Source organism: Clostridium sp. KNHs205, from assembly GCF_000702945.1.
Lineage (GTDB): Bacteria > Bacillota > Clostridia > Lachnospirales > Lachnospiraceae > Anaerocolumna.
Map to the genome: position 1 here is coordinate 4,091,761 of NZ_JNLE01000003.1, position 230,686 is coordinate 4,322,446.

Annotated in this window: 204 protein-coding genes, 2 tRNA genes, 1 riboswitch and 3 other annotated features (1 of these 210 cut by a window edge); of the genes, 36 read left to right on the forward strand and 170 right to left on the reverse strand. The window is 37.9% G+C overall.

The window, feature by feature from the left end; all coding sequences use genetic code 11:
- Positions 1–13 precede the first annotated feature (13 nt).
- From BR73_RS0116890 to BR73_RS0116940, 11 genes are all read right to left on the reverse strand, one after another.
- Positions 14–1,513, reverse strand: a complete 1,500-nt coding sequence (locus BR73_RS0116890) for an AAA family ATPase (protein WP_033167556.1) — start codon at positions 1,511–1,513, stop codon at positions 14–16.
- Between the two features lie 29 nt (positions 1,514–1,542).
- A complete protein-coding gene (locus tag BR73_RS0116895) occupies positions 1,543–2,853 on the reverse strand; it encodes a VWA-like domain-containing protein (protein WP_033166496.1) in 1,311 nt (436 codons plus the stop codon).
- A 15-nt stretch (positions 2,854–2,868) separates the two neighbouring features.
- Positions 2,869–3,858, reverse strand: a complete 990-nt coding sequence (locus BR73_RS0116900; RefSeq protein WP_033166497.1) for a leucine-rich repeat domain-containing protein — start codon at positions 3,856–3,858, stop codon at positions 2,869–2,871.
- 256 nt (positions 3,859–4,114) lie between these two features.
- Positions 4,115–4,792 carry a DUF5680 domain-containing protein gene (locus tag BR73_RS0116905; protein ID WP_033166498.1) on the reverse strand — a complete coding sequence of 226 codons (678 nt, stop codon included), beginning with the start codon at positions 4,790–4,792 and terminating at the stop codon, positions 4,115–4,117.
- 108 nt (positions 4,793–4,900) lie between these two features.
- Positions 4,901–6,265 (reverse strand): MATE family efflux transporter, encoded by a 1,365-nt coding sequence (locus BR73_RS0116910; RefSeq protein ID WP_033166499.1) that lies wholly within the window; start codon positions 6,263–6,265, stop codon positions 4,901–4,903.
- Between the two features lie 125 nt (positions 6,266–6,390).
- Positions 6,391–7,371: a YafY family protein gene (locus tag BR73_RS0116915; RefSeq protein ID WP_033166500.1), complete on the reverse strand. Its 981-nt coding sequence runs from the start codon at positions 7,369–7,371 to the stop codon at positions 6,391–6,393.
- A 167-nt stretch (positions 7,372–7,538) separates the two neighbouring features.
- A complete protein-coding gene (locus BR73_RS0116920; protein ID WP_033166501.1) occupies positions 7,539–8,312 on the reverse strand; it encodes an InlB B-repeat-containing protein in 774 nt (257 codons plus the stop codon).
- Positions 8,313–8,330: 18 nt separating this feature from the next.
- Positions 8,331–8,552, reverse strand: coding sequence for a hypothetical protein (locus BR73_RS0116925; RefSeq protein WP_242860695.1), 222 nt, complete (start codon positions 8,550–8,552; stop codon positions 8,331–8,333).
- Positions 8,553–8,868: 316 nt separating this feature from the next.
- The gene (locus tag BR73_RS0116930; protein WP_033166502.1) at positions 8,869–9,945 is read right to left on the reverse strand and encodes a saccharopine dehydrogenase NADP-binding domain-containing protein; all 1,077 of its coding nucleotides are present in this window, start codon (positions 9,943–9,945) and stop codon (positions 8,869–8,871) included.
- 147 nt (positions 9,946–10,092) lie between these two features.
- Positions 10,093–10,545 carry a MarR family transcriptional regulator gene (locus BR73_RS0116935; protein WP_051685269.1) on the reverse strand — a complete coding sequence of 151 codons (453 nt, stop codon included), beginning with the start codon at positions 10,543–10,545 and terminating at the stop codon, positions 10,093–10,095.
- The gene (locus BR73_RS0116940) at positions 10,546–11,565 is read right to left on the reverse strand and encodes a class I SAM-dependent methyltransferase (RefSeq protein WP_033166503.1); all 1,020 of its coding nucleotides are present in this window, start codon (positions 11,563–11,565) and stop codon (positions 10,546–10,548) included.
- An 863-nt stretch (positions 11,566–12,428) separates the two neighbouring features.
- Here BR73_RS0116940 and BR73_RS0116945 point away from each other — a divergent pair.
- The 4 genes from BR73_RS0116945 (at position 12,429) to BR73_RS0116960 (ending at position 14,448) form a co-directional block, all read left to right on the forward strand.
- Positions 12,429–12,920, forward strand: coding sequence for a DUF2975 domain-containing protein (locus BR73_RS0116945; RefSeq protein WP_051685270.1), 492 nt, complete (start codon positions 12,429–12,431; stop codon positions 12,918–12,920).
- 40 nt (positions 12,921–12,960) lie between these two features.
- Positions 12,961–13,194, forward strand: a complete 234-nt coding sequence (locus BR73_RS0116950; protein WP_347463452.1) for a helix-turn-helix transcriptional regulator — start codon at positions 12,961–12,963, stop codon at positions 13,192–13,194.
- Positions 13,178–13,909 carry a hypothetical protein gene (locus BR73_RS0116955; protein WP_033166505.1) on the forward strand — a complete coding sequence of 244 codons (732 nt, stop codon included), beginning with the start codon at positions 13,178–13,180 and terminating at the stop codon, positions 13,907–13,909. Before BR73_RS0116950 ends, BR73_RS0116955 begins: the two co-directional genes overlap by 17 nt.
- Positions 13,910–13,974: 65 nt before the next feature.
- Positions 13,975–14,448: a hypothetical protein gene (locus BR73_RS0116960; protein ID WP_033166506.1), complete on the forward strand. Its 474-nt coding sequence runs from the start codon at positions 13,975–13,977 to the stop codon at positions 14,446–14,448.
- Here the strand turns inward: BR73_RS0116960 and BR73_RS0116965 are convergent.
- Positions 14,418–14,960: a TetR/AcrR family transcriptional regulator gene (locus BR73_RS0116965; RefSeq protein WP_033166507.1), complete on the reverse strand. Its 543-nt coding sequence runs from the start codon at positions 14,958–14,960 to the stop codon at positions 14,418–14,420. The genes BR73_RS0116960 and BR73_RS0116965 overlap by 31 nt on opposite strands.
- Positions 14,961–15,101: 141 nt before the next feature.
- On the opposite strand from BR73_RS0116965, the gene BR73_RS0116970 reads away from it, so the two are divergent.
- Positions 15,102–15,734, forward strand: a complete 633-nt coding sequence (locus BR73_RS0116970; RefSeq protein ID WP_033166508.1) for a GNAT family N-acetyltransferase — start codon at positions 15,102–15,104, stop codon at positions 15,732–15,734.
- 120 nt (positions 15,735–15,854) lie between these two features.
- On the forward strand, positions 15,855–16,601 hold the full coding sequence (locus BR73_RS0116975) for an EFR1 family ferrodoxin (protein WP_033166509.1): 747 nt from the start codon (positions 15,855–15,857) through the stop codon (positions 16,599–16,601).
- A 193-nt stretch (positions 16,602–16,794) separates the two neighbouring features.
- Here the strand turns inward: BR73_RS0116975 and BR73_RS0116980 are convergent, their stop codons facing one another.
- Positions 16,795–17,598: an aminoglycoside phosphotransferase family protein gene (locus BR73_RS0116980; RefSeq protein ID WP_051685271.1), complete on the reverse strand. Its 804-nt coding sequence runs from the start codon at positions 17,596–17,598 to the stop codon at positions 16,795–16,797.
- Positions 17,599–17,610: 12 nt separating this feature from the next.
- Positions 17,611–18,570, reverse strand: coding sequence for a Gfo/Idh/MocA family oxidoreductase (locus BR73_RS0116985; protein ID WP_033166510.1), 960 nt, complete (start codon positions 18,568–18,570; stop codon positions 17,611–17,613).
- A 658-nt stretch (positions 18,571–19,228) separates the two neighbouring features.
- On the opposite strand from BR73_RS0116985, the gene BR73_RS0116990 reads away from it, so the two are divergent.
- Positions 19,229–19,915: a YjjG family noncanonical pyrimidine nucleotidase gene (locus BR73_RS0116990; RefSeq protein WP_033166511.1), complete on the forward strand. Its 687-nt coding sequence runs from the start codon at positions 19,229–19,231 to the stop codon at positions 19,913–19,915.
- 3 nt (positions 19,916–19,918) lie between these two features.
- Here BR73_RS0116990 and BR73_RS0116995 read toward each other — a convergent pair whose 3' ends face one another.
- From BR73_RS0116995 to BR73_RS0117085, 19 genes are all read right to left on the reverse strand, one after another.
- A complete protein-coding gene (locus BR73_RS0116995) occupies positions 19,919–20,443 on the reverse strand; it encodes a cysteine hydrolase family protein (RefSeq protein WP_033166512.1) in 525 nt (174 codons plus the stop codon).
- Between the two features lie 415 nt (positions 20,444–20,858).
- Complete coding sequence (locus BR73_RS0117000; protein WP_033166513.1) at positions 20,859–21,656, reverse strand: helix-turn-helix domain-containing protein; 798 nt, start codon at positions 21,654–21,656, stop codon at positions 20,859–20,861.
- A 114-nt stretch (positions 21,657–21,770) separates the two neighbouring features.
- Positions 21,771–23,057 (reverse strand): hypothetical protein, encoded by a 1,287-nt coding sequence (locus BR73_RS0117005; protein ID WP_033166514.1) that lies wholly within the window; start codon positions 23,055–23,057, stop codon positions 21,771–21,773.
- A gap of 17 nt (positions 23,058–23,074) precedes the next feature.
- Complete coding sequence (locus BR73_RS0117010) at positions 23,075–24,091, reverse strand: MerR family transcriptional regulator (protein ID WP_033166515.1); 1,017 nt, start codon at positions 24,089–24,091, stop codon at positions 23,075–23,077.
- 284 nt (positions 24,092–24,375) lie between these two features.
- A complete protein-coding gene (locus tag BR73_RS0117015; RefSeq protein WP_033166516.1) occupies positions 24,376–24,831 on the reverse strand; it encodes a GNAT family N-acetyltransferase in 456 nt (151 codons plus the stop codon).
- Between the two features lie 36 nt (positions 24,832–24,867).
- Entirely contained in the window at positions 24,868–25,710 is an 843-nt protein-coding gene (locus BR73_RS0117020) for an aminoglycoside 6-adenylyltransferase (protein WP_033166517.1), read from the reverse strand.
- Between the two features lie 117 nt (positions 25,711–25,827).
- Entirely contained in the window at positions 25,828–26,559 is a 732-nt protein-coding gene (locus BR73_RS0117025; protein WP_033166518.1) for a CPBP family intramembrane glutamic endopeptidase, read from the reverse strand.
- Positions 26,560–26,624: 65 nt separating this feature from the next.
- The gene (locus BR73_RS0117030) at positions 26,625–27,188 is read right to left on the reverse strand and encodes a DUF1697 domain-containing protein (RefSeq protein WP_033166519.1); all 564 of its coding nucleotides are present in this window, start codon (positions 27,186–27,188) and stop codon (positions 26,625–26,627) included.
- Positions 27,189–27,265: 77 nt separating this feature from the next.
- Positions 27,266–27,637 carry an ACT domain-containing protein gene (locus BR73_RS0117035; protein ID WP_033166520.1) on the reverse strand — a complete coding sequence of 124 codons (372 nt, stop codon included), beginning with the start codon at positions 27,635–27,637 and terminating at the stop codon, positions 27,266–27,268.
- Positions 27,638–27,902: 265 nt separating this feature from the next.
- Positions 27,903–29,600, reverse strand: a complete 1,698-nt coding sequence (locus BR73_RS0117040; RefSeq protein WP_033166521.1) for a GMC family oxidoreductase N-terminal domain-containing protein — start codon at positions 29,598–29,600, stop codon at positions 27,903–27,905.
- Positions 29,601–29,638: 38 nt separating this feature from the next.
- The gene (locus tag BR73_RS0117045; protein ID WP_033166522.1) at positions 29,639–30,250 is read right to left on the reverse strand and encodes a hypothetical protein; all 612 of its coding nucleotides are present in this window, start codon (positions 30,248–30,250) and stop codon (positions 29,639–29,641) included.
- A gap of 275 nt (positions 30,251–30,525) precedes the next feature.
- Positions 30,526–31,116: a DJ-1/PfpI family protein gene (locus BR73_RS0117050; protein ID WP_197032701.1), complete on the reverse strand. Its 591-nt coding sequence runs from the start codon at positions 31,114–31,116 to the stop codon at positions 30,526–30,528.
- A 57-nt stretch (positions 31,117–31,173) separates the two neighbouring features.
- On the reverse strand, positions 31,174–31,941 hold the full coding sequence (locus BR73_RS0117055) for a GNAT family N-acetyltransferase (RefSeq protein ID WP_033166524.1): 768 nt from the start codon (positions 31,939–31,941) through the stop codon (positions 31,174–31,176).
- A 21-nt stretch (positions 31,942–31,962) separates the two neighbouring features.
- Entirely contained in the window at positions 31,963–32,847 is an 885-nt protein-coding gene (locus BR73_RS0117060; protein WP_033166525.1) for a metallophosphoesterase, read from the reverse strand.
- A gap of 63 nt (positions 32,848–32,910) precedes the next feature.
- Entirely contained in the window at positions 32,911–36,063 is a 3,153-nt protein-coding gene (locus BR73_RS0117065; RefSeq protein WP_033166526.1) for an AAA family ATPase, read from the reverse strand.
- 110 nt (positions 36,064–36,173) lie between these two features.
- Positions 36,174–37,316 carry an exonuclease SbcCD subunit D gene (locus tag BR73_RS0117070; RefSeq protein WP_033166527.1) on the reverse strand — a complete coding sequence of 381 codons (1,143 nt, stop codon included), beginning with the start codon at positions 37,314–37,316 and terminating at the stop codon, positions 36,174–36,176.
- 126 nt (positions 37,317–37,442) lie between these two features.
- Positions 37,443–38,315, reverse strand: a complete 873-nt coding sequence (locus BR73_RS0117075; RefSeq protein ID WP_033166528.1) for a Type 1 glutamine amidotransferase-like domain-containing protein — start codon at positions 38,313–38,315, stop codon at positions 37,443–37,445.
- 96 nt (positions 38,316–38,411) lie between these two features.
- Positions 38,412–39,329: a YafY family protein gene (locus BR73_RS0117080; protein ID WP_033166529.1), complete on the reverse strand. Its 918-nt coding sequence runs from the start codon at positions 39,327–39,329 to the stop codon at positions 38,412–38,414.
- A 48-nt stretch (positions 39,330–39,377) separates the two neighbouring features.
- A complete protein-coding gene (locus tag BR73_RS0117085; RefSeq protein ID WP_033166530.1) occupies positions 39,378–39,773 on the reverse strand; it encodes a VOC family protein in 396 nt (131 codons plus the stop codon).
- Between the two features lie 157 nt (positions 39,774–39,930).
- Here BR73_RS0117085 and BR73_RS27545 point away from each other — a divergent pair, with 157 nt between their 5' ends.
- Positions 39,931–40,842, forward strand: coding sequence for a YafY family protein (locus BR73_RS27545; protein ID WP_051685272.1), 912 nt, complete (start codon positions 39,931–39,933; stop codon positions 40,840–40,842).
- A gap of 119 nt (positions 40,843–40,961) precedes the next feature.
- Here the strand turns inward: BR73_RS27545 and BR73_RS0117095 are convergent, their stop codons facing one another.
- On the reverse strand, positions 40,962–41,291 hold the full coding sequence (locus BR73_RS0117095; RefSeq protein ID WP_033166531.1) for a zf-HC2 domain-containing protein: 330 nt from the start codon (positions 41,289–41,291) through the stop codon (positions 40,962–40,964).
- Positions 41,288–41,764: a sigma-70 family RNA polymerase sigma factor gene (locus BR73_RS0117100; RefSeq protein ID WP_033166532.1), complete on the reverse strand. Its 477-nt coding sequence runs from the start codon at positions 41,762–41,764 to the stop codon at positions 41,288–41,290. Before BR73_RS0117100 ends, BR73_RS0117095 begins: the two co-directional genes overlap by 4 nt.
- A gap of 297 nt (positions 41,765–42,061) precedes the next feature.
- On the opposite strand from BR73_RS0117100, the gene BR73_RS0117105 reads away from it, so the two are divergent.
- Both BR73_RS0117105 and BR73_RS0117110 read left to right on the forward strand, forming a co-directional pair.
- Positions 42,062–43,831, forward strand: a complete 1,770-nt coding sequence (locus BR73_RS0117105) for an NFACT RNA binding domain-containing protein (RefSeq protein ID WP_033166533.1) — start codon at positions 42,062–42,064, stop codon at positions 43,829–43,831.
- A 33-nt stretch (positions 43,832–43,864) separates the two neighbouring features.
- A complete protein-coding gene (locus BR73_RS0117110; RefSeq protein ID WP_033166534.1) occupies positions 43,865–44,677 on the forward strand; it encodes a histidinol-phosphatase HisJ family protein in 813 nt (270 codons plus the stop codon).
- Between the two features lie 136 nt (positions 44,678–44,813).
- Here BR73_RS0117110 and BR73_RS0117115 read toward each other — a convergent pair whose 3' ends face one another.
- The 5 genes from BR73_RS0117115 to BR73_RS0117135 all read right to left on the reverse strand — a co-directional run bounded on the left by BR73_RS0117115 (position 44,814) and on the right by BR73_RS0117135 (position 49,037).
- Positions 44,814–45,500 carry a hypothetical protein gene (locus BR73_RS0117115; protein WP_033166535.1) on the reverse strand — a complete coding sequence of 229 codons (687 nt, stop codon included), beginning with the start codon at positions 45,498–45,500 and terminating at the stop codon, positions 44,814–44,816.
- Positions 45,501–45,702: 202 nt separating this feature from the next.
- Entirely contained in the window at positions 45,703–46,785 is a 1,083-nt protein-coding gene (mnmA, locus tag BR73_RS0117120) for a tRNA 2-thiouridine(34) synthase MnmA (protein ID WP_033166536.1), read from the reverse strand.
- Positions 46,786–46,795: 10 nt separating this feature from the next.
- Positions 46,796–47,233: a Fe-S cluster assembly scaffold protein NifU gene (gene nifU, locus BR73_RS0117125; protein WP_033166537.1), complete on the reverse strand. Its 438-nt coding sequence runs from the start codon at positions 47,231–47,233 to the stop codon at positions 46,796–46,798.
- A gap of 116 nt (positions 47,234–47,349) precedes the next feature.
- Positions 47,350–48,534 (reverse strand): cysteine desulfurase NifS, encoded by a 1,185-nt coding sequence (gene nifS, locus BR73_RS0117130; RefSeq protein ID WP_033167562.1) that lies wholly within the window; start codon positions 48,532–48,534, stop codon positions 47,350–47,352.
- 23 nt (positions 48,535–48,557) lie between these two features.
- Positions 48,558–49,037 carry an RrF2 family transcriptional regulator gene (locus BR73_RS0117135; protein WP_033166538.1) on the reverse strand — a complete coding sequence of 160 codons (480 nt, stop codon included), beginning with the start codon at positions 49,035–49,037 and terminating at the stop codon, positions 48,558–48,560.
- 178 nt (positions 49,038–49,215) lie between these two features.
- Here BR73_RS0117135 and BR73_RS0117140 point away from each other — a divergent pair, with 178 nt between their 5' ends.
- Positions 49,216–50,778 carry a polysaccharide biosynthesis protein gene (locus BR73_RS0117140; protein WP_033166539.1) on the forward strand — a complete coding sequence of 521 codons (1,563 nt, stop codon included), beginning with the start codon at positions 49,216–49,218 and terminating at the stop codon, positions 50,776–50,778.
- A gap of 217 nt (positions 50,779–50,995) precedes the next feature.
- Here the strand turns inward: BR73_RS0117140 and BR73_RS0117145 are convergent, their stop codons facing one another.
- From BR73_RS0117145 to BR73_RS27550, 20 genes are all read right to left on the reverse strand, one after another.
- Positions 50,996–52,507 carry a sensor domain-containing diguanylate cyclase gene (locus BR73_RS0117145; protein ID WP_033166540.1) on the reverse strand — a complete coding sequence of 504 codons (1,512 nt, stop codon included), beginning with the start codon at positions 52,505–52,507 and terminating at the stop codon, positions 50,996–50,998.
- A 219-nt stretch (positions 52,508–52,726) separates the two neighbouring features.
- Positions 52,727–52,812: riboswitch (cyclic di-GMP riboswitch) on the reverse strand.
- Positions 52,813–53,169: 357 nt separating this feature from the next.
- Positions 53,170–53,805: a GyrI-like domain-containing protein gene (locus BR73_RS0117150; protein WP_033166541.1), complete on the reverse strand. Its 636-nt coding sequence runs from the start codon at positions 53,803–53,805 to the stop codon at positions 53,170–53,172.
- 35 nt (positions 53,806–53,840) lie between these two features.
- Complete coding sequence (locus BR73_RS0117155) at positions 53,841–54,758, reverse strand: phosphotransferase (protein WP_033166542.1); 918 nt, start codon at positions 54,756–54,758, stop codon at positions 53,841–53,843.
- Between the two features lie 143 nt (positions 54,759–54,901).
- The gene (locus BR73_RS0117160; protein WP_033166543.1) at positions 54,902–56,677 is read right to left on the reverse strand and encodes an alanine--tRNA ligase; all 1,776 of its coding nucleotides are present in this window, start codon (positions 56,675–56,677) and stop codon (positions 54,902–54,904) included.
- A gap of 64 nt (positions 56,678–56,741) precedes the next feature.
- Positions 56,742–57,004: a binding site (T-box leader), on the reverse strand.
- A 41-nt stretch (positions 57,005–57,045) separates the two neighbouring features.
- Positions 57,046–58,008, reverse strand: coding sequence for a GGDEF domain-containing protein (locus tag BR73_RS0117165; RefSeq protein WP_197032676.1), 963 nt, complete (start codon positions 58,006–58,008; stop codon positions 57,046–57,048).
- Between the two features lie 204 nt (positions 58,009–58,212).
- Positions 58,213–59,040 (reverse strand): SDR family oxidoreductase, encoded by an 828-nt coding sequence (locus BR73_RS0117170; protein ID WP_033166545.1) that lies wholly within the window; start codon positions 59,038–59,040, stop codon positions 58,213–58,215.
- 69 nt (positions 59,041–59,109) lie between these two features.
- A complete protein-coding gene (locus BR73_RS0117175) occupies positions 59,110–59,910 on the reverse strand; it encodes an SDR family oxidoreductase (RefSeq protein ID WP_033166546.1) in 801 nt (266 codons plus the stop codon).
- Between the two features lie 92 nt (positions 59,911–60,002).
- Positions 60,003–60,125: a hypothetical protein gene (locus BR73_RS29650; protein WP_278248531.1), complete on the reverse strand. Its 123-nt coding sequence runs from the start codon at positions 60,123–60,125 to the stop codon at positions 60,003–60,005.
- 241 nt (positions 60,126–60,366) lie between these two features.
- Positions 60,367–60,897: a hypothetical protein gene (locus tag BR73_RS0117185; protein WP_033166547.1), complete on the reverse strand. Its 531-nt coding sequence runs from the start codon at positions 60,895–60,897 to the stop codon at positions 60,367–60,369.
- Positions 60,898–61,273: 376 nt separating this feature from the next.
- Positions 61,274–62,554 carry a group II intron reverse transcriptase/maturase gene (ltrA, locus tag BR73_RS0117190; protein WP_035297454.1) on the reverse strand — a complete coding sequence of 427 codons (1,281 nt, stop codon included), beginning with the start codon at positions 62,552–62,554 and terminating at the stop codon, positions 61,274–61,276.
- Positions 62,555–63,080: 526 nt separating this feature from the next.
- Positions 63,081–63,650, reverse strand: a complete 570-nt coding sequence (locus tag BR73_RS0117195; RefSeq protein WP_033166548.1) for a hypothetical protein — start codon at positions 63,648–63,650, stop codon at positions 63,081–63,083.
- Complete coding sequence (locus BR73_RS0117200) at positions 63,647–64,717, reverse strand: HAMP domain-containing sensor histidine kinase (protein ID WP_242860696.1); 1,071 nt, start codon at positions 64,715–64,717, stop codon at positions 63,647–63,649. Before BR73_RS0117200 ends, BR73_RS0117195 begins: the two co-directional genes overlap by 4 nt.
- A gap of 38 nt (positions 64,718–64,755) precedes the next feature.
- Complete coding sequence (locus tag BR73_RS0117205; RefSeq protein ID WP_033166549.1) at positions 64,756–65,427, reverse strand: response regulator transcription factor; 672 nt, start codon at positions 65,425–65,427, stop codon at positions 64,756–64,758.
- Positions 65,428–65,448: 21 nt separating this feature from the next.
- Positions 65,449–66,132 carry a hypothetical protein gene (locus BR73_RS0117210; protein ID WP_033166550.1) on the reverse strand — a complete coding sequence of 228 codons (684 nt, stop codon included), beginning with the start codon at positions 66,130–66,132 and terminating at the stop codon, positions 65,449–65,451.
- Positions 66,133–66,183: 51 nt separating this feature from the next.
- Positions 66,184–67,482, reverse strand: coding sequence for a HAMP domain-containing methyl-accepting chemotaxis protein (locus tag BR73_RS0117215; RefSeq protein WP_033166551.1), 1,299 nt, complete (start codon positions 67,480–67,482; stop codon positions 66,184–66,186).
- Between the two features lie 228 nt (positions 67,483–67,710).
- A complete protein-coding gene (gene metA / locus BR73_RS0117220; RefSeq protein ID WP_033166552.1) occupies positions 67,711–68,643 on the reverse strand; it encodes a homoserine O-succinyltransferase in 933 nt (310 codons plus the stop codon).
- A gap of 175 nt (positions 68,644–68,818) precedes the next feature.
- Positions 68,819–69,070 (reverse strand) — a binding site (T-box leader).
- Positions 69,071–69,312: 242 nt separating this feature from the next.
- On the reverse strand, positions 69,313–70,626 hold the full coding sequence (locus tag BR73_RS0117225) for an MFS transporter (RefSeq protein ID WP_081848786.1): 1,314 nt from the start codon (positions 70,624–70,626) through the stop codon (positions 69,313–69,315).
- A gap of 415 nt (positions 70,627–71,041) precedes the next feature.
- Entirely contained in the window at positions 71,042–73,000 is a 1,959-nt protein-coding gene (ligA, locus tag BR73_RS0117230; RefSeq protein ID WP_033167565.1) for an NAD-dependent DNA ligase LigA, read from the reverse strand.
- Between the two features lie 98 nt (positions 73,001–73,098).
- Positions 73,099–74,556, reverse strand: a complete 1,458-nt coding sequence (locus tag BR73_RS29810) for a pseudouridine synthase (protein ID WP_081848698.1) — start codon at positions 74,554–74,556, stop codon at positions 73,099–73,101.
- A gap of 307 nt (positions 74,557–74,863) precedes the next feature.
- Positions 74,864–75,667 (reverse strand): hypothetical protein, encoded by an 804-nt coding sequence (locus BR73_RS27550; protein WP_051685274.1) that lies wholly within the window; start codon positions 75,665–75,667, stop codon positions 74,864–74,866.
- 216 nt (positions 75,668–75,883) lie between these two features.
- Between BR73_RS27550 and BR73_RS0117245 the strand changes: the two genes are divergently transcribed.
- Positions 75,884–75,956, forward strand: a tRNA-Arg gene (locus BR73_RS0117245).
- A 159-nt stretch (positions 75,957–76,115) separates the two neighbouring features.
- Here the strand turns inward: BR73_RS0117245 and BR73_RS0117250 are convergent.
- From BR73_RS0117250 to BR73_RS0117345, 20 genes are all read right to left on the reverse strand, one after another.
- A complete protein-coding gene (locus BR73_RS0117250; RefSeq protein ID WP_051685275.1) occupies positions 76,116–77,312 on the reverse strand; it encodes a site-specific integrase in 1,197 nt (398 codons plus the stop codon).
- Between the two features lie 453 nt (positions 77,313–77,765).
- Positions 77,766–79,214: a hypothetical protein gene (locus tag BR73_RS0117260; RefSeq protein WP_033166554.1), complete on the reverse strand. Its 1,449-nt coding sequence runs from the start codon at positions 79,212–79,214 to the stop codon at positions 77,766–77,768.
- Between the two features lie 202 nt (positions 79,215–79,416).
- Entirely contained in the window at positions 79,417–79,710 is a 294-nt protein-coding gene (locus BR73_RS0117265; protein WP_033166555.1) for a hypothetical protein, read from the reverse strand.
- A gap of 12 nt (positions 79,711–79,722) precedes the next feature.
- A complete protein-coding gene (locus BR73_RS0117270) occupies positions 79,723–80,670 on the reverse strand; it encodes a hypothetical protein (protein WP_033166556.1) in 948 nt (315 codons plus the stop codon).
- Positions 80,671–80,777: 107 nt separating this feature from the next.
- On the reverse strand, positions 80,778–81,197 hold the full coding sequence (locus BR73_RS0117275; RefSeq protein WP_033166557.1) for a hypothetical protein: 420 nt from the start codon (positions 81,195–81,197) through the stop codon (positions 80,778–80,780).
- Between the two features lie 176 nt (positions 81,198–81,373).
- Complete coding sequence (locus BR73_RS0117280; protein ID WP_033166558.1) at positions 81,374–81,862, reverse strand: hypothetical protein; 489 nt, start codon at positions 81,860–81,862, stop codon at positions 81,374–81,376.
- Between the two features lie 619 nt (positions 81,863–82,481).
- Entirely contained in the window at positions 82,482–84,089 is a 1,608-nt protein-coding gene (locus BR73_RS0117285) for a tail fiber domain-containing protein (RefSeq protein WP_033166559.1), read from the reverse strand.
- A 121-nt stretch (positions 84,090–84,210) separates the two neighbouring features.
- Positions 84,211–84,516: a hypothetical protein gene (locus BR73_RS0117290; protein ID WP_033166560.1), complete on the reverse strand. Its 306-nt coding sequence runs from the start codon at positions 84,514–84,516 to the stop codon at positions 84,211–84,213.
- A gap of 99 nt (positions 84,517–84,615) precedes the next feature.
- Entirely contained in the window at positions 84,616–84,993 is a 378-nt protein-coding gene (locus BR73_RS0117295; protein ID WP_033166561.1) for a hypothetical protein, read from the reverse strand.
- Between the two features lie 50 nt (positions 84,994–85,043).
- On the reverse strand, positions 85,044–85,175 hold the full coding sequence (locus BR73_RS29655; RefSeq protein ID WP_278248532.1) for a hypothetical protein: 132 nt from the start codon (positions 85,173–85,175) through the stop codon (positions 85,044–85,046).
- Positions 85,176–85,325: 150 nt separating this feature from the next.
- The gene (locus BR73_RS0117300) at positions 85,326–85,529 is read right to left on the reverse strand and encodes a hypothetical protein (RefSeq protein WP_033166562.1); all 204 of its coding nucleotides are present in this window, start codon (positions 85,527–85,529) and stop codon (positions 85,326–85,328) included.
- Positions 85,530–85,664: 135 nt separating this feature from the next.
- Positions 85,665–85,925: a hypothetical protein gene (locus tag BR73_RS0117305; protein WP_033166563.1), complete on the reverse strand. Its 261-nt coding sequence runs from the start codon at positions 85,923–85,925 to the stop codon at positions 85,665–85,667.
- Between the two features lie 646 nt (positions 85,926–86,571).
- Positions 86,572–86,790, reverse strand: a complete 219-nt coding sequence (locus BR73_RS0117310; protein ID WP_033166564.1) for a hypothetical protein — start codon at positions 86,788–86,790, stop codon at positions 86,572–86,574.
- Positions 86,791–87,115: 325 nt separating this feature from the next.
- Complete coding sequence (locus tag BR73_RS0117315; RefSeq protein WP_033166565.1) at positions 87,116–87,580, reverse strand: hypothetical protein; 465 nt, start codon at positions 87,578–87,580, stop codon at positions 87,116–87,118.
- A 212-nt stretch (positions 87,581–87,792) separates the two neighbouring features.
- Complete coding sequence (locus BR73_RS0117320) at positions 87,793–88,419, reverse strand: peptidoglycan recognition family protein (RefSeq protein WP_051685277.1); 627 nt, start codon at positions 88,417–88,419, stop codon at positions 87,793–87,795.
- Positions 88,419–88,682 carry a phage holin family protein gene (locus BR73_RS0117325; protein ID WP_033166566.1) on the reverse strand — a complete coding sequence of 88 codons (264 nt, stop codon included), beginning with the start codon at positions 88,680–88,682 and terminating at the stop codon, positions 88,419–88,421. The genes BR73_RS0117320 and BR73_RS0117325 overlap by 1 nt, the downstream gene beginning before the upstream one ends.
- 256 nt (positions 88,683–88,938) lie before the next feature.
- On the reverse strand, positions 88,939–89,514 hold the full coding sequence (locus tag BR73_RS0117330) for a thymidine kinase (protein ID WP_033167570.1): 576 nt from the start codon (positions 89,512–89,514) through the stop codon (positions 88,939–88,941).
- A gap of 264 nt (positions 89,515–89,778) precedes the next feature.
- Positions 89,779–90,489, reverse strand: a complete 711-nt coding sequence (locus BR73_RS0117335; protein ID WP_033166567.1) for a DUF421 domain-containing protein — start codon at positions 90,487–90,489, stop codon at positions 89,779–89,781.
- 120 nt (positions 90,490–90,609) lie between these two features.
- The gene (locus BR73_RS27555; protein ID WP_051685278.1) at positions 90,610–91,503 is read right to left on the reverse strand and encodes a DUF5688 family protein; all 894 of its coding nucleotides are present in this window, start codon (positions 91,501–91,503) and stop codon (positions 90,610–90,612) included.
- Positions 91,504–92,026: 523 nt separating this feature from the next.
- Entirely contained in the window at positions 92,027–92,791 is a 765-nt protein-coding gene (locus BR73_RS0117345) for a lysoplasmalogenase family protein (protein ID WP_033166568.1), read from the reverse strand.
- A gap of 658 nt (positions 92,792–93,449) precedes the next feature.
- Here BR73_RS0117345 and BR73_RS0117350 point away from each other — a divergent pair.
- Together BR73_RS0117350 and BR73_RS0117355 are read left to right on the forward strand one after the other, a co-directional pair.
- Positions 93,450–94,145, forward strand: a complete 696-nt coding sequence (locus BR73_RS0117350) for an ABC transporter ATP-binding protein (RefSeq protein WP_033166569.1) — start codon at positions 93,450–93,452, stop codon at positions 94,143–94,145.
- A gap of 31 nt (positions 94,146–94,176) precedes the next feature.
- Positions 94,177–95,763, forward strand: a complete 1,587-nt coding sequence (locus tag BR73_RS0117355; RefSeq protein WP_081848699.1) for a putative ABC exporter domain-containing protein — start codon at positions 94,177–94,179, stop codon at positions 95,761–95,763.
- A 221-nt stretch (positions 95,764–95,984) separates the two neighbouring features.
- On the opposite strand, the gene BR73_RS0117360 is transcribed toward BR73_RS0117355, so the two are convergent.
- The 3 genes from BR73_RS0117360 to BR73_RS0117370 form a co-directional block, all read right to left on the reverse strand.
- The gene (locus BR73_RS0117360) at positions 95,985–97,565 is read right to left on the reverse strand and encodes an EAL domain-containing protein (RefSeq protein ID WP_051685279.1); all 1,581 of its coding nucleotides are present in this window, start codon (positions 97,563–97,565) and stop codon (positions 95,985–95,987) included.
- A 387-nt stretch (positions 97,566–97,952) separates the two neighbouring features.
- Entirely contained in the window at positions 97,953–99,341 is a 1,389-nt protein-coding gene (gene gltA, locus BR73_RS0117365) for an NADPH-dependent glutamate synthase (protein WP_033166571.1), read from the reverse strand.
- An 11-nt stretch (positions 99,342–99,352) separates the two neighbouring features.
- On the reverse strand, positions 99,353–100,252 hold the full coding sequence (locus BR73_RS0117370) for a sulfide/dihydroorotate dehydrogenase-like FAD/NAD-binding protein (protein WP_033166572.1): 900 nt from the start codon (positions 100,250–100,252) through the stop codon (positions 99,353–99,355).
- 749 nt (positions 100,253–101,001) lie between these two features.
- On the opposite strand from BR73_RS0117370, the gene BR73_RS0117375 reads away from it, so the two are divergent.
- On the forward strand, positions 101,002–101,697 hold the full coding sequence (locus tag BR73_RS0117375; protein ID WP_033166573.1) for a response regulator transcription factor: 696 nt from the start codon (positions 101,002–101,004) through the stop codon (positions 101,695–101,697).
- Positions 101,698–101,722: 25 nt separating this feature from the next.
- Positions 101,723–103,948, forward strand: a complete 2,226-nt coding sequence (locus tag BR73_RS27560; protein WP_051685280.1) for a HAMP domain-containing sensor histidine kinase — start codon at positions 101,723–101,725, stop codon at positions 103,946–103,948.
- Between the two features lie 77 nt (positions 103,949–104,025).
- On the opposite strand, the gene BR73_RS0117385 is transcribed toward BR73_RS27560, so the two are convergent.
- On the reverse strand, positions 104,026–104,538 hold the full coding sequence (locus BR73_RS0117385) for a CYTH domain-containing protein (protein WP_033166574.1): 513 nt from the start codon (positions 104,536–104,538) through the stop codon (positions 104,026–104,028).
- 15 nt (positions 104,539–104,553) lie between these two features.
- Positions 104,554–105,213 carry an HD domain-containing protein gene (locus tag BR73_RS0117390; RefSeq protein ID WP_033166575.1) on the reverse strand — a complete coding sequence of 220 codons (660 nt, stop codon included), beginning with the start codon at positions 105,211–105,213 and terminating at the stop codon, positions 104,554–104,556.
- Between the two features lie 367 nt (positions 105,214–105,580).
- Here BR73_RS0117390 and BR73_RS0117395 point away from each other — a divergent pair, with 367 nt between their 5' ends.
- The gene (locus BR73_RS0117395) at positions 105,581–107,134 is read left to right on the forward strand and encodes an ABC-F family ATP-binding cassette domain-containing protein (protein WP_033166576.1); all 1,554 of its coding nucleotides are present in this window, start codon (positions 105,581–105,583) and stop codon (positions 107,132–107,134) included.
- A 190-nt stretch (positions 107,135–107,324) separates the two neighbouring features.
- Here BR73_RS0117395 and BR73_RS0117400 read toward each other — a convergent pair whose 3' ends face one another.
- From BR73_RS0117400 to BR73_RS0117475, 16 genes are all read right to left on the reverse strand, one after another.
- Positions 107,325–108,338 (reverse strand): hypothetical protein, encoded by a 1,014-nt coding sequence (locus BR73_RS0117400; protein WP_033166577.1) that lies wholly within the window; start codon positions 108,336–108,338, stop codon positions 107,325–107,327.
- On the reverse strand, positions 108,325–108,681 hold the full coding sequence (locus BR73_RS0117405) for a PadR family transcriptional regulator (protein ID WP_033166578.1): 357 nt from the start codon (positions 108,679–108,681) through the stop codon (positions 108,325–108,327). The genes BR73_RS0117400 and BR73_RS0117405 overlap by 14 nt, the downstream gene beginning before the upstream one ends.
- Positions 108,682–108,968: 287 nt before the next feature.
- Positions 108,969–109,451 carry a GtrA family protein gene (locus tag BR73_RS0117410; RefSeq protein WP_051685281.1) on the reverse strand — a complete coding sequence of 161 codons (483 nt, stop codon included), beginning with the start codon at positions 109,449–109,451 and terminating at the stop codon, positions 108,969–108,971.
- A 129-nt stretch (positions 109,452–109,580) separates the two neighbouring features.
- Positions 109,581–110,567, reverse strand: a complete 987-nt coding sequence (locus BR73_RS0117415; RefSeq protein ID WP_051685282.1) for a glycosyltransferase family 8 protein — start codon at positions 110,565–110,567, stop codon at positions 109,581–109,583.
- Positions 110,568–110,636: 69 nt separating this feature from the next.
- Positions 110,637–112,940, reverse strand: coding sequence for a hypothetical protein (locus BR73_RS0117420; protein ID WP_033166579.1), 2,304 nt, complete (start codon positions 112,938–112,940; stop codon positions 110,637–110,639).
- A gap of 243 nt (positions 112,941–113,183) precedes the next feature.
- The gene (locus BR73_RS0117425; protein WP_033166580.1) at positions 113,184–114,629 is read right to left on the reverse strand and encodes a flippase; all 1,446 of its coding nucleotides are present in this window, start codon (positions 114,627–114,629) and stop codon (positions 113,184–113,186) included.
- 95 nt (positions 114,630–114,724) lie between these two features.
- Entirely contained in the window at positions 114,725–116,698 is a 1,974-nt protein-coding gene (locus tag BR73_RS0117430; RefSeq protein WP_033166581.1) for a leucine-rich repeat protein, read from the reverse strand.
- Positions 116,699–116,705: 7 nt separating this feature from the next.
- Positions 116,706–118,085 carry a DUF4832 domain-containing protein gene (locus BR73_RS0117435; protein ID WP_033166582.1) on the reverse strand — a complete coding sequence of 460 codons (1,380 nt, stop codon included), beginning with the start codon at positions 118,083–118,085 and terminating at the stop codon, positions 116,706–116,708.
- Positions 118,086–118,095: 10 nt separating this feature from the next.
- Entirely contained in the window at positions 118,096–118,845 is a 750-nt protein-coding gene (locus BR73_RS0117440; RefSeq protein WP_033166583.1) for a glycosyltransferase family 2 protein, read from the reverse strand.
- Positions 118,842–120,068 carry a glycosyltransferase gene (locus tag BR73_RS0117445; protein WP_033166584.1) on the reverse strand — a complete coding sequence of 409 codons (1,227 nt, stop codon included), beginning with the start codon at positions 120,066–120,068 and terminating at the stop codon, positions 118,842–118,844. The genes BR73_RS0117440 and BR73_RS0117445 overlap by 4 nt, the downstream gene beginning before the upstream one ends.
- Positions 120,065–120,472 carry a DUF2304 domain-containing protein gene (locus BR73_RS0117450; RefSeq protein ID WP_033166585.1) on the reverse strand — a complete coding sequence of 136 codons (408 nt, stop codon included), beginning with the start codon at positions 120,470–120,472 and terminating at the stop codon, positions 120,065–120,067. Before BR73_RS0117450 ends, BR73_RS0117445 begins: the two co-directional genes overlap by 4 nt.
- Before the next feature lie 176 nt (positions 120,473–120,648).
- Positions 120,649–122,100: an exopolysaccharide Pel transporter PelG gene (gene pelG / locus BR73_RS0117455; RefSeq protein ID WP_033166586.1), complete on the reverse strand. Its 1,452-nt coding sequence runs from the start codon at positions 122,098–122,100 to the stop codon at positions 120,649–120,651.
- 47 nt (positions 122,101–122,147) lie between these two features.
- Complete coding sequence (pelF, locus tag BR73_RS0117460) at positions 122,148–123,608, reverse strand: GT4 family glycosyltransferase PelF (protein WP_033166587.1); 1,461 nt, start codon at positions 123,606–123,608, stop codon at positions 122,148–122,150.
- A gap of 230 nt (positions 123,609–123,838) precedes the next feature.
- Entirely contained in the window at positions 123,839–125,725 is a 1,887-nt protein-coding gene (locus BR73_RS0117465; protein WP_156034751.1) for a DUF2194 domain-containing protein, read from the reverse strand.
- A gap of 19 nt (positions 125,726–125,744) precedes the next feature.
- Positions 125,745–126,665 carry a hypothetical protein gene (locus tag BR73_RS0117470; protein WP_033166589.1) on the reverse strand — a complete coding sequence of 307 codons (921 nt, stop codon included), beginning with the start codon at positions 126,663–126,665 and terminating at the stop codon, positions 125,745–125,747.
- Positions 126,666–126,672: 7 nt separating this feature from the next.
- Positions 126,673–128,850: a sugar nucleotide-binding protein gene (locus BR73_RS0117475; protein WP_033166590.1), complete on the reverse strand. Its 2,178-nt coding sequence runs from the start codon at positions 128,848–128,850 to the stop codon at positions 126,673–126,675.
- Between the two features lie 455 nt (positions 128,851–129,305).
- Here BR73_RS0117475 and BR73_RS0117480 point away from each other — a divergent pair, with 455 nt between their 5' ends.
- On the forward strand, positions 129,306–130,373 hold the full coding sequence (locus tag BR73_RS0117480) for a hypothetical protein (protein ID WP_033166591.1): 1,068 nt from the start codon (positions 129,306–129,308) through the stop codon (positions 130,371–130,373).
- A 136-nt stretch (positions 130,374–130,509) separates the two neighbouring features.
- Here BR73_RS0117480 and sigK read toward each other — a convergent pair whose 3' ends face one another.
- Positions 130,510–131,151 carry an RNA polymerase sporulation sigma factor SigK gene (sigK, locus tag BR73_RS0117485; RefSeq protein WP_033166592.1) on the reverse strand — a complete coding sequence of 214 codons (642 nt, stop codon included), beginning with the start codon at positions 131,149–131,151 and terminating at the stop codon, positions 130,510–130,512.
- Positions 131,152–131,279: 128 nt separating this feature from the next.
- Positions 131,280–132,200, reverse strand: a complete 921-nt coding sequence (locus BR73_RS0117490) for an AraC family transcriptional regulator (RefSeq protein ID WP_033166593.1) — start codon at positions 132,198–132,200, stop codon at positions 131,280–131,282.
- Positions 132,201–132,334: 134 nt separating this feature from the next.
- Here BR73_RS0117490 and BR73_RS0117495 point away from each other — a divergent pair, with 134 nt between their 5' ends.
- The gene (locus BR73_RS0117495) at positions 132,335–135,604 is read left to right on the forward strand and encodes a DUF5107 domain-containing protein (RefSeq protein ID WP_033166594.1); all 3,270 of its coding nucleotides are present in this window, start codon (positions 132,335–132,337) and stop codon (positions 135,602–135,604) included.
- A gap of 176 nt (positions 135,605–135,780) precedes the next feature.
- On the opposite strand, the gene BR73_RS29660 is transcribed toward BR73_RS0117495, so the two are convergent.
- The 6 genes from BR73_RS29660 to speD all read right to left on the reverse strand — a co-directional run bounded on the left by BR73_RS29660 (position 135,781) and on the right by speD (position 143,325).
- A complete protein-coding gene (locus tag BR73_RS29660; protein ID WP_033166595.1) occupies positions 135,781–136,602 on the reverse strand; it encodes a methyl-accepting chemotaxis protein in 822 nt (273 codons plus the stop codon).
- Positions 136,603–136,910: 308 nt separating this feature from the next.
- The gene (gene nspC, locus BR73_RS0117505; protein WP_033167576.1) at positions 136,911–138,059 is read right to left on the reverse strand and encodes a carboxynorspermidine decarboxylase; all 1,149 of its coding nucleotides are present in this window, start codon (positions 138,057–138,059) and stop codon (positions 136,911–136,913) included.
- Between the two features lie 484 nt (positions 138,060–138,543).
- Positions 138,544–139,776: a saccharopine dehydrogenase family protein gene (locus tag BR73_RS0117510; protein ID WP_033166596.1), complete on the reverse strand. Its 1,233-nt coding sequence runs from the start codon at positions 139,774–139,776 to the stop codon at positions 138,544–138,546.
- 313 nt (positions 139,777–140,089) lie between these two features.
- Complete coding sequence (gene speE, locus BR73_RS0117515) at positions 140,090–140,941, reverse strand: polyamine aminopropyltransferase (protein WP_033166597.1); 852 nt, start codon at positions 140,939–140,941, stop codon at positions 140,090–140,092.
- 97 nt (positions 140,942–141,038) lie between these two features.
- The gene (locus tag BR73_RS0117520) at positions 141,039–142,493 is read right to left on the reverse strand and encodes an aminotransferase class I/II-fold pyridoxal phosphate-dependent enzyme (protein WP_033166598.1); all 1,455 of its coding nucleotides are present in this window, start codon (positions 142,491–142,493) and stop codon (positions 141,039–141,041) included.
- A 16-nt stretch (positions 142,494–142,509) separates the two neighbouring features.
- Positions 142,510–143,325: an adenosylmethionine decarboxylase gene (gene speD, locus BR73_RS0117525; RefSeq protein ID WP_197032678.1), complete on the reverse strand. Its 816-nt coding sequence runs from the start codon at positions 143,323–143,325 to the stop codon at positions 142,510–142,512.
- 565 nt (positions 143,326–143,890) lie between these two features.
- On the opposite strand from speD, the gene BR73_RS0117530 reads away from it, so the two are divergent.
- A complete protein-coding gene (locus tag BR73_RS0117530; RefSeq protein ID WP_033166600.1) occupies positions 143,891–144,169 on the forward strand; it encodes a DUF4491 family protein in 279 nt (92 codons plus the stop codon).
- A gap of 15 nt (positions 144,170–144,184) precedes the next feature.
- Here BR73_RS0117530 and BR73_RS0117535 read toward each other — a convergent pair whose 3' ends face one another.
- The 7 genes from BR73_RS0117535 to BR73_RS27565 form a co-directional block, all read right to left on the reverse strand.
- The gene (locus BR73_RS0117535) at positions 144,185–145,522 is read right to left on the reverse strand and encodes an FAD-dependent oxidoreductase (protein WP_033166601.1); all 1,338 of its coding nucleotides are present in this window, start codon (positions 145,520–145,522) and stop codon (positions 144,185–144,187) included.
- Positions 145,523–145,604: 82 nt separating this feature from the next.
- A complete protein-coding gene (locus BR73_RS0117540; protein WP_033166602.1) occupies positions 145,605–147,233 on the reverse strand; it encodes an extracellular solute-binding protein in 1,629 nt (542 codons plus the stop codon).
- 54 nt (positions 147,234–147,287) lie between these two features.
- On the reverse strand, positions 147,288–148,208 hold the full coding sequence (locus BR73_RS0117545) for a carbohydrate ABC transporter permease (RefSeq protein ID WP_081848700.1): 921 nt from the start codon (positions 148,206–148,208) through the stop codon (positions 147,288–147,290).
- A 67-nt stretch (positions 148,209–148,275) separates the two neighbouring features.
- The gene (locus tag BR73_RS0117550) at positions 148,276–149,865 is read right to left on the reverse strand and encodes an ABC transporter permease subunit (RefSeq protein WP_242860697.1); all 1,590 of its coding nucleotides are present in this window, start codon (positions 149,863–149,865) and stop codon (positions 148,276–148,278) included.
- Between the two features lie 107 nt (positions 149,866–149,972).
- Positions 149,973–152,195: a helix-turn-helix domain-containing protein gene (locus tag BR73_RS0117555; protein ID WP_156034753.1), complete on the reverse strand. Its 2,223-nt coding sequence runs from the start codon at positions 152,193–152,195 to the stop codon at positions 149,973–149,975.
- 590 nt (positions 152,196–152,785) lie between these two features.
- A complete protein-coding gene (locus BR73_RS0117560; RefSeq protein ID WP_033166604.1) occupies positions 152,786–155,014 on the reverse strand; it encodes a helix-turn-helix domain-containing protein in 2,229 nt (742 codons plus the stop codon).
- Between the two features lie 76 nt (positions 155,015–155,090).
- On the reverse strand, positions 155,091–155,987 hold the full coding sequence (locus BR73_RS27565; RefSeq protein WP_051685284.1) for a helix-turn-helix domain-containing protein: 897 nt from the start codon (positions 155,985–155,987) through the stop codon (positions 155,091–155,093).
- 147 nt (positions 155,988–156,134) lie between these two features.
- On the opposite strand from BR73_RS27565, the gene BR73_RS0117570 reads away from it, so the two are divergent.
- Entirely contained in the window at positions 156,135–157,904 is a 1,770-nt protein-coding gene (locus tag BR73_RS0117570; protein WP_033166605.1) for an FAD-dependent oxidoreductase, read from the forward strand.
- 145 nt (positions 157,905–158,049) lie between these two features.
- Here the strand turns inward: BR73_RS0117570 and BR73_RS0117575 are convergent, their stop codons facing one another.
- From BR73_RS0117575 to BR73_RS0117615, 9 genes are all read right to left on the reverse strand, one after another.
- On the reverse strand, positions 158,050–159,303 hold the full coding sequence (locus BR73_RS0117575; RefSeq protein ID WP_033167580.1) for a U32 family peptidase: 1,254 nt from the start codon (positions 159,301–159,303) through the stop codon (positions 158,050–158,052).
- Positions 159,304–159,537: 234 nt separating this feature from the next.
- Entirely contained in the window at positions 159,538–160,191 is a 654-nt protein-coding gene (locus BR73_RS0117580) for an O-methyltransferase (protein WP_033166606.1), read from the reverse strand.
- Between the two features lie 198 nt (positions 160,192–160,389).
- Positions 160,390–160,824: an endolytic transglycosylase MltG gene (locus tag BR73_RS0117585; RefSeq protein WP_033166607.1), complete on the reverse strand. Its 435-nt coding sequence runs from the start codon at positions 160,822–160,824 to the stop codon at positions 160,390–160,392.
- Between the two features lie 35 nt (positions 160,825–160,859).
- Positions 160,860–162,533, reverse strand: coding sequence for a ribonuclease J (locus BR73_RS0117590; protein ID WP_033166608.1), 1,674 nt, complete (start codon positions 162,531–162,533; stop codon positions 160,860–160,862).
- 88 nt (positions 162,534–162,621) lie between these two features.
- Positions 162,622–163,083 (reverse strand): Fur family transcriptional regulator, encoded by a 462-nt coding sequence (locus BR73_RS0117595; protein WP_033166609.1) that lies wholly within the window; start codon positions 163,081–163,083, stop codon positions 162,622–162,624.
- A gap of 143 nt (positions 163,084–163,226) precedes the next feature.
- Entirely contained in the window at positions 163,227–163,502 is a 276-nt protein-coding gene (locus tag BR73_RS0117600; RefSeq protein ID WP_033166610.1) for a DUF1292 domain-containing protein, read from the reverse strand.
- Between the two features lie 29 nt (positions 163,503–163,531).
- Positions 163,532–163,978 carry a Holliday junction resolvase RuvX gene (gene ruvX, locus BR73_RS0117605; RefSeq protein ID WP_033166611.1) on the reverse strand — a complete coding sequence of 149 codons (447 nt, stop codon included), beginning with the start codon at positions 163,976–163,978 and terminating at the stop codon, positions 163,532–163,534.
- 99 nt (positions 163,979–164,077) lie between these two features.
- Positions 164,078–164,338 carry an IreB family regulatory phosphoprotein gene (locus tag BR73_RS0117610; protein WP_033166612.1) on the reverse strand — a complete coding sequence of 87 codons (261 nt, stop codon included), beginning with the start codon at positions 164,336–164,338 and terminating at the stop codon, positions 164,078–164,080.
- A 73-nt stretch (positions 164,339–164,411) separates the two neighbouring features.
- Positions 164,412–165,866, reverse strand: a complete 1,455-nt coding sequence (locus BR73_RS0117615; RefSeq protein WP_033166613.1) for a MiaB/RimO family radical SAM methylthiotransferase — start codon at positions 165,864–165,866, stop codon at positions 164,412–164,414.
- Positions 165,867–166,134: 268 nt separating this feature from the next.
- Between BR73_RS0117615 and BR73_RS0117620 the strand changes: the two genes are divergently transcribed.
- Complete coding sequence (locus BR73_RS0117620; RefSeq protein ID WP_033166614.1) at positions 166,135–166,368, forward strand: HPr family phosphocarrier protein; 234 nt, start codon at positions 166,135–166,137, stop codon at positions 166,366–166,368.
- Positions 166,369–166,819: 451 nt separating this feature from the next.
- Here the strand turns inward: BR73_RS0117620 and thiI are convergent, their stop codons facing one another.
- From thiI to gpr, 12 genes are all read right to left on the reverse strand, one after another.
- A complete protein-coding gene (gene thiI, locus BR73_RS0117625) occupies positions 166,820–167,998 on the reverse strand; it encodes a tRNA uracil 4-sulfurtransferase ThiI (protein ID WP_033166615.1) in 1,179 nt (392 codons plus the stop codon).
- 151 nt (positions 167,999–168,149) lie between these two features.
- Complete coding sequence (locus BR73_RS0117630; protein ID WP_033166616.1) at positions 168,150–169,310, reverse strand: cysteine desulfurase family protein; 1,161 nt, start codon at positions 169,308–169,310, stop codon at positions 168,150–168,152.
- 29 nt (positions 169,311–169,339) lie between these two features.
- Positions 169,340–170,083, reverse strand: coding sequence for a 16S rRNA (uracil(1498)-N(3))-methyltransferase (locus BR73_RS0117635; RefSeq protein WP_033166617.1), 744 nt, complete (start codon positions 170,081–170,083; stop codon positions 169,340–169,342).
- A gap of 28 nt (positions 170,084–170,111) precedes the next feature.
- Positions 170,112–171,065, reverse strand: a complete 954-nt coding sequence (gene prmA, locus BR73_RS0117640) for a 50S ribosomal protein L11 methyltransferase (RefSeq protein WP_033166618.1) — start codon at positions 171,063–171,065, stop codon at positions 170,112–170,114.
- A 106-nt stretch (positions 171,066–171,171) separates the two neighbouring features.
- Positions 171,172–172,329, reverse strand: coding sequence for a molecular chaperone DnaJ (gene dnaJ / locus BR73_RS0117645; RefSeq protein WP_033166619.1), 1,158 nt, complete (start codon positions 172,327–172,329; stop codon positions 171,172–171,174).
- A gap of 187 nt (positions 172,330–172,516) precedes the next feature.
- Entirely contained in the window at positions 172,517–174,373 is a 1,857-nt protein-coding gene (dnaK, locus tag BR73_RS0117650; protein WP_033166620.1) for a molecular chaperone DnaK, read from the reverse strand.
- Between the two features lie 94 nt (positions 174,374–174,467).
- A complete protein-coding gene (gene grpE, locus BR73_RS0117655; protein ID WP_347463453.1) occupies positions 174,468–175,136 on the reverse strand; it encodes a nucleotide exchange factor GrpE in 669 nt (222 codons plus the stop codon).
- A 42-nt stretch (positions 175,137–175,178) separates the two neighbouring features.
- On the reverse strand, positions 175,179–176,210 hold the full coding sequence (gene hrcA / locus BR73_RS0117660) for a heat-inducible transcriptional repressor HrcA (protein WP_033166621.1): 1,032 nt from the start codon (positions 176,208–176,210) through the stop codon (positions 175,179–175,181).
- Between the two features lie 197 nt (positions 176,211–176,407).
- The gene (gene hemW, locus BR73_RS0117665; protein WP_033166622.1) at positions 176,408–177,592 is read right to left on the reverse strand and encodes a radical SAM family heme chaperone HemW; all 1,185 of its coding nucleotides are present in this window, start codon (positions 177,590–177,592) and stop codon (positions 176,408–176,410) included.
- Positions 177,593–177,815: 223 nt separating this feature from the next.
- Entirely contained in the window at positions 177,816–179,624 is a 1,809-nt protein-coding gene (gene lepA / locus BR73_RS0117670; RefSeq protein WP_033166623.1) for a translation elongation factor 4, read from the reverse strand.
- Positions 179,625–180,102: 478 nt separating this feature from the next.
- Positions 180,103–181,485, reverse strand: a complete 1,383-nt coding sequence (locus BR73_RS27570; RefSeq protein ID WP_051685285.1) for a stage II sporulation protein P — start codon at positions 181,483–181,485, stop codon at positions 180,103–180,105.
- 268 nt (positions 181,486–181,753) lie between these two features.
- On the reverse strand, positions 181,754–182,662 hold the full coding sequence (gpr, locus tag BR73_RS0117680) for a GPR endopeptidase (RefSeq protein ID WP_033166624.1): 909 nt from the start codon (positions 182,660–182,662) through the stop codon (positions 181,754–181,756).
- Between the two features lie 213 nt (positions 182,663–182,875).
- Here gpr and rpsT point away from each other — a divergent pair, with 213 nt between their 5' ends.
- Entirely contained in the window at positions 182,876–183,139 is a 264-nt protein-coding gene (rpsT, locus tag BR73_RS0117685; RefSeq protein ID WP_033166625.1) for a 30S ribosomal protein S20, read from the forward strand.
- 143 nt (positions 183,140–183,282) lie between these two features.
- Here rpsT and BR73_RS0117690 read toward each other — a convergent pair whose 3' ends face one another.
- Positions 183,283–183,555, reverse strand: a complete 273-nt coding sequence (locus BR73_RS0117690) for a late competence development ComFB family protein (RefSeq protein WP_033166626.1) — start codon at positions 183,553–183,555, stop codon at positions 183,283–183,285.
- Between the two features lie 149 nt (positions 183,556–183,704).
- Positions 183,705–185,423, reverse strand: a complete 1,719-nt coding sequence (locus BR73_RS0117695; protein ID WP_033166627.1) for a methyl-accepting chemotaxis protein — start codon at positions 185,421–185,423, stop codon at positions 183,705–183,707.
- A gap of 393 nt (positions 185,424–185,816) precedes the next feature.
- Here BR73_RS0117695 and BR73_RS0117700 point away from each other — a divergent pair, with 393 nt between their 5' ends.
- Positions 185,817–186,440: a superoxide dismutase gene (locus BR73_RS0117700; RefSeq protein WP_033166628.1), complete on the forward strand. Its 624-nt coding sequence runs from the start codon at positions 185,817–185,819 to the stop codon at positions 186,438–186,440.
- A gap of 97 nt (positions 186,441–186,537) precedes the next feature.
- On the opposite strand, the gene BR73_RS0117705 is transcribed toward BR73_RS0117700, so the two are convergent.
- A complete protein-coding gene (locus tag BR73_RS0117705; RefSeq protein ID WP_033166629.1) occupies positions 186,538–187,155 on the reverse strand; it encodes a nucleotidyltransferase family protein in 618 nt (205 codons plus the stop codon).
- Between the two features lie 182 nt (positions 187,156–187,337).
- On the opposite strand from BR73_RS0117705, the gene BR73_RS0117710 reads away from it, so the two are divergent.
- Positions 187,338–188,330, forward strand: coding sequence for an Ig-like domain-containing protein (locus BR73_RS0117710; RefSeq protein ID WP_033166630.1), 993 nt, complete (start codon positions 187,338–187,340; stop codon positions 188,328–188,330).
- Positions 188,331–188,389: 59 nt separating this feature from the next.
- Here BR73_RS0117710 and BR73_RS0117715 read toward each other — a convergent pair whose 3' ends face one another.
- Together BR73_RS0117715 and BR73_RS0117720 are read right to left on the reverse strand one after the other, a co-directional pair.
- Positions 188,390–188,875 carry a DnaJ domain-containing protein gene (locus BR73_RS0117715; RefSeq protein ID WP_033166631.1) on the reverse strand — a complete coding sequence of 162 codons (486 nt, stop codon included), beginning with the start codon at positions 188,873–188,875 and terminating at the stop codon, positions 188,390–188,392.
- A 1,061-nt stretch (positions 188,876–189,936) separates the two neighbouring features.
- Positions 189,937–191,226 carry a LysM peptidoglycan-binding domain-containing protein gene (locus BR73_RS0117720; RefSeq protein WP_033166632.1) on the reverse strand — a complete coding sequence of 430 codons (1,290 nt, stop codon included), beginning with the start codon at positions 191,224–191,226 and terminating at the stop codon, positions 189,937–189,939.
- Positions 191,227–191,443: 217 nt separating this feature from the next.
- On the opposite strand from BR73_RS0117720, the gene BR73_RS0117725 reads away from it, so the two are divergent.
- Positions 191,444–192,085 (forward strand): peroxiredoxin, encoded by a 642-nt coding sequence (locus BR73_RS0117725; protein WP_051685287.1) that lies wholly within the window; start codon positions 191,444–191,446, stop codon positions 192,083–192,085.
- 55 nt (positions 192,086–192,140) lie between these two features.
- Here BR73_RS0117725 and BR73_RS0117730 read toward each other — a convergent pair whose 3' ends face one another.
- From BR73_RS0117730 to BR73_RS0117740, 3 genes are all read right to left on the reverse strand, one after another.
- Positions 192,141–192,533 (reverse strand): hypothetical protein, encoded by a 393-nt coding sequence (locus tag BR73_RS0117730; RefSeq protein WP_033166634.1) that lies wholly within the window; start codon positions 192,531–192,533, stop codon positions 192,141–192,143.
- 136 nt (positions 192,534–192,669) lie between these two features.
- Positions 192,670–192,912, reverse strand: a complete 243-nt coding sequence (locus tag BR73_RS0117735; RefSeq protein WP_033166635.1) for a hypothetical protein — start codon at positions 192,910–192,912, stop codon at positions 192,670–192,672.
- Positions 192,913–193,213: 301 nt separating this feature from the next.
- A tRNA-Ala gene (locus BR73_RS0117740) sits at positions 193,214–193,286 on the reverse strand.
- A gap of 407 nt (positions 193,287–193,693) precedes the next feature.
- Between BR73_RS0117740 and BR73_RS0117745 the strand changes: the two genes are divergently transcribed.
- The 3 genes from BR73_RS0117745 (at position 193,694) to BR73_RS0117755 (ending at position 196,456) form a co-directional block, all read left to right on the forward strand.
- On the forward strand, positions 193,694–194,410 hold the full coding sequence (locus tag BR73_RS0117745) for an MBL fold metallo-hydrolase (RefSeq protein ID WP_033166636.1): 717 nt from the start codon (positions 193,694–193,696) through the stop codon (positions 194,408–194,410).
- A 1,280-nt stretch (positions 194,411–195,690) separates the two neighbouring features.
- A complete protein-coding gene (locus tag BR73_RS0117750) occupies positions 195,691–196,113 on the forward strand; it encodes a DUF4362 domain-containing protein (RefSeq protein ID WP_033166637.1) in 423 nt (140 codons plus the stop codon).
- Positions 196,114–196,198: 85 nt separating this feature from the next.
- Entirely contained in the window at positions 196,199–196,456 is a 258-nt protein-coding gene (locus BR73_RS0117755) for a hypothetical protein (protein ID WP_033166638.1), read from the forward strand.
- A gap of 122 nt (positions 196,457–196,578) precedes the next feature.
- On the opposite strand, the gene BR73_RS0117760 is transcribed toward BR73_RS0117755, so the two are convergent.
- Complete coding sequence (locus BR73_RS0117760) at positions 196,579–198,579, reverse strand: class I tRNA ligase family protein (protein WP_033166639.1); 2,001 nt, start codon at positions 198,577–198,579, stop codon at positions 196,579–196,581.
- A gap of 307 nt (positions 198,580–198,886) precedes the next feature.
- Positions 198,887–199,125, reverse strand: a binding site (T-box leader).
- A 244-nt stretch (positions 199,126–199,369) separates the two neighbouring features.
- Here BR73_RS0117760 and dpsA point away from each other — a divergent pair.
- Together dpsA and BR73_RS0117770 are read left to right on the forward strand one after the other, a co-directional pair.
- On the forward strand, positions 199,370–200,257 hold the full coding sequence (dpsA, locus tag BR73_RS0117765) for a dipicolinate synthase subunit DpsA (protein WP_051685288.1): 888 nt from the start codon (positions 199,370–199,372) through the stop codon (positions 200,255–200,257).
- A 35-nt stretch (positions 200,258–200,292) separates the two neighbouring features.
- A complete protein-coding gene (locus tag BR73_RS0117770) occupies positions 200,293–200,880 on the forward strand; it encodes a dipicolinate synthase subunit B (RefSeq protein WP_033166640.1) in 588 nt (195 codons plus the stop codon).
- Between the two features lie 275 nt (positions 200,881–201,155).
- Here BR73_RS0117770 and BR73_RS0117775 read toward each other — a convergent pair whose 3' ends face one another.
- A complete protein-coding gene (locus BR73_RS0117775) occupies positions 201,156–202,322 on the reverse strand; it encodes a glycoside hydrolase family 88 protein (protein WP_033166641.1) in 1,167 nt (388 codons plus the stop codon).
- 94 nt (positions 202,323–202,416) lie between these two features.
- Complete coding sequence (locus BR73_RS0117780) at positions 202,417–203,346, reverse strand: hypothetical protein (protein ID WP_033166642.1); 930 nt, start codon at positions 203,344–203,346, stop codon at positions 202,417–202,419.
- Positions 203,347–203,626: 280 nt separating this feature from the next.
- Between BR73_RS0117780 and BR73_RS0117785 the strand changes: the two genes are divergently transcribed.
- Both BR73_RS0117785 and BR73_RS0117790 read left to right on the forward strand, forming a co-directional pair.
- A complete protein-coding gene (locus BR73_RS0117785; protein ID WP_033164931.1) occupies positions 203,627–204,043 on the forward strand; it encodes an HTH domain-containing protein in 417 nt (138 codons plus the stop codon).
- Positions 204,044–204,054: 11 nt separating this feature from the next.
- Positions 204,055–205,071 (forward strand): IS3 family transposase, encoded by a 1,017-nt coding sequence (locus tag BR73_RS0117790; RefSeq protein ID WP_033166643.1) that lies wholly within the window; start codon positions 204,055–204,057, stop codon positions 205,069–205,071.
- A gap of 321 nt (positions 205,072–205,392) precedes the next feature.
- Here the strand turns inward: BR73_RS0117790 and BR73_RS0117795 are convergent, their stop codons facing one another.
- Positions 205,393–206,409 carry an SDR family oxidoreductase gene (locus BR73_RS0117795; RefSeq protein ID WP_033167584.1) on the reverse strand — a complete coding sequence of 339 codons (1,017 nt, stop codon included), beginning with the start codon at positions 206,407–206,409 and terminating at the stop codon, positions 205,393–205,395.
- A gap of 234 nt (positions 206,410–206,643) precedes the next feature.
- Complete coding sequence (locus tag BR73_RS0117800) at positions 206,644–207,780, reverse strand: aldo/keto reductase (protein ID WP_033166644.1); 1,137 nt, start codon at positions 207,778–207,780, stop codon at positions 206,644–206,646.
- Between the two features lie 172 nt (positions 207,781–207,952).
- On the opposite strand from BR73_RS0117800, the gene BR73_RS0117805 reads away from it, so the two are divergent.
- The 3 genes from BR73_RS0117805 (at position 207,953) to BR73_RS0117815 (ending at position 211,520) form a co-directional block, all read left to right on the forward strand.
- Entirely contained in the window at positions 207,953–209,326 is a 1,374-nt protein-coding gene (locus BR73_RS0117805) for a transposase (protein ID WP_033165108.1), read from the forward strand.
- A gap of 268 nt (positions 209,327–209,594) precedes the next feature.
- On the forward strand, positions 209,595–209,984 hold the full coding sequence (locus tag BR73_RS0117810; RefSeq protein ID WP_033166645.1) for a MerR family transcriptional regulator: 390 nt from the start codon (positions 209,595–209,597) through the stop codon (positions 209,982–209,984).
- Positions 209,985–210,083: 99 nt separating this feature from the next.
- Positions 210,084–211,520: a PLP-dependent aminotransferase family protein gene (locus BR73_RS0117815; RefSeq protein ID WP_033166646.1), complete on the forward strand. Its 1,437-nt coding sequence runs from the start codon at positions 210,084–210,086 to the stop codon at positions 211,518–211,520.
- 152 nt (positions 211,521–211,672) lie between these two features.
- Here BR73_RS0117815 and BR73_RS0117820 read toward each other — a convergent pair whose 3' ends face one another.
- The 20 genes from BR73_RS0117820 to BR73_RS27575 all read right to left on the reverse strand — a co-directional run.
- Positions 211,673–212,137, reverse strand: a complete 465-nt coding sequence (locus BR73_RS0117820; protein WP_033166647.1) for an NUDIX domain-containing protein — start codon at positions 212,135–212,137, stop codon at positions 211,673–211,675.
- 165 nt (positions 212,138–212,302) lie between these two features.
- Entirely contained in the window at positions 212,303–213,238 is a 936-nt protein-coding gene (locus tag BR73_RS0117825; protein ID WP_033166648.1) for a bifunctional riboflavin kinase/FAD synthetase, read from the reverse strand.
- 274 nt (positions 213,239–213,512) lie between these two features.
- A complete protein-coding gene (gene truB / locus BR73_RS0117830) occupies positions 213,513–214,415 on the reverse strand; it encodes a tRNA pseudouridine(55) synthase TruB (protein ID WP_033166649.1) in 903 nt (300 codons plus the stop codon).
- The gene (locus BR73_RS0117835) at positions 214,412–215,386 is read right to left on the reverse strand and encodes a bifunctional oligoribonuclease/PAP phosphatase NrnA (RefSeq protein ID WP_033166650.1); all 975 of its coding nucleotides are present in this window, start codon (positions 215,384–215,386) and stop codon (positions 214,412–214,414) included. The genes truB and BR73_RS0117835 overlap by 4 nt, the downstream gene beginning before the upstream one ends.
- A 77-nt stretch (positions 215,387–215,463) precedes the next feature.
- A complete protein-coding gene (gene rbfA, locus BR73_RS0117840; RefSeq protein ID WP_033166651.1) occupies positions 215,464–215,859 on the reverse strand; it encodes a 30S ribosome-binding factor RbfA in 396 nt (131 codons plus the stop codon).
- A 283-nt stretch (positions 215,860–216,142) separates the two neighbouring features.
- A complete protein-coding gene (gene infB, locus BR73_RS0117845) occupies positions 216,143–219,406 on the reverse strand; it encodes a translation initiation factor IF-2 (protein WP_033166652.1) in 3,264 nt (1,087 codons plus the stop codon).
- A 14-nt stretch (positions 219,407–219,420) separates the two neighbouring features.
- Complete coding sequence (locus tag BR73_RS0117850) at positions 219,421–219,795, reverse strand: ribosomal L7Ae/L30e/S12e/Gadd45 family protein (protein WP_051685289.1); 375 nt, start codon at positions 219,793–219,795, stop codon at positions 219,421–219,423.
- On the reverse strand, positions 219,785–220,060 hold the full coding sequence (locus BR73_RS0117855; RefSeq protein WP_033166653.1) for a YlxR family protein: 276 nt from the start codon (positions 220,058–220,060) through the stop codon (positions 219,785–219,787). The genes BR73_RS0117850 and BR73_RS0117855 overlap by 11 nt, the downstream gene beginning before the upstream one ends.
- A 62-nt stretch (positions 220,061–220,122) precedes the next feature.
- Positions 220,123–221,175, reverse strand: coding sequence for a transcription termination factor NusA (gene nusA / locus BR73_RS0117860; RefSeq protein ID WP_033166654.1), 1,053 nt, complete (start codon positions 221,173–221,175; stop codon positions 220,123–220,125).
- Between the two features lie 43 nt (positions 221,176–221,218).
- Entirely contained in the window at positions 221,219–221,686 is a 468-nt protein-coding gene (gene rimP, locus BR73_RS0117865; protein ID WP_033166655.1) for a ribosome maturation factor RimP, read from the reverse strand.
- A 254-nt stretch (positions 221,687–221,940) separates the two neighbouring features.
- Positions 221,941–223,245 (reverse strand): bifunctional phosphoribosyl-AMP cyclohydrolase/phosphoribosyl-ATP diphosphatase HisIE, encoded by a 1,305-nt coding sequence (gene hisIE / locus BR73_RS28405; protein WP_081848702.1) that lies wholly within the window; start codon positions 223,243–223,245, stop codon positions 221,941–221,943.
- Positions 223,246–223,407: 162 nt separating this feature from the next.
- Positions 223,408–223,998 carry an imidazoleglycerol-phosphate dehydratase HisB gene (gene hisB / locus BR73_RS0117875; protein WP_033166656.1) on the reverse strand — a complete coding sequence of 197 codons (591 nt, stop codon included), beginning with the start codon at positions 223,996–223,998 and terminating at the stop codon, positions 223,408–223,410.
- Between the two features lie 123 nt (positions 223,999–224,121).
- Positions 224,122–225,423, reverse strand: a complete 1,302-nt coding sequence (hisD, locus tag BR73_RS0117880; RefSeq protein ID WP_033166657.1) for a histidinol dehydrogenase — start codon at positions 225,421–225,423, stop codon at positions 224,122–224,124.
- 20 nt (positions 225,424–225,443) lie between these two features.
- A complete protein-coding gene (hisG, locus tag BR73_RS0117885; RefSeq protein ID WP_033166658.1) occupies positions 225,444–226,091 on the reverse strand; it encodes an ATP phosphoribosyltransferase in 648 nt (215 codons plus the stop codon).
- 228 nt (positions 226,092–226,319) lie between these two features.
- Positions 226,320–227,597, reverse strand: coding sequence for an ATP phosphoribosyltransferase regulatory subunit (gene hisZ, locus BR73_RS0117890; protein WP_033166659.1), 1,278 nt, complete (start codon positions 227,595–227,597; stop codon positions 226,320–226,322).
- A 103-nt stretch (positions 227,598–227,700) separates the two neighbouring features.
- Positions 227,701–228,006, reverse strand: a complete 306-nt coding sequence (locus BR73_RS0117895; protein ID WP_033166660.1) for a hypothetical protein — start codon at positions 228,004–228,006, stop codon at positions 227,701–227,703.
- A 192-nt stretch (positions 228,007–228,198) separates the two neighbouring features.
- Positions 228,199–228,393: a DUF4926 domain-containing protein gene (locus tag BR73_RS0117900; RefSeq protein WP_033166661.1), complete on the reverse strand. Its 195-nt coding sequence runs from the start codon at positions 228,391–228,393 to the stop codon at positions 228,199–228,201.
- A 13-nt stretch (positions 228,394–228,406) separates the two neighbouring features.
- The gene (locus tag BR73_RS0117905; protein ID WP_347463471.1) at positions 228,407–228,664 is read right to left on the reverse strand and encodes a DUF6883 domain-containing protein; all 258 of its coding nucleotides are present in this window, start codon (positions 228,662–228,664) and stop codon (positions 228,407–228,409) included.
- Between the two features lie 431 nt (positions 228,665–229,095).
- Positions 229,096–229,479: a hypothetical protein gene (locus tag BR73_RS0117910; protein WP_033166663.1), complete on the reverse strand. Its 384-nt coding sequence runs from the start codon at positions 229,477–229,479 to the stop codon at positions 229,096–229,098.
- A 3-nt stretch (positions 229,480–229,482) separates the two neighbouring features.
- A protein-coding gene (locus tag BR73_RS27575) for a pre-toxin TG domain-containing protein (protein ID WP_051685290.1) crosses the window boundary here: on the reverse strand, positions 229,483–230,686 show its 3' portion. 242 nt of this gene lie beyond the right edge of the window; only the last 1,204 of its 1,446 coding nucleotides appear in the window; its start codon lies beyond the right edge, outside the window — the gene reads right to left on this strand; the stop codon is at positions 229,483–229,485.

Sequence of the window (230,686 nt, forward strand, 5' to 3'; positions counted from 1 at the left end):
ATGTCACATTTGCTTATTTTTCCATACTTCTTGTAATTTCTTCCTGTCTTTCTCCAAACAACAAACTTTTATTGTAAGTATAATATTTATCTGAACCATGCTCCGCTATAAACCTGGCACTGTAATAATTCACTGAAAGCTCTGTTACAAAAATAGCCAGCTCCTGTCCTTCACCAAAAGCCGTTTCAAGGAAGATAAATGTATTCTCAAGCTCACTGCCGGTCTTTTTGATACCTGCATTTCTGTTGTCCTTATCTGCCGCAAAGAGCTCCTTGACTACCTCCCCGGCTGTTTGTGCATTGATGTCCCTTCCTCTTAGATTTTCAAGGTATTGTTTAAGCCTATGAAGTTTTTTTCTTATTACAATTTCATCATTGCGGTTAATGAGGCCTTCTTCTTTTCTATGGCGTAAGTTCTCCTCTTCGCTTTCAATGAGTGTCTTAAGCTGTATTATGGGATTCTGTCCGTCTAACGTTAATAATTCCAGGTATTCCTTTAAAGACTCAAATAAGGTTTCCATATAACTTTCTGTTCTTACAGCCTCTAAGAAAGAACGCCCAAGTCTGCCAAGCAGCAATCCAACCATATTCAATCTTTCATCAAATGGTGCAATTTTCAACCCATGAAGAAGATGATCGGAATATTTCCCCTGTAGAATCTCTTCTATCTTATAATCCTTACGGTATTTATTATATAATTCATAGTAATTGGAGAAATCTTTCGCAATTCTATCATGCTGTATATACTCATAAACAAATTCTGCATCAACGGGAATTGAAAGCTCTTCAAGAACCACTAACATTTCGGATAAATCCTCCCAGCCTCTGGCAGTTGAAAAGAATACACCATCGGGGGTGGTTTCAAATCGATAGAAATTCTCTCTGCGTATATCCAGATAATGAATGACTGCAGGATGAATTGCCTGTTTATAAGCATATTCTTTCCACACCTCAAAATCCGGATCAATCTCTATTTTACGTACTCTGTCCAAGGTTACGGAGTCAAATTCCCTTACTGATTTGTTATACTCCGGAGGATTACCAGCTGCTATAATTATCCAGCCCTCAGGTACCTTCTGATTACCAAAGGTTTTATATTGAAGGAATTGCAGCATGGTTGGTGCCAGTGTTTCAGATACACAGTTGATTTCATCAATAAATAGGATTCCCTGGGACAGTCCGGTTTTCTCCTGTTTTTCATATACGGAGGCTATGATCTCACTCATGGAATAATCAGTCACTGTATAATTCTTACCGCCATACTCCTTTTTTTCTATAAAGGGCAGTCCAACTGCACTCTGCCTGGTATGATGGGTAATGGTATAAGCAACCAGTGCAATATTACATTCCCTTGCCACCTGCTCCATAATCTGTGTTTTTCCTATACCTGGAGGTCCCATAAGTAAAATTGGACGTTGTCTCATGGCTGCTATTTTATAATTTCCATTTTCATCACAGCTTAAATAGGCTTTAACTGTATTTATAATCTCTTCTTTTGCGCGTTTGATATTCATATAACTCCAATCTGTGTGCTTTGGCACACTTACATTTCCTGCTTCCCTTTTAAGTCTTCCGGCTCCAAAATCAGTTTCATTGCCCAGGAAGGGACTTCTGTATCCTCATAATTCTCTGATAAAAATACGAAAGCTGTAGCATAAGGTGGTTTTTTTCTGGGATATATGCCTTTACCGTCAGTAAAATATAACAATCCTTTCAGATGCTTAAAGGCTTTTTCTTCAATCAATTTCTCAACATAGGCAAAAACCGGTCTAAAGTCCGTACCTCCGCCGCCTTTTAATTCAAGATGTTCCATATAACCGATTAACTGCTCCTGATTGCTGATCAGCACATCGGATTGTATGGTCTCATCACATTGTAATATATGTATGCTGGTCTTACGAAAGAAACTCTCTGTCTCCTTTAATACCTTATAGGTCTGCATCAGAAACTCCTGCACCAATTCTCCGGAACAGGACATTGAGGTGTCCACCGCTATTACGAATTCTTCGATTTTCCTGCTTTCTCTGGTTTCCTGATATTCAATCAAAGGCAGATTACCATATAAGCTTAATCCATAAGTATAAAAGCTTAAGTCAAAGGAATCCGTATCTACCACCGATTCTTCTTTCATCACAGAAAATTTTCGCAGAAAATCCCTATAATCATATTTCTTACGATTCTCCACCTGAAGCTGCTCCAGAAAACCTTCCACGTCCTCTGCCATATCCTGCGCCTGGGTTTCCAGATTCGTTTGTAACTTCTCATTGATATCTTCCCATTTCTTCTCCGGTGTACCAGGCATCGGAACCTGGGTTTCTTCATTTTCCTGCCAGAAGGAATGATCATCTATACGAAATTCATATTCCAGCTGCTGATACTCCCTATCTGACATTTCAGTCTTTTCCAGGAGATTGTATATTGCCTGTGCAGTAGGCAGCTTAAGCTTTGCTTTCAGATTCTCATAGAATTGCCTGCGGTATCTGCTCCCTGCCATTCTTACACAATAATAACGAAAGCTGTCGATCATATATTCCATCGCGATATCACAGCTGATATCCCACAGCCTCTTATTGCTGCCATAGGGTCTAAAGGGATGTTTGTAGATACAATGCAGTATCTGATGGAGATATATGCGGTTAACCCATATTCGTCCTTTTTGGTATACCTCCTGCAGAAGGGAGGGTTCATAATACAGGGAAATACCATCCGTACCCACCAGCCGTATTTCCTCTTTCGCCTCAAACCTAAGGGCACTTAGAGCAAGATCCAAATACCGCATATATACTGTTAATTCTGTTCTGGCAGAAGATAAAATCTGAACACCGGAAGTTTCTTTCTTTTCCTCTATACCCATGCCTTTTTCTCCTTTTTACAAATCAAATTTATGATCAGCCGCTTTTCTGCTTTCTTCGCCTAAACTCAATAAAACGGCAGTACATTCCGGCTGCTTCAGACGGATAGAGGCTTTTAAGGCAAAATCCATCATATCCCTGGTTAGTATGTCTTCCAGTTTCAGAGAAGAAAGACCTTTTGTATTGTTTTCCTCAAGATACCTGATGATAGTATCCTCCTTATGTAATCGCAGGTACTTAATATACAGCTGTTTATAATGTTCTGACAAACCTGCCGGATAGTTCAGGCGGCACAAGGCAATAGATAATGCGGTTCTGCTTTCGTTTTGTATTTCTGGTGCCTGAAACAACATATCATATTGAGATATATTCAGAATTCCATTCTCAAGGCATTGCCGGTAACGATATCCGGCACCATGTATCTGATAGTGAAAAACTCGTGCAGGCGTGTTCTCTACAGATTCTTCATAGTATTCCGGAAAGATAAATACTGCTTTCTCATCTTTTCCCTCAAAAGTAACGGTCAGCTCGCTTTGTATCTCCCTCAAAAACCCAGCCAGCCCTGTTGGGGAATCACATTTTGTTCGAAAGGTCAGTTCCTTTAGACTGTCACAATTCATAAAAGCACCGTTTCCGAAATCAATACCCCCTTCCCCCAGATTTATATGTTCAAGTTCTGTGCAGTTATAGAAAGCATATTCTCCTATCCGTTCTAAATGCCCTGGCAGATAGATTACTTGAAGCTTCTTTCCTTTAATAGTCTCTTTTACGCTTAAAGGGGTATCCATCCCCTCTATTTCATACTCATAAATTTCTTGCTCATTCAATTTCCTGATATTATCTTCAGGTGAAGAAAAACTGTATGGACCAATGCTAACAATCGGCTTGCCATTTATGTCCTCAGGAATTCTTACATACCTTTCTGTTCCGGTACAGGAGAGAACTACTGCTTTTTCATCATATAGTTTATATTTTATGCTAAGTGAACCTTCTATTTCCTGATTCATCAATCACTACCCCTTTAATATCGCTATTCAGATGAATATTATACCCCAAATTATTCGTTTAGAAAACCGTGAATTCCCAAAAAAATTCATATGAAAACCAGAAGCAAAAGAAAACCCCACCGATTTTCACCGTTGGGGCCAAAGCAACTCTCCCTATTCAATTCCAGTCAGTAAACCCTGATTCATCAAACGCTCCCGCTCAGGCACCACCTTTTCGTATACACTATATTTACTGTAACAGACTGCTCCCACTTATCTAGCGTATGGCACCACCATGAAAAACACATTCATACACCTTGATTCCTTGATAGAAGATTTCCTCTGTTCCCTGAAACCAGTTTATATCACCTATATTTGCGGAATGATAAGTATACTCCTCCTCGGTAAACAGCAGGGGTCCTCTGTAAGGCAACTCCTTTGAAGGGTGCGATAAAGCCCTCTTCAGAAAATCTCCTGAAAACTCCTGACTAAGAACCCTGCCCGAATAGTTCATTGCCCATACAGGGTTATTACTAATCCAGACTCCTTCTTCACCTGCGAATTTTTCTCCGCCAAGATAAGTATCATAATAATAATACTTGCCTTCTTCATAAACGATATCATGAGACGATGGCCTTGAAGGTGAACCTTCCGGTCCATAACCGGCATAAGCTGCTTTTTTCGCCCGTAACAGAAAATCTAGCATTTTATCACTTTCAAGGATATCTTCTTTGTCGAAGAGAATGGTACAGTCACCTTCTTCGGATTTGATCATACTATCTATTGATATACCGAATATTCTGCTCAAAGCTATTAAGTTGTTGATATCCGGCAGGGATTTTCCTGTCTCCCATTTTGCAATTGCCTGCCTTGACAGTTCCACCTTTTCAGCCAGGTCTTCCTGGGACATTTTAAATTTCTTTCTTAGTAATATAAGTTTTTCCTGAAAATTCATGGTTTTCTTTAACTCTCCGATCCTTTTGATTCTTACAGTAAAAGGATATCATAACAATTCCTGCAGAACCACCACCTGCAGTTAACATTTCTGCATACTTATAGTTGCTTATATGTTGTTATTGATAAAACCGTATTTTTTCTTAAAGTACAGGAAATAGATTATATATAAAATCGAGGTAAAGGTCCAGGTCAGAGGATAGCAAAAGATTACTGCCCTGACATCATGAAATGCCGGAGCTGCTGTCAGAAGCCAGATGACCCTTAATACGCAAACACCAAAAAGAGTAAGTATAAAAGGCATTACCGATTGACCCATTCCCCTTAACGCTCCCGATAATATCTCTATCAGTACATAGGTACAATAAGTTGGCACCAGGAAATGCAATATTAAAAGTCCTTCCTTTATGACCTCTGTATCATTATTAAATATCCCTATAATATCTGCCGCAAATATACTTAAAATCAGACTTAAGAATACAGCTGAAATCATAGCAAAACTCAAACATACACGGATTCCCTTTGAGACCCTTGCCTGTTTGCCTGCTCCATAATTCTGTCCGACAAAAGTAGTTACAGAAACACCAAAGGAGTTCATGATCATCCAGAATATACCATCTATCTTACCATAAGCTGCCCAGGCGGCCAATACATTTAAACCAAAAGCATTCATACTGGACTGTATGAATAGATTAGAGGTGGTATACATTAAGGATTGTGCTCCTGTTGGTAGTCCTATATGTATGATTCTTTTTAAGATGTCTTTATGAAAATGTACTTGAAGAGGATACAATTTGTAGCACTCCTCTGTCTTCATAAGTACCTTGCAAACAAGAACTGCACTAACTAATTGAGCAATTACGGTAGCTGCCGCTGCTCCTGCAACTCCCCAGTGAAAAAGAACAACAAATATCAAATCAAGTATTATATTAACACCGCAGCTTGCAATCAGAAAATACAGAGGCCTTTTGGAATCGCCGATAGCTCTTAGGATTCCTGCTGCCATATTATATACTATATTAAATACCGTACCCAGAAAATAAACACGTATAAAGATCAGTGCATCCTTATAAACCTCCGGTGGTGTTCCCATGAGCTTAAGCGCCAAAGGAGAGGCAATCAGACCAATAACCATAATAAAAAGCCCACCTACAACAGCCAATGCAATGGCTGTATGGACAGACCTGCTTACTTCTTCTTTCTTTTTCCCGCCATAATACTGGGATATAATCACCGTAGCTCCTGAGGATATTCCGATAAAGAATCCTATTAGTACATTGATTAAGGCACCGGTAGCTCCGCCTACGGCAGAGAGAGCTTCTTTTCCGACATATCGCCCGACTACTACTGCATCAATGGTATTATAAAGCTGCTGAAAAAAAGTTCCAAATAATAGAGGGAAGAAATACGCCAGCAACTGCTTCCATATAACCCCCTCTGTAATACTCACCCTTGAGTCATTCTTGATCTTCATTTGTTCATCCTCTATATGTCAATCTTTACTGTATTTCGTGAAATACAGACTAAATTGTATCACTCAAAGAGGTGGAAAGCAAATCTTTTTCCTTAAACCTTTCTTAAGCTTTCTCCATTGGCTTCTTAGCTTTTATCCACTGTCTGATTCTTAAGGTTTTGCTCCATAATTCTTTTTCCCATAGCTGATATCTCTTCCCTGAGTGAATCAGGACTCATAACCTTTGCTTTATCACCAAAAGACAATATTATACCATACACCCAGTTATCCATTGGATAATATCCCCGAATTAAAAAGTCTCCGCTTTCCAGTTCGCTAATCTCTTCTTCCTCAAATTCATCATAAATCCTGTAAGCCATCTCTCTTTGGACCCAGAGTTTAAATTCAACGGGGACACCCTGTATTATTTCTGAATAACCGGCAGTGCCTGTAGCAATAGTATCTTTTTGTTCAGTCTGCGTAGCCGTTAAATGAACTTCTCTTAAAAGCTCTTCTCTTTTAAAGGTATCTCCGGTTGTCCTTGCATTTCTAATACGCGTTAAGCGAAAGGTTCTAAAAGCTTTTTTATCCATACAGAAGGCTTTCAGATACCAGGTTCTGGCCTTAAACCAAAGCTGGATTGGATAAACGGTTCGTTCAGACTGTACTCCCGATGAATTAAAGTAGGAAAAAGTAAGTACCTGACAATTCAGGATGCTTGTCTTTAAGAGTTCCAGAAATGCCTGCTTCTTACCGCTCCAATCAGAGAAATCTATGGAAACCCAGTTACTCTCATCAGCACTTTGTGTACCAAAAAAGGAGGTCAGTTTATTTAGTGCCGAATAATCTGCTGCCCTTGTCTGTACCAGCCCATTTAATGCTGCCAGTATTTCTTTTTTCTCCTGTTCAGAAAGTACGGATTTATTCAGGATATAATTATCCATCAGCCTGATTCCGCCCTTTTTCCCCCGTTCTGCGTAGATTGGTATTCCTGCCACGGATAAGCTTTCGATATCACGATAAATCGTACGAACCGATACTTCAAACCGTTCTGCCAGTTCTCCTGCTGTTATGGACTTTTTATCAAGAAGTATATATACGATTTCAAATAATCTGCTGATCTGCATCTGTTACAGTTCCTTCTTTTCCGATTACTTCGAAAGCTTCTTTTACAATATGTTGCAGATTCATGTGTTACTCCTTTTTTATACCAGATTAGCACACTATACCTGACATCTGTATGTCATATTAACTATTCTTAAATATTCATCCTGTAATACATAGGTTCGCTTTACTAATACCACCTTGCAAAAAATTTCAGCGGAGTCTTTTCCGTGACCATGGTAGTACTCTTTATGGGAGTTGCAGTGGAATCAGAATAATCAGCCCAGGTAAACCATCCCTTGAAGGTATAGCCCTCTCTTTTGGGTACAGGTAAGGTTCCAAAGGCTTTCGTACAGGTAACATCCAACTCATAGGACTCCCCGTTAAAGCCTACAAAAGTAACCTTTAGAACTTTTAATTTCCACTGAGCATAAAGCTTCTTAAGTTTATTGTCCTGATATACAGAGGCAGCTGTAATTTTATCCCCACCGCTTTTGCCGGTATACCAGCCGGTGAATTCATATTCTTTCCTAACCGGAACGGGTAACTGGTTTAAATATTTGGAGCCGTACCGGACAGTTGCTTTTTTACTGTCACCGCCACCATTTAAGTCCAGGGTAATTTCGAATTCTTTTCCATTCCAATGGGCATAAAGGGTATGATCTTTTGCAATTATGACCTTTTTGTCAGCATAAACCAGGGTTCCGGCTGAAGGAAACGTATACCAGCCTTTAAATACATAATTGGTTTTTGTCGGAACAGGTAAAGTACCATAGGTACTTCCAATAGTTACCGGCAGGGATTCACCATTTACAGTCCCCCCCTGGGGATCTAATGAGACGGTATAAGTCTTTACTGTCTCTGCTGCAGATACTGTTATATTTTCACAAGTGCTTCTTATTATCAGAAATACTCCTAAGAGTATTCCTGATAACATCAAGGTTACTATTTTTTTCTTTGTCATTTGTTTAACTCCATTAAATCAATTGATTTCCTGTGCCAGTACCAAGGCCCTCTTGTAAAGCGGGTCGAACTCACAGCCGCAGCTGCCGCATTCACTGTCAGCCTGCATTATGGCAGCAATGAGTTCTTCTTTGTCTCCCTTACCTTCAAGCCATGCTCTGGAGGGTTCTTCAATAACATCCCACCCTGATTCTGCAAATTTCGTAAGTATTTCATCAAATTCCATCTTATCCGCTTCCATTTAATGCTCCTTCTCACATTCATTTCCTGTGTAATGTAATAAATATCAGAGTTACTAAGAATGAATAACCTGTCCCACTTATTATATAGCACTTTCCAGAATTAGTCAAAGAAACTCTGTTAACAAGTACTGCTCCAGGTAAACTTCCTTTAATATCAGTAACTGCTTATTGTACTGGGATAGATAAAGGAAGAAGATGGTGCAGCGCATAAGAATAGTATATTCAATAAGAGACTGGAATCCTATGGTTATTATTCACTATATCAGCTGCTTTTCTTGTAATAATAAACCTGAATTTCTTATGTCATTAACTGCTTCAAGACTTAAATATTATTTTGTCCCTTACCTGCTTTGGTAAGATATCGATTGTAAAAAGCTCATTAATATGAAATATTCCGTAAGGGTAATCAAAAGTATACAATTCTTTTGTCACAGCTGCAGCGGCCTTTGCGGTCATATCTGCTTCTATCCTGCCACTGAAAAATACTTCTGTTTTTATGTTATTACCTGCTTTTCTACCACTGGCTTCAACTTTTAATGCAAATTTGTCGCTGCCCATTTTAAAACCTGAAATTAGCTTTACCATACCATTATAGATTCTTTTATATTTCAAAAGCTTAAATATACCTGTTCTTTTCATTATAAAAAAGAACCTTGTACTCAAGTCAGAATCAAAACATAGTCTCGTTTTAATAAATGGTACTTTCAGGGTGTTTAAAAGACTGTGCTGATCGGAGAAATTAAAACGATAGGCTTTCTTTCTGCCAAGTCCTTCGCCAAAATCAAAAGCTTTGCCTTCTGTAAAACTTTTAACCTCAGTTCGTTTTCCATTTTCCATTATTGAGAAATTATGATACATATTATCTATTGTCCACTCAATGGCAGCTCTCCCATGTTTGTCCCCCAAACCGAGCATTACTGCGATATCCACTGAATCCGATTCATCCATATCTTCACAGGCTTTTGCTGCTAAGAGGTTACTGATTCCAGGTGTCAGTCCTACACTAAGTAAGGCTGTCGCTTTATTTACTACAGCCATATCCCTTAGCTCCTCTATCTTTTTATGAAAGTCTGCATTAGCTGTTATATCCACATAATGAATACCCAGATTAAGACACAGGCGCACAAAGTCCGTGTTCTTTTGGTCCAAACACATTACTATTACCTTTGCCTCTTCAATCTGACTGATACCTGCTGCTGACTCTGTATCAAGCTGCATCGGGAACACTTTATTATTTGTCTTTCCGGTAAATTCCTCTGCTTTCTTATAACTTCTCCCTGCTGCATATACTTTCCCCGGATACAGCTCTCCCAACTCTTTGCATAAGATCTGACCCACATGTCCATACCCGCCAACTACAATAATTTTATCCTTTAAGTTGTCTTCTTTCAATATTAACCTCCTGCATATCACACGTTATAGCTCGATTGAAAATAATCAACAGTTCGACCGCACCACTTTAAGGTATACTACAATTGCTATATTAGAAACGCAGCTTTACTCCCCTTAAAATCCGGGCGTTTATTCTAGTAAAATTGACTAAAAATGATTTTCTACCAAGCTGTTGGCATGTTTTAGAAATTCCTGTATCACTTTAAGTTCATGTTCATTAAGCTCTCCCAAATAATTAAATAGTGGGCTGTCATATTTCTCATGATAAGCTTTATGCAGCAAATAAGCTCTCTGACCTTTCTCTGTTAAGAATAAGCATATTCTCTTTTTATCCTCTACGTCCTCTATCTTGTTAAGAAAACCTCTCTCCTCCAACTTTCGCACTGTTTTGGCGACCACTGCACGGGTGATATTAAAATTACGGGCCATTTCTGAAATAAAGATTCCCGGCTGATCTCCAACCATCTTAATCATATGAATTTCACCACGGTAGAAAGTCATGCCCTCTGGTCCAAGCTCCAAGGTGTTAATTTTGCCATTGGCAATACGTTCTGTCATCTTAATAAATTCATTAATGATATCTGTTTGCAGCATTTCCATTTATATCCTACTCCCTTTTCTGTAAAATTCGCCTTGCAGACTGCTATAGGCACCATCTAACTCAATTTCATTAATCTTAACAAAATTATGTTTCGTAAGCTGAGTTTTTATTGTATTGGCACTAAGCAGCAGATCCAGACCGTCCAGATGACTTGAAAGCCATCCCAGTATGCTCTGGGGAGGTGCCTGAAAATCCTCTGTTATCTCATTGGTCACCAAATATAAGATACCCGCCGGGGTCAGAGCTTTCGCTAACTTTTCCACAACCTCCTCCAGATGATCCTTCGCAAAATCCAGTATTCCGGAAGCCAGAATCAAATCATATCCGGTGCCTAAATGGTCAAGGTTAAAGTCTCCCTCTCTGACTTCAATACGATTTGTCAGTTTTCTCTCAGCTGCCAGCTGCCTCGGAAGCTGTGCAACACTTGGATGTTCAAATATAACCCCTCTGCAAGCAGGATATTCCTCTAAGAGTTCCATGGTCATAACGCCATTACCTCCACCAAGATCGAGTACCATTTGCGGAGAGGCCTGACAGAAGACTCCTTTTACATTTCTTACAAAAGACTGAACACGCCCTGTATACATTTCCGGAATCCCAACCCGTGCCGCTTCATAAAAGTCATAAACTTCAACCCCTTTATTATTTGACTGAATAATTTGATCCGGACCATTCTTTAAGCGTTCCTCCAAATTTGAAAGTGACATCATTTTCTCTCTGTAAAGAATTGTTTCACCGATATAAACCGCACTGGCTTTGTTTAAAAATTCATTACTCTGGGTTGTATTTCGGTATTGTTCACCTGACTTTTCAAGGAATCCTGCAGCTGACAGCGCATTGAGTACCAGCTGTAAATTACGCTCGTTAAGACCGGTATGCAAGGAAACAGCCTTAGGTGAGGTATAGCTTTCAAGATATGAGAACAGGTCAAAGCGAATTGCTGCCAGTAGTAATTCTGCTACTCTCTTCTGATGCAGTATATTAAAATATAGTCCAGGATTTTCTTTGGGCTTATGCATAGGATTCACCTCCTTTTATTATTTGTATGCCTAGTATACATATAATACGATTGTATGTCAAGCATACAATTGTATTTTGATATCTCCTGCCTTCTCTATTACATACCCGGCAATTGCTGTCTATAAAATAATATTCTATCTTTATTCTTGTTTTTGCCTGCATTTTGCTTCTTTTACTGCATTAATTTTGATAAGAGGTATTTCCTTTGCAAATTTAATCCTCATTAGCTGCTTTTATTTGGTATCTCACGACTTACCAAATGGCGTCTTGATTTACAAGTAATATTACATGATTCACTATCCTCTCCTTCCTATTATTCTTTATCGTATCACAATAAATATTTATTGATATCTATTGACTTATCCATTGATAAGTTTTATAATATCTACAATAGGGGTTATATGTAACACGAGATGCCACTTTTGTAACTAAAATGCAGTTTGCAATTATTATACTTAACTGGAAAGCGAGTTTCATCTTTAATCTAGTAAGTGATGTTTCTAATTATGCTTGGGTTATTTATAGAAAGATGCAGGTACTGCAACTGAGAAGAAGGTATTGAAACCGTAATGCAGGGTTCTAAGTAAAAAGTTACATTTATAATCAAATTCATTTGATTTATGATTATTGTTTATAATTCAATGCGATAAATTTAATTGTATTAATTAGAGTTCGTGTAATAAAAATATCAGCATCTCTCACATACAACAGATAATTTCCTTTACATACGAATACCTCAAAAGTGAAATAAAAGGTTATAGAAGAACTTAGTTTCTATAGAATATAGCGTGAAGGTTTATAGACAATTTATTCACGCGTAAATTTGTGCCTGTGGACCAGGTTTACAGGCTAAGAGAAAGGCATGGTTGTTAAAATGAATAGTCAAAAATTTGCCAAATGGTTAAAGGTTATCGTTTTTGGTACAGGTATCTGCGGTATTTTTTTATACCTGTTCTTATTTCCGGAATGGGGACGAAGCATCTCTGTGAGTAACCCGGAATACTCTTTTGCTTATTGGCCCTGGATAATATTTTTATGGATATCTGCTGTTCCCTGTTATTTAACTTTAATCTGCTGTTATCGCATTGCCTCTGAAATTGGGAAGGAAAACTCTTTCTGCAATAAAAATGCTGAACAGTTACGGTTTATATCTCTCCTTGCTGCTGTCGACACCGTTTATTTCTTCATGGGAAATCTGGTTTTCTTTTTCCTGAATATGAGTCATCCGGGCATTATCTTTTTAGCCTTAATTGTTGTGTTTATAGGTATTGCGATTACTGTGGCTTCCGCTGCTCTGTCTCATCTGGTTTACAAAGCAGCAAAACTGCAGGAAGAAAATGAGTATACCATTTAAAGGAGCCTGCAGCCCAAAGTTTTAAGTCTGTGAGAAAGGCATGGTTGTTTATATGATTATAATAAACATTGATGTTATGCTGGCCAAGAGAAAAATGAGTGTTACTGAACTCTCGGAAAGAGTTGGTATCACTATGGCCAACATATCTATATTAAAGAACGGAAAAGCAAAAGCAATTAAAATTGATACTCTGGATAAAATCTGCAAAGCTCTGGATTGCCAACCGGGGGATATCTTAGAGTGGCGGGGGGAGGAGAATGCGTCCACGAATTAAAGTCTTCTTCCGGCAAGCACCTGTACCAGCGATATTTACATTATTGTCAGCACTCTTCTTTCTGTTCTTCTTTTATCTTGTTACCGCATATGCAGTAGAACCTTATTATTTCGAAGGCCTGGGGTTCTTACTGCCTTTCATGTGTTATGGTATTCTCCATAAAGTAACAGCCAGGAAACTGATTAAGAAAACCACTTCCAATGCGATTTCTTTTGTTATGGCTCTTATTCTGAGTATTCCTATGGTGTTCCTCTTTCTTATACTATCTGTGCATTCAGCTACAACTGAATATAATAATCCCAAATTTTATGAGAGAATACTAAAAGTTAATGGTTATCCCCAAAACTACAAGATCGAGCATTTTCCTTCTACTATTCCTGAAGATGCCAAAAATATATTATTTCACTATAATCCTGCTTTCTTACAGGGTGGTGAGATTTTCTCACTTCGATTTAAGGCAGGCTCCACAGACCTTGCGGCATATGAGAAAGAATTTCTTAAGAGTGGTAAAACTTTAGACCCCTCGGACTATGATAATAACTTCTTTGAAAATATGATTTCTTATACCGGTTATAATATTCTACCAGAGGATTTCACCATCTATGTATTTAGCAGCACTTCCTACAAACAGGGAGATTGGAATCATGGGAGAGTAAATCTCTCTGCTATAAGCACCTTGCGCAGAGAAATAATATTTTATTCCCATAACTGGTAATTCACTTTATTTTATGATAGGCTGTATATAAACTATAAACTCTATTAATCAAAGGAGTATTATTTATGAAGAGTTGGATTCGGCATTTTATCTATTTAGTACTTTTAATCGTTTTGTTTGTCCTGTCTATCATTGTTGGAAAATTATCGGCCCATTATTTCAGTGTTGAATGGCGTCCTAACCATCTGTACTTTTTACTTAGTTACATAATTTTTATTTGTATCGGCTTTGTTCTGGGGCTGGAACACTTCTACAAACAAATTAAAAAGCGCGGTAAATGGCATTGTAATCTGCCGAAGCTTCTACTAATTGGTTTACCGGCTTTTTATGTTTCACTATCAAATCTAATAATTTTCAGTTACATAGATTTTCTTAATAATACAATTGGCGCTCCATTGATTTATCTGTATCAAAGCAGTGGCGGAGGTTACGTTAACTTAACTCAGATTATCTTTGGCCTCACTTTGATTACAGGTTTTTATAAAGACGGCAAAGAACTTGATACATATCAAGATTCGAATTTTAACAGCAGTTTATGAAGCAGTTCAGAGACTGCTTTACCGGGCATTTTCATCTCCTCCCATAACCAGGTTTCCAGCACTCCGAATACCCCTGCCACAATAAAGATCACCTCCACCCTATCGGCTTCTGTGACAGAGCAGGAGTTATCTGCCTGTAACTTATGATTGAAAAAATTCTTTATCTTTTCCAATGTCCTGCCGCCATTTTCAATTCGGGCCAGCACCAGAAATACTTCACGGTTCGTTTCCATGTATTCGGTTAATTTATCCGTAAAATTAAGTATTTTCATGGAGTTATCACAGGGATAGCACTGGTCATAGAACAGTTCAATATGATAAATCAGTTCGTTTTCAAGTTGCTCCATCAGGTCATAAACATCCTTATAATGGAGATAAAATGTCCCCCGTCCTAAATCAGCAAGCTTTGATATCTCCACAACACTGATCCTATTGATGCTCTTTTGCTTTAATAACTCCAAAAATGCATTTCGTATTGCACGCTTTGTTTTCACTGCCCTTCTGTCTTCCATAACTGTCCCTTTCCTGTACAATTTAACACGAAGTGTTTATCTTTGAACACTTTCATATTCATTGCACATTGTGACTATTGTTTGATTTAAGTATAATATACACATGTACATTTATCAATAGTTGTATATGGAGGACATGAAATGATGGAATACAGAAAAGCAAGAAAAGCCGAGCTTGGAGAAATTGCAGTTCTATTAACGGTATCTTTTCAAGATTATGGTTTCTTCAAGATGTATATAAAAAACAGAGAGAGACAATTTAAATTCCTGCACAGCATATTAAGCACTGCTGTCAAAGCTTATTATAAAAAGCATGTCATCTTAGTCGGAGTTAATGATAATAAGATTCTGTCTGCCGCATTATTAAAGACTCCCGATAAACAGGAACTTGGATTAATGGATTATGTGAGTGCGGGTGGAATTAAGGCATTACTTACAGGTGGAATTTTTAACACTTGGGGATTTCTGAAGCTGGCTCAGGAAGCTGGTTCTGCTTGCCATAGTCTGCCGGGTCGAGTATGGTATCTTGAAACACTTGCAGTATCTGCTTCTTGCCAGGGGCAAGGATTGGGAAGTAAGATGCTAAAGGAAGGTATTAAGCCTTATATTGAAAAAAGAGGCGGTGGTTTACTGACTCTTATCACCAATACGGAACAGAACCGGCTTTTTTATAAAAAGAATGGCTTTGATGAATTTCATGAAATGACACTTGCACGAAATGGCAAAAAAATTGGTAACTGGAGTTACCGAATGAAAATAGATAAACTGAAATAAAGTATATATATAAATTGATTTAATTCTTTATCTCTTCCAAATATGAAAGCTAATATTTATACCAGGAAAAGATAAAATTTATTAATCGCTTTATAAGTTTAAGATCAAGAGGTGAAGAATATGGTTTTATATTTTAGCGGTACCGGGAACAGCCGTTATGTGGCTAAGATAATTGCAGAGAAATCAAAAGATGATCTGATTTCAATGAATGAACTGATGAAAACAGGAAATAAAGAAGAACTGAGCTCCCCTGATAAACCCTTCGTTTTTGTCTGTCCCACTTATGCCTGGAGAATTCCCCGTGTCGTTACAGAGTTCATCCGCTCTGCCACATTTACTGGCAGCAGAAAAGTATATTTTCTTATGACCTGCGGTGATGACACAGCCAATGCCATAGGCTATATCAAGGAATTGTGTGAGTTTAAAGGCTTTGAATTACAAGGTTTTGCAGAAATTATCATGCCGGAAAACTACATTACAATGTATTCCGCTCCAGAGAAAGCTGTGGCTAAGGAGATTATTGAAAAAAGTACTCCTTTTATCCTTAAGCTTGCAGAAAACATTCAGGACGGTAAAGTTTTTGACCCTTTTACAGCAAAAGCTAAAGTTAAGAGTGGTTTAGTAAATACTGCCTTTTATGGACTGGTGGTTAAAGCAAAAGGATTTCATGCTACAGATAAATGTATAAGCTGCAGTAAATGTGTAAAGCTATGTCCCTTAAATAATATTGAAATGTCAGGCAGTAAGCCTGCCTGGAATAATAAGTGTACCCATTGTATGGCATGTATCTGCGGCTGTCCTGTCACTGCCATTGAATATAAAAATAAGACCCAGGGCAAGACCAGATACTATCTGGATACTTTCTAGATAATCCCTAATTTATAGCGAACATAGAATTATAATTTATAGTATCCTTTAATATCCAAGCACAATTATGAAAAACCTTTAACAATAACAAAATAATTTAGAGTGAAAGAATCACTATTTGCTTCCCTGCAAATAATGCTCTTTCACTCTTTTATAATGGCTCTTTCACTCTTTTCTTACTATTTTTTGCTTTCTAATCTCTTAACCTTCTCCGAATAAGCCTGGCTAGTATCTTTGCTTCACTTTCAGGTCTTCTCTCAGATAATCTGGCCGCTGCTACAGGAAGTTCCCATTTCTTTAGATCCTCCATATGATATCTGGTAATCTTTAAATATTCTTTTAAGTAACTGGCTGCCATCCTTCCCTGAAAGAAGCTGATGAGTTTCTTTTTAAAAGGATTTGGTTCAGGAATATCACTGTATTTCAGCATAATAAAAGTTCTTGCAGCATCTGCGACAGGTTCACCTTTACAGGCAGTCATCCAGTCAATGGTTATCGGACCTTTGTCAGTAAGGATTACATTATCCGGATGAAAATCGAAATGACACAATCTATTTCCTTCCGGCAGCCCGTCCATATAGTTATTAATCAGGGTCTTTTCTGCCTCCGTCAGATGTTCTGCTCTGGCTATATCACCTCGCAGCTTATCTTTCACTGAAATAAACTCAAAATCAATATTCCTTTGTATATCTTTATGAATTCCTGCCAGCGTACGGCAATAATACTTGTATTCCTTCAGATTACCAAACAGCTCTCCCAGCATGGCCTTGCCTGCTATCTTTTCATAGACAGCGCCATACCGGTCTTCTTTCTGGACTTTTTCATAAGCTTTCGGAAGAAAGGTATACCTGTCTGATAACTGTTTGGTTATATTATATTCCCAATCGGCGGCTTCTTTGGGCATATAATTATAATACAGTTTTAGGATTTTATTCTCCTCCCACTGATATATCTCCGCCGTATTTCCTTTTCCAATAAGAAGTATGTCTCTTTCCATCTCTACCACACTCTATTGCCATTTCTCTATAAGTTTGTCAAATATACCTGCGCATGCACTGGTATCTTTTAAGGGAATATAGTCGCTCTCAATTTTCTTATTGCGGAAAAGTTCGCTGATATGTTGGATTTCATATATAAATCCGTCTTCAAATTCTTCTTCAAAGGTCTCCAGCAATTCGCCGTTCTCATTGTATCTCTCAACTTTGTGAGCACCCAGGAAATTGTATACTACCACTTTTCCTTCAGTACCATAGACGATTGCATCCTGAGATACTCTGGCATTCAGACCGCAGGATAAAGATGCTAAGGCACCGCTTGCAAAGCCAAGATTAATAACTGTAAAATCATCAACTCCTGTAGCACATTTATGAGCAATTCCACTTACTTCTACCGGATTCTCTCCTAATATACCCGTAGCAAACTCAATGGGATATACACCTGCGTCATAGAGACTTCCCCCTGCAAGCTCCGGGTTGAATAACCTGTGCTCCGCATCAAAAGGAATATGAAAACAGAAAGCTGCCTGTACAAGCTGTGGTTTACCGATAAGTCCCCCAGCAACCCATTCTCTTGCTTTTCTAAAGGCAGGGATACATCTGCTCCACATAGCTTCCATCAAAAGAACATTTTTCTCTTTCGCCAGCTCAATCAATTCATCTGCATCTTTTTTAGTGGTAACAAAAGGCTTTTCACAGAGTACAGCCTTTCCCTGCATAATACATTTTTTTATGATATCGTAATGAAAATTATGGGTTAATGCCACATAAACGATATCGACCTCTTCATCTTGTAATAATTCATCATAATTATCATATGCTTTTGCAGCATTATATTCCTTTGCAAATGCTTCAGACCTTTTCATATCTCTTGAAGCAACTGCCCTAAGGCTTGTACCCTCTGCATTTTTTAAAACACCTGCAAATCTGTTTGCAATACCGCCAAGTCCGATAATTCCAAATCTCACTGTCATAATGTATTCTCCGTTCTATAGTCCTATAATAGTTTAGAAAGACTGTTTTTTCAGCCACTAGAAAGTTAAAATTGAAGATAGCATTCATTTCCTAAAAGTGATTAAAATAGAAAATGTTCTCGCTTTCATTGTATTGAATGCGAGAACATTTGTCAATCACTCTTAAATTTGCATTATTTACAACTTATAATTGCATTATTTATGCACACATTTATCTTTATTATTCAGTTATCAGTTCTCTGACCTCCACCCTTTTACTTTTCCGGAGGATAGATAGGAAACCAAAAAGAAACAGGTACATATGACGGTAGTCGGTAATATCAGGGTGATTGCTGAGTACTCTGTTTCAAAATTTGCATTACTGACATTATAACCATAATTCTAAAGCATATCGCAGATTATATAAGATAAATCTTCATCATCATCAATTACAAGAATCTGTTTTGGCTTCATATGATATCTCTCTGTCTCCCATTCTCTTATTTATTCAACAGTATTGTAACAAATAACACCTGCAAAGTCGATGTTATTGTAAATTATCTGCTTAATTAATGTTACTGTAGATTTTTACCCTGTAAATCCCTTTCGTTGACAAATACTTTAATTGATATTATAGTTATATGTGTTTTAAATCAACAGATATTATAAGGAGCTTACTATGAACTATAAGATTTTACTCTTTGATCTGGATGATACCCTTTTGGATTTCGCCGCCAATGAACAATCTGCCTTAAAGCATCTCTTTGAAGATAACGGTATTGATTTTACAAAGGAAGTCTTTGATACCTATTCAAGTGTTAATAAAAGGCTTTGGGCTGCATATGAGAAGGGTGAGATTCTGTTAGATGAGGTATTAAACACCAGATTTTCAAATGCTTTATTCTCTCTTGGTAAAAAGGCTGACGGCAAGCTCTGGGAACAAAACTACCGGGAACTGTTAGGAAACGGCCATGAGATGATTGAAGGGGCGGATAGGTTAATAAAGCGCCTATCAGGTTCCTTCCGTATGTTCATCGTAACAAACGGAGTAACAGAAACTCAGATAAAGCGCTTAAAACTTTCCGGTTTATACTCTTATTTTGAAGATATTTTTACTTCTCAGGCAATTGGATACCAGAAACCGGCTGCGGAGTTCTTTGATTATGTAAAATCTCATGTAAAAGACTTTGATGCAAAGAACACTTTAATGATTGGTGATTCCTTAAGCAGTGATATAAAGGGAGGCAATCTGGCCGGTATAGATACCTGCTGGATCAACAGGAACTCTGCTGCACCCTCAGCAGATATCAAAAGTACCTATAGCATTGCTAATTTAGATGAGTTATTTGATATAGTTGGTTCTTAATACTTACTGGTTCAAAATATCCTCTAATGGAATCACTTTAGCAAATCTGTTATTCCATAAGGCAAAATTGAAATATTCATACACCTGCTTTCCGGTCATAAACTGATTATCAACGGTTGAATTCGTACCCTCCGGTATAATCACTTCATATTCCTGTTCAAAGGCAGACTTGCAGGTAGCATCGATACAATACTCGGTTTGAAGACCTACAAGGTAGATTTTACTAATATCTTTACTGTCAAGGTAATCCTTCAAACCGGTTTGCCGGAAAGCACTGTTATACCTTTTCTCAATGATTTTGTCCGTCTCTAAGGGTGTAATCTCGCTATATATCTGCCACTCTCTGCTGCCATACTCCATATTACTTCCAGGTCCGTCGTTATGTCTGACATAGATTACTTCCATCCCTTTTTCTCTGGCAAAAGCAATCATTTTTTTTACACCTTCAAGAAAATTTACTTCATTATAAGGATGTTCCTCCATAATAACCGTTTGAATATCAACTACCAACAACACTGCTTTGTCCATAATATTTATCCTCCTGTTTATTTTACTGCCCTGTTATTCTTATACCACACTGTTTTATTCTGCGCGCTCTTTTATGCTACGTTGTTCTTTTGTTTTACGCCGCTCTCTTATACTATGTCTGCTACGTCGCCCTATTATTCTACGCAGCTTTTTATTCTATACAGCTCTTTTATTCTACGCTCTCTTTTATTCTACATCGCTCTATATATGCTGCGCTGACTAAAAGAATCATACGTTAAATTCTGTGTGAATTTACATCCTTATAGAATAACCTATCACCCTAAATAATTGGACTGGAGCATAACTTTTCACTTATCCTATGGGCAATATCCCAGGCCAGCCTGTGATATGTGTGTTATTGTAATATAAACAGGAGGTTATGTCCAATTAAATAAACTTAATTTACCTTACATTGTTACTTATAAGTCTCAAAAAATCGCAATATACTTCCGTCTATTGTAGTTATACTGCATTCTTTGCTTCCCCAAGGCTGTTCAAGGATATCAGAAATCTGCTCCCAGCCGTTTTTCTTTACGAGCCCATGCAAAGAATCAAGTCCTTCTACCATTAAGAAACTTGCTACTCCTTTTACCGCTTCTCCCTTAAACAGATGAAAACCTCTAAAGGGAACAATATGCGCAACGGCTACTTCACCTGGGTAATCAAATACACAACCATATTCACCGGCTCCTTCACTGTCCCTGGCTGCAACATCTCCGTACCATCCCAATACTTCCTCAAACCATTTAACGGTTTTGTCCATGTCATCAGTAAAATATACAGGACCATTTTCTCTTACCACATAACCTCGGCTGCTATACTTCTTCATCTCTTCAATCCTCTCATTCATCATTATTTGGAAGTTAAGCTGAGGATAAGCTTTCAGTACAATGTCTGTATTTCTGGCTTCCGAAGGGGTAATTCCATAGAATCTTGCAAATGCTCTGGAAAAAGCCGCATGGGATTCATAACCGTATTTCAAGGCAACATCAATAATTTTCGTTTCCTCTGCCTGAAGTTCAGCAGCAGCTAAAGATAACCTCCTGCCACGAATATATTCCCCCAAAGATAAGTGTGTGAGGAAGGAAAATATACGTTGAAATTCCCAAACAGAACATCCGGTATATCTGGCCGCCTCTTTATAATCCACCTCCTCCATTATATTTCTTTCAATATAATCAATCGCCTGACTCATACCTGTTTGCCAATCCATTTCGCACCTCCTGATTATATTATAGAATAATGGATATTTTCTGCTGTACAGATTGTGTATAATTCTGCATAATGTAATTATAGCACTGGATTAGATGTACTTATAGGCAAGTTTCTAGTTCCTGGTTTCTCCCAGCTCCACCAGTTTTAAATAATGAGGGATATCCCTGACATCTGGCTTTTCAAAATAGAATGCCGGATTACAGCAACCACAACGCCAGTATTGCTCTCCCTCAAATTCATACACAACCGCTTTCTTACAGGTACCATTCGACCGGTTTGAACAGCCTTTATCACTACGTCTGAATATATCTCTTACCTTTTCCGGACACTGTTCCAGGTAAGTAATGCAGGGCTTAGCATTTCTTATACGAAGGTACAGAATCAGCCTGGTTTCATGTGAGGATATACGAAAGAGACTGATGCCTTTCTTCTTCGAATAATCCATAGCAGGCCCTTCCCATCCTCCGCATAGATTTTCTTCATACCCGGATTGCATTAAGGTTTTATGAAATTCTACAGCAAATTGCCTTTCTTTTTCTGAATGAAAAGTATCCGCTACAGTTTCGATTCCTCTGCCAAAACTAATGTTATCCTCAGCTTCTTCCAGAAGTCTGTAATTGCATTGTAAAAAATCATAGATATAAGGCATTCTTCGTTTTCCAACTGCCATTTCAGTTTTAGCTACTGATACCACTATATTTTCTGATGCAACTTTATCCGCTGATGCAGCTTTATCTGCTGATGCAATTTTACCTGCTGATGCAACTTTATCTGCTGATGCAACTTTATCCGCTAATGCAACTTTATCTGCCGATACAACTTTATCTACTGATGCAACTTTATCCGCTAATGCAGCTTTATCTGCTGATGCAGTTTTACCTGCTGATGCAACTTTATCTGCTATCATTTTTAGCACAATTAAGCAATTTATGTTGTCCGGATAAGATATTGTTATCTGTTCGTCAGTTAGCATAGGTTTATTATCAATTACAAAACCAAATTCTTTAAGCTTCATAAAAATTACTTTATATCTTTTCCCTGTATTTAGAGCAGGTAAATCCTGCCTTTGAACTTCCAGTGTGCTTTCGTTCAGTTTGCCTGCTGCTATAAGATGAAAGAGAAATTGCAAGGGGATATATACTTCCTCCCTGGCTCTTCTTTCGTGACTGTCATAAAAGCGATACTTCTCTATCTCATATAAAGGAAGGTTATAGTCCTCAGGAGAATTTTTAATGTCCTCATAAATACTACTGAACATGTTCCATATATCCCGAAAAGCTGTCTGTAGCTCTTTTATCTCCATTGACTTAAGAAAGTCAGGATGTACAGTAAATTCCTGAGGATATCTGATTAGTTCCAACTGTCTTATTGCTGCCCAATGGCTGATCCAGTATTTCATAACTCATCCTTTCCCGCTTAAACTGTCTTCAATTTGATAGGTACATAGATATCCAGCTGATCATATCCAAGTCCTTTTTTGATATTCTCTGTTATGATCATATGACACATAGTCCTGTGCCCTTTCCTCTCATCCAGTTCAAAACCGCTGGTCTCTACCCACTTTTTGATTCCTTCGTAAACTCTGCCATTAATGTCATCATCTCCATCAACAGAGATTGCTGCCGCATAAATACCGCCTTCAAAATCTATAATATCATAACCACCGGTATCCTCACTGACAGCATCATTTTCAACTGCCATCCACCACACCCCGTACCCATCCTCAAACCATAGAAAGTCAAGAGGGGAAAATGATATCCCTTTACGTTTCTTATCATAATCCTGCCACCACTTATCAAAATTACCCAGTGTCTGATCAAATGTATCATATCCTGACGTAGCCATTCTGCATTTGGGCAATTCAATAATACGCACTTCCGGCCCTCTTTTTAATTTTTCATTGACATAGTTAAGCCTCTGTGCTGTACTCTCTGTTACTTTCACTGACTCTGCCTCATTTATCCGGTCTGCCGATTGACGTCCAGGGTTTGGACTGCCAGGATTACCCTGATATTCTTTTTCTGCGAGCTTACATTCAATTTCCTTTGCTTTTTCATAAAGCAATTTAACATCTGCAGGGTCTGTGAAATTCAGTGCCTCAATCTGATAAATAAATTGCTGGATAATATCTTTTAATTCATGAAGCAATGCAACTTCTTCATCAATACCTTGTGTTTTTTTAGCAAGTATCTCCAGTACTACCGAAGAATCCGCGGTAACAAATATTCTCTGAATATCTTTGATGCTGACATTAAGCTTTCTTAGTATTAAAATCTGTTCCAGCCTCTTTATTGCAGTGTCATCGTACATACGATAAGCATAGTCCTCACTGCGGATACTGTCGATTAACCCCATATCTTCATAATACCTCAGGGTTCTGGCTGAAATGTCATACTTTAGGGATACTTCTCTGATTTTAATAAGTTCCTCCACATTGTAGCCTCTCTTTCTTCATAGTTAGACTTAGAAGGCACTACATGAAATTAAAACACTTACAACACTTATCAACCGAGTCACCAGCAGGCTTATAATATGCATCGACGTTTGCGTCACAATAATTTCACACTTCTTTTTTCAGGCAATTTCCCAAGCTGGCTTGTGATATGAATTGATGTTTGTAAGGTAAAAGCTGGCTTACTTATACACGGGTATTATCTTCTAAGTTCTAAAATTAGATTAGTCGATTACCTAACGGCAGAGTCAAGATATAATTTATCCTATTTATATAAAAGCTTTTCGAAACAGACAGCTTCTTTATTTCCAGCGTATTTTCCGTAGTTTTCACGTATAACATACCCTTTCTTTAAATAAAAACTGACAGCTTGCTTATTTTTAACTCTGGTCTCAAGCCACAAAGCAATAAACCCAAGGCTTTTAGCCCTTTCCTCCAGATATGTAAGAATGTCCGTGCCAATATGCTGCCCTTTCTCCCTTGCATACACACGTTTAACCTCAGCTATTTCCTTACTGATTGCCCTTATGGCTCCACAACCCACTGCTTTTCCGTCCTGATTTATTGCCAGAACAAAACAGGAACGGGCCTCCTCCATATCCTCAAGAGAAAAAGAATTCTGACCGCTGGCACCAGTAATGTTCATTAGAGCCTGTGACAGTTCCTCCAATAATTCCATAGCCTCTGGGTTGTCTTTGGGCTTTGTCTCAACAAAATTCATACAAAAAACCTCCGATTGCTGTGTAGCCTGGATTACTTACCAATTAGATGATGAAAGTCTCTTATTGAAATAATCCATTACCTGGCTGCCAATATTATGATTATACTGAACCATTTTCTCCCTGCATATTTCCCCGGCATCCTGTTGAAATACAACCATTGCCTTTCTGACAGCAGCTTCCAGGCTTTCTGTATCCGCATTGGTAAAATACAGTTTCAGATGTTCTTGTAATTCTTGTGGAACACAATATTTTACCTTGCTCTCCCAGGCTCCCCAATCCAGGGTATCATACCTGCCTAACAGCAGGTCTACATGAGCATGAAATAAGACATCAATATTTTTAATAAGCTTGAATATGTCATTTCTCTTAAAATACTTAATTAACATTTCTGCATGAAACCAATAGGTGTCAATAGCTCTTACTATATCCGGTATATAGTTGTCCGTCCGGTACCCCTGCTCAAGAAAAGCTTTGGTTTCCCCTGTTCTGTCATAAATAATATTTTCAACCGTACAGCCCTTACAATGCTGTCTGCACATCCAGGCATCCGGATAATCAGCATTAATGATGAAAAAATCGAACTGATGCAGATTCTCCCCAACACGCATAACACTGCAATAATTCTTAAAATAATCATCATTAAAGCTTTCACCCCAGAAGATTAACAGTTCATCACACACTCTTTTCAGTATTTTCGGTATATCCTCTGAAAATCCTTTGAAGTCTTTGTCAGAAACCAGAAATACCGGGTCGTAATCCGAATACATATCCTGTTCTCCCCTGCTGATGGAGCCATAATGCCAGCCTCCCTTACAGCGGGAATCCTCCTTTAATATCGCAACTACTTTCTCAAATACTTCCACCAGATCCTGATGCATATTATAACCCCTGCCTTCCCCTTAATTAAATAAATACATAGTATTTATTTTATAAATATATAAAAACTTGCTTTGCTCAGTTAAAACTAACTTTCATACTATAATGAGATCACGAATTTAACTAATAACAAACCACTTAATAAAATCCCAGATAAAATGAAAAATAGTTGGAGCAATAATACTATTATACTTTGAATATAACCATTGAAGTAAAAAATGAAAAATAGTTAAACCAATCAAATAGTGCCTATTCATAATTATGTATTCTAACAAATTCATCTGTGTAAACATTAATTGAAATGGTATATGTTCAATAGAAAACATAAGACCAACTATGATAATAGATAATCCCTTATTCCTAAAATAACCATATAATCTTGTTCCAATATAACCCCTGATAATAATTTCTTCCATAAATGCCACAAAAACTAAAAAATAAATAGTTTTCATGGCTATTAGTCCAATATCCGTTTGGATTCCTGAACCAGAAACAACAGGAATAATTCCCTTTGAAGCAATAACTATTATAAATAACATAATGCCCATACATAAAGACTTTATAGCATAGGTCTTACCAAATCCTATTGTGGTAAATTCTTGCTTACGTATGAAACAAAGCAAAAATACAAGAGCAATCAAAATTAATGAAATAATCCCGGTAGCATAAAAAATAGATGTTTCTGTTATTCTAAATTTATTAACTAGATAACCAAAAACCGTTCCCATTAAACCAAATAAAAATAACATAACTACAAAAATACTGAATGCAAGCAGTGCATCTGTTCTTCCATATTTCATTGTTTGCTGTACATATTCTTCATTAGCACCTAATACCTTTGATTTTTTCATTCATCCACCCTATTCAACTATTTTTGTCAATTTATTGTGTTATCATTTATTTCTCCGTAATGGTATCACAGAGATTTTTGGACTTTCTCCAGAGTGTTTCTATTGCGTGAAGTAAATATACTTTTGTATTTCTTACTGCCAAGAACCTTTGCACCAAATTCAGAGGATAAGGTAGAACCTTTTGGTACTATCCAGACTGCTTCCGGCAGGGCATTTCCCTCCGAGGAATAGGTAAGGAATTGTTCCGGTAAACTTGGTGATATCTCCTTGAAAATATCTTTAAGTTCTTCCATATACTCTTTCTTATCACATAGCAGTATATAGTGATGGCATTCCTCCGGTGTGGGTATTTTACCGCAGGCTGTTACGATTTCTTCAATTTCCTTTTTATTTCTTATAAATACATTGGCTTCATAGTCAAAATACCTGCTTAATCCCTCTTCAAGCATATACTTTAATTCTTCCTGGTTTTTATTATGAGTATTGGTAAACAAGATGTTACCGGAAGCTTGTATTGTTTTAATATTATCAAAACCCATCTCAGAGAAAGAAGCAGCCAGCCTGTCCATCTTCATAGCAGTCCCTTTCACATTAACTCCTCTTAAAAAAGCGCAGTACCTGTTCTCCATATCTTCTCCTTCTTCTTTCCCTTATATTATTTTATTAAGCGAATAGCCTTCGCAGTATCAAAAGCTTCCGATAACTCTTAATCAACAGCAAGGTGGTATCCGGAATCCTTTAGTACCGTTAAGGCTCTGTCAAAATTCTCTTCTTTGGTTAAAATATAGTCGGTATTATAGGTTGATACAGCAAATATCCCAATATTATTTCCAGCTAGAAGACCAGATATCTGACTGAGGATGCCAACCAGTGAGAAGTCTAATACTCCCTCTATACGAAATCCCCTCCAGCCATCTTCCCGCTCCAAGGTGTCCGCCGGCGCATGGTCCGTTGTACAGACCAGTGATAATTCCTCATCAGTCTTTCCAATGAATAAGAATTCATCAGCGAAATGAATCAGCGATACGTCCAATACCTTACAAACAGTGAATTTCTGTTTTAACACTTTTATAATCATAACGCTCATCCTTTCAACACTTTTCTATATTTTAACAACTAAGTTCTCATAAAGCAACCACTAAACTCTCTCTATTACTCCTAACATATCAGGATCTATCTCTCTGGTCATAGTATAGGAATAGTTAGAGAAATACTTGTCCCAAAACCCTCTGGCAGTTTTGCAAGAGTTGCTGTAAAAGAAAATATTAATATATTCAATCTTTACAAAAAGGTTAGAAAGCCTTGGTAATCGCCTTCTAACCTGTCTGGGTTTAAATTATTTATCAGCTGAAATATTTTTCCGCAATCTTTTCTGCCGTCCGGGTTGCCATTGCTTGATTGGTCAATGTTGGATTAGGACCACCAAGACCGTTAAATAATACACTATTGTCTGCTATGTATAATCGATTAACCTGTTTTGCTTCGCAATTAGTATCTGTTACATATCCAAGTCTCATGGTACTAATAATATGAAGAAATACTCCAGGAGACCAGTTAGAACGAATTACTGTTCTTGCTCCGGCTTTTCTTAGGATGTCGGCTGCGATTTTTGCAAGGGTATTACGCTTCATTGTATCTCTTGCACTGGGTGAGTAATTGACGACAGGAATATAACCATTCTCATCCTTTAGAAAAGGATCCAGTGTTACACTGTTGCTCTGTCTGACTTCATCGTCTGTAAATATTAACAGACTCAATGTCCTATTATATTCTCTCATAAATGTTTTTAACTGTTCCCCAATAATATTTCCTTCATAATCCCACGGCACCTCTTCACTTCTAAGGTTCTGCCCCTGAAAACCTTGATTACTGCTGCCATATACCATAGAGGCATAAAGTCCGGGACTGGTGCCATATACCTCTATTACACCGTATCCGGGATAATCAAAACGGGCAGCAGCGTTCTGCCCAACAAAAGGTTTTATATCTGAGACACCAAGAATATTCATTAAGGTCTCTTCTTCGAAAATACCGGATACACTGTCAAACCAGTGGTTAAGTAGACCACGTCCAACCCAGGGATTCAGAGGAAGCTCGGAATTCATCCAAAGACGGGGTGTTTCAATACCACCGGCACTCATTACAACTACTTTTGCAGTAAGCTCTCCGGTTTCACCTGTCCAGGTGTCTCTGAACTTAACTCCCATAGCCTGTAATCCCTCTGGACCCTGTTCTGTAAGAATCCGCGTAACAAAGGTATTCGGACGGATTTCAACGTTTCCGGAACGCAATGCCCGAGGTACATAGCTAACCAGCGTAGTGCGTTTTGCAACACTGTCTACAGAAGGCCCTGTGGCACAGCCATTTACACAATGCCCTTTTAAAGTACAACCTACGCTTTGATTATTAACGAAATCAAATTCCGGATCATTTATTCTGGGGTTAGGGGATAAGATTGCATTGGGCTGGAGGCGATAACCCGGTTCTGATACATTCTGTACGGTAATAGGCTTGTATCCTGCATTTTTAAAACAGTAAAGAAATAATTCTTCTTTCGCGGTCATGGCACCGATACCAACCGGCAAGGCAGCCTCCACTTTCTCATAATAAGGAATTAATTCATCATAAGAGATGGGCCAGATATTATTTACTGATTGAGGGTAAGCCCTGGGGCAGTTGGCGTAGTAATGCAGAGTACTGCCTCCAATTCCTGCATTCTGCCAGATATAACCTCCCTGTATGATTTTACGAAACCATGGCGGCTTCTCTCGGTCGGCAGGCCCCCACCTGAATTTTCCGGTTACATAATCATTCATATCATCTTCCAGTAAAGTAAAATTCTTTCGCAGCAGCTCAATGCTTAAATCGTCATAGGAAGAACTGCTGACTGCTCCTCTGTCAGTATTAGGTTCAGGCCATTTACTGTTACCATACCAGGGGCCAGCATCCAGTGCCAGGACTTTTAATCCCTTCTCTCCCAGTTCTTTGGCAGCAACCCCTCCTCCTCCTCCGGAGCCAATAATTATAACATCTGCATCCATCCATGTATCTCCTTTATGTCTTTTTATTCAATCGCTATTTATTCAATATTAAAATAAATACTTTCTGAGGACCTTAATGCATGGTACCCATAGGAAGGTCCCGGGTAATCAATCTGCTCCCAGCTAACGGGACGGTATTGAAGTACCCTTTCCGAAGGCGGGTAAAGCCTGGTGCTGCCATATCCTGACCATTCTGAATAAAACCCCATCATAGGAAATCGAATCAGCATACTGTATATATCCATGAGCATATCCGCGCTATCTAATAGAATCGGAGGGATATTTTCAGGTGACTGGGCATATTCCCGAATAAATCCAAGAGCATCCAGGCGCAGTTCCTCAGGCGCTTCAAAGAAACGATACAACTGCTTGTATTCACTGTCTTCCTCAGTGCCTCTTAGATAAACTACCGTATCCAGTATGTCCACTGCAAAAGCTGCAAGCGGAAAATACTGATTCTGAAGAGTGAGTACCATATATTCATCAACATATTCATCTAAACCACCATAATATTGAATCATGCCAAACTCTCTGGCAAGCTCCGGTGAACGAGGTATAATGACATCAACCAATGCCTGCATTGTCATTATAACTACATCAAGGTTTTTATCCTCAATCATTTGATTCTGATCATAGAATGTCCAGTACAAAGCATCAAACTCCTAACAATACCTATATTGTTATTAGTATATTTTTTTATATTCTGATTATTACAATAAAATAATAAAGTCCACTGAACAGGCATCATCAGTGGACTTTATCAATCATAGTATAATCTTTTCTTCATTCTATCGGCTAATTTTCATAATCCTAATTTAGTGTCGTCAGAAATGATTGAACATTTAGATTCACTCCTGTCTGAGACTTCTATTTCATACTTCCATGTTGCCAGGACTGTATCTCTTTCTGGAGGCTAAGTCATAAGTCATATTGCAAATGGATCTTCCTCTTTATCTTCGTGCCAGGTATACTCTATCCTGTCAGCAATTTCTCTTGCAGCCTCAATGCCAAAGACATCCTGTATAAATCCAAGAGACATATCCATACCTGCAGAAACGCCGGAAGAAGTATAATATTTACCATCTACTACCCAACGGGCTCTTCCTGCCCAGTCTACTTCCGGATTGACTGTTACCACCCAGTCAAAGGCTCGTTTATTTGATGTAGCTCTTTTACCATTTAACCTTCCTGTTTTAGCCAGCAATGCTGACCCTGTACATACTGTCAGGCAGTATTCTGATCTGTCCGCCATTTCTTTTATTAGTTCTATGAATTCCGTATTGTCAACCAGGCTTCTGGTTCCCTGACCTCCAGGTAGAAAAAACACACCGGAATAGGTACTGATATCTACAGCTTTGGTAACGATTTCTGTTCCCTGTCTGCTCTTTATAAGACCTCCCTCCAGAGAGAGAAAATTCAATTCTACATCCTTCCCATGTCCGAGAATTTCTACGGGACCAAATACATCCAGCGTTTCAAAATCTTCAAATAAGATAATATTTATAATCATATGTATCTCCTACCTTTCACAAGCCAGCACACCTTGGGCTTAAGGCTTCAATTCTGTCTGGAATCATCTATTCATCTCGGCAACCTGTACTGTACTTTTTGCTGTCATCTCAACCCAGGCAGGCCGAAAACCACTCTTGATAGCATTTCGCACCGACCGTATGTTGCACCAGGCTGCGCAATAAAATGGTACCTTGCCACGTTCTAATACCTCCACTGCCAGACGGCTTGTCAGTGCTGCTGCTATCCCCTGCCTTCTGTATTCCGGCAATACATCAATTCCAATCTGCCACATAGTATCGCAATCTGCCGAACAGCCTGCCAGACCAATGATCTTATCACCTTCATAAGCCGCAACCCCTAACACATCCAGAGTTTTTCTGGCCTCACACAAAGCATTGCTCCATTCTTCTTTATACAGGTCTGTGAAATCCTCTCCCGTTAGAACCTTTAGCGGATACTTGCAGGGTAATGCCTTTAGGACCTTAAGATCCGGGAGAAAATACTCTGCCATATGACAGATTCTCATATCCCTTTTCTGGAGTTCATCGTTTAAGACATGCATATTGGGTGTTTCGAAACAGTGTTCCGTGGGATACTTTTCTATATATGCACTGACAACCTCCTCAATTTCTTTGTTTATAGAAGCAACAATGTTATTGCCATAAGATATTAAATTGCAATAAAGCGGCAGTTTTAAATACTTTCTGGCAGCTGTATTATTCTGTGAATAGACTATCTTATTCTCTTTTTGTGTAAAATCCTCCGGTGAGCAATTAGCATCAATCGCAGACTGCTCCATTGCTATTCTTATTATTTCCTGATTTGTCATAGGACTCTTATCCTTACCTTTCTATCGTACCGAACTTCCACTGTAGAGAGTACAGACAAGGATCTGCGGTCTGTTAAAGACCCTGAGAGGAATTATACTATTGCCCAGTCCTCTGCTTACAATTTCAGTTGTATTCTTTTTATTATATTTTCCGCTTGTATATTTAGGGAACAATCCCTGACCAGGTGCAATAAGTCCGCCTATAAAGGGCAGCCTGAACTGTCCCCCGTGGGCATGACCCGAAAAAACCAGGTCTATCCCATACTGCGCATAGGTGTCTATAAACTCTGGTCTATGTGCAAGAAGAACCGTATATCTGTCCGTTCTGCCTTCTTTAATTCCCTCCAGCTGCTCTTCAAGAATCAGCTTTTCTGAGAATCCATTATAATTTCCGGTTACCATTTCATATACAGGATCATTGATACCTGCCATACTAATTGCTGCTCCCTTATATTTAAGCTGGATTAACTTATTTTTAAGCAGTATCACGCCTGTTTGTATCAGCTGCTGCTCAAGCTCAGAATACTCCTCCGTCAATCCTTCATGGTTACCGGTTACATAATATACAGGTGCAAGCTTTACTGCTCCTCTGATAAAATCCATGGCTTTATCAATATTTGTCCGGCGGCTGTCAATTAAATCACCTGTAACTACAATAATGTCCGGTTCTGCCTTTTCTATGTTCCTTAACAGCACAGCCTGGTCTTTACCAAATTCCTTGTTATGCAGATCAGATATTTGAAGTATCTTAAACCCCTCAAAGGCTTCTGGTAACTTATTAGAAAAAATGCTTATATAGTCGGTTTTGATTGCATTGTCTCCCCAATAAAGCCCGAAACACAGGAGCAGGAGAAGTATTACCACTAGTGATAATCTATATTTACGGAATAATTTTCTGATTACCATTCTTCTGTTCCTTTCCCCTCAAGCTATTTCCTGTCACAATTTATCTTACAAGCACAACTGCTGCTATACTGCCACACGAATACTGCTGCCTATACTGCTCTTTTGTATGATTATCTGCCTGTCTATCCGCTCCTTTAATTCGCTGACATGGGATATAATGCCTACCAGACGGTCGCCCTGTGTTAATCCAGTCAGAGTTTGCAAAGCATGATCAAGGGATTCTCCATCCAGTGCACCAAAACCTTCATCAATAAACAGTGTATCTATCTCCACTCCTCCCGCATGACCTTGTATCACATCAGACAGCCCTAACGCCAAACTCAGGGAAGCCTTAAAGGCTTCTCCTCCGGAAAGAGATTTAACAGACCTGGTTCTGCCGGTATAATAATCCAGCACATTAATCTCAAGACCTGTCTGAGAACGCAGATCCAGAGGTTCTTCCCGGCGCAGCAGCTCATATCGTCCGTTGGTCATGATCTTAAGACGTTTGTTTGCTTCCTGTAATATCTGATGAAAGTAAGTAGCCTGAATATACTGCTCAAAGGCCAGCTTCTGCTTTCCTGCAAGTTCACCGTTGGCAGTCCTAGACAGAAGGGATAGCTGCAGATAATCCTTTTGAAGTGTTTCAGACCCGGTTATGGCTTTTTGCAGTGCATTCTCTGTATTTATATTACTGCCAAGTCTTGAGATGATGTCCTGTATGGCTGTTTCCTTCTCAGCTATTCTGGCTTCGATATCAGCTTTTCTTTCTTCCAGATGCGTCATATCAGTTATCTGCTTACCCTCTGTTTCCCGAAGCAGTCTTTCAATGTCTTTCTCCGTGTTCTTTAATCTATCCTGGTACTCTTCCACTTTGTTCCTTAACTCTTTTATCTGTACTTCTGTCATAAGATAAGACCTATAGTTCTCGAAATCTGCAAACTCACAGTCTGCCAGTTTCTCCATAAGTGCTTTCTCGGCTTGCCTTAAAGACTCTGTATCTTCTTTCAGTCTTATCTTCATTTCCTTTTCAAGTGTATGAAGGCCTTCTGTTTCCTTTTGGAGTAGATGATAGGATTCTTCTGCTTTTTTATAGGTTTCTTTTAATAGGAGAAGTTTTTCCGACCAGAGCAATAGCGCAGTTTCTGCTTTCTCTTTATCGGAATACTCCAGTGTTGACTTTAAGGCATTATATTCTCCGGTTTTTGAAGAAAGCACAGTAAGATTATTATTGTACAACTGGTTATTTGCTTTCAGGGTCTGCTCATTTTCTTCAAGAGTCTTTTCCGAACGTTGAAGCATGTCCTTACAGGTTGTTTTTCTTATAATCTTACTTTCAAGCTTCTGATATTCCGTATTTGTATTATTTAATTCTTGTCTTTGTTTATCAAGTGTATCAGTGATTCTAAGGTTGACTACACTGATATCGCCTTTGTTAAAGACTTCCGAAATATCCTCAAAGTACTTCTTTGCTTCGCTAAGGAACTGCTCTGTTGCAAGTCTGACTTCTGTCTGTTTAGCAGCAGCAGACTGACTCATTTCCTGCATTCTCTGCCTGGCTGCTTCACTCTTCTCACGAAATTCTTTCAATTCTTCTTCACTGGGGGCATCTTCTGCCGTTACCGCCTGTCTGGGATGTTTTAAGGAACCGCACACCGGGCAGGGAGTCCCTTCTACCAGGCCTCTTGCAAGGATTCCGGCTTGCTCACGAAAGAAGGCTCTTTCTTTTTCCGTAAAGAGCTCGTGTGCTGCCTCATATTCTGTGTCCGCTTTCCCAAATGCCTCCTGGAGGTTTAAAAACATCTGGTGCTGATTCGTGATGTTATCAAGGGATTTTTGAATAGTAAGAAGATTTTTCATTTCAGCTTCTATATTTTTTAAATTTTGCTCACATACTGCTAATCTGACCTCAATATCCTCCAGGGTTCTTAACTCCTCTGTCAATAAACTTATTTGTTCTTTAAGCTTTTGCTGTTTCTCTTCTATTAATTTATTGTCATTTATTATTTTATCATTTACAGAGGTTAAATCCTGTATCCCTTTGGTAAGGCTTTCTGCTATATCATATTGAGGAAGCAGTTTTTTCAGGTGGTCAATAGATGATACCAGCTCTTCCCTTTCAGCTTCTTTCCCTGTCTCAACCTTATATACTTCTTCTGCAGAAGTCAGAGCATTGTTTTTAGCTGCCAGTTCTTTCTCCAGATTTGATATATTTTCTGTGAGCTTTTTTACAGCATCTTTTTCCTTTTGGTAATTGATTTCATAGGGATAAATCGTATAAAGAGCTTTTTCAGCCTGTTGGAGCTTTAACTTTCTTTCTTTATGAAATGGTAACTCTTTCTGTAATTCTTCTTTTTTTACTCTTGTTCCTTCCAGTTCCTTAAAAAGCTGATTGCTGTAAGATGCTTCTGTGATAACTTTAATCTGTTCCGCCTGCTGGCTTTGCAGTTCTTTGGCCTCTAACTGCAAAGAAGCAAGTTCTTCTCTTTCTCTTATAATAAGTGCTTCCAGTTCACCCCTGATCTCTGCTGCATTATGTATGGAGGCCTTTTCTTTCAGAGCAGAAAGAATTGTTCCCTCTTCCTTTTCGGGCAAAATGATTCCGCTGATATACTGCAGGATGCTCTGTTCTATACTGCTGCATTTATTTCTTGCTTCCCTCTCCCTGTCTTTTAGTGAACGCTGCAGTGATTGATATAATTCAGTATTAAATACCCGTCTGAAGATTTCTCCCCTCTCCTTACTGTCTGCCAGGAGTAACTGCAGAAATTCTCCCTGGGCAATCATTGCAATCTGTTTATACTGTCTATAATTTATACCGAGCAAATCTGAGACCTTACCTGTAACTTCTTTATACCCCGTTACCACATTGCCTCCCGGCAATGTCAATACAGCATCAGCAAACTCTGTGGTAATTCCTTCACCGTTTTTCTTCGGTCTTTCATACCTGGGGTTTCTCTGGATGGAATACTCTTTACCTTTATGCAGAAAGTCAAGTGACACATAAGTTTTTACAGCAGGCTGTGCAAAATCACTTCGCATGGTATCAACCGTTCGTATGGAACCACTTGCCTCGCCAAAGAGTGCAAAAGCAATGGCATCAAAAATGGTAGTTTTACCTGCTCCCGTATCTCCGGTTATCAGAAAAATACCCTGACTTCCAAGTCGTGTAAGGTCAAGTTCCACTTTATCTGCATAAGGACCAAAGGCACTCATTTCTATTTTTAATGGTTTCATGTCTGACTCCTGTCTGTGTGTTAGGATACTTGTATAATAAAAAAGCTTGAATACAGCTGGTTGGCATCGAGCTCCCTGTTCCACTATGAGGGAGAAAGGACGACACAATATTAATTTATAACTTCGCCCATAATATCTGCTATTATTTCCTTTTGCTCAAAGGAAAGCTCTGTATTATTCTGTATTTGATAAAATTCATCAAATAATTCAATCGGATTTTTCCTTGTTCCTTCTAAAGAAGCTGCCGTAAAACTATGTACAGCCTGTCCGCTTCTGCTGTTTTCAAAATCCAGAAGCATCAAGTTGGGATACACCTGACGTAACTGACCGATGGCATCGTATATTTCTTCTTCATCTGTCAGGGTAACATGCATATAATCCTCCGCTCCTTCTGTAGCTTCTTTTCCGATAAGAAGAAGTTCCTTCATTGGTCCTTTAATTTCACGAAGGTCATGGAGAGGATAAAGTGGTTTAGCTTGAATGTTAATGTCACCCTTCGCTCCACATTCCAGTAAATACACGGATTTTACATATCGAGCTTCCGAGAAGGAATATTTTAGGGGCGATCCGGCATAACGTATGGTATCTCTCCCCACTTTCTGTGCCCGGTGCAGATGTCCCAGTGCAACATAATCAAATTTATCAAAGGCGGATATATCCACCTGGTCTACACCACCTACTGATATATTTTCCGAATCACTGCGTTCCGGTTCCTGTAATCCGTTAATCACAAACTGATGTGCAAGCAGAATATTTCTCTCTTCTGCAACCAGCGGATAATCTGATAAAACCAGCTTAACCGCCTCTTCATAAGATTCCGGTGCTGTTTCGTGGTAAGGCCTGATCATTGCCGGTTTGATAAAGGGAAGCATATATATGTTCAGGGGCCCATGTTCATCTGTCAAGGCAACTCTTCCCGGTTTCCCATCATAAACACCTGTTATATATAGATTATTCTTCTCCATTATACGGCTTCCAAAGCCGATTCTTTCAGGAGAATCATGGTTTCCGCTTATCATAAAGACTGCTTGTCCGGCTTTATTAAGTTCCGTTAAAAAACTATCCAAAAGTTCAACAGCTTCAGCTGAGGGCATGCTTTTATCATATATATCACCTGCTATCAGCACTCCGTCGGTATTTTCTTCCAAGACTATCTTTATTATCTGTTCCAATATGTATCTTTGATCTTCTAACATACTAAATTCGTTTACTCGTTTTCCGATATGCAAATCGGCTAAATGGAGCAATTTCACATACTTCACTCCTTACTCTTATGGTTTACTTCCAGCACGAATACTATAGTCCGGAAAAGTTTGTATATTATATTATAAACGCATAAGTTGTTCATTACAAGAAGCAGATTCTTACAAAGTAAGGGACTAATCCTCAATTATCTGGTACTCATTACCAGTGACAAGGATTGCCTGATTATCCTTCAGACAGATATGGGGCAGCGGCAGGTCTTTTCTCTGGCTGCTGTCAGCTGCGCAATGTACACTTAAATAAGCCTGAATAAGACACAGACCTTCTGTTTCCTCTTCTTTTGAATGTGCAATATTAGGTGTTGCAATCAGACTTCCTGCGCTGACCCCTACAAACAGCTTATTGCGATAAGCCAGTTTCTTTACTATAGAGAAGAATCCGCTGCTCTTTAAAACTTTCAGCAGGTGTCTGGTATTACCCCCTGTAAAATAGATTACATCATAGGACATTGCTTCTTTGGTAGTAATCTCATATTCTAAATTATAGGTCTGAATATTTTCCGGTAATATTCCTATATGCAGCAGTTCCCGGTAACACCAGTCTGCCATTTTAAGTTCTTCCTCCTCAATAGCTGCTGCCGGTATGAAAAGTACTTTTGCTTCTTCTACAGCCTTTTCTAACAGTCTCAGAAAACAGTTAGTAATATTCGGCTTTCCTTCCCCTTTCATATCCTCAAAACCGGCAGAGGTCAGTAAAATCTTCTGATAAATTTTCTTTCCTTCTTCCATAACCCGGCTGCGGCAGACTTTCACCCTTTCTCCTCCCGGATTGTCTCCATGTTCTTTATCCAGGTAAGAATACCGGTATAAATTACTGCAGGGAATGATTTCGCACTCCCCGCAATGAGTATGGCCTTTCCCCTGACAACACCGGGCTATGTGACATTCTCCGTGAAAAGGATTTCCCATGGTTTCAATACACCCTCCGCATCCGTGGGACTCCTTCCATTGGCAACCGTTACAATGTAGTCCGCATCTTGAATCAATCATATTCCTCTCCTGTCTGCATGCTTTTAGCACGCAAAAAAATTAACAAAAACACTGCTTTTATCTTCCTTCGCATCATAACAAAAAGAACAGGACATCCTAATGTCCTGTTCCAGAATAATTATGAAATATTTTAAGAGCAGTTGCTTTTAATTCTTCTGCCAGTACTAATGGTTCCAATACCTTAACTTTATCTCCGAATCCAAGGAGCCATTTTAAAATATAATCTTTGTTGGTATATCCTACTTCAAACAGCAGCTTTCCCTCCGCTGTTTCGGTATAACAATACAGGCCATAATCGTCGATTAACTGGTACCTGACAGAGGAATCAAAGAGAGCTTTGAGAATATTATTATCTGTAAAGACAGCGTTCAGATTCCTCTTATCCTCCGGTATCTCCCGCTGAACATAAGTCTCCGGCAGTATTTTTAGTTCCCACAACCTTGCCAGTTTAAAAAGTCTCCAGTCTTCTCTGGCAGTACAATATCCAAACACATACCAGGCAGACCAGTGAAATATGACATAGTACGGCTGAATACGACGATGGCTTAGTCCCTTTTCATAATAATAATCAAATTCTATCAGCTGATGGTTTATTACCGCTTCCTTCACCATTTTTATCTTTGGACTCAGAGAGCCTCTGTAATGGGAGGCAAGGTCTATAACAATTGGTTCTTGCAGCGAAAACACCGCATCCTTAGAGACAGAAAACTTATCCAGCGTCCTTTCTATCTGTGAAGTATCGGTTACCGTTCCAATGCCCTTTAAGGCAGCAATGATTCCAGATAATTCATCTGTAGTGAGTATGCTCTTATCCAGCTTATAACCCTCTGCAATGGAAATACCGCCACCTTCCCCCTGCCTTGTGACAATGGGTATTCCCGCCTGACAAAGAGCATCTACATCTCTACCTATGGTCCGGCGGGACACCTCGAATCTTGCCGCCAGATATGGCGCGTTTACACGTTCATTCTGCAAAAGTATCGTTAGTATTCCAAGCAATCGGTCAATCTTCATATCCCCTCAGTCGCACTCCTTAAACCAACAGTTTTTATCTGTTTTTTATTATACCACAAAACAAAATGGATGTCCTGCAGGATCTATCAGAACTGCCCATTGGTCAGACCATTGATCTTTGGCTAAGACCGCACCACAGGAAATTGCGTGTTGTACTGCACTCTCCAGATAATCCTTTCCGCCTACCGTAAAATCCATATGTACCATCTGCTGTTGTTTACCCGGTTCTTCCGGCCAAACAGGAGGGACATAATCTTCGTTACTCTGGAATGCTATTTCCGCACCACCTTTTCCAGACCGTATAACACTGAATACCCCTTCCTGCGAAAATGCCTTTTCCCATCCCAGCAATCGAATGTAGAAATCCTCCAAGCCTTCCATATCATTGGTATCCAATACGATAGTAGACAGCTGGATGTTTGGTATATTTGTTTTCTTTTCCATGAATGACCTCCTTCTGAATATAAATTCTATATTCATTATAACACATGATACCGGACACCATATTGTCATATTTAAATACTGATTGCCTGAATCAAATATTTTACATATAATAAAACTGCAGAACTTCAGTAACCTACAGAATAAGAAAGAGGAACTTATGAAAACCGACAGACTGATTGCCATAACCACATATCTGTTAAATCGTGAAATTGTAAGTGCAGCAACACTGGCTGAGCGCTTTGAGGTGTCAAAACGCACGATCCAGCGAGACATAGAGATACTTAACCAAGCAGGCATACCGATAATTTCCACCTACGGTATAAACGGAGGATATGAAATAACAGACGGCTTCAGGCTGGTAAAGCAGCTTGCGGCTCAGGAGGACTTCTTAAATATAATTACTGCACTGGAAGGATATACTACTGCTTTTAAAGATAACAGTGTCCGCACAACTCTGGAGAAATCTCTTTCTCTGCTGCCGGACAGAAAGCAGCATATCTTTCTCAATTTATCATCCTCCAGGGAAGGCTTACATACAGATGAGTATTTATACTCCTTTGACAGAGCAATTACTGATAAGGTTCCGCTAACTATCCGCTATATTGATTCGAGCCAGACGGAATCAGAGCGAATAGTTGAACCCCTGGCGCTTACCTTTCAGTGGTATTCCTGGTATTTGTTTGCTTATTGCAGGACAAAAGAAGATTACCGGTTATTTAAATTAACAAGAATAGTACATCTGGCAGCCGTTCCCGGTTCCTTTACCGTAAAGCATACTGAGGTATCAAAGCTTCTAAAAGATAAACTGGAATCAGATAAAAGAGTCTATCATACTGTTCGTCTGCTATGCAGGAAAGAAATCGTTATACAGGTACTGGAATACTTTAGCAACGGTGAGATTACAGAACTGGATAATGGAGATATCATATTAAAGCTTCATGTGCCCTTTGAACGTATGTGGTTTTCTCTCCTATTGGGTTTTGGCAACAAGGTACAGGTACTGGAACCGGAAGAAATAAAAATGGAACTGATAAAGAAAGCCAATGAGATTATAGAACTTTATAAATAGCGACATACAGTTGTCGCTATTCCTATGTTATCCTTCGATACATAATGAAATTCTATCAATTGTACGAAAGGTATGGCCTGCCCTTTTATTATGCTATAACACTCTACTCCCTCTTATCCTCACGGATTGACCACTATTTTTAAATCCATAAACAGATAAAGAATCACGATAAGAATTGTAAAAGCTATCGCAGTACTTAATATTCCTTTAAACAGCGATCTTAGCATTCCCTTTTTCCATTTCTTTGATAACTGAATTACAGACTTAGCATCATCCCACTGGCTTTCTTCATTATTAATGGGTAGTACCGTATCCATAGCTAACAGTTCGCTGGTGCAGCTTTCGCACTCCGTTAGATGTTCTTCTACTAACCCCCTGCTTTCCATGCTGCAGACGCCGTCATGGTACAATGGCAGCAAATCTCTTATTATTTCACAAGATATTTTCATTTTATCGCCTCCTGTAATTGCTTTTTCGCTCTGTAGAAGATCAGCCTTGCCCAACTGTCCGTCTTTCCGAAGAGTTCTCCGATCTGAGCAAAGGACAATTCTCCAAAAACACGCAAGGTAAAGACCTCTTTCTGTGGTTCACTGAGATTATGCAGTAACACGTGCAGCTGCTTGGCTGCTTCTTTATCCAGATATGCTGCTTCTATATCCAATTCAGCCTCATAAGCTTCTTCGGTTAAGTCATGGGTATAACGCTTCTGCTTCTGAGACAGGGTAAAATAAGTATTTTTCGCAATCTGACATAACCAAACAGATAATTTACAGCTGCCGTTAAACTTCTCGATATTCCTCATTGCCTTAAAAAATGTCTCCTGTGTAACTTCTTCTGCAATTGCTTCGTTTCTGCTTATAGACAGTACATATTTGTATACATCAGAAAAGTATACTCTATATATTTCTCCGAAGTCTGTCACTTTCTCACCTCCTGTACATAAGACTCTGTATCTGTAAAAGTGTTTCAATAATTTTTAAGATTCCTGAATTCATGTTAAATACAGAAATAATTGCATAAATATTGTAAGGTTTTTCCTCACCTACGTCAATCCGATGGGAAAATTAGCGTAAAACAGGCTTCATCATGTTGCATGACGTTCCATCAAATGGTATACTCTATTTATTAAACTGCAAATTAAATAAAATCAGAACTTAAAGAACTCTATATTTAATAGCAGTAGTTATCTAAATAAGGTTACAATTGAAGGAGAAAAAGAATGGCTCTGGACGGATTTGTCATTGCCAGTGTTGTTTCCGAATTAAAAGAGAAGCTGATTGACGGAAGAATCAGTAAGATATCTCAACCGGAAAAAGACGAACTGGTATTAACCATAAAAAAACAAAAAGACAATTATAAACTGTATCTATCTGCAAATGCAAGCCTTCCTCTGGTGTATTTGACAGAGGAAACAAAGCAGAACCCCATGGTAGCACCTGGCTTTTGCATGCTTTTAAGAAAACACTTAAATAGTGCCAGGATTCTGGATATTACGCAGCCGGGACTGGAACGTATCATTCGTATTAAAATCGAGCATTTAAATGAACTGGGTGATTTATGTGTTAAATACCTTATTATAGAGATTATGGGCAAACACAGCAATATCATCTTCTGCGATGCTGAAGATATTATAGTAGACAGTATTAAACGTATTTCTCATATGGTCAGTTCTGTAAGAGAAGTTCTTCCCGGAAGACCCTATGTGGTACCCAGAACCGGTGATAAGCATGAGCCAAAAGAACTTAGTTATGAAGACTGGAAAGCAAATGTCTTATCCAAACCCCTGCCCCTGGAGAAAGCTATTTATACAGAACTTACAGGTTTCAGCCCCTTAATGGCCGCTGAGCTGATTCATCGTGCTTCTTTAGATTCTGCACCACCTGCAAATACCTTATCAGAGGAAGCCGGTTTACATCTGTACAAGAATTTTGAACGTCTGATAGAGGACCTGAAGGAAGAAAACTTTGCTCCAAACATTGTATATAAGGACAAAGAGCCGGTTGAATTCTCCTGCTTTTTACTTAGCTGTTATAAAGACTTTGAAACCCTGGAAGAGACTTCTATCTCTAAGGTATTGGAGCATTTTTATTCCTCCAAGAATACCGTATCCCGCATCCGTCAGAAATCCACACATCTTCGGAAAATCATATCAAATGCCATGGAGCGTACCGCTAAAAAATATGATTTACAGTTAAAGCAGTTAAAAGATACTGATAAAAGAGATAAATACCGCATTTATGGTGAGCTGATCAATACCTATGGTTATCAGGTAGAACCCGGCTCCAAATCCTTTCAGGCATTGAATTACTATACCAATGAAGAGATTACGATTCCTCTGGACGATACACTGACAACCACGGAAAATGCCAAAAAATATTTTGAAAAATATAATAAGTTAAAAAGAACCTATGATGCTCTCACATCATTGCTGGAGGAAACCAAATCCGACTTGGAACATTTGGACTCCATAAAGACTTCTCTAGATATAGCACTTGCAGAAGACGATCTGGCTGCTCTGAAAGAAGAGCTTGTGGAATTCGGCTATATGAAACGTAAATTTGTGAAAGCTCCCGGCAGTAAAAACGGCGGCAGAGTTAAAACCGCTAAGAAAGTTAATAGCAAGCCCTTTCATTATGTTTCTTCTGACGGATTTCATATGTATGTAGGTAAAAACAATTACCAGAACGATGAACTGACCTTCAAATTTGCAACTGGCGGTGACTGGTGGTTCCATTCCAAGAAAATCCCCGGCTCCCACGTGGTTGTAAAGACAGGGGGTGCCGAGCTTCCTGACCGTACTTATGAAGAGGCCGCAAGGCTTGCAGCCTATTATTCCAAAGGCAGGGACAATGACAAAGTGGAAATTGACTACACTGAAAAGAAAAATGTAAAGAAACCGGGAGGTGCCAAACCAGGATTTGTTGTGTATTATACCAACTATTCCATGGTAGTAACACCGGGTATCGACGGACTGAAAGAATTAGATTAAAGGAACAACCTATCACAATTAAGGAGGCATCTTATGATTAGAGCAGACTACCACGTTCATTCGGATTTTTCCAGTGATTCCGAAGCACCTATGGAATCCGTAATTGATAGAGCAATTGAACTTGGCCTGGAGAGAATCTGTTTTACAGACCACATGGACTATGATTTCCCCATGACCTCAACCTATACCTTTGTCTTTGAACCTTTCAGTTACTTTAGAAAGCTCTGTGAATTACAGGAACAATACCAGGGAAAAATAAAGATACTAAAAGGAATTGAACTTGGGCTTCAACCCCATCTGGGCGAAGATTATCAAAAACTGATCGACAGCCACCCTTTTGATTTTATACTTGGTTCTACTCATCTGGTCCAGAAAGTAGATCCTTATCTTCCCGTTTATTGGGAGACTCACAAGAAAGAAGAAGGAATCAGATTATATTTTGAGGAGATAACTGAAAATCTCAGAAATTATAAAGGTTTTCTCATTAACGGTCATCTGGATTATATGATACGATATGCTCCCGGTACCAATGAAGATTTCACCTACAAGAAATATTCCGATACTATTGACACAATGCTCAGAACTATAATTGAAAGCGGTAAAGGTATCGAGATAAATACTTCCGGTTTCAAATATCAGTTAACAGTCCCTCATCCGCATACTGATATCATAAAAAGATATAAGGAACTTGGGGGAGAGTTAATTACCATAGGTTCCGATGCCCATAAACCTGAGCATCTTGCATATGATTTTAACAAAGCAGAGGAGCTTTTGTTGGAGTTAGGGTTCCGATATTATTCTGTATTTGAAGAACAAAAGCCAATACTTCTGCCACTTGGAAAATAAACTAACCTTACAATACTAATACCCTTATATAATTGCAAATAAGATACACTGGAATACGGGTATGATACAAAGAATATCATACCCGTTCAGTTTTTCGATGACCCGATATATTTAATTCAGTATTATCCTAAGCAAGCTAAGATCGGTTACTCAGCATTTCAAATACCCTGTCCCTTATACTCTCGTCAAAAAATCCCATCCCCGTATCACCGTCCTGATTCTCTGATCCTTTATAATAATAGGTCACAGTGTACAACGTCAAAAAGTGCATGGTACTGCTTAGCGAACCATAAGTGGTTGAGGTCTTTTCTTCAGTTTCCGCCCTTATTTGAGCAACATCGGCTAGTCGCACCAGGATAACCAACGGACTACTCCCCCATAAACAAGCATAGTTACGGGAAAGAATGAAACGTGCAGGTGTTTTATTGGAATTAGGCCCCAGCAGTTCATAATCCAAAATATTTTCAGAATATTTCACCGCTTCAAGCATCTCTCTTCCGAGTTGTTCCTGCTCTGTCTCTGACATATTTAATAGCTTAACAGCCTTTTTCATATTTCTGCTCATCCTGTTGGTACTTAATCCTGGTAAGAGGAGTAATAAGAATATAATACTTATGAAAACTCCGAAACCAAGTCCTGTCATACCAGCTTGTATAAGCTCTTCTCCCTTATCACCATCTATAGCCGACATAATAACTCCAAACACTATGAAAAATAGCAATACGATTGGAATGACCTTGCAGATGGTTCCTATAAACAACTTCTTTCGATAAGCCCCCAGCCAGTTCTTTCCTGTTTTGACCCACATTCCATAAATTTCCAAAATTAATCCTCCCGTAAATAGTAGTTTGCTATTTAATTTAAACAACTTTAAAAAATTGTCTCTGTCTCAAGCAATATTTTACAGGTATTATTTCGGCACTTATTTCCAATTATTTAAGCTTAAATTCACTCTGTTGCTTATGCCGGTATAAGAAAAAAGCCCTGGAACACAAAGAATGTATCCCAGGGGTTTCTATTACTTTTTATGCTCTGACAATGGTTCCGCCGCCAAGAACATAATCACCATCATAAAATACCACAGCTTGTCCGGGTGTTACTGCTCTTTGCGGTTCAGCAAATACACATTCCACCAGATCTTCACCGGTCTTTCGTATGGTTGCCTTGGTACCTTTATGGTTATATCGTATCTTTACGTCTACTTCCATCTCATCCTGCAAATCTTCTATGGACATAAAATTCAGATTGTTTGCATACAGCTTTTCAGAAAATACTTCCTCACCGGTACCGATAACTACTTCATTGCTCTGAGGACGGATGTCCACAACAAATACCGGGTAACCAAGGGCGAGGTTCAAGCCTTTTCTCTGTCCAATGGTATAATGGATAATACCTTTATGTTTACCGATAACCTTACCGTCAGTGGTAACAAAATTACCGGGCTTTGAATCTTCTCCGGTGTACTCCTCAATAAATTTTGCATAGTCCTTATCCGGTATAAAGCAGATTTCCTGGCTGTCAGGCTTTGAAGCTATTCTTAAATTAATCTTCTTAGCCATCTCCCTGATCTCATCTTTATGAAAATTTCCCACCGGCATCAGGGTATGGGATAATTGATGCTGGGTCAGATTATATAAAGCGTAAGTCTGGTCTTTTTCCGCAGTAACAGATTTACACAAGGTATATCTGCCGTTTTCTAACTGTACTACCTTGGCATAATGCCCTGTTGCTATATAGTCAGCGCCGATATCAAGGGATCTTTTCAAGAGTGACTCCCACTTCACATAACGGTTGCAGGCAATACAAGGATTGGGTGTGTTTCCTTCCTTATACTCTTTTACAAAATAATCCATAACAGCGCATTTAAACTCATTTTTGAAATTCATGACATAGTAGGGAATATCCAAAGCAAAGGCTACTCTTCTTGCATCATCAACGGCACTTAAGCCACAACAGCCACCGCTTTCTTCCTGGGCTGAGATATCCTCATCCTGCCAGATCTGCATGGTAACACCAATTACATCATAACCGGCTTCCTTCAGCAGATAAGCAGCTACAGAGGAATCTACCCCTCCGGACATCCCGACTACTACTTTTTTCTTGTCCAAAATAACCCTCCTAGTACTCTTCCGTGTGTTCCTCTTCACCGATATCGGATTTCGGTTTTTCCAGACCTTCTATCACAATGCCATTCTTCTCTGCATAGTCCCAAAGAGCTGCGTGAATAGCCTCTTCTGCTAACAGTGAACAGTGAACCTTAACCGGCGGAAGCCCGTCAAGTGCATCCATAACCGCTTTGTTTGTTATCTTTAGTGCTTCCTGAATATCTTTTCCTTTAACCAGTTCTGTTGCCATGCTGCTGGTAGCAACTGCAGCTCCGCATCCAAATGTCTTGAATTTAACATCCTGAATAATTTTATTTTCGTCAATATCCAGATAGATACGCATAATATCACCGCATTTTGCATTTCCTACGGTACCTACTCCGCTTGCATTGTCAATTTCTCCGACATTTCTGGGATTGGTGAAATGATCCATAACTTTTTCACTATACATTTTAATCCTCCGTTATTTCCTGTTTCTCTTATTGTTGTTAATATATGTCATCCAGGAATTCTTTTATCATCATTTTCTATTGTTTTAATTATTCATCCGCAATCCTGACTGATTACTTATCTTGCCATACTTTTAAGAAAATCTTCGTATAACGGTGACATAGAGCGCAGCTTTGCTACAATTTCCTTAATTGTATCAACAACGTAATCCATCTCTTCAGTTGTGTTATCTTCACAAAGAGTCAGACGTAAGGAACCATGGGCAATTTCATGAGGCAGCCCGATAGCCAATAGAACATGGGAAGGATCCAGTGAACCAGAGGTACAGGCAGAGCCGCTGGAAGCACAAATATTCTGCATATCAAGCATGATTAAGAGAGATTCGCCTTCGATAAATTGGAAAGCAAAATTTGCATTGTTGGGAAGTCTGTTTGTCTTATGTCCGTTAAGTCTTACATAAGGCACCTCTTTTAACACTCTTCCAATCAGATAATCCCTTAATTCAATTTCTTTCTTCTGACGTTCTTCTAATGTATTCATAGCAATTTCTACTGCTTTACCAAAACCTACGATACCAGGTACATTTTCTGTTCCTGCACGTCTTTGTCTCTCCTGGGCACCGCCGTGAACAAAGGATCTTAATTTAAGACCTTTCTTAATATATAAGAAGCCAATTCCCTTAGGTCCGTTCAATTTATGTCCGCTGGCGCTGAGCATATCAATATTTAAAGCTTTCACGTCCAGCTCCAACTGGCCGAAAGCCTGCACCGCATCTGTATGGAAAAGTACATTGTTCTCTTTTGCTAGCTCACCGATTTCTTTAATCGGCTGAATCGTTCCGATTTCATTATTAGCAGCCATAATTGATATCAATATGGTTGTTGGCCTGATAGCTTTTTTTAATTCCTCCAGCTTAATAACACCGTCTTCATCTACATCCAGGTAAGTCACTTCAAAACCCTTCTTTTCAAGGGCTTCACAGGTATGAAGAATTGCATGGTGTTCAATTTTAGAGGTTATGATATGGTTTCCTTTATCTCCATAAGCTTCTGCTGTGGCTTTAATAGCCCAGTTGTCTGCTTCCGTTCCGCCGGCAGTAAAGTATATTTCATTGCTTTCCGCATTAAGAGCTTTTGATATGATAGTTCTTGCTTCATCCACAGCCTTTTTGTTCTGTGTAGCAAATTCATAAACACTGGAAGGATTACCGAAATACTCCGTAAAATAGGGCAGCATAGCCTCTACTACAGCAGGACGGGTTTTCGTTGTCGCTGCATTATCCAAATAAATCTTTTTTTCCATCTGATTTTCTCCTATTGATATCTTTATTGCCCGCATATAGGCTTTATACGTGGTTCCTTGCCTTCTATAGCTGTGTCATCTGCTATACGCCTGCCCTCATCGATTAATTCAGAGAGGAGCATAGTATCCACCGTATTGTTTATACTATCACTAATACGCATCCAGACATATTTTGTTACACATAAATTCGCTCCGACACAGGAGTTATTACTGCCTTCAAGCTCTGCACAATCCACAGGATTTAAGTCGCCTTCCAAGGCTCTCAGAATATCTCCTACCGAGATTTCCTCCGGTTTCTTAGCAAGAATATAGCCACCCTGAGCACCCCGGATACTGTTGACGATACCTGCCTTTTTCAGCTTGGCAATCAACTGTTCCAGATAGCTGATGGAGATACCCTGTCTTTCCGCAACGGAACTTAAAGCAACTGCTTCTTTTTCGCCGTTCAGAGCCAGATCGACCACCGCTCTCAGCCCATATCTTCCTTTCGTAGATAATTTCATTGAACCACCTCTCTAATTAACAGCCAAATCCCTACTATTTTATTTCCGAGTAAAATAGTGTACATTAAAAATATCATAGCATTGGAGATAGCAAAAGTCAATATTCTATTTTCTATTCTTTCTGCCTGTATTACTGAATATATTAATATGAATTAAACAAGTTAAAGGTTATTCATTTATGACAAAAAACAAAAGTAGTCTGATTAAAGGTACCCTTGTTCTTACTTTTGCCAGCTTTCTAACCCGAATTGTGGGTTTTTTCTACCGTATTTTTCTGTCCAACGCCATGGGTGCCGAAGCACTTGGAGTATACCAGCTGGTTTTCCCTATTTACGGTATATGCTTCACAATATTTGCTTCCGGAATTCAGACTGCCATATCCACTCTGGTTGCCAATGAACTTGGTAAGCAAAGATACCCCGGAATAATGAAAATACTGCGAAGAGGCGGGGTGATATCCGTAGGCCTGGCACTTATCCTTTCCTTTTTAACATATCGTTATGCATCCTTTCTGGCAATACATATCCTAAGAGAAGAAAGCACTGCCTCCTCACTTCGAATACTGGCTATCAGCTTTCCTTTCTGTGCTATAACCTCCTGTATCAATGGGTATTATTACGGTCTGAAAAAAGCGGCAATTCCAGCCGTCACCCAGCTGCTGGAGCAGCTTGTCAGAGTATGCGCCGTATATTTCATCGCCGCTTCAGCCGGAGGTGGTGATCTTAAGGTAACCTGTGACCTTGCAGTTCTTGGAATCGTATTCGGTGAAATTGCTTCACAGCTCTACAATGTAGGCTCCATGTTCCTTGGCAAGACTTCAAGAAATATCAGGCATCTCTCCTCCTCTTTTGAAGAGATGGCCAAAGGCGGAAATGATTATATGAAGACAAAAGGAGATGGACTTACTACCAGCCTTGTTAAAATGAGCGTCCCTCTGACTGCCAACCGCCTTCTTTTAAGTATTCTCCATAGCATGGAGGCAATATTGATTCCCTCCATGCTGAAAAAATATGGATTAAGTAATGAAGAAGCCTTAAGTATCTTTGGAATTTTAAACGGAATGTCTGTCCCCTTTATTCTCTTTCCTTCAGCCATTACCAATTCCTTATCGGTATTGCTGCTGCCGACTATATCAGAAGCTCAGTCCTCCGGTAATGATACGCTTATTAAGAGAACCTCTTCCATCACCATCAAATACAGCCTGCTGATCGGCATTATGAGTACTGCCGTATTCATAACTTTCGGTAAAGAGTTAGGGACCCTGGTATATCACAACACAACAGCGGGTAATTTCCTGGTGATTCTTGCCTGGCTGTGTCCCTTCCTATATATAACCACAACTCTTACCAGCATCATCAACGGACTCGGACGGGTAAGCCTTACCTTTGCCGGCTCAGTCATTGGACTTGTGGTACGGATAATCATTATAATTTTTGCAGTACCTGTTCAGGGTATTAACGGATATCTTATCAGTCTGCTTGTAAGTCAGCTGGTTATGACCCTTATCGGAACCTTTCTTGTAATAAAATACATCCGTCCTCCCTTTCAGGCAACGGATGTTATTGCAAAACCCGGTATAATTATTGCTTTGTGCAGTTATCTGACCTATCAGTTCTACCTGCGTTTACCAGCCGCCAGTCAAAGCCTTAAGTCCGTACTGCTGCTATGTATCCTTATGACCTGCGCCAGCCTGCTTCTTATGTATCTTGCTAATGTTATCAAATCAGAAGATTTTCAATAACTATATTTACATAAATTACTATAGGATATGTATATGACTTTACTGTGTAAAGGACTTTACTATGTAACTGACTTTACTATGTAACTGACTTTAGCTATGTATATTACTTTAACTATGTATATTACTTTAGCTATATATATGACTTATGCTATATATATGACTTTATTATATAACTGACTTTAGTTTGCAAATGACATTGGTATGTAAATGACATTAGCTATGTAAATAGCTTATAACTGCCCTTGCCCTCATCCTTTACGGTATATAGAGCTTTATCGGCACAATGGATTAACTCTGTATAAGTGGTGCCATCTTCCGGATACATCGATATTCCGATACTTCCTGATACCGTGACCTCCTGCCCATCTACCACATATACCGAGCTGAGGGCTTGCAGCAGATTCTTTGCCTTAACAATTACACTATCTTTATTAGATATGTTTCCTATGAAGACCAGAAATTCATCTCCGCCAATACGCCCGATAATATCTCCGGCGAATATCCTCTTAATTTTATCAATAAGGAATACCAGAATATTATCTCCGGCCAGATGACCGTAATTGTCATTAACATGCTTAAAATCATCAATATCTATCATCATAAGTATGTGTTTCTGATTGTTCTTTCTTTTCAGAAAATCCTCAATCATTTCTTTGGTTGTAATTTTATTATACACTCCCGTTAGTAAATCTCGTTTGGCTTTATATTCAAGCTTTTGAAGCTCTTTTTTATGCAGATCGATATTTACCACCTTACCAATAACACTTACTGCTTCTTTCTTATCATCATAAATGGTTTTGCCTCTGATGTGGCACCATATATATTCACTGCCGGCATTCTTAATCCGGAACTCCGCTTCCATCATCTCCTTACCGCTGGGCAATAGACGGGCAAACATCTTTAGATCCTGGTAATCCTCAGGATGAACCATCTCTGACTTATAGCTGTCAACCTCTGTAAAGTTCTCAATAACAGGGCTCCTTCCATATACCTCTTTGTACTTGTCCGCAAATACCATAAGGTCCTTGTCCACTTTGTATTCAAACAATATATCATTGGATATTTCTGCGGCAATACGATATCTTTCCTCTTCCATTATAAGCTTGTTCTGTATCTCCTTTAGACCGGTTACATCAACAAATACAGCCGAGAGAGTTTTTTTCCCATCCTTATCCAATATAAAATTACCGTTTAGAAGAACATTTATTATATTTCTGTTTTCAGTGAATATTCGTATTTCCGTTTGTATATAGGAACCGTGACAGAACCTGTCTATAAGTTCAGTGATCTTCTGCTGATCTTCTTCATGTACAAAACTTATAAAGCAATTGTTATACTTTTTCACCACTTCAGTTTTCTGATAACCTATTATTTGATAGAACTTTGTATTAGCATATGTAATCTGATACCCCTGCTCCAGAATAAAATTAATAAAGCCTGCATGGACACTGTTGGTTATATGTGCAATCTCAGCAGTGGATTGCCTGATTCTGCCGTAACAGATAAGACTGCCTGCAAAGCTTACAACAAGGGAGAACAATAACAGAAAGTAAAGAAATAAAAGCCCTGACGCCTTTAAAGAGGCATACAGCTCCTCCATATCTTTTACAGCAATGATAATTGCCATAACAAGCCCAGATAATAATGCTATCCCAAGTGATATCCCTATGGTATTGCTTAATTTCGGTATCCCTTTTTGGAGTACATTATCACTATTCAGATTTTTCATACTTCTATACCTCCGTTATAAGCTAAATGAAACCCGTTTCTTTTTAGTAAGCAATTTAGTATTATAAATAGCTTACAGTAAGCCAGTATCTAATAAACGGAATTCCCTTGCAGTTCAAGGCATATTTTATCTTTGCAAAATCACAAACCACCCGTACAATAAATTAAACGCAAAAAAAGCCCGTATTTATAACGAGCTTAGACCGCAAAATATCATATTTAGTGCAACTGGCTGTCATATCTGCTAACAGATTTAGACCCTAAGCTTTGCGTCCCTATCTTTCGATAAGTTTGCCCTTATAAAATATAGGCTAATTGTACTATATTTCACAATTTTTTGCAATTCAAATTATATACCAAAATACACCATAATTCTGCTGTTATTATATAATTAATAGCAAACGAAAGTTTAGCCAACCGGAAAGGTACAATTTCTTTTAAATGACTCAGTATTCTCTTCAAAAGTCAATATTTTCCGTTATACTGGTATGTTCAGTAATTGAATTAAGAATTTTTTCGACTTTTTAAGAAGTTTTTCTACAAAAACATTTGGTAGTATCTTTTACTGCTTATCAATCTCTGTATTAGTGATCTGCATCAGAAAGGTTTGAACCACCTGTAGTTGTAATATGCTGTCAAGAGCACCTTTTATATACCAGGCATTTACCGGTTCTTTTTGATTGGATGACGGATGACTGTCTTTCGTTTCTCAGGAGCACATTTACGAAAATCACTTAAGTAAATCTCATGATGATACCTTGTATCCGTTATATCATTCAGATATCCTTCAGCCTTAATGAATTCATCCATCACTTCAACCGTTGCCGGTTCATCATCGAATGCCCCCACATGCATACATTGTACACATAAACCCTCGTCATACTGCAGGAACTCAACTTTAGAAAAGTCTTCTTTTTTCTTTCTTGCAGCTTCCTTTAATGCCCATTCAAAGTCCTCTTTCCCAATAAACTCCGGAAGACGAATAACTGAAATCCACTGAAATCTATCTTTTTGGGTATAGTCCATTCCCTTTATGCCCTCCAGCCACCAAAATCCCTCCAGAGGCGGTACCACATATTCAAAAAACCCCTGAATTTTATAGCTTGTCTTATAACTCATTTTCAGGGTATACGCAATTCCATATAAAAGATTAATAGCTCTCTTATACTCTCCCTCTTCTGCATTGGGATCACCGCTTCCTCTGACTGCAAGAAAGTTCATAGGCGGAATTTCAATAATTTCCGGTTTCTTAGAGGGCAGATAAAATTCTTTATATTCTTTTTTGTAATCAAATGCCATACTGCAACACCTCGTTTTTGTTTCATTATAAACCCTTACATAATGTCAGAGTCAAGAGCTTTCTCTCTTATTTTATTGGCGTTAGCCTTAATAAAATAGAAAAGCTGAGCTGAATCCTTTGCCAGTCTGTCCTCCTCTACAGAAAGAAAGTAACCTGTAAATAAAATTTCAATACATTCCATAACTGTGCTGAGATATACTTTTTCTGCCGTTTCTAAAGGCATTGACTCTTCATACCCATTTATTACCCATTTAACCAGACTAAACCAATTTTCTCTATCCGCTCCATAGTTCTTTTCGTCACAAAGAAGCCCTGAAAGAAAATATGCAATATCAAATATACGGATATTCTTCTGACTAAGGTCAAAATCTATATATCCGGTAAATTCACCCTGTTCAAACAAGAAGTTACCAAAGTGTACATCCCTGTGAATCAGCTGTTTTGGTAACTCTTCATATACAGCCGCCAGGGTATTGACCGTTTCCTGATAGTCTTTTTTCCCAATATATTTCCAGTCGCTTTTACATAAGTTTTCCGGTATCCAACCTTTCATTTCTGAAAAAAGGCTGTTATCCCAAAAATCTATATGTGCTTCTAATTCCCGTAGGGCAGCATGAAGTTTTCCGATTACTTTCCCCATCCGGCCGTATATCTGCTCAGGCTCTTCCCTTAAGTTTAGAATGCTACCTGGCAGTTTCCGTGTCATAAGGTAATAAACACTCTCTCTTTCCAGATACATATCCCCCTCTATTACAGGAACAATTTCTGCTACAGGCATTCCAATATCCTTTAAAGCTTCCAACAATACAATACTGCGTTTTAATTCTTCCCGCTTTTCGTATATCTTAAGGATATACTCATCTGTAATATCCCAGGAATTGTTACTTATCCATGCAGGCATCCCATCAATTTTCCAATTTGGCAATAGTTCTTTCATTTCAGTACTTGTCATTTTACTTACCTGCTCTCTTGTAATTTAGCATCATGAAGAGGTTAAGCATCATTTCTGATACCATCGCCTCTATCTTGATACTATTTTATCACAAGGCAGGCAAAGGATAACGCTAATCTATTATTCTAAAAATAGTTAAGGTATTATAATAGTTCGATTACTGCTTTTATTCTTCGTACACCTGCCGAAGAAGCTTCTTCCTTTATGATACGAAATGCTTTAAGCTCAGAAGTCCTGCCGGCATGGGGTCCTCCGCATATTTCCTTGGAATAGTCTGGTATGGTATATACTTTTACCATATCACCATATTTATTTTCAAATAATCCTATTGCTCCCTCCTGAAAGGCTTCGTTTAAAGGCATTTCCACACAGCTTACAGGAATATCCCTTGATATTGCTTCATTTACAACCTCTGTTATTGCTCTCAGCTCCTCTTCTGTGAGTTTTCTATGGAAGGAAAAATCAAATCTTAATCTCTTATCTGTAATATTACTGCCTCTGCTTGTTACTTCACTTCCAAGTACCCTTCGAAGGGCACCGTATAACAAATGGGTTGCTGTATGCAGCCTGGCGGTTACTTCGCTTTGTTCAGACAACCCACCCTTAAATCTTCCCGCAGCTCCTTGCCTTGATTTCTCCTGATGTTTCTGGAATTTCTCCTGAAAAGCTTCCATATCAACCAGGATTCCTTTTTCGTTGGCTAGTTCTGCAGTAAACTCTATGGGAAATCCAAAGGTATCGTATAATCGAAATGCCACCTCTCCGCTTAATACTTTATTATCTGCTGCTTCTGCGAAATACTTCTCAGCCATCTTAAGTCCTGTATCCAGGGTCTTGTAAAAGATATTGTACTCTCTCTCAAGCTGTTCCAGAATAAACAATTTATTTTGCTGCAGCTCTTCATAAACATCTCCGTACTGATCTATGATTATCTCTGCCAGTTCATTAAGGATATTCCTTTCTACCTTCGCCTGTTTTAGCAATCGTATAATCCGTCTTATTAGTCTTCTGACAATATAACCTTGTTCTGTATTAGAGGGCTTTATTTTCCTTGAATCTCCTAATATAAAAGTTACAGTTCGTATATGCTCACAGACTACTTTCAGGTTCCTGTCAGACATTTCTCCCTTCTCCTGCCGCAGAAGCTCTTCTAACTTCAATATTACAGGTATAAAAAGCTCTGTTTCGTAGACATGCCTGCAACCGTTAAGCACTGTCAGCACTCTTTCAAGCCCCATACCCGTATCAACATTTTTCTGCTGTAATTCCTCAAAAGTACCATCAGCTTTCTTATTGTATTGCATAAACACATTATTCCAGAGCTCCACGTATTTTCCACAGGAGCAGCTGGGTCCGCAGGAGGGTGAACAGGCAGGCACTCCCATATCATAGAAGATTTCCGTATCCGGTCCGCAAGGCCCTGTCTCACCAACCGGTCCCCACCAGTTTTCTTCTCTGCCATAGTAAAATATCTGCTCTTTCTTAAGCCCTTTTCTGATCCATGTACTTGCAGCTTCCTGGTCCTTTGGCACCTGTTCATCCCCTTCATAAACTGTAACAGCCAGTCTGTCTGATGGTATATGAAGTGACTTGGTAAGAAAATCATAACTCATAGAGATGGATTCATCTTTAGAATAATCTCCAAGGGACCAGTTTCCAAGCATTTCAAAAAATGTCAGATGGGTATCATCTCCTACCTCATCTATATCTCCGGTTCTTACACATTTCTGTACATTAACAAGCCTTTTACCCGACGGGTGTTTTTCTCCTAAAAGGTAAGGTACCAAAGGGTGCATTCCCGCTGTGGTAAATAACACGGTAGGATCATTATCCGGCAGAAGTGAAGCTGACGCTATCTCTTTATGCCCCCTTTCTAAAAAAAATCTGATATACAGTCTTCGTAACTCACTTGCAGTCATAGCGTATCTCCTTTCTTGGAATTAAGTCCTTAAAAACAAAAAAGCCCTAAGCTGATAAAAATCAGCTTAGGGCGAACTATTCAGTCCGTGTTACCACCTAAATTCAGGGTTATTCTGCACTCATCAGTACGGGATATGTATTAATATTATATCCGATACTTTTTCCTTATAACGGTGGAATTCCGTTGAAGTCTACTGCGGATTAAGCATAATCCCTTCGGTTCACAGCTCCGAGACTGCTTCTACTTCATGTCTGTAAGGATTCGCACCAGCCACCCTCTCTCTGAAACATAAATGAAATATACTATTTCTCTTCTCAGCCTTTTGTTTTTAAGTTGAATGTATATTACCATACTCCAGATAAAGTGTCAAATAAAATTTACCGTATTATCATGGACTCCATTGTCCGTTCTGATAACAACTTTGTTTTTCCCGGTTCGTTTCGCTTCATATAGGCTTTCATCTGCAATACCGATTATCCTGTTATAATCATAATCACCACCATTTACAAGACAGACGCCGAAGCTGCAGGTAAAATGAAGCTCCTTATCTTCGTAAGAAAATTCCGCTTCTTCAATCTGCCTTCTGAAATCCTCTGTTATCTTAATCACCTGCTCTTCTGTTACATGATATAAAAGGATAATAAATTCATCCCCTCCATACCTTGCTATCCAGTCCGAGGAAGCTCTGATAGAATCCTTAAAGATAGAGGAAAGCTGCTTTAAGATACTGTCACCGGCAGGATGTCCCTGGGTATCATTTATCTGCTTAAATCTGTCCACATCTACGATTATAACAGCCAGTGAATCTGAATCTGCTTTTGCTCTTTCTAAATCAAGGGGGAGCTGTTCCTCCAAAAATCTTCGGTTATATATTTCTGTTACCTGGTCCTCAATGATTTTTGAATTCAGATTTTTAATGTACCCGGATAATTCCTGGTACTCGTCAGCTTTCTCATTAATAAACATTCCCTGATCCGTAACATCCTTTAACATCTCTATAATATAATGTTTGTTATTAAGCTCAACAGGATAAGTCTGTATAAGAAACAGCCTTTCCTCCTTCATCTCAAGCTTAAATGCGTATTTATTCGTCTTTAACGTTCTCCTGGACAAACAGTTGGCACACTGTCTTCCCTTCTTCCAGAAATCATAACAGTGCCCTTCCACAAACTGATATTCAGCTTCTTCTTTCTGTTTCACATAAGATTTCCTATTAATAGGGTCAATAATCCTGATAAACGTATACATATCATGAAAAATCGATAGTCTTTCAATAATTTCATCAAGAATTTCCTTCATCAAACACCTCGGTCCCTTTCTTTCCCTCATGATAGAGCTCTGTGAAAAGCAAAAACCAACCCTAATAACAGTTGTCATTAAGATTGGTTCTTCAGTCAAGCCAAGTTAAGCTCATTCTCACTTGTCCAACTACCATTACAATATTTATACTACATAATACCGCATAAAACAAGCCTAATCTTCTTAATTCGCGCTATTTTCCAGGTTTTACAGAATTGGACGTCTCCTGCGTTTTTAACTTCTTTTCCTAAGCGGATTAACTCCGGAGGCAACCAGTCCGCCATCACAAAGAATATCAACACCTGTCAGATAACCGGCCTCCGGGCTGACACAGTAAACAAAGAGGCTGGCAATTTCCTCCGGTTGTCCGATTCGTTTAATGGCACAGTACTTTGTATAAGCGTCAGCCTCCTCTTTTTCCAGTTCACCCATGGGAGTCTCGAAATTTCCTGGAGATACCGATAGAACTCTTGCTCCCTTCTGTCCGAATCTTGCAGCGTCCTGCTTTGCAAACCAGATGACAAAATGTTTGGAAATTCCATAGGCAACACCCGCTCTTACCTTCTTGGGAAATAAATTTACCCATTTCATAATCTTTTTCATAAACAGAACAGGATCTTTCACGCTGTATTTATACAAGCCGACAGGCATGATAATTTTCGGTGTCAGATAGGCTGACATGGAGGAAACATCAATAATGCAGGAACCCTGTTTCATTACTTTATAGAAAGCATTATTTATATTAATAGTCCCCTGTGCATTTACCTCCATTATCTGTTTCGCCTCCCCCATATGAGGAGACATTCCGGCAGCATGGATAACGGCTGTAACCTCCCCTTTTTCCTTTGCATAACAGGCTAACTTCTCAACACTATGAACCTCTGCCACATCACAGGCAAAAGCTTCTGCTTCTATTCCTTCCCCCGTTAGCTCTTGTACTGCGCTTTCCAATTTTTTTAAACTTCTTCCGCTGATTATTATAAAATGATCTTTTCCAATTAATTTGGCTGCAGCAAGTCCCATTCCGCTGCCTCCACCTGTAATAACACAAATTTTCTTCATTCTTACCTCTCCTTCAGCTGCCATGAGCAATAAAATGTATAAAAGAAACTAATCTTTCTTTCACTAAGACTAATGTTCACTGGCACCCATAACTTTGTTTATCATTTTCATAGCCAGAGAGGAATTCAATTTATATAACCCATTCATTAGCTTGCAGTCTTTACCGATATAGGCACGTAGTTTCTGTCTCTCCATAGCCCTGATGATAAGCTCAGCTGCCTTTGCCGGTGTTAAGACCATCTTGGATTTACTGCTTTCGCTTGATACATTATAAGATATATTAGAATTCTTCTTGATATCAGTAGCAATACCACCGGGAATTACAACGGACACTTTGACCTTTGTATCAACCAGCTCTGAGGATAAGCCTTCCGTCAGAAGCTTTACAGCAGCTTTTGACGCACCATATATGCTTTGACCCGGTACCGGCAGGAAGCCTCCCATACTGGATACATTAACTATATGTGCTTCCGGCCGCTTTAGCAGGTGGGGTAAAAAAGCCTTTACCATATATAATGTCCCATAAAAGTTTATATTCAGGACCCTTTCAATACGGTCCATTTCCAGCTCATTTAAGTAGATGAAGGGTTGAATAATTCCTGCATTGTTGATAATTCCATCTACCTTACCATGGTCCTTTATTACATTTTCTGCAAATGCAAATACAGCCTCTTTATCAGATATATCAACCACATAAGTAAATAATCTTTTACTCTCGCTTCCTGCAAGCTTAACGGTCTCCTTTAAAGCTGCCTCATTTATATCAACGGCATAAACGGCTGCCCCCTTCTTAAGAAGCTGTAAAACCAATTCCCTTCCTACTCCATTTCCTCCACCGGTTACCACAATACTCTTTCCTTGTGCTCTCATGCTCATACTCCTCTATTTATATTTGTTTTAACTTATTTACTTTAATTACTGACAGAATAAAATCCAGAATGACAGCTTTACTACTACTTTTTCTAATTTCTTTTCTGCTTTTTCATTTCTTCTCGGAGGGCCTGCTCTTCCTTAAGTCTCTCTTTTGCCTCCTCAATGGATTCATCCTCTCTTGTAAGATAATTATCCACGAATCTGTCTGACATTTTATGAAAGCCACCAACGATACCCTCTTCAATTTTTTTATATCCTTCAACTACACCGCTTTCGATCTTTTTGTATCGTTGACTACGTTTTCTTCAATTTTCTTATTCCCTTGGATCAGCTTTGATTTAGCCATAATCTATAATCTCCTTATTTTTCATATTCTGAATTCTTCCTGATGTTGTTAAAAGTATACGAAAGGATTGTTTCTGTTTTGCTTCTGTTTTGTTTGAATAATATTAATTACTCCAGCAGCATATTTGCTCTTTCGCATACCGTATAGAGCTCCTCATATTTTTGAGTAATCTGAGGGTCTATTTTTTCAGTTTTCTTTCTTTTTATATTTCTGTATAAAAGGTAGGGTATAATCCATCCGATAAAACCAGGAATTGCAAAAATAACGCATGCTGCCACATTCTCTGCTGTTACAGCAAATACCGATCCCGTGATGAATCCTGTACCAATAATTCCTACCACAAAAGCTGTTGCTGCTGCTCTTCTGGTCTTTAAAGCTTCCAGATAAAGAATTTCTGTTACGTAAGTCTCAAACTGTCTCTGCAGTCTTGTCAGCTCCGCTTTATTTCTAATTTTTCTATCACGCTTAAACTTAAGGGTTACATACTCAGGCTTTCCTACCGGTACACTGTCTCCTTCCGAAATCCATCCAAAATCCCTGTAATTGTCCAAATAGACAGACTGCATGGTTTTCTTCACAGTAATTTCTTTGTATTCAAAACCTACAAAATTGTTTCTGTCCTTTATCTCTTCCTTCATGATTTATACCTCCGTTGTTTTTATTTATAATAGCTTTAACTTACCAGTCTTTTATTTCCGTAATGTTTGTGTACTGTTTTAGAATCATTAATTAGAGACATAAAATATATTGCTGTCCTGCTGCTTCTACCTGATAACCAAGAGTCTTTGCCTGCCAGACTCAGGCATTGTTACGCTTCAACAATAGTAGCAATCCTCCTTGAGCGTATCATATGCACCAGCCGGCAGGGCTTTATATGAAAGCATATCATAACCTTTCCTATTACCAGGAAGAATTTTCTCGCATAAATCGAGTAGGAGAAATTTCTCTTAACAGAGAAATTTCGACCTCTCACACCACCGTGCGTACCGTTCGGTACACGGCGGTTCAATCAACTTAACAAGTAACACACCTTTCGATGTAATAGTCCAACATTGAGATTAGTCCAAACTGGGCTAATCTCTCATTATTTATTGCTTGGCTTATATCTGAACTTCGACATACTCTTGCAAATCCCTTTGCATAAGAGGTTCGTCTTGCCGCCCATTTAGGTATTCCCAGTTTTATTAGATTCTTTGCTCTATTCTTTGGTGTTTTCCAGTGTTTCCATATGCACATGCGAAGCCTATATCTAATAGTTCCATCAAAATTCTTGCATAGTTTCTTCATACTACCGATTTTGAAGTAATTTATCCAACCTCGAATCAACTGATTTAGCTTCTCTATTTTGTGCTTATTGTTAACTCCCCAACTTCGGCAAGTAAATTTCTTCATTTTTGCCTTGAACTTTGCAACTGAACTAGCGTGTGGTTTAGCTTTATACTGTTTGGCAAATGTGTCATAGTAAAATCCAAATCCCAGATACTTTATTCCTTTTGGTTTATCCACCTTGCTCTTGCTAACATTTACCTTCAATCCAAGCTTCTCTTCTATGAACTTTGAAATGCTTTTCATTACTCTGCTAGCTGCCAGTTCGCTTCCGACCATAATAATACAGTCGTCTGCATATCTGACAAAATCCAATCCTCTTGATTCCATTTCCTTATCCAGTTCATTTAACATGATGTTTGCTAAAAGTGGTGAAATATTTCCACCTTGAGGTGTTCCTACAATAGAATCCTCGTATTCATCATCTATAATCACTCCGCTAACTAAGAACTTTCGAACTATCGAGATAACATCTCCATCTTTGATTGTTCTTCCTATTATTGTCATCAGCTTGTCATGATTTACTGTGTCAAAGAACTTTTCCAGGTCAATGTCCACTATCCAACTGTGCCCATCGTTCATCATTTCCAGCGCTGTAAGCACCGCCTGCTGGGCACAACGACTCGGTCTGAATCCGTAGCTGTGGTCATGAAACTGTTCCTCGAATATCGGAGTGAGTACCTGTGCTACTGCTTGTTGAACAAATCTGTCCGTTACTGTTGGTACTCCCAGTTTCCTGACTCCTCCTTCTGGTTTTGGTATCTCTACACGCCTTACTGGTTGCGGTTTATACTTTCGTGTCCGCAATTGTTCTTTAATTGTTTCGCCATTCTTCAAAAGGTATTCACCAAGTTCTGTGTACTCCATTCCGTCCACACCCTCTGCTCCTTTGTTTCGTATGACTTGCAGATACGCCTTATTGAGATTATCTTTGGCTAATATCTGCTCCATTAGACTATTTGTGTCCATGCGTTGTTTCCTTTCTGTCCCGTTCGTTTCCACCATCTTTGACGTCATCGACAGATGTTGTGTTTACTACAAGTCGGAACCTACTTCAACTGATTGATTGTTCGTCCCTTTGCTCCGTTTCCATTACAGAAACTTCCTCGCTACTACGGACTATGCTGACTTCTCACAGTTCGTTGTTACTCGGCAAATGATACCGCTGTGAGACCTCCCCGATTAAGGTGCGAGCTCTTTCCTCTCATCTATCCGCCACATTTACTCCTACTTCCAGCAACTTTTGGACTTCATCTTCTTTTGCAAACTTATCCGTATTTCAGAGCCTTATATGTGATTTCTGTCCGTCGGACCAAGAGTTTGCCTACAACTTCCTTCAGATTCCACCTCACGGTGGACACCCTTGTTGTTCAGCTATGTGCTTCCACGTTGCCTAGGCGCACTTGGGACTTTCACCCATTAGAGCCCGCCCATGGCGGGCAAACAAAAAGACATATAACCGGTTGTTATCAGGTTATATGTCCTATTGCTTTAACTATTTTTTATTCCAGTCATGTAACAGTTTATTGCCCTTTTCGCATATCTCATAGATTTGATCTTTTGTTTCTTCGATCAGGGGGGTAACTTTTTCTACCCGTTCTCTTTTGACTTTCTTATAAATGAAATAAGGCAATATCCAGCCCGCAAAAGCAGGTACTGCAAGAAAAGTACATAATACAACTCTTGGCGGATCGGCTGTTACGGCAAATACGGAACCTGCCATAAAAGCTGTTCCGATAAACGCTACAATCAATGCATACATGGTTGCCTTGGAGGTTATTGAATTTTCCAGCTGGTCAATATCCTTCATACAAAATTCAAAGTTTCGCTGCAGCCTGGTTAGTTCCATCTTGTTCATTATTTTACGGTCCCTTTTTAACCGCAGAACAACATTCGAATGGCGATTCGGGGGCCTCCCGGTAAGTGTATGTGTTACATTCTTATCCACCATCCAGCCAAAATTTTCATATATATCAATGAGAAAAGAAACCTTTTCTGCATTTGTTATAACTTCCTTATATTCATAACCTATAAAGGCATGGTTGCTTTTTAAAATCTCGGTCATAGGTAGATATCCTCCTGTAAGCTTTCATCTTCCCCATTATCTGAAAGAAACACCGGCAAGGTAACCGTAAAGGTGGTTCCTTTACCTGGGATACTGCTAACCTTGATGGTGCCTTCATGCAATTGCAGCACGCGTAAGGTTAATGCAAGACCCAGACCATTTCCTTCCTTGGAGTGGGATGTATCCCCCTGGTAGAATTTATCAAATATATGTTTCATGCTGTCTTCATCCATACCACATCCGGTATCCGTTACTGTTACAATAATGCTGTCCTCTGTTGAGCTCTGCTTCAAGGTAACTGTACCTCCCTGCTCCGTAAATTTAATGGCATTGGATAAAAGATTATTCCATACTAGTTCCAGCAGTGTTTCATCAGCACGGATAATCGCCCGGTCTTCCAAGTCCGCATCAAATTCAATGTTCTTCTGTTCCCATACATCAACAAATTGTATCACACAATCACTTAATTGTCTGCATATATCATATTCAAAGACCTCTGGTTTTATCTTTTGATTTTCAAGCTTATTAAGCTTTAAGATATTTGTAATCAGATTGGACAAACGTTTTGAAGCTTCTTCTATTGATTTGGCATACTCTAACCGCTGTTCCTCCGAAACTGATTCTTTCTGCAGGAATTCCGAATAATTCTGTATAACAGCGATTGGTGTCTTTATCTCATGGGAAACATTTGAGATAAAATCCGTTTTCAGAGTCTCGATACTTCCAAGTTCTTCTACCATTTTGTTAAAATCAAGAAACATATAATCCAGATAATCCATCTTATCTGCTGTATGCAACGGTGGTACATATACTGAAAAATCCCCGTTTGCCACCTGATTGGTCGCTTTGGCAAAAGCCTTCATGGGTTTCTCATAACGGTAGTTGATCTGCCTCAGGGTCAGATAGGTAAAGACCGATGCACAAAGAAACCAAAAACCAATTACTAGCACCATATGAATAGCTGCAATATTCTGATAATCCAGGTACTCTCCCAAAATAAAGAACTGTGCCGTTGTTATTAAATAGAAAAATAACAATGTCGGAAAAAATATAAATAAGACATTCAAAAAATTCCTTCTTTTACGAGCAGGTCTGCTTTCCTGGTTCATGACAACACCGCCTTGTAACCAATCCCCCGGACTGTCACAATTTTAAACCCATCACAAACTGAGAACTTATCCCTTAGTTTGGTTACATAAACGTCCACTGCCCTAAGGCTTGTATCTGTATCGATTCCCCAAAATTCATCCATTAGCTGTGCTCTGGAAAAGGTCTTCTTTGGATAGGACAGCAGCTTATATAAAATATTGAATTCTCTGGTGGTAACTGTAATCTCTTCCTCTCCAATGGTTGCTGTTACAGCATCTGCATCCAAGGTCAGATTTCCGATGGTTAATTTTCTTTCCATTTCAATATTAGCCCTGCGAAGGAGCGCTCTTAATCGCAGCAACAGCTCGTCCAGTACAATAGGCTTGACCATGTAGTCATCTATTCCAAGCTGAAATCCCTTTTGTTTAGAAGGAAGATCATCTTTGGCAGACATAAATAATATAGGTATCGTTCGGTTAACCTGACGTACAGTTCTTGCGAACTCAAACCCGTCTATTTCCGGCATCATAATATCCGACACTATTAGTTCATATAAATTATTATACATTTCTTCATAGGCTGCGTTGGCATTCAAGCAGCCTTTTGCCTGAAAACCACTGTCGTTAAGGTACGTACAGACAATTCTGTTTAATTCTGCATCATCTTCTACTACCAATATATTAATCATTTTTATCCTCCCTATTATATGTTAAGCTTTATTTTTAAGCATTTTCACTCTGCATATCATATATATACCAATGACAGCAGCTGCTGTACCCATTAGAATTCCTATTATGCCATTAGCCTTCGAGATTTCTACAGGATCTGCTTCATTATCTGTAAAAGATAATAAAGCGGTCTGTGTTAATACCAATGCTATCAGTGAAGCAGATAGATTTATCATTTTAATTGCATGAATGAGCAAAGTATTATTGTGCCTGGTTACAATAACACCTCTTATGTTCAATCCAATTTCTGTAAAAGTAACAGCCGTGATTCCCAAAGCGGCAATCATGTGGTAAGAGCCTGTCATCGGGCTATAAAATAACCGAATAGAATAAAGAATATAAAGAAGACTTGAAAATAGAAGTACCGTGCCGGAACAAAGATAATATTGATATTCTTTACTTTTGTCACTGGCTTTTCTGATTCCGGTTAAGGCAATACTTTTTGCACCAATCATACCAATTGAATAAAACGCATTTGCACAGGCGAAAAAAGACAGCGATAATATTCCCATAATCAGCTTACCTGTCACAATAAAAATACTGACGGTTATGGCTGCACCGGTTATATGCAGGGAACGGCTTATTTTGCTTCCGTACTGTGTTTTGAAGAAAATACTTGTCTCTTTGGCATATTGAATTATATTTATTTTCCTTTTATCCTTCATGGTACGCTCCGCATATATAATATCATAAAAAAGAGGCAATTGCCTTATACTTTATTGTACTGAGAAATACCTTATCTGATTATTCAGAGTTTCTGCGTAATCCTTTAATTGTGAGGCAGTAACGGCAATCTCACCTATATTTTGATTCAGACCGGTAACAGATGCTTGGGTCTTATTGGTAGAATAGACACTTTCCTCGGATATCATCCGCAAGGCTTCAATCGCTTCTGTAATCTTGTCTTTTGCCGCATCACAGATTTGAGTTTGCGTTCTGATTTCCAGAATTTCTTGTAGGTTTACTCCAATTCCATCGTTCACTTTCCTAAAATGTCCCTGGGTCTCAATCAGTTTTACTTTCTGTTTATCAACATCTGTGAGAACCTCATTCATAATATCTAACATTTTACCTGATTCTGTTGACAGGTCTCGTATGATAGTATCGATTTCTTTTGCAGAGGCACTTGATTGATTTGCCAAAAGACTGATTTCTTCAGCAACTACAGAAAATCCTTTGCCATGCTCTCCTGCCCTGGCTGCTTCTATGCTGGCATTTAAGGCAAGCAGAACCGTCTGTTTAGCTATGGAGGTTATCATCTGGATGACATCGTTGATTCGCACAGAAGCGTTATAGGTTAAATGTACTTGCTGGTTAATCCTCTCAATTGCATTATTGGTTCTTTGATTGGATTTATCAAGATCCTCCATGATTTCGCTGGATTTATTGCCATCCTCCTTCATTTTTGCTGAGGTTTCTTCCAGATGCTCCACACTGCTCACGACATTACTTATCATAAGCCCAATTCTTTCAATATGCTCAGAGGCTTCTTTCATATCCATATTTTGATCTTTAGCATCCTTAGAAATCCTTTCTACTGCTGTCTCAATTTGACCGGTTACTGAATTGGCTTCTACCACCATTCTTTCCATAACCTCCTCGGAGCTTAACAGCTTATGGGATACTTCCTGGATATCAGTCATAGTGCCCTTTAATTTATCTCTTAAACCAACCAGGGATTCAGCCATAGAGCCAATCTCATCCCCGCGTTTTCTTATTCTTTCATCTATATCAAAATCCAGTCTGCCTTCAGCTGCCTGCATAATACACTCCTCCGCAACACGGATAGGTTTCACGATACTATGCGCAACATAGAGTAACTGAACAATTCCTATCAGGAGCACCAGGGCAATGATATTTGATATCAGCATAGGGTCAACTCCCCTGAGAGATAATATGGAAATGGATGTAGACATCATTACTAGCGGGCATAGGCCTGTTGCAATTATTTGACTTCTGATACTTTTTTCTACCCTTTTGACCTTTTTTCTATACTGCTGCTTTCCTGTTTTCATTTATGAAAAGCTCCTTTCTCTCTGGTTCAGTAATTAATTGTTCGACAAGTTTAATCCATGGATATTTGTATTTTGTTTATGAATTGTTTCTAAATTGTTAATGTATATATTTCAAATAACTTAAGATCCAATAGTTTTTATAGCTTTCAGGCAAATAAAAAAAGAGAGTCTTAGCACTCTCTAATTTTATATCTAATATAATAGTTCTTTATAATTAATATCAACCTGCTAAATTTCGTATACAAAAGGCATCTCATCCAGATCATAAGGCGTCACCTGATATACGTAATAGTTTAACCAATTCGTATACAAAGCATTGGCATGAGATCTCCAGGTGAGCTCCGGTCTTACATAAGTCAGCCCATCTGTGTAATAATTTTCCGGTAAATCAATATCCAGACCTTTATCGACATCTCTCTTGTACTCCTTATCAAGAGTAGTCCGGTCGTATTCAGGGTGGCCGGTTACAAACACCTGCCTTCCGTCCTTCGCAATAACAATAAACACTCCGGCTTCCTTGGATTCTGCCAATACAGTTAGTTCCGGCTTCTTTTGTATCTCTTCCTTAGAGACTGTTGTATATCTGGAATGTGGTGCATAAAATACATCATCAAAGCCTCTAATTAAAGGTATCTTACGATTTAAGACATGATGCTTATAGACACCGAAAAGCTTTTCCTCCAATGAAATCTTTGGTATCCCATAATGATAATAGAGACCAGCCTGGGCTCCCCAACAGATGTGAAAGGTAGAGGTCACATTTGTCTTTGACCATTCCATAATAGTCTTAAGCTCCTCCCAATAAGTAACCTCCTCAAATTCCATCTGCTCAACCGGTGCTCCTGTTATAATCAGGCCATCAAATTTCAGATGCTTGATATCATCAAAAGTAAGGTAGAATTGATCCAGATGACTGGATGCTGTATTTTTACCAACATAAGTTCCTGTTGATAAAAAAGTGATATCCACCTGAAGAGGTGTGTTGGACAGACTTCTTAGAATTTGAACCTCAGTATCTTCCTTTAAAGGCATGAGATTCAATATTGCTATACGTAAAGGACGAATATCCTGATGAACAGCTCTTCCTTCATCCATAATAAATATATTTTCATCTTGCAGCACTTTTTTAGCCGGCAGTTCACTCTGTACCTTAATTGGCATGTTATCACCTACTCCTCTTTCTTTTTTGCTCCGTTACAGTTCAATTTTGGTTGACTATAAGCAGTTTGGTCCTGCTATATTAAAACATTATTTTTCTATATATTAACTCAGATTTATATTCCTTGCTGCGCCTGCTAATGGACACAAAAAAAGCTCCCCTCCTCTACTTATAATTTTCAAGGACGACAGCATATGCTTCGTGTTACCACCTTAATTTATCTATATCTCACAATATAGACCTTAGCGAGTACGGAAAACCTTCGATACTCTGGTGCTGTAATGGGCACTCCCATCGTAGCCTATACAAATACTGTAGTCGGTACGCGGCTCCAAGACCATTTTGGGCAATGTATTCTGTGCTTATTCTCACCATATAAAGCTCTCTGTAACATTTTCCATTGCTTACTTTTCTTTTCTCAGCCTTTATTATTTTAACTTAATATACTATATTATCGCTATAAAGTCAATATTCTAAATTATATCAAGTGTAACACTAAATTTATATCATGTGCATTATATCAATATCATTTACACAGTTATATATTTAAGATTTCATTTAGTGTCTTAAATTTATTATATAAATATTTTTTTATACAATGTACTATTTAATACATGGAAATAATCATATTTACTCATATTCCATATATTAAGTTGGCTTTTATATCTACTCTACAACTCTTTGGGCTCTTCTTTCAGACCTTCTTCGGACTCTTCTATCAGTTCTTCAATTGCTTCTTCATTTGCTCCTTCAACAGGTATTTCTGTCATTCTTTCCTTCGGTGCCCCTACTCTTAACAAAGCTTTCCTGGTAGATAACATAAAACCTTCCAGGCATAAGAGTAATCCGGTAGCTATTAATATTCCTTCCAGGGCAATTGTATCTGCCAAAGGGCCGAATATCAGCATACTAAGAGGCATTAAAGCACTGCTGATCATACCGAAGACACCAAAGACTCTTCCCAGGTATTCCTCCTCAACATTAACCTGCAGCATTACAGTAGATACCGTATTAAAGAAAGGCATTACGAAACCAAACACACCCATCAGGAACAGATATATCCAGAAAATATTTACAAATCCAAAAGCAAAGGTACATATACCCATTACCACACTGGCTAAGGTCATTGTATATATTTTATTCTTAAATCCCTCCCATTGAGTCATTAATATTCCACCTGCCATCATCCCAATAGAGAAGGTGATCTCGATCCCCGTAAGCCTCCATACTTCCTCACCGAAATTTCTGGCAACCTGTAAAGGAGTTAAAAAGGCAACAGGAGCTGCCAGGAACATAAAAAATCCGCTGAACACAAAGAATTCCCTTACAAATTCATGTTTTCTGACATATTTAAGCCCCATAAGCATGTCTTCTTTATAAGAGACATTTTGTAAATCCCTGACCCCTTTCTTATAAGGTACCTTTAAGAATAACAGTAATATTGTAACTGCAAGTGCAGCTGTGATTACATCAATAAAGAAAATAGGAGTAATTCCGGCTTCATTTAGCAAAGCTCCGCTTAACATAGGAGAGATCAGCATTATCATTGACTGAATGGTTCCATTTGTGGCATTTACCTTCTGCAGCTTATCCTCCGGTACTAACTGAGGCAGATAAGCGTTGATTGCCGGTGTCTGAATACCTGACCCCACCGCTCTGATAGCAGATACTAAAAATATCATCCAAAAGGCATCATATCCCATCAAAAATACAATAGCCAGTATCAGGGTGGATACAGCTATAAGACTGTCAGAAAGCATAATAAGCATTTTTCGGTTATAACGGTCGGCCCATACTCCGGTAAAGGGCGAGAGAAAAAAAGTGGGAAGAAAACCGCAAATAATTGATATGGTCATCATTATTCCGGATTTAGTATTTAGCGTAATGTACCAGGTTATCGCATATTGTACCAGAGAAGATCCAAATAGGGATAACGTCTGACTAGCCAAAAATATTGATACATTTCTTTTCCAGGTATTTTCCATTAATTGTCCTTGCAGAAGCATTCCTTTCTATTATTATTTAAATGCTGCGTTTAGTCTATTGGCTAAGTTTGCTTCAATTAATTGAATACTTTAGACTAAAACAGGATTATCATCAGAATCGTTTAAACATCACGGCGTTTGACATCTTTAGTTCAATACCTTTAGCTCGAAATATCTTTATGTTTAAACACAAAAACAGTTAGATTTCTAATGTATAGCTTCGATATAATTAATTATGTAGTAACAGAATACACAAGGAACATATGTTTTGTCAATAAAAAAATACAAAACCAGCACATCACTTTGAAGTGTCACCAGTTTTGTATTATTTAATCTTCTATATCTCTACTTATTATATTACAATCTAGGTATTACTTTAGTATTCTATTAATGCTAAGGTTAGGTGAACATACTCCTACTCTACCATCTTCAATAAATCTGCTTCCGTTATAACCGGTATTTCAAGCTCTTTCGCTTTTTTATTCTTGGAAGAATTTGAAAGGTTATCATTATTAATCAGATAATCCGTCTTAGCGGTTACTGACCCTGTAACTTTAGCTCCCCGTTCCTCCAGAAAATCCTTTAATGCATTACGATTTTCAAACTGTTCCAGTGAGCCCGTTATAACAAAGGTCTTACCTGTGAAGACAGAAATTGTATTTTCCGTTTCCTGAGTTTCAAAGGTTATTTCTTTTAATATATCCTCTATCATATGGGTATTGCTTTCTTTTCTCATAAACTCTACGAAAGCGGTAGCAATTACTCCGCCAACTCCGTTTATTTCAGTAAGCCTTTCAGTATCAGCAGCCTTTATAGCCGCAAAGTCAAACTGGTACTCACGACATATAAGCTTGGCAGTTGAAAGCCCGATTCCCGGTATTCCAAGACTGTACAGGAATCTTGGAACTGTTGTATTTCTGGCTTTATCAATGGAGGTTAACAGGTTCTGATAGGATTTCAATCCAAAGCCTTCCATTTCCGTTATAATGTCTTTGTGCTGCTCCAAATGGAAAAGGTCGGCAACCTCATGAATGATACCGATATTTAAGAACTTCTCAATAGTTGCTTCTGAAAGCCCTTCAATATTCATGGCATCCCGGCTTACGAAATGTGTGAGTGATTTTATCTTTTTGGCTAAGCAATCCTCATTGCTGCAAAAAAGTACCTTTACATCATTTTCTTCCCTGATTCTGGTTTCTTCCCCGCATACCGGACATTTATCCGGTACTGTCACGTTACCGCTCTGGGTTACATTCTCTGCCACCTGGGGGATTATCATATTAGCTTTATATACTTTTATGGTGTCACCAAGTCCAAGCTTAAGACCTTCCATAATACTAATGTTATGGAGACTTGCCCGGCTTACGGTTGTTCCCTCCAGTTCTACCGGATCAAATACTGCAATTGGGTTAATCAGTCCAGTTCTTGATGCACTCCATTCTATTTCCCGAAGAATAGTCTCTCTGATCTCGTCTCTCCATTTAAATGCAATGGAGTCCCTGGGAAATTTAGAGGTAGCACCTAAGGAATTTCCATATGCTATATCGTCAAAAGTCAATACCAGCCCATCAGAAGGAACATCCATCGTGGGAATCTGTGCTGCAAACCAGGCTACTGTTTCCTCAAGATTCTCAGCTGTTACCACTTTACTCTCAACAACATCAAATCCCAGGCTTTGCAGCCATTGCATCTGTTTTTCCCTGGAATTCTCATATAGGTTAATATTATCTGCCTTTACCAGGGAAAAGCCATAATAACGAACATTACGTTTGGCAGTTATCTCATTATTTAATTGTCTGACACTGCCGCTGCACAGGTTTCTGGGATTTTTATATTTTGCTTCCGTTTCCGGTATTTGCGCATTTACTTTCTCAAAATCGGAATAACGTATAACTGCCTCACCTCTTAATACCAATTCCCCTGTGTATGGAATGGAGTGGGGTAAATTCTTAAAAACTTTGGCATTATTGGTGACAACTTCTCCAATCTCACCGTTTCCCCTGGTAACTGCCTGAAAAAGCTTACCTTCTCTGTAGGTAAGCACAATGGTCAGGCCATCCATTTTCCATGACAACAAACCCTTCTGATTTCCAAGCCAATCCTTTAAGGTATCCGTTTCTTTGGTCTTGTCAAGGGAAAGCATCTGGGATTCATGCCTCATCTTAGGCAGCTCGCTTAACACCTCATACCCTACTTTGATTGTCGGGCTGTTTGATAGTACTGTCTGAGTTTCCTGTTCCAGCTCAAGCAACTCATTATAAAGCTTATCATATTCAAAATTACTCATGATTTCGCGGTCTTCCTGCTCATATACCCTTCCGGCTTCGTTAAGCAGGACAACCAATTCCTTTTGCCTGTCCAGTTTTTCTTTCATACTCATATACATGCCCTTCCGACTACATTTAGATTTTAGAAATTAATATTGGCACTCGATATATGATGATTAATTATTAGCGCCTTGAAGTTATAACTTCATCTTCGACCTGATGATCTGTTTTTTCGTTCCGTAGCTTTTTCGTAGTGATTCCTTGCTACAGTCTTTGGATATGAATACTCTGATGCATTACTCTTCTGTCCTTTAGACTTATTAGAACCAGATTGTTTCGTTGATTTACCGTTTATAGAAGTGGAAGAAAATGAGTTTTTAGAAGGGTTACTGTTATTATCCCTTTCTTTAAAGTTATCCTTCCGATAAACTTTTTTGCCATCACCTTTTTTCCCACTCTTGTGGTTTACATTGTAGTCCTTCTTATCATCAGTATTGAAATCCTTATGAGGCTCTTTACTAAATTCTTTCTTATAATCTTTTCTGTATTCCTTTTTATATTCTTTCTTATCTGCTTTTATATAATCTTTGTTTTCTTCTTTTTTGTAATTTTTATTGTCTTCTTTTCTGTAATTTTTATTGTCTGAAGCTTTGTAAACTTTATTGTCTTCTTTTCTAAATCCCTTACTGTCTTTCAGTTTATCTGCTTTCTTATAGTCCCTGTCTACAGCTTTATTATATTCTGTTTTATTACTTGCTTTATTACTCGTTTTATTACCTGTTTTATAATCTTTTTTATTTACATATTTTGAATCTTTTCTGGTATCGTGTTTAATTACTTTTCCGTCAACGTTATTTCGTTCATTTCTGGCTTCTTTGACACTATCGTAATTTGACTCAGCTGTATTAACAGAATCCCTGATAGCTTCTGTAAGACCAGTAATTTCTTTTTCTGTTATATTGCGGTATCCACCTGTTTGGAGGTGTCCTAAATGAATATTCATAACACGGGTTCTCTTCAGTGTCTGAACTCTAAAGTCTAAATATTCACACATGCGTCTTATCTGGCGGTTTAATCCCTGGGTTAAAATAATCTGAAAAGTATATTTATCCAGTGCTTTAATGGTGCAAGGTCTGGTTACCGTATCCAGGATCGGTACTCCTTCTGCCATTTGCTTTAAAAAATCTGCAGTCAAAGGTTTATCAACTGTTACTACGTACTCTTTTTCGTGATTATTACCGCCTCGAAGAATTTTATTTACTATGCTTCCGTCATTCGTAAGTAACAGCAGCCCCTCTGAGTCCTTATCCAATCTTCCGATGGGATATATTCTTTTATCAAATTTCAGAAAATCTATGACATTATCTTTTTCACGCCTGTCAGTTGTGCATACAATTCCTCTTGGTTTATTCAAAGCAATCAGAACTAATTTTTCTTCTCTTTTAACAGGTTTCCCTTTAAGCAATATTGTTTGATCTTTCGTTATCTTCATGCCTAGCTCGGCCTTAACTCCATCCACCGTTACATGACCTTCTTCTATAAGCCTGTCCGCTTCACGTCTTGAACAGGCTCCTGTGTCACTTAGGAACCGATTTAACCTGATACTATCTGTGCTATCGGAATAATCTTCTGTCTGCAGTAATTTTTTTGTTCTTTTTGCCATTGTGGCTCCTAACTAATCTTATATTATTTATTTGTAATTGCTGGATTTCTTCCATTATTATGATGGAAAATATGCTAATTTATTATATCAGTACATGGAAAAAAGTACAAGCACATAAAAATAACAGCGAAGCCATAAATGTCTTACATTTATACAATCTTCACTGTTATTAATCACTATAATTATTTTTGAAAATTTAGTCTTTATAAGTATAAAAATCTTTGATGAAAAATAATTTTCTCTTTCAATATTCAGCATCTAATATACTACATAAATATACCTGAATGAATTAAAATAAGTACATTATTTATTCATTAGAGGATACATTCTTAGCTGAATCTTCAAGTTTAGTATAAAAGGCTGCTAAGGATTCATCTTTTTTACGAACTTTCTCAAATTTTGTGTCAACAGAATTAATCATTTCTGCTACATCCTGTGCTTCTCTTAAGGTCTTTAAATATTCGGTAGTTTCAGCACTGTTCTTGCTTAGGTTTATATACAATTTACCGTCTTCACCGGTCTTAACATAATATTCAATCATTCCAGGTGCTGCAGTATCAATGCCAGAGAATTTCAGATCATAATAAACATATACTGCATATGAACCTTCCTCAGGTCCTGTCTTGATATAAGATTCAATATTTTCATATTTATCAATATACTTTGCTTTTCTGTTGATATCTTTGATATCTATTAAGTCAGTATTATCTACCAGATTCTTAAAATCTTCTACTTTTCCGCCTAATTTAGCATTCAGATATTTTTTGATTAATGTATTAAGCTCTTTGTTAGTGCTTTTCTCAAGAGGATTATTAGCCACAAATAGTACATCAGACTCTGCCTCAGAATCTTCTGTTACAGTAGGGGTAGGTGAAAGGTCTTCACCGGGAAGCAGTGAAGCTGCGGAAACTGCTGCTTTCGCTGATACATCTGCAGAAGAGCTGTCTGCAATATCAGCGGCTTCTAACTTATCTGCCGATAGACTTTCTACCTTATTTTCTACTCCGGTAGATTTATCCTGTTCCTGTCTTGTTATCGAAAATGTTATCATTCCAATCCCCATTGTACATACAGTTACCATGGCTATTATCTTTTTATATCGAAGTTTCATTATAATCTCCTTTAAAGTGAACCAATCAATAGTACTAATTAACTAAGTACCATAATAGCAGACATTTAAGAAAATTGCAATACTTTAATTTTATCTTTTGTAACATATTTAATAATTACGTAACATTTGATGGTGTAATTTGGCATTTTCTCAATTTTTCAAAAAATTTAAAAAATTGCTTGCCCTTATACAATATTTATTGTAAAATATGGTTATGCATCTATAGCTCAGTGGATAGAGCAGAAGCTTCCGAAGCTTCGTGTCGGGGGTTCGAGTCCCTTTAGGTGCATTTTTTGTTGTCTTTTTTAGAGAGGAACAAATGCTTGAAAGTACTGATTTTACTGGATTTGTTTGATTTTTTTCTTATATTTGAAGAAGCGTCATTTTTCATTTAGATTCGCTTAGATTCATTAAAAACCGTTTGTTTTGTAATCATTTTGTAATCAGATTACATTATATCCAATCCCTCTAAAGCCTTGGCTTTCTGCTCTTTTATGATATGAATATATTTATTATAAGTAAGATTTATATTGCTATGACCCAATATTTCTGATACCACTTTAATATCTGCTTTCCCCTTTGATAACAGTAATGACCCCATAGTATGTCTTAATGCATGAATGCCATGATGCTTATAATGTTCACCCATACCGTTCAATAATATCCTATCAAGTGTCCTTTGCAGATTCCTTTCATTAACCATCTCACCTTTATCATTTGATACAACATAATTAGTTGATATGCCGTAATATTTATTGTATTCGCGTATTTGATTAAGAGCATTTAGAGCAGTCTTGTTTATAGGAATATACCTATCACTATTTACAGTCTTCGTATCAGTTATGATAGTCAGAGTCTTATTAGATGATTCATCCGTAACTGATCTGTTTTTTATGATACTAGCACTCCGACTGACATGTATAACATTTTTATCTAAATCAATATCAGACCATTGTAGAGCTAGAGCTTCACCACAACGAATTCCTGTATTTAATATAAGAACAAATACTGGAGCATGTTTATGCTTATGGGACTTTTTATCAGTTATATGATCTGCCGATTTTCTAATAATATCTATCTCTGTATCAGTTAAAATATCAATGGTTTTAGTTTTAACAACCATAGAACTTTGTCTTGGAAGTGATATAGCGTCACACGGATTTTTATTCAGATCTCCTACTAAAACCGCATGTTTAAAACAAGGTCTTAATAGTTCTATAATTTTCTTAACACTGGAATATGATAATGTTTTACTTTTTTCATTTATCAACTTCTGAGTATCATTTGACGTAAGATTTCCCATCTGATAAATTCCAATAGTATTTTTAATATAATTATTAAGCACACTCTCCATTCTATCATATGAAGCAGGTTTTAAAGAGTTTTGTTTGTAATTGATCAGCCACCTTTCTATGTATTGAGATACGGTCATTTTAATTGCTTCATTAATACCCTGAGCCATTACTTTCTTATATTCCCTTAATTTCTTTCTAACCTCTGGCTCTGTCTTACCATATAAAGCTTTAACTTTGGGTTTACCATCATGAGTTTTACCTATTTGAATTCTGGCAACCCATCTACCATCTTTTTGCTGTGTTATGCAGCCGTCACCATGACCACGTTTTTTAGCATTTTCATTATCCATATTATTATCACTCCTATTTGTGATTACAATATTGAATTAATGACTTTAGGTTTAAATATATAATATCCTAAAATCGTATTCTGTACAATATTATAATGAGATTTCCTTACCAGCATTTCTATTAAACCAATCTTGCATCTGTTCAGAAGTTGTAAACCATTGCTTTCCTATCTTTGTTACGGGGAGCACGTTACTATTTAGTATCTGAGACATTTTCGTATTCCCGAATCCGAACATTTCTTGTAAATCCTTACTATTCAAAATTTTAAACTCCTTCTCCACATGAATCCTTTCTATAGAAAAAAGGATTTAACAAGCTTAACTTGCTAAATCCCAGTAATTAGTTATCGGATGAACAAGACAGAATCATCCTTTCATTCTTAAAATTTTGCATCAAAAAAAGCACCCATATAATAAAAAATGAGTGCTTAATATAAATTACATAATATGATTCTAAACGAATTCCTTTTGTTTGGAATAATAAGTCTTTTCTGATTCCTTTTCTAAATCATCTTTATCTGCTTGAGACATCCATTTGCTTTTTTGTGATATAAAAAAGTTATACCATCTATTAAAGACTAATTCAATTTCATTATCTTCAGAAAAAATTAATGGAGTACACTTTTCATAAAATATATCTACCTTTATCTTTTTATAACCTATTTCAGAAGTTACAGTCCTACTAGACCAATTGGATGTGTGTATTATTTTGGATATCCTTTTAAAATAACAGGAACTATTCCCTTTATCAATATCAAAACCTATGTTATACATGATTTTAGACATTCTATTATATAGTGCCTCGAATGTATTGTTATTAATATCGATGTGAACATTAATTAAGTCGCTGCTTGAAAATTTATATTTTGATGATACTAAACAATGTCGTCCTACACTCTGCATAAAATCTTTATTCTTAATTTTGAAGTAGAGAGGTTTCCTGTACTTTTGATCTTCAACATAAAATAATAAAGAATCACCATCTACCTTTACTATACTTATCGACTCATTATTTAAATGCTTTTTAAATTCAGATAAAAATCTAGCTACATATTGATTATAATATGCATATGCTAAAGTTTCTTCGTCAAACAAACTATTGTTAGTAGCAACTTCTTCCCATACTTGAGGATGATTGATTAATAACCATTCAGACATATCCTTTTTGCAAATTAATTTTTTACTTTTATTTTGTTGATAAAATAGCTTAGCTTCATTCCATAACTTATTGTATTGGATTATTAATTCTTTGTATCTTCTTTTTACATCATCAATAACTCCACCATTTTTTATGTAGTTCCTTTTAATAGTAAACAGGTCTTTTATAGTATTAGATATTGAATTATGTAAATCTAAAGGTAACATTATAGCGAAGTTTTTAAAATCTTTTTCTGAGTTAATTATGAAATCTGGATCATCAATTTCTATATCTCCAAATTCTATTCTTCGTTTATCTTCGTGATATTTATTGGTCAAATCAATCCGCTTCTTATGAATGTTACTAGATATTTCTATATTGGGGAATTTTTTAACACATTCACAGCCAACATGTAATTCATTACCATTAATTCTATTACGTATATAATGCACCCAGATGTTTTTACGATTACATAATTGGCATCTCATTTCTTTTTCAGTAAATAAACCGTAATCATAGGAATACCATTCTTGAACTATATTGTCAATCAACATTTTTTTATTCGAAGTTAGCACGGATATAGCTTTAGAATCAAGTATATTATTTCTTTTGAATTCAGCTTGTGTCAGAACTTCCATTTCAAATAAAGTATCATATAAATTTCCATAAAGCGTTGTGTCTTTTGGCGTTTCACTGTTTTTTATTAATACCATTTCTTCTTTACTAATAATAGTTTTATTTGATATTTTCTTTAGCTGAGCCAATACTAACCCCTTTCTATAATCACAAACGTCTGTTCTTGTATATGGTATCATATGGAAATTAGATTGTCAACTAAATATTGATATATAAAAATAGTAAATTGAATTTCCAATACTACATATTGTGTTTTCGATAATATTTATGAGTTTTTTGAATCAAAAAAGCACCCTCCGAGTAGAAAAGTGCTTGCTATATAAATTGACATTAATTCATTAATTTTTTTAGTAAGCTTTTAATAGTAAAGCTATGCAGCATTCTATTTGATATAGCAGTAATATTTCGTTCTTCAAGTTCTTTTTTTCTTTGCATCTCTTCAAACATTTCATATTCTCTAACAGAGGAACGTATCATTTCAGATACACTTTCTTCGTCAAACCTGAACTTGCTATAGTCCATATAAAAATCTTCATAATATGAATTCAAATAATCCATTAAAGTATTATCATCGTCGCTTTTAGTAGCATATCTAATATTTTTTTTGGTAATTTTTAATTTCATTTAAGCCTCCAATCAAGAATGTTTCTCAAGCAGCTTATATAATTTGTCGAATACAAAATCTCTTTCATAACATGAATGAATTAAATTAGCATATGGACATAATACTGTATCAGAGAAAATCTTTAATTGCTTATTAGTTCTGGCAAATTTTCCACCAGAAATATCGACTTGCAATACTAATTCTACAATATTTCTATTAGTCTTTATAGGTATTCCAATATACTGACAAATTTCTTCTTCACGTTTTTCACTTCCATTTAGTAAAACAAAGTTTTCTTTTACCAATTTTTTATTATGCAGTAAAATATGTTTAGAATTAGCATCTTCAAAAATAGTTGTGAAAAGTGGACTCTTTTCTTTTTCTTTTGAGAAAAGAGGAAATGTAGTGTAATAACTAGAGGGAGGAATTGCCGTATCTTTATTATAATAGGCAATCATTTTCACAAATTGACCATTATTTTTTTCATTAAACCTTTGGAATATAGTTACTTGTATATCATTAATCCCGGAGTGATAAGACAGTAAGGAATATATCTTTAAACAAATTTCGAATGATAAAGTTTGAAAATCTGCTATATTTTTAAGTTGATCAATATTTCTATTCACTTTTTTTCTTAATACATTATTTATTTCCTTATTAAGTCTGTATGTTTTCGTGGCGATAGTAGTATTCAAATTTTTTTGACTAATGTAGGCATCTTCTAACAACTGATAAAGAGTATTCGATTTGTTTTTCAGATGTTTTGCAACTTGTTCTATGATAACGATGAACAATGATACTATTATCAATAGCCACAACTTAGTCCACCATTTATGATTATCTTTGTACTCTAATGTATGCAATGTTATCAATAAAGTCATTATAAAGTTAGATAAAATTCCAAAAAACTCACTGCCAATAATACCAATATAACAAGCTCTTATGAAACTCAATAACTTAATAGGCGTGTACTTCCCCATATCTTCCCCTCATCCTAGGTATAATATCCTATTATACGACAAACTGGTAAGAGATGGAAGATAGAACGTTTGGTTGGATTTGGAAAACGAAGTAATTTATTTAGTACTTACTTTTTAGGTTTCGGATAAAAATTTATGTAGTTAAATTCTTCTAATTTCCGCTTATAATCTCCTATATCTTTTCTCATAGCAATAACAATTAACTTCAATGGTTGTTCTATATTGTCAGGATTACTTTCTGGCCATTCGTATTTGCCATTCTGTTTTGTGGGAATATATCCACTACTTTCAATTGCATTAAGTAATTCAATGCTAGCGATTAGATACATTTTTCTTAAAACATTCATATATTCCTCAGTTAACTCAGGCGTTTTCGTATAATATCTCCCTTGTGCAACATTCAAAAAATCAAGGTAGACCTCAATCTTTTTATTACGCTTAATTTCTCTTTTACTAACATAGTAAGTAATAACCCCACCAATGATAACACTTAAAATTGTAACAATAGAACCTAATATAGTCTCCATTTTAACCCCTTTATCTGATGTAATGTATTTTTATTACATTATATACCATAATAAAGGCAATTAAAAGATATAAATAATGCTGCACCCCTGAGAGTACAGCATCGGCACCTCCTACAATGCTATTGTAGTTTATCATTTTATGTAGCCTGTTTCAGTGGGTATATGGGACTAGTAGTTTATTTGTATTCACCACATTCAGGACAATATACTTTATCATAGCTGTTTGATTTTCCACATTTCTTACATGTCCACGTAGATGCATTTCCATTTGCAGAAGCTAATAAGTCTGCCTTAGAATCACTATATATTTCAGGTTTGTTTTCAGCTTTGCTTTTCTTATAACTGTTAGAGCTAATTTTATCATTGATTGAGTCAAGCAAGCTGATTATCTCTCCAAATCCATAAATAAATGCGAAAGAAATAACACCTGAAAATATCATTATTAAAGAATATGTAATTCCAATTTTACCACTATATGCTAAGTTTCCATATTCAGTATAACTATCTAAAAAAGATCCACCATAAATTGAAGCACCATCTAGAAATTCTTTGTAATTAAAATAATTTTTTACAGAAATAATAAAATAAGCTAGACCTCCAATTATTGACAGAATTAATACTAAAATAGCGATTGATTTAAGTATTTTACTAATCTTGGGTTCCATTGAATCCTCCTATGTATACATTTTATATAATTATACAATATATACCAATGAGAAGCAATTACTAAGCTCAGTATCAACAAATAAAATCCACAAAGCACCTACACATCAGTGTAAGTGGTTACCATAAGTTTAATCCCCACAAAATTATTTGATAAATCAATATGAAGTGTTAACGAGAATAGTGTGCTTTATATTAATCACAATAATGCTCATTTATCATTTTTGTATAAATTGTTGAAATTGATTCTAAAATACCACCCTTTTTTCTTAATTATACAATAAATACCATTATATAACAAGAATGTGATACATACCTATCTATTAGTTGATTTCTTACTATCAATCATTATGTAACCCATAACAACTTTTTAAAGTGTATTTAAAATTTTGATACTCGCTAATCCAACACTAAACCCAGATGCAGAATCCCAGTTCCATCATCTTCCGGCAACAAACATAAGTACTGAAACTCTAGCCTTACTGTCAAGTTCGCCTGTAATAGGAATCTCATAAAGCTTATTTACCTTATTAAGTTTTTCTTGCATCCACTTAATATCCTACATAATGAAACGGTGTCTTTTAAATAGACACCCTTAATCCTTTTTCTCTATTATATTTCTCATATTTTAGCTAACTTCTGTTCCAAATCATTAATTCTCTGATCAAGTTGCTGAATTACAGAAATAGCTGGGGATATAAATTCTTCTGATCTCAACATATAAAGGTATCCGGTAATAGGACTGTTAACATCATATTCACCAAATTCATTGATTTTTTCGTACACTGGATGCTTCACAAAACCACCAAAATCTTTTGTATCTATTCCTAATTCAAATAAAGCAGTCTCTACATCCTGGCTTATGAAACCAGTGTGAAAACGATCCGAGGAACCGTCATTATATTTAAATCTAACAGGTTTTAATTTAAGAATCAGTTTCTTATAGATCTCTGGTAATTCCTCAATATCATGTTTCATGACTCTATCTGAAGTTACTGAAGGAGCTGAAGCAAAGTAACCTGTTCCCCATCTATAAGTTGGAGAGCCTAAGTCACCACCATTTCGATTTGCAAAATTACCTGATGATGAGAAAAACGCAGTTTGTAAAGAGTCATTATATAACGTGTCGTGACGATGAAATTCAGGATTAAAAGAATAATTACTCTTATTAAAACTTGTTATGATATCTCCTAATACTGAAACCCCGTTAAATTTGTTAGATATGATATTATCAGCCTTTAAAGAAGATGTTGTTTCTATGCTAGTACAAATTATATCCCCATTTGTTATTAAGAGAGGAAAAGCCCCATTATGATATATTCCTATCTGTTTAGCCCCTATAAATGTATATCCGGCTGAATCGTCCGAAAAATCATTTGTAGTTTCATTCATAGGTTTTACTTTCATATAATTGCTTGTTATGTACCCATTATCAATTAATGTTTTTTGTGGGATACCATTACGATAACCAAAAGACGTAAATCTAGATCCATTTATATCTGAACCCGTAATTGTAGATGCTGTCATTGTAGATCCGGTTATTTCGCTACCAATTACCTGACCAGCTGTCACAGCTCCGGCAAATGTCCCCGTAGCTGCCATTAAATTAGCGTCAAATCCTTTTGATTTCTCAACATATTGCCTGCCTGTTGATTCTTCTATAAATACATATTCAAGGTCATGTTCTTCAAGTTGTGTTTCTTGCAAAAGTTTGACCCCTTTTCTGTCCATTTCATAGACTTGTATATATCCTCCAACCGCTTCGGAATAAATATTTGAATATATTTCAATATAAGATTCTGGTTTTCTATAGGCAAAATTTGTACTGTTATTGAAAAACCTGAAAGCCTCATTATAGATTTTTTGTCCATAAATTCCATTTACTATTAACTGAACTTCCCCTTTAGGAGCTTTATTACATTGTGGGATAAAATCAATTTCCTGATTAAAATCATAAGCATAAGCAGTATTATTTTGTACTGTTAAAACCATTGCATTTACATCGTGATAACCATAACTTATAATTTTAGATTTTTCTTTTGGGAAGGTTTCACGTAAGTATGATTGCAACTTAGCCAAATCAACATTATTATGTATATTTAATAAATCTGGTAATTTTTTATTTACTGCATTATTGGCCTCTGATGTCCCTGAAAGAAAAACCATATCTTTGTCTTTTCTTTGGCGTAATCCTTCACCAAGTTCTTTTCCTTTTAAATCTTTTCCCATTATGTATTGTCTCCAGAATATAATTGTTATGCTTATATTCTAAGGTATCAAACTATATAAGTATACAGGGATATTGTGGTCATAAACAAAGACACTACCCGTTGGAGTAATGTCTTGGTCATTAATCAATATTATATCCATATTCCTTTAGTCTATTGTAACTAATCTGTATTTCTTCTTCCGTAAATAATTCTTTATATTTTGCTTTAATAATAAATGCTTCAGCAGTTAAATCAAGTCTATTTTTCTCATATAACTTAGTAAATCCTTCTGTTGGATTATCTTGCATAACTAACTGTTTAGCGGTAATTAATCCTCCTTTTATTGTAAGCATTTCGGCAAACACTCTTGGTCTATATCCAATTTTAATAGCTTCTCTACATATGTATCTCATGTCCTCTTCAAAAGCCAATTCTAATCCAGTCATATATTCCTCCATTTGCATAAATGATACTTTAACTTTACTACCACATACATGAGTATAAATCCCTGTTTCGTCTATTTAAGACTCGTCAGTGTAGCTTTTTTATTTTAGAAATTCAATACCTGATTCTTTGTCATATCCTAGTTGAATTTTTTTATTATAATCAATTTGTGATTTATCTGAGTTAATGTACTCTAATGTAGGTAAATCTTCAGAGACAAAGCTTACTGGAACTCCATTCACATATTTTATAATGCTACCGGATATTAATTTAATACTAATTGAACCAGACTGATCATTGATTGAATACAATAAAGAGTCTAACCCAACATCAAACGATTTAATAATTTCTTTATTGTCAGCTAAAAACTTCGCTAATGAATTATTATCTTCAATCAATATCGCTGTCTGGTTAAATACGAGATACCTCCTAGAATCAATAACAACAACTAAATACTTGATTTTCTCATTATTCTTCATTAAATACTTTCTCCTTTGATTTTATACTATAAAATGTTCATTTGGAATGCTTATTCTTCTCCAAGGTATATACTGGCTACACTTACATTTTTAATACAATTTGAATATCCTTCGTTATTGTTATAGAAATCTTCTATTTCATTTGAAAAGATAACCTTATCTCCTTGCTTTTTAAATCTCATGCATTCAAAATACTCTTGGACTGTTAATTGCTCATATGCATTCTATGAACTTAGCATCTCTTCTAACTCGTGTTCGTCAACTTCTATTTCAAGCGTTACTTTAATTTTCTTCATTTAATAACCTCTTTTAATTAAACAAGCATGAATAAACTAATCATCAGAATTTTCTGCATCATAGTCTCTTCCGTTTGAATACATTTCTTCGTCAATAGCTTCATATTCTTCTATCATTTCCTTAAAATTTTTTTTGACCTCTTCATATGATGAGTTTTTATCGGTTTCAGTTTCCCAACAATTACGATCCATTGCTTCCAGCATTCTTAATTTTTCTTCTTCTTTTTCAAAGTCATCCATTTTTATTTTTCCTTTCAAATAATCTCAATTGATTGTTTCGTGTAGTTTTCACTTATATATAACTATTACAACTCCGCTAGACAGCATTATAATTCTCCGTTCACCAATAAACAACATCTTAAATCGTTTATTTTTTTAACTTTTATGTATCTTTCCTTTTAAAGTTACGCTTAAAAATATATTTCCATTTGTTAATCTATAATTTCTTATTGAAAACTCTCCACTTTTTTCTGTACATACCAAAATGCAATTTTCCCAAGAATCCTCTTTCATTTCAGGAGGTATATTGGAATTATCAGGTATACCCATATTAAAGTAATTTGATATTTCTCTTTCGATTGTATAATAACTTAAATCTTTTACTTCACATTCAAAATGAGTCGCTGTATTTTCCATTGTTTATCTCCTCACAAATACACATCATATTTATATTTGGTGCTGTAACGCAATTTTACATAATTTTTACTTTTTGACCACTAGGTTCATATTCTAAACTAGATTCATTTTTATTATAAACTATTGTGGAAGTGGGTGTCCAAGACACCGTAGTACTCATATCATAAGGCTTTATTTTAAATGTTTTTCCTTCCATCGTCGTAATAGTGCATTTGTCTATGTCTACTCCTATGTTTTTAAATTAATGAGTCCCAGTACTTAACATATATTTTCATCTAATTTCAAAAATTATCTATACATTAAATATCATCCTTTTTACCACTTCTCTATACCATTCCATCAAAATCCTACAACCTGATTCATAATTAAACCTGACTATTATATTAATATATATTATATTACATGGAAGATATTTGCAATATAATTATGTAATAAAAAGTCATATTTAAACATTAAAATAAGAACTCAATCAATCATCATAAGCAGCAATTAAGTCCTTATTCAAGATTATCAATTTTTATTGTAGAAAAATAACTAATGAAATAATTAGTCTAAGTAAAGTTAAAATTATATAAGATTCAGTCTAAACAATCTAAACCAAGCCAATACTATTTATAAATATAAGGGATATCCCTTATATTTTTATTTATACTTCCCTTCCTTCCATACTTTTAAAATATTCTATATAAGAACTTTTATAGAAAAAATAAGACTTTCCGACTTTAATTAGAAATGGTAGTTCACCCTTTCTTATCATTGACCATGTCTTTGTAGAGCCCCAGGGTAATAAATCCATTAACACTCTTAAGGGTAATAATTCTTCGTCTTTATACTTGTCTAAGTCCTGACTTTTAACCTTTCCCATTAAAATACTCCTTATTTACTTATTCTCGTAAGTATATACTTAATTAAGGATATTAAACATTAAAATAAGACCCCTACATTTTGTAAGAGCCTTATTCTAAGATTTAACCTAAAATCATTTTTTTGAATAATTGTAATCATTTTGTAATCAAGCTTGTTATTTTATATCTAAAACCCTAGTGTTTATCAGCATTACAGCTTTATTGTTGACAAGTCGAGTCCCTTTAGGTGCATTTTTTGTTGCCTTTTTTAGGTTTTACAAATCCTTTACTCCTCTTAAAGCCCATAAAACATTTCACCTTCCTGAGTAATGAATCATTTTTTTATTATTCCTCTTCTACTTCCCACTCCTCCTCCCATTTCATAACTTTTGATATATACTCGCTATTTGTATTAATAAATTTTGTAGCAAAGTGGTCGGCATCTTTTTCAACATCTTTTGTAAAGTTATTTCTTTGCTGCCAGACATGTCTCATTTCATGAGCTAATGAATGTAGTGAATAAAGCTGTTTACTCTGATAATCCAATCCATCATCAGTCTGGCTATATACAAAAATTATTATGATTTCTGATTTTTCAAGATATATACCTTCAACCCTGCCAGCCCATATTGTTATATCAAGTAGTATACTGAGTCTGTCAGTAATATTAAATCTTCTTATATAAGGTAATATATCTTTTCTATTTTCACAAATAATTAACTCTTTTGGTGATGCTTTTAAAGCCATTTTATTTATGATTTGAGCTAATTGGTCATTTGAATAGTAGGTACCTTTATTTACTATATTCATTTTAAATACCTCAACAAAATTTATATTAATGTACGAATATCCTTTTATTTAACCTTTCCCTCTGACCCGTTCAATAAATTTATTATATAATCCATATTGTTAATGGCCTTGGTTCTATCCTATCCTTTTTGCAGTAATTTTGCAATGAAATAGTAAAAAAGCACCAAGCAAAAGGACACCCGTTCCGTTTAGCAGAAGGAGTGCCCTTTAATTTATATAAGCTGTTTCTGTATTAATTCAGTCTCTTTTGCAGATGATATCTTTTTCATTACTGCAGACTTAGTATTATTTATTTCTTTTCTAACATCCGCTCTGAAGGTATCCATGGTTTTCTTGTGTCTTGGAAACCATTGCATAACATCGGCATGATTTGAACCATAACCAAGAGAATATACCTCACAATGACATACAATATCTTTTAACGGATCTAGCTCCAACTCTTTACTTAACATGGCAAATAACTGAACTGCATTGTTATATACCTTGGTAAAATATGCTTTATTAGCGCTCACATTATAATCAACCATTGTTCCGCCATTATAAGTGTGTCCTTTTGGTTCACAAAGTTCAATACCAATCGCAGAGTTATTATAAGAGCCTTTTTTTCCTGAACCAACATGCCATCCCTTATAATTCCAGGGTAATGTCTGAATAATTCGATCTGCCTCTATAAAGCCATGAACCGATATTCTGGAACTGTCCGTGTTCATCTTGTTAAAGATAATATCTGAGTCAGGCTGTGCTACCCCCAGGGAATGCAGCACTAGTTTTTTAACATTAATGGTAACAGGTGATGAATAACATCGGTTCTTGGTCATGTATTTTTGGATGATATCCATTATTTATCATCTTCTTTCTCAGTAAGATTCCTGACAGCTTCAAATGCTCCGGTGCTTGCCAATCCACTGGCTAATCCTCCCAATAAGATTTCTGGTGTAAAATTCCAGCCATTTACCCAGACATTTAAAGTAACACCCAATACAGCCATTATAAGAGGTATGTATTTGTTTGGAATGAAATCCAGGCTATGTTTAATGATATAACCAACTGCCAGGCAAATTGCCATTACTAATACTACTACATACTGTAATAAATCTCCCATAATTATCCTCTCCTTTTCTTGTTGGCAACTCCTCAAGTTCCTCATAATGATGTGTTATTGTTTACTTCTGTTTTTATGCCGAATCCCTATACTATCAAACTATACAAAACACAGATAGTATCTTAAGACTATTTTACCATATATTTACTTTTATTGCAAAATAAAAAGAGGAGTCCTCCTCCTCTTTTTACTACTGCATTATTTTTGAAAGTAAATTTACCTTTCAGCACTTTACCAGTAGATTATATTTCTGATTTTACAAGGCTTTTTTTGCTTCACGCACTAATCTCGCATAACATTCTTTACATAAGGCTCTATATTTTTCATTACCACCAATATCTATCTGTTCACCTTTTGTCATTACTCTCCCATTCTGATCAAAACGTGCATTGATGGTAGCTTTCTTTCCGCATTTGCATACTGTTTTAATCTCCTGTATGCTCTCCGAAAGTTCTACCAGACGTTTACTGCCCGGAAATAAGTGTTGGGTAAAGTCGATTAGAAGTCCAAAACACATAACTGGAATACGGAACGAAATCTGATACAGCTCATTAACCTGTTCTTCACTTAAGAACTGAGCTTCATCAACCATGACAACATCAATTTTATCCGGGTCGTAACAGGAATATACGGAACTGTCGCTTCCAAGGGTGATACATTTACTCTGGATACCAACTCTGGATTTAATAATATCCTGACCGTCTCTATCATCAATTTGAGGTTTTAGGAGTAACACTCTGAATCCCTGTTCCTCATAATTATGTTTTATCATTAATAAATTTGCAGATTTACTGCTGTTCATACAGCCGTATTTAAAATATAACTTAGACATCTTTCCTCCTGCTTTTGCCAGCTTCTTGAATAAGATAAGCAATATGTAATATAAAAACCTTTCACCCATTATATATGTTCTGTTTTTATATTTCAAGTGAACCGGTCACACTGACTTGAATTTCGAATAAAGCCAACAGATATTTCAAACAAGTGCCTTTTGCTTCGCCGAAAGGATTACTGCCATTATACTCTCATAGCTTTAACAAAAAAGTATCTCCAAGCACTTGATAATGGTTGGAGATACGATTTTCTTTATATATATCTATTGAAACATATCATTTTTAGAAACCACCGGCAGCTTAACGTAAATATTTAACTGACTGTCCGTGCTGTCACAGGTTGCAAGCATTACCTCTTTGATGTCCTTGATACCCTGGGCGCTAAGTTGTTTCTCCAGCCAAATTTCGTTTTTTCCTGCCCATTGCAGATTGCTTTTTAATATTTTCCCGTCTATTATTACATTTGACATAGGAAAACTCTGTTCCGGATTAAGATTTAGATCTTCAGCTGTTACCGGTTTGTTCTTTGCCATAGGAAGTATACTTAGTTTACCATTTGACTCCAGAATTGCAGTATGGATTTCACTCAGGTCAAAGTAACCGTTAACCCTGCACATGGACAAAAATTCATCCACGTCTATTTTTGCTTTCAACATATTTTTATTATAAAGTTTCCCATTCTGATACATTATCAGAGAATGCCCTTCAAAAAATCTTCGAAGTTTAATTGATTTACAGGTTAATAATGATATTACAAAACATACTACTCCATAAATAACCATTGCTAATAATGGTCTTCGAAAATCATCCTCCAGTGATGTTGCCATCTCCGCTGCAATGGAACCTATCGTTATACTGGTTATATAATCAAACATACTCAACTCGGACATTTCTCTGTCACCCATAATTTTCGTTAATATAAAAAGTACCGCAGCTGAGCTTAAAGATAATACTGCTATTTTTATTAAGTCCATATATTTACTTCTCCTTAGGAATGAATACTCATATTATCATTAAACTTAGGATGCACAAATATATGTGAATTATGAAAATTTCACTCTAATTTTCACTTTCATATATTTTTTATAGTAAAATTAAGCTTTCATAATTCTCTGCTCATCTGCTGAATAATAATAGACGCTATCTGATAAGAAATCTTCTTCTGCTACCTGTGTTAGATTAACATCCTTAACCATATCAACAAGCTCATCTTTCCCAACAAATCCGTCATCTTTAATAACAATTATTTCGTGAATACTACTTGGGAGGATAAAGAGATTACCGTTCAGTTCTTCTGCCAAAACATTAATTACATCTTTGTACAGCAAGCAACTTGCCCCATTAATACCTGTCCCATTAGAAATAACATACATACGGTTTATATTATCCGCTGCTAAGGAAAAACCACCAAGGATTTCCTCCATTGTTCTGATTGATGCCGGAAAGATACGAGGTGTATTATCTTTGGCAACCTCTGTCAGTATTTTGATATTTATCCCCCAGCCTTCTAAATGACGATTTGTTATTCTTAATGAACTGATATAATCCTTTTTATTCTGAACCAGGCAATGAAATGTAATAGCCAGATCAAGAAATTTCAGAAATGGTACATCTCTTAAAACATCTTCATTTTTCTGATAGTTAACAAGCCGGAAGAATATATTTTCTCTAATCTTATTAAAATCCTCAAGCACTTCTGCCTCCGGCAGATTATTTAGGGCAGCTTGACTATAAGCCTCTACAAACTCCACTGCAATATTCTCAAGTTCCACATTTTTTATGTATTTTTTGTAATACAGCTCCAGATAAATGCTATGAGTTACCCGTTCCTCTTTTTTCCTAACTACAATACCTTCTCTTAGTCCTCCATTATTTTTGGCAGCTGTATGAAGATATAATTCAAATTCCTCACCTAGCTGCGCACTCACAAGTTCTTTCAGTTGTACTGCAAATGAACTGAAATCCAACTTTTTCAGATTTCCCTGCATATAAATTCTCCTTTGTTTGTTTTATTAATAAACAGCAAAGGAATTCGAACTATCCTGAGCCGTTTCTTGCATTAATAGGTCAATAATGTCTGGGTTGGTTTTACGGAAATGAAATATGATAACATTAGAAGTAATGAGCTGTTTATAAACAGAATAGTAAACTACAGAAACTACTACCAATAGAATGGAGGTTTTTCGTTTTTAGCTTTGATGGTTTTTTGCTTTAATTTTGGTGATGATTTTCGTTTTGATGATTTCTCGTTTTAATGATTTCTCGTTTTAATGATTTTTAATGGTGTTTGTTTTAATGATTTTTTATAATGTTCGTTTTAATGATTTTTAATGATTTTCGTTTTAATGATTTTTAGATTCCTTAATAATAATTATTATAGAATAAGAAGATTAAGACCACTCCCAGAAATAAGAACTTAACTTATAAAGTATAATAACAGATAAATAGAGACTGTTCAAGAAATTCATGGAAATAATTCTTCACAAAATTCATTTCGCTTTTTCGTCAGATTTACTTTTCCCTTGCTTTCTTTACAACACTGCCGCTTAACGCTATACAGACCTGAGCCGGTAAATAAAACATCCACATTGCTATTTCTGCGAAACTGTATAACTTATGAAAAACTTGCTGATTTATTGTAATAAAACCTTCCATATTATAAATACCTACGTTAATATCACAAAGAATAAATAAAAGCATACCCAGTGCAAAGATTATTGATTTTGAACTCTTGTAATTATTCATATGAATGAAAGACCTTATAACATTGTGGAGTATGGTAATAAAATAAAAACCAGCCACGTAAAGCAGCAGTCTATCAGATATTTCTATCTTCCCATTTAGAATTCCCAGCAGCTTTAATACAGATAAAACTCCAGCCCACATTAAAAAATTTAGCAATAAGCGATAGAATAAAACTGTTTTTTTTCCTTCATTTATATCCAGATACCAAAGTCTTAGGAGATAAATAAGCTGTACTATAGAAAATGAAAGCATCCCAAAAGTAAAACTGACTGTAAAAAGTAAAAAATAATCTGATATGCCGGTAAAACAAAAAGCAGCAACAAGAATTATTGTATCCTTTTCCCGAAACAGGATAGAAACGACTACAGAATATACAAAACATAACAGAACAGAAATATATTTTAACAAAGTGATGGTAGTAATTTTCAGAGATCCGTTCATATCTCCTGTCATAAAGCTTACATAGATAATCAACTCTGTTAGTATATAAAAAACGGTTAAATATATAAGTATCGGTTTCTTGTTTTTCATTATTTCATCCTCTATTAATTCGTTTATCTACAGTTGAATGTCTTACTTTTTATTTCAATAATTACATTTACAATATGATTCTATAATTCTTGTCACATTTCACTTCTAACACATATTTTTATAAATCATTAACAAATTACCATAAAATTAACCTCAATAATATTCCTATAGTTCTTATTACTGCAAATTTTTCCACTTAACCATCTGTCTTATTCCACTCTTTATCCTTAATTATAACTGATATGGAAGCATTGTACAAATAATCAATGAAAGAAGAAATAGAATGAAGGAATGAACAAACATGTATACAAAAAGCAGGCGCATTGGGTTTACCCGACAAGTTTCTTTCAAGGATAATACTGAAAAAATGCTCTAGTAACATGTAATGTCAAAACGATGTTACATATAGAAACTCAGAATTGGTTGTAGCTATAAAAAAAGTGACTTATTATATAAAGAAATAACAAAGGAGGTATTTATCTGAGCCGGAACAATCAAAGGTGAAAATAGATTTATTATACAAGGAAAGAATGGATTTATCTTAACTCACTCTATACTTTGCGCACTTTTTCATGTATAATATTCCCATATGACTATCTTCCGTTATCCTTCTTTCCACTCGACAACTTATATAAATTCAATATATTTAGGGGGCATTATGATACAGGTTAAAAATGTAACAAAAAAATACGGTAAAACCATTGCAAGCAATGATATCAGCCTGGAAGCCGGTGATAAGGAAATCACGGTGCTGCTGGGTGCCAACGGTGCCGGAAAATCAACCTTGATAAAAAGTATCTGCGGACTCTTGCGTTTCGACGGTACTATTATGATTAACGGTTATGACAACCATAGTATAGAAGCGAAAAGACAGTTAGGTTATGTACCGGAACTACCGGCTATGTACCCGATGCTTACCGTTGAGGAACACCTTCAATTTATTGCCAGAGCATATCGTCTAAAAAATTGGGAGGATTATGCGGAAGAGCTCTTAACCCGTTTTGAGCTGGCTGATAAACGTACCAAATTAGGACAGGAACTATCAAAAGGAATGCAGCAAAAAGTCAGTATCTGTTGTGCTCTCCTTCCCAAACCCAAGGCAATAATATTTGATGAGCCTTTTGTAGGACTGGATCCACATGCTATAAGAGAATTAAAATCAATTATTGCAGAATTGAAAACCGAAGGGATTTCCATTATCATAAGCACACATATGATTGACAGCATGGAAGAGACTTGGGACACAACACATATTATGAAAGATGGAAGGATCATGGAGAGCAGAAGACGAAAAGATCTGGACAGCCAGAGCAGTCTGGAGGCCTTGTTCTTTTCCATAACCGAAGGTAAATAAATATTGAACTGCAGAATAATTAAGAACGCAGATGGGAGTAATTGTGAACAGTATAATTTTCTTAATAACAAGAACTTTAAAGAATAAATTCAAAAATATGCTACGGAAGCCCTCTATGGTTATATTATATCTATTTTTCATCCTGTTCTTTGGGTATTCCATAGTGCTGACCGTATTAAACCCTCCGGCACTTCCAACAAGTGCCAAACCCCAGTGGCTCCTTGTATTTTTTACCGTCTATCTGATGTTTTTCTACTTTGGCGGTATAACAAAGGGTCTATCCTCTGGCAGCAGTTTCTTTGAAATGAGCGATGTTAATCTGCTCTTTGGTGCACCTGTTAACCCGAAGCAAATCCTTGGCTACGGAATATTATCACAGGCCGGAAAAAGTCTTATCGGAGGACTGTTCTTACTGCTGCAGGGTACCACCTTTGCCTCCTTAGGCCTGAATACCATCCATTTGTTCCTTTTCTTCGGTGCATATGTATTAGCGCTTTTAATCTGTGAATTTATGTCTCTGGCTATTTACATGATAACCAACCAGCATGAACGCCGTAAAAAGATAGTTAAAGTTATAGCAATATTGCCTATATTAGTATTGGCTGTTAGTTACCTTAGAAAATATCTGGAAATAGGTGATTATAAAGAAACTCTTTTTTCAATCCTTGAGGATGGCAGTTTAAAGCTGCTGCCAATAGTGGGCTGGACTACGGAAGGTCTCAGAACCTATCTGGCAGGAAACATGGCAGCTGCAGGTTTTAATATTTTACTTACTCTGCTTCTTGGTATCTTTTTTATAGCTGTAATTATCTTATATAATTCCGATTATTATGAGGATGTATTAGTGGCTACCGAAACTTCCTTCGAGAAGAAAAGAGCGCTTACAGAAGGTAATATCAATGCAGTCAGCAAGACTCCGAAGAAGGTTAACAAGGGGAATAAACGTTTGGCCGGTATTGGTGCCCAGGCAATATTATATAAGCATCTTTTGGAGTCCTCAAGAAATAATCGTTTTTCTTTACTGGATGGCAGCTCACTGTTTATGATAGCAGGTGCAAATATAGCTGCATATTTTAACAAAGAAAGCATGACCATGCTAATTATATTGGCTGCTTCCTTCTACCTGCAATGTTTTCTCATAGGTACCGGCCGTGGTTTAAAGGAGCTCTACACTCATTACATTTATTTAATACCGGAATCCTCCTTCAATAAAATTATCTGGAGTAACGGTGAGATCATATTAAAACATATTTTAGAGAGTTTCCTTATGTTCCTGCCTGCGCTGATTTTTACAAACTGGAACCCGGTTATTGCTTTGTTATGCGCCATAGCACGCAGCTGTTTCTCCATTTACCTGATTGCTGCCAATATGCTGTCTCAGCGAATCTTTCAAAATATTATCAGCCAGGGACTTTTATTGTTTATCTATCTTCTCTTTATTATGTTTACAATGGTACCTGGATTCATCGCCTTATTAATTGCATATACGGCAAATGCCTTAAGTGTTGGACTTATTCTGTTAAGTTTATGGGAAATTATTCTTTCAGTATTATTTTTCTTTTTCAGCCGAGGAGTACTGCATGCTTCCGATATGCCTACTATGCAAAGGAAGAACTGATGTTATTATAATAATGGTATAATTAAAAGTACAAGCTCTAACGAAAACATGCTCCGCTTCATGGCATATATTTGCATATCAAATATATATCATAAAGCGGAGCATATTTATGATCAATTTTATTTAATTAGCTGCTTCTCTGTTTCATACACCATGCTTTTATAATGAATAAGTATTCTTTATATTGTAGTTACTGGAGTTTATGAGCCAGATACGCTTCTTTATTTATTGCTTATAAGAAATGCTTCTGCCTGATTCACCGACAATGCTTCACTGTATAAAAATCCCTGAGCTCTATTGCATCTTGCACTTTTAAGGAACTCCTCCTGTTCACTGCTTTCCAGACCTTCTGCCGTAACAGTAAGATTCATACTTTGAACCAGTGCTATGGTTGACTCTATAATACTCTTGTTAAACTCATCAGTAAAGAGTGTATCCAAAAAGCTCTTATCCATCTTAATGCTGCTGATGGGATATAGCTTCAGATAATTCATTGAGGAATATCCGGTACCAAAGTCATCCAGGGCAAAGGAAATACCCAGTTCACTTAAGGCTTCTATGACTGACTTCGCATGTTCACTTTCCTGCAGAGCAGCTGATTCGGTAATTTCCAGCTCAATGTTTGCGGGATTTACACCTGTCTGCTCAATCACTTCTTTTACTTTAGAATAGAAATCATTGTCCTTTAACTGTCTGACAGAGACATTAATACTCATGGTTAAATCGGTATAACCTTTATCCTGCCACTCCTTTAACTGTTTTAAAGCTTCTTCCATAACAATAATACCAATTGGTACAATAAGTCCCGTTTCTTCTGATAAGGATATGAATTCAGAGGGTTTTAGAATTCCCTTTTCTGCATGATCCCATCTTACCAATGCTTCAAATCCAGTTATCTTGTCTGTATTAAGATCAATCTGAGGCTGATAGTATACGATAAATTCACGTTTTTCTATGGCGCGTCTCAATTCCGATTGATTCTGTATCTTCTCCATTAGCCTCTCATTCATAGCAGGCTTGAAATATGCAAAGGTATTTTTACCCGTAACTTTTGCTGAATACATAGCAGAATCGGCATTCTTAAGCAGCACCTGGGTTGTCTTTCCATCTTTTGGTGCCATTGCGATACCGATACTTACAGTAACAAAATATTCTTTTAAGGATAATACAAATGGGTATTCAAATACTTTAAGAATCTTCTTTAATTTATCTTCGTATTCACCGATATCCGTAAAGTTCTGAGACAGAATAATAAATTCATCACTTCCAAGTCTCGCCAGAAAATCGTTCTCATCAATGGACTGCTTCAGCCTGTGGGTTATATCTATCAAAAGCTCATCCCCATAGGAATGTCCGAGATTATCAGTAATCTGCTTAAAATCATCCACATCGATATACATTAATGCTACAACTTCTTCATTTCTCAGTGTTAACATGACATTATCCAGAAGTTCCGTCAGTGCATAACGGTTCGGCAGCTGGGTCAGCAGATCGGTATAGGCTAACTTCTTCAGTTTCTCATTACTTTTTCTTAGTTCTTCATTCTTTGTCTGCAATTGGTTCTTGTTATTAACGGCTTCTTCAAAGGAAATTTCGAGAGTATCAAATTCTTCTTCCAAATACTTCTTCTGTCCGTCCAGTGTTTTGAAAGCTTTACTCTTTCTATTATGGATGATTGCAAATACGATTAGGAGAAGTACACATACACCAGTTGAAATAAATATCATACTACCTGTTATGTAAGGTAATACATATACTTTCTCCCCTCCCTGTAACTCGAGACTAATCATATCAATTAACATTCTTGTACCCCAATTTTCTTGGGCTCTCCTTCTATATTGAGCCTGTTTTACAACATATTATACCAACAAACAGCTCTTATAGCAATCTTTTTTTACTTTTTGCACAGTTTGCACAATCATTCAATGCCTCATTTTAAGGTTATCGGACTGTCAGGATATTTTTGCCTCCTAAACTCTGAAAGCTTACAGCATAATAACGGCTGAAAGTATAAAGATACTTCAGTACAATAAAGTAGCTTATTCTTTCCGGATATGCTTAAACAGAAAAAATGTTGGCAGTATGTTTTGATATGCTCCTAAAAGTCAGACTTACAATCTAACTTTTAAGAGGCATTTCATTTTACATACCCCAACATTTATTACAGATCTTCTATTTTATAGCATATATTACTTTTTATTGCTTAAATATTCATCAATTGCTTTCGCTGCTTTCTTACCGGCACCCATGGCAAGGATAACCGTAGCTGCACCGATAACTGCATCTCCGCCGGCAAATACACCTTCTTTTGTTGTCTTTCCGGTTTCTTCGTCTGCTACGATACAATTATATTTATTCAGGTCAAGACCTTCCGTTGTTGATGAGATTAAAGGATTAGGGCTTGTGCCAAGAGACATGATTACAGTATCTACCGGCAGCTCGAATTCAGAATCCTTTTTGGGTACAGGCCTTCTCCTGCCGGATGCATCCGGCTCTAAGAGTTCCATTTCTTCACATCTCATACCCTTTACCCAGCCATTTTCATCTACAAGGATTTCTGTAGGATTGGTTAGGAACTTAAAGATGATTCCTTCTTCTTTGGCATGATGTACTTCTTCAACTCTGGCAGGAAGTTCTTCTTCACTTCTCCTATAGATAACATAAACCTCTGCTCCAAGTCTCAGTGCTGTTCTGGCAGCATCCATTGCCACATTACCGCCGCCCACTACTGCTACTCTCTGTCCTGCCGCAATAGGGGTATCATATCCGGCTTCAAAGGCCTTCATAAGGTTGTTTCTGGTGAGGTATTCATTGGCTGAGAATACACCATTGGCATTCTCTCCGGGGATTCCCATAAATTTAGGAAGTCCTGCTCCTGATCCGATAAATACAGCCTCAAAACCTTCCTCTTCCATTAATTCGTCGATGGTGGTGGATTTACCGATTACTACATTGGTTTCAATCTTAACACCAAGAGCTTTGACATTTTCTATTTCACTCTTAACAACTGTCTCTTTCGGCAGACGGAATTCAGGAATGCCGTAAACCAATACTCCACCAGCTTCATGAAGCGCTTCAAAGATAGTTACGTCATAACCGGCTTTTGCAAGATCTCCTGCACAGGTTAATCCGGCAGGTCCGGAGCCGATAACAGCAACTTTTTTATTCTTCTGCTCTGTAGGCATTTCAGGTTTGATCCCTTTTTCTCTTGCCCAGTCAGCTACATAACGTTCTAATTTACCAATGGAGATAGGTTCTCCTTTAATACCTCTGATACATCTTTCTTCACATTGGGATTCCTGAGGACATACACGTCCGCATACGGCAGGCAGAGCGGAATAATTGCTAATAACTTTGTAAGCTTCCTCTACATTGCCTTTCTCAACCTGATTAATAAAGCCCGGAATATCGATACTTACAGGACATCCGCCTATACATTTGGCATTTTTACATTTTAAACATCTGAGGGCTTCTTCTTTCGCCTCATCATCGTTATATCCTAAACATACTTCTTTGAAGTTATGTGCTCTTTCTTTGGCATCCTGCTCTCTTACAGGTGTCTTCTTCAATACGTCCATCTCTTTAGCTCCTATCTGTCTGCGGGGTCATCACTGCAGCCACAGCCGCCCCCTTTGTGGGTTGCGCCTTCTTTTTCCTTTAAGATAGCTCTGCCTTCTACAGTCTTATACATCTGCTGTCTCTTCATGGATTCATCAAAATCCACTAAATGTCCGTCAAATTCAGGTCCATCTACACAGGCAAATTTAACCTTGCCGCCAACAGTCAGTCTGCAGGCACCACACATACCGGTTCCGTCTACCATTATGGGATTCATACTTACAATAGTAGGAATACCAAGCTCTTTGGTCAGTATACAGACAAATTTCATCATGATAACAGGTCCGATAGCAATCACCAGATCATAATGTTTACCCTGATTATTAACAAGGTCTTTAATGCAGTCATTGACATTTCCTTTAAAACCGTAGGAGCCGTCATCGGTTGTCACATAGACATTCTTTGCAACTTTCTTCATCTCGTCTTCCAGGATTATAAGGTCTTTATTTCTGGCTCCGATAACGCAGTCTACATCATATCCCTGCTCTTTCATCCATTTAACCTGAGGGTACACAGGGGCAGTACCAACACCTCCTGCAACAAAGAGAATGCTTTTCTTACGAAGTTCATCTTCGGGTTCGTCGATCAGTTCGGATTTTCTTCCCAAAGGACCAGCAAAATCCCTGAACTCATCCCCTTCTTCATACTCAGCCATACGCTTGGTTGAAGAACCTAAAGCCTGAAATACAATGGTAACGCTTCCAATTTCACGATCATAGTCGCATATGGTCAAAGGAATACGTTCACCCTTCTCATCCATCTTAACAATTACAAACTGCCCTGGATAACAAGATTTAGCAACTCTTTTCGCCTCTATATCCATTAAGTAAATATTCGGTGCCAGGGTTTCCTTTTTCAATATTTTGTACATTACCTATTCCTCCTACTGAGCCTCTCCGTACAAGAAAATTCCTGCATTATTATTAAATCCGCTGTGAGGTTGCAATAAGTTAACATTCTATAAATATAAATCAAAATATCTCTTTGCCATCGTCAATACAGCCGTTATGTAAAGGAAAATTCCCACAAAGAAAACTTAGTTTAATTTATATAGTTACAATCTTTATATACCGTTAAACTTATACATTTAACATAACTCTTCATGTTAAATAATTGTCAATCTCTACACAGCAGTTTGCTCTAGTAAATTACATTATAGATTATCTCTTCAAAAAAATCCACCCCCTTTCCTTTAAATACAGCTAAATGGTCATTTTTATATAATTTTGAAAATCTCTCAGTTATTTTGTCGTTATATTATACAATTTTCCTATTTGCCATAATCCAGTTGTTATATTTTTATCAATCAAAGTTTCAACATTCTAACAATCATTCTACCAATTTCTAAATACTAGAGCTAAAATAACGGTAATTCTTTATGCCAAATTATAAATACTAGATGTTTTACACAAAATAAGGTATAATAAAAATCGGGGAATCCAGCCAGCTGTTTCTATAACAGTTTCAAGCTGCATAAAAAGTTGGCATGAAAGAAAAGCGTTACTACTGTATTTTAATTTGTATGTGTGTATAGCACACAATTGGGGACACAATAAATTTAAACGCTTTTCTATATATCTTGATATTTAAGTGCGTTCGTACGCACAGATGGGAGCTCATATGTATAACATTTTAGTTTGTGATGATGATAAAGAAATCGTTGATGCCATACAGATCTATCTTAGTGCTGAAGGCTATAATATTATAAAAGCTTATAACGGAATACAGGCCCTGGAAACAATTGAAGCCTCAGAAGTCCATCTTGTTCTTCTGGATATCATGATGCCTGAAATGGATGGCATCCGGGTTACTATGAAATTGCGGGAGAATAACAGCACTCTTCCTATCATATTACTGACTGCCAAATCCGAAGACAGCGATAAGGTGCTGGGTCTTAATGTCGGTGCTGATGATTACATTACCAAACCTTTCAATCCTCTGGAACTAATAGCCAGGGTCAAATCTGCCCTGCGAAGATACACAAAGCTTGGCAGCATTGTATCAGAGGAACAAAATATCTATTCCTCCGGTGGCCTAGTAGTAAATGATGACAGAAAGGAAGTCTATGTTGACGGAGAGCTGATTAAGCTTACTCCCATAGAATATAACCTGTTAAAACTCCTGGTTAAGAATAAAGGGAGAGTATTCTCAATTAATGAAATCTACGAACTCATATGGAATGAGCCTTCTTATGGTGCCGACAACATCGTAGCGGTGCATATACGTCATATCAGGGAAAAGATTGAGATCAATCCAAAGGAACCCAAATACCTAAAGGTAGCCTGGGGTATCGGCTACAAGGTGGAGAAATACTAATCATTTAGAAAGGCTGCGATACTTTATGAATAGAATTAAAGGTTCAATGTATATAAAAATATTGATACATATTGTCCTGTTTCTGTCAGGTCTTACCCTGACCATTGGGACTTATCATATTTTTAAATATCTTGATTCCTATACTACAAATACTTCTGATTTTAAAGAGACTTCTGAATTTCAGAATAAATATCTGAAATATGTAGAGCGGGTTGCCGTTTATGTAGACTACAGAGAAAAAGGCTACTCCGGAAGTATTGGGTTCGATCCGTCTTCAACAGATATCTCCTCCCTTTTTGAAAAAGAAGTGGTCAACCCCAAATCTAAAAAGAAGAATACAAACAATAAAAGTGAACAGGAACAGTTTGATTATTATAATGCCATACTCAATCAAACCAACAGTAATTTTCTGTATTATGTTAAAAATGTAAAAACAGGAGCTGTTTATACCTCTGCTGCCCTGGAAAACAAAGTATATAAGACCAACGAAGAGGGTAAGGATAAAATGACCCAGAAGGAATATCTGGAGCATGTAAAAAAGACAAACAATGCCTACCTGATCATTAATACAGAGACAGAAAAATATGCCACCAATGTAAACCGTAATTACCAGTTTCTAAATGATGAAAATTTAACCTGGGTAATGGACTACATCCGGGGAGTTGTCATAAACAGCGAGGATGAAACGGAGACCAATCGGGGTGAGTATATTATCTGTACAACCATTGTTAATAATTTTCCAAACAAAGCTGATGAATTCGGTACGATGTACCATCATTTTAATACACTTTATCGAAATTATACGAATTCCCTGCATCCTGTTCCCATATCCTTTGCTTTGCTTCTGGTCTTTTTTATTTTGATAGTCTTTTTTGCCGGACATTCAAATAAATCCGATCAGATAACACTTATAGGCTTTGACCATGTAAGAACCGAGACCGGACTGGTACTTATTGTCAGTGGTATAACCCTTCTCTATTTCCTGGATATTAAGTTATGCCGCTATCTGCTGCACGATTTTGGTCTTGACTATTCCATATTGCTTGGAGTTGGTTATACGATTCTTTATCCTTTTAGTTTATTTGGTTTCCTGAGTCTGATACGAAGATTCAAAAAGAATGTATTCTTCACCAATTCTTATCTTAACCTCTTTGGTATGAAGCTGCGTTATTTTATTCGGGAGTTTATAGCCGGCAGAAGTATTACCTTCCGGTTTGCCGCACTAATTCTGTTTTTTATAGCTTTAGAAGTAACAGGTTTTATTATTTACAGATATAAACTGACACCTTGGCCCGCACCTCTTTTCCTGACGGTGAGCATCTTCGGTTATCTGTTCCTCTTCTATGGCCTGATGAAACAGGTTATTGATTTTAAAATAATCAGCCGTGAGACAAAGAAGCTGGCAGATGGTAATCTAAAGCACAAGATACCTGTGGATAAGATGCATGAGCCTTCACTCTCTCTGGCCATTGATATCAATAATATCAGTGAAGGCTTTTCGGCTGCTGTAGAGGAAAAGGTTAAGAGCGAAAGACTGAAAACAGAACTTATTGCAAATGTATCCCATGATATTAAAACACCCCTTACTTCTATTATTAATTATGTGGATCTCCTAAAGAAAGAAAATCTGCAAAATGAAACTGCAGAAGGATATCTGGAAGTATTATCCGGGAAGACCTGGCGTTTAAAGACTCTTATTGAAGATCTGGTGGAAGCCTCTAAAGCCTCCTCCGGTGTACTGGTACTGAACCTGGAATGCTTAAATTTTGTAGAACTTGTCAGACAGTCTCTGGGTGAATTTGAAGATAAATTCTCCGACCATAAGATAGAACCTGTACTCACCGTAACACAGGAACCTATCTATATCATGGCTGATGGAAGAAGTACCTATCGAATTATCGAGAATATTTTTTCCAATGTAGTCAAATATGCCTTAAGCGGAACGAGAGCTTATATTAACATCTTTACTGAAGATGACATGGCTGTTGTATCGGTGAAGAATATTTCCGCAGCAAAATTAAATATCAGCTCAGAAGAGCTAATGGAGCGTTTTGTCAGAGGCGATTCTTCCAGAAATACAGAAGGCAGCGGTCTTGGATTATCCATTTCCAAGAGTCTGGCAGCCATTCAGGAAGGGACCTTTGATATAGAGTTGGACGGGGATCTGTTTAATGCAGTCCTTCGTTTTAAAAAACAGGACCGCTACACCAGTGAAACCAGAATAACAAAAGAAAGTGACATCTTACCTTAAGAGTCACTTTCTTTTGTTTTACAAGGTTTCCTATTCCTATGGCCTCAGGTTAATCTCAGGTTTATTATCAATAGCTCTTAACTCAGGTTATTTAATACCTCAAGCTGAAGTTCTGAAAGATTTTCAGTCAGCGCTAACACATTATTCTTATACCTGTCATCAAAAGTCACTTCCTTGCCAAACCAATCCGGCAGTGTAAACTCTCCGGCTTCTTCTTCAGATTTAAACTCTACTTCAGCAAAGATTAATCCCTTTAGCTCTCCTTCAAATATGTCAAGCTCACAGGTAAGTCCACCTTCCAGTGGAATCAGGTACCGTTTCTTGGTTATAAGCCTTAAATCCGTTTTCTCTCTCAAATGATAATAGGCCTCTTTTGTCAAAGGCAGCTCTACCTCTTCGCAAACCAATGCTACACTATCTTCCTTTGTTACATTCAACCGCGATTTGTAAGTCATATAATAATCATCATTGCTTCTGCGAATTCGGATTACCGGATTGGTGCACAGATATCCCTGTTCAATATTTTTAACCGGAAAGTGGTATAAGTCCTCCGGCAATCTGGTCAATAAAAATTTTCTCTCAGTTTCCATTACGCCCCTTCTAGCTTACAAAATCTTTTGTCCATTTATAATAAGCTGAAATCTTAGGTTCAGTTTTTGTGCTGCTTTTTTACACAATACCATACGATCTAAGAATATTTCAAAATAATCCATTACAGAGGAAAACTCAGTATCAATGGTCAGGTTCAGGGTAAGCTTGGTCTTTTCCTCGTTTATTACCGTTTCTGCTTCCTTAACTGCATAATTAACTCTGTCATGGATATCAAAGCTTGCAAGGTCACGGTTTCTGACTCTGGTATAGCGTACATCTGTCTTATCCGCAAGTATCAGGGCAGCCGCTACCTCATTAACGGGAAAGGCAGTACTTTCATCGTGGTTACCAATGGCTGAGATTATCACTGCGATATCCTCTGCCTCTACACCCTGTCTGTCCAGAATACGAAAGGCCATAACGGCTCCGCTCTGAGCGTGGTCTACCCGGTTTACCACATTGCCTATATCATGCATATAAGCTGCTATCTGAGCCAGCTCAATGGTTCTCTCCGGATACCCTAAAGTAGACAGAATATATCTTGCCTTCTCGGCTACTATCCCCACATGGGCGAAACTGTGCTCTGTGTAGCCCAGAGCCCCCAATGCTTCATCTGCTTTCTGTATATATGTTCTAATTTGAGGTATTTTCTTAATTTCACGATAAGTTATCACTCTATTCTATGGCCTCCTGTTATCCAACTATATAATATCCTTCCAGTATGAAAATATACAATACACCGGCTGTAGAGTTATAATCACAGCTAATATCAATTTAAAAGGATAACTCCATTGTAACACTGTCATACTTAGGTTTGGTAAAGCAAATGTAAATTTTATACCCTTACACCAACCAACCACCATCCCTCCATATTGTATCAGATAATATCCATCTTGAAAAGAATTTACCAGTTCTGCATTTATTATTTTACTTGAAAATGTAAAAAAAATATGTATAATTTATTAAGTGACTTTTAGTTGAGATTGCACAAAATCTCAACTGGATTATTGATAAATAATTTATTATCTGCAAGGAGTACTTATGAGTATTTTAAATGTTGAGAATCTTACTCACGGATTTGGTGACAGGGCCATATTTAATAATGTATCTTTCCGCCTTTTAAAAGGGGAACATATCGGGTTGGTTGGTGCCAATGGGGAAGGAAAATCCACCTTCATGAACATTGTTACCGGAAAACTTATGCCGGATGAAGGCAATATTCAGTGGGCCAAAAATGTCAGAGTGGGGTATCTTGATCAGCATTCCGTTCTGGACAAAGGCATGACCATCCGAGGAGTCTTAAAATCTGCATTTTCCTATCTCTTTGAGTTAGAGAAGAAAATGAATGATCTATGTAATTTAATGGCTGATGCGGATCCGGACAGCCTTATGAATATTATGGAGGAATTCGGTACCATACAGGAGACTCTTGACAATAATAATTTCTATATTATAGATTCAAAGGTAGAAGAAATTGGCCGTGCACTTGGTCTTGACACTATCGGTCTTGATAAGGATGTAACCGAATTAAGCGGTGGTCAGAGAACCAAGGTTTTATTAGGCAAGCTGTTATTAGAGAAACCGGACATTCTCTTATTGGACGAGCCTACCAACTACCTGGATACAGTGCATATTGAATGGCTGAAGCGTTACTTAAACGAATATGATAACGCCTTTATCCTTATCTCTCATGATATACCATTCTTAAACAGCGTTATTAATATAATCTATCATATGGAGAATGCTGAGTTGAACCGATATGTGGGAGACTATGACAAATTCCTGGAAGTTTATGAAGTAAAAAAAGCACAGCTTGAGAGTGCTTATAAAAGACAGCAGCAGGAAATCAATGATTTGCAGGACTTTGTTGCCAGAAATAAAGCCAGGGTTTCCACCAGGAACATGGCCATGTCCAGACAGAAAAAGCTGGATAAGATGGATGTTATCGAACTTGCAAAAGAGAAACCAAAGCCTGAATTTTATTTTAAGGAAGCCAGAGCAGCCGGCAGGTTCATCTTCCAGACAGAGCATCTTGTAATCGGGTACGATGAGCCCTTATCCAAGCCTCTGACCCTGACCATGGAACGCGGTGATAAAGTAGTTTTAAAGGGAGCTAACGGAATCGGCAAAACTACTTTATTAAAAAGTATCATCGGACTGATACCTCCTCTTGAAGGAAAGGTATCCTTAGGTGATTATCTTTACAAAGGTTATTTTGAGCAGGAAATGACAGGCGCAAAGAATAATACCTGTATTGAAGAGTTATGGAAGGAATTTCCCTCCTATTCTCAGTATGAAGTACGTTCAGCATTGGCAAAATGCGGCTTAACAACAAAACATATTGAGAGTCTGGTTCGCGTTCTTAGCGGCGGCGAGCAAGCCAAAGTAAGATTATGTAAGCTAATCAACCAGGAGACCAATCTTCTGCTGTTGGATGAGCCTACAAACCATTTGGATGTAGAAGCCAAGGAGGAACTGAAACGGGCATTGAAGGAATATGGCGGCAGTATCCTGCTTATATGTCATGAGCCTGAATTCTATGAAGATTTTGCTACGAAGGTATGGGACTGCTCCAACTGGTCTACCAAAATTTAAGGAAATAAATAACCGGATTAAATGGAATAATTTCATTTAATCCGGTTTATTTCTGTAATTGAGTATAAATCTATTCTGTAAAAAGCCTGCTTGCAGGATGCACCTACTGCACTTAAGGAAGAATGCCGCTACGTTACTGATTGTCAGCGCCAGAGTATGGCAAGCCAGACTCTTTGTTCACCTGTTATACTTATACAAAGTTTCTTCTTCCTAATCCCTTGGATAACACCTTTACACTCTCCATAACAACAAGAATAATATTAATGGCGATTATTACATAAATAATCTTATTACCCCACATTAACACGGTCTGATCCGAGAAGGGTTTAAAAATATTAAATACTTTTGTAAAAAAAGCTGTGTTAAACAATAAACTGTCTTTCAACATTACAATCACCAGAATACAGCCTAAAACATTATAGATTACCTGGGAAACAGCCAGTGCTTTATTCCAATGTCCTGTTATCATCTTTACAACGAACAATCCAATCTGAACCACCGCCAAAATAAGAATTACCGGTATATATACTTTCAATCTATCTGTATCAAATAAAGGCGTAACCTCTGTCTTGCTGCCAATTCCTTTGCTTATATAGATGGCAATTGACTGAGGTCGAAAATAAACTATGGCTGTAAAAAGTACAGTAAAAAACACAGAAACAACAGCATCTGTTCTGGAAATCTCACTGTTACTCGTTGGAATATCTGCCAGCTCATCGGGAGACCATTTCTTATGAAACAATGGTATATCGCCGGAATCAAAACCGGTCTTCTCCATTATGAAAAATACCAAGGTTACCCAGAAAGCTCCTTGTAAAGCACCTTCAATAATGGAACTACCCAAATCTTCTATAATGGGAATCAGATATCCGTTTACTGAATTGGCACTGTCCGCATCAGATACCCCGGACAGAATTGCAAGACCAACAAAAACAGTAATAAATATACCAATAACAATTTTCAGTGTTTCAATATAGCGGTCATAATAGGCAGGTCCTATAAGGTACCTTTTATTGTGATTGTATTCTTCTGCCAGCTTCATTGGACTTCCCAATTCCTCCAGTACCTTGTACACGTCCTCATCTGTGGGATTCTCCGGAAGCATATCTTCAATATTGGCTCTAAGTTCTTTCCCAACATCTTCTCTGCTGTCTACCGGTAAATATTTCGTAACAGCATATACATACTTATCAATCATTTTCATAGCCATTATTCTCCTTTAAAACAGTATCTAACTGTTTAGATAGTGAAATCCACTCATTTTTGAGCCTGACAAAAACTTCTTCTCCTAAATTACTGAGTTTATAGAATTTACGTGGTCTGCTCTCACTCGTATCCCATTCACTTATAAGCAGATTCTGTTTCTCTAATCTGCGTAACAGCGGATATAGCGTTCCTGCTTCAATTGGTACATTTTTCTCCTCCAGTTTTTGAACCAGCGAATATCCATATTCATTCTCTCTCAGCTGGCTTAGTACAATCAGTACGAGGGAACCTCTTTTTAGTTCAACTGTAAGCGTATTAATAATGTTTTCCATAGAATCCATTTCATCACCTCTAATCTCATTATACTGTACGTCGTACATTATTGTCAATATAATCTTATTTATTATTTTATAATATTTAGATATATACGATATTGTGCTAAATATGATAATTCCATTTCGGTTCAAACTAAAAGGCTTTCTATGATAATCTAAGTTAATCATAGAAAGCCTCTAAATAAAAATACATATCTTTTATGAAGTTGTTTAACATCCCTACTATATCTGTTTACTGTAAATCTCTTTAGGAACTTTTACCTCAACATTCTTTAAACTTATCTTCCTGGATACTATTTTAAGCTCATAACGGATTTCGCCGTTTCTCTACCTGAGTCCATTATATTTGTCTTCTTGTCTCCATTAAAAACATAAAATTTACTGCAGATATAATTTAAAATAATCACAACTACAGCCAGTCCTGCTTTCACTGCCATGTTGTTAAAATGAAGCAGAGTGACAAAAAGCAGCAGTCCTCCCTCCTCTACTCCTAAAGAGAATAGCCTGGCCAGAAAGAATTTCATCATCTTAACAGATTCATCTCTTATACTGTTTCGTTTATCACGAAATACCCAGCCGGCATTCACATAATAAGCAAAGGTTACGGCTATTATCCAGGCAATTATATTAGCGATCAGATGATTTATTACTGCACCATAACATAAAAGGTAGTATGTCACCATATTAACTGCGGTGGTCATCACACCGGCTATAGCATATACAACCATTTCACGGTTCAGAAATTTTTTTATCAACCTCTTTACGTTGTCTTTCATTCAGAGAACTCCTTTATCTTAAAATATAGCTCTTATTTAAATACATTAAGCATGTCCAATATTATCTTGTCCATTTCAGTATAACTTATTATCCCCTTAATGTACATAAATAATTATCTGCCATATCTGTCATTCTCCAACATGTGTCAACAAACTCAAAAATCTGTAAACATTTTCAGAGACAAAAAGCGGCACATGTCTATAAAAGCTTGAAAACAGCTTCACAGAAAGCTTCCTGGTGTCACGTTGAAGCGGCTCCTCTTTCCAAGGAGATGCTTTGGCTGCCTTTAAATATTCTGCCTGCATTGGATGGGTACAGTTTTCTTCCCAGGGCCTTCCCACCAAGCCAGTGGTAAAGTGAATAATAGCAGGATTTCTCTTAGCCTCATCAAGCTCCTCCTGCGTATAGAAGCTGTCTAAAAAATAGATATGTTTTATTGTCTTTGCTGTAAAGGAATATATATTTGCTGTGGCATTGAATCTTGGTGAGATAATACGTTTCCTATTCCTGCAGACACCATTAATCGTTCCCTGATCGTGATGGGGAACATTGCCGTTATGTTTTCTAATGAAATTAATAAACTTTTTCTCCAGACCTTCCTTACGCCAGCTGTTAAGATTAATCAGGATAGTTCCTGCATTCACATAATATTCATCAGGTTTCATTCCAATCTTTTTTAAAAAGAAGCTGTCCACAGTGTCACGAACCCCGGCAACCAGATAGTCTTCCAGATCCACAGCCCAGAAATCCATCAGATTGTCACGGACTATGGTATCACAGTCAAGATAAAGAATTCTGTTATAACTATCAGGAATAATAGAGGCCAGGAACAGTCTTGCATAAGAGGCAATGGATATCTTTCTGGAACCCATATTAAGCTCTAGTCCTGTAACTGCTGCTGCCATGGACATAAAATGAATTTCTCTTTTAAATTCCTTTGCAATAGATTGAAGCTTTTCCTTATTTGGCTCCTTCATACCACAGTCCAATATAAATACTACGATTTCCGGAAAGTCTTTATTGGATTGAAACATTGACAGCATGGAAATACCCAGAAATTTCGTATAGCGATCATCTGCCGCATAGGCAACACATAATTTTTGCTTTAGTTCCATCGTTTTATCCTCCCTGTAACCAACTGTATTCTATTTAGCATTCCACCCATTAGCCTTTATCTCTTCTGCTTAATCAGCCAGATAATCAACCTTCAGATTATATGGACTATAGGTATTCTGTTCCAAAATATAAGCTACATAAATATCATCTTCATAGTAGATTTTAAAATTCCTGGGATATATCTGCAATATTTTCTGTGCCCAGTAAAATGCCTGTGACTCTATAACCGCACGTTGAAAATAATAGTCCTGAGCATCTCCAAAAAATGTAAAATCCATTGCCGCATATTTTAAATCCACATTAACCGGTCCGTAGGTATAATCCTGTAACACCTTTTTTTCAATGAAAAAGAAAACATATTCAGTGGGAAAGGTAAATTCCTCACTATTCCCATTGACCATATCCATAAATTCTGATAACTCCGTATGGTAGCCGTAATCCAAAATATCATAATATTCATCAGTGGGCGAAACAACGGTATAGGTATTTCTTTCGTAAGATTTCTTAATATGACGTAGCAGATACTCTGATTCATTATAATAAGCCTGGTTAACATCAAAAAAGGAATGATACCAGCCCATCTCTACAATCATGATTGCTGCAACTCCGCAAAAAACAGCAGAAAGTCCCTTTAAGGCAAATTGATAATGCCGGTTTTTCCAAAAGCCAAGAATCCGGAAAGCAAAATCAACCGGCAGCATAAAAATGAGACCAATGAAGGGTTCTGCAAAGGTTGAGGCTCTGGCTGCGGCAATTAACTCAATAAATCCCAGCTCTTCTGCTGCTCCGACAATACATAACACTATCATATTAAGTATGATCGCTATGTACACATGCCCGACGTTTCTGGTCTGCTTTCTGAATAGCATTATAACCGCACAGAGAAAGCCGCTGAATATACTATAAAACATTAACCGGGTAGCACTGGCTCCAAACATTGCAAGCAATCCGAAGTTGAACATTGCATTATAGAAATACCTCACTATCTCAACAGCCGACATGGCAGAATAGTCTACATGAATCTTTTTATCCTTACCGCCGTTTTCTTCCGTTTTGGTTTCTGAACCATTTTCACCTGTTGTATTATTTCCCTTACCCTGTGCTTCTTCTAACCTCTGCTGATAATCCGAACCTTTTCCATTCCATTCCTCATCTGCAATAACACTTGTTGCCCATGCCATGGATTCCTGAAAAGGTATACCTTTAGCCAGACAAGCGGCAAAGGGCATTACTGCAATAACAGCTCCCATAATACCGCTGAACAAAAGCGGTATAAAATATTGCTTTTTAAACACTCGTGGAATAAAGGCAATGCCCGTTGCTAATACCAGAAATACAGCTGCAATTGCGGTATAAAAATGATAAGCTATAACAAGCGCTACGCATAAAATTAAAAGGCAGGCATCGGAATCAATATACCTTCTGTTGATATAAGCGTTTATACGAAAGAACCTGCGTATCCGTGAATCTTTTTCCAGTAGGAGCTTCTGCCTGTCCTTACGCAGATACCGTATCATAAAATAAGCCACACCGATTACAGTGTACATTCCCGCCTCCTGGGGCAGAGAGGCAGCATAACGGCCCTGATTCAGCATAAAACTGATAAAAAGAACCACTGTTATGGGCGTATATTTACCATAAAAAATTTCCTTCGCTAATAAATACAAACCAATCATCATCAGAACGGTCTGATAAGCACCGGCATACAACAGTATTTCCCTTAGATTTAAATCAAAGATTATACGGATGATATATACCATGGCATGCATACCAAAGGGATAGATACCGTCTGAAAATAAAGTCCCTTGCTCCAGGTCATAAATCCAGGATTGATGTATGGGGATATCTGAAAACTGATAGCAATGATAACGTAAAACATTATATGTCAGAAACCAGATATTATAAATTACCAGGGATATTAAAAGTCCTGCTTCCAGCCAGTTTTTTCTTAAAGTTTTCCAGATTGGCATCTGAAGAATTGATCTTTTTAAGGCTTTCACCAGTGCTTTAAACTCCTGTACCGTAAATCGAATAAACCTTTCTTCTTTGTAGGCATCCCAGAAAGCATCCGTTACTTCTTTACACTGTTTAAAAAATCTTTTATCCGAGTAATTCCATAAAATCAGGAGATAGACCAGCAGATTACCTGCAATTATGTTATAGCGGTTACAAATATCCAAAAATCCAAGGAGCAGTACCAGATTAATCTGTAATGCAGCTTGTGTCAGCACACAGAACCAAAACCGGAAGCCATAACTCTTGTTTTTAAGATACTTTCTCCAAACAAAGAGCGGTATCAGAAAATCCCTTGCAATACAGCTTAATAATACTAATATCATGGATAACACATAGGCACTCGTATCAACAATCATGATTCTCACCTCTTTTCCCGTCTGTATAGCTATATACTTATAGTTTTATCCTCTTTACAGTAGTAATAACCTGAATATGTTTTAACATAATAATGATGTAAACTTAGATATGTTATAACTTTGAATATGCTCTTACCTTAAATATGCAATAATCTTAAATATGCTCTTACCTTAAATATGCAATAATCTTAAATATGCTCTTACCTCAGGTATGCAATAATCTTAAATATGCTCTTTACCAATTTACTGCTTAAAACTTTTAACAATATCTCCAACACTTCGGAATTCTTTTTTTATACCAATTAAATATATTCCACAACTGGTAAGATAAACTGCTCCACCAACTAGTACCTGCAGAAGCAGCTTAGGGAAAGGTTCTATTGACAAAGCAGTCAGAGGATAAACAGCAGCAAACTCCAGCAAGCCACAAAGCATAAAGGGAAGCAGTGCTTGAAACAGCTGACGGAATTTATATACATCCCTTATATGGATAATCTGATAGGCACATACCATAAGCTCAGCTCCAAAGGTACCAATAACTGCACCTGAAGCACCATAGAAAGGTATTAAAATCAGATTCAGTACTATATTTGTTACTGCTCCCAGGGATACTGACCATATATAGACATGCTCTCTGCGAAAAGGAATCAGGTACTGGGTCTGTACTACATTTACCACACTCATGGGAATCATGACCATGGCCAGTTCCATGGTTAGCAGAATTGTCGGTGTATATTCCTCACCGAAAAACCATGGTACGAAGCTGGGAGCAACACCTGCTATCCCAAAGCAAAGAGCACAGCATATAAAACTATTGAACCGGATGGAATTACGCATCTTCTGCACCCCTTCTTCCTTCCGGTTGTTCGCTACCAGATTAGATATTCTGGGGAGCATAACCGTATCCAGTGCAGATAAGATACCCTTTGGAAGATTGATGATATTCTCCGCAAAAGCATAAAAAGCCACCACTGTGGTGCTCTTAACGATAATCCCAAGCATTATTTTATCCAGCCAATTATAGATACTTAATGCAAAAAGCGGAATAAAGAGCTTCGCATTTGGTACCATATGGCAGGTGATATCTTCCCGCTTAAGCGGAACCCATTTAACCTGCCGAAACATAAAAGGAAGCAGCTGAACCTGCTCTAACATAAAGCAGGCAGACATAACACCTGTATAGATCCATAAATCCTTTTCTGAATGTACAAAAGCATAAACACCAGCAATGATCAGTGTTCTGGACACCAGACTCCTGATTGTTGTTATACGAAATTTTTCCATACCGTAGAAAAACCAGCTGACGTCAAATAATATGGACGCTACATAGATAAGCTGCATAAAGTACACCCTGCGGTCTTCTTTAAAAACCGTAAATACCAGCAGAACAAATATAAGAATCGAAATAACTGAGGTGCATAATTGCAGGATATAAATCCCCCAAAATACCCGGCTTCTCTCCTCTATGTTTTCTCTGCAGGCAGCTATACTCCGGTTGCCGTAATTATCAAGCCCAAGCTTTCCAAACATAATGAAATAACAGGCAATTGTACTTGAAAAGGTGTAGACGCCCACCTGCTCCGCTCCCAGTACCCGGGCTACATAAGGCGTAACTACCAGGGGAAGTATACAAATTGACAAACGGTATATAACGTTGTATACATAATTTTTTTTAATATCAGAACCCATACTTTTGTTCCTTTAGCTCCCATATATGCCGCATCTGCTTCAGATGTGGCACTGTGATAAATCAGAGTGCGAATGATATCTTCCAATCCTTCACATTACCACTCAGAAACGGCCTCTCTGTCCTCATTCTCTTGTATCCGAACCTCTGTATGTTTATCAAAGGCTGTAGGTGAAATGGCGATATCTCCTGTTAATATTATTGCTCTTTCAAGAGCAGTGCATTTAGCAAATGCCTGATGATTTATGGAAAGTACCTTTTTGGGTATTTTGACCAGTTTAAGACTGGCACAGCCGTAAAAGGTACGCTCATATATACGTTCAATCTGATTTGGCAATTGAAAATAGGCTAATGCTTCGCAGCCTGTAAATACTCCGCTTCCCATGTATTTCAGCGTATCAATATGGGGAAAGGCTGCTGTTTCCAGACGTTTGCAATATGCAAAGGCATAACTGTCAATCGTCACCACCTTACCTGTCAACAGGATTTTCTGCAGTTTAACACATCCCATAAATGCACCGGCCTCCACAATTTCAAGCATACTGTCAGCTCCAAATTCCACTGCTAAAAGACTTGAACAGCCAGCGAAAGTATACCTGTGAAGCTTAACAATTGCTGAAGGAAATACATTTGTGGATTTCTCTATACCGTCATGCATATAGGTAAACAGCAATTGTCTTAAGGAGCTGCACTCTGCAAAAGCTCCTTGTCCTATGCTTACAAGACCTGAGGTCAGACTTATGGTTTCCAGGGAACTACAGCCGGCAAAAGCATATGCACCGATTTTACCCAGCCGGCTTCCTTCTTTCAATATAACATGACGCAGCTTCTTGCAATTTTGAAATGCATGTGCCTGAATCTCCAAAACAGTATTGGGAATCTCAACTGAAACCAGCTGGTTACAGCCATAAAACATGCTTTTTTTAACAACTGTTACATATTCCGGAATTACGATACTTGTAAGTTTGCGATCAAATACAAAATCAAGAGATTTCTTTTCATTATAACGCCTGGCAGAGGGGAACTGAATTGGTGCTTGCTCTTCTTCATTTTTTTCTTCTTCTGCTTCAACCATTTTTAAGGCTTTTATTTTCCCAAGCTTTCCTTTTCGAATAAGGTTTATATCCCTGGCAAGGAACCTTTCGCTTAAAATTAAAGAACAGGCCCTCCTTAACCACTTAAGTACATATTTCATCAGTTTACCAAGGGCCTGAAACAGTAAATAAAACATACTGCCAGGTGTCTTTAAGCAATACATGATAATATATCCGAAATAATTCAGCCACAGGTAATTTGTTTTTGCCAGATGAATCATCCGCAAATAAAAAATCTGCATCATTTGTTTATTTACCAAAAAGAAATCCATATATTTATACAGAATCTTCTGACCGTCTCTGAAGTTATTTAAGTCATACAATTCTTCTTCAGGTGTTATGGAGCACTCACAAAGAGATACCGGTGTAATCATTACCTTATAATTCTTTATAAGCCTCAGCAGCATATCTCCATCGCAAAAGTTCTCAAATCCTCCGTCGAAACCACCTGCCTCCCTTACTGCCTGCGTCCGATATATTACCTGAGCTGACATTTTGGCAGGATTGTCAAGCACCCATTTATCGGAGTTAAAGGCAGTATTTCCAAGCAGTGGTTCCACTACTATGTGCTGCTTTCTTTTATCAATAAGTACACCATCACTGCAGGAAGCAGCTACGTTCCCATTACTTTTAAGCTGCTCTATTTGAAGCAAGGCTTTGGTAGAATCCCATGCATCGTTACTTCTTAGAAATGCAATATATTCCCCTTCTGCCTTATGAAGGATATAATTTCTTATCTCTGCCAGCGAAAGCAACTGATCCATTTGCAGATATTCCACACCAGCATATGCTGACAGATCTTCCTGTAAGCCAAGGCTGTATATACTATTGGGTTCATTGGCATCAACAACCAGAATTTTAATAGGTGTATATATTTGATTCAGAATACTGTTTAAAGCATGTAAGATACTAAGAGAAGTATTCCTTCTGGCTATGATCACAACATTCAATACTGCTTTTTCCAAACTTAAGACCATACCTTTCTCACAACCTGTTTCCTTTACCCAAACTTAAATTTCCTAATCTATATACTCCCGTATGATCCGGTGCCGAGAAGGTATTATCCAGCTTTATAACCTGTTCAGAACGAGGATCATATACACTTAATCCCAGAACATAGGTATTCTGATCCCATTCCTCAGCAGAAAGTATACTTGTAAACTCTACTTTTTCATTCGGCATCCACCTGCTGGTATCTGTATCAACCGGATACTCATAAACCTTCGTGTAGGAGGCAGTTCGAACAATTATTTTTACATCAAATCTGTGATAACAGGGAGCAAATCCCAGGTTACGAATTTTTATGGTTACCTTCAGGCTGCTGCTCTTATCAGCTGACAGGGAAACATTTACTTCCTCTATGCTGAACCTGTACCCAATATGAGCTTCAATAAATTCATAAGCCGACTTCTTCTTCCATAAGGCACCGTCAGATTCAGACAGACTTCTTTTCCATTTATCAAGGACTTTCTCATCATACTCACTATGCAGATAAGAAACTCTCATCTTTTTCAGAGTCTCTAACGCTGGCAGCACATCGTTATATGGACACTCATTGATAACCTCTCCCCCGTTAGGAACATATCTGTTAAGTTTGTATTGAAATTCAAGCTCATCGTCCCTTACCCATTTATCACCATATGTTTTGGACTCCAAAGCACTTATACTTCCATAAGTTCCGAAATCTGCATCCGATGCCATAATTCCATCATTGTAAAGAGAAAACCTGGCTTTTTGAATACCGGTAAAAGCTGTATCGCTGTCAAGTGGCTGATATGTCTGAAATATCATACGCCAGAAGCTGGGACAACGCAAAGCTATATAGGTTTTTTCACCGGAACATTCATAGAGCTGCTTTGCCAGGCGTGTCATATTCCTCTCACTAAGATAACGGGAACTGTGCATCTCCCCCCAGCTGCCTATAAAAAGTCCCTGCAATATATAGATGGAAGCTGTATAACTTATAAGAAGAGGTGAAAGCTGATCCATATGCCCAAGTATTACGGCGATATCTTTGGGTTCATTTAAAACGCCTTTTCCCTCAAGGTCATAAACAAAACGTACTATCATCTGCTTTTTGTGTTTACTGAAATGCTCAAAAATTCTCTTTATTATGTTTAATGCCTCATCTGACAATGATTCTTCATTATATGGAAGAAGATTTATTTCCACAAGGCACAACTGCTGGTTTATATCCGGAAGAACCTTCTCTATAGGAATCCCATCCGGCTGAAGCTGGTCACAGTCAGCTGTAAACCGATAAATTCTGTACATTCCGCAGTAGGGATTATACAGAGCTTCTGCCTTTTGTGTTCCAGGCAGAGGCATCCACTTAAATTTCTTTTCAACACCTTTTCTCAGCATAAGAAGTCCCTCATGACAATTTCTGTAATCCGCTTTTGATCCTTTTTACAACTGTCCAGATACTAAGCGGCATTATCATCATGTATATCATCTGTTTAAGCAGACCTGTATGCATACTTACACCTGCTGTTCTTTCATGCATAACAGATGCTGTCTCCTCAACCTTAAAGCCTAATAAGAGCATTTGAATAATCATATTGGCATCTGGGTAGAAATAATCGAAATTTCCATATTTCGAGTAATATGTAAATGTTCTCTTATTTAAACCCTGTAATCCTGACGTGGGGTCAGTAATTGTTTTACCGGTTAATTTTTTTATCAGCCAGGAAAACATACCGAGGGAGATTTTCTTAATCCCCGATATCTTAAAGGATTGGCTGCCTTCGACAAAACGGGAGCCAATAACGATATCCGGCAGGCTGCCCTCGGCATCCGGTGTCGTCAGGCATTGATAAATGTGGGCAATATTCGAGATATTATGCTGACCGTCTGCATCTATTTGTATGACATATTCATAACCTCGTCGGACGGCGTATTTATAACCTACCTGCAGGGCGGAACCATAACCAAGATTAAATACATGGGTAACTACAGAAACACTGTAGGTTTTGGCAATAAATCCGGTCTGGTCTTTGGAGGCGTCATTGACTACCAGGATATCTGCAAAACTTCTTATCTCCGGTTTACAAAGATTATTAAATAAAGCTGCCATATTTGCTTCTTCGTTAAATGCAGGAACAATTATCAATACTTTATTCATCTACTCTTCTCCTCGTTCATTATTGCAAGCATGAATTCCAGATCCTCAGGATAATCAAGCTGTTTCTCCAATACATGCTTTGCATATTCTTTCTGTAATTCAGGTTCCTTTAGGATTCTCTTAAGTTCACGCACCAGATTCTCTGCACTCAGTTCCACCAGGACACCGTCATATCCTGATTTAATCTGTTCCCGGTTACCGGTACAATCAGAAGCTACAATTGTCTTTCCCAGTATCTGCGCTTCTTCAATAGCAATACTCTTTCCTTCAAAACGGGTGGCATGTACATAGATATCCGCCTGTTTCATATATGGGTATGGATTATCTCTGGCTCCCATCAGGATAAAGTATTCCTCGACACCATACTTCTTAGTCAGCAGCTCCAGATTTCTTCTTTCTGCTCCTTCTCCGATTACATACCAGCGTATATTATATCCAGCTTTTCTAAGCTTTGCCAATACTTCAATAGCAATATCATAGCCCTTCTGATAATGAAGTCGGCCAACTGTCACAAATCGTATTCCCTGAAAGCCATCCGTAAAACCTGTTCCTGTAACTGCCTTATTCCGGATGTTTTCCTGATCTAACAGATTTCGAAATAACCTTACTTTCTTTCTGTACTGGGGATAAACACTACAGAACTTTTCACCCACTTCATTGGATACAACAAATATATTATCCATCCGGCCATAACAATCTTTATCCATAAAAGGCGTATAACCGGCTTTCTGATAATCGATATGAATAAATGCTGCCTTATGTTTCGCTTTGACCTTATCGGCCAGGTAATATACCGCAGCACCTTCAATATAAGCCACTGCCAGATCATATTCACCTTCCGAGGCTGCCCTGCCGTCTGCCAGAAGTCTCCACAACAGCTTGTCATACTGAAGCTTTCTCCCGGAAGCCTTCTGTTCTCTTATATTTTTTATCATATATCCCATTAACTTAAATCCGGTGAATTTATAGAAAAAAGAAAATAGTATTTCTCTGACAATTGTACTATGACCGGTAACGGAATTCAAAGAACCGGTATTAACCTCTTTATTAATGATTCTTACATTCTCAGGTACTTTTGCAAACAGTTCACCGCAGGGAATGACTGCATAGAGGGATAAGTCATACCTTTTTAAGGAGTCCAGCTTTTTTAACAGTTCAATAAGTGCTGTCTCGGCTCCGGCACGTCCCATGGTATTAATGACAAACAAGAGTTTTTTCTTCATGTCAAATGATTCTCCCCAGTGGATTTTTCATTGTTACCAGGTATCTCCTTCATCAGTATGTCTTTTAAATGACTGTTTTCCTCATTCAGCAGTGAGACCTGCATGGCAAGCTCCTGAACTCTTGCGGATAATTCCGCATTGGTTCTGTAACAGCTGAAGATTCCATAGGTTGCAAGGATAATAGCTATGGCAAATATAATGGATGGCGGGTATTCTACTGAAAAGCTGTCCGATATGAAATAGACCAGCTGAGGAAATAACCCAAATAAAATTATGATTAACCCTCCCATAATCCAGAATAGACTTTGACGTTCCGTCATCTTGCGGACTATATTGGCTTTTCTTGCCATATAAATCAGCGCTAAGCCTGATAAACAAATAAAAATCCGTAATAAAACTGACATATGATTCCTCCGTTGTCTTTATTATGCTTTTGTATATTAATACCTCTTTATAACTCTTGCTTTCTTATTACCATTGACAATTTAACTGTTAATTATTACATATTCCATGACAGTTATAGTTACAGCTGCAAAAACCATGTGTGTTTTATGAATGGAGCGAAGCCTGCTTATATAATTTACTTTACTTTTTTATAAGCATTATATACGACTGCATCGGGCATATCATCATATACCTGTCTTAAGACAGTACCCCGGCAGAAAACATGACTGTCCAGATTCTTCTCAATCCAACGCAGCCTGAAATAGGAAAACGTAAAAGCCAGAAAGGCAGCTGTGGTGAACCCAACGCCATACCAGAGAGCTGATAAATTAGTAGCTATAATAGAACCGGCCAGAGTAACCCCGGCAAAAATAGCTCCATTAAGAACGGCACCTTTTAAATCATCAAAATAATAAAGAAACAATAACTCTGAATACATGAGAAAAGATATGAAATAACCAACTGCCAGCTGCGGGTATATTTCCATGATCATTCCTGCAAAACCCATAATCGGTAGTATGACAATTGCAATTAGATAAACAATCACTGAAACAATAAACTGAATATGGGCAAGTGACAATAGCTGTGAGGAAAGCCCTCTGAACATCCTCTTTTTCGCCTTTTCAATGCTGTCTAATTTACCGCCGATAACCGCCTCTGTGTATTCCTTATACCTGTCATGAAAGTGCATCTCGACTCTGGATATAAACAATACGCTGGCAGAGATATTCGTGAACATGGCAAGGCAGGAGGCCATATCATAGGACTGATTGCAGATATAAGTGTTGCGTACCACCAGATTGGAAGGCGTTGTCCAAAACACAAAATTGTGAACAAAAAGTCCCAGGGTATACAAAAAGTTTGAAGCAATAAGCTGCCAGAACTTTCTGTAATACTGCAGCACTCCTTTGTAATTATGGCTGTTGGCCGGAAAATACCTCAGGACATTGGATAGTTCCAGAGCAGCAATCAGCAAAAATCCCATGGCAATCGCCAGTAACATACTGTAAGTAACAGAAAACTTAAGCAGAAATCTGAATATGACGGACAACAGAAAAGTAAGAACCATACAGCAGACGAAGTATAGGGTAATTTTCTTATACTGCTTTAAGATTGAATTATATACCATTGTAGAAAAAGTCAGGGTTAAACCCAAATATGCCATATAAGTGGTAAATACATAATAAATCTCCACCTGTCCCACCATTGCTTCATAAATATAAAAGGGAATTGCCAGCAGGGAGGAGAGGGTCAGATTAGACAGGGTTCCCACATAGATACACGGCCTTATATCCTCATACCGCTGCTCATAAATCCTGTCTGTCTGATATTTCGAAAGCACAGAGTTAAAAGGTGCCGAGGTTAATAGGGAGAAGATAAATATATAAAGGATACTGGTTGAAAAGGTCTCCCTTTCCAGATATCCCACCTCATCGAATCCCAATACCCTGTACATGGCAAACAGGCATCCAATGACTACCAGCATTGGAGCAATCGTATAGACAAAGCTAAAACCTATGCCATAAAGGGATGACGTCAGTGTATGTTTATCAAATATTTTATTTAGCTGAACACCAATACCTGCCATACTTGAATTACCTCTTTATTTAATTCTTAATTTTATAGTAATTTAATTTAACTCTGAAGAATAAAGGCCTCTTCCGTATAGGTGACACCACTCATTTCAGCCAGTGTCTTATATATTTTTTTGTAGTTTTCTTCCATATATACACTTCTATATTTAGCCATAAGGCGGTTATATCCGTTCTGTCCCATCTTTTTCGCTAACTCAGGATTATTGGCAAGCTTTAAGATTGCACTGGTGATCTCTGAAATGTTCATAATAGAAACAACGATTCCTGCATCACCAAAGGAATCCTTCTCCCCATAAATTAGACCATGGCAGTTTCCTACATTGGTAGCAATACAGGGCTTTTTAGCTGCAAACCCTTCCAGAATCGTTAAGGGCTGCCCCTCACTGATACTGGTCAGAATAGTCATGTCCATTTTTCCGATATAATCTGTTGTTTTAATACTACCGGTAAACACTATATTTTCTGCATTCAAAGCTCTCACCAGTTCATGACAGTCAGCAACATATTCTGCATCTTCATCATCGGGTCCCATAATCCACAATTTTAATCTTGGCTGCTTTTCATGGGCATAATAGAAGGCATTTATCATTGTCTTGACATCCTTTATAGGAGTTATGCGAAGGATAGCTCCTACATTTATAAAAGGGTCCTCTGATTCTTTTAGCGGTATATTCTCGAAATTCTTAACTTCTATTCCATTTGGTGTTATAAGAGCCTTATCTTCCGGACAGCCAAGCTCTATCTGCAGGGAATGTGCCTGTTCAAAAAGTGAAGTGACCAGATCTGCAAAATAATAGGCACACCTGGACATCTTGCGAAACTGCTCTATCCAGATAGTTTTATAGATTCCCTGCACCCATTTAGCTTTTATTATCTCTTCCTCCCGCTCTCTGGTATATATCCCATGTTCACTGATGAGCAGCCTGGCACCTGAATAAAGGGACAATGCCTTACTGCCAATGATACCTGCATATCCGGTAGATACACAATGATAGATATCCGCCTTGGGAGGCATACATTTCAGTGCAAAAAACAACGGAAGATAGATTGACCTCATAGTCCATAAAAAATCAGAAAAAGTAATATCAGAAAACCGAAGAGTATAATATTCCTTGGTTATTTCCAGGAACTGCGGACTCATTAACAGATGGTTGATGGAAATATTCTTGCGGTTGAACATATTAAATACAGTCATCCAGTCAATGTCTTTTCCAATAATCAGGCTCTTTAGCGCTTCTTCTTCCTTTTTCTTAAGCTTTACCGGTTTCTTACCATAATTATATTTACCTACCCAGTCCACATCCTGTAAATAAACTTCATGGACCTCTGTTAGATTGTCCGGCAGCTGATAGGCAAATTTACCGCTGATACTTCGGTCTGCTATAATTGTTATAAGATTGAATTCAATGTTGGGAAATAATTTAATAATACTGTGAATCCAACTGGATACACCACCAACAAGATAGGGATAACAGCCTTCGGCTATCAAACACACCTTCACTTAAGCCTGCACCTCCTTCCTGACATATTATTCTATTTCTGTTTTGGTGCTTTTCTTCTGACTGACGTCTATGGCTTTTGCGTTACCGCACTTATATATCGGCGTTTAGCAGTTATATATCACGCGGTATTTAGCAGTTATGAAGAGTGACCTGTTTCATTTTATTATAATTCGCTGTACTGAACACTTAATGAATTTCTTCTTAAAATTCGACATACCTAAATGATTTCCTACTGCGGATTACTGGGAATCGTTTTATTGTTTCCCGGTTTTTTCAGTAAATTTTCTTCGATCATATGAATCGTTACATCAGCTGCCTCAGCTTTGATCAGGTACGCTGTTCCGGAAATCGCCAGAGCAGTTGCGTTATCAACATGATCTATTCGCCTGTTGTTTGTTCGAAGAATAAAATAAGCTTCTTCCTCAAAATTATCTATTTGTATGGCAATATCATTCATATTGTATTCAAGTGTGTAATCCAAAGCCAGAAAACGCCTGACTCGGTTTTCCAGCTCACCGACTGTTACCATATCAAAAGCTTTGTAATCACTAAAATAAGTATTGCCTTTTGACCATTTTAAACTCAGATTATTCCATTCATCAGAGCTGTCCCTGGGATAAAAGACCCGTGTCATATCTACTTTCATATTACACATACCAAGTACATTTTCTATACTGCTCATCCGCAGGTCATCCTTGGTTTCATGCTCAAATCCGTTCAGATTGAATTTTACTGAGAGTACCTTATCTTTTAAAAATTCCAAGACACTGTCACCCTCCTCATAGTCAGACATCACAAGGCTTATATCCTTATAAAAATCACTTTTAAGATTATCCTTTAGTTCCTCCCTGCTAATGTCCGCGGAATAAAGCGCGGTAAAGACATAATCAGGCAGGCTGTTCTTGAAGAAATCTTCATTTTCTGCCATTATATCCTTTCTGTCACTTTCTGATACCTGCCCTAAGGAAAGTCCCATATTTCCGGGAAGTTTGCCGATTTCCCGAAGATAAAAATCAATATAGTCGTTCTTTGGTCCAAGCTCATCCAGGTAATCCAATTGAGTGGCAGCGAAAAAACTGTAAGAACCGCCATAGTTCTTTAATATCTGTACCACATTCGGCCACAGCAGATCTCTTGCGACTCCTTCGGAGTTTCTGCTGTAGAGCTGCTGCATCACCTCCTGATTCTCATTGGAAAAGTAAGGATAACTTATCAATGAAATGGTCTGGGCATTTACCACCGGATATACATAATAATCCCCCAGATGAGCCATAAAGCCGGTCAGTACACCAAGCATTGTCATTCCGTCAAAGATTTCAGAATTTACTGCACACACAAAGGATTTGCCGGTTGTTGTCCGCCATAGCAGCGGCGGTAAATTCTTATCTTCAATACCAAGCTCCTCCTGATCCTCTAAAATCCCGACAGAATAAACCTCATAGCCTGCTGCCAGAGAATAATAGGGGATATTTACTTCTGTATCATCCAGTTCACCAAAATAATCACCTTTTCGATAAATCCTTTCCTTATTAATCATAAAATCAGGAAATATCTTTATACCATCCGCTGTAACAGTACCCGAAATACTGTCCCTGATACCATAAAAAGCTGCCAGTCTTCTGTTAGCACTTAACAGCCGGTAATCAGGCAGTCTTGTAAAAATCATGGTCTTCCCCAATTCCGCATAAGAATACAGAGTATTGGTATCACTGGCTGTTATCTCATAATCGCCAAATAGCACCACTTCATACTCTGACATTTCAGTGGTATCCGGTAAGGTATAAAAGACCTTATACAAATATTTATTATATACGCACCACTGGATAAGCACCTTTGAAACCGTATCCTCTATCCCCCCTGACAGAATAGAGACCTGCAGTTTCTTATCCGGATTAAGTACTGCTCTGCCTTCTCCTGACAGTCCTGTATTTATAGAATCCATGTTCAGGGAATCAGCGGTTATCGTATCTCCGGCATTAATAGCAACCCGCTCTCCTGCCTGTGGATTGATGGAGGTATCTGACAGTAAATTAGATGATACACCGGCAAACATAAACATTCCAAATACCATTAACATTAATATAAAAATCGTAAAATAATTTCGCCTAGAAACCATTGTCCCTTTTCTTTCTACCTTATCCGTTCTTTCCGCCATATAAGCGGAACAGGTTCATTATTTCTTCATCTGCTATGATGCTCGTCTCTCTTAATTCATTCAGGCAAGTTAAGAAGGCGTTTCTGTTTTGCTGTTCAAAATACAGGTGTAAATAAGCCTTGTAGGTGTCCAGCATCCCCGGTCTGTATTTACCGGCTCTGGTGACCCATTTATCAGCCATATTATAATCTTTGACAGAAATAAAAAAATCAGTCATCCACAGATAATGAGCAGCAGTCATATACCAGAGGTTATGTGTAAAAAGATTCTCAGCAACATTGTCCATGATATAGATGTATGATTTTTGCTCAATATCATTCATGATCTTCATATTAAGAATTTCATGTATATAGTCAAGTGTAAGCAGATTCATTTCAACATCTTCCGGGTGCTTCTGCATTTGATCAATCATATTCTGAGCTGTGGAACGGCATTCCGACAGGGCATCCAGTATAATAGAAGCCGCATAGTGGGAGGTTTCCGTATCACTGCTGTTCATAGCAACTGCTATGCTGGAAACAGTCTTCTTTGCGTTGTTTCTCAAGGTATCAAGAAGCAGCCTTCGAAGGCTTGCCGTATCAGAAACAGCCATAGCATCCTGTATCGGCACGTAATTCATCTCGGTCTCACTGTCTGGCGGCAAAATAAGCTTCTCTCTGTTCTGGTTGAAGCTTATATCACTCATATCAACATTTTTCTTTCTGTTCAAGTACTTAAAGAGTTGACCAAGTACTATATATAAAAGACCAAAAAGCGGTACTATCAACAGAAACCAGGATAACATAAAAGCAGTGCTTTTCTGTCCCTTTTTTTGAAAGAAGGCCGCGATAAAAACGATAACCGCCAGGAAGGAGTTCCCTGCTAAAATTATCAGAACAGGCCAAAGTCCTGCTGTATTCATACTGTTCTCATAGCTCCTTTTCCAGATAGGTTTTAATATTCTTCTCTTCCAGACGTTTTCTTACATAGACTGATTCTGCCTCATTGGTATTTGTAAGAAGGATTGCCAGACTTCCGTCTGCCATTGCGCCAATATAATCCGTCTCTCTAAGCAGAGGTTTGATCGTACCGCTAAGCTCTTTCAGAGGTTTATTTCCGGGATGAACATAGAATTCACATAAATCAGCATAACCCTTCTTGGCAGCATGTCTGTAAATCTCCAGCATTTCGTGGTAAGCGGATTCCTGTAAAATAGCTGTATCCGGAATAAAACGTCGGTAAGCCAGAGCATCCAGGTAGTCGGCATCCCGTACGACCACAGAATAAACCAATGCTCCGACAATAGTAAGAAGATTCGCCTGATATAAGGTCATCTGTTCATAGGGAATCTCCCACAGGAATATAACAATTCTCATATTACCCTTTTCATCAAATAAGGCACTTGCCATCATTGGCAGATTACTGTCTAAAGTACGGTTTATATATACCTGTTTTTCCTTCAGAACATCAAAGATCACATGGTATGTTCCCATGGAAACTGATTTTCCCAGAGAACGGGCCTTCTCACTGGAGGCAGTAGCAAGACGGCAATAGGAGGTATTTGAAACCAGGTATATTGATACATTTGGTGTATTCATGATTTCTGACAGGGTATCCAAAGCGGCAAACAGCACCTCACCTGTAGCAGCCTTATCAAGTCTTGAGGTTATATCATAGATACGGCCAATACTTTCCGTACTGCTGATGATTTTTTCAGCATAATAGTTCTTGATCTTTATATTGCTGGAGTTAATTACGGTGATATCATTCAGCCGCTCTGACAGAAAATCTATCTGCTCGTTTTTATCGGCTTCCATATCCCGGAACTTGTCCTTTAGATGTCCCACTGTAAGCCCTACAACAAATATTTGCGCAATCCAGATATAAGTATTTATATCGATTAATAAGGAAAAGCCAGAGGTTGAATATAACTGCCGGTAACAATAACCTATAACACTGAGCAGCGAAGCTAAAATAGCCTGCTGCCTGCCATGAATCACTGCAAATAAAAGTACATAAAGTAAATAGAAATTAATTCCGCCAAAATAATCATTCCCTACAGATTGATTGTTCAGGATAAAAAAAGGTATAAAAAATACCAGGCTTTCTAAGAAAGGAAAAGCTTTTTTTAGTACCCTGAGTACACGATGCCCTAACCCCTTGCCCTGATATTTCTCATCACTATGCAAAAACAAATTCTTATGTCTGTTCATGTACATAATAATCTGTGGAATTATGTCCTTATAGCTGTTTCTGATTTCCAGCGGAAACTCTTCAAGAAATCTGCTGTTTGACAGAATAAGCCTGCTTTTAAGGCCAACTGTCTGATCTACAATATCTATCTGGTTCGACAGCTTTTCCTGTATTAGCCTGGCTACCATATCCTCCGTCACCTCTTCCAGGGAGGATATATGATAAATAACATGTTTTCTCTCTGGTGCCTTAGCCAGAAGATATAAACCTTCCACTGCATCCTTTACAAACAAAGCTGACAGCCCTTTCTTGGCATTTACCTGTAAGCGGCCTGAAACCAGAGCTTTAAGACACATCCCTGAATAAATATCCCTGCAGGCTTTACGGTCTGCCGGTATACCATACATACCTGCTAATCTGATTACACTTACTTCCATTTGCGTGGTCTGGTTAAAATGCATTGCCAGGTTCTCACCCTGTGATATTGTCATCCCTTTCACACTGTTGGGTGAAGTTTGTAAATCCTCCTTGATATCAATGATATATTCATCCTCAAAAACTTTTTCTGACGATATATATATGAAATGTCTTGTACCGAGCATTGCTGCGCTCATCAACAGGTTGCTGAGCCCTGTCACATAGTTTAAGGAGTCATCTACTGCACTCTCGTCTTCCCATTTATAATATGGATCATAGGCACCTGTAAAAAGAATAACATCCGGACGGCTGCTGTTTATAAGCGTTCTTACGCTGTCACTATCGTATTTAAACACATATTGTTCGAACACATGAGCAGGCTTAATAAGCTTTTTATTACAGATTAATGTATAAATACGCCAATTTTCTTTATAAAACTTATTTATCAGTTCGTTGGTAAATGAACCGTAACTTCCTACAATTAGGATGCTGCTCATATTAAAATTTCACTCCTGTAAAAGAATACTTCAATTTCATCCTGAACCTAACTATAATATAAATATTCTATGATTTCAAGCCTAATTGACTATTTACAAATACAATTTTTCATGATTTTTTAAGTTAAAAGTCTTTACTTATCATTTTATGTCGCATTAACCGGACATATGTTCCTTACCGAAAATATTTTTCAGGATTTTCCAAGCTTATTAGTTATCTTTTATCCGTAAATTAACATTACCACAAATATATAACATAAATTTACAGCTTCCTTCCAATGAAGTTTATGGAATTTTTTGTCTTTGGTTGACAAATATTATAACTTATTATAAGATTATAAAAGTAATCGATGAAGCGAAATAAGAATTTAATTTATAAATATATCAATATAACTGATTGATGTTATAATTGTAACCCAATTAAACCAATCTAATTTAGCGGAGGGATAATTGTTATGAAAAAAAGCTTATTTGGTTATAGCATATCTGAGGTTGATGTTATGTTAAATACTCTTCGTGAAGAAAACGAAAGCTTGAACGGAACTATCACAACACTAAAAACTCAGGTTAAGAATAATGAGACCAATGGAGCAAAAGCAAATCTCCTAGAAGCTGATTTAAAGAAGCTTGAAGAAAAGCTCAAACAGCTAAATGAGGAAAAGGACGAGCTTATTTCCCAAACAGCTTCACTTTCACAGGAAGTAACGGATTATACTCAGATAAATTCCGAATTAAAAGAACAAATCAATCTCTTACAACAGCAGAATGATACCTTAAATGCACAGTTATCTGAACTACAGCTGCAAAATGCAGCCGCAGCTGAAGCAAACAGTAAAGTGGATTATTCCTTTATGGAAAGTTTACAGTCACAGTTAGATACTGAGAAAGAAAATAAAGCTTTGCTGGAAAGAGCTCTTGCCGATAAATCCTATGAATTGATTGCCGCATCCGAAGAACTGGATAAAGCCAGGATAGAAATCGATCAGCTGAAGGAGGAACTTGTTGTCTCAGCTGCCTCCCATGAGGAGCAGGCTGCAGCAGATACCTTAGAATCCAATGAGAACAATCTGAAGCACTCTACTGCCGTTACCTTGCAGGCTTATAAGGATATGACAAGAATGCGAAAAGAAGTTATGGATTATATGCACACTCAGATGAGAGAATTTTATAAGCTGGTCAATGAAAACAGTGTCAGAATGAATGAACTTATGGAACAGCGTCAGAATGAGTACAGCAAAATGGTTCGTGAATTCTTTAAGAATGCTACGGAGTTCCATGCAAATCTATCGGATAATGAAGATATCTACAGTAAAATGACCGAATATAACTTTAACCTTGATAAGCTCTCCAATAGCATGAATGAGATCATGAATCAATTTGTGGAGGGGTCCGGTGCCTATCTGAATGAAGCGGAGGCAGAGCTTCCTAATCGCTCAGCAACTGCTGCTCCTGAAGTAACTCTCTTAAACAATAAAGAAGTAAAGCCCTTTGTCTTTAAGGAGATTCGCAGAGTAAATCCATAATTACTCGTGATTGCTGCAATGCATCTTCATCACTTGACATGCAATAGCATTTCTTAAGCTGCAAACTATATAAAAGTGCTGTTTCCAGACTGGTATTAATAGTTTGGAAACAGCACTTTTCTTTTATGTTAATTCATCAATATGGATCCCGGTATTCTTTATCAAAATATTCTCTTAATTTCTTTAATGCCTTTTTCTCTATTCTTGAGACATAAGACCTGGAAATACCTATTTTACTGGCTATCTCCCTTTGTGTAATCTCTTCCTGTGAATTCAATCCGTACCGCATCTCAATAATCTGCCGCTCTCTTTTATTCAGTACCTTATTTACCAATTCATACAGACGCTTAACATTACCCTGTAATTCTATATCTTCGATAATGTCTGATTCAGAGCTCTCAATAATATCCAGCAGATTGATTTCATGCCCTTCCTTATCGGAACCTATAGGTTCATACAGATAAACTTCTTTCGCCTGTCGTTTACCGCTTCTTAACATCATCAGCAACTCATTATCTATACACCTTGAAGCATAGGTGGCAAGCCGTATTCCTTTATCCGGGTCAAAGGTATCGATTGCTTTTATTAAACCAATTGTGCCAATGGATATTAAATCATCTATTTCTCTATCCGCCGAATTGTATTTCTTTACAATATGTGCTACCAGGCGGAGATTACGTTCAATCAGGATATCCCTTGCTTCCTTGCTGCCTTCCATACAACGGCATAGGATTTCCGTTTCTTCCTTGGCGCTTAGTGGCTTTGGAAAAGATTTCACTGCAAAAGCACCTCAATAATAGGGGTTTATAATTAATCTATGCCTCTTACTGTTATTAAGTGCCTTTCCTAAAAAAGAAATAAATTATATTTTATAGAAATTTATCATTTGCCTGTACTTTTTTCATTTCACCTTCTATTTCCATTCAGCCTGCCATCCTTCTCAAAATGAAAATATTCACTATTTTTATATTCTTTTGGTGAGATTCCTACTACCTTTTTAAATATTCTTGAAAAATAATACTGGTCCTTGTAGCCTAATTTAAGCGCTACTTCATAGATGTAAGTATCTGTGGCACGGAGCAGTTTGCAGGCTTCTTTCATCTTAAGCTGAATATAAAAGTCCATTGGCGAATGGCTGGTATGTTTATTAAATATAGCATTCAGATAACTCTTTGAAAGATTAAACTCTTCCACTATCTGCTCCAGGGATAATTCTTCATTCATATGCTGGTACATATACTTAATAACGTCGGTTACATGTCTGTTCTGGTCCAGGGCCGTATGCTGTTTTTCCCGGTTATATGCCTCAGCCAGTATTAAGGATAGTACTTGTGAAATATATATAAAATTACCAAGTGTATAATTTCCGTCCAATACACGGAACAATAGTTCAAACAGAAACAGCATACGATTACCGGCATGATTGGAGCCAAACTTTATTGTAAGACATTCCTCCAGAGGGTAATAGGTGATATCCTCACCCTTAAAATGCACCCAAAGAATACTCCAGGGCTTTTCAGAACAAGCATAATATTTATGTCCTTTGAGTCTTGGAATACAAAATGCCTCATTATCTTTAAGACTATATTTTTTTCCCTCTATTTCTATTATTCCGCTGCCTTCCATACAGTACATAAAAATGTACTCTTCTATTCCATCCTTCCTTTCCCGGTAATGATGTTCTGCCTGCGGAAAATAACCTACATCCGTTAAGTATAGTCTTCTAATCTGAGGATGCTCCGTATAATCTTTAAAGGCTTCTGTAGGAATCACGATCATTCGCTCTCCTTTGAAGCCATCTTTCTTTTTATCGTCAAATATGCTCATACCGTAACCATATCATATTGGTGGAATATTGTCCATCTTTTGTTACGATATGTCATTTAAAGAGTATCCTATTTAAGGTAGAATCAAAACAGGCTTAATTACAAACCCTTATGATAACAGGAAGGAGTATTCTTATGTATTCAGAAAATAAAGTTAAGATATGGGAAGAGGTTATTATTATACCTACTTATAAAGTACATCCCCCAGAAAAAAGTCCTCTATTCTTAGAGCGGAGGGCTTACCAGGGAAGTACCGGCAAAGTGTATCCTCTGCCTGTTACAGAAAAGATATCAGATGTAAAGGAAGAGGTAACCTACAATGCTGTATTTCTTGAAAATGAGTATTTAAAAATTATGATTCTGCCGGAACTAGGAGGCAGAATCCACCGTGCTTATGACAAAACCAACGGATATGATTTTGTCTATTACAATCACGTGATCAAGCCGGCACTGGTTGGTCTTACCGGACCCTGGATTTCCGGCGGTATTGAATTTAACTGGCCGCAGCACCACAGACCCTCTACTTATTCACCGGTAGACTATTCCCTTTGTGAGAGCCAGGACGGTTCTTCTACGGTTTTTATCAGCGAAATCGATAAAATGTATGGTACCAAGGGTATGGCAGCCATTACACTTTATCCAGAGAAAGCATACATCGAAATAAAAGGACAGCTCTATAATCCTACAGATCTGCCGCAGACCTTTCTTTGGTGGGCTAATCCTGCCGTGCCTGTTAATGACGATACCTACTCCGTATTCCCTCCCGATGTTAATGCGGTAATGGATCATGGAAAACGTGCAGTATCAACCTTCCCTATTGCAACAGGTGAATATTACAAATGTGACTATTCTGCCGGCGTGGATATTTCACGTTATAAAAATGTTAAAGTACCTACTTCCTATATGGCTGCCCATTCTGACTATGACTTTATCGGTAATTATGATGAGAAAAGAGAAGCCGGCCTGCTTCATGTAGCAGATCATCATTTTTCTCCCGGTAAGAAGCAATGGACCTGGGGAAATGGTGATTTCGGAAGAACCTGGGATAACAATCTCACCGATAATGACGGACCTTATATCGAATTGATGACTGGCGTATTTACAGACAACCAGCCTGATTTTACCTGGTTGAAACCTCACGAAGAGAAAACCTTTGTCCAGTATTTTATGCCCTATAAGGGTGTAGGCAGGGTTGGTAATGCAACCAAAGATGCTGCTGTAAGCCTGGAGCAAGACCAGGAGGGTATGGCAATCTTAAAAGTATATGCTACCGGTATTTACAATCAGTCCTCTGTTAAGGTGACTGCCGGTGACCAGGTATTATCAGAAACCACGGTCAGTCTTTCACCCGAAAAATGTCTTACAGTAGTATTTAAAGCACCTGAAAAGCTCACGGACTGCAATATAACTGTCAGCTGCAATAATAAGACCCTTGTAAGCTATTCGGTGTATGAAAAAGAGTTAAAACCTATTCCGGAAGCAGCCGAGCCCATGAAAGCTCCCGCTGACATGAAATCTCTTGAAGAGTTATATCTGGCTGCTTCTCATCTGGAACAATACCGCCATACCACTTATGACCCTGCCGATTATTACCTGGAAGGATTAAGACGGGATGCTACAGATATCCGATTAAATAACGGATATGGCCTTCTCTTATATAAACAGGGCTTTTATAAAGAAAGTATCCCTTATTTTGAAGCAGCCATCAGGAAACAGACCTGGAAGAATCCTAATCCCTATTCCGGAGAGTGCTACTTCAACCTGGGTCTTGCCCTTGCTGCAGCAGATAAAGAAGAACTGGCCTACGATGCCTTTTATAAATCCACCTGGAGTGCTGAAACCATGAGTGCAGGTTTCTACTGGCTTTCCTGCCTGTCTGCCAGAAAAGCCCGTTATGAAGAAGCCCTGGAATTTGCAGAAAAATCCATGCTGCACAACTGGCATAATATGAAAAGCAGAAATCTGAAAGCTGCATTGCTCCGTAAGCTCTCCAGAGATAATGAAATGTTCCTGGGAGAAAGCCTTATAATAGATCCCTTATATATGGGTTGTATTTATGAAAAAGCCCTGCAGGATAACTCTCTCACTTTATTTATAGAGAGAATGCGCCAGGAAGCGCACAATTACCTTACCCTGTCCCTTGATTACCTCAAAGCAGGTCTCTATGAAGATGCGGTAAACATATTATCCTTATGCAAAGACAATAATCCTCTTTTATACTATTATCAAGGTTATGCCAAAGAGAAACTGGGCTTAACGAAAGAAGCTGCTGCCTTATATGAAAAAGCGGAAGGCTTTCCCGGAGATTACTGTTTCCCTAACCGGATTGAAGAAATTAAAATTTTAGAACATGGAATCAAATTACTAAAAATAGCTCCTATGGCACATTTTTACCTGGGAAATCTTCTTTATGATAAAAAACAGTATGAACAGGCTGTTTATCACTGGGAAACTGCTGTCACTCAAAAAGAATCTCTGTCCATGGCATACCGAAACCTGGCTATTGCTTACTTTAACAAAGAAAATGATAACCAAAAGGCCTTGAAAGCCATGAATAAAGCACTTAGCCTTGATAGTAAATATCCGAGATTTCTTCTGGAATTTGATCAATTGTCAGCTAAGACAAATATACCGGTAAAGGAACGTCTGAAAATGCTGGAATCAGAGCTTTCCGTGACAAAATCCCGTGATGATCTATACCTGCGTTATATCACACTTCTTAATTGTACCGGACGATATGAGGAGGCTATTAAAGCACTGACTTCCCATCGTTTCCATCCCTGGGAAGGCGGGGAAGGAAAGGTTAGTTCCCAATACCGATATGCTTTGATTCAATCTGCTGTCAATTTAATAAATTCAAATAAGCCGGAAGAAGCATTGCCTTTGTTAACCGCTTCTCTTGAATATCCTGAGAACCTGGGAGAAGGTAAACTACCCAATGTACCGGACAATGAAGCTCATTATTATTTAGGTGTTTCATATCGTAAACTGGGCAGGGAGGAAGAGGCAAAGAAATATTTCGAGCTTGCAGCAACAGGTCCAACAGAACCGGGAAGTGTACTGTACTATAACGATCAGCCATCTGATTTTATTTTCTACCAGGGTCTGGCAAATAAAGCTCTTGGAAGAGAAAATGCTGCCTTAAAAGCGTATCACCAGTTAATAATCTATGGTGAGAAACACTTATTTGATAAAGTGTCCTATGATTTCTTTGCAGTGTCACTGCCGGAAATCGAAGTATTTCAGGATAATATACAATTACGAAACATACAGTACTGCAATTATCTGCGTGCTTTAGGTAATATAGGACTTGGTAATAAGGCGGAAGCAGCACTTCTGTTACAGGATATCCTGTTAAAACAAGATGATTATCAGGGAGCTATTTGTCATGGCACTTTAGTATAACAAATTAGTATAACTAAAATTGTCAGGCTTTCTTTCATACGACGATTTAAGAAAAATATCTGTCTTCTGCCATAAATTTCTCATTTATTATGGAACACAGTTCATCTTATAGTCATAACCTTGAAAGCCTGACAATAAAAAGTCAGTTATAGTTCTTAATTAATTTAGCGAACTCTTTAAACGATTTTAGCAAGTTCACGTAATGTTCTTGAGGAATTGGTTACTTCATCTGTTACAGAAGTGATTTCTTCCGTGGAAGCTGCCTGGGATTCAGCTATGATATTGGAATTATGGATCTGCTGTTCTATCTTTTCAATATAATTCTTGATCTCACTTAAAGTCGCGGATACTTTCTTGGCGGATTCAGAACTTGATTGTGCCATCTTTCTGACTTCATCTGCTACTACACTGAAACCTCTGCCAGCTTCTCCGGCTCTTGCTGCTTCGATAGCGGCATTTAGTGCCAGGAGATTAGACTGGGACGCAATATTTTGAATTGTTGACAGGATCATATCTGTATCATTAATCTTTTGTTTTGCTGCTTTCGTAGTATTAACTACCTCTGAGATAGTTCCTTTCAGTTGTACGGAACCGGAGGCAATCTCTTCGATGCTTGAATTAATCTGCTGTAAAGAATTAAAAATTATCTCTGTTGAATTTTGCAGTTCAGAACGTTTCTCCAGGCTCTTAGCTATTCCTACAGCTCCAAGCACTTTACCTTCTTCATCAATAATCGGATAACAGATTGCCTGAAACACTACTCCCAAAGCTTCTTTGGGAACTACCTGGGAGATAACATTTTTGTTTCTCATAGCCAGACGTAAGGGATCATCTTGTTGAATTACATCCCCAACCTGTAACTGTAAGGGTAATATCTGGTTTGGCCAATATGCCAGAAATTTCTCATTATCTGTTATAGAAACTGCTATATCTTCTTGTACCAGGTCCTTTAATAACGGCAGTACATCAAAATACGATTTCATAATATTATCACTCATAATATTCTCCTTCTTTCATTTCATTATACTTATTACATTTCGTAATACTATTGCATGTATGATACTTATCGCATACATAATACTTATCGCATACATAATACTTATTGCATACATAATACTTATTACAACTAGAATCCCCAATTTAAGCCTTATCATTATCCTAGTAACATACCTTACTTATTTCAGCATATTACGACATGAGACCTCATGTCAATAGGACAAATTGATTGCATAAAAAACAGGCAGAAAATTTTGCAACCCATTCTCTGCCTGTAGCTTATAAACTAGATTTTAAATAAGACTGATTCCTATGATAGCCTCATCTTGAAATCCTCATAACCAAACTCCTTAATAATCTGTGTGCCTTTATCCGGACTCCATAAAGCAATGGAGGGAAGTCCCATTCCGTTAAAGGTATTATTTTTTACCATAGTATAATGACCCATATCACAAAAAACCAATGTATCCCCTACTTGCAGCGGTTCCTTAAAGGAATATTCACCAATCACATCGCCGGAAAGACAGGTTGGACCACCCAGACGGTATGTATAAGCATATTCTCCGGGTTTGCCGGCACCTATTACCTCCGGCCTGTAGGGCATTTCCAGTACATCGGGCATATGGCAGGCCGCAGAAGTATCCAGAATAGCCAGATCCATACCATTCTTTAAGGTATCCAGGACTCTGGCAACCAGGAAACCTGTATTTAAAGCTACTGCTTCACCAGGCTCTAAATATACTTCCACGTTGTATTTACTCTTGATAAAAAGAATGCTCTCAATCAGTGTTTCCAGATCATAATCTTTTCTGGTTATGTGGTGTCCGCCTCCGAAATTAATCCACTTCATTCCTGCTATATAAGAGCCGAATTTCTCATCTACTACCTGTAAGGTTCGTTTCAGTACATCGGAATTCTGCTCACACATTGTATGAAAATGCAATCCTTCAATGCCTTTCAGCTCATCAGGTTCAAACTGCTCTAAGGTTACTCCCATTCTGGAACCGGTAAAGCAGGGATTATACATATCCGTCTCTATTTCAGAATATTCCGGATTGATACGGATACCGCAGGAGATATGCCTGTCGCTGCCTTCAACCAAAGCTCTGTACTTTTTCCATTGAGTAAAAGAATTAAATACAATATGGTCGCTGAGTGAAATAATCTCCTCCATTTCATCTTCTCTGTAAGCGGGAGAAAAGATATGCACTTCACCCTCCATCTCTTCTCTTCCAAGCTTCGCCTCATAGAGTGAGCTGGCAGTGGTTCCCTGCAGATAATTCCCAATCAGGGGATATACTGAGAACATGGAGAAGGCTTTTTGCGCAAGAAGTATCTTGCAGCCTGTTTTGTCAATTACATATTTAAGTGTTTCAAGATTTTTCTTCAGAAGAGTCTCATCCATTATATAAACCGGTGTTTTTAAGCTCTTCGGATCAAAGTTTAATACATCGGACATATTTTCTACCCATTTATACTGCAAAAGCAGTATTGCCATACCTATAGAGACGGAAAGCCTCCTGTATGGCATCCTTTCTTTAAAATATTTATTTCAATGGTACTGTGTCCTGGATAAATTTTTTAAATATCAGTGCATATAACAGGCTCTGCGCAATACGGAGAAGCAGCTGCAGCGGTTCTGCGGCAGGAAGCCTGCTACACCAATGCAGAATCAAACCAAGCTGGTATTCTACTTTACAGGCACTTCAACCTGGATTTAATTCCCTGTCAGTATTATTATCCAATATCGCATCGCAAAATAACACAAAGCAGAGCCGTACAACCGTAAAATGAGTTTTCAGACCTAACTGTATGGTTTAACAATGTACGAAGAAGTTCAAAATGAATTCCTGGGAATATCATCTTGAACTTCTTTGAAAATACTGTGCTTACCTAGTGTGCTGATCCCTTTATCATTATCTGATTATAAAGATTACCGTGCATTAATCCACCAAATCAGGTGTATGTGTTTCTTTCCAAGGCAGTCCGCAGCGATTTAATTCCTCCATAAAAGGATCGGGATTGAACTCCTCAACATTGAATACGCCGGGTTTCTTCCAAAGTCCCTTTAATACCATCATGGCACCAATCATTGCAGGTACACCGGTTGTGTAAGAGATAGCCTGGGAACCGACTTCTTTGTAGCATTCCTCATGGTCACATACATTATATATATAATACTTCTTTTCTTTTCCGTCTTTTACACCCTGGTAAATGCAGCCGATATTAGTCTTACCTTTTGTTCTTGGTCCTAAGGATGCAGGATCGGGAAGCACTGCTTTTAAGAACTGCAGGGGTACTATCTGTTTTCCTTCGAAATCAATCGGTTCGATTGAAGTCATACCTACGTTCTCCAATACTCTTAAATGAGTCAGGTACCTTTCAGAGAAGGTCATCCAGAAACGGATTTTCTTAATTCCTTTAATATTAAGAGCAAGGGATTCCATTTCTTCATGATGTAACAGGTACATATCCTTTTCGCCGATTTCAGGGAAATCATACACTCTCTTAATGGACATAGGCTCTGTTTCAATAAATTCGCCGTTTTCGAAATAGCTGCCGTTAGCAGTAACCTCACGAATATTGATTTCGGGATTAAAATTAGTAGCAAAAGGATATCCGTGGTCGCCTGCGTTGGCATCCAAAATATCTATCTGATGTATTTCATCAAATTCATGCTTCATGGCATAAGCGGAGAATACACCTGTAACACCGGGGTCAAAGCCGCAGCCAAGTACTGCTGTAATGCCGGCTTTCTCAAATCTTTCCCTGTAATCCCACTGCCATTTGTATTCAAATTTCGCTGTATCCAGAGGCTCATAATTCGCTGTATCCAGATAATCAGTCTTTGTTGCCAGGCAGGCATCCATAATAGTAAGATCCTGATAAGGCAATGCAACGTTAATTACAATATCCGGTTTATAGCTTTCAATCAGCGCAATCAGTTCCTGTGTATTATCAGCATCTACCTGAGCTGTTGTAATTTTTGTAAACTGATCTTTTCCGTAAAGGGGATTGTTTCCCTGTTCCTTCTCAATTTTTTCCTTGTAGGCATCACATTTGGAAACAGTTCTGCTTGCAAGAAGGATTTCTGTAAATACTTCGGGGTTCTGGCAGCATTTATGGATTACTACTCCGGCAACTCCACCGGCACCGATAATTAATGCTTTTGACATAGTAGGCCCTCCTTTGTGTAGGTAAAATGTATTGAATAAAATACACTGAATTAATTTTTTATTTGTATTGATTTTATTTGTATTGATTTTATATGATCTTATCTGCTTTTGAGTCTAAGGCTCTTTTTTCCATTATTTCGCATATGCATTAAATTTATAATACTTAAGATTTCATTACTTACCCTAAGCATTTAAATACTTAAACTATTATTATTTATGCTTTTGCTACTTACTCTTATATTTACTGCTTTCACTTACTTCTGCTTTTAAATTTTTAGTACCTTTCACTTTTTCCTACATATTAAATTAATAATTAGTCTGACTCATTTAATTGCTCTTTAATATAATTCGGAATTGCAAAAGAACCTAAATGGAGCTCCGTATTATAATATCTGGTTTTTAACCCTAATTTATTCCATTCATCCGCTTTTAAATCCTTCACCGGGTCATATTTCTTGGAAGCAAATCCAAAAAGCCAGTGACCTGACGGATAGGTTGGTATATGAGCCTGGTAAATCCTGGCTACAGGAAATGTATCATGTATTCTCTTATGTGCTCTTATCATGGAGGCGGCATAAGAAGAGTAATACATACTCTCATGCTGGTTTACAAGGATCCCGTCCTCCTTCAGGGCTCTGTAGCAGTTACCGTAAAATTCTTTGGTAAATAAACCTTCACCAGGTCCGAAGGGATCTGTTGAGTCAACAATAATAAGGTCATACTCACCTTCTCTGCCCCTGACAAATTTGAGTCCGTCTTCAAAGAATAAATGTACCTTAGGGTCTGTCAGTCCGCAGGCTGTACGGGGAAGATATTCTTTACACAGTTTAACAACCTCTTCATCTATCTCCACCATATCAATGTGCTGTATTCCCTGATAACGGAGAAGTTCTCTGATTGTTCCTCCATCTCCCGCACCAATAACCAGAACCTTTTTAATGTCCGGATTAACGGCCATGGGTACATGGGTTATCATATCGTGATAAATAAATTCATCCTTTTCTGTCACCATAAGATAACCGTCCAAGGTTAGAATCCTTCCAAACTCTTTGGACTCAAAAATATCAATTCGCTGAAAATCGCTTTGTAAGCTTACCAGCTGTTTATCGATTTTAATTGAGAAACGTGCTTCCTCTGTATGATTTTCCGTATACCAAAGTTCCATTTTTACTCCATTCCTGCACATGCATATTGTGCGTCCGAATTTGTGCCGTGGATTTCGCTGGCACAAATCTGCGGTTGAAATTGTATTTCTTTCAACCTTACACCTCCACTACATTGATATTGTTAACTGCCATATCCTCTGTACCGGTTAGAAGGCAGCCCTTCTCTTTGGCATAAAGAATATAATCAACGATATCCCCCGTAATTCTTTCACCAGGTGCCAGGATAGGTATACCTGGCGGATAACACATTACAAATTCTCCGCAGATCTTACCTACTGTTTTCTTAATGGGAAGGGGTGTCTTATCACTGTAAAAGGCCTGCTGAGGTGCAATTACCACATCCGGATTAATGTATTCATGGTCAAACATTCCAGATTGATCTTCTTTTCCATAAAGCCTCTTAATCTCAGAAAGAGAAGCAATCAGCCGCTCAATTTCCATAGCACGGTCGCCGGCAGAAATAATGGCAAGAAAATTACTGATATCACCGAATTCGATCTGGATACCATATTCATCCCTTAAGAGGTCATAGACCTCAATACCGGCCAGTCCCACATTTCTGGTGTGAACAGACAGCTTTGTGGGGTCAAAATCAAATATATAATTATAATCTATTAATTCATTACCAAAGGCATAATAACCTTCCAGTTTATTTATTTCAGTTCTTGCATACTCTGCATATTCCACGGTTTTTGCAAAAAGTTCTCTGCCGTTGAGGCTTAGATTCTTTCTTGCAATATCCAGTGATACTAATAAAAGATAAGAACCGCTGGTGGTCTGGGTCAGATTAAGCACCTGTCTTACATAGTGGGGATTCATCGTTTCCCCGCATAAAAGAAAAGAGCTCTGTGTCAGTGACCCTCCGGTTTTGTGCATACTGACAGCCGCCATATCAGCTCCTGCTGCCATAGCGGAAACCGGCATATTGTCACCAAAATAAAAGTGGGTTCCGTGTGCCTCATCCACCAATACCTTGACCCCCTGCTCATGGGCAAAGGAAACAATTCCTCTAAGGTCTGAGCAAACGCCATAATAAGTAGGATTATTCACAAGAATTGCCTTAGCATCAGGATTCTCAAAAATTGCCTGCTTCACATCCTCTAAGGACATTCCAAGAGGTATTCCAAGTTCTTTATTTACACCGGGATTTACATATACCGGTATTGCACCGCATACAACCAATGCATTTATGGCACTGCGATGAACGTTACGGGGCATGATTATCTTATCGCCCGCTTTACAAACAGACATAATCATTCCCTGTACCGCTGCGGTAGTACCATTTACAATAAAAAAGGCGGCCTCTGCTCCAAAAGCATCGGCTGCAATCTGCTCTGCTTCACGAATTACAGAAGTGGGATGGCAAAGGTTGTCCAAAGGTTTCATGGAGTTCACATCCACCTTCATACAGCTCTCACCTAAAAATTCTGTCAGCTCCTTGTTTCCTCTTCCGCCTTTATGACCGGGAACATCAAAGGGTACTACCCGGTTCCCTTTATGCTTCTTCAAAGCTTCAAAAATAGGCGCTTTTTGCTGAAGGAGTAAATTCATGTCATTCCCTCCTTCACTAATATATATTCATACCGCTGAATATCTCAATCATCTCTTTGCGAAGGTTGCTTGTAATCTCAAGCCTGTGCTTGGGAGTCAACTCATACACATCCAGATTAAAAAGATAATTCTGCAGTTCGATTTCTTTAATGAGCATCTTTGTGTGAAAAATATTGGATTGATATACATTCACATCAATTGCGTCGTATTTGGTCAGTGTTACATCGTCAATATAGTCCTGAATTGAGGTGATATCATGATCGATGTAGTATTTTTTGCCCTCAACATCCCTGGTAAAGCCCCTGACTCTATAATCAATGGTAATGATATCCGAGTCAAAACTACCAATCAGATAATCCAGCGCATTAAGCGGTGATATTTCGCCGCAGGTAGATACGTCAATATCTACACGAAAAGTGGATATGGAGTTATCGGGATGATACTCCGGAAACGTGTGCACTGTAACATGACTTTTATCCAGGTGTGCATGTACCGTGTCTCTTAAATGATCCGTATATTTACCCTGGTTGCATGATTCATCGATATGCTCTGAAGATAAATCTCCCTCTGCAATCAAAATATTTACGGATGCACCCTGAGGATCGTAATCCTGTTTCGAGATATTAAGTATATGTGCCCCAATCATCTCTGTTACATCACATAAGATTTTTGTTAATCTTTCGGAATTATATTGTTCATCAATGTATGCAATATAATCCTTTTGCTCTCTCTCACTTTTTGCATAGCAAACATCATAGATGTTGAAGCTAAGTGTTTTTGTGAGGTTGTTAAAGCCATACAAAGCCAGCTTTTTCTCCAACCCTAACATCACAACCTTTCTCTTACATAATCGGTTTACATTGTAGCATGTTTGTAAACAAAAATCAATGTGATTTTCGATAAGGTTTTATAGATTATCTGTAAAGTAGAACCTCTTATCTTATACACTGAAAACTGACTTTTATAGAACTGAAACTGCACCTGTACTGTTCTTGAGAAAAAGCACTAACTTTCAGCCCCGGCAGCTGCCTTACGGATTTATTCATGGTTATTTTCATCAAATAAGAATTAATGCCGGAAATAAAAAAAGCCGTTGCATAAGCAGGCTTTAGCTGTAGCGTTATACTGTACCCTTAGATGCATTCTGTCTGTAAAACAGTATCAGGTATTACAGCAAACGCAACAAGGTAATATCAAAAATTAATAACATTTATGATTTTTTACCGTTAGTACCTTCCTGCATTTACTGTATACCTGGCATAAACACTTATCAGTTCTTATTATCTCTTTATTTTCATAGAATAACCTGAATATTTTCTTTACAACAGCTAATTTTATGTATATGATTAATAAAACTATCATATATCCAATAAAAGAAGAAATCGAGGTGATACTCAGTGATTGGAATACTTATCGGTTTATGCTCCTTTTTACTGATTGGATTGTTCCATCCCATTGTAATTAAGGCAGAATATTACTTCTCCAAGAGAATCTATCCTGTATTTATCCTGACTGGCCTCTTGTTCCTGTCCGCTTCTTATTTTACTGCTCATACCTTTTTCTCTGCAATTTTGGGCGTAACCGGCTTTTCCTGCTTTTGGAGCATCAAAGAGCTGTTCGAACAGGAAAAACGTGTGGAAAAGGGGTGGTTTCCCAAAAATCCCAAGCGTAAATAGTTATGCAGCTTCTTTTTACTTAAGGAATGCTCCATTTCTTTTTAGGATTTCCCTTAATTCTCTGATGTCAACTGCTCTTACATCCATGTCCCCGTTCCTGGCTGCCAGCCTTGCAGCCGTTCCAGCCGCCTGTCCGGTTACCATACATACGGGCATTACTCTTATACTTCCCTGTATGATATGTTCACAGGCAATGGTCCTGCCTGCCACGAGAAGATTTTCAATATTTTTGGGAATCAGGCTTCTGTAAGGAATACCATGAGATTCACCGTCACCATATGCCTCCCAGCCTTCCTCCCCATTTTTTTCTCCTTTAAGGATGCTCTCCCTCTCCTCAAGACCGTGATGAACGTCCAGGAAATAGCAGTTACGGCCAATTTCATCCGGAAATGAGCGGCGTTCTTTATAGTCCGTTAAGGTAAGTTTATATTCTCCTATTATTCGTCTGGATTCTCTGATTCCCATTGAGGAGGCAGTGGCAGCCAGAAAGGATCCTCCAAACACTTCCGGAAGATATTCTTTCAGTCCCTGATGATATTGGTACGCCAGCTGCCTGCCTTTTATCAGTGCTTTTGAAACACTGAAAGGCTCTGTCCCATCGACCTCCCATATATGTCCCGCATTAAAACCTACGGCACCGGGTCCGATGACGGAATTACAGCAGTGAGGATCCGTTACCAGCGGATATTTTTCTGACCTGGCAATATCATAGGCGGCACAATCCGGGTTCTGCATATGCAGAAAAGGTGAGTTGCGATAATAATAATCATCTACATTCGTAATCATAAAGCAATGGGTGGACGGCTGTACTTTATGGCTGCCCTCCTCGCCAATCTCAAAATCCAAACCTGCCATAGCAGCAATATCAGCATCCCCGGTACCATCAATGTATACTTTCCCTTTATAAGCCGTGATTCCTGCTTTGTTGGCTGTTACAAGATAATCTATCTTTTTCTGGGTCTTAGGAGCTGCTATCACCTGTGTGGAAAAAAGGACAGTTACACCAGCATCCACAACCATTTCATCATAGACTCTTTTCAAGGCCTCCGGATCAATTGGCACCCAATCTAAGTCTTCCTCTCCAACATGCCTCATACCCGACTTTGCTCTCTCAAATACCTCCAGTGCAATCCCCCGGTATACAACCTTTGTCCTGTCGGAAAAGGGACACCAGGCGGGTACCAGCCCACTGGTTCCCATCCCTCCTAATGCATTGGCAACTTCTATCAGCAGTACACGGGCTCCCTCCCTGGCAGCTGCTATAGCAGCTGCACAACCAGAGGGTCCTCCTCCTGCTACAATTACTTCATATTGTTCGTTTATTGGTATTTCCTGTGAAAATCTTATATTCATACCGCCAGCCTCCGCCTTCTAACCTGTTGTTCACAAAGTTTCTTAATATTCTCCGGTCATAATAGCATGGCCTTATTCTTACTTATTTGTAACCGAATTCTTCGCAATGAGCAAGCCACTGTTCTTTATAGCTATCCTGGATTTTCTTTAGTCCGGCGGCATCTGCCTGTTTTAAGAACTCGCTGATGGATGCCTCCACATCTTCCACCAGGCCTGCCTGAATAGGTGTCAGATATTGGGCTATAACGGAATTTAAATTGGCTCTTTCAATTTCATAGGAGGAGTAATCTTCAATAAAGCCTACTTTGATACTCTTTCCCTGCCATTTTGTTTTCGCTGCCGCTTCATCGTATGAGGTTATCATATCTTTGTAAGCCGTATCATCTGTAGGTTTCATTTCTTTTTTAATCAAATGGTTTCTCAGGTTCCAGGTATTCATATTCTCATAGCTAAAACCGGAATCCTTGATTTCCTCATAATACTCTCCTTCCACCAGATTCCAGTGTTTCCCCTGTATCCCATACTGCACCAAATCGTTTGCCGTTTCATCTGTCATTAAGAAGTCAAGTGCTATCAATGCTCTTGCCGGATCTTTTGAGTTATGAGGGACAACTGTTGCATTCTGCAGAGGAGATGCCGGTGAAATGGTATTGTTCACCAATCCGTAAGAGACATAACCCACCTCCCAATCCGGATGATTTTCTTTGGCAGCATTATAGGAGCCAATCCATTTATCCTGATTCATACCACCTACGGAAGCTACAATCAATCCTTCATCAAAGCTGTCTTCCTCTGTCTTAGACAGGGAACTCTTTGACCAAAAGCCCATATCCGCCCATTTTTTCAGTAATTTCATATCTTCAGTAAAGTCCGGTGATCTCCAGTAGTCTATTACTTCTGTGGGTGTATCAATTGCTGCCATCAAACCGTAATTGGCAATTGCTTTACTGTACTTTAAATCAAAAATGGAATTCATATAGAAAGCTTCATTAAAATTGTTCGCTACCGTTATAGGAGAAAGCAAACCCTGATCCGGTTCATTCTTCTGTATTCCGCTGATATAAGCTTCAAAATTCTCCAGTGTATTTGGAACAGGCAGGTCATATTTCTTTCTTAAATCCTCACGGTATCTGATACCGGTGGCTGCATAGGTCTTCTGATCTGCCGGTACACTGTAAAGAGCACCGTCTACTTTACACATATCAAGAATACTCTGATCTATGAGGCTGCTGATATTAGGTGCATATTCCGGCAGCAGTTCATCAAGTTCATAGAAAGCACCGGTTTTTGCCAGAGCGCTATAGCTGGTCCAATCGGCAGCATACATTAAATCGCATTGTTCTCCGGAGGAAAGTACCAGATTATACTTCTGGGACCAGTCCGTCCAGGTTGTGAAACGGAATTCAATGGTTGTATTTATTTTCTCGGATAAATATTTATTCAATTCGTCAACTACGGTCTGATAATCCTTACCCGGATCACCCACCAGATAAAACACCAGATTAGCTGGCTGTGAAAGGTCATACCTTACTTTTGGATCATTGGATGTTTCTTTAGCCGGCTCCGGTTCCTTTTCCTCTTGCTTTGCTTGACTGTTGTTTTCCCCGGCAGCAGTTTCCTTCTCTGCTACATTTGCCGTATTATTTCCCTTGCAGCCTGTAAAGGACAGGATCATGCAAAAGATCAATACAATGCTGATGACTTTTTTCATTGCTTTTCCTCCAATATATTATATTTTATATTAAGCACTATCTGTGCAATAATATCAACCCTTGACTGCACCAACAGTAATTCCAGATACGAAATATTTCTGCAGGAACGGATACAGCAGAATAATCGGACCGGTTACAATTACAGTCATCGCCAATTTCGTTGACTCTGTGGGTACTTCCAGTACTACACCGGACGTTAAGGCCAGATCTCTGATTGCCTGAGCCCGGTTTAACAGATTATACAGATAAAACTGCAGCATATATTTTGCAGTATCATTAATGAATAACGAGGAGCTCAGCCAATTGTTCCAATAACCAAGGGCAAGAAACAGACCGATGGTGGCAAGGGCGGGTCCAAGGACCGGCATAACAATCCTTGCAAATATGGTTACATGTCCTGCTCCGTCAATTTTAGCTGCCTCTGTCATTTCATCAGGAACGGAGCTCTTGATAAAGGTCCTCATTAGAATAATGTTATAAGAGGAAAGGATTCCCGGCAGCCAAAGGGCCGTTAAAGTACCATGTAAATGAAGTATTTTGGATATTGTTATGTACCAGGGGATTAATCCCCCGCCGAATATGGTGGTAAAGTAAATCATAAAGGAAATTCTGTTTCTGTACTTGAATTCCTTTCTGGATAAGACATAAGCTGTTACCGTTGTTATCAATAAGCCTACCCCGGTCCCAACCACTGTCACAAATATGGTTACCTTATAGGCATTCAGAATATCTTTCGGATTTTCCAAAATCAGTTTATATGCATCCAGTGAAAATTTCTTCGGCAGCAGGCTGTAGCCCTCATGAATTATGGTGCTGTTCGCCGTAAGTGATCCTGACACAATCAATATAAACGGCAGGATACAAACGGCTGCAAGTAATGTCAGAAATATATAAGCAATCACATCAAAGGTAATGGTATACCCTGACTTCTTTATCTTTCCTGTCTTTTTTCTCCTGTTAATTCCTATATCCACTGTGATTTCCCTTTCCTGTTCATTCTCTCACTCTTGTTCTTTCTGTCTCATGTTTTCTATAGCTTTCTTAGAACAAGGCATAATCTTCATTTTTACGCTTTACGATAAAATTGGTAATAACAATGGTGATAAAGCCAAAGATGGACTGGAAGAGACCAGCTGCCGTTCCCAAACCGTTGTTTAAAGGATTACTCATTGTTAAACGATACACATAGGTATCAAATATATCTGTGTAATTGTATAAGAGCCCGTTATTTCCCACTGTCTGATAGAATAAGTCGAAATGACCGCGCATAATATTTCCAAGTGAAAATAACACCAGTATAATAAAGGTAGTCTTTATTAACGGCAGAGTAATAAATCTAATCTGCTGAAATACATTAGCTCCATCTACCTCTGCTGCCTCATAATATGTACGGTCGATTCCTAAAATGGCAGCCAGATAGACTACAGAGCCATACCCTACCCCTTTCCACAATTCAAAGAATACAATGATAAAGGGCCAGTAACCGGGAGTATTATAGAAGTCGATCCGCTCTAACCCAATAGAAGTCAGAAAGGTATTAATTGCTCCGGTTTCATAGGTCAATAAGTTATAAACTATAACGTTTAAGAGAACATAGGATACAAAATGAGGCATGAATATAAGGGTCTGATTCAGTCTCTTAAACAATTTATTGGTAACCTGGCTGATTAAGATAGCTGTAAATATCTTAAAAATATGTCCCAGTACAATAAATACCAGATTGTAAAGTACCGTATTCTTAACCAGCTTTGGCAGATCCGCTTTCCAGATGTATTCAAAGTTATTGAACATGACAAAGGGACTGGTCCACAAGCCATCCCGGAAATTAAATTTTTCAAAAGCAAAGTAGACACCGGCCATTGGAATATAACTGTTTACCACAAAGTATACAATTGCCGGTAAAAGCAGGACGAACAAGACCCAATTCTTTCTTACCTCCTTTATAAATCCCGGTTCTTTATATCTGGCCCGCTCAGGTGCCTCCAGCTGTTTAATTACCGCAAATCCTGCAATTGAAAGTATCAGGATCAGGTAAATCAAGTTCGAATGTGCAAATACCTTTGTAAGGCCCAAAGCCTTATTGGAATAAATACCAAAAGAAATCACTCCCAAACATAAAAGAAGGTTGAAAGCCATAGCATACTGCCCTGCTTCGTAGATTTTAATATTATTTGCATCGCTGCTGTACTTTTGTACTTTTAAGATAAACCTGCCATTTAGTATAAGCATTGCCACTGTCACAACAAATAAAGCCATGGCAAAAGCTCCCTGTGTACCGATTCCGCTTTTATGCACAAAGGAAAGCATCGTCAGAGTGCTATAGCCTGTATTCATCCCCTTCTCTGCCATATCAAGCTTCTGTACAGCAAGAAGCTGAGCCGGGTCCCGGATTAGTATGGTTCTTACCAATACAAACAAAAGCACTGTAACCAGGGATATTGCCGCAGAGCTCCAAATACCAAGCTGCTTTCGGCCGTATGAGCTTTCCATACTGCCGCCTGTCAGAACGACATTATTTTCTTTTATAATTTTGTTCATTTTTATGTCCATTGCATACCACAGACCGCTCTGTGGTACAGCCACAATTAGTACAGGTTGAAAGAACAATTGTGGCATCCTTTCTGTAATCATTTTTCTATCAACCTTATGCCTCCGCCTTATCTGTATGTACTTTGCATCCATAGAAATCAGCAGAGCTGATTTTCAATCCTTCATCTATGAAACCTCAGGAACTGTTACTATTTCCTTCGGTATTCATTGGGAGTTACTCCGTTTAACTTTTTAAACACCCGGTAAAAATAGGTGGAGCCGTTAAACCCCACTTTTTCCGCAATCTCACCAACAGAAAAGGTACTTTCCGTAAGCAATATTCTGGCATGTTCCATTCGTTTCTCCAAAAGTGTATCGTTAATGGTATTACCCGTATACTGTTTATAAATCCGGCACATATAAGCTGTAGACATCCCTATTTCTTCTGCCAGCATTTCAATGGACAAAAGGGGATTCCGGTATTCTTTCTCAATCAGCAGATGGATTTCTGTGATAGTCTGACTCAGCTTATCCTTTTTTTTGTTCTCCATATCCTTTTGAATCTGCCAGAAAAGTTCTTTGAATTTCTCATTTCTTTCCTTTATAGTGTCACATTCCTGCAGGAGATTCATCAAAAGCACGGAACTGGCAATCGAATGCAGAGAGCTGTTCTTCTGAATTAAATTCACTGCATTCGTTATCATAAATATTAAACGGCTTATGACCATGTTATAAATAACAATCGGATAGGAATATGTCTCCCTTACAATTGCAAGATAAATATCCTCCGCTTCCCTGGCTTTCCCATGGGTCAGGCATTCCATCAGTTGCTTTTCTTTACTTTCCGGAAATTCATAATTCTGGACATCCTTGATCTTAATATGGTTGTAATGCACAATACTGCCCTTTTCCCAGAATATGCTTCGGGACAGTGCTTCTTCAATCTGCTCGTACTGGTAAAAGAGTTTATCCGGATCATCTGTAAATTCACTGACTGCAACAGAGATTGTAATCTGAAAATATTCCTGTACCAGTCTTTGGGTATGGAGCAGGTATTCTTCCAATTTACTGGTTGTATCTTCTCCATCACAGACTGTAAACAGCAGATTTTTATCCAGGCTCATGTTAAGGCAATAGCCATTGGTACTATTTTGCATTAACTCGTTCAGAATGTTTACTGCCGCAAATTTATAGGCATTTATCAGCTGGGAATTGGCGGTTTCCAGTAAATATTGATAATCATCCACCTTTATGCAAATAAGTACCAGTCTTTGTTCTTTTGAAAGCGACAGCCCTAACAGAGATAACAGATCTGCTCCGTTCCTACGCTGGCCCCCGTTTTCCAGACCGTTATTTTCCAGCAGCTCCTTCAGCCTCATACTTTTCGTCAAAGACTCTGCCTGGCGTTTTTCCCGCAGGAGGATATTCATGTCTTTTGACATAACACGAATGGGATTTGCCAATCTCCAGGACCAGATAAATGCGGCAAGCAGCCCGACACCTGCTATTATAAGGGTTATGATTATGATTACCGATTGAAGCTTCTTTACCTGGGATAACAGGTCATTATAACTAATAATGCTGATATTTCTCCATCCAAATTTATCCGTATCCGTAAATATCACCACAGACTTGCTGCCGCTTATTTCCGTTAGATAATACCCTGATTTCTTTTTTGAAAGGACATTATCATAATCCAGCTGCTCCTTTACATTATCAAGGACCTTGAAATTACCGGAATTCGAATAGATTACTTTCCCGCTGCCGTCCACTACCAACGATACCGTACCTGGATACTCCGTTCTCTTTACCGGAAATAAATACTCTGATTCCAGATTCAGCATAATAACATTTCTCTTTTTACTGTTCTTAAAGATATCATACATAATATACGTATAAACGCATTTTATAGTCTGCTGGTTGACCTGATAATATCTTGGAACCATGATAAAAGGAACATAATCCGTACAGTTTTCTATCATAGCAGCCGCTGAGGTATCATAAAAATCAGCGTTGGTGTAATAATCTGCTTTCCAGGGTCTGATCAGCTCATTTTCATTAGACACATTATAGATTCTGTCCTTCTTACCGTTATATACATAGATAGAATCAACATTCGGTATTGTCACAAGAAAATGCCGCAGCTGCAAAAAAGCAGCACTCTCATCTATGGAGCTGACCGCTTCATAGGTTAGCAGCTTTGTAACAGAAATGTCGTTGTATATCTGATACAGGGTATTTAAAGCTATATTTGCAAGCTGTAGTCTTTGTTCTTCCTCACTTTCCATTTTTTCAAGATTGATTTCATATTCATGTTTCATTAAGATGGACTGAAAATTCACGTAAAGAATCGATGATGTAATAAAAATAGCAATAACAACACAAACAATAACTGAAACCGATACTTTTAAATAAACTTTGCTTTCCTCCATTCCTGTCTCCAACACCCTCCATGCCTGTCAAGCTGGTACTGCCTTTTGTAAATTTAACTTAATTTCATTTCCTGATATTTTCACTGAGGCAAAGCGGAGGCACGAGGCGCAGCTGCACCTACGCTGATTGACCCAACATAATATCTGTGTGAATATCAGATGCAGAATTAAGTGAAATTCATGCAAGGGTGTGTCTGAAAACTGCTTGTGCCGGGCTGGATGTTCCACTTTGTGGGAGACAATTTGCGAAAAACAGCAAGGCGTGATTTTGGGTGCGTAGTGGTGCTACGTTCCCAAAATTGCAACGCAGAATACCGCAAAGTGGGGCGTTCAGAATGGTGCAATGAGTTTTCAGACACACCCTAGGTAGAACTAGCCTCATGATAGTATAATTTCAAAATCCTGTATACTTTCAAATCTTGTTTTTCATCTCTTTTTATAGCTTTTGTATATGAACAATTTTGATATAACTATATTATTTTGTGATTTTCATCAAATAAGTAAAGATTCTTATAAAAACAAGGTGGATTTTGGTAAAAAACAGCTCAAAAAAAGAGGCTGCTGACCTAAGGCAGCAACCCCTGAAATCATTACTTTCTTCTAAATTCCTTTGGCGTTACACCATTTTCTTTTTTAAAAACCCGGTAAAAATAAGTAGCGTTTGAATATCCGACCCGTTCAGCGACCTCATTTACCGATAGCTGCGTCTCAAGCAGCAGCTCCCTGGCTTTCTTCATACGAAGAAAGCTCAGTCTGTCTGTAATTGTTGTCCCTGTATACAGCTTATAAAGCCTGCACATATATGCTGTGGAGATTCCGATGGAATCAGCCAGGTAGTCAAGAGAAAAAGAGGCTTCCGTGTATTCTTTCTCAATCATATCATTTATCTTTACCACCAGAAGTTCCTGTTTATCACTCTTTCTTTTCTCCAGCTCACTTTGAATGTGTTGGAATAAATCATAGAATTTATTATTTCGTACTGTTATGTTATCTGTTTCCTGTATCAGATTGGATAGCACAAAATATCCTGAGAAAGAAGAAGCATTTCCATTTTTCTTAAGGGTGGAAATGACCTTGTCTATTGCAAATACCAGCCGGCTGATAACCATATTGTATATAATAATTGGATATTGATAGGTTTCTGTTATAATTTCTTCATAGTTTTTCTTCGCTTCTGCTGCTTTGCCTGACATAAGGTTTTCCAACAGCTGTTTTTCTTTTTGCTCCGGATACTCATAATGGGAAACGCTTTTTACTTCCATCTCTGCTGCAAACACAACATATTCCGGTCCAAAAAAAATACTTCTGGCCAGAGTCTCCTTTACCTGTTCAAAAAGACTGTACAATCTATCCGAATCGGCTTCAGGACTGCTGACTAGAACAGAGATGCTAATATCATAATAATCGCTGACACAGGCTTGCATCTTTCTAATATGTTCCCTTAAGTTTTCCGCAGACAGGTTGTCCTCCCATTGTAGGAATAGCAGGTTTTTATCATTCCACATGTCCAGTTGAAATACCTTTGTACTTTCTCCCAGCAATTCACTTAATATATTTGCGGCAGCAAACAAATAGGACTTTAAAGCTTCTACTCCCTGGGTTTCCAGTAGAATTTGATAATTGTCCGGACACATACATAGAATAACTATTTTTTTGACTGTTGAGCATTCCATTTCTATGAGGGACAGGAATTCCTGTCCGGTCATCTTATTACCTTTACTGTCCCAGCCACCGTTTTCTAACAGCTCTGCTGTTTTTCTGTTTTTTACAGCTTTATGAAGCTTTAGGTTCTCCCGCTGGAGCTTTTTCACGTCTTTGGACATGCTCTTTATTGGAATACTCAGACGCCTGGAAAAGAGATGTGCAGTAAGCATACCGGCAGCAGCTATCATTGCAGTTATTAATATACTGATTGCCTGCATTCTGTTTACCTGAGCCAATAGCATTCCATATGATACGATGCTGATATACCGCCAGTTGTGTTTATCCTTACTGGTAAACATTACGACGGATTTCACCCCGTCTATATCTGTTAAATAATAACCGGAGTCTCTTTCATCCATAATTCCTTCCTGGTCAAAGCTATTCTGCAATTGTTCTGTCACCATAAAATGATCGGAATTAGAATATACTACCTTATTGTTCTGGTCTATGACCAGTTTAATGTTATCCGACTGGTTATCAAATCCCTGAAAAAGATATTCTTTGTTAAGATTTAAAAGAACTGCATCTCTTTCCTTATTCTTGACCGAAGTTTTATATATAATATAACTGTATACACATTTGAAACTGTCCTCATTCAAAGGGTAAAATCTTGGAATCGGAATAAAGGGCAGATACTTGTCACTGTTATTCAATATTTCCACCGCGGAACTGTCATAGAAATTATCATCCTTTTTATCATAATCCGGATTCCACTCTTTCATCAGCTCCGACTCGTTTGTTACGTTATAAATTCGATTGTTGTTTTTATTATACACATAGATTGAATCAATATCCGGTACTGAAGTGAGGTAATAGCGCATTTGAAGAAAAGCAGCGCTCTCATCAAAGGAAGAAATATTATCGTATACGAATAGTTTCATTATCGATACATCGTTCATTATCTGATATGCTGTGCTTAAGGCATGATTGGACAATTTTGTAATCCGTGCCTTTTCTGTTTCCATGTTTTGAAGCCTTGCCTTGTATTCGTGCTTCATAAGGATGGACTGAAAATTCACATAAAGAATCGTCGAAGTCAAAAAAATAGCGAATACTACGCAAAAGATCATGGTTAAATATAATTTCAAATGTATCCGGTCTTTTCTGTTATCCATCTAATTTTCATCCTTCTCTGCCATATAAAATCAAACCCTGTTTCATAGGTATTTATAACTAATTTTACTATCCTGTCTATTCCTTCCCTTTTCTGTATGTGGAAGGGGGAATACCGCATATTTCAGTAAATACTTTGCAAAAGTAATTTGGATCATGGAAGCCTACACAAGAAGCCACTTCCTTGATGGGCAGGCTGGTTCCGGTAAGATATGTTTTTGCCGCATTCACTCGTAACCGGTTTATATATTCTCTTATATTTACGTTCATTCTTCTCTTAAAGGTATGGTTGATATAGGAAACACTGCAATGACAGAAATTTGCCACCTCAGGTACGGATATTTGCTCCTTGTAATTTCTTTTAATATAATCCAATGTATGCCCCAGGATATTATCTTCACCGGAGTTAAAGCGAATGTGACTGAGAAGCTTTGGATTCGTTATGGTAAAGTCATTATAAATCCGTCCGATATACTCTGCAGCAATCCCTAAAAGGCTATTGATCTTATCAGCTTCCGGTACCTGCCTGCTTATAGATTCCTGATACACCTGTAAAAGCAGCTGTTCCTGTAATCCAGAAATCCTGGCTAGCTCTTTCACAGAGCTTTCGATGTCTTTTTCACAGGAAGAAAAAACCCCTGCATGGACTGTTCCAATCAGCTGGGCATTGGAAAATATGGGCAGAATATATTCCTCCACACCAGCGTGGCATCTGCCATAAAAGGTACTTCCAATTCTTCTGCATTTTTCTGCAATAGGTTTCTTCATTTCCTGGCATTTGTCCCAGAGGACTTTATCCGATTTCACCAGCATGCAATAGGGATTGCTGTGAATCATATAGGGATGGAGAAGCTCTGTCAATTCCTCATCAAGAAAGATAAAGCCTGAAAAATCATTGATACAGATGTGTATCCCATAATCTGCTGCAATCTGTTTTAGATATTCTGCTAATACTATGTAGGATTGTCTGGCCATTTACTCCCTCCCGTTTATTTTATTCTAATCGATTTCTGCTTTTCTGGCAATAACCTTGCAGAATTTTTAAGATTACTTACAGTGTTTTCAAGGTAAAACATTGGTAATTTCGCTATAATTAGCGATATCATTAACTGGAGGTACAGTATGGTCAAACAGCCAATTGTTAAGAAATACGATATTGTAATTGCAGGAGGAGGAATATCCGGTGTGTGCGCCGCTATCGCAGCAGCAAGACATGGAGCCTCTGTCGCACTGGTCCATAACCGACCGGTACTGGGTGGCAATGCCAGCTCTGAAATACGGATGCATATATGCGGTGCCGATTGCCATGGTAAAAGACCCGATGCCAGGGAGACCGGTATTCTGGAGGAAATACTCCTGGAAAATAAAAACCGCAATCCCCAGTGGTCCTTTTCAATATTTGATACCATTCTATGGGAAAAATGCCATTTTGAAAACAATCTCGAGCTCTACCTGAATACCCACATGACAGAGGTTTCTGTCAAAGATTATCAAATAAAAAAAATAAAAGCAGTACAGCTGACAACAGAAAAATTGCTGGAATTTAAGGCTCAGCTCTTCATTGATGCTACCGGAGACGGAACTTTAGCTTATCTTTCCGGAGCCGGTTATATGAGTGGACGTGAGGGTAAAGCTGTGTTTGAGGAAGAGCATGCACCTGAGAAGTCCGATCAGGTAACTATGGGTAACACCCTGTTGTTTCGAGCAATTGATGCAGGAAAACCGGTTCCTTTTCAAAAGCCTTTTTGGGCAAACAGCTATACAGAGGAGGAACTTAAGCTTCGTGATCATGGTGAGATTACCTATGGTTACTGGTGGATTGAACTTGGTGGAGAAGACCTTGATACAGTGTCAGATGGTGAAGAAATCCGTGATGAGCTTCTAAAAGCACTTTATGGAGTATGGGACCATATTAAGAATAAGGGAGATCATAAGGCCGACAATTATGTCCTTGATTGGGTAGGCTTTCTTCCCGGAAAACGTGAAAGCCGCAGGATTATAGGTGATTATGTACTCAAAGAGCAGGATTTAAGAGCCGGACGTATTTTCGAGGATGCCGTGGCTTACGGGGGATGGCCTATGGATATGCATGTAGCAGGCGGACTGAAAGCCAAATTGGAGCCTACGGATTATATTCACCTCGACAAACCTTATACCATTCCTTACAAAAGCCTTTATGCAAAAGACATTCATAATCTTATGCTGGCAGGCAGAATTATCAGTGCTTCCCATATGGCCTTTGGTTCTACACGTGTTATGGGGACCTGTGCGGTAATTGGTCAGGCAGTGGGCACAGCCGGAGCACTGGCCATTGAAAAAGGAATACGCCCGGCTGCCGTATCCTCTCACATCAGGGAATTACAGCAATTACTCCTAAAGGATGATTGCTATATTCCGGGAGTTAAAAATGAAGATAAACAGGATATGGCAGAGAAAGCTCTGATTCACTGTTCCTCCGCTTTGGATAATGGCAGTTGTTGTAATATAACTAACGGGATATCCAGAAAAACCGGTGCTTTCACCAACTGCTGGATTTCAAATGAGATGGGGGAAGAAGGAGAATGGCTAAGCCTTACATTCCCCGCACCAATTAAACTATCAGCCCTCCATTTAAAATTTGATTCCGAGCTGAGCCGTGAAATCTCAATTTCCATGTCCGAACGCGTGCAAAAGCATCAGATACCAGGACCTCCTTTTACGCTGGTGAAAGACTATCAATTGGAATGTTATAAGGAAGGCAAACAGGTATATTCCGAACATGTTGATAACAACTATCTCCGGTTTCGGAAACATTTGCTTAGTACCCCGGTAATATGCGATAAAATCCTTGTTAAGGTTACCGGGACCCATGGTGACAGCCATGCCAGAATCTTTGAAATAAGAGTGTATTAACAAGCTGAAATCTTAAGAAACTCCGATGTCCAGTATTACACTGATTAAAAGACGCTTCTATAATAAATGTTGGGGTGTGTAAATAAAAAACACATTTCCAACATTTATTTTTATGATTTATAATAAAAGAAACCTCCCTCGAAAATTATTTATTGGTTTCCTCTTCTTTTCTGCGAAGAATGTCATTCTCCTCAAGCCCTTCTCCAAGATTCACATAAATTACCTGTTTAGGGTGGGGACAGCTTTCCATCTCTGTACCGTTTTCATCATGAATTCCCTTAACAGTCAGCAGAAGATTTCTTCCGTCGGGTTTCATGACTTCTATTTCATCACCTACAGAGAATTTATTTCTCTGTTCCAGACGATAATATCCTTCTTCCTTCTTCTCACCGATAATTCCAAGATAAGTATATTCTTTCACATAGGTATTGTTATCATAGATCTGAGCATCTGAATCAGGCTTTCCAAAAAAGAATCCTGTGGTAAACTGTCTGTAAGTACATTTTGATATCTCTTCTTTATAATACGGAATATTCTTCTCATAAAGAGCTGGGTTTTCAAAAAAGTCATCAATGGCTTTACGATATGTTCTTGCAACAGAGGCAACATAAAGAGCAGTCTTCATTCTTCCTTCCACTTTAAGGCTGTTTATTCCTGCATCCACTAAATGCGGGATGTATTCTATCATGCACAGGTCTTTAGAGTTAAAGATATACGTTCCTCTCTCATTTTCCTCAACGGGAAGATATTCACCGGGTCTTGTTTCTTCCACCAGATAGTATTTCCAGCGGCAGGGATGGGTACATGCTCCACGGTTGGCATCTCTGCCCGTAAAATAATTACTGAGGAGACACCTGCCGGAATGTGCCATACACATAGCTCCATGAACAAATGTCTCTATCTCCAAATCCTCCGGAATATTATCCCTGATTTGCTTGATTTCATCCAAAGAAAGTTCTCTGGCAGACACTACTCTTTTTGCCCCCAGGCGGTGCCAGAAACGATAGGTGGCATAATTTACATTATTAGCCTGTGTACTTATGTGCAGTTCCATGTCCGGTGCAACTTCCTGTGCAATCTCAAATACACCCGGATCTGAAATAATAACTGCATCGGGTTTTATTTCCTTCAGCTCTTCAAAATATTTTCTAATGCCTGAGAGATCTTCATTATGTGCTGTTATATTCGCAGTAACATATACTTTCTTTCCACGAGCATGGGCAAACTCAATGCCAGCTTTCATATCCTCTGGTGAAAAGTTCTTTGCTTTCGCACGAAGACCATACATTTCACCACCTATATAAATTGCATCCGCTCCATATAATACAGCAATCTTAAGCACCTCTAAATTACTGGCGGGTATTAAGAGTTCTGGTTTTTTGTATCCTAAATCTTCCATTATCATAGTTCTTTATTTCCTTTCGTATCTTGAGCTTTCTATCTCATCACCTTAGTTGATTTCATTGATAATTCCATTAAAGCGAATATTATTAATCCTGAGAAAGTTATACCTTAAGTTATATTTCTTTACATTGTACTATCAGATGATGCTGTTATTCTGTATTCCTTTATTTCACGGCGGATATTCAAGCTGGTACCTGTTGAGATACCCTCATTTACAGTTCTAAAGTTCTTATTTCTTTATACTTAACGTAACCCCGTCACCAACGGATAATATGGTAGTATCTAATTCCTCCGAATGGGTCAGGGTATACAGATACTCCCTCATTCTGGTGTGGATCGTTCTGTCTCTCCTGGTTATACCATATCTTGACTGAGCTACTGTTCCATCCTGCAATACATTGTCCGTTACCAATAGACAGCCAGGTGCCATAAGTCTTAAGACCTCCGGCAGATAATTCATATACTGTGCTTTGGCAGCATCCATAAAGATAATGTCATAATAACCTGCCTCAACCTTTGCCAAATCTTTTAATACAACCAAAGCATCACCTTCTAAAAGACGTATTCTTGAAGCTTTGTCATTGGATTTGAGATTCTCTCTGGCTTTTCTCAGCCTGATTTCAACTTTTTCTATGGTTGTGATATCACAATTATCCGGCATACATTCACTCATTAAAAGTGCGGAAAAACCCACCGCTGTTCCCACCTCCAGGATGTGAGCAGGTCTTTTCATAGCTATAAGAAATTGCAGCAGGGATTGGGTTTCTTTTCTGATTATGGGTACTTCCTCTTTTAATGCCTCTTTTTCTAATTTACCAAGATAAGGCGGTAATTCACTGCATAAGGAATTTATATACGCTGTAATACGTTCATCTACTATCATAAGTACTCCAATCCTTTACCTGTTAAAAGGCTGTTCTTCTTGAATGACATAAAAATCATCAGGAAAGACAGCCTCTTATTATCATTATATATTTTATCAGGCTTTATTTCAACTTGCATTTTTTTCTAATGCAAACTCCTCGCCTGTATGATACAGATTATAACTTATCTTATGCGCTGGCACTGGTCCTGTAATTTATTACTTACCAGTTCCTCCGGTTTCGTCACCTGCACTGTCTGCTTCTTCCTCCGTATGCGGTGTAGTCAGTATATCGAAGATTTCATCATAAGTCATAGAAGTATTAAGCTCATAGGTACCTGGCATAAGATTGTATTTTTTTAATTTAGCTTTTAAGAAAAAGGAATATTTATTAACGATAACACCGTATAATTCCAGTTTGCCAGCAATGTTCATGGTTGATTCCCCTTTTTTGATCTGTATCGTCGTATCACGACCGGGGGATTCTGAGGCTGTCACCTTTCCGAATACCTGATAACCGAAATCATGTGCCATACCGCTTACTTTAATCAATAGAATAATTACTATGGAATAAAATAATACATTTAATAAGATCTTCAATATGGTGCTGATTACTTTCAAAGCAACACGGGAAGTAGTCGATTTAGCTGCCATTCAAACTGTCTCCTTTTTATCTCCTAAAAGCTTTCCTAGTTCACTTCCATGATAATAGGAAGTATCATAGGATTACGTTTTGTTTTCTTCCATAAATAATCACTTAAGGAGTCTTTTATTTCATTCTTCATCTTACCCCAGTCAGTGGTATTTTTGCTTAAGCATTTTTCCAAAGCATCGCTTACCACATTTCTGGCTTCGTCCATCAGATTTTCAGATTCCCTTACATATACAAAACCTCGGGATACAATATCGGGGCCTGATAATACCTGATTTGTGTATTTCTCCAGAGTTACTACTACTATGAGCAGACCATTCTCAGAAAGATGTTGTCTGTCACGTAATACAATGTTACCTACATCACCAACTCCAAGACCATCAACAAAGATACCCTGAGCAGGAACTTTGCCGACTACTCCTGCACGCTCATCAGAAAGCTCTAATACATCACCGGAGGAAATAACAAATACATTGTCCTTGGGAACGCCCATAGCCTGTGCAACTTCCTTGTGCTTAATGAGATGTCTGTACTCACCATGAACAGGAATAGCATATTTAGGTTTTGTCAGCGCATAGATCAGCTTGATTTCTTCCTGGCAGGCATGACCGGATACGTGGGTATCCTGGAAAATAACCTTTGCTCCCTTCATGGAGAGATCATTGATTACCTTAAATACTGATTTCTCATTTCCGGGTATGGGGGTAGAACTGAAAATAACTGTATCACCAGGTTTAATGGATATCTTCTTATGAATTGAAGCTGCCATTCTGGGAAGTGCTGCCATAGCTTCTCCCTGGCTGCCTGTAGTAATTAATACAAGCTTCTCATCAGGATAGTTTTTCATCTGCTCAATATCAATCATGATATTGTTCGGCATGGTAATATATCCAAGCTCTGATGCTGTTGCTATAATATTTACCATACTACGTCCTTCAACTACTACTTTTCTTCCATACTTGTCAGCTGAATTAATGATCTGCTGGATACGGTCAACATTAGAAGCGAAGGTGGCGACAATAATTCTGTTTTTATTATTTTCTGCAAAAATATTGTCAAAGGTCTTACCAACTGTCTTCTCAGACATGGTATACCCGGGTCTTTCAACATTGGTACTGTCGCACATAAGAGCAAGTACACCTTTTTTACCAAGCTCTGCAAAACGGGGCAAATCGATTGTGCTTCCGAATACCGGCGTATAATCAACCTTAAAATCTCCCGTATGGATAATAAGTCCTGCGGGGGTAAAGATAGCAAGTGCAGCAGCATCTGCTATACTGTGATTGGTTCTGATAAATTCAATACGAAATACACCAAGATTTATGGACTGTCCGTATTTTATTACTTTTCGTTTCGTGGATTTTAATAAGTTATGCTCTTTTAATTTATTTTCAATAATACCGATGGTAAGCTTTGTAGCGTAAATGGGTACGTTAATATCCCTTAAGATATACGGCAAAGATCCAATGTGATCTTCATGTCCGTGAGTAATGACAAAACCCTTTACTTTGCTTATGTTTTCTTTCAAATAAGTAACATCCGGTATTACCAAATCAATTCCCAGCATATCATCTTCCGGAAAGGACAAACCGCAATCTACTACTATTATACTGTCTTCATATTCAAAAGCAGTGATGTTCATACCAATTTGTTCTAATCCGCCTAAAGGGATAACTTTGACTCCCTTTTTTATTGTGTTTTCTTCTTTCAAACAATGCACCTCCAATGGTTAGTTTATGTAATAAAGTCCATTATATTTAAAGTGCATGGAATATTTAATTAGATTTGATTTTACAGGATTATTCTTTTTTTCTTTCAGCTGAGCATTCTTTGCAATAACCGAACAGCTTTACCTCATGATCTACTACTTCAAAGCTCATGGATTTTTGTATCTGATTTTCCAGGGTATCCAAAAGATCTCCTTCGAAAGTCAATACATTTCCACAACTTAAACATATCAGATGATGGTGATGATGACCTTTTCTGTCCTCATCCCTATTGCCAATTTCATATCGTATGAACCCGTCACCTAAATTCAGTTTATCAATAAGGTTCAATTCAGCTAATAACTGAATTGTCCTGTATACTGTAGCTAATCCGATATCCGGATTCTTCTCTTTTACAATCTCGTAAATTTCTTCAGCTGTTAAATGCTTATCCGGTCTCATCTCTAAGGCCTCCAATATATCAACTCGCTGGGTGGTAACCTTAAGGCCTTTCTCTTTTAACAGCATTTTAAACCGATCTTTTTTATCAGGCATTTTCAATCACCTTTCCGCTTCCATAGATAAGTAATATTATCGCTGAAATCTTTCATCTAACTAAATATTGCACCTTTATATCGTTTTCATTACATTTTATTATTAATATTTCTATATAATCCCCGTGTTAACTGATTAATTATCTATGATTCAAATTCAATATCCTCTAACAGCTCTTCAAATATATCAGCTATCAGATTCATTTCCTCTTCATCTTCTACAATTGTATATAGGGATGCTTCATCCCCTTCGGCAGACATATCCTTTAAGATATAAGCCACACCGTCATCCCCCTCGCTCTGAGAGTCTGTTACCAGTAGATAGGTGTATCCATTTAATTTTGTCTGCTCAATCACATTAAACTGGACTTCTTCATTATCTTCTGTAATAAAGGTCACTTGATTTTTCTGTTCTTCCATGTTACAACTCCTGTTGTACCTGTATTAGGTTAGTCAGGCAGGTCATACTTAAGCTTATTGCTTAAATAGTCCAGATATCCCTGAAGTATCAGTACAGCTGCCAGTTTATCAATTACTGACTTCCTGTCTTCTCTTCTGACATCACCAAGTATTAAAGTCTGATTGGCTGCTGCTGTAGTCAGTCTTTCATCCCAGAGAATTACCGGCAGTCCGGTTCTTCGCTTTAACATCTCTGAAAATTCTTCTGATTTCAATGCACGCTCTCCAATGGTATTATTCATATTCTTTGGGTAACCCAAAACAATACGATCAACATTGTATTCCTTAATCAATTCTTCAATTCTGGCTAAGGTTTGCCTTAATTTATTTTCCTGCTTACGATTAATGGTCTCAATACCTTGTGCCGTTATCAGCAGTTCATCACTAATTGCGACTCCAACTGTTACAGAGCCGTAATCCAATCCCATAATTCTCATACTGTATAAATTTTATTATACAAAATCAGTATAATAATCCTTCCTGTTCGAATACGCCCCTTACTCTCTTAAGAAAGGGGCTTTTTGGCTTCTGACATATTATTTAAGGTTACGGTCAATGTAATCATTCAGTAATTGTTCCAGAATTTCATCACGTTCTACTTTCATAATCAAACTTCTGGCACCATTATGATTGGTTATGTAGGTAGGGTCCCCGGACATAATGTAGCCAACAATCTGATTAACCGGATTATAGCCTTTCTCCGTCATGGCTGTATATACGGCAGAAATAATCTCTCTTACAGATATCTCATTTTCCTTTTGAACCTTAAAAAACTGTGTATTGTTAATCTCCTGCATAACTTCACGTCCTTTGCTGATACTGTTTCGCACAATGTATTTACTTATATATTAATATAAAACTTCACAAATTTCAATCCATACTTTCACAAAACATCATTTCTTTGTTAAGAAATTCCTGTACCTTAACTGAAAGTATCTGATTTGTAAGGTTTTTTTGGGATTTTACAGCCAATTTCAGGTATCTTTCATTATGGCCGATCTGATAGGTTTCTCCCTCGATTACGGTTTCTTCTTCTACCAGAAGTTTTTCTATATTGCCAATAAAGCTTCTTTTATAGGCATCTGACATCTCTTCTGCAAGGTGGAGCAGTTCGTTACTTCTCTCTGCTTTTATTTCTTCTTTTACCGGATCTGTCATATTTGCAGCCCTGGTCCCTTTTCTGGGCGAGAATTTGAATACATGCATCTGGGCGAATTGAATTTTACGCAGATACTCTTTGGTCTGTTCAAATTCTTCTGCTGTTTCACCCGGAAATCCGACAATTATATCCGTTGTTATAGCTGGATTATTAAAATATTTTCTTAACAGAAGGCACTTTTCTAAGTATACTTCAGTGGTATACTTTCTATTCATCCTTTTTAAGGTGCTGTTACAGCCGCTCTGCAGGGATAAATGAAAATGAGGGCAAATGGTCTCCAGTTCAGATAAGCCTTTTACAAAGCTTTCAGTTACGATTCTCGGCTCTAAGGAACCTAGTCGGATTCTTTTAAGCCCTTCAATCTGATCTAACTGTTTTATCAGCTCCAGAAGATAATAATTGGTTCCCGGTTCATAATCTCCAGGTTCCCTGATAAAAGCCTCCAGTCCGTCAGTCTCTTCTTCCTGTATACCCTTCTCAGCTGTTTTAACATCAGCAGTGTCCAGGGCTCCTTCTTTCTTAAAATCTATTCCATAGGAGGACAGGTGAATTCCGGTCAGGACAATTTCCTGGTAACCTTTTTCTACCAGATTCTTAGCTTCTCTTAAAATAGACTTGGCGAATCTGCTTCTTACTCTGCCTCTGGCATATGGTATGATACAATAGGAGCAGAATTGATTACAGCCATCCTGAATCTTAATATATGCTCTGGTCTTCTCGGATACATCCAGTATTTCCAGATCCTCATACTCAATGTTCCCTGAAATATCAATGACACTATCTATAGTATTATCATCAATATACGCTTTTAATATATTAATAATATCTTTTTTTCTGTTATTTCCTACCACGATATCAATAGCTTCATCTTCCTTTAGCTGCTCACCGGCAGCCTGAGCATAACAGCCTACTGCCATAACAATGGCATCTTCGTTCATTTTACGGGCTTTATGAAGCATCTGGCGTGATTTTCTGTCTGCTATATTGGTCACTGTACAGGTATTGATAACATAAACATCTGCTTTTTCATGAAATTCAACTACACTGTAATCCTCTTCTTCAAAAAGCTTTTTGATTCCCTGGGTTTCGTAGGAATTAACTTTACAGCCGAGAGTAAGAAATGCAACTGTCTTTCGGTTATTTTTCTCGTAATTACTAATATCCATCTATATCCATTCCCTGTCTTTCTATATGATATGCATAAGGTTTTACAAATGCCGCTGCCTCTTAGTGCAAAGTGTCCTTGTCCGCGGATTTTTTTATTTACTTTGTATATTGACTTTTAAATAACGATTTTGTAGTATATAGTTGTATAAAGATAAGTTACCAATTCAGGTAAAGCATATCTTTCAGGATTAATATCTTTTTATATTATACCTCAATTAGTATGAATTGATATTTTCCTGTTAAATCCATTATAAAGGAGGAGTTTATATGAAAACAGTCAAAATCTCTCTTAATTCAATTGATAAGGTTAAATCTTTCGTAAATGATGTTACTAAATTTGATACTGACTTTGATTTAGTATCTGGAAGATACGTAATCGACGCAAAATCAATCATGGGTATTTTCAGTTTGGATTTATCTAAACCCATTGATTTAAATATTCATAACGAAGAAAGCGTAGAAAAGATTCTTAGCGTTTTAAGTCCTTACATTGTTGAATAATTAAAGGTCAGGGGTTACTTAATGGGGATACTTAGGTATCCTCTTTTTATTCCTCCAAACTACATACTCAATTTTGTGATATAATAACTCACAGAGTTGAAGCTTCCTAACGGTACATATACTTATTAAGATACCTTAGAAATCCTGCTGCAGTCAATCTGGCTGCAGCAGTTTTATTTTTACGTCAGCATTATTTATATGGCAGTATTATTTATACGCAGTATTATTTATACGCAGTATTATTTATACGCAGTATTATTTATACGCAGTATTATTTATACGCAGTATTATTTATACTGCTATACTCTGTCCCTATGAATTCAAATACGAACTCTCTATAAGTTATCTCAATGGTTCATAGGATCCAAAAACTTGTTCCTACAATCGGCTTCACAGTAGCAAAAGAACTGCCTTTCATTAGAAATCAGGCTCCAATTCCTATAAGCTTATATTACTTCACCATAATAATTTCCGTTGTTTCCAGAGCCGTTTTGGTTAATGCTTCAATATTTTCCTCCAGAAGCTTTTCAGAATGACGGATAACCTTTGCACTGGGTTTTGTTACCGGATGCTTGGCCACAAATATGGTACAGCAGTCCTCGTAAGGCAATATTGATGTCTCATAGGTATTTATCTTCTCCGAAATAGTCACGATATCCTGCTTGTCAAAAGCGATTAACGGACGGTATACCGGCATATTGCAGACTTCATTGGTGGACATAAGGCTCTGAAGAGTCTGGCTTGCAACCTGACCGATACTCTCACCGGTTATCAGTCCGAGACAGCCGGATTCTTCTGCAATCGTCTCCGCAATACGCATCATATAACGTCTCATAATAATGGTAAGCTCTTCATGAGGGCATTTCTCATAGATATAGAGCTGAATATCTGTAAAATTCACTACATGCAGTTTAATAGGGCCGGTATAGCGTGAAATAAGCTTCGCCAGGTCAACTACCTTCTGCTTGGCTCTTTCGCTGGTATACGGGGGGGCATGGAAATACACTGCATCGATTGCAACGCCTCTTTTTGCAATCATATAACCGGCTACAGGACTGTCAATACCACCGGAAAGAAGGAGCATGGCTTTACCGCTGGTTCCCACAGGCATACCACCGGGACCTGGAATTACTTCGGAATACACATAGGAACGGGTTCTGACTTCAATCATGATACGCACCTGGGGATTGTGAACATCCACCTTTAATTCCGGAAATCTATCCAGCAGGTATCCACCCATTTTCATACACATCTCAGGTGTTGTCAGAGGATAATTCTTATCTGCTCTCTTTGCTTCCATCTTAAAGGTAAAATTTCTGTCAGGGTATCTCTTATCAACATAGTCACCTACAGCGGTTTTTAACTCTTCCCATTCAATGGTATCCACTATCATGACAGGACAGATCCAGGCAATTCCAAATACTGTTTTTAAGGCCTCAACTGATTCTTCGTAATCAAATTCATCAGGGCATTCAACATAGATTCTTCCCTGTTCTTTTGACACAAGAAAATTCCCGAGATCCTTTAAGGAATTCTTTATCTGATCCTTTAAGGCATTCTCAAAAATATATCTGTTTTTACCTTTGATACCGATTTCCGCATATTTTATCAAAAATGCTTTATACATTATTATCCTCGCATTCTGCCGTATAACGGCACTATATCTGTTGAAAGCAGCTTCCGGCTGTGTGTTCCATAAGAACCCTTTTAACCGTAAGTTTCATCTTTCATTTATTACAGCGTTCTTTTCTTACTTTTGTGATACCTCCTGCTGCCGGTTGTTAACGGCGGCTGTATTTCCGTAATACCGGCACCAGTTCCTTTAAAGCCTCCATAGCCTGTCCAGCCTCCTCTATGGTTGTAAATCCTGAGAAGCTGAATCTTATTGTGGAATCCAGTAAATCATTCCTTAACCCCACAGCTTTTAATGTACCGCTTAGTCCCGGATGATTGGAAGCGCAGGCAGAGCCTGCTGAAACATAAATCCCCTTATCCTCCAGAGCATGCAAAAGAACTTCACTCTTTATTCCTTCGAAGCTGACACTTAGAATATGCGGAGCTGTCTCCTTGATATCCTCCGCAGGACAATTTATAAAAGTCCCTTCTATTTCTTTTAGTCTATCAATGAAATATGTTTTAATTTCGTATAACTTCTTTATGATTTCATCCTGTCTGCTTAAGCCTTCTTTTACTGCCTGTCCAAAGCCTGCAATTCCCGGTACATTTTCTGTTCCGGAGCGCATTCCCCTTTGCTGCCCCCCGCCAAATAACACAGGTTTTATCTTAACCTTACTGTTTACATACAAAAAGCCCACACCCTTTGGACCATGGATTTTATGTCCGCTGGCTGAGAGTAAGTCAATACCTTCTCTGGCAGGATAAATTCGAAATTTTCCATAGGCCTGGATAGCATCTACATGTATACAAACATTAGGATTCTTTTCTTTTATTTTTCGGCTCAGTTCACTTATGAGTTGAACGGAACCAACTTCGTTATTAACATACATAAAGGAAACCAGTATGGTATCCTCCCCTACGGCTCCCAGCAGTTCTTCTTCTTTTATTCTCCCCATGGAATCAACAGGTACATAAGTTACCCGGTATCCGTTTTCTTCCAAAAACAACACAGGGTTATGTACCGATGGATGCTCTATCATTGTAGTAATAATATGATTCCCTCTTCTTTTTAACGCAGAAGCAGTTCCTATTAAGGCAAGATTATTGCTTTCTGTGCCTCCGGAAGTAAATATAATTTCTTTGGGATCAGCCTTTAAGCTCTTTGCAATAATATCAGTTGCTGCTTTTACATATTTCTCCGCTTCAAAACCCTTTCCGTGCATAGAAGAAGGATTGCCAAAGGCTGTATCCATGGTCTCCATCATAATGCTTCGGACAGAATCATAGGGTCTGGTAGTTGCGGCATTGTCCAAATATATCTCCATTTTAAACCTCATTCCTTAATCCGAATTAATTATTCACCTTCCATTTGCATCATCAAAAGAGAGAGAGCTGTCAATCCTGCCGTTTCAGTACGAAGAATTCTTTTCCCAAGGCTGACAGGAATAAATCCATTTATTTTGGCCGCTTCCACTTCGCTCTCATCAAATCCGCCTTCCGGACCGATAAATACTCCTACACTCTCATTGCTGCTGATACGATTAAGGATTTCTTTCGTGTAGGATATACCCTTTTCGTTTTCATAGGGCATCAGCTTTATATTTAAACTATCTGCATACTCCAAAGCTTTTTTAAAGGAGTATACTTCCGTTACACGAGGTATAATCCCCCTGCGGGACTGTTTGGCTGCACTTTCTGCAATTGCCTGCCATCTCTCAAGCTTTTTACGCTCTTTCTTCTCGTCTTCTAATTTAACTACAGTTCTGCGGGTCATAACCGGGACAATCTCAAAAACTCCAAGTTCTACGGATTTTTGAATAATCAATTCCATTTTATCCTTTTTCGGCAGGCCTTGAAAGAGGTAAATCTTACCTCTTAATTCTGTGTCCGCCTCCCACTCTTTGATTACCTTAAGTATTATTCCATCTTTTTGAAATTCCGTTATGACACAATGGTAATCCCTGCCTTTGCCATTGCAGAGAACCACTTCATCCCCGGCTTTCATTCGGAGGACATTCTTTATGTGATTAACATCTTCTCCGGTCAGGGTTACGGCCCCATTATTTATTTGATTCTCCTGTACATAAAAACGGTGCATGTGTTTAACCCTTCCCTTATCAAAGCTCTTATTTTACTGCAATTACAGATACCCAGTCTCCCATCTCTTCCACTCCGAGTACCTCAAAACCATTGCTCTTTATTGCGGTGAGCACCTGTTCCTTTTTTGTATTGATAATTCCAGAACTAATAAAAAGTCCGCCTTTTTTAAGATGTTCACCAATTTTCCCCGATAAAGGGATAATGATATCTGCAAGGATATTTGCTACTACTATATCATATTTTTCGAATCCTGCAGTTTTCTTAATTTCCTCATCAGATATAATATCACCGCTTATAAAGGATACCTTTTCCTTTGTTAGCCCATTCACTTCGGTGTTTTCTGCAGAGGCTTCCACAGCACGAGGGTCTATATCTGTTCCAAGTACAGTTTCAGCTCCAAGTCTGGATGCAATAATTGAGAGGATTCCGCTGCCACAACCTACATCAAGTACCTGCATGCCGGCTTTTAAATATTTCCTCAAGGCCAGGATACACAGCTTGGTCGTCTCATGAGAACCGGTTCCAAAAGAAGTTCCCGGATCCAGTTCGATGACAATATCTCCCTCCCTTTTATCCGTCAGGACTTCCCAGGTTGGTTTGATAACGATATTATCCTCTAAACGGAAAGGCTTAAAGAAAGCTTTCCAATTATTAATCCAGTCAAGGTCCTCTGTCACGGAGATCTCGATTTCACCAGCGCCGGTGTCAACAAATTGTGATACCTCTGCAAGTCCTTCCTTTACAGCGTTCACAGTTGCATCAACATCGGCTTCTTCCTCCAGATAGAAGCTGATGAATGCCTCATGATTGGATACATCAAGTTCCGGAAGAATGTCTATAAACAACTCTTTCCGCTCTCTTTCGGTTATGGGAACATTATCCTGAATCTCTATTCCTTCTATTCCCATTTCCATCAGCATGTCACTTACAAGCTCTACAGCTTCTGTGAGAGTCTTAAGAGTGAGTTTTACCCATTTCATTTCTTGTTCTCCTGACTTAAGCAGCATCTCTCCAATACGCTCTCACAGCCATGCTCCTTTGCAGATTGCTGTTAGTTGTACTGATAAATGCTGCTATTGTATAATTTTATTTATCTTTTCCGAAAAATTTTTTCTTACCTTTTTCTTTTTCCTTATCACCTTCGTGGGGTTCTGGCTCGCTCTTACCCTCCATTGCTTCCTCAAATTTCTGCAGCAGTTCTTTCTGATCAGCTGTGAGTTTTGTAGGTACCTGAACTACCAGCGTTACATAGTGGTCACCTCTGACCTGTTTGTTACGAAGAGTAGGAATACCTTTTCCTCTGAGCCTTACTTTGGTATCTGTCTGAGTACCGGGTTTTACAGTATAAAGTACATCGCCGTCTACTGTGCTGATCTTGACATCACCGCCAAGGGCAGCTTTTGCATAAGAAATAGGAGCAGTTGAGAAGATATCATATTCCTGTCTCTGGAATATAGGGTGACGTGCCACTGTAATTTCAACCAGCAGATCTCCTCTTTCGCCACCATTAACTCCCGGTTCTCCCTTATCCCTGATACGGATGCTTTGTCCGTTATCAATACCTGCCGGGATGGATACCTGGATTTTCTTCTTTCTGTTCACATAACCGCTGCCATAACAAACGGTACATTTATCTTTAATTACCTTACCGGTTCCGTTACAATCTGGACAGCTCTGAACATTTCTAACCATACCGAATAAGGATTGCTGGGTATATACTACCTGGCCTTTACCACCGCACTTTTTGCAGGTCTCTGTTCCGGTTCCCGGTTTTGCGCCGGAGCCGCCACAAGTAGTACACTCTTCTTTTAAGTTTATGTCTAATTCTTTATCAACTCCGGTTACTGCTTCTTCAAAGGTGATTCTTACACCGGCACGGACATTAGGTCCCTTCATGGGGCCGTTACTGGCTCTTCTGGTTCTTCCACCTCCAAAAAGATCCCCGAAAATATCTCCGAAGATATCCCCCATATCCATGTTGGTAAAATCAAATCCACCGGCACCACCGGCTCCACCGTCAAAGGCAGAGTGACCGAACTGGTCGTATTGTCTTCTCTTATCTCCATCGCTTAATACTGCATATGCCTCTGAAGCTTCTTTAAACTTTACTTCTGCCTCCTTATCCCCCGGATTCGCATCGGGATGATACTTCTTGGCAAGCTGTCTGTATGCTTTCTTTATTTCATCCTCTGTTGCAGTCTTGGACAATCCAAGGACCTCATAATAATCACGTTTATCTGCCATGCTCTAATCCATCCTCCTAAATAAAACAGCCTCTATTCTCTATATTGAGAAATAGGCAGTCCTTCGACTGCCTATTGTAATACTTTTGCATTTTCTCCGATTCGACAAGTCAAATCATATTTTAATGAATTATGATACAATCGTCAAGCAAAAACTTAAAGGACTGTATTGTAACTAACAATTATAATTAAACTTCTCTGTAGTCACCGTCTACTACATCGTCTCCGTAAGAAGCATCTGCACCGCCCTGTGCCCCTGACATATCAGGTGCAGGACCGCCCTGTGACTGCTCATAAAGCTTAGCAAATAAGGCCTGAGCACTTTCCATTAATTTCTCTTTTGCAGCTTTGATATCTTCTACTTCGCCATCGGACATAACTTCCGGATTGGATTTCTGAAGTAAATCTTTTAAGTGATTTAAGTCAGCCTCAACCTTAGTCTTATCATCAGGATTGATCTTATCACCAACTTCAGTTAAAGCCTTTTCAGTCTGGAATATCATAGAATCTGCATCATTTCTAACTTCTACTGCTTCTTTACGTTTCTTATCCTGTGCTTCATATTCAGCAGCTTCTTTTACTGCCTTATCAATATCTGCATCAGAAAGGTTAGAACCACCGGTAATTGTGATATGCTGTTCTCTTCCTGTTCCTAAATCCTTGGCTGATACATTTAAGATACCGTTGGCATCAATATCAAAGGTAACTTCAATCTGAGGAACACCTCTTCTTGCTGGTGGAATTCCATCCAGACGGAATTGTCCAAGGCTCTTGTTGTCTTTGGCAAACTGTCTTTCACCCTGTACAACGTTAATATCAACTGCGCTCTGATTATCAGCTGCTGTTGAGAATACCTGGCTCTTCTTAGTAGGAATGGTTGTATTTCTCTCGATTAATCTGGTTGCTACACCACCCATTGTCTCAATACTTAAGGACAGTGGAGTAACATCAAGAAGAAGGATATCTCCTGCACCGGCATCACCTGCTAATTTACCACCCTGGATAGAAGCACCGATAGCAACACATTCATCGGGATTTAAGGTCTTGGAAGCTTCCTGGCCAGTTAACTGTCTAACTTTATCCTGTACAGCAGGTATACGTGTAGAACCACCTACTAAAAGGACTTTCTTAAGGTCAGAAGCTGTAAGTCCTGCATCTCTTAATGCGTTCTGAACAGGTACTGTTGTTCTCTCAACCAGGTCATGTGTCAGCTCATCAAATTTAGCTCTTGTTAAATTCATATCGAAGTGCTTGGGACCTTCTGCAGTTGCAGTGATGAAAGGAAGGTTTATGTTTGTTGTAGTAGCAGAAGATAATTCTTTCTTAGCCTTCTCTGCTGCTTCTTTTAATCTCTGAAGTGCCATCTTGTCAAGACTTAAGTCAACGCCTTCTGTCTTCTTGAATTCTTCAATCATATATCTGGTAATCTTATCATCGAAGTCATCACCACCTAAACGGTTGTCACCGGAAGTAGCTAATACTTCAATAACGCCATCGCCGATTTCAATGATGGAAACGTCGAAGGTACCACCACCTAAATCGTAAACCATAATTTTCTGCTCATGCTCGTTATCAAGACCATATGCCAAAGCTGCAGCTGTAGGCTCGTTAATAATTCTCTTAACATCAAGTCCTGCAATCTTACCTGCATCCTTTGTTGCCTGTCTCTGAGCATCGTTAAAGTAAGCAGGAACAGTAATAACCGCTTCTGTTACTTTTTCACCCAGGTAGCTTTCAGCATCCGCTTTTAATTTCTGAAGAACCATTGCAGAAATTTCCTGAGGTGTATATTTTTTATCGTCAATCGTAACTTTATAGTCAGTTCCCATATGTCTCTTGATGGAAGAGATTGTTTTATCTGAATTTGTTACTGCCTGACGTTTAGCAGCTTCACCTGCCAGTCTTTCTCCTGTCTTTGTAAAAGCTACTACGGAGGGAGTTGTTCTTGCTCCTTCTGTATTTGCAATAACTACGGGCTTTCCGCCTTCCATTACTGCTACACATGAGTTTGTGGTACCTAAATCGATTCCAATTATTTTACCCATGATAAATTTCCTCCTTCTATTATAAGTGTTTTATTTTGCTTGATATATTAATATTTATGAAAGTGAACCAGATAAGCCCACTTAGCTGCTTGCGTTAGTTTACTACTTTAACCATACTGTGACGGATTACCACATCCCTGTAGGTATATCCTTTTTGGAATTCTTCAGCTACAAGGTTCTCACCCTGTTCCGGATCTTCTGCATGCATCACTGCATTATGGAAATTGGGATCAAAGGGTTTGCCAACTGCTTCTATAGGCTTTAAGCCTGCATCTGAAAGAGCTGTGAACATCTGCTTATAGATCTTTTCAACACCTTGCGCAAAAGCACTTTCTCTTTCTTCTTCAGAAATGGCACCCAGACCGCGTTCGAAATTATCGATGACAGGAAGTATTTTCTCAATGATATCTCTTGCTCCGATTTCAAACATCTGAGATTTTTCTTTCTCGGAACGTTTTCTGAAATTATCGAACTCAGCCATATTACGAATCAGTCTGTCGTTTAATTCATCAATCTTTAAGTCTTTCTTATCTTTTTTCTCTTTCTTGTCTTTTCGAAAGAAGGATTTTCCGGATTTCTGTCCGTCTTTTCCATCTTCTTCTGTATCTTCTGCGTCGGTCTCTTCAACTGTTTCTGCAGTGTCTGTATCCTCTGCTGCCACGTCAGATTCCTGTTCCGTTTTTTCTAAGGTATCTTCTGAAACATCAGGATTGATATCCTGGTCTTTTAAGGTTTCATCCATAGAATTTGTTTTATCTTCCACTTATACAAACCGCCTTTCCTTCTGTTAGGTTTTAAGACTATGCTAAGTCTTCTTCTTAAATATATCATCTAATTGTGCCATAAGGGTATGCAATATATTTACTACTCTCTCATAATCCATACGCTTGGGTCCTATAATACCAATCTTGCCATATACGCCTTCTTCTATCTGATAGGTAGCAGTAACAACGGAACAATCCTTCATGGACTTTACCGGTGTCTCACTGCCGATATAGACCTGTATGCCTCCTGATTCCGGAGCTTCCAGTTTATTGATGATGATGTCTGAAAGCTGTTCCTTCTCTTCCAGGGTGTCTATTAACTCCATTACCTTATCAACATCACTTAATTCCGGGTATTTCAATATATTGGTGGCACCGCTTGTGAAGATCTCCACATCTTCTTCTTCACTGATTGCTTCTGCTACGGCATCCAGTATATGGCTGACAAGCATATTGTAGTTCCCCGCCTGTTCCTTCATCTTTTGTATAAGGGACATGTTGATTTCTGTAAGATCTAATCCCTGAAGGAAAGTGTTAAATACAATATTAAGCTTTAATATAATTTCTTTATTCAGACATTCGGTTACTTCAATGATCTTATTCTTAACTACATTACCCTCAACGAGAATAACGGCAAGAATATGTGTTGCGTCAACTTCCGTCAGCTGAATAAACTTTACCTTCTTGCTTCGGTATTGTGGCTTCGTCACCAGAGTGGTATAGTTGGTATTATCTGCCAAAAGCCTTGCCACTTGTTTTAACAACTGGTCAAGTTTACCTGCCTTCTCAAGAATCAATTCCTTCATTTCTTCCACTTCATGGGTTTTATCTTCTAATAAGGTATCCACATATAAGCGGTATCCTTTATCCGAAGGTATTCTGCCGGCTGAGGTATGGGGTTGAATGATATATCCCAACTCCTCCAAATCTGCCATTTCATTTCTAATAGTGGCAGAGCTGAGATTCAGGTCGGTGTATTTCGATATGGTTCTTGACCCTACCGGTTCACCGGTTTCCAGATAATTTCGGATAATAGCCTGTAATATCTTCAATTTTCTTTCATCCAGTTCCATCGAATCCCTCCTGCTCTTTGATTGTTAGCACTCACTTCAATAGAGTGCTAATATCTTTATACATAAAATAGCACTTAAGCTTTACTTTGTCAAGTGCTATTTTCAAAAAAATCCAATATTTTATGCATAATTCTCACTTCAACTTATATAATACTTACTCGGGTAGTTTTCTCTTTATCAAGCTGAAAAATACTGCCCTAGAGCAAAAATCTTGCCATAACTGTATTACTTAAGTCAATCCCTTTAGCGGTTAGAAAAATCTGCCCGTTTTCTTCTGAAAGAAGTCCTTCTCTTACAGACTGTTCAATGGGTAAGCTATAAATACTTTCAATGGAGGTCCCAAAAAGCTTATGAAATTCTTCTGTGTTTACTCCATCCATCAGCCTTAAGCCAAGAAACATAAACTCTTCCATCTGCTGTTTCTTATCAAGCAGTTCTACATCTTTTGGAAGGCTGTCTGCTATTCCTGCCTGCTCCAGATACTTTTTTAGATCTTCTTCCTTATGAAATCTTTTATTTTCAATTAATGAGGATGCCCCCAGACCCACACCCAGGTAATTCTTTCTGATCCAGTATGATATATTGTGTCTGCATTCCCTGTTCATAAGGGCATAATTAGAAATCTCATAATGTCCGTATCCGGCAGCCTTAAGCCGTTCTGCGGTACTCCAATACATTGTCCTGTCCAGCTCATCATCAAAGGAAACCTCGGAATATTTTTCATAAAAAGGTGTTCCTTCTTCTATTATAAGGCTATAGGCAGATATATGCTCCGGTCTTAAGCTTATAACCTTCTCTAATACTTCCATCCAGTCCTGTAATGACTGCCAGGGAAGAGCAGACATAAGGTCAATGTTTATGTTTTGAAAGCCCGCCTCCCGGGCCGCCATGTAAGTGTCTAAAAATGTTTCATAGGTATGAATTCTGCCCAGGAGCTTTAAGTCCTTGTTATCAGCAGATTGAAGGCCCATACTGATACGGTTTAATCCAGCTTCCTTTAATATAAGGAGCTTCTCCCTGCTCACCGTTCCAGGATTTACTTCTATGGTTGCCTCAATATAATCCTCCATTGGTAACCCACTGCTATGTTTCTCATCAGAAAGATATCGGTCCTCTATTCGAAAAACATCCTTTACCGTTTCCATGATACGGACCAGCTCTTCTTCCGTTAAGGTGGAGGGTGTTCCCCCTCCCATAAATATTGTGCTGATCCTGTAATCCTCAGTTAAATATCTGTAGCTGCCAATCTCCTTTATTAAAGCATCGACATAAGCAGCTTTCGTTCCCTGGTCAGCTGCTGCTGATAGAAAATCACAGTAGTTGCATTTTTTTTCGCAGAAAGGTATGTGTATATATAACCCCAAGTCTTTTTTCTTTTCCACTTAACTGTTAACCTCCACGGTTTGTGCGCATATTGAGTGCAATAAATATGCATTTAATATTTTAATCAAAAATTCTTCTGATTATGTGATCTAAGCTGGTTCCGAATAATCCTTTTTTGAGAGCAGTTCATATAATAAACCATCAAAAAAAGAAAACCAAATAACATCACAATAACAGAAGAATTTTATTAATATATTATTTTCTAATTATAAGGTAATCTTACTAATCTTCATCCAGCTTCAACACACTCATAAAGGCTTTCTGAGGTATCTCTACATTACCCACCTGGCGCATACGTTTCTTACCTTCTTTTTGCTTCTCTAACAGCTTTCTTTTACGTGATATATCACCGCCGTAACATTTAGCAAGTACATCTTTTCTCATCGCTTTAACAGTTTCTCTGGCAATAACCTTGCTGCCGATAGCTGCCTGAATGGGAATTTCAAAGAGCTGTCTCGGAATCTCTTCCTTCAGCTTGCCGCACATTTTCCTGCCACGTTCATAGGCTGACTCCCCGTGTACGATAAAGGACAGAGCATCCACTTCTTCTTTGTTTATCAGAATATCCAGTTTCACAAGTTCGGACTGTACATATCCCTTCATTTCATAGTCAAAGGAGGCATAACCTTTAGATCTGGACTTTAATGCATCAAAGAAGTCATAGATAATTTCATTTAAAGGCAGATCATATTTTAACAATGCTCTGGTAGTTTCCATGTATTCCATACCAAGATATATACCTCTTCTCTCCTGGCATAGGTTCATTATTGCACCTACAAACTCTGTGGTAACCATGATTTCTGCGCTTACCATTGGCTCCTCCATCATCTCTATCTCAGAAGGGTCGGGTAAATTGGAGGGGTTTGTTATTTCAAGGATCTGACCATCTGTCTTATGAACCTTATATACAACACCCGGAGCTGTTGTTACGATATCCAGGTTATATTCTCTCTCTAACCGTTCCTGAATGATTTCAAGATGCAATAAGCCTAAAAAGCCGCATCGGAATCCAAATCCCAAGGCCGCAGAGGTCTCCGGCTCAAATTGAAGAGCCGCATCATTTAACTGAAGCTTCTCAAGAGCATCTCTTAAATCGGGATACTTAGCACCGTCAGCGGGATACATACCGCAGTAAACCATGGAGTTTACCTTTTTATAGCCCGGCAGTGCCTGCTTGCAGGGATTTGTCGCATCAGTTACGGTATCGCCTACTCTGGTATCACGTACATTCTTTAAACTTGCAGTCACATAACCTACCATGCCGGCTGTGAGTTCTTCACAGGGGATAAATTGTCCCGCACCAAAGGTTCCAAGTTCAACAACCTCTGCGGTTGCTCCGGTTGCCATCATTTTTATAGTGGTATCTCTGGTTATCTTTCCTTCCATGACACGGCAGAAAATAATAACCCCTTTATAGGAATCATATTTTGAGTCGAAGATCAATGCTTGCAAGGGAGCTGTTACATCTCCTTTGGGAGGTGCTATTTTGGTTACGATCTGTTCTAATACTTCTTCAATGTTAAGTCCTATTTTTGCAGAAATCAGCGGTGCATCCTGTGCTTCCAGCCCTATTACATCCTCAATCTCAGCTTTCACCCTTTCAGGCTCCGCACTGGGTAAGTCTATTTTATTGATAACCGGCATAATATCCAGGTTGTGGTCCAGTGCCAGATATACATTGGCAAGAGTCTGCGCTTCAATTCCCTGCGCAGCATCCACTACCAGAATCGCACCTTCACAGGCTGCAAGGCTTCTGGATACCTCATAGTTGAAATCCACATGTCCCGGAGTATCGATAAGGTTAAAGATATACTCTTCGCCGTTCTTTGCCTTGTATACGGTTCTGACAGCCTGAGCTTTTATGGTTATTCCTCTTTCCCTCTCAAGTTCCATGTTATCAAGTACCTGTGCCTGCATTTCCCTGCTGGTCAGCAGGCCTGTCTTTTCTATAATACGATCCGCAAGGGTTGATTTGCCGTGATCTATATGAGCAATGATGCAGAAATTGCGAATATTGCTTTGTTCAATCATTTATTAAGTTCCTCCTGCAAAAATGAGTTGATCCTTTTTCCTAATTTCGGTCAATATGGGTATTATAGCATATGAAAAGGAGAGTGACAAGCAGATTAGATTACTTGAGAGGGTAAGTGGACGTGAATATTAGGTCTTTGGCAACGGACGAGGAGCATGGCTTATAGGAATCCATTTTCTTGTTCAGGGTACCAAATTCCACTAAAATGGCAGCAGCTGTCCCTTGTGCGGGAAAAATTATACCAAACTCGCTGGAAAGGTCTTATGAGTGTAGGGCTGTGTGCTCAAACAGTGGTATAATTTTTCCTAGGGACAACTGCTTCCATTTAAGTGTCATTAGGTATCCTTCAATAGAAAATTCCTTCCTATAAGCCATGCTCCTCTGTTTTATTGGCATTAAGGTTACCCGATTGCTTATGATTTTATACATTGGTTATAACGTTCTTTACTTTATTTTTATGATTTCACTTTTGTTAGCTTATTCTTCACCTTGCAGTACCTGGTCAAGTACCTCTGCCAGATATTTCATGGAGTTCTTTTCTTCCTGTACGGTATTTTTGGCTGTACCTACTTCTGCCAGGATTGATTTTTCTCTTAGATGCAGATTGAAGCGGTAGCCTTTTAGGTAGTTCTTGTACATTAGCCCCGGGAACAGTTCTCTTCCCTTTAGCTGGAGCTGCAGGCTGAAGGCCAGGTTTGCCTGTAGATTGGGGTTATACAGACTGGCTATGTCTTCTCCTTTTGAGTTACGGCTTAGTCCGTTAAAGAGCATGATATTTGCAACTTTTTCACCGTTTAGGTTCACTACTCTTTTATTTCCCTCATCTCTATGGAGATCTATTACTACTTCCACAGTCGGATTTTTCTTTAAAAGCTTTGTGACACCGTCTTTTGCGTAGTTATAGGCAAGGTTACGGTCCAGATACCCTCCCATCATGTCATATTTCGTTTTGTCATGAATTACGTTGTAACCATACTCTGTCTCTAGGATGTCAGCCAGTACTTCGCCTACACCTACTACCGTATCTGCTACTTTTCCGCTCCTGCTGTCTGCAAATGCTTCCTGGGAATGGGTATGGTATATCAGTATTTGCGGCTTGTCTTCTTTTGTTTTTAATGTCATATCCATTCCTAACATTGCTTTTGCATCAAATATTGAGTCTTTTACTGATGTGGTACCATCCACTATGTAAAAATTATTATATAAAAAATGCTTATTTTCCAGCTGTTCCAGCGTATAGTGTTCGCCATTTCCAAAGCTGATAGCCTGTTTGTGACTATCATCTATGTGGCTGGTGCCTTCATCCTCCAGATAAAATTCTCCGTTTATTATATCTATGGGCAGCATGGTACTGTTGATTCCTTTAGAGTCTACTGCCACTGCATCTCCGGGTTCTTCTGATGTTTCAGCAACCGTATTCCCTGAAGTCTGTTGAGTGGTATGTACACCCTGTTTAATAAGCTTTAAATAATCGTCATACCTTAAAAGTGTGTTATCTTTAGCGGAATAAATCAAAGGATTATTATTTATGTATTGATTACTTTTCTCACTTTCTGTTTCAGTGGCATTCGCAACATATTCATTGATTGGGAAACTATGTATCATTCCGCTTAAGGCATAGCTGCTGTTACTGTTTTCACTGGTATCTCTTACATATTGGAATATGGAATTATGATTCTCCAAAACATAATTGCTTATAACGGTTATTACTTTTTCTTTCAGTGATATACTTGTTTTCGCCAGGCCGTTATTGCCAAGTACATTTATTCCCTTAATGAGTACCGTAAAACTTAATATAAGTATAATTGACCAGAGAGTCATAAAAAACATTCTTTCAGCCTTGTAGCGATATCTTCTCATTCCTTACTCCTCATTTCATTTACAGCATTGTATAATTACACCTTATTTATCTTATGCCGTAAGTGAGATTCTGATAACTTATCCATCCATATTTAAGAAATTTTTAAGACATGCCCTTGCCGGTCCTGGTTTCCTGTGTTCTGATGACCTCTGGTTATCAAATATTGCTTATATTTCATATTGAGCAGATAAAACGAAGTGCTCTTTTGTTGTTCTGATTTTCAGATTCACCTTAATCAGCCATCAAAAGAACACTTCTAAATGCTTCTTATACGAAGCACTCATTCAAAGCTTCTGATATGGTATAACTCATTTGCTTTACAGCTTCATCTATATTTTTAGGTGTAACGAACATTGTTTTCATGCTCTGGCTTCCAAGTTCACTGGTAAATTGGTTGATTTCCTGTTCTTTGAAGCCTTGTCCTTGCATAAAACGCTCCATCGTATCCTTAACAATCGTTGCAGCATCTACTACTGTAGGAATACCTACGGCAATTACATCAACGCCAAGACTTTCCTTATTGAGAGCTTTTCTGTTATTTCCCACACCGGACCCGGGACTGATTCCAGTATCTGTTATTTGTATGGTCTTATTTACCCTGTCTACACTTCTTGCCGCCAATGCATCGATTACAACTATTAGTTTCGGTTTGGTCTCATTTATGATTCCTTTTAGTATTTCACTTGTTTCCATTCCGGTCTGGGCCATTACCCCCGGTGCTATAGCGCTGATATTTCCCATTTTGTTCTTTGTAAGAAACTCACTTCCATATTCCTCTTTTAAATGTCTTGTAACTAATAAATTCTCCACGACTTGTGGTCCCAAAGCATCTGGTGTTACATCTCTATTCCCTAGTCCTGCTACCAATATTTCCTTTCCGGCTATATTTCCGGCTAATTGACGAACATATTTTACAATCTCCTTCGAGATGGGTTCATGGTAGCTCTCATCAGAATCTCCCAGATTAGCAGCTTCAATGGTTATATAGTTGCCAATAGGTTTTCCCATTGCTTTGGCACCTCTTTCTTCCTTGATTGTTACTGTAGTAACCTTTATGTCTCTTTTTTTATTGTACTCTTCTTTTAGTATCACACCTTGTATTTCTACATCATCCTCGGGAAAAGTTTCACGGATCTCCAGTGCAAGGTCGGTTCTTGGCAGGCTTAATTTATCCATCGGATATGATTCCTCCTTATATGTTTTTAAACTTATTTTTTGCAATTTTTTTGGAATTATGTATTGACATAACATATGCTTTATAATACTATATAATAGTATGTTTACATTAGAACGTCCGTGTCCGGATTTAATGGAACAAGAACCAGTTCCCAGGAACTGATGTGATTGAAAAATTACTCAAAATTTAACATAGTTGTGGAGGTGTACGATTTGGCTAACATTAAATCTGCTAAAAAGCGTATTTTAGTTAATGAAACAAAAGCGTTAAGAAACAAAGCTATCAAGTCTAAAGTTAAGACTACTATAAAGAAAGTTGATGCTGCCGTGGCTGCCGGTGACAAAGACCTTGCTAAGACAAGCTTACTTGCTGCTATTTCTGAAATTGATAAAGCAACATCCAAAGGTGTTTATCATAAGAATACTGCTTCAAGAAAAGTTTCCCGTTTAAGCAAAGCTGTTAATACTCTTGCTTAAGAACGAAAGAATCTGAATTAACCCGTTCAGATTTATAATAGAAAGAAATAGAGCCGTTGCTTCTGGTAACGGCTCTATTTCTTTTGTTTATTCGCTGGGATTATATAGTTTGCAGATATATACATGAGTTTATACCTGTAATGTTATACTTTCAGTAAATGACTGGGGTTGGCACTAACTGCATTTATAGCCTTGGATACTATCTTCACCAATTCCAACTCGTAATCTGCATTGAGGCTTTCAGCTTTTGCATACAGCTCCCCTTCTTCTGAAACAACATATTTAGGAGTCGTATTATTCAGAGCACATGCAATAATATCATCACGGCATCTGTCACACTTACACCCTTCGAACTTATCCCATATTTCATCTAATTTTACAACCACTATTTTTTCCATCAGATTATGATATCTCATAAATTCCCCTTTATACTTTATTATTCAATCTGACATCAGTATATCATGATTACATTATAATACAAGCAGATTATGTAGAAAAAGAGAGAAAAAGGGTCCTATTTACTATAATTTTACCCTTTTTCTCTCTTTATTTTAACTATTTTTTATTACGCATTAAGTTTGAATAAAGCTACTGCCTGATTAAGGCTGTCAGCTACTTTAGCCTGACTCTGCGCCATTTTTGCCATGTCATCGATGGATCTTGAGGTTGTATCCATACTGCTTAGGATTTCTTCTGAGCTCTGAGCGGTACCTTCCATATTTGCAGCAATGCTTTGAACTACACTACTTATTTCTTCTGTTGAGGCATTCAGCTCTTCTGACATTGATGCCGTATCCTGTGATAAACCATTTACATAAATAGCATCTTTTTCATAATTTATACCGGTCTGAATAAGAAGATCATAATCGACACGTACTCTGTTATCAACAAATTCCAGGATTTCTCTGGAGTTATCGGCTAGGTCATTTACGGAATTGATTACTTTTTCAACCAATTCTGTAATATCCTTAACATAACCGGTGGATTGCTCAGCCAGGCTTCTGATTTCATCTGCAACTACTGCAAATCCCCTGCCGTGCTCACCTGCTCTGGCAGCTTCAATGGCTGCATTCAGTGAAAGTAAATTCGTTTGTTCTGCTATGGATGCAATTGAACTTGCAATTACAGAGATCTCTTCTACAACCTTGGCATTTTCAATGGATTTTTGAATCTTCTCTTCTGTTTGGTCGTATAGTTTATCAGCAAGTTCTTTGGATTTGATTCCGTTTTCTTTAATCTTAACTGCACGGTTCTTAATGGTGACTGATTGCATATTACCGTCTGAGGAACTGGTTGCCAGCTGGGTAACCCCTGAATTAACCTGATCAATCGTAGCAGTTAATTCCTCTGTGGCTGTATTAACATCTATAATGCCACTTACAATATTTTCTGTATTATTATTTATTATTGTAAAGGTTGCTGATACTTCTTCTATTGCAGCTGACAGCTGCTGGCTTGATGCTGCAACCTCCATGGTTCTGTCCATGATATTGGACATGGTACTTCTCATTCTGTCCTGTGCTTTTCCTAAAGAATTAATTAATTTACCCAGTTCGTCATTGCTTACAGAACTAATCTCAGTGGTCAGGTCACCATTTTCCAAAGCCTGAGCAAAGGTAAGCCCCAGCTTAAGGTATTTTGTTATGTATGTGGAAAGAACAAACCCAAGGAAAGCTGCAAGTACAATACCTAAAATGGAAACTACCAGTGTTAAGATATTAAGCATAGCAACATAAGCTTTATTTTCGGTATTTTTGCTCTCAGCTATGTCCTGATTACTTTTTACCAATTGATTAAGCTGATCCTGCATAGTAACACGGCTCACTTCATTCTCTTCCATAAGTCCTTTGGCCATTGCCGTATTACCTTGTGAGATGTATTTTATAAGCTGGTTTCTGGATTCTCTGTATTTCTCCAGTTCCTCTTTATAAGTATCCCAGAGTTTTTTATTATCAGCCTTTAATAAATTCTTTTCATATGTATCCATCAACTGATCATTATCAGCCTTTAATTCTTCAATTATAGGAAGTATCTGATTTGATGTCTGCATACTCTGAGCATACAACGCATCCAACAGATTTGCTTTGATTTCTAAGTTGTTTTCTTTGATTTCATGAAGCACATCAATGCTTTTGAGATTATAGCTGTACATCTGCGATCCGTTTTCAGCAATCTTACGAACGCTTCCGGAGGCCATAAAACCTAAAATAATTATAAAAACTAAAAAAATCGAAAAACTTGCAACCAATTTCACACGAATTGATAGATCCTTTAATAACCTCATCCGCAAAATGTATATATAGAAAGCGGCATCCTATATATACTCCTCCTATGCACATTATTTATTAACTGCCGCAGTAGTTAATTTATTTATTTCACTTTTAATAGTATTAATAAAATATTAATAAATCAAAATTTCTATGTCAAGAACTATAATGTCATATTTATGCGTATTCTGTCTTGATCTTGTAGCAAAATGTCCAAAAAGGTTATAAAAAACATCAAAATTGTAAAAACTAACTTTGATTGATAATAATTAATCATTAATTTTATAAAATTGTATTGCATTCAATCTTATAATGTGGCATAATAGAGTCATGATAAATAATAATAAGATTCATTATCAAATCCGAATTACAATGTACTATATAAAATAATTAAAAGGAGTGTAACCATTATGTTTAAACAAATTGAATTATCCTATGACTTTAAGGACCTTGAACCTCATATTGATGAGTTGACAATGAATACTCACTACAGCAAACATCATGCAACTTACACCAATAACTTAAATGCTGCATTAGAAAAGGCTCCCGAACTTTCTGGTAAGACCATCGAGGAGATATTCACTTCCTTAGACACCCTAACTGATGAAGCACAAAAAAATGCTATCCGTAATAACGGCGGTGGTTTCTATAATCACAATCTTTATTTTGATACCATGTCTCCTAAAGGCGGTGGTCAGCCAGAAGGAAAACTGGCTGAACAGATTACAAAAGACTTTGGTAGTTTTGATGTATTAAAGGAGAAACTTACCGCTGCTGCCACTACCCGTTTCGGTTCCGGCTGGGCTTGGCTTTCCGCTAACAAAGCAGGTGATTTACAGGTTACTTCTTCTCCTAATCAGGATAATCCTATTATGGAGACAAAAGGTGAATGGACACCCATTCTTGGTATTGATGTCTGGGAACATGCATATTATCTGAAATATAAAAATTTGCGTGTAGACTATGTAAAAGCTTTCTTCGATGTTACTGACTGGAATAAAGTTGCTGCGAATTACAAAGAAGTAACCGCATAAGATAACAAGGGCGTTATTTAAATACTTTAACCAGTAAAAGCTTATAAAGGCGTAAGCATCTTTATCTATCCGTTAAATGATTCATGAAACGAATCATTTAACGGATTTTTGCTTCGTAATTCCAAGGCATAATTTTTAAGGTGTTCCATTTTCTTGCCCATTTCCTTGACTTATTTTCATATATTTCTCTGGTTATTCTAGTTTTGTTGGCAATCACTACCTGAGCAAACATATCTCCCATGCCAAAAGGTGCATAAATCTTTAACATGCCTGACTCCAGCCTCACTCCAACCGCTGATGCAGTTGTAGGCCATGTATCAATAGCCTCCTCCAGGGATTTATAAGGCTCAACAGCATATCCGAAATGCTGCTGATACCAGAGGTGTACTCTTGCCTGGTTCTTAATGTCTATACGGATGTTCTGATCTCCGATTCTCTCTTTGATCTGCTCAATTATATTGTTTTCACCTTCATATGTAGTATCCTTTTTATCAAAATATACGAAATCCAGATCCTCTATTCCATACATAGGTTCATTGCCATTTAGATAATTCCATACGGACTGAGTTATACAGCCTGCACCGATATAGTATGGCATATTTAAAAGCCCCTCCGCTTTTTCAATAACATTATAGAGTTGTTCATTGGATTTAAGGATTTTGTGAAGCTCTTTGGCGTAATTCTCATTTTGCTCTGTGTTATCCTTTGTGTTCATAGGGTCTCCTTAATAAAGTTTATTAGCTTCAGGGATTAAAACCTTCATTCGAAAAGTGATCTTTAAAAGAATATATTATTAACATATGAAATTTTCATTTACAAATGATGTAATTAATGCTAAACTACTGTTAGTTTGCTGTAATTCCTTCCATCCGGATATGGAAAGGGAATGATAAGCCAATGAAAAAAATCTTAATATCAGTTCTATTGTGTATTTCTTTATTTTTTCTGCCAGTTATGCAGCTTCAGGCAGGTGCCTTCAGCCCAGTCCCCTTTGTCTTATTAACTCAATACGAAATGACTCTTAATGTTGGGGAGGAATTTCAAATCTTTGCTATTACTCATGATGGAAGTATGCCAACCTTTAGAAGCAGTGATTCGAAAATAGCTTCTGTTAATACCTATGGTGAAATAACTGCCAAAAGTGCCGGTACTGTAAAGATAACAGCTAAAATCAACAAAGCGGAAGCTTCCTGCAAGATTATAGTCCGTAAAACAACTATTGCTATCCTTGCATCAAAGAATTCAATTGAGGCAAGCGAATCACTTGCATTATCTGCAAAAACCTCTACTGGTAATAATGTAACCTGGAAGTGTACTCCTAAAAGTGTGGCTGTAATTGACGAGAATGGTACAGTAACCGGGTTAAAACCAGGCAAAGCTGTTATCACAGCAACTGTTGACAAAACCAGTTCTACCTTCTCTCTAACAGTGAAATCACCCAAAGTAACTCTTAGCCGAACCAGCCTCTCGTTGTACCGAAGCCAAACTTTCAGCCTAACGGCAGATGTATCTTCCATGCTTACACCAACCTGGAAATCTAACAAGAAAAGCATCGTAACCGTAGATGAAAACGGTAATTTAACTGCTCTTAAACATGGTGTTGCTATCATAACTGCTACCGTCAGCGGAATCAGCAAAAGCTGCACTGTAACTGTAAAGCAGCCGGAAATCACTCTGGATACTTATGAAATCACAATAAAAAAAGGTAACTGCAATAAAATCAATGCCAAAGTATCCTCCGGCAATCTACCGGCCTGGTCCACCAGTAACCCAAATATTGCCACAGTTGATGCAAAAGGAAATGTTACTGGAATACAAAAAGGCCGTGCTTACATATATGCCGCTGAAGACGGCATTAAAATGCGCTGCACGGTCTATGTAACTGAATAACAGTTGTTTACTCCTTAAGATGAAAGAATTACGGCAAACAGATAAATATAAATCTGTAATTAATCTCTTAAGCGAAGGGAATTCATCTGCTCCAATAATTCAACGAACTTTTCACTGGTTCCTCCCGCATCGGGATGATATTCTTTCGCAAGTTCACGAAATCTCTTCTTGATGGCTCCGGCATCCGCATCAATTGGAAGCCCCATCTTCATCAGTATATCCGGATCATAGAGACTACTATCCAACATTCCCGTTTCCTGAAATTTTCTATAGAAAACTGCATAATAGAACTGACTGATTACATTTTTAAGTCCGTCTCTATCTAAGGTAATTAAGTCTTTCATATTGTATCTAACATTTTTACAGTTATCCTGGAGGCAGAAAAATTCATCCCAAACCAGTTTTTTAGGAATAGATTTACTGGTTTCCCAGCCTTTGTAGACTCCATTGGATTCTAATTGATGGAACCTTAACCTCATTTCCAATTTTTTTAGATTTCTTATTTTCCGTTTTATATCACCTTCACTATAATAACAATCCGGCAAATCATGTTCCTTCTTTCTAAGTCAATTGCTTAATCAATTCTTAGTATAGAATATTTCAAAGCATAATTCCAGTCTAAATGCATACTATTACTCCATTTTCGGTCATTTAATTTTCTGTCATTTTTAGGGTCTTCCTCTAAGCAGTAGACAAAATTCGGGTAGGAATCATAAGTATAGATGTCCAGGCATTCTTTCTAAAGACGATGGTTATCCAGCTTTCCGAACATGCCATTTGGGGTAATGAAGACTTTGGGGTCTATACACTTTCTTAATATATCGCTTTGCAAGGCACTGAAGTGTTAAAGGTAATCATTCAATTCTTCCTTTTTGATAGACTGTCATTAATGTACCGCTGTCTCTTATAAGAGTATCCACTGGCATTCTGTGAAGAATATATGCCACATAAAAAATATTAATTGCACTTGATAGATTTACTATCTGCAGTGAGTAAACTATCCCAAATATCTTAGTTGATACAAAAAATTAACAGCAAAAAATATGACCCCGAAAATAACTAATGGACAGATTGTGATGATCTGATATTCACTTAAGTTGCGTTCAGTGTATATATCTGCAATTGTAATTCATTATATACCAATATTCAACTTCCAATTAACTAAGCTTTTTGAATCGATAATAAACCAAGGGGCTGTTGCATTTTAAACAATGTTGCGACAAAAAACCTCTTGGCTTTCCTCCACACACCGGCTGAAAGACACATTAATGACTTTGTTTGCTATAATTGAACAAAATTTATTCGCTTTTAGCCATAAAATCATTTACCTATCTTTCAGAAAGTGCATTACAGGAAAGCCAAGAGGCTTCTTACTGCTTTGCATTCATTTTGCAACAGACAATCATCATAGTACTCTCACCACAATAACCCCATTATCAATTGATAAAAACATAAATAATCATTGTATCTAAATAGAAAATCCTGATAACTATAATTTACATATCTTTTTTAAAAACAATATTCCAACCCCGTAACTGATAATATTTTTTGAATGTAATAATCATAAAATTCACCTCCATGCTAAGCTCAATCAAGATTTTTACTTTTACGTCCGTTTTACAATATCAAACTGAGAATTGATAATAGTCCACAACTGAGGATGGTAAATCATTATGTTCCATATTCCGCTTCCTGCAATTGAATTTTCTTTTATAATGTTGTTTAACCCGGCAATACTCCTTGCATCAACAAACCATACTATATGCCTTGCCGGAATGGAGATATTATATTGTTCATAATAAAAATACGGAGTTTGGGACGCTTCATCAAAAAGAATTACTGCCTCCACATCATAAGCTAATGCCATAACAGAATTTATTGTAAGTGAGCTGGCACTAGATCTATCCGGTATATACGGGAGCTGCCAGTCATATCCAATTATAGGGATTCCTAAAATTACTTTTTCACGGGGAACCTTAGTTAATATATATTCTGTCATAGCCTTTATATTATTTATATTACTGACTGGACCCGGGGGATTGTTATTGGTACCCCAAACGAATTTTAAAAACAATATAGCATCCACATAATCACTGAATTGGGAATAATCAATTCCTTCCTCAATTAAGCTGCCATCTATATCCTTGCTCTCATGATTTATTGTAATAAAAAAAATTAAGTTCTCTTGTTGTAAGCGTTCATATATTCTACGTATAAAGTTAGTATACAACGATTGATTACTTACATTCAGGTTATTAAATACAATATTTACACCGCCATAACCTTTACTTTTAACAATACTTAAGAATTGCTCTATATTGCTCTTTTGATATTCCTCATTTAACAACACTTCGTAGGCGGCTTCAATATCAGGCTCACCTTGCCTGGTTAGCGTTGCAAGCATCAGCAGGGGAATAACACCATACTCTTTGGTTGTTTGAATTACTTCAGAATCATCTTCATAAGTAATAATATTCCCCTGATCAATGGTTGTATAATTAAATATTGATAAATAAGTTAAGTTAGGTAAGATTTTTATCAAGATTTCTTTCCTGATATATGCATAACCAAAACCATTTGTTGTTATACTACCGGTTGTATTATAGGAAATTATTAAAGTTTCGCCAACATAAAGATAATCCCTGTCGGATAGATAAGGGTTATTTTTATATAGTTGCAACACTGTCACATTATAAAGATCGGCAATACTTTGCAGATTCTCTCCCTCTTGAACAATATGCACCTGCTTTGCATAAGCTATCACAATAGACTGTCCTATAATCAGACTATACGGGTATACCAAACCATTATCCAATATCAATCTTTCTGGTAAAACACCGTATTTCTCAGCTATTGACCAGATACTGTCTCCTTCTTGAACAACATATATATCCATAGGTTAATCCCGAACCACTTTTTATCAGTATATGACTAAATATGATAAATATTTATATATTTTAACTAGGCCCCCAACTTTTACAATACATGATATAAAATACACTTAAAACAAGCACGTTCGGATAAGGCAGATAACATCTTCATGAAAGAATCGTGTTAATATTTCATTGATTTAGCATATAATAAACCAAGGAAATTAATGGTTCAGGTAGATTATGAATATTAGCATAGGCATGAAAGCTCCCGATTTCACTGCTGCAACAACACATGGAACATTGAAGCTCTCTGATTACACCGGCCATTGGGTTATACTTTTCTCCCATCCCGGTGACTTTACACCTGTATGTACGACTGAATTTTTAGCTTTCGCTCAAATGAATAACCAATTTGAAGAGTTGAATACCAGACTTATCGGTTTAAGTATTGACAGTAACTCTTCTCACCTGGCTTGGGTTAATCAGATTTATTTATTAACAGGTACTCAGATTCCTTTTCCAATTATAGCAGACCGAATGGCTGAGGTGGCAGCCCTCTATGGAATGATTGCACCAGATGCCAGCAAACAGGAAACTGTCCGGAATGTTTACTTTATTGACCCCGATCAGACTATTCGTGCTATTCTCATATATCCTCTGACAAATGGGCGAAATATATATGAAATATTAAGACTCCTCACTGCACTGCAAACAACAGACAGCTGTAAGGTGGTAACCCCTGCTAACTGGCAGCCTGATAAACCTGTTATGGTTCCAGCTCCTCGCAGCTATGATGAATTAGTGGAACGTATAAATGATCCCCAAAAATCAGACTTGAATTGCCTTGATTGGTTTTGGTGCTATAAAGAATTAAACCAGTAAAACTCAAAACAGCTGCCAACGCTTATAATAGTTGGCAGCTGTTTTACTTTGTTTGCTAATCTAAATAAAATGAAAATAGTTTGTCAAAATCTATGTCACCATTTGTTATTTCATATATATTATCATTTACGATCATATACTTATTATCTAAAATAATAATTTGATTTCCTTTCTTATCGTTAACTTCTGTCCTATATGAATAATTAGTATCTATATTACCGTTATAAGGTTCAAGAGTATATCTTGATAATTTCGGTATGAAGTCATCAATTAGATATTGTTGATTCCCATCAGCGATAATTATTTTATCATTGAATTTTATCGATGAGTAATTGCTTTGTGCCATAGTAACTATGTCTGATGCATTAATAACCTTTGGTTTATTTGCGAATATAATTATTAAAAGAATCGCGGAACCAAATATTGTGTAAAATATTTTTTTCTTCATTATATTTATCCCTTCGTTACTTTAATAATTGATAGTGTTTTCGGTTAATATTTTCATAACCATTTTATATGTCCGACAACTAAAGAAATATATATTAGCCATGTTAATTATATAATTTTACCCGAGTATATTTTTATTACATTCCAGAATTATGTTTTTTATTATCAAGATAAATATCAGTAACACAAAGAAAAATACCTGCTAAGGTTAACATCCAGAAGATAATATAAGGTACACTTACACCCATACCAAGCAATGCCCCCTTTATTCCATCTATTCCATTATAATTCCATGGATTTAGAGCTATAATGATTGTAAGGGTTATTACCCCTACCATTCCCCAGGAAAACATCAAGGCTCCTAAAATAAATTTTTTCATTCTTTGTCCTCCTAAGAAAAATTTAACTTTATTATATTCCATTATATACTAAAGAATTTTATTGTCAAAATATTAAGCTTATATATTGTATTTCATTTCTGCTTTTCACTAACTTCGAATTTGTACTTGGAAATATAAATTTATATATAATTTTATAGAAAGGGTTAATTCATATTAGTTGTAAAGGTTTTATAAGCAGTAGACTATTTTGTAATAATACGAAACAAAAAAGCACCCATTCCTGAGTGCTTTTTCATAACTTCAAACTCTATAACCCTTAATATTACTGACTCTTTAAAGATGGAGCATAGGGGACTTGAACCCCTGACCCCCACACTGCCAGTGTGGTGCGCTCCCAACTGCGCTAATGCCCCGAACAAATATTAATATATCATAAATTAACACAATTTTCAAGCTATTTTTTATAACGCATAAGTTCAATATTAAATCTGCTTAGATTTGACTTTTAGGAATTTATTGGTCAGCATTCATCTCTGACTGAAGCCTTTGTAGTAATATTTCAAATTAAGATAACTATTGTATGAAATGAAATATAAGAATCTGATACAACCGGAACATTTATTATGATAAATTAACTGGTTAAACGCTAAATAGGATAAGAACCTTTATTTATTTTACAGAATTAGGCACAAATCTCTATTTACTACCACTATAGTTAATGTTAAAATATGTAATATGTTAAAGATCGATCCGGATAGAGATATTTAATATGTAATCAACAGTCAATTATGTCAACTTTTTTAAAGGAAAGGTGGTACATATGAAAAAAATTCAAAAATTTCTCTGCTTATTTATCATGACTTCTTTATTAGTTGCGCCAATCACAGTATCTGCCAGTCTTCCAATAACTGTAGCAACTACGCTATATGTTGACGCTGCACGGATTGGTGAAGCTGACTCATTTTTAATTAGTAAGAATGGCAAGTTCATGCTTGTTGATACTGGCCTCTCAACCGATAGCACAAAAATAATTAACATGCTATCATCACGCAGTGTAACCAATCTAAAGGCTTTAGTCATTACTCATTATGATGTTGACCATGTCGGTTCTTTTTTAAATGTAATTGATTATATCAAAAACCATAATGGTACAATTGATCACATATATGGTAGGAAGTACACTTCTGCTCAACTAAATACATTGACACCACAGCGGCGCACGAATTATGTTATGTTTATCAATGGAATTTTAAGATATTTAAATCGTAGTTCTGAAGAATTCAACTTATCGAATTACGATACGGTAGCTGTTGCAACAAAGGCAAACGAATTGTTTGGTTCCGGGGATGGATTATGGATATTCCCTACCAGAACAAACCCAATCGCCAACTTTACATTAGATGGCAATACTACTGTAACTTGGTTAAATAAGTGGGATTCCTATATAGTTCCGGGGATGGATCCTGCTGATGTCCCTGCAAATTTTAACAATGATTCTCTGACCTTTAAATTAACTTATGAGAATGCAGTATCTTAAAAGCTCCCCATCATGGCATCCCAGATTACCAGAAGCCATCATTTATAACAGCTGTAAATCCTTCCTATACACTTGCAACTACCGATTTGTCATACAATAGGCTACCCGGAATGATTACTAAGGGAAAATACGGAATGGTTTATTATACCGATACTGCTTCTGACTTCTGTACGATAGCTGTACGGCTTAAAGCTCCCTCTGTATATCTTGAAGATACAGCTTTGAGTTTTTATACTAACGATACAAACTAAACTATATATGCCCGAGGGGCTATTCCTTCGGGCTTTTCATTATATCCTTTATATATGTTTCCTGTGTGTACTCCTGCCCACAAAATATTTATAGTATTTATGTTTTATTAATCACTTTTCTATAATTACTTAACTATCAACTTTAAAAAATGTTAATCCTTTATTTTTTTAGTTAAAAACTACTCTAAAATTACAACATGAATTCTACATTAAGATAACCCGGAGGTATTACCCCCGGGTTATTGAAGCTTTACTAAACCCGTGTAAATCTCCTTACAGGTATAGTATTTATATGCATCTCCTACAATGCAAATCTAATTTTAACATTTAACAGCTTATTTTACATTGGTTATAGTTTCCATTTTAATACACTAATAGTTTTAATTAATACTATTATAACAAAATTGGGACTTATTTCTTTTCATCTTATTCATAATAAAACATTAACTAATTACAGACTTATAAATTAGCCCCATCTCAATACTTTCTGTATCTTATGATTTCTCTAATGTATTCATTAAACTTTATCCGTCAGGATAGCAATTCTATCAATCATTTTATTAATATTTCTCTAATGTATTCTTAAAACGAACTTCACCAGTATTTAATAGCTCTGTACTTTTATCTAACCCACAAAAAACCAAGGCGTTGTGTTAAATATATATTAGAACAATTAAGAATAACAGAAAAATCAGCAATGGTAAAGAGGTATTAACACTAGGACAAAAATACTGTTTCAATTTATCCCAACATGTAATATAATGCAATTGTCTAGAGTAAAAGAAGTAATAGCAAATCGGATTGAAATACCCCCGGATCATCCCCCCGGGGGTATTTTTTTGATTATTATTATAAGAATTATTAATATCGCATAAAATATTTCGCCAGACAGGGAATCCCAGCGATGTTCATTTGATATTATATCTTTTAAAATCGGAAACCTCTATAATCAATTTAATACCCCTGAAGGAAAGTCACATATTATCTTGTCCCAGGCCATAGAATGTAAAAAAGCACGCAAGGTACCTTATGGATTATCATACCAGGCACAAGGAAGAAATTATTTCATTACCCAGGGTATACCCAATAGAAACTGCCATACAAAATAATGATGTTGTTTTAAGTATCGTTCTTCCCTACAATATGGAACGCTTCTTTCTTTTTATTGACAATGCTTCCAATGGTATCCCTGACAAAATCAGAATAATTATCTATAGCTTTGATTTACCTGAGTTATCAAACAAAAGTATCCTTGAATATGACGGCAATATGTTCATATATACCCTGGACAGCCGTTTTACAGGTCCTAGAACTTACTTTGGCCATAGCATTAAAGAGAGTAAGCGTAACGACAGAAAAGATATGATAATTGATTATCATCTCCTCACCTATGACGGTAATGAATATCCTGTTTATTGGCATAATATTGATTTCTATGACTGGTCCGTATAACCCAAATCACTATCTGTACAATACATAACTTAGTCATTCCATTTCCTACTGCATATATTATAGTAAAACATTTGAGGTAATTATAATGCCCGGAGGCTGGAATTATCAGGCTTACATTAGTCCTTACGAGTCTTATATCTTCTATCGTACCATGGATGAGGAGGAAGATTACTTTTATATTCCCGTAGCAGTTGCTACTCAGATAGTTAACGGCACCAACTACCGTTTCCTTACTATCGCAGAACCAAAAAGCGGGAATGGCACACCTTATTTTGCTCTGGTTGAAATTTATAAGCCTATTCAGGGTGATGCCAGCATCACAAATATAACATCAATTCCTTAAAAAGTTAAATGAAGCCTAATAAAGGACTGCCAGATGTATAATTGATGTATCCCCTGTCAAGAGGGGACCAATTATTACTCATTCGCCAATTTACATCCTCTGCAGTCCTTTCATTTAATAATTTAAGCCTCTAACTGTTTCTCATGTTTTTCAAAGAAATCCTCTCTAGGTTCTAAGAATTTCAACTTGTGATTAGCCTTATCTGCTACCAAATCACTTAAAACAGAAAATGCATATTCCCAATTCCACAGCTTCTCATCTACTGACAGATATTCACGGATCCTCTCACAGCCTGTGGGAGCAATGGGGTGCAGCAGCAGTACACCAATACGTACGCCGTATAGTGAATCTGCCAATACCTGTTTTCGTAGTGTATCATTATCCGTCGTTTCTGCTGTTCTCATATTATTAACCCAGTATTTATTCATGAATCGTATATAAGAGTCCAAAACATAAGTAAGACTGTGAAATTCATGATTATACATATGCCGCTCATAGGTTAAAACAGCTTCTTTTGATTCCTTTAGCACCTCTTCGCTGATTGCAATCTCCGGTATTTTTGAATCATAATATTTCTGGGCTGTGTAGAAGCAGGAACGTACCAGCCTGTTAAATACATTGGTAAGCAGATTTCCTTCCTTTAGTACCGGGTCCACACCTTCTCTCTCATTTTCAGGGAGATACACCTGAGGTTTAAAGCTTACGCTCTTAGAGGCCAAACCGAGGCTTAAGAAATGAATTCTTAACTGTTCAGGAGTATAGAAATCCAGCAGTTCTCTAGCCATTGGAGGTTTAATCTCACTACTGCTTCCTGCCTTCTTATCCATGAATAAAATATGCCTGTTGGCAATCAAATGAGGTGGAACAAATTGATCAATGTCCGCTTTCTCTCCATAAGTAGACTTTAAAGCAGAAAACAAGGCCATTTCAGCATTTCCATAAAAATAAATATTATCTTCACCTATAAATTGATATACTGCTGCATCTTTACTTTCCCACCAGTTTCTCCATTCCTCCTGTTCCTTCCCCATCTGTTCCAGATAGGTTCTGGTAAAAGAAATTGGTGCCCAAAGAGATTCCGGCCATACCCAGAAAGTCAGCCCCTGCATATCTTCTTTATCCGGTACCGGAACACCCCAGCTGATGTTTCCGGATAGACGAAAGGGCACTAAAGTCTTACCGGTTCGAAAGCGAATTCCTTTCGTATTCAATACTTCTCTTGCTTTATCTCTGTCCTGCAAATCTTTAAATATATACGTTACTGAAGCTTTATTATCTTCTTTCGATAATTCATGAGAAGGCAGCAATATGTTTAATTCTTCTTCTGAGTTTTCTGTTCTCTCAAACTCACTTTTTTTCACATAGATACAAGGGGGCTTTAAGAACTCTTCAATGGTTTTTAAGATATATTTTCTGGTATTCCCTTTTCTTTCTTTTGCTACATATTCGGTTAACCACTCAGTGCATTCATCCAGCTTAAAGTACCAGTTACCTACTTCTTTTACCTCAGGAGTTTTCCCTGACAAAGTACTTCTTGGATTAATTAATTCACTCGGCATATACTGATGTCCTAAAGAGCATTCATCCGCATAAGCTTTTTCAGAAGCGCACCCTTCAATGGGACAATTCCCCACAACCTGTCTTCCGTTTAGGAATACACCAAAATCAGGATCAAAAAACTGAGGAGTTGCCAGCTTTTCCAGATAACCATTCTTATACAGAGTTTCAAATATTTCTTCTGATACCTTTTTGTGGACCTCTCCGGCTCGGTCAAGACTGGATGCGGCATATAAGTTTAAGCTGATTTCATATGCATTCAAGGTTTCTTTCTGGTGATTATGATTCTTTCTGACATAGTCTTCAATGGTCTCCTTGTAAGCTTCTCCTTTTTCTTCTTTTAGTTTTCGGAAGCTTTCCAGGATGGGCGAACCATAACAGTCTGTACCAGATACAAATATAACATTTTCCGCACCGATCCTGTCTCTTAAAAATCTGGCAAACGTATCTGCATGAACAAACACACCACCTATATGTCCGAAATGCAGCTCTTTATTTCCATATGGCATTCCTGCCGTTATTACTGCCCGTTTAGGGAACTCGGGTCTGGTTTCATAATTTTTCATCAACTATACCTTATTAACCTTGATTTTTGTTAAATTGTTTTCTGTCCAAGTTTAAGATGTATAAATATATCTTTTAATAACTGGATAAGAAAAAACTTTATTCGCTTAAAAAGGTTAATCCGCTAAATACTTTTTTAGTATTATCGAAGCGTCCTTTCATAAATAATAATAATAATAATAATGAATTAATCATCTAATCTAATAAAATATCCAATAATCCTAAAATCTCCGTTTATAATGGGTTTTATATTTATTTATCTATCCTACAGCTTAAAAAAGAGTATAAAAAAACACCTCCTGCAATTATTACAGGGGCGAATTATCGCGGTACCACCCTATTTTGCTAATATGTCGCCATATTAACCTCCTTAAGTACAAACATACTCCGGTTCTGTAACGTGAACCCACGTCATAGCATCACGACAGATTAGAGTCGATCCGTATGCAGCTCCGAGGCTTGTTTCGTCTTTCTACCACTGCTCCTTCCCACCAGCTGGAGCTCTCTGTAAGCTTTCAAAAAAGTACTTCCCTCTTCATAGCCTTTTCAATTTAAGTTTAGTATATGCATAATAATTGTTATTGTCAAGGTCTAATTCTATCTTTTATTCTCTTAATTCTGTCTTTCATACTCGAACTTATAATTCGTTTCTTTCTTCTTTTTTATCTTATTCTTATGTCGATTTATCCTCCAATTTGACCGAAAGACCTTCCCCAGATAAACGAACTTTTTTCCGAAAATACCATATATTGAAACATCTAAAACATTATTACTTCCCTGGGGAGGCTCTTTATGAATCCTATGACTTACGATTTTGCCGTTATCGGCGGGGATTTAAGGCAGGTTTTTATGGCTGAGGATTTGGTATCCAGAGGTTTTTCCGTGCTCTTATATGGCTTGGAAAACCTTAGCATTAAGGCTGGCATAGAACATGCGAAATCTTTAGCCCAAGCAATAGATTCCAGTAAAGTTATCCTTACACCCATTCCCTTTACCAAAAATGGTATCCAAATTTTATCCTTGGATTCCAAACCGGATTTAACCCCTGAAATTCTGTGCAGTCACTTAAAAAAAGACCATAAACTCTATGGTGGTTGTTTTACAGACACTATTAAGGAATTTTGTGAGATTAACCAGATTTATTACAATGATTTTATGGAGGAAGAAGAAGTAACACTGTTTAATACCATTGCAACTGCAGAAGGTACAATAGCAGAAGCAATCATTCACAGCGGCGGAAACCTTCATGGCAGCAACTGCTTAATTCTAGGATATGGCAGATGCGCAAAAACTCTTGGTGAAAAATTAAAGGGTCTATGTGAACACATTGATATAGCAGCCAGATCCCCTCTTGCACTTTCTCAGGCTAAGACCTCTTCCTTTGGCGCAATAGCACTTTCTGAAATTTCTGATAATATATCCCAATATGATTATATCTTTAATACCATTCCTGCAATGGTACTTGACAGAGAGTTGCTGGAACTAACCAAAAATGAGGTCGTAATAATTGATATAGCTTCAGCACCGGGTGGTGTTGATTTTGCTGCCGCTAAAGAACTAACCCGCAATGCAAGATTGTCTCTTGGATTGCCGGGTAAATATGCTCCCAAAGCCAGTGCGGCTTATTTAACCCAATATTTATTAAGTGATTTAGATGAACTTAAGCTCGTTCAATTGTAACCCGCAGCTTTTGTTTCCGAAAGTGAGGTATTTATATGTCTTTGCATAATAAAAATATCGGTATTGCATTAACCGGTTCTTTTTGTACCTTTGATAAAACCTTTGAAGAAATCGAGAAACTTTTAAGAGAAGATGCAAATGTATATCCCATTCTTTCCTTTAACTCTCAGAAAATAGACTCACGTTTTGGAAAGGCTGAGGATTTCTATAAAAGACTTGTGGACCTTACAGGTCATACTCCTATAACAACCATAGAAGATGCAGAACCAATCGGACCTAAAGATATGTTCGATATTATGGCTGTTATCCCCTGTACCGGAAATACTCTGGCTAAAATGGCGAACGGTATTACCGATACACCTGTTCTCATGGCTGCAAAAGCTCATATTCGTAATAATAAACCACTTGTTATCTCTATTGCTACCAATGATGCTCTTGGCAATAATCTGCAAAATATCGGCAACCTTCTGAATCAGAAAAACATCTACTTCGTGCCCTTCGGCCAGGACAGTCCAGACGGTAAACCAAAATCCATGATAGCACATACTCATCTGCTTACCCTCACCATTGAAAGCGCACTGGAAGGTAAACAGCTGCAGCCTGTTGTGATCAGCCCGTTCTAGTATGAAAATCTATCGGTAACTTAATGAAAGAAGCTGCCCTTGTTCCTTTTAATCTAAGCAGGAACCTGCAGCTTCTTTCTATAGTTCTAATTTTTAATTTCTGTATATTTTTCTATATCTATTTGCATTTCATTTCATTTCTTTTTCTCGACTCATACGTTTTGCTAATTTTTTTTCTTATCTTCAATTCTTTAAATTCTAAACTAAATTATTTATCACTTTAATTTCCATCAATTAAATTTTCAATCTTTTAATATTTGTCAACATATTTCAGACTACCAATATAATTTCCAGTCCTTTTTCAACCTGGTCAGCGCTTCCAGATAAAAATAATCTCCCCAGGTATTACACTCGTCTACACCATAATGATTACAGGTGTTATATGGTGAGCGGTTAGAGTAGGTGCTGTGAAGTACCAGACCATTAGAGGTTTCATGATCTTTCACAGCGTAATTATCATAAAGAGATTTAATAATTTTTCCAGCCAATCCGTTATAATAAGTCTTTTCCTCTTCCTCTAAAAACTTAGCCATTTCCAGCATACCACAGGCTGCTATTGACGCTGAAGAAGAATCTCTGGGCTGCTCTGTACCTTCTTTGAACTCAAGATCCCAGTAAGGCACCATATCCTCCGGCAGAGCTTTTAAGAAAAAGTCTGTTACCTTCCGGAACAGGTCAATATATTCTGTCTTCCTGGTATAACCATAGCTAAGGGCAATTCCATAAATCCCCCAGGCTTGTCCCCTTGCCCAAGCTGATCCATCCCGGTATCCCTGACAGGTGGCACCATGAGAAGGTTCTCCGGTATTCAAGTCAAAATAAAAGGTATGCCAGGTAGAATAATCTTCCCTGATTACATTCTTTAAAGCTGTATGGATATGTTTTTCTGCTATTTCCTTGTATTTTCCGTCGCCGGTTATCTCACTTGCCCAGTAAAGCAGCGGCAGGTTCAACAAGCAATCTATGATTAAACGGCAGTTATCCGGACTATCCATACTTCCCCAGGCCTGAATATATTCACCAATGGGATGGTAGCGGCTGATTAAGTGATCTGCTGCCAGCAAGGCTGCTTTCTTACCGGTTTCATTGCCGGTTAACTTATAACCGGCAACACAGGAAGGTGAAAACAGAAAGCCCATGTCATGATGGTCCACATCCTCCAGTTGCTGAATACGGTTTAGAAATGAATCTATCTGTATATTTGCAGCTTTTTTAAACACCTCATCCCTGGAATTCTCATAATCCAGCCATAGTTCTCCTGTCCAAAAACCTGTTGTCCAATCTCTGTTCTCTGTACCTTCATAGAAATTATCTACACTGTATGCTTTTTTAAATTTATGTGTAAAATCCGGGAGTATTTTTTTATCTTGAGCAATACAAAAAGCTATTGCCTGGTCAACTTCATTTTCACTAATTGATACTTTCTCCTCAAACAAATTCATTTTGTTAATCCTCTATCCCTTGTCCCAGCCATTAACTGTTCTGAAACAATAGCAGATGCCCTCTTTCCTATTAATAATTTTCTATTTAACCAATTTACTTTCTGGTATAAAAATCCTTCACTACCTTTTCAGCAGGTTTACCATAGATATCATAACCGCCATCTTTATCTGCATCCTCAACATGATACTGCCGCCATGCCCAGTCCCATAAACCGAAACCGGATACCCAGTCTCTTTTGGAGGCAGTCTCAAACATCTCCTGATACCAATCTGCCTGCTCTTGTAAATTAACTTCTCCTTTTACATTCCAGTCATTTGGAACATTCATTGAACCTGAGGTAGACATACAGCCAGCTTCTGCAAAGAAAAAGGGCTTACCGAACTTCTTTACAACTTTTTCAATACGGTCAAGTTCCTGCTCCCAGTGTCCTTTGGGATAATATCCGCTGGAGGATATGATATCAACACAGTCCCACCAGCTTACATGTTCCTCCTGGTATTTATCGGTATTATATGATACCAGGCCATGATATACTTCTTTGATATCCCCGATTAGTTTACGCCATTCTGCTTCCCTTCTCTGGGACATAACCATCTCACAGCCTGCAATAAACATTTCACAACCGGTTTCCTGTGCAATACGTGCAAAATGCAGCTGGAAATCCGTATAGGACTTAAACCAATTGCTCCACTTAGGTTCGCAGTGCACCTCATTATCAAAAAAGTTAATATGAGCTCTCCAGGTTCCATCCAGGCAGTTAACAGTAGGTTTCAAAGCAACACGAAGTCCTAAGTCTTTCGCATAATAGATCATTTCTTTTACTTCTTCACCGGAAAGAGTATGATGAGAAGTATAATCTATCTCTTCTGAGTAAGCCTTTTCCTGCATACCGGCGGGTACAAAGATTACAAAATCTGCACCTGTCCTTTCTTTCATTTTTGCTAAGCTTTCCTTAGCTGCTGCTTTTTCAAAACTTCCCTTTAATGCAAAGGATCCAAAGGTTATACCATTAATAAATTCCATATTTCTTACTTCTGCCTCTTTCTTTCTGCATAAATTTCTTTCTGTATGGATTTCTTTTGTATATATTCTTTTGTATATATTCTTTTGTATATATTCTTTTTATATATATTCTTTTTATAATGTACCCATAACCGTGGACACTTTATTTAGTGAAGACCTGTCTTTCAGACATCCTTACTAAATATATCCTTAATTATGGACACTGTGCATTTATTGTTTCCTTTTTCTTGGACACATCCTTTTGTTCATGGTATTCTTAATTCAGATCAGGAGGAATATCATGAGCAGAAAGCAGTTTACCGATGAGCAAATGCAGCTACTACGTCAGAATCCATATACTCACAGCGTTACTAGGACTCGATTATCCTTTACCAAAAAGTTTAAAGAAATCTTCCACGCTGAATACCAAGCAGGAGAATTTCCGAGGCAGATTCTAATAGATCATGGTTATGATCCTGAACTCCTTGGCAACCGGATAGGGGGCATTGCTAACCGCATTCAGGAACAATACAAAAAGCACGGTGGGTTTCACCAAGGTTACGCTTCTCACAGATTGATAAAATCAAATACATCGACATCGGATAAACCCACATCTGAAAAAGATGAATTAATGCAGCTCAGGCATGAAGTTGATTATCTGAAACAGGAAGTTGAGTTTTTAAAAAAAATTTCCTCAATCAGAACTACAAAGAAGTAGGTGCTTGGCTTATGAACGATTCTTCCTGTGTTTTCGAAATCATCTACAGTACGATGCAGCTAAGCAATAATTCTCTTTCTGTTAAGGAGCTTTGCTCCATAGCAAATGTGTCGCGGAGTGGTTTTTATGCCTGGGTAAAAGCAGCTCCCACTCGTGAACTTCAGGAACAAAAGGATCACGAAGATTTCGATCTGATCCTGCTTGCCTACAAGATGCATGGCTATACCAAAGGAGCCAGAGGCATCTATATGGCATTAATACATATGGATCCGCCGGTAATCATGAATCTTAAAAAGATTCGAAGGTTGATGGATAAATTTCATCTCTCCTGTCCTTACCGTGGCCCTAATCCTTATAAAAGAATGGCGAAGGCTCTAAAAACCAGCTCTGTCGCAGATAACCTTCTTCAGCGTGAGTTCGAATGTTATGGTCAAAGAATGGTTTTGTTAACTGATATAACCTATCTCCCCTATAACAGAACCTTTGCTTATCTATCTACTATCCTGGATGCTTTCACCAAGCAGATACTTTCCTATGTGCTGAGTGACTCTCTGGAAGTGGATTTCGTAGTTGAAACAATTAACAAACTGGTTGATGATCATGGAATTTCACTACATGCAGAAACCATTGTCCACAGTGATCAAGGTTGTCACTACACTAGCCACAGTTTTATAAATATCCTTTATGACAAAAAGCTTCGGCAATCAATGTCACGTCGCGGCAACTGTTGGGATAATGCCCCACAGGAAAGCTTCTTCGGACATATGAAGGATCACATCAAAGCAAAACTTATTGGATGCACCGAGTTTGCCGAAGTCCAAGTCATCATTGATAACTACATGGATTTTTACAACAATCGGCGCTATCAATGGAATCTTGCAAAGCTTGCACCGAATGAGTTTTACAAATTTGTTACCACTGGCGAATATCCATTGGATGTTTTAAACGTGCCTGCCTTGCCGTCTATAGCTAAGAAACCGGAGGAACTTGGAGTCAAAGCAGAACTAAAAGATACTAAAAACCAATAAATTTCATAGAATACCATGGCATCATAGGGGCTGTATCTAAAACTGTGGATACTCCCCACAATACAGTGTATAAAATCAAGGTACTAGTTAAGTGAAAGTGTCCAAAAATTAGGTGCCTTTCTTTTTTTAAATGTCCTTGACAAGGGGTACAGTTCATTTTATATAACTTCTTTTTGTATAACTTCTTTTTGTATATTCTTTTTGTATAACTTCTCTTCGTATAAATTATTCTGTATAAATTCTTTAAAAACCTTCCATCTATAAATTTTTTTATAGATTTAATATTAATCTGCTTAGCTTAGGTAGGATTTTATCTTTAAATTATTTTTTTATTTCCTTTACTGCATTTTCCAATGCTGCGATTACTTTATCACACCACACATCGAATTCAGTATCTTCATTCTGGCATTCCGGGTGACTTAGAACATGATCTATTACCTCTTTTACACCCTGATCAAATCTCTTGGTACAAGTAAACCCAGGGACCAGGCGTTTGATCTTTGTATTGTCAAATACAACCGTATTAGCTTTATCCCCTGTTAGAGACCCTCTAAAATCCTCTGTACTGGCTGCATCCAGGAACTCTGAGGATACATAGCAGGCTTTTAATTCCACCCCCAGTGCATCTGCTATAGCCTTATAAATCTGGTTCCAGGTAAGTGATTCGTCTGAGGTTATCTGCACAGCCTCACCAATAGCGTGTATATTTCCCAATAAGCCAACAAAACCTTTGGCAAAATCACTGTTATGGGTCATGGTCCATAATGAAGTACCATCTCCATGTATGATGACCTTCTTCCCATCAAGCATTCGCTTAATAACCTGATAACTGCCCTTGACCCCATGAACTCCAAGGGGTACACTTCTCTCGTCATAGGTATGGCTTGGTCTGATAATCGTTACAGGGAAACCTTCTTCGCGATATAATTTCATCAGATAATCTTCACAGGCAATCTTGTTTCTGGAATATTCCCAGTAAGGATTTGACAAGGGTGTCCCTTCGTTAATCCGGTAGTCAGAGAGGGGCTTTTGATAGGCAGATGCTGAGCTGATAAATATAAACTGCTTTGTCTTTCCTTTAAACAATCTGTAATCTCTCTCAAGCTGTGCAGGTACAAAAGCAATAAAATCTGCCACTACATCAAAGTTATGCTCCTTTATTAAGTCAGCAACCTTATCTTCCTCATTTATATCAGCAATTAATACCTTTGCCTGTCCTTCCAACTCTGCATTTTTATTTCCTCTGTTTATCAGATATAATTCATGACCTTCCTTAACTAATGCTTTAGAAATCGCAGTACTGATAATTCCTGTTCCACCAATAAAAAGAATCTTCATAGCTACACCATTACCTATCGCAAGACCTGATCTGCCTGCGATACTGCCACTAATAATATAGAGTGAAAGAATCTTTGCGTGGCAGCCTTTCCATATCAGATTTTCTTTCACTCTCTATGCTAAATGCTCAAACAATTCCGGGACACCTGCTAAGCATAGTTTTTAAACTTAGCAAGCTTAGTAAGCTTTCATAATTCTATCTGCTAGCATATTGTCAAGATCTGTGATGACTTATCAAACCCCTGAGAGAATTCCTTCTACCCTTCTAAGTTCATCTCTGATTTTTAAGCTCTGGGGACATTTATTTTCACACAGTCCGCAGTCCTTGCAATTGCTTATGGTTTTACCGTCTTTCTTTATATAGTTTGCCATTTCGTTCCTTGCATATTCCGTTAATCCATAAACATTATGATATGTATAATAATTAAATATCTTCGGTATATCAATACCTGCAGGACATGGCTGGCAGTAGGCACATCCGGTGCAATAAAGCTCACTGAATTTCTTCAGATTCTCAACGGATTCTCCAAGTTTAGCCCATTCATCTTCTGTCAGACTTTCCTTGCTGCTTCCGATAACCAGGTTCTTTTCCACCATATCCATGGTTCCCATACCTGATAAGGCACAGCTTAAATAAGGATTGCCAAGGACAAATTTAAATGCAAGTTCATAGGTGGAAATGGAGGGTTTACCTGTCAGTTTCGTATATAAATCTGTTGGAGCAGCCAATCTTCCGCCTCCCACAGGACCCATTGCCACAACACCTAAGCCTTTTGAAGCAGCATACTGAATCATTTCTTCATTGCTTCTGTCCAAAAGATTATACTGAACCAGCATGGTCTCCATCGGAACACCTCTTTCTTCTGCTGTATCGATAATATATTTGATTTGCTCCGGTTTATCATGGAAACTAAAGGATATATGTTTAATCAAGCCTTCCTCTTTCGCACGCTTTGCTTCCTCTAGTAAATTTAATCTCAATACGACATTGTCATATTCCTCTCTGCTTAATCCCCAAAAGTGATAGAAATCAATATAATCCGTGTCCAGCTTACGAAGACTCTGTTCCAACCGCTTTCTGTAATCAGCAGTTTCTTTACAGGTATCAGCAGGCATCTTCGTTGATATTATAACCTTTTCCCTGATTGGCTTTAATGCCTTTCCGACTGTTATTTCACTGTTATGATGGCAGTAATACGGAGCTGTATCAAAATAATTCACCCCGTTTTCATATGCCTTATGGAGCATCGGTATAGCTTTGTCTTCATCAATATACCATTTTTCATCTTTTTCGTATTCGGGCAGCCTCATACATCCAAACCCCAAAGCAGAAATCATTTCGCCTGTGTTTCCAAACTTTCTGTAATTCATTGTGAACCCCCTTAAGAATAAATTTTATTATTATATAACTCAAACTTCGCACTTGAATAAGTGCCTATGCACCTTGAAAATTCAATAATAACTGGCATAAAAATAGCATGAAACCGCTGGTTTTGTTATAATTAAGTTACCACACAAAATCAAACAATCGGAGGTTCATGCTATGACAAAAAGTATAACACAAAACAACCAGAATGATAACCAGATTTCTGCATCAATCAGAAAGTTTTTTACAAGATTTCATCTTTCATCGGCTCTCAAGGCTGCTAACGCATATAAAACGAAAGGATTTCCTGTAACCGAGATTTATCAGTATCTATTTCTTTTGATTTTTTCAAATAGAAGCATGTATATGAACATGTTGACAGGACGAAATACTCCGACCTTTGCCAAGGATACTGTCTATCGTTTTATGAAGATGATTCATATCAACTGGATTCGCTTCACATCGGTGCTTTGTTCCAGAATCATCAGGGATGCCATTCTTCCTCTGAATGATGAGAACAGGGTAAATGTCCTGATTATTGATGACTCGATGTTTGAGCGAAGCCGTTCAAAGAAGGTAGAACTTCTTGCTAAAGTATATGACCATGCGAAACATGCGTACCGTTACGGATTTCGTATGCTGACACTCGGGTGGTCAGATGGAAGCACATTTCTGCCAATTAACAGCATTCTTCTGACTTCCGAGAAACAGAAAAAACGTATCAATGAAGCAGCAATACTGGATAAAAGAACAGCGGGATATAAACGTCGTAAACTTTCTATGACCAAGGGTACGAAAGCCATGTTGAAGCTGTTGGAATCTGCCAAAATAGCATCCATTCCAGCAAAATATGTCCTGTTTGATAGTTGGTTTACATCCCCTAGCACAATACATGCCGTGAAGGAAATCGGTTATGATGTTGTGGCTATGGTTAAGAGGACACCAAAAATGTTCTTCCGCTATAATGGTACAGATATATCCTTGCCGAAAATCTATAATCAGAATAAGAAGCGTCGTGGTAAATCGCGATTCCTATTGTCTGTTATGGTAGATGTTATCAAAGACGGAGAAACCGTACCTGCTAAAGTGATTTATGTCCGGAATAAAAACAATCGTAAGGAATATCTCTGCATAATCTCCACCGACATAACGATTGATGAGGATGAAATCATCCGCATTTACGGAAAACGATGGGATATCGAAGTATTCTTTAAAATTTGTAAAAGTTATCTTAGACTCAGCAAAGAATGTCATTCACTTTCTTATGACGCAATGACTGCCCATGTAGCGGTTGTTTTCACCAGATATATGATGTTATCCGTTGAGAATCGGGAAACAAAGGATGAACGTTCTCTAGGTGAGTTATTCTTATACTTTTCTGACGAATTGTCTGATATCACATGGATTCAGGCCTTTCAAGTGATGCTTCAAATGTTCAGAGCACTGCTTGTAAATGATTGTGAGCTATCAGACGAAAAAATCTGTGAACTCACGGATGCATTCATGAGTGCGATTCCATCGGTACTAAAGGAACGCTTACTAGCAGCGTAAAACGAGCTGAACATTGACAACTTAATTACTGCCAGGTATTGAATTTTCAAGGTGCATAGCTAAAATCCATGTGCGAAGTTTGAGTTATATAATTAGTATATCCTATAGAGCCTACTCTAGGTCAATGGTTTTTATTATACCTGCGATTTTTGTGTCCAACCCTTCGTCCGGGCAATAGAGGCATTTGCATTCACTCCAGTATAGTTGACAGTATATTTTGATTGTGATAAGGTTAAGTCAGATTATTAAATTACGGGAGGAATCCGTTATGTATACAATCAAACAAGTTTCAGCCAGAACCGGGCTATCCATATATACTCTGAGATATTATGATAAAGAAGGGCTTCTTCCCTTGGTGAAGCGAACCCCCACCGGTATCCGCAAGTTTTCTGAAGATGATATTTCCTGGATTGGTTTAATCTGTTGTCTCAAGAACTCGGGAATGTCAATAGAAAAAATAAAAGAATTCATGAATCTATGTCTGAAAGGCGAAGAAACCGTTGAGCCGCGTAAGGATATTCTGCTTCTGCATAAACAACATATCCTGGAGCAGATGAAGGAACTGCAAAACAGTCTGGAAACAGTGAACTACAAGATTGACCATTACAAAGAGATAGGAATATTTCATATAGACGGAGATAAACAGAATGCGGTATAAGCACCCCATGCATTGCTACGAAATACTGGAAAAAGGGTATAATTAAGATTTTTGCAGGCTATATTAAAGCTATATTACATATTTTAAGGAGATTTTCCCATGTTTTCAATACCGCTGGATACGGAAGCCCAGGTTCCTATGTATGAACAGATTTATTCTTACCTGAAAAATGAAATCAAGGACAGAAGATTAAAGGAACATGATAAGCTTCCTTCTGCCAGAAATCTGGCCTCTCATCTTAATATCAGCCGCAATACAGTAGATATGGCGTATTCTCAGCTAGTTTCAGAAGGTTATATAGAAGCGGTCCCCAAAAGCGGGTTTTATGTTGCAGCAATCTCTTCCCTGGCATCTATTCAGACTGCTCCTGTTTCTGTACAAAATATTAAACCAAAGGTAAAGGAAACCTATCAGTATAATTTCTCTCCTTTTGCCATTGATATTAAAAGTTTCCCCTATAATATCTGGCGTAAACTTTCCAGAGATTGTATGAATGAATATAATAACGAGCTTTTTCTCTTAGGGGACAGTCAGGGTGATGAGACCTTAAGAGCCTCCATAGCAGGATATTTGTATAGCTCCAGAGGCGTTGTCTGCACACCTGAGCAGATTATTGTAGGTGCGGGTACAGATTATCTCCTCCTTCTTCTTTGCCGCCTTTTCTATTGGTTATACAGGGATAAAGAGGAAGGGTATAACTCTGCTGCTATTGCAATGGAAAATCCAACCTACAAACGAGCTTATGAAATATTTACAGATATGCAATACCCTGTAGTTCCTATTGAACTGGATCAGAACGGTATACAGGTAGAAAAGCTTCAAAAAGCTTCTGCCAACGTAGTATATGTTACACCCTCCCATCAGTATCCTTTGGGTGTAGTCATGCCTGTAAAACGACGCCAGGAATTGCTTTCCTGGGCTGCTGCTAAACAGGAGCGCTATATTATTGAGGATGACCATGACAGTGAATTTCGTTATAAAGGAAAACCTATTCCTGCATTAAAAGGAATGGATTCCTTGGAGAAAGTGATTTATCTCGGAACCTTTTCAAGGGCTATTGCTCCTGCAATCCGTGTAGGCTATATGGTACTTCCGGAACAGCTCCTCCAGTTATATAAGAACCATCTAAAAGTATTTTCTTCAACGGTTTCCCGTGTAGATCAATATATCATAACTCATTTTATAGCAGATGGTTATTTTGAGCGCCACCTGAATAAGATCAGGACCCTCTATAAGAGTAAACATGACCTGCTGCTGCAAGCATTAAAAATCTTTCGCGATTCCATTGTCATTGAAGGTGAACATGCCGGACTTCATCTGGTGGTTTATTTTAAGACCAATCTGACAGAACAGGAACTTATAAGTCTTGCAGCATCAAAAAGTATCAAGTTATACGGTTTGGATGTTCATTACATTTATCCAGGTAAGAATTCTATCCCGGGTATTCTCTTAGGTTACGCCAATTTGGCAGAGAAAGATATCCTTGAAGGAACCAAGGCTTTATATGAAGCATTAAAAGATTCTTTGCTTACTTAAAGCGTATCCGAATGCTCCTCTCACCTCTTTGAATAGACAAAGTTACCATACTATAGCTATCTTAATCTGCCTTTTCTAAATATAAAGCCTGGGAAATTTGGTGTTATATCTAGAAAAGGATGCCGGACTGGAATCACTGAATAGCTAACAGTCTAATTAACATCTCCCACGTATATTGGAGATATTATCTTACCGTTTTCATCCATACATTCTGCCATTGCAGCAGGATATATGGTGTATTCTTTTAACTTTGATAAGTCCAGCCACTCAACTCCCACCTGTACGGTATCAAGATTCGTTGCTTTTGACAGGTCTACCGGTGTTTCAAGTTTACAGGTAAAATAATACTCTATTTGATGCATATCTGAGTCACTTTCCGCAAACTGATGGTTTTTCCCTATGTATTCCCGAACCCAAACCAGTTCTCCTACGCTTACCTGTGCTCCCAATTCCTCCAGACATTCACGTTTTAAGGTCTCAACGAAGGTTTCACCGATTTCTTGTCCACCTCCGCTAAAAAGATATGACGTTTTACCATCATTAAAGTCGCATTTATTCAATAATACTTTCCCATTCTCGATAATAATTGCCTTAACACTGTTACGAATCGGTTTCATATTAACTCCTTTCATGAATGTGTATTGATATGCATGCTGGTTGATAAACGCAGCAGTGGGTATTGATTTAACTAAAATTTATACAAAGTAATACCATCTTCCGTATATTACAACTGATAAAGAATAAGGATGAAAACATCTTCTGCTTTCATCCTGTCAATCAATTTATCCTTTAAGCAGCCCCAAATCTGAAAAATACTTTCTTCCGTCTGCCAGATCAATATCCATCTGTGCTTTCAATTCTTCCAAAGAACCAAAGGTTTCTTCTTTTCTTGTTCTGCTGAGTAAAGAAACCTGAATAAATTTACCATATAGCTCCTGATCATAATCAAAGAGGAAAGTCTCTACCCTTTTCTCGGGAGTCGTGCCTACTGTAGGATTATGTCCGATGTTGGTAATCCCGGGATAATCTTTCCCATCTATTGTAGTAAGGGATACATAGACTCCATCCGGTGGCAGCAGCTTTGATTTGTCAGGCATAAGATTTGTAGTGGGAAAACCAATGGTACGGCCGATCTTACGTCCATGCATTACCTCTCCCATTACAGAAAAAGGTCTTCCAAGAAGTTTCACTACATTCTCCATGTTTCCTTCACTGATCTGCTTACGGATACAGGAGCTGCTGATCTCTTCATCAGCATTTTTTTTCTTGGTAATAACTTCGAGTTTATAGTTATATTTAGAGGCATACTCTGCTAACATTGCAGTATTACCTCTTCTATTCTTTCCAAAACAGAAATCTGAGCCTACCACAATATATTTTGCATCCAGTTTCTTTACCAGTATCTCTTCTATAAAATGCTCTGGTTCCATTGATCTGGTTTCTTCCGTAAACGGATAGGATATCATTACATCGACTCCATACTGGTCGATGATACATTGCTTCTCATCTTCTGTATAAATTAATTCCATTTCTCTATCTGAAAGCAGGTTACCGGGATGATAGAGAAAAGTGAACACCACTGCATTTAATCCGTTTTTCTTCTGCTCTGTGATTTTTTGTAGGAGCAGTTGATGACCGGAATGCAATCCATCAAATTTACCCAAAGTAACCGCACTGTTCTTTAATTCAAAATCCGTTCTGCCTGCTATATATTCCATACTTTCTACCTATTGCATACCGCAGGCAGGCCTGCGATACTGCCACTAATAAAATAGAGTGAGAGAAGCTCAATGTGGCACCCTTTCAATAATAAATTTTCTTCCACTCTTTCTGACAAGACGCCGGTTTGTTTTTTCGGCATCAAATTCTTAAGAAACTATGATATGAGTACCCTCTGTACTCATTTTAGCATTCTTCTGTGCGAGGATGCTCCTTCACACTTACGTCCATTTACATAATTACTATGAAAATAATATCTTCTCTGTATTGATGCTACAAAAACATTTTATAAGGTTTCATTATTCTTTCATCAGGACGGCCTTCATATAGTCCGACAAAATTACCCTGCCAGTCATATACTCTGATTCTTTCAGCAGAAATATCGATATCCTCTTGAATTATTTGATCAGCTGATAGGAAATTGCCGTTATATAACTGCTTATCAAATTCCTGCTTTACATTAATTCCGGGATATCCGGCAAACATTTCATCTGCTTTTTTTATATATTCGTCCAGATTACCCTCATTTATTTTATCTGCTATTTCATTTATTTTCAAGCTTTTACTTATATGAAACTCTCCGGCTCTGGTACGGAGCAGGCTTTTCATACAACCTCCGCAGCCGAGCTGTTCTCCTATATCATGGCACAGGGTTCTTATATAGGTGCCTTTGGAACAACCTACTGTTATTGTTACCTGCCCTGTTAAGATGTCAAGCTCTTCAATTTCAATACTATGTATCTCAACCTTACGGGCTTCTCTGGGAACCTCTATCCCTTCTCTTGCCAGCTCATAGAGGCGCTTGCCACCAATCTTTAACGCAGAATACATAGGAGGAATCTGAGCATAGGAACCCTGAAAGGAAAGAACAGCTTTTCTGATTTCTTCTTCCCCTGCCATTACTGGTCTCTGTGATAAAACTGTTCCTGTTATATCCTGGGTATCCGTAGTAGTACCAAGGAGCAGCACCGCCTGATAGGTCTTACTGCGGTCTGTCAGTATATCACACAGTTTTGTAGCGTTTCCAAGGCAGACCGGCAGGACACCTTCTGCATCCGGATCCAAGGTACCAGTATGTCCGATTTTCTTTTGCTTTAATATTCCCCGTAGTTTTGCAACTACATCATGGGAGGTATATCCTTTTTCTTTATAAACATTGATAATTCCGTTAATCAAAGACCTGCTCCTGTTCCTTCATTATTTTCCAGCTGATATTCAATGTGAGGTGTCAGATTATTGAATACATCATGAAGGGTTCCTTTCATTGTACAGCCGGCTGCCATTATATGACCGCCTCCACCAAAGTAAACGGCAATCTTACGCACATCCACTATGCCATTAGATCTTAAGCTGACCTTATACTCGTGAATATCTGCCTCATAAATAAGAATAGCAACTTCTACTCCTTTGGTTATACGAAGCTGGTCTACAATGCCATCCAAATCTGCAGACTGAACTTCATAAAACTCCATCATTTTTCTGCTTACACAGGACACGATGCATTTTCCCTTCAGCAGCAGGATACTTTCCAGAAGACATCTGCCAAGTACCTGATTCTGGTGATAATCCTTTCGGTAAAAGGTATTATCTATCATATCGGAAAAGGGAACTCCTTTTTCAATCAAAGCACCTGCAATCTCCATCGTTCTCTTGGTGGTATTGCTGTGTTTAAAGACTCCGGTATCATGTATGATTCCCATATATAATGCTTTTGCTATGGAAAGATCAATATAATCCTTGTCCATCAGCTCATATAATACTTCACAGGTAGAGCTGGCATCATGTGCCACGTAATTAACCTGTCCAAAGTTCGTGTTGCTGATATGATGATCAATATTAATTGTTTTGATAGAATTCTTAAAATATTCTTCTGCAAATCCAAGTCTGTCTATACTTCCGCTGTCCAGTGAAATAAAGACATCATAGATTCTTCCCTCTTCATTCTCCTGTTTTACTCTGAGGGAATCTTCTGTAATTTGTAATTTATCTGCTATGGGTTCCAGATAAAGGTCTATTTGTGCATCTTTTTTAATCTGGCTTAAATAACGGTATAGGGCCAGACAGGAACCGGCACAGTCCCCGTCCGGCCTCATATGCCCGGCTATTCCGATTGATCTTGCATTCCCCACTTCTTTCAGCAAATCCATCCAACTTACCTCCCTGTTCCTGTAACTGTATTCATTAAGCTGATTATACTATACCAGCTTTCATTTGCCTATACAATTTAGCTTTCTTCTTCCTCTTCTTTTATATCTTCCTCTGTTTTTAAATCCTTTGTAACCTCATTGATAAGATGGGACATATTCACACCATACTCAATAGACTGATCAATAACAAAGGTTAACTCAGGGGTATTTCTTAAGTTTACCGTTTTTGCCAGCTGGCCTCTCATATAAGGTGCTGCGCTTCTAAGCCCTGCAAGTGTGCTTTTTTGTTCCTCTTCATTACCAAGAACACTGATATAAACCCTTGCATGTTTTAAATCAGGTGCTACATCAACTGCCACTACAGTAGTCATGGGATGTATTCTTGGATCTTTAATTTCCCTGTTTATTAACTGACTCAGTTCTCTTTGAACTTCGCCGTTAATACGTGTATTCTTAATGCTGTTCTTTCTCATTATAAACCCCTTTCGTGAATATCAAATTTTTCATGTGATATTCCTGAATTCGCAATTGAAAAAACTGTCTTTTGTTTTTTCAATCTAACATCTAGGCATACCACAAGACACTTGCGGTACAGCCCAAATAAGAAGCATGAGAAGTGGAAATCGCTTTATATTTCCACACCATCTCCTGTCTGAGTACTTTTACATATAACCTATACTTTGCGCCATAAGGATTAAGCCTGTTCTTCTCTCCCCATGGCGCAAGGTTATTTACGAAGTATCACTTCGGTTATAATTATTTTCTCGGAACTTCTTCCATGATATACAGCTCTACCTGGTCAAATTCTTTGATATCATTAAATTTCTCAAATACCAGACCGCATTCATATCCGGTAGCAACTTCCTTCACGTCATCTTTGAAACGTTTTAAGGACGCAAGGGAACCTTCATATATCTTTTCACCTTCCCTGGTTATTCTTGCAAGGCTGCCTCTTTGAATCTTACCATCAAGTACATAAGAACCTGCAATGATACCAAGGCCGGAAGCTTTAAATACCTGACGGACTTCTGCATGACCGATAACTTTTTCTTCATAGATAGGCTCTAACATACCCTTCATAGCTGACTCTACATCCTCAATAGCATTATAAATAACTCTGTAAAGTCTTAAATCTACTTTCTCGCTGTCTGCTTTTTCTTTTGCAACATTATCAGGACGTACGTTAAATCCAATAATAATAGCATTGGAAGCACTTGCGAGATTTACATCGGATTCGTTGATAGCACCAACACCACCGTGAATTACTCTGACTGCAACTTCATCATTGCTGAGTTTTACAAGACTCTGTTTCATAGCTTCAACAGAACCCTGAACATCTGCTTTGATAATAAGATTCAGTTCTTTTACATTTCCAGCTTTAATCTGTGAAAATAAACCGTCAAGGGAAAGTTTTGCTTTGGTATCAGCAAGAAGTTTCTCTCTGCCCTGGGAAATATAAGTTTCAGAGATAGCTCTTGCTTCTTTTTCTGTATTAGTTGCCATGAAAATCTCACCGGCAGCAGGTACTTCATTTAAACCAAGAATCTCAACAGGTGTAGAAGGTGTTGCTTCTGCTACTCTTCTACCCTTATCATCCATCATTGCTCTGACTTTACCATAAGCCGAACCTATCGCTATGGAATCTCCAACATGAAGGGTACCTTTTTGTATAAGAACTGTTGCAACAGGTCCTCTTCCCTTATCAAGCTCTGCCTCTATAACAATACCTCTGGCATTTCTGTTGGGATTTGCTTTTAACTCAACCAAGTCTGAGGTTAATACAATCATCTCAAGCAGCTGTTCAATACCTTCTCTTGTATGAGCAGATACAGGTACAAATACAGTATCACCGCCCCAATCTTCTGCTACCAGTTCATATTCCGTTAATTCCTGTTTCACACGTTCGATGTTTGCACTGGGTTTATCTATCTTATTAATAGCAACGATAATCTGTATTCCTGCTGCTTTAGCATGGCTGATAGCCTCTATGGTCTGGGGCATTACACCGTCATCGGCAGCAACTACAAGAATTGCTATATCTGTAGACTGTGCACCACGCATTCTCATAGAAGTGAAAGCTTCATGACCCGGAGTATCAAGGAAGGTTATCTTCTCGCCGTTTACCTCTACCACATAAGCACCGATATGCTGTGTGATACCGCCTGCTTCATGAGAGGTTACATGGGTTTCTCTGATTGCATCAAGGAGTGAAGTCTTACCGTGGTCAACATGACCCATAACACACACTACAGGAGGTCTCTTCTCTAATTTATCCGTATCTTCTTCTTCTTCTTTTAAGAGTTCTTCAATAACATCCACCAAAACTTCATGTTCAGCAATAATTTCATATTCAATGGCAATCTCTTCTGCTTCCTCGAAAGTAATTTCCTGGTTAATGGAAACCATCTTTCCAGCAAGGAATAATTTCTTTACAAGGGTAGCTGCCGGCATCTTCATCTTGTCAGCCAGTTCTTTAATTGTAAGAATTTCAGGAATTACAATTGTCTTGATTTCATCCTCTTTAGCATCCTGCTGAACTACCTTAGGTTTAATGAATTGTCCCTTTTTAGGTAATTTAATTTCATTGCTGTTATCTTCGAAATTTCTATCATAATTACTTTTTGTGTTTTTAGTATTTTTATTAGCCCTGCTGTTTCTGGTTCCAGCAGAATCACTTCTTGACATACCGATAGGTCCATCAAATTTCTTTGTGGAATCTGTTCTGCTGCTGGTGCTTCTCTTTCTGTTGTCACCACTTACTTCATCTTTATCCTTATTCATGCCGCCAAATCTGTCATAGGATTGATTTCCGCCTGGTCTGCCCTGATAATTTCCACCGGGTCTGAAACCATTACCGCTGCCCGCCGGTCTTTGTCCGCCACCATTGTTAGGTCTGTTATTATTGTAAGGGCGGCTCTGTCCGTCATTGTTACGGTTATATTGCCCCTGTCCGCTTCCGTTATTATTATAGGAACTGCTTCCGCCATTGTTGTTATAAGGTCTGTTTCCGCCTGTTCCATTGTTATTATAAGGTCTGTTTCCACCTGTTCCGTTGTTGTTATAAGAACTGTTTCCGCCATTATTGTTATAAGGTCTGTTTCCACCTGTCCCATTGTTGTTATAAGGTCTGTTTCCACCAGTTCCATTATTGTTATAGGGTCTGTTTCCGCCATTATTATAAGAGCTGTTTCCACCGTTGTTATTATAGGGTCTGTTTCCACCATTATTATAAGAACTGCTTCCGCCATTATTATTATAAGGTCTGTTTCCGCCTGTTCCGTTGTTGTTATAACCCTGATTGTAACCGCCTCTGTCATTCTGTCCGGTACTTTCTCCAGTACCCTGCCCTTGCTGATAAGGCTGACCTTGAGGACGATTGTTATTGTAAGGACGGTTCTGGTTATTCTGTCCGCCCTGACGGTATCCTGAATTCTGACCCTGTGCTCTTGTAAAGCCTTCTCTGTCAGGTCTTTGTCCCTGATCAGATCTCTGATTATTGTCAGGTCTCTGTCCCTGGTAAGGTCTGTTTCCACCCTGGTTATTGTCATATCTGGAACCTTGGGATCTTGTAAAACCTTCTCTGTCAGGTCTTTGTCCCTGCTGCTGAGGTCTTCCTGCATTATCCCCTGTTCTCTGTCCCTGATAAGGTCTGTTTCCATCCCTGTCATTTCTCTGTCCCTGGTAGGAGGAACGGTTGTTGTATTGATTGTTGTGTTCAGAAGAACCGGTTCTTTGACCGTTAGAGCCGTTTGATGTATTACCACCCTGAGATTTGTTACCCTGGTTAAAAGCGACAGTCTCCGTCTTATCCTCCTTGATTGCTGCTGCCTCTACTGAAGCAGGTTTTTCAGCTTGATTTGCTTTCGGAGCAAAATGCCCTTTTACCATGCCTATCTCCTTATCCTCGATGCTGCTCATGTGGCTTTTGACGTCCACACCTTTCTCATTAAGAAAGCCTACGATGTCTTTACTGTGTGCATTGATTTCTTTTGCAAGTTCATATATTTTAATTTTAGCCATACTTACTACCTCCACTAATTATGACTCATGTCATCGCTGCTTGTTTGCAGTTTCTCACATGTTTCATCGTTGTTTATGTTCAGTTGCTTTTCTACCATGTCAGCCAGGCCTTTGTCCGTTAGAACCAGGGAAGCCCTGAATTCTTTACCAATAGCATGACCAAGTTCTGTCTTTTCACCAAAAAAGTAAATCGGCACTTTATAGTAAGTACACATATTGGTAAACATTTTTTTTGTGTTATCCGACGAGTCGTCAGCTACAATCACAAGCTTTGCTTTTCCTTCTTTCACGGTTTTTTCCGTAAGAAATTCGCCGCTTAAAAGTTTACCTGCTTTTGTTGCCAAACCGATATAAGATAATACTTTTGTTCTATTTTTTTCATATGCCAAGTCCGTTCAGCTCCTTTTTCAATTCCTCATACACCTCTGCCGGAATATTCACTTTTAGGGACCTTTCAAGGCCTTTGCTCTTTGCTGCCTTGGCAAAACAATCTAAAGACTTGCACATATACGCGCCTCTGCCGTTCTTTTTGCCTGTGACATCGAGCATGATCATATCCTCCGGTGTTTTAATAACACGGATCATTTCTTTTTTATTCTTCATCTCACCACAGCCGATACATTGCCTTTGGGGAATTTTTTTTACTGTTGCCATATTTTCCTTTCATTCAACTGTTTACGGCGATAAAATTTCCTGGCACTATTTGTGCCAACTGTTTACCAGCCGATTTCGTCTGCCTGTGTTTCACTCTTGATATCAATCTTAAAACCGGTCAGTCTTGCTGCAAGACGTGCATTCTGACCTTCTTTTCCGATTGCAAGGGAAAGTTGATAATCAGGCACGATTACACGGGCACTTTTCTCTTCTTCGTCAACAGATACCGCAACGACCTTTGCAGGACTTAATGCATTCTCAATAAGAATAGCAGGATCTTCGCTCCAGTTAATGATGTCGATTTTCTCACCCCTAAGCTCACTGACAATTGCATTTACTCTCGCACCGTTGATACCTACACAGGCACCAACAGGATCCACATCCGCATTGTTGGAATATACTGCAATCTTAGTTCTGGAACCTGCTTCTCTTGAGATACTCTTTATCTCTACCGTTCCATCCTTTACTTCGGCAACTTCTGACTCAAACAGTCTTTTTACCAATTCAGGATGAGTTCTGGACACGGTAATCTTAGGTCCCTTTGTAGTATCCTTTACTTCCAGTACATATAACTTTATGCGGTCAGTGGGTCTGAAATGCTCACCTCTTACCTGCTCATTCTCTGTAAGAACTGCATCTACCTTACCAAGGTTAATACTTACATTATTTCCTACATAGCGTTGTACAATACCGGTTACTAAATCTTTTTCTTTACTGTAATACTGGTTAAATAGTACTTTCCTCTCTTCTTCCCTTATTTTTTGTACTACTACCTGTTTTGCCTTCTGAGCAGCAATACGTCCGAAATTCTTGGGAGTTACTTCCACATTAACAACATCTCCGATATCATTTCTGGGGAATTTCAGTCTGGCTTCGACTACACTGATCTGTGTAACAGGGTCGGTTACAGTCTCTACGATTTCTCTCTCCGCATAGACATTTACCGCACCGGTATCACGATTGATGTTGACCCTTATATTATCTGCTTTTCCGAAATGGTTTTTACAGGCCGCAACTAGTGAATTCTCCATGGCTTCCAGCAGAATTTCCTTACTGATATCCTTTTCTCTTTCAATCTGATTTAATGCGTCAATTAACTCTTTGTTATTGTTCATTTTCTGTGAATCCTCCTCTTTTCTCCTGCTTTATAGTCCATTGTCAAAAATCAAACGCAAGGCGGATTAAGGATATATTCTGCCTTGGGATCGCAAGCGTTTCTTCCTCTTCAAACTCAAGAGTTATTGTTTCATCGTTATAATCCTTTAAAATGCCAGTAAACTGCTTTTGCTTCTCAATTGCTTTGTAAAGCTTTACATCAACTTCTTTACCAAGGCTTCTCTTAAAGTCTTTCTCTTTTTTCAGCTGTCTGCCAAGGCCCGGTGAGCTGACCTCTAAGATATAGGCATCTGGTATGAAATCATGTTTATCCAGCAGATCACTTAAGATTCTGCTGACAATCTCGCAGTCATCCACTGTTATTCCGCCTTCTTTATCTATATAAGCTCTTAAGTACCAGTTGCTGCCTTCTTTTACATATTCCACATCCACCAGTTCAAATTGATGCTCTGCAATAATCGGCTCCAATAACTTCTCTGTCTTCTGTTCGTAATCTTCTTTCTTAGCCATTTCCCACCTGAACCTTTCTATAAATACAAAGAGTGGACTTTCGTCCACTCTTTCCAAAACTTTTACACTCTCAATTTCTTATTATATCACTATGTCAACAAGAAAGCAAGTATTATTTCCCAATTAGCTTAAAATCCGGTCTGGTACTATTGTAGTCCAAATTTGCCCCCTATATACACTTATACAAATGTTATAATACTCTTAACCCAGCCGGTATGGTTCCCTTGCTGACGGAACTCTTAAGCATCTGAATCTTATCTTCTATGGGAGAGTTCCTTCATAATATCTTTCCAGTCCAATCCGCACTGAGCCATAAGCACCATGAGATGATATAAATAGTCAGAAATCTCATATTTTAATTCTGCAGCATCGGGGTTTTTAGCTGCAATGATTATTTCTGCTGCCTCTTCTCCGCATTTTTTTAGAATCTTATCTATTCCCTTGTCAAAAAGATAATTCGTGTAAGACCCCTCTTTTGGATGCTCCTTACGATCCAGGATAACATCATATACATCCTTTAAGACCGTTGATGGATTGGTGTCATCATAGGGTTTCTTAACTGCTTCCTCAAAAAAACAGCTAAGACTTCCTGTATGGCAGGCAGGGCCAACCTGTCTGACCTTCGCTAAAAGGGTATCTTTATCACAATCCAGAGTCAGAGCTTTGACATATTGGAAATGACCTGAAGTTTCACCTTTAAGCCATAGCTTTTTGCGGCTTCTGCTGTAATAAGTCATCCTTCCTGTTGATACGGTAAGTGAAAAGGCTTCCTCATTCATATAGGCAACCATCAGCACATCCTTTGTCTTATAATCCTGTACAACAACCGGCAGCAGTCCGTCACTATTTAATTTCATATCAGCGAAGGATATACGGCTATCATAAGTATTAACAGAGATCCCGTATTCTTTTAAATCCTTTTTAACACTTTGCAAATCCCTGCCCCCAAAATTGGTTGCTACGAGGCCTTCGATTTTATCTCCCGACAGATAAGCTGTCAAATCTGTTTTATCCGCTACTGTTAAGGACTCGCTTTTTATGAAATGTTTCTGATAGCCTTCGGTGAATTGCTTGCAATAGGCATTAAAGTCATTACCGGAATCTGTTTCTACAAGTAATAGCCTGTCTATACCCAATTCAGACGTCAGCGCCTTGACAGTCTGAGCATCTTCATTGTCTCCCACTTCAAGGTACAGCTTTTCACAACCAAATCTGGCTACTGCTTCTTTTACTGCTTTATTTCCAGCTTCAGCACCTGCTCTGGTATTAATTTTATAAATATCGGTTATTTTAACGGTTACCGCATATGCACCGGTATAGAGTGCTTTTTTTACGTCTTCAAAACGCTCAGCAAAAATATTTACAAGAATGGGAATGTCAATTTGCTTTGCCAGTTCCAACACTGCTTTTAAATATTCCTCACTTAGGGAATAGTCCTGTGTTTCGGCACTGGTATAAAGTTCATCTGCTCCTGCGGCTTCATGATGAATTCCTGCTTTAATAAAATCCTCTGCTTTGTCTTTTTCATAAACCAGCCAAGGTACTATTTTCTTATACATACTAACTCCCATCTGCGTGCTTTGGCACACATACAAATCAAGATGTGTATTTGATTTATATTAATTCACATTAACACCTATCCTCACTGCAACACCTCTGTTTATGGCACTGTCTGAATAAGAAGTGCGGCAGGGTACAAATTCAACATCGCTTTTCAGATATTATTCTACCATACCCTTTGTAGACAATACTCCAGTAATTCTGGGATCAAAAGCCGAAGCTTCATCAAGAGCTTTGGCAAAGGCTTTAAAAGCCGCTTCAATAATATGATGTGTATTCCCGCCATGTATTTTCTTAATATGAAGATTCATTCCCGCACTGTAGGAAATGGCATAAAAGAACTCCTGAATAAGTTCTGTGTCCAATTCTCCAACTGCAGGTGCCAGTTCCCCCAAGTCACAGACCAGATAGGGTCTGCCGGATAAATCAACAGCACAAAGCACCAATGTTTCATCCATGGGGAGCATGGAGCTGCCAAATCTCCTAATTCCATTTTTATCTCCAAGGGCCTGCCTGATTGCCTGCCCAAGCACAATTCCCGTATCTTCCACTGTGTGGTGTCCGTCCACAAACAGGTCGCCTATGGTATTTAATTTCAAATCAAAAAAACCGTGTCTGGCGAAACCCTCCAGCATATGGTCAAAGAAACCGATTCCGGTCTTTATCTCCGAATTACCACCGCCATCCAGACTTAATGTCAGATTAATATCCGTTTCTTTCGTTTTTCTGCTGATATTTACCGTTCTCTCCATTACAACCTCTCAATCTGCTGCCTGTTACAGCTTCTCCTTGCCTGCAGCTCTCCGTTTACATAACTTTCACATAGTTATAGTATGCTCTCCTGCCATTGAAACTTATGTTTTAATAGTCCTTGACTACTTCTGTCCCTGTTCAAAACGTACTGCGATAGAATTAGCATGGGCAGTAAGACCCTCTGCATTGGCAAAACGTACGATATCTTCATATACCGGCTGAAGGGCCTCTTTTGTATAGGAGATAATACTGGATTTCTTAATATAGTCATCCACACTTAAGGGAGAAAAGAATTTCGCTGTTCCATTGGTCGGCAGTACATGATTAGGTCCTGCAAAATAATCCCCAAGAGGCTCACTGCTGTATTCTCCCAGGAAGATGGCTCCCGCATTCTTAATCTTTGTCATAAGGGTAAACGGATCCTTTGTAAGGATTTCCAGGTGTTCTGAAGCGATTTCATTCGCTGTATCCACTGCTTCATCAAGATCTTCTGCAATTAGTATATAACCATAATTATCAAGGGATTTCTGTATGATTTCTTTTCTTGACAGGACCTGGGTAAACTTATCTACTTCTTCTGATACCTTATTCGCAAGTTCTTCGCTGGTTGTAATGAGAATGGCACTTGCCAGCTCATCATGCTCTGCCTGAGATAAAAGGTCAGCAGCCACATACCTGGGATTCGCAGTTTCATCGGCAAGTACAAGGATTTCACTTGGTCCGGCAATGGAGTCAATGCTTACATGTCCGTAAACTGCTTTCTTAGCCAGTGCTACATAGATATTTCCGGGTCCAACGATTTTATCAACCTTAGGGATTGATTCCGTTCCGTGAGCAAGGGCTGCAATAGCCTGAGCACCTCCCACCTTATAGATTTCCGTTACACCGGCTTCTTTTGCAGCTACCAGAGTACCGGCATATATTTTACCGTCTTTATCCGGAGGAGTTGTCATTACTATTTTCTCTACTCCGGCCACCTTTGCCGGTATGACATTCATTAATACGGAAGATGGGTATGCTGCTTTTCCTCCCGGAACATATACTCCTACTGATGCCAGAGGGGTAACCTTCTGTCCTAAAATAATACCGTTGGGTTCACTGTCAAACCAGCTGTACTGTTTCTGCTTATTGTGATAGACCCGGATATTCTCTGCCGATCTTCTGATAACCCGAATGATTTCAGGATCTACAAGGCTGTAAGCCTCCTCTATTTCTTTCTCTGTAACACGGATACCCGCTGTATAAAGATCTGCTTTATCAAAACGTTTGGTATAATCAAAAACCGCCTTATCTCCCTGTGCTTTTACTGCTTCTATAATCTCAGCAACTGCTTTTTCATAGGTTTCATACTGGTTAGGGCTTCTTTTCAGCAGGTTTTTAAGAATATCTTCTTTTATATCTTGGTTTAATTTGGCTATTCTCATACTTTCCACCTCATTTTTTCTTATTTTTGTCTAGCCAGTACTTCCCTTAAATCCGTAATCAGTTTATTGATTCTTTCCTGTTCCATTTTCATGCTGACCTGATTAACTACCATTCGGGCTGAGAGAGTACAGATTTCCTCCAGTACTTCCAGTCCATTTTCCTTTAAGGTTGAGCCGGTTTCTACGATATCTACGATTACTTCTGATAATCCAACAATGGGTGCCAGCTCAATGGAACCGTTTAATTTGATAATCTCAACAGTCTGATGTTTTTTGTTATAAAAATAGTCTTTGGCGATGCCTGGATATTTTGTTGCAACACGGATCAGTTCTCCATGCTGCAGCAGTTCTCTTGCCGAAGCCGGGCCTGCCACGCACATCCGGCATTTACCGATTCCCAGGTCTATGACTTCATAAAGCTTGCGTCCTTCTTCCAGAATGGTATCTTTACCTACAACACCGATATCGGCAGCACCATATTCCACATAGGTAGGAACATCATTGGCTTTTGCCAGAAATACTTTTATTTTCTGTTCTTCGTTTACAAAAATCAGCTTTCTGGAATCCGGATCTTTCATTTCCTCACAGGTATACCCCACCTGCTCTAATATTTCCATTGTCTTTTTTGCCAGTCTGCCTTTGGCCAAAGCAAATGTTAAGTATCTCATCACTTCACGTACTGCATACGGATAGATAGAGTTTTCTTCTTCTCAATATCCGCGGAAAGACATTACTTTCCTTGCAGTATCCTTTCTATTACAATCAATCATCACTAGCATTACTATTAATATATCTATCAGGATAAATTCCTCTTTTTATAATTTGTGGTAATACTGCCGCAATAATACAGCATCCTCCAGCCTGTATCGTTTATAAGGCAGTTCCTGTAATTCAAATTACAGTGATATATTTTCACTATTTAAAAACTCTTTGAGATTAGCAGTATTTCTCTCTCCGGTAAGACAATTTATAACTTCAACACTGTTCTCCTTATCAAAGAATAAAATGCCACCAATGCTGCTTCGTCTGCAATAATCTACATAAGCAAAAAGGGCATGCTCCTTCTCTGCCTGAAGCAGTTCAATATTCATATCCTGACTGCGAAATTGATTGGCCAGTAATATCGCAGTCTTCATAAATTCCTTACGATACAATATAAGTGTATTCTCAGTTTTCGTCTTTATGGTAATTTTCTGTCTCATTAATGCTGTCATTAACTGATCCATCAGGATAGCTATACCGATTGCCGATGCATCCTTCCCAAACTGTCCCACCAGATTGTCATATCGACCTCCACTGGCAATGATGTCACCGGTACCATAGGTATATGCTCTGAATATGATTCCTGTATAGTAATTGTACTGGCTTAACATACCAAGGTCAAAAGTAATATATTTTTCCAATCCATAGATAGTAAGTATCTCGTATAATTCTTCTAATCTTTGAATTGCTTTCAGAGCCTTTTCATTTTTTGTCAGTGTTTTCGCTTCGGAAAGTCTGTCAAGAGAGCCAAACAGCTCCGGTAAAGTCAGGAAAGCTTTCTTTAATTCTTTGCTAATTTCTTTTCCTGAAATAAGCTCCTCAACACCAAACATATTCTTTTCTTCAATAAGATTTCGAAGCACTGCTTCTTCCTCTTCACTGAAACCTGCTTCCTCCGTCAGCCCATAGAAGAAGCCTGCTTCTCCGATCTCGACCTGAAACTCTTTAAGACCGGTCTCCAATAAACATTCTATGGTAAGGGCCAGCATTTCCGCATCTGCATTGACAGAGGGATCGTTGATCAGCTCTGCTCCAAGCTGTGTAAATTCTTTTAGTTTTCCCTGATAACTTGTGTTATTTATAAAAATACTTCCCATATAGCATAAACGAATGGGAAGGGACTCATCTTTGTAATATTTAGCAGCACACCTGGCAATGGAGGGAGTGATATCCGGTCTTAAGACCAGTGTATTTCCGTCTCTGTCAACAAATTTATACATATCCTTTGGAGGTACAGTCCCACGTTCCTGACTGAAAATATCAAAAAATTCAAAGGTAGGCGTCTGAATATCACGAAAACCGTGCAGTCCCATAACATGATGCAGCTTATCCTGTAAAATTAGCTTTCTTTCACATTCATGGTTATAAATATCCCTGACACCTTCCGGTGTATGCAATAATTTCTCTTTCATTGACATACCTGTTCTTTCTACTCAAATTTTACATCCATCATTAATAACTTTATGAATAAATATTACCAATTTATGAGACTCTTATCAACCTAAATTCTAATCTTTAATATAAACAAATTTCTTTTTTTATTAAGAGTTTTCCAATTACTTTAACATGGTAACGTGATAATTCATTAGCATATAGATGTGAAACAATTATAATACAATGCCTGCTAACTGTCAACAAAAAATTGCCAATCCCTTCTTTCGCTTTTCCTTCATATAATACCTCTCCATCAAGCAGATTCAGCGAGAAACATTTTTCCATCTTCGTAGACCTTTCATGGTCTGTCATTGCATCAGCATAGGTCAGAGTAATCCACTTACAATAGCTTATCTCTGTTGCATTGTACCGAATCAAATCCATCATTTTGCTGATACTCTTTCTAACACTTTTGGGAGTCTGATAACAGTTCTTAGATTTCTTTCTCTCTTTGATTTCTCTAGTTTCTCTATCAAGATATTGTCCTAAGAGATATTCTGAATTAAGAGACAGGGATTTAGGTAGCTGGAAGTCCTAAAGAATAACCATAATTTAAATTCATATAAGCGTTATCTTCTATCATAATACCAATTCTAATTCCTCTGGTAAAAGAGTACATTGTGTTTTAACGCAACCGTCCTCATCCAGAACTTCAACCTCATAGGCTTCATTTGGTTTTTCAAACACCATAATCACTACACCTATTTCCCCCTTTTTAATCCCTTCATCATAGTCTTTCATGATTTTGACAGTGTCACATTCCTTAAATTTCATCTATATCCTCCAATCAATCTTTCACAAAAATTGTTGTTAACTCTGGAACATTCGAATCAGTTTTAATAATCCAACCAGTTCTAACATTTACCGTATTTCCGTTTGGTCCTGTAATCGGTATATCCACAGTATATCGTTGTCTATATTGGTCTAGTTTTCCTAAAACTGCTTTATTACTTGGTAATTTATCATATATTTGTCTCATTAAATCATCAGCATTCGATTGATTATATCCTAATGCACTTTCAAAAAACTTTTGCCTTATTTCCACCAACTGGATGCTCAGGATTTAGTGCATATTCAGTTAATTTATTTGCATTTATAGTAGCGATATCTACATTTGGCAATACATTCTCTAAAGCTTTACTGCCACCCTTTATTACATCAACCTCATCCAGCCCTGTAACCTTAACTCCTATGAGAGTATTGGAACTACACCTAAAAATCCGATAGTATACCCAATGCAAATTTTTACGCTAAATTCCCTTAATTCATATCATGGATTACGTCACTTCGTGAGAGCCATGATTTTGAATTAAGAGACTGGGATTTAGGGAGTTGGAAGTCCTCAAATATAACCATAATTAAATTTATTACTATGATTTTTAAAAAACAGCCAGTAGACTTTGTCTACTAACTGTTTTTTCCACTTATTCACATTATACGATATGTTTTCTCTAGTTCATACATAGCAATTAATCTTTAGTCATAATCAACCAAAACCTGATATTGATTATTTATTGCTTCATTTACAACTTCAACTAAATCATTTTTCAATTCTTCTACTTCCCTAATCATATCTAGAGATTCAATTTCCAAATTACTCGTACTAAATTGGCTAAGTTCATTAATAACAGTCTTATTATCCAATACCTTCCAAGGCTTTTCCTCATAAAAACCTTCTTGAGTTATATAGCTTTTAAGTAAACCTGTATTAAGCGGTTCAGCTAAAAAACATCCAGACAATAGAGTTTCAAAATATCCTTGCCAAATTCTGAAACCATTTTGATTCCCCTTATTATCATAATAATAAAATAGTACTTCCACTTCTCCTTCAAATCCATCGTAATATTTTTCGTTAATCATGGTCTACTCCTTCCAATGTCCTTTATCCAATAATTCGATTTGCTCCTGAGTTGCAGTACCTGCTTTTCTTGCTTTTATTGCTTCAAACCATTTATAAGCAGGTACCCATTCATCATCACCTATTAAGATTTCAGTTGAAGGTTTAGTTCCTCCATTACCTGGTATTTTTCTTTCTATAACCCATGTATTACCTTGATCAACAGGAGCCCCAGATGTTCTTGTATGCCACCTTACTTCATTTTTATATTTACCATCATTCCATTTATACGTTATTTGTTCATAACCATCATTCATAGATTTTGCTTTATAAGTTGCATTTTCTGGTATTTCTATTGGAGATTTGCTCCTATATTCATTCACTATTTTAGCAATCTCATCATCTGTCATCTCTGAAAACTTAAATTTAAATCCAGAGCCACCCTTAAATGCTTTATCAACCTCATCCACCCCAGTAACCTTAATTCCGTTCTTAAGCAATGCTTTATCCGCAATCACTCCCGTTGTAGAACCTAACACTATCGCCAGAGCAACTGTCACCGCAGAAGGCACACCTGCTTTATCACAAACGATTACGGTTGACCCTGACACCGCTTCAGCCAGGATATCTGCAGCAAACATTTTGGCTAAAGCCATTCCACCGCCTTTCGCAATTGCCGCTCCATATCCTAAGGTCACCAGGCTTACTGCCCCTGATACTACCTTAAATGCTCGTTCGTCTCCTGTTAGATAATCTCCTGTTATAAGGGTTTTACCCGTTGCTGCCTCAATAATGGGAATTACGACAGTCATCTCGCTTAACGATTCTAATAGTTCCTTCCAGAAGGGGGCGTCCTTTTTATGAGCAAATTCTTTTAATACCAGGCTGTCCAGATACTCCTGCAAAGTTACTTTACTTGGGTCTATTTTATCATTATTTACCAGATCTTCATAGTCTTTTGCAAATAAATCCGCAAAATCATCTACTTTCTGATAATTGGTGAGACTGTTATTCTTATTACGGCTACCTATAAAATCCTCCAGGTTAAGAGAGGTCATATCCCCCTCAACCTCATCATACATTCCGGCGCCTACATACATACTTGTATGTTCCTGTAACCCTATGGTATTATCTGTCTTTGCATTTCTCATATCAATGGCAGCCATCATATCCACGGCATTATTGAATCCCTTATAAAGTGGATTTTCCAGATATTCATCAATATCATAT

Excerpts from the sequence above, each read along its gene's own strand:
- BR73_RS0117730 (WP_033166634.1), bottom strand. The coding sequence starts at position 192,533 with ATGAAGAAAAAAATATTTTACACAATATTTGGTTCCGCGATTCTTTTA.
- dnaJ (WP_033166619.1), bottom strand. The coding sequence starts at position 172,329 with ATGGCAGATAAACGTGATTATTATGAGGTCCTTGGATTGTCCAAGACT.
- hisIE (WP_081848702.1), bottom strand. The coding sequence starts at position 223,245 with ATGTATAAGAAAATAGTACCTTGGCTGGTTTATGAAAAAGACAAAGCA.
- BR73_RS0117495 (WP_033166594.1), top strand. The coding sequence starts at position 132,335 with ATGTATTCAGAAAATAAAGTTAAGATATGGGAAGAGGTTATTATTATA.
- BR73_RS0117065 (WP_033166526.1), bottom strand. The coding sequence starts at position 36,063 with ATGAAACCATTAAAAATAGAAATGAGTGCCTTTGGTCCTTATGCAGAT.
- BR73_RS0117325 (WP_033166566.1), bottom strand. The coding sequence starts at position 88,682 with ATGGGAGATTTATTACAGTATGTAGTAGTATTAGTAATGGCAATTTGC.
- dpsA (WP_051685288.1), top strand. The coding sequence starts at position 199,370 with ATGAATCCTATGACTTACGATTTTGCCGTTATCGGCGGGGATTTAAGG.
- BR73_RS0117585 (WP_033166607.1), bottom strand. The coding sequence starts at position 160,824 with ATGGCAGCTAAATCGACTACTTCCCGTGTTGCTTTGAAAGTAATCAGC.
- BR73_RS0117370 (WP_033166572.1), bottom strand. The coding sequence starts at position 100,252 with ATGTACAAAATATTGAAAAAGGAAACCCTGGCACCGAATATTTACTTA.
- BR73_RS0117415 (WP_051685282.1), bottom strand. The coding sequence starts at position 110,567 with ATGGAACTAAAGCAAAAATTATGTGTTGCCTATGCGGCAGATGATCGC.
- BR73_RS0116935 (WP_051685269.1), bottom strand. The coding sequence starts at position 10,545 with ATGGAAATGCTGCAAACAGATATCATTAATGAATTTATTAAGATGACA.
- BR73_RS0117695 (WP_033166627.1), bottom strand. The coding sequence starts at position 185,423 with ATGAGGTTATTAAAGGATCTATCAATTCGTGTGAAATTGGTTGCAAGT.
- infB (WP_033166652.1), bottom strand. The coding sequence starts at position 219,406 with ATGGCTAAAATTAAAATATATGAACTTGCAAAAGAAATCAATGCACAC.
- nifS (WP_033167562.1), bottom strand. The coding sequence starts at position 48,534 with ATGGAAAAAAAGATTTATTTGGATAATGCAGCGACAACGAAAACCCGT.
- BR73_RS0117700 (WP_033166628.1), top strand. The coding sequence starts at position 185,817 with ATGTTTAAACAAATTGAATTATCCTATGACTTTAAGGACCTTGAACCT.
- BR73_RS0116915 (WP_033166500.1), bottom strand. The coding sequence starts at position 7,371 with ATGCAGATCAGCAGATTATTTGAAATCGTATATATACTTCTTGATAAA.
- ltrA (WP_035297454.1), bottom strand. The coding sequence starts at position 62,554 with ATGGACACAAATAGTCTAATGGAGCAGATATTAGCCAAAGATAATCTC.
- BR73_RS0116925 (WP_242860695.1), bottom strand. The coding sequence starts at position 8,552 with ATGGAAGCGGATAAGATGGAATTTGATGAAATACTTACGAAATTTGCA.
- BR73_RS0117410 (WP_051685281.1), bottom strand. The coding sequence starts at position 109,451 with ATGAAAGACAACGTAAAGAGGTTGATAAAAAAATTTCTGAACCGTGAA.
- BR73_RS0117300 (WP_033166562.1), bottom strand. The coding sequence starts at position 85,529 with ATGGATGACTTTGAAAAAGAAGAAGAAAAATTAAGAATGCTGGAAGCA.
- BR73_RS0117375 (WP_033166573.1), top strand. The coding sequence starts at position 101,002 with ATGTATAACATTTTAGTTTGTGATGATGATAAAGAAATCGTTGATGCC.
- BR73_RS0117290 (WP_033166560.1), bottom strand. The coding sequence starts at position 84,516 with ATGACTGGATTAGAATTGGCTTTTGAAGAGGACATGAGATACATATGT.
- BR73_RS0117275 (WP_033166557.1), bottom strand. The coding sequence starts at position 81,197 with ATGGAGACTATATTAGGTTCTATTGTTACAATTTTAAGTGTTATCATT.
- BR73_RS27570 (WP_051685285.1), bottom strand. The coding sequence starts at position 181,485 with ATGAGAAGATATCGCTACAAGGCTGAAAGAATGTTTTTTATGACTCTC.
- BR73_RS0117755 (WP_033166638.1), top strand. The coding sequence starts at position 196,199 with ATGCCCGGAGGCTGGAATTATCAGGCTTACATTAGTCCTTACGAGTCT.
- BR73_RS0117635 (WP_033166617.1), bottom strand. The coding sequence starts at position 170,083 with ATGCACCGTTTTTATGTACAGGAGAATCAAATAAATAATGGGGCCGTA.
- BR73_RS0117280 (WP_033166558.1), bottom strand. The coding sequence starts at position 81,862 with ATGGAACCCAAGATTAGTAAAATACTTAAATCAATCGCTATTTTAGTA.
- BR73_RS0117760 (WP_033166639.1), bottom strand. The coding sequence starts at position 198,579 with ATGAAAAATTATGAAACCAGACCCGAGTTCCCTAAACGGGCAGTAATA.
- BR73_RS0117710 (WP_033166630.1), top strand. The coding sequence starts at position 187,338 with ATGAAAAAAATCTTAATATCAGTTCTATTGTGTATTTCTTTATTTTTT.
- BR73_RS0117000 (WP_033166513.1), bottom strand. The coding sequence starts at position 21,656 with ATGGATTGGCAAACAGGTATGAGTCAGGCGATTGATTATATTGAAAGA.
- BR73_RS0117215 (WP_033166551.1), bottom strand. The coding sequence starts at position 67,482 with ATGAAAACAGGAAAGCAGCAGTATAGAAAAAAGGTCAAAAGGGTAGAA.
- BR73_RS0116890 (WP_033167556.1), bottom strand. The coding sequence starts at position 1,513 with ATGAATATCAAACGCGCAAAAGAAGAGATTATAAATACAGTTAAAGCC.
- BR73_RS0117295 (WP_033166561.1), bottom strand. The coding sequence starts at position 84,993 with ATGAAGAATAATGAGAAAATCAAGTATTTAGTTGTTGTTATTGATTCT.
- BR73_RS0117015 (WP_033166516.1), bottom strand. The coding sequence starts at position 24,831 with ATGAATTTTGTTGAGACAAAGCCCAAAGACAACCCAGAGGCTATGGAA.
- BR73_RS0117250 (WP_051685275.1), bottom strand. The coding sequence starts at position 77,312 with ATGGATAATGAAAATGCTAAAAAACGTGGTCATGGTGACGGCTGCATA.
- BR73_RS0117055 (WP_033166524.1), bottom strand. The coding sequence starts at position 31,941 with ATGACAAATCAGGAAATAATAAGAATAGCAATGGAGCAGTCTGCGATT.
- BR73_RS0117350 (WP_033166569.1), top strand. The coding sequence starts at position 93,450 with ATGATACAGGTTAAAAATGTAACAAAAAAATACGGTAAAACCATTGCA.
- BR73_RS0117145 (WP_033166540.1), bottom strand. The coding sequence starts at position 52,507 with ATGAAAAATCTGAATAGTGATAATGTACTCCAAAAAGGGATACCGAAA.
- BR73_RS0117335 (WP_033166567.1), bottom strand. The coding sequence starts at position 90,489 with ATGGACTTAATAAAAATAGCAGTATTATCTTTAAGCTCAGCTGCGGTA.
- BR73_RS0117705 (WP_033166629.1), bottom strand. The coding sequence starts at position 187,155 with ATGAACACAAAGGATAACACAGAGCAAAATGAGAATTACGCCAAAGAG.
- BR73_RS0117080 (WP_033166529.1), bottom strand. The coding sequence starts at position 39,329 with ATGAAGATTGACCGATTGCTTGGAATACTAACGATACTTTTGCAGAAT.
- hisD (WP_033166657.1), bottom strand. The coding sequence starts at position 225,423 with ATGAGAATAGCCAAATTAAACCAAGATATAAAAGAAGATATTCTTAAA.
- BR73_RS0117170 (WP_033166545.1), bottom strand. The coding sequence starts at position 59,040 with ATGAAGAAAATTTGTGTTATTACAGGTGGAGGCAGCGGAATGGGACTT.
- BR73_RS0117315 (WP_033166565.1), bottom strand. The coding sequence starts at position 87,580 with ATGAATATAGTAAATAAAGGTACCTACTATTCAAATGACCAATTAGCT.
- BR73_RS0117510 (WP_033166596.1), bottom strand. The coding sequence starts at position 139,776 with ATGTCAAAAGCATTAATTATCGGTGCCGGTGGAGTTGCCGGAGTAGTA.
- BR73_RS0117810 (WP_033166645.1), top strand. The coding sequence starts at position 209,595 with ATGTATACAATCAAACAAGTTTCAGCCAGAACCGGGCTATCCATATAT.
- gpr (WP_033166624.1), bottom strand. The coding sequence starts at position 182,662 with ATGGATAAATTAAGCCTGCCAAGAACCGACCTTGCACTGGAGATCCGT.
- BR73_RS0117320 (WP_051685277.1), bottom strand. The coding sequence starts at position 88,419 with ATGGATATCATCCAAAAATACATGACCAAGAACCGATGTTATTCATCA.
- BR73_RS0117020 (WP_033166517.1), bottom strand. The coding sequence starts at position 25,710 with ATGCATCAGGATCTGGTGGAAGTATTTGAGAAAGTAGTTGCGATATTA.
- BR73_RS0117910 (WP_033166663.1), bottom strand. The coding sequence starts at position 229,479 with ATGATTAACGAAAAATATTACGATGGATTTGAAGGAGAAGTGGAAGTA.
- BR73_RS0116910 (WP_033166499.1), bottom strand. The coding sequence starts at position 6,265 with ATGAAGATCAAGAATGACTCAAGGGTGAGTATTACAGAGGGGGTTATA.
- metA (WP_033166552.1), bottom strand. The coding sequence starts at position 68,643 with ATGCCAATTAAGGTACAGAGTGAACTGCCGGCTAAAAAAGTGCTGCAA.
- BR73_RS0117775 (WP_033166641.1), bottom strand. The coding sequence starts at position 202,322 with ATGAATTTGTTTGAGGAGAAAGTATCAATTAGTGAAAATGAAGTTGAC.
- ruvX (WP_033166611.1), bottom strand. The coding sequence starts at position 163,978 with ATGAGAATTATGGGATTGGATTACGGCTCTGTAACAGTTGGAGTCGCA.
- BR73_RS0117285 (WP_033166559.1), bottom strand. The coding sequence starts at position 84,089 with ATGGGAAAAGATTTAAAAGGAAAAGAACTTGGTGAAGGATTACGCCAA.
- BR73_RS0117490 (WP_033166593.1), bottom strand. The coding sequence starts at position 132,200 with ATGAGCATATTTGACGATAAAAAGAAAGATGGCTTCAAAGGAGAGCGA.
- BR73_RS0117030 (WP_033166519.1), bottom strand. The coding sequence starts at position 27,188 with ATGGAGAACAGGTACTGCGCTTTTTTAAGAGGAGTTAATGTGAAAGGG.
- BR73_RS0117470 (WP_033166589.1), bottom strand. The coding sequence starts at position 126,665 with ATGAATACAGCAGGACTTTGGCCTGTTCTGATAATTTTAGCAGGGAAC.
- BR73_RS0117615 (WP_033166613.1), bottom strand. The coding sequence starts at position 165,866 with ATGGATATTAGTAATTACGAGAAAAATAACCGAAAGACAGTTGCATTT.
- BR73_RS0117150 (WP_033166541.1), bottom strand. The coding sequence starts at position 53,805 with ATGGCATTTGATTACAAAAAAGAATATAAAGAATTTTATCTGCCCTCT.
- prmA (WP_033166618.1), bottom strand. The coding sequence starts at position 171,065 with ATGAAATGGGTAAAACTCACTCTTAAGACTCTCACAGAAGCTGTAGAG.
- BR73_RS0117750 (WP_033166637.1), top strand. The coding sequence starts at position 195,691 with ATGGATTATCATACCAGGCACAAGGAAGAAATTATTTCATTACCCAGG.
- BR73_RS0117690 (WP_033166626.1), bottom strand. The coding sequence starts at position 183,555 with ATGAGATATCATAATCTGATGGAAAAAATAGTGGTTGTAAAATTAGAT.
- hisB (WP_033166656.1), bottom strand. The coding sequence starts at position 223,998 with ATGGAGAGAACGGTAAATATCAGCAGAAAAACGAAAGAAACGGATATT.
- BR73_RS0117520 (WP_033166598.1), bottom strand. The coding sequence starts at position 142,493 with ATGAATTTACTCCTTCAGCAAAAAGCGCCTATTTTTGAAGCTTTGAAG.
- hisZ (WP_033166659.1), bottom strand. The coding sequence starts at position 227,597 with ATGAAAGAGAAATTATTGCATACACCGGAAGGTGTCAGGGATATTTAT.
- BR73_RS0117450 (WP_033166585.1), bottom strand. The coding sequence starts at position 120,472 with ATGTCAGTTTTATTACGGATTTTTATTTGTTTATCAGGCTTAGCGCTG.
- BR73_RS0116960 (WP_033166506.1), top strand. The coding sequence starts at position 13,975 with ATGAAGAGTTGGATTCGGCATTTTATCTATTTAGTACTTTTAATCGTT.
- BR73_RS0117265 (WP_033166555.1), bottom strand. The coding sequence starts at position 79,710 with ATGAAATTAAAAATTACCAAAAAAAATATTAGATATGCTACTAAAAGC.
- BR73_RS0117780 (WP_033166642.1), bottom strand. The coding sequence starts at position 203,346 with ATGGAATTTATTAATGGTATAACCTTTGGATCCTTTGCATTAAAGGGA.
- BR73_RS0117805 (WP_033165108.1), top strand. The coding sequence starts at position 207,953 with ATGACAAAAAGTATAACACAAAACAACCAGAATGATAACCAGATTTCT.
- BR73_RS0116945 (WP_051685270.1), top strand. The coding sequence starts at position 12,429 with ATGGTTGTTAAAATGAATAGTCAAAAATTTGCCAAATGGTTAAAGGTT.
- BR73_RS0117630 (WP_033166616.1), bottom strand. The coding sequence starts at position 169,310 with ATGGAGATATATTTGGACAATGCCGCAACTACCAGACCCTATGATTCT.
- BR73_RS0117555 (WP_156034753.1), bottom strand. The coding sequence starts at position 152,195 with ATGGAGGAAAGCAAAGTTTATTTAAAAGTATCGGTTTCAGTTATTGTT.
- BR73_RS27550 (WP_051685274.1), bottom strand. The coding sequence starts at position 75,667 with ATGAAACTTCGATATAAAAAGATAATAGCCATGGTAACTGTATGTACA.
- BR73_RS0117155 (WP_033166542.1), bottom strand. The coding sequence starts at position 54,758 with ATGACAAGTACTGAAATGAAAGAACTATTGCCAAATTGGAAAATTGAT.
- BR73_RS0116990 (WP_033166511.1), top strand. The coding sequence starts at position 19,229 with ATGAACTATAAGATTTTACTCTTTGATCTGGATGATACCCTTTTGGAT.
- nusA (WP_033166654.1), bottom strand. The coding sequence starts at position 221,175 with ATGAACAATAACAAAGAGTTAATTGACGCATTAAATCAGATTGAAAGA.
- BR73_RS0117195 (WP_033166548.1), bottom strand. The coding sequence starts at position 63,650 with ATGACCGAGATTTTAAAAAGCAACCATGCCTTTATAGGTTATGAATAT.
- BR73_RS0117855 (WP_033166653.1), bottom strand. The coding sequence starts at position 220,060 with ATGGCAACAGTAAAAAAAATTCCCCAAAGGCAATGTATCGGCTGTGGT.
- hisG (WP_033166658.1), bottom strand. The coding sequence starts at position 226,091 with ATGAGATACTTAACATTTGCTTTGGCCAAAGGCAGACTGGCAAAAAAG.
- BR73_RS0117790 (WP_033166643.1), top strand. The coding sequence starts at position 204,055 with ATGAACGATTCTTCCTGTGTTTTCGAAATCATCTACAGTACGATGCAG.
- BR73_RS0117720 (WP_033166632.1), bottom strand. The coding sequence starts at position 191,226 with ATGGATATATATGTTGTTCAAGAAGGAGACAGTATCTGGTCAATAGCT.
- BR73_RS0117435 (WP_033166582.1), bottom strand. The coding sequence starts at position 118,085 with ATGCTGAGAAAAGGTGTTGAAAAGAAATTTAAGTGGATGCCTCTGCCT.
- BR73_RS0117800 (WP_033166644.1), bottom strand. The coding sequence starts at position 207,780 with ATGAATTACAGAAAGTTTGGAAACACAGGCGAAATGATTTCTGCTTTG.
- speE (WP_033166597.1), bottom strand. The coding sequence starts at position 140,941 with ATGGAACTTTGGTATACGGAAAATCATACAGAGGAAGCACGTTTCTCA.
- BR73_RS0117735 (WP_033166635.1), bottom strand. The coding sequence starts at position 192,912 with ATGAAAAAATTTATTTTAGGAGCCTTGATGTTTTCCTGGGGAATGGTA.
- rbfA (WP_033166651.1), bottom strand. The coding sequence starts at position 215,859 with ATGAGAAAGAACAGCATTAAGAATACACGTATTAACGGCGAAGTTCAA.
- BR73_RS0117560 (WP_033166604.1), bottom strand. The coding sequence starts at position 155,014 with ATGGATAACAGAAAAGACCGGATACATTTGAAATTATATTTAACCATG.
- BR73_RS0117835 (WP_033166650.1), bottom strand. The coding sequence starts at position 215,386 with ATGGATTTGCTGAAAGAAGTGGGGAATGCAAGATCAATCGGAATAGCC.
- nspC (WP_033167576.1), bottom strand. The coding sequence starts at position 138,059 with ATGTCCGATGTATTAAACTTTGATCCGAAGAGCTTAAAAACACCGGTT.
- BR73_RS0117160 (WP_033166543.1), bottom strand. The coding sequence starts at position 56,677 with ATGACTGCAAGTGAGTTACGAAGACTGTATATCAGATTTTTTTTAGAA.
- BR73_RS0117360 (WP_051685279.1), bottom strand. The coding sequence starts at position 97,565 with ATGTTAATTGATATGATTAGTCTCGAGTTACAGGGAGGGGAGAAAGTA.
- BR73_RS0116980 (WP_051685271.1), bottom strand. The coding sequence starts at position 17,598 with ATGGAAAGAGACATACTTCTTATTGGAAAAGGAAATACGGCGGAGATA.
- BR73_RS0117345 (WP_033166568.1), bottom strand. The coding sequence starts at position 92,791 with ATGAAAAACAAGAAACCGATACTTATATATTTAACCGTTTTTTATATA.
- BR73_RS0116970 (WP_033166508.1), top strand. The coding sequence starts at position 15,102 with ATGATGGAATACAGAAAAGCAAGAAAAGCCGAGCTTGGAGAAATTGCA.
- BR73_RS29660 (WP_033166595.1), bottom strand. The coding sequence starts at position 136,602 with ATGAGTGATAATATTATGAAATCGTATTTTGATGTACTGCCGTTATTA.
- rimP (WP_033166655.1), bottom strand. The coding sequence starts at position 221,686 with ATGGCTAAGAAAGAAGATTACGAACAGAAGACAGAGAAGTTATTGGAG.
- BR73_RS0117445 (WP_033166584.1), bottom strand. The coding sequence starts at position 120,068 with ATGAAGAAAAAACTCTTGTTTGTCATTAATACCATGGGACGTGCCGGA.
- BR73_RS0117140 (WP_033166539.1), top strand. The coding sequence starts at position 49,216 with ATGACAAAAAACAAAAGTAGTCTGATTAAAGGTACCCTTGTTCTTACT.
- BR73_RS0117535 (WP_033166601.1), bottom strand. The coding sequence starts at position 145,522 with ATGAATATAAGATTTTCACAGGAAATACCAATAAACGAACAATATGAA.
- BR73_RS0117770 (WP_033166640.1), top strand. The coding sequence starts at position 200,293 with ATGTCTTTGCATAATAAAAATATCGGTATTGCATTAACCGGTTCTTTT.
- BR73_RS0117330 (WP_033167570.1), bottom strand. The coding sequence starts at position 89,514 with ATGTCTAAGTTATATTTTAAATACGGCTGTATGAACAGCAGTAAATCT.
- BR73_RS0117135 (WP_033166538.1), bottom strand. The coding sequence starts at position 49,037 with ATGAAATTATCTACGAAAGGAAGATATGGGCTGAGAGCGGTGGTCGAT.
- BR73_RS0117105 (WP_033166533.1), top strand. The coding sequence starts at position 42,062 with ATGGCTCTGGACGGATTTGTCATTGCCAGTGTTGTTTCCGAATTAAAA.
- BR73_RS29655 (WP_278248532.1), bottom strand. The coding sequence starts at position 85,175 with ATGAGATTTAAAAAGCAAGGAGATAAGGTTATCTTTTCAAATGAAATA.
- BR73_RS0116965 (WP_033166507.1), bottom strand. The coding sequence starts at position 14,960 with ATGGAAGACAGAAGGGCAGTGAAAACAAAGCGTGCAATACGAAATGCA.
- BR73_RS0116900 (WP_033166497.1), bottom strand. The coding sequence starts at position 3,858 with ATGAATCAGGAAATAGAAGGTTCACTTAGCATAAAATATAAACTATAT.
- BR73_RS0116895 (WP_033166496.1), bottom strand. The coding sequence starts at position 2,853 with ATGGGTATAGAGGAAAAGAAAGAAACTTCCGGTGTTCAGATTTTATCT.
- BR73_RS0116955 (WP_033166505.1), top strand. The coding sequence starts at position 13,178 with ATGCGTCCACGAATTAAAGTCTTCTTCCGGCAAGCACCTGTACCAGCG.
- BR73_RS0117270 (WP_033166556.1), bottom strand. The coding sequence starts at position 80,670 with ATGGGGAAGTACACGCCTATTAAGTTATTGAGTTTCATAAGAGCTTGT.
- BR73_RS0116975 (WP_033166509.1), top strand. The coding sequence starts at position 15,855 with ATGGTTTTATATTTTAGCGGTACCGGGAACAGCCGTTATGTGGCTAAG.
- BR73_RS29650 (WP_278248531.1), bottom strand. The coding sequence starts at position 60,125 with ATGTCAGACAGATTCGTGGATAATTATCTTACAAGAGAGGATGAATCC.
- BR73_RS0117620 (WP_033166614.1), top strand. The coding sequence starts at position 166,135 with ATGAAAACAGTCAAAATCTCTCTTAATTCAATTGATAAGGTTAAATCT.
- BR73_RS0117385 (WP_033166574.1), bottom strand. The coding sequence starts at position 104,538 with ATGGAAACTGAGAGAAAATTTTTATTGACCAGATTGCCGGAGGACTTA.
- BR73_RS0117595 (WP_033166609.1), bottom strand. The coding sequence starts at position 163,083 with ATGCCTGATAAAAAAGATCGGTTTAAAATGCTGTTAAAAGAGAAAGGC.
- BR73_RS0116905 (WP_033166498.1), bottom strand. The coding sequence starts at position 4,792 with ATGAATTTTCAGGAAAAACTTATATTACTAAGAAAGAAATTTAAAATG.
- BR73_RS0117025 (WP_033166518.1), bottom strand. The coding sequence starts at position 26,559 with ATGAAAAAATCAAAGGTATTAGGTGCTAATGAAGAATATGTACAGCAA.
- BR73_RS0117395 (WP_033166576.1), top strand. The coding sequence starts at position 105,581 with ATGAGTATTTTAAATGTTGAGAATCTTACTCACGGATTTGGTGACAGG.
- BR73_RS0117550 (WP_242860697.1), bottom strand. The coding sequence starts at position 149,865 with ATGATTACAGAAAGGATGCCACAATTGTTCTTTCAACCTGTACTAATT.
- BR73_RS0116985 (WP_033166510.1), bottom strand. The coding sequence starts at position 18,570 with ATGACAGTGAGATTTGGAATTATCGGACTTGGCGGTATTGCAAACAGA.
- BR73_RS0117815 (WP_033166646.1), top strand. The coding sequence starts at position 210,084 with ATGTTTTCAATACCGCTGGATACGGAAGCCCAGGTTCCTATGTATGAA.
- BR73_RS0117095 (WP_033166531.1), bottom strand. The coding sequence starts at position 41,291 with ATGAAAATATCTTGTGAAATAATAAGAGATTTGCTGCCATTGTACCAT.
- BR73_RS0117820 (WP_033166647.1), bottom strand. The coding sequence starts at position 212,137 with ATGAAACCGATTCGTAACAGTGTTAAGGCAATTATTATCGAGAATGGG.
- pelG (WP_033166586.1), bottom strand. The coding sequence starts at position 122,100 with ATGGCAGGTATTGGTGTTCAGCTAAATAAAATATTTGATAAACATACA.
- BR73_RS0117440 (WP_033166583.1), bottom strand. The coding sequence starts at position 118,845 with ATGAATAAAGTATTGATAATTGTTCCTGCATTTAACGAAGAAGCAAAT.
- BR73_RS0117745 (WP_033166636.1), top strand. The coding sequence starts at position 193,694 with ATGAAAAAAATTCAAAAATTTCTCTGCTTATTTATCATGACTTCTTTA.
- BR73_RS0116920 (WP_033166501.1), bottom strand. The coding sequence starts at position 8,312 with ATGACAAAGAAAAAAATAGTAACCTTGATGTTATCAGGAATACTCTTA.
- BR73_RS0117580 (WP_033166606.1), bottom strand. The coding sequence starts at position 160,191 with ATGATAGTAGATGAACGTATTACAGCGTATATAAATTCCTTATGCAGT.
- dnaK (WP_033166620.1), bottom strand. The coding sequence starts at position 174,373 with ATGGGTAAAATAATTGGAATCGATTTAGGTACCACAAACTCATGTGTA.
- BR73_RS0117725 (WP_051685287.1), top strand. The coding sequence starts at position 191,444 with ATGAATATTAGCATAGGCATGAAAGCTCCCGATTTCACTGCTGCAACA.
- BR73_RS29810 (WP_081848698.1), bottom strand. The coding sequence starts at position 74,556 with ATGGCAAAAAGAACAAAAAAATTACTGCAGACAGAAGATTATTCCGAT.
- BR73_RS0117900 (WP_033166661.1), bottom strand. The coding sequence starts at position 228,393 with ATGAAATTTAAGGAATGTGACACTGTCAAAATCATGAAAGACTATGAT.
- BR73_RS0117310 (WP_033166564.1), bottom strand. The coding sequence starts at position 86,790 with ATGGGAAAGGTTAAAAGTCAGGACTTAGACAAGTATAAAGACGAAGAA.
- BR73_RS0117540 (WP_033166602.1), bottom strand. The coding sequence starts at position 147,233 with ATGAAAAAAGTCATCAGCATTGTATTGATCTTTTGCATGATCCTGTCC.
- BR73_RS0117305 (WP_033166563.1), bottom strand. The coding sequence starts at position 85,925 with ATGGAAAATACAGCGACTCATTTTGAATGTGAAGTAAAAGATTTAAGT.
- BR73_RS0117895 (WP_033166660.1), bottom strand. The coding sequence starts at position 228,006 with ATGATGGATTTGATTCGGTACAATGCAACAGAGATAAGCTATTGTAAG.
- BR73_RS27545 (WP_051685272.1), top strand. The coding sequence starts at position 39,931 with ATGAAAACCGACAGACTGATTGCCATAACCACATATCTGTTAAATCGT.
- BR73_RS0117785 (WP_033164931.1), top strand. The coding sequence starts at position 203,627 with ATGAGCAGAAAGCAGTTTACCGATGAGCAAATGCAGCTACTACGTCAG.
- BR73_RS0117475 (WP_033166590.1), bottom strand. The coding sequence starts at position 128,850 with ATGAGCAGCATCCTAATTGTAGGAAGTTACGGTTCATTTACCAACGAA.
- BR73_RS0116995 (WP_033166512.1), bottom strand. The coding sequence starts at position 20,443 with ATGGACAAAGCAGTGTTGTTGGTAGTTGATATTCAAACGGTTATTATG.
- BR73_RS0117575 (WP_033167580.1), bottom strand. The coding sequence starts at position 159,303 with ATGGAAGATTTAGGATACAAAAAACCAGAACTCTTAATACCCGCCAGT.
- BR73_RS0117035 (WP_033166520.1), bottom strand. The coding sequence starts at position 27,637 with ATGATTATAAAAGTGTTAAAACAGAAATTCACTGTTTGTAAGGTATTG.
- ligA (WP_033167565.1), bottom strand. The coding sequence starts at position 73,000 with ATGAAAGAAAAACTGGACAGGCAAAAGGAATTGGTTGTCCTGCTTAAC.
- BR73_RS0117420 (WP_033166579.1), bottom strand. The coding sequence starts at position 112,940 with ATGATTGTTGATACGAGTGCCTATGTGTTATCCATGATATTAGTATTA.
- gltA (WP_033166571.1), bottom strand. The coding sequence starts at position 99,341 with ATGGACGTATTGAAGAAGACACCTGTAAGAGAGCAGGATGCCAAAGAA.
- BR73_RS0116940 (WP_033166503.1), bottom strand. The coding sequence starts at position 11,565 with ATGCATAAGCCCAAAGAAAATCCTGGACTATATTTTAATATACTGCAT.
- BR73_RS0117610 (WP_033166612.1), bottom strand. The coding sequence starts at position 164,338 with ATGCAGGAGATTAACAATACACAGTTTTTTAAGGTTCAAAAGGAAAAT.
- BR73_RS27565 (WP_051685284.1), bottom strand. The coding sequence starts at position 155,987 with ATGGCCAGACAATCCTACATAGTATTAGCAGAATATCTAAAACAGATT.
- BR73_RS0117430 (WP_033166581.1), bottom strand. The coding sequence starts at position 116,698 with ATGGTCTTAAGTTTGGAAAAAGCAGTATTGAATGTTGTGATCATAGCC.
- BR73_RS0117085 (WP_033166530.1), bottom strand. The coding sequence starts at position 39,773 with ATGGAAAAGAAAACAAATATACCAAACATCCAGCTGTCTACTATCGTA.
- BR73_RS0117570 (WP_033166605.1), top strand. The coding sequence starts at position 156,135 with ATGGTCAAACAGCCAATTGTTAAGAAATACGATATTGTAATTGCAGGA.
- BR73_RS27560 (WP_051685280.1), top strand. The coding sequence starts at position 101,723 with ATGAATAGAATTAAAGGTTCAATGTATATAAAAATATTGATACATATT.
- BR73_RS0117205 (WP_033166549.1), bottom strand. The coding sequence starts at position 65,427 with ATGATTAATATATTGGTAGTAGAAGATGATGCAGAATTAAACAGAATT.
- BR73_RS0117465 (WP_156034751.1), bottom strand. The coding sequence starts at position 125,725 with ATGGTTTCTAGGCGAAATTATTTTACGATTTTTATATTAATGTTAATG.
- BR73_RS0117425 (WP_033166580.1), bottom strand. The coding sequence starts at position 114,629 with ATGGGTTCTGATATTAAAAAAAATTATGTATACAACGTTATATACCGT.
- BR73_RS0117480 (WP_033166591.1), top strand. The coding sequence starts at position 129,306 with ATGAAAAAAAGCTTATTTGGTTATAGCATATCTGAGGTTGATGTTATG.
- BR73_RS27555 (WP_051685278.1), bottom strand. The coding sequence starts at position 91,503 with ATGCAGGGAAATCTGAAAAAGTTGGATTTCAGTTCATTTGCAGTACAA.
- BR73_RS0117040 (WP_033166521.1), bottom strand. The coding sequence starts at position 29,600 with ATGGATGCAGATGTTATAATTATTGGCTCCGGAGGAGGAGGAGGGGTT.
- lepA (WP_033166623.1), bottom strand. The coding sequence starts at position 179,624 with ATGATTGAACAAAGCAATATTCGCAATTTCTGCATCATTGCTCATATA.
- BR73_RS0117060 (WP_033166525.1), bottom strand. The coding sequence starts at position 32,847 with ATGGTAATCAGAAAATTATTCCGTAAATATAGATTATCACTAGTGGTA.
- BR73_RS0117175 (WP_033166546.1), bottom strand. The coding sequence starts at position 59,910 with ATGAGAGCACAAGGAAAGAGTATTGTGGTAACCGGTGGAGGAAATGGA.
- BR73_RS0117210 (WP_033166550.1), bottom strand. The coding sequence starts at position 66,132 with ATGAAGGATAAAAGGAAAATAAATATAATTCAATATGCCAAAGAGACA.
- BR73_RS0117110 (WP_033166534.1), top strand. The coding sequence starts at position 43,865 with ATGATTAGAGCAGACTACCACGTTCATTCGGATTTTTCCAGTGATTCC.
- BR73_RS0117005 (WP_033166514.1), bottom strand. The coding sequence starts at position 23,057 with ATGAAATACTGGATCAGCCATTGGGCAGCAATAAGACAGTTGGAACTA.
- BR73_RS0117185 (WP_033166547.1), bottom strand. The coding sequence starts at position 60,897 with ATGAAGGAAGAGATAAAGGACAGAAACAATTTTGTAGGTTTTGAATAC.
- BR73_RS0117600 (WP_033166610.1), bottom strand. The coding sequence starts at position 163,502 with ATGGAAGAACAGAAAAATCAAGTGACCTTTATTACAGAAGATAATGAA.
- BR73_RS0117225 (WP_081848786.1), bottom strand. The coding sequence starts at position 70,626 with ATGGAAAATACCTGGAAAAGAAATGTATCAATATTTTTGGCTAGTCAG.
- BR73_RS0117400 (WP_033166577.1), bottom strand. The coding sequence starts at position 108,338 with ATGAAAATGATTGATAAGTATGTATATGCTGTTACGAAATATTTACCG.
- hrcA (WP_033166621.1), bottom strand. The coding sequence starts at position 176,210 with ATGGAACTGGATGAAAGAAAATTGAAGATATTACAGGCTATTATCCGA.
- BR73_RS0117795 (WP_033167584.1), bottom strand. The coding sequence starts at position 206,409 with ATGAAGATTCTTTTTATTGGTGGAACAGGAATTATCAGTACTGCGATT.
- BR73_RS0117405 (WP_033166578.1), bottom strand. The coding sequence starts at position 108,681 with ATGGATTCTATGGAAAACATTATTAATACGCTTACAGTTGAACTAAAA.
- BR73_RS0117825 (WP_033166648.1), bottom strand. The coding sequence starts at position 213,238 with ATGGAATATATAGCAGGCAGAACGGATTTTGAATTAAAGAACAGTGCG.
- BR73_RS0117075 (WP_033166528.1), bottom strand. The coding sequence starts at position 38,315 with ATGATTGATTCAAGATGCGGACTACATTGTAACGGTTGCCAATGGAAG.
- BR73_RS0116950 (WP_347463452.1), top strand. The coding sequence starts at position 12,961 with ATGGTTGTTTATATGATTATAATAAACATTGATGTTATGCTGGCCAAG.
- BR73_RS0117165 (WP_197032676.1), bottom strand. The coding sequence starts at position 58,008 with ATGAGGGAAAGAAAGGGACCGAGGTGTTTGATGAAGGAAATTCTTGAT.
- BR73_RS0117355 (WP_081848699.1), top strand. The coding sequence starts at position 94,177 with ATGGGAGTAATTGTGAACAGTATAATTTTCTTAATAACAAGAACTTTA.
- nifU (WP_033166537.1), bottom strand. The coding sequence starts at position 47,233 with ATGTATAGTGAAAAAGTTATGGATCATTTCACCAATCCCAGAAATGTC.